Source organism: Streptomyces sp. NBC_01224 (assembly GCF_036002945.1).
Taxonomy (GTDB): Bacteria; Actinomycetota; Actinomycetes; order Streptomycetales; family Streptomycetaceae; genus Streptomyces.
This window is the reverse complement of record NZ_CP108529.1, coordinates 6,108,670-6,338,622: the sequence shown is the minus strand read 5'-3', so window position 1 is coordinate 6,338,622 and position 229,953 is coordinate 6,108,670. Positions and strand designations below refer to the sequence as shown.

Here is a 229,953-nt window from a genome sequence, read left to right as displayed (position 1 = left end):
GCGGTGGAACGGTGAGCTCAGGCAGTCGCGGGGTGCTGGCAGTCGTAGGTACGGCAGCCGATGGAATCGAGACGCTGCGCGCTGGACTGGTGGAGCCGGCCATCGCCCTCGGCTGGCAGGTAGCCGTGACCCTGACGCCGAATGCCGGCCGATGGTTGAGGGCCAACGGCGAGCTGGACCGGCTGGAGACACTGACCGGCCTGCCGGTGCGGGACACACCTCGTCTGCCGACTGAGCCCCGCCCCCACCCGGTCGCCGACTGCTACGTCGTCGCCCCCGCGAGTGCGAACTACATCGCCAAGCTCGCGACGGGCATCGCCGACAACCAAGCCCTGACGCAGGTGAGCGAGGCGCTCGGCACGATCGGCGTCCCCGTCGTGGTGTTCCCCCGGGTCAACGCAGCTCATGCAAGACATCCGGCATGGCAGGGGCACATCGAGTCACTGCGGAAGGCCGACGTGGATCTCGTCTACGGCCCTGACGTCTGGCCATTGCATGAACCTCGCGAGGGCCCAGAAGTTCAAGAGCTGCCGTGGTCCACAATCATGGAGTCCGTCCAGGAGGTGGCAACCGATGCCTCTCGCCGGTCGAACTGAGCCCGATCCGGGCCCGTTCCTGCTGATCTGGGGATTGGTGGTGATCGTGGTAGGGGGAACCTTTGCAACGAAGAGCGGGGCTGCTCGGATTCGTTCCTTCGTCGTGAACGGCCTGGAGCAGAGTCCCCGGCAGCAGGCCGAGGCACGTGCGGTGCCTGAGGGCTTCCTACGTTGCGTTGGCGGGTTCCTGGCCATCTGTGGAGTGGTGACGGTGCCCGTTGCGCTGGTCATGATGACCCGTGGCTGAAGCCCTGGTCCACCGGGCCACTCACATATGCTCTTCGCTCCCCAACCACCCCACACGCTTCACATTCCGACGAACCAACAGCTCAGAAGCCGAAGAAGTGACACGCCGGGTTCCCGACCTGCGGTCACGTCATCGATCAACGCCGTGACCTGCTGCTGAGCTGTCGGCAGTTGTCAGCGTCGGTCATCGTTGAGCGCCCTTCCACGGCCCCGAGACGGCCCCGGGAGGGCGCCCCAGGATGCGGTGACAGAAGAGTCATGGGCCCCTGGCCGCCAGACTCGGCGGACTCATAGTCTCCAGGCCATGGAATGGACAGCGTTGGTCGCCACGGCGGTAGGACAGACACCCCGCCACCCGCCCGGGTGACGGGGTGTCGACACGCTCGGACGACTACCTACGACGCGTACCGAGTCACCTTCGTCACCTTGCACGTCACCTCACCCGACACCTTGTCCAACGACTGCGCCTTCGTCTCCACCTTCTGTCCCGCCGCCACGTTGTTCGACGCTGCGAGCGCATCCCCCACCCGCGTCCCCGCCTTGTTGAGGAACTCCACGCTGATGATGTAGTTCGATGTCTCTTTCGACCCGTTCTCGATCTTCACCATCGCGGACGGCCAATTCGTCACGTCGTTGACCTCGCAGCCGGACAGCTTCACGTCCGCCTCCGGACCCGCATCCGCCTTCTCGGCCGGCTTCTCCGCAGGGGCGCTCTCGGCCGGTGCGCTCTTCTCGGGCGCCTCATCCACCGGGCTCTCCCCCGTGGCGCTGCTCTCGTGCGTCGAGCCGCTGCCCACCACGGCCACCAGGGCGCCACACCCCCCGAGCAGGACCAGGCCGCCGAGCACGGACAGCGTCACGATGAGCCCGGTCTTCGACTTCTTCGGCGGCTGCGGGGGACCACCCCACCCTGGGCCCGTCTGCTGCCACTGCTGGTACGGCGGCTGCGGTGGCTGCTGCCCCCACTGCGGCGGCGGCTGCTGACCGGGCTGGGACGGCGGCGGGTAGCCGTTCGACATGAGATCCCCCCATGGGATGTACGGGTGTGAGGTGACACCGTACGTCCTGCCCGGAATGCGTTGCGCCAGAAGTGCCTGAATCGTGACGGGCCCGTGGACAATCGCCACAGACGAAGTCGAGCGGACCATCAACGGAAGCAAGAACTTCCGGGCCGTGGTTACTCGCCACGACAAGCGGGCCTACGTTTTCCACGGCACCGTCACCGTCGCCTCGATCCGACTCTGGCTCAGACCACAATTCGCTGATACCCGCTCCTTCGGCCATGACCCGACTGTCAGAGGCGCACAGTACGGTCCCCCATGGCAGCCGGAATCGACCTGACGCTTGATTGTGCGGACGCACAGCCCCTTGCCGTTTTCCGGAAGACGGCCCTCGGCTATGTCGACGAGCCACCGCCCGCTCCCTTCAAAACACGCGCGGAGTGGTTCGCGCACTTCGGCGACTCGACGAGGCCTTGCGCAGCCGCTGACCGCACCCCGTTGCCAGTCCCGGACCCAACCGTGGGCTACGTCCCCATTCGCGCTTCATGGCTGCGGCGCTGCTGGACCGAGGCCCCTCCTGACGCGAGTGATTGCGAGAACGGGTAACGCCGAGCTGATCCGAAGAGTCGCCGAGCGGCGTTCAGAAACGCTCTCCATGCATTCGTGAGGGAAAACAGCGGCCCTGGATCGCTACGGCTGTATGACTGCATCTACTCCGCAGAGAACCGCGGCGACCGTTGGTGTCCGCTGTCGTTGATGTCAGGCGTGGATGTCGGCCTGCCCCTCGATGCCTGTGGTCGCTCGTGTTGCTCGTTCGGGTGCGTATCTCGTGCAGGTTCTGGCCCGGATGTCCAGGCTTGGCCTCACGATGCGTCTCCTCGTGAAGGTGAAAAAACATGCCGACGTACGTCACCTTGCTGAGCTGGACCGATCAAGGGGTCCAAAACTACAAGGACACCGAAAAGCGCGCCGAGGCCTTCGGGTCAGCGGTACAGAAGCTCGGGGCGAAGCTCCTGAGCATCTACTGGACCGTCGGTCCGTACGACCTCGTGGCCATCGTCGAGGCGCCCGACGACGAAACTGCCACGGCAGCACTCCTGCAGCTCGGTGCGGTGGGCAACGTCCGTTCCACGACTCTGCGGGCCTTCGGCCCAGAGGAGATGGAGCGCATCATCGCCAAGGCGGCTGGCTGACGACCCTCGTCGTCCAGGACACCCAGCGCGCTGAGTCCGTTGGCGGCATCTGCACCCGTGCCGGGCCCTTTGCGTTGGGCGTGGACTGCTCACCGGTCACGTGTACGTCTCCTTGCCCGCCGACCCGCTGTCAACCACTGGTGATCCTTCCGGGACGTCACGTCAGCGAACCAGACCGCACACCGATCGGAGGTGCCCCCTGCCGCGAAGCCCCCTTGCCCTGTCCCCCGCCGCCCGGAGCCGGTGTAGCCGTCAGGCGTCAGTTCGGCCCGCGGCAGCGGGATGACGGGCGACCCTCCGTAGGGCTCTGCCCATCAACGGCGTCGCGGAGCGGTCCTCGCGTCAGGTGAGGTCGGATAGATCCTCTTGGGTGAGGACAATCCGCCTGGCGGCGGTGTTCTCCTCCAGGTGGGCGATGGAGCCGGTGCCCGGGATGGTCGTCAGTTCGGCCCGCGGCAGCGGGATGACGGGCGACCCTCCGTAGGGCTCTGCCCATCAACGGCGTCGCGGAGCGGTCCTCGCGTCAGGTGAGGTCGGATAGATCCTCTTGGGTGAGGACAATCCGCCTGGCGGCGGTGTTCTCCTCCAGGTGGGCGATGGAGCCGGTGCCCGGGATGGCCAGAGTGACCGGGGAAGAGGCAAGCAGCCAGGCCAAGGCGATCTGAGGGACCGTGGCGCCATGCCGGTCCGCGACCTTGACCATTCGGTCACCGGTGAGGTCGCTCAGGCCGCCGCCCAGCGGGAAGAACGGTACGTAGGCGATGCCGGCGTCCTCGCAGACAGCCAGGACCTCTGTGTCATCGCGCTTGGCGGCGTGGAAGTGGTTCTGGACGGCTGTGACGGGTGCGATCGCGCGGGCCTCGGCGAGGTGGCCGGCGTCGACGTTGCTCAGACCGAGATGGCGGATCAGGCCCTGCTCGCGCAGCGTGGCCAGCGCCTCGAAGCGTTCGGCGACGGATTCGCCGTGCTGCGGCGGCATGATGCCCCCAATGCGCAGATAGACCAGATCGAGGCGATCCACTCCGAGGGTTTCGAGGTTCTCCTCGACCATCGGTCGCAGGGCCGCAGGATCGGTGGTTGCGGCCAAGCCGCCGTCGGGAGTACGGGCCGGGCCGACTTTGGTGGCGATGACCAGGTCGGCCGGGTAGGGGTGAAGGGCTTCCCGGATCAGGGCGTTGGCACGAACGGTGCCGTCGCCGCTGGTGTAGAAGGCGGCGGTGTCGATGTGGTTGACGCCCAGCTCCACGGCCCGGCGCAGGACGGCGCGACCGGTTCCGGGATCACGCGCCGGCCCATGGAAGCTGTTCGTGGGCAGGCGCATGGCCCCGAAGCCGATCCGGTTCATCAGAAGGTCGCTACCGAGGCGGAATTCGTTTCTCATGAACTCAGCCTGGACGGTGCAGTGTTCGGGCTGCGAACCCGTGGCAGCTTGCTGCCATCGGGCAGAATGGCGGAGTGACAGACATCGTGACGATCCGCGGTGACCTGGAACTCCTCGCCCGGACCGAGCAGGTCTTCTCTTCTGTCCACGTGGAGTTCATCTGTGCCGCCCGCGACCTCAACACCTGGTCCCGCCCCGGAGCACGGCAGGCCGTCGGCGACCGACTCCGAAACAGGGACACTCAACAGATCCGCAAGCTGTTCAGCCCGGCTTCGCTCGCCGACGAGCACAGCCGCGAGCATCTCAGCAAACTCGTCGGCAAGGGCGCCCGCGTGCGGATCGCCGCCACCGCCCTCCCTCACGAAACGATCATCGTCGACCGCCGGTTCGCGATCCTCGCTGGCTTGAACACCCCTGGCGGCCGCGAATACACCCTGACCACCGCACCCACCCTGGTCGGCAGCGTATACGCGCTGTTCGAAGCCGCCTGGGAGACCGCCACCGACCTCCAAGCCTTCCTGCGCGGCGAGCACCCCCAGCTCGATGCCGAGAGCCGAACGGTCCTGCGCGCCCTGGGATCGGGCGCCACCGACGAGACAGCCGCGCGGGAGCTCGGCATGTCCTTGCGAACCTACCGTCGCCGCGTAGCCGGCCTACTCGACGCCCTCGACGCGGGCTCGCGGTTCCAGGCCGGGGTGCGCGCGGGCGAGATGGGATTGAGCGGCTGAGGGGTCGACCAGGTATCCATCAGGCAGAGCGCCCTCAGCTTGGAAAGCTCAGGTGATTCAGGGCTGATCGCCCTGCCGACCTGGGGCTTGGCGGCGCTGACGCACACCGGGGCGTCAACCTACGCCCCGGTGTTACCCGTGGTGCCCCGCACGATCTGGCACGCGTCTGGCGCGACCCCTTCGTCCCGGACTCTCGGCTGCGAGGTCATTGCGGTCCAGGACGCTGGTCATGGGGTTGCCAAAGGCCACTGGAGGTCGACTGCGATCGCCGTGGTTGCTGTACTCCGCTGCTGTACAGCAACCACTGCCGCGCGCCCGAAAACTGGCGGTCAGCCGCAGCTGCAACCGGCTGACGCCGAGGCGGTTTCGGTGGCCTGGCTGGTGCAGCATCCGTCACTGGTGGCGTTGGGGTCGGTGCCCTTGCGCGGCAACGGCGCTTTGCCCGCCAGGCCTGCGGGGTCCCGACGCCATGGACGCCCGGACTGCTGGTGGAGGAGCGCCGTCCGCGACGGTACCTCTTCTGTGTCACTCGTCTGCACTGTCGGGGGCGACGGCAGGCAGCCGCCCGCTGAGGCTGGGATCTGACACAAGCGCGACGCGCTGCCTGTTCAGGAGTCAACCGGGCAGATGGGATCGCGGCGCGGCAGGCACGCGCGTTGAAGGAAGGAGAAGGTACCTCCGCATGTCACACCACACCGCGGGGGCGCCGGAGGCTACCTGGGTGGCCAGGTGGGCGGGAGCCCTGCTGTGCCTCGCGGTGGCCGCCATCCATGTCGTGGACCAAGGCGGCATCAGTGCAACGAGGGACCCCTACTACATCGGCGTCGCCTACCACGTCCTGGAGATCGCGGCCGTGGTCGCCGCCGTGCTGCTCCTCATCGGCCTCGTTCGACTGGGATGGCTGCTGGCAACAGTGGTCGCCGTCGGTCCTCTGCTGGGCTACATCCTCTCCAGGGGTCCGGGACTGCCCGACTACAGCGACGACATCGGCAATTGGACGGAGCCACTCGGGCTGGTCAGCCTGGCTGTCGAAGGAGTCCTGCTCCTGTTGTCGGTGCCGCTCTTCGTGCGGAGCCTGCGCCGCAGAACATACTGAGGCTGCGCCGAGTAGCTCGTACCCGCTCGTGCACCGGACTGCGGACGTGACCCACGGCAAAGGGGCAACCTCGGAGGAAACCCCTCCTGAGCCGGCTCTTCACCCTGTGCCCCGGCAAGATTCGGACCTGCGACATCCGCTTCAGGAGTTCGATCCGAAGAAGTGACGCGGCACCTTCCTGACCTGCACGCACTCCAGCCGCCGCCCTTCTGGCCTGCGGGTTGGCGGTCGGCGGCTGTCGTCGCCTGTCATCGTTGAGTCCCCTCGCACGGCCCAGAGACGGCCCCAGTCGGATGCATCGGGGTCACGGCCACCGTCCGGCTGTTCCCAGGAGGTTGTCAGCGCCAGTTGGCAGGATGCCGTGCCATGACCGCGCCGATCAGTGAGTCGTGGACGCGAATCGAGAACTGGCTGGCCGAGCACGCCCCGGCGACCTACGCTGCGCTGGCGCCGCCCGCGGATCCGGCGGACATCGCCGCAGCCGAACGCGTCATCGGCCGGCCACTGCTGCAGCCCTTGGTGATGTCGTTGTCGCGGCACGACGGTCTCCTCGACCAGCGGGTCTCGCTGCTGCCAGGGTTCTACAGACCGATGAGTGCACACGAGACAGCGGCTGAGTGGCAACTTTTCACCAGGTTCTACGACAAGCGCACGGCGGATGAGGAAGGAGAGGAGGCGGACTACGACTTCATGAAGACTGGGGTCAGCAACGTCCTGTACGGACATCCGCAGTTGATCCCCATTGCGCGGAACGTCTGCGGGGGTTGCCTTGTACTGGACCACCGTCCCGAGATCGACCGGGGGCGCGTCCACGAAGCCGAGGCCGAGCAAGGCCTTATGCGCGGATCACACGAGATGTGGACGTCCCTGCCGGTGCTCATGGAGACGATCGCCACGTCTCTCGAGACCAACCAGCCCCTCAACGACCACACGCCCGTAGTGGACGAGGAGCAGAGGCTGTACTGGGACTTCATACCGCTGCGCAGTGACCGGACCTTGCATCGGTCATGACACAGCAGCGGATAGTGAGGTCGGTGGAGCGGCTTTGGGCTGGAGCTGCTTTGGGGCGAGTGATCACGGCCCCGTAAGCTTCCGTCGAGTCGGGCAGTCTGTGGACCTGCCTCGTGTCGTGTTGTTGTAGACGCCGGTCAGCTCGTCAGCCTCGACGTGGATGCCGGTCTCCTCCAGGACCTCGCGGGCGACGCCTGCTTCCGGCGCTTCGGTGAGTTCGAGGATCTCGCCGGGAAGTTCCCAACGGTGGGTGACCGCGTCCGTTCATGTCAGAAGTAGATGTCAAAGGCCCCCAACCATGATCGGTTGGGGGCCTTCGCACTGGTGGGCGCGGACGGTTTCGAACCCCGACATCTGCTTTGTAAGTTCGGCCGGATCCCCGCCCCCGGTGCCCTCGCCCCAGCCTGGGCACCCGCGAGGGACCGCCCGGAGCCGTGTGCGTCCGCACTCGTCGATGTCGAACGTGGATGTCAGCCCCGCAAGTCGGCAGACCCCGTCATCGCTTCTTCCGGAGCTTCCGCATCTTCCCTTCGGCTTCCTTCTTCTTCCGCTGCTCCACCCCATAAGCGGACCACGCCCCCTGGTGCCTGGCGCACCGCGAGCTACCGATGATCGCCTTGCTCTGGCACCGGCCACCGCTCTGCGTGGGAGCCCCGCACTTCGACTGAGTCATCCCGCCCCCTTCCGTCTCCGGCATCGCGACCGGTCAGACGCCGGAATGCTCCCAGCGCCGGCCGCACCAGGGGAGGCGCAGACACCGCGGACAGGAGCACGGACGGCGCACCGACTCCAGAGGTCCCGTGCGTCTCGCATATCGCCGCAGGTCAGCCCTTCTCTGTTGCCTGCCGGGGGTTTCGCTGTCCACGAATAAGCTGCACCTGGGTGGGGCCTGTTCCGGCTGGCCGCTTAGCACTCTGCTGTACGTCTGCGTCCAGCTCGGCGCGTTCCAAGGCTGCGATTGCCTTCCGCCGCCATCGAACGACCGCAATCGCGGTGAGCACCCCCACCAGCAGAGCAGCAACAGGCGCACCCCAGACCAAGGCGCCAATACCATATCCGAGCGACCCCATCACTTCCCCCTCGAGTGGCGCTCCGTTAACGGCCGATGGAAACCTCGTAGACGATCTCACACAGAGCGGCGGGCACCACGATGTCAGCCGTCTCCACGGGCCGCCCCTGGTCGCTGTAGTACGTCCGCCGGATGTGCGTGACCAGGGCGGCCTTCTGGATGCCAAGGAGCGATGCCTCCGCGGCATTCGCTTGCCGCGGCTCCGGCTGCTCCACAGCATGACTGACCGTGATACCGATCGCGGCCATGCGGTTCACGACACCCTCCCCGGCGTGTGGCCCGCCCTCTGGGAGGACGACGAGTGTGCCGGCGGTGAGGTCGTACGGCTCCCAGCTCGTCGACAGTTGCACCGGCCTGCCATCGGCCAGAAACTCGTACGCGGTCCGGACGCACAGGTCGCCTTCAGCGATACCGAGGCGCGTCGCGATCTCAATCGGAGCCGGAACCTTGGCCTCGGTCCGGCTCTCCCAGTCCCCGTACTTACCTACGGCCTTCATGTCCGCACAGAATGTGGAATCGTCACGCTGCTCGCGTGCCGAGGAGCGGACCACCGGAACGCGCCGACGAGGTTCGGCAACATACGTGCCGGAGCCCGCGCGGCCTTCCAGAACCCCCTGGGAGATCAGCAGCTTCTGTGCCCGGCGGACCACGTTCTCGCCGACGCCGCACTCCTGGGCGATCTGGGCGCGTGAAGGCAGCCGGTCCGTATCCGCTGTGCCGTCTCACGCACCAGTGAGCGGTACCCTCCGAAGGGCCGGCACCGCCGCCCCTTAACTCCTGACCGACCGAAGGTCGTTCACCTCGGACTCTCCAACTGGCCGACGCTGCTCGTGGGGCAGTGTCGAGACCGCATGCACGTTCTCGCAGGCGAGGGGGACCGCGCTCGTCCGCCCGTACGTACTGGCCAGCGAGGAGTGTACGAAGCTGCGCTCGGCGGCCGCACCTCACGCCCCCTTCTCGCACACCTGGTTCGCACCGGCGGAGGCTCTCTGATGCCTCCTCGTCAGCAGCCACGCGTGACGCACGCGAAGGCCGTCCCCTACAGGTCGAGTGCGTGCCTGATCGGCACGCACCGTGAGTGCGCGCATTCCTCCCCCGCCGTGGCACCGATCGGCGTCCCCGTGGTCTACGAGGCATGCAACTGACCCTGCCACCCGCCGGTCGCCCCCATCCCACCGAGGGAGGTGGCCCAGTGAGGAGATGGGCACCCAGCAGTGCGGCATCTGACCGCTCTGCTGAGAGTGTCGGCCAGCAGCCCACTGACCGAATTCCTCTGCCTCAGTCACGAGCGGGAGTCACCGCACAGCCTGGCCTGTATCTACGTCCCCCGCGACCTGGCGCCGGCGACGTGCCCGGCAAGTCGCTTTGGTACGAGGGGGTGGAGGCGCGGCTGACAGAGCTCCGCCCGCCACTGGCCGAGTTCCGGGAGAAGGTCAGCGCACGCTTCCCGACGCCAGAGGAAACGGCGACCCCTCGAATCCGCTCGGCCCTAGCCGTTCTCGCGATCACCCGCGTGGTGACCGACACCACTGGGCGCGTGGTCGAGACGGCGCTCCCGGTGCTCCCCGGCGACCGCGCCGACGCAGTCTTCACCGACCACACGATGACCGACGAGATAGTCCGTCAGTGTGCGCGGTTGTCCGCTTCTATGCGTCGGCATTGTCACGCAGTTAGATACTCAGCCTGTCCCTCGATGCGAACTATGGGCGGTGTGGTCGCTGAGGTCTCTTCGGTCGGCCAGTCGGCTGCCTGGAGCTGCCGAGGGTCGGGGGTGGTTGCGATGGTCGCTGCACTCCGCTGCTGTACCGCCCGTCTCGTGGTGATCGCGGGACGCCCCAGCGGTAGGTTGCCGCCCTCTCCGACCGTGAATTGCCCTTCGGAGGAGGCACTTTGGGTGGGACGGCGCGCCGCGTGCTCTTGACTGCCATGTACTTTGCATTGCAAAGTTAATGTTCGGCGGACGGTCATCCGGTGATCCGCCTCTCAGCGTTGCCGAAGCGCGACCACAGGGGGAAATCATGGGAACACCCGCACTGAGCGGCGCGGAATCCGAACCGAGGGCGCACGCGGCTGGCCTGTTGGCAGCGACGGAAGGCCTGCGGGTCAGAACCCGCGCGCAGCTGAACGGCTCGTGGGTCCCCCTCCTCGGCTTCGGCCTCCTCGCGCTGGCGGCCACTCCGGTCGCCAGGTACGCCTTCAACTTTGGAGCCCACGGGCGCAGCATCGGATCCTATCCAGCCTTCGCCTACGCCGAACTAACCAGCCTGTGCGTCGTCCATGAGCCGGAAGCTCCCTGCTTGAAGGGCGAGTTCGACGGCGCCGTCCTGCGCTTCGCGGCCTGGGGCATGTGGTTCGCGCTCCTCCCCTTGGCATGGTTCGTCTTCGCCCGTTGGTATCGCCTGCGTGGCGAGACTCGGGGCATAGTCCCCCGCCGCAGGGTGTGGATTCGCGCAACCGCGGCGACTACCGTGGCGATCACGACAGCACTGGTAATACTGCTGTTCGGCAGGAACCAGCCATGGGAGGCCGCACTGTTGGAGAACAGTTATGCCTCCCCGTGGTACCTGGTCGGCATCGGACTCCTGGCCCTCGGCATGGCCGAACGCAGCTGGATCGCCGCAGCGGCTGGCACCACTCACGCTCTGCTGCTCACTGGCTACCTGGGAGCCTCCTGGGGCACTGGGTGGCTCCCCTGGGCGCACCCCGCCCACCCCGGTTGGACCGACGGACCGCAGGCCAAGGCGCTCCTGCTCGCCGCCATCCTGCTCCTCGCTGGTCTGTCCGAGTGGACGACGGCTCACCGCCGAGCCGCGCCCGACGCCGCCGGTGCGCGTACGGTCATCTCGTGAGCGCCGCTACGCCGGACGACCAGCAAGGACTGCATCCGACTCAGTCGCTGGACGATACCGTCCACCAGCGCGTGCGGCTCGGCATCCTCACCGTCGCCCGCGAAGCCGACCGGGTCGAGTTCGGCTTCCTGAAGAAGCAACTGGCCGTCACCGACGGAAACCTCTCCCGGCACCTGAAGGTGCTTGAGGACTCAGGCCTGATCACTATGGAGAAGGGCTACGCCGGTCGGCGCCCCCGAACATGGATCACCCTCAGCCGCAAAGGCGCACAGGCCCTGGACACCGAACTTCGCGCCCTGCGTGCACTCGTCCTTCGCCTGGAAACTCCCCGCCCCGTGTCCGGCCCACCCGACGTGTGATCACCACTCTAGGAGAGAGGCTGGGTGATCTGATGCCTGATCTGCGGCTTCTCCGGCCGAGGCAGCGGGCCTGTACTCGATCGCAGGACACCGGTGTTGACCGTGACTGACCCCTGCATCTGGCACGGTCGTGGCACGAACCTCAGCCGACGAAAGTCAGCGACGACGGCGGGCGCGCCGATCGATTAGGCGCGCGTGTGCCTCGCTGCACCCCCACCGGCCTCAGCCACGCTGCTTGGAGCTGTTTGCCAGAGCAAGCCGCGACAGCGGAACCGTGATGGCGAGGCGTTGGACGATGACCTCTTCGTCCCGAAGCAACTTGGGCGGGGGCGCTGCCTTGGGCTGGCGCGGCTCTCACCTGCACTCATGGTCCGCAGACGTCCACTCTCGTCCGCTGCTGTGCGTCGGCGTTGTCACGCAGTTGGACACTCAACTGGCACGGCTCCCGATGCGCGGGATCGGCGCACATCAGCTCAGTTCTCCGGGCTTAAAGCCGTGGAGCCGACCGAGCCCCAGCCACAGCGGGTTTCCCCCACCCCCGTGCCGGCCGTTTTCTCTCGAGCTGGGCGTCCGCGCTCGGTGCGCCGCCGCCCGACCAGGGGCAGCCGGGGCGAAGACAGAGGCAGCCCCCAGCCGGGGGCTGCGGCGCGCGCCGCGCTTGTGCGGCGCCTTGAACTCGTAGAGAAGGTTTCTACTCACGCAGCCCACCGCTACCCGATGCGCATGAGGAACTGCCGTCAAGTACTACCGTCAACGCCCCCGCAGCGAGTCGCTGCGGGGGCGTTCTGACTGGTGGGCGCGGACGGTTTCGAACCGCCGACATCTGCTTTGTAAGAGCAGCGCTCTACCCCTGAGCTACGCACCCGTGGATGAGGCAACAGCGTACATGGACTACGGCCCGCGGTCACAAACGGCCGCCCGGACGGCAGCGAACGAGGCGGCAGGGGCCAAGCCGCAGCCGGGGCAGCCGCAGCGGCGTCCGGGGGATATCCCCACCCCTCATACGGTAGCCGTCCGGATTCTGCCGGGTGGGCCGGAGTACGTACGGTGAGGCGCACACGGTCGGGACCGCCCGCCGTACGACCTGGGGGAAAGATCATCGTGGCACTCCGTACCCGCACTCTCATCGCATCCGGTGGGGCCCTGCTGCTCGGTCTTGCCCTCACCGGCTGCGGCAGTACGGATCCGGGCGACGCGCCCGCCGAGCACAAGTCCTTCGCGCTCAGTGGGAAGACGCTGACCATCTACTCCGGTGACACGTCTCTGGAGCTCGTACCGGCCGATGTACGGAAAGTCGAGGTGACCCGTCATGTCGACGGGTGGGTGGTTCTCGGGAACGGGCCCGATCCCAAGTGGAAGATGCAGGACGACACGCTCACGCTCCAGGTGAAGTGCAGGGCCGTGATCAGCGACTGTGCCTCGCAGCACCAGGTGAAGGTGCCGCGCGGGGTGGCCGTGGTCGTCAAGGGGGACAACGGGAAGGTCGTCGCGTCCGGCTTCGACACTCCCCTTACGCTCCACGCCGACAACGGGAAGGTGACCGTCCGGGACTCCAGCGGGCCGCTCAAACTGGGGAGCGACAACGGTGGCATCGCCACCGAAGGGATCTCGGCCAAGTCCGTATCGGCTCGGTCCGACAACGGCATGATCCGGCTGGGGTTCACCTCCGTGCCCGATCTCGTGGACACCGAGAGTGACAACGGCGGGATCACCATCGATCTGCCGGGCGGCTCCGTGAGGTATGCGGTGGACGCCGTCGCCCACAACGGACAAGTCTCGGTGGACGCGCCGCGCAGCGACGACAGCAGCCATGTGGTGAAGGCCCGGAGCGACAACGGCCAAGTCACGGTCCGAAGCGTGAACTAACCGACCCGTGTGTTCGTCCTTACCTGGTGGGAGAATGTACCGGGCAGGGCGAAACGGCACGGGAGAGGGATGTGACGGCGACACACGCGCGGCCGCAGGCGAGAGCGGGTGAGAGTTCCGCCGCCAGGGGTGTCAGGGGTGTCGGGGACGTCCTTGTGCTGATGCTGCTGCCGGTGCCGCTGCTCGCCGCCGCGTTGCCGGCCGCGTTCGCCGGTGGCGGTACGAGGCGCTGGTTCGGCGGGCGCGGGGAGAGTCAGCGCGCCGTTGCGCAGGCCGCGAAGGACGCTGCCGCTGCCGCCTTCTACGAGCTGGACACGGCCCAGCGCGATCTGCGGATCTCGATCGAGACGATCACTGCGGTGGACAGCTCGCCCGGTGCGCGCAAGGCCGTGGATGACTTCGCTGCTCTCGGGCGGCGGATCGACGAGGCCAGTCATACGTACATCACCGCAGTCGACGCACACGACCTGGACCGGGACGATCTGGAGCCGGCCGTCGCGGCCCGTGCCAGGACCGAGCTGACCACGGCCAAGGACGAGCTGGTGCGGGTCAAGGCCGAGCTGGACCGGTTCGCGCAGGGGCTCGGGCCGCTGCTGGGCAACGCGGAGACGCAGCTCGCCCGGCTCGCGCCCGCCGTGGAGCGGGCCCGGCAGTCGCTCCTCGGTGCGAGCAATGCTCTCGATGCGGTGCGGGCGTCCGGATTGCGGGCGGACGACCTCGCCGCGCGGCTGGCGGCCCTCGCTCCCGAGCTGACCAAGCTCAACCAGGGCGCCGGTCGGCACGGCGTTCCGGAGACCCTGCAGCGTGCCGATCGGGTGCTGCGCGATGCCGAGGCGGTACGGGCAGAGGCGGCCCAGTTGCCCGAACGGGCCGCCGAGATCGACCACCGGCTGGTGTCTCTGCGTACCCGCGCCCAGGCGTTGACGACCCGGGCGGGCTCCGTGGAGCCGGTGCTGAGCGAGCTGCGGCGGCGGTTCTCTGCGGCGTGCTGGCAGGACCTCCAGCCGGTGCCGGAGCAGGCGGCAACCAATGTGCGGCAGGCCGAGGAGAAGCTGAAGGAAGCCGCCAAGGCTCGGGACGAGCAGCGGTGGGCCGATGCGACCTCCCGGCTGAGCACGGTGCGCGCCCTGCTGAACGCCACGGACGAGGCGGTGTCCGCGGCCGGCGACCGGCTGCACCGGCTGAACGATGTGGCCAAGGACCCGCAGCAGGAGATCCAGCGAACCCGGTTCGCGATCCGGGACGCCCAGCGCCTGGCCATGGCCGGGCGCAACACGCCCGATCCGCGTCATGCCCGTCCGCTGGACGATGCCGTGGCCCGGCTGGAGCGCGCCGTCGCCGGTCTGGAGGGGCGCCACCCCGACTACTGGCACTTTCTGGCCGAGACCGAAGCGGTACGGCAGACGGCGGCGCGGGTGGTCTCCGAGATCCGTGAGGAGCGCGGGGCCGGCGGGTGATGTGCGGGGGCGGCGGCAGCTCTCCTGATACGTCGGGTTCTGATACGCCGGGTTCGGGTCCCTCGGCCCTTCTGATGTGCGGCAGCATCCCCGTGGACGGATCCTGGTAGTACGCGCGAAGGAGGCCGAAATGGCCACCCATGTACTGCACGCCACCGGACGACAGACCCCGCGGCGCCGCCGTAAGGTCACCCAGCTCGACAAACACCTTCCAGTCGATCACCGGCTGAACCGCGTCTACCGGGTCGGGGCGGGACTGATGGGGCTGGTGCTTCTCGCCTTCGGAATCCTGGGGCTGATCAACGAGATCGGCTTCTTCAGCACCGGCGGTGCCACGGTCGCCGGTCTCAACACGAACGGTGCCCTCAGCGTCCTGTCCATCTGCGTCGGCCTGCTGCTGTTCATCGGGATGGTGATCGGCGGCAACTTCGCCTCGACGCTCAACATGATTCTGGGCGTCGCCTTCATCCTCAGCGGATTCATCAATCTCGCGCTGCTCGACACCGACTACAATTTCCTCGCCTTCCACATGCAGAATGTGCTGTTCAGCTTTGTGGTCGGCTTGATGCTGATGATGTTCGGGATGTACGGGCGGGTCAGCGGCGGTCTTCCGCACGACAACCCGTACTGGCGGGCCCGCCATCCCGACGAGGCCGCGCGGGAGACGCGGATGGGCCGGAAGGCAACGCCGCCGACGATGCCCGTTGTCCGCCGTCCGTGACCCGTACCACGTCCCCGTACCACCGGTCGGCCGTCATGTCTGTCTGCCCCGGGCCGGCGCCGGATAGCCTGGGGCCATGCCTCGTTACGAGTACCGCTGCCGCTCCTGCGGAGACACGTTCGAACTCAGCCGCCCGATGGCTCAGTCCTCGGACCCGGCCTCCTGCCCTGCCGGGCACGCCGACACCGTGAAGCTTCTCTCCACCGTGGCCGTGGGCGGCTCGTCGGCCAAGTCCGCGCCCGCCGCACCGTCGGCCGGCGGTGGCGGCTGCTGCGGCGGGGGTTGCTGCGGCTGAGAGCGGGCAATCGGAGTCACGGCCTGCGGCTCCTACCGCTTACGGGAGAGCGTCAGCCCGTCCGACACGGTGAGCAGCACGCTGTCCATCCGCGGATCGGCGGCCACATGGTCGTTGAATTCCTTGATCGCCGCCGCTCCGCCGGTCGCCTGCGGGTCGGTCACCCTGCCGTGGAAGAGCACGTTGTCCGTGACGACGAGACCGCCCTGCCGCATCCTGGGCACCAGTTCCTCCCAGTACGGGATGTAGTTGCCCTTGTCCGCGTCCAGGTAGGCGACGTCGATGTGCGGCTCGGCCGGCATCGCCCGCAGTGTGTCGAGCGCGGGGGCGATACGGAGTTCGATCCGGTCGGCGACGCCCGCCTTCTCCCACGCCTTCCGGCCGTAGGCGGTCCACTCCTCCGAGACATCACAGGCGATCAGCCTTCCGTCGGCGGGCAGCGCCTGTGCCATCGACAGGGCGGAGAAGCCGGTGAACGTCCCGACCTCCACGATGTGCCGGGCCCCGGTCAGCCGGACGAGGAAGGCGAGCAGCGGTCCCTGTTCCTCGGCGGACTGCATGCCGGCCTGGTCGGGGAGGCGTGCGTACGTGGTCTCGACGAGCTCGCGCTGCACCGCGTCGAGCGGTGGGTTGTGCGCCAGCATGTACGCGTACAGCTCGTCCGTGATCTTGGTTTCGTTACCCTTGGTCATCGCATGCTCCTCGTTGGTCCCACCGGGCAGGAACCGCCCGTCCCGTCGTCACATACTGCTACTGCTGGACGAGAGCGCCTGCCCCCGGGCCCGAAGCCCTGAGGAAGTGGCGCAGGATCTCCTCGCCCGCCGCCACACCGTGCTCTGCCGTCACATCGACGTGCGGGGCACTCCAGCCGGTGTCGGCGAGTTCGCCGTGGGCCGGGCGCCAGGCACGGTCGGCGGCGAGGAGCAGATCGGCGTCGAGGAGGCTGTCACCGGCGGCGAGGGTGAGCGTGGCGCCGGTGCGCCGGGCGACTTCGTTCATGGCCGCGCTCTTGGTGAGCGGGCCCGGCACGGCGTAGATCTTGCGGCCCTGGAGGGACACGGTCCAGCCGCGAGTCTCCGCCCACTCCCCCAGTTCCTTGACCCAGCCCTCGGGCAGCAGCGCGCGTTCGACGACGAGATAGGCGAAGAGGTCCTCGGCGACCCGTTCCTTGAGCAGCCAGGCTGGGTCGGCCGCGGCCAGGAGATGGGCGCGGACCTCGGCGAGCGAGGCGCATTCGTCGGCGAGCCTGCGGGAGACCTGCGTCTGCCAGTCGGGGTCGGATTCGCCGTCGACGAGGAGGTGCCCCCCGTTGGCGCAGATCGCGAACCGCGGTGCGGGACCGGGGAGATGGATGCGCCCGTACTGCTCGCGGGTACGGGTGGTCGTCGGGACGAAGACCGTGGTGCGGGCGAGTTCGTCGAGCAGTGTCGCGGCCGTCTCGGTCATGTAGGAGAGCGGCTTGTGGTCGTACACCTCTACGCAGAGCAGCCGGGGGGCCTCGGCGTCCGGCATGGGGAGCTGGAGCGCCGCCGTCGAGTAGATCAGGGTGCGGTCGAGGTCGCTGGCGACCAGTGTCATGGGGGCGGTCCCGGTGGCCGGGGTGGCCGCGGTGGCCGGGATGGTCACTTCGACTCCACCGCCTTGCCGTCCGCGCCCGTCGCACCCCTGGTGTACTTCGGGTGGATCAACCCGACGCAGGTGTAAGGGAGTTCGTCAATCTCTTCGACCGGTACGCCCCGCTGCTCGGCCAGCAGGCGGATGTGCTCGAGGTCGGCGCCCGCGCCGCGCTTGGCGAGGATCTTCCACGGGACGCGGCGCAGCAGTACGCGGGTCGTCTCGCCGACGCCCGGCTTGACCAGGTTCACATCGTGGATGCCGTACTCCTCGCTGATCCGTTCCACCGCGGCCCATCCCTCCCAGGTGGGTGCGCGGTCGGCCGCGAGCAGCTCCTTGGCCTCGGCGTCCACGGCGTCGGCGACCTCGTCGAAGTGGTCGGCGACGGTGTCGAGGAAGTGGCCGGACACATCGGTGTCCGCAAGCTCCCGGTAGAACTTCGCGCCGTGGAAATCGTCGGGTCCGACCAGGTCGGACCGGAGGACGGTCCGCGAGATCAGCCCGGAAACGGTGGAGTTGAGGCAGGCGGACGGAATGAGGAAGTCCTCGCGGGTGCCGTAGGTGCGGACGCAGCCGCCCGGGTCGGCCAGGACCGCGATCTCGGGGTTGAATCCGTCGAACCCGTCGAGCGCCGCGGACAGTTCACGCGTGATCGCCCCCTTGCCGGTCCAGCCGTCGACGAAGACGACATCCGCCGGATCGTGGTGGGCGGCCAGCCAGCGCAGGGCGTTTGCGTCGATGCCGCGGCCCCGCACGATGGAGACGGCGTAGTGCGGCAGGTCGAGTCCGTGCCGGTGCCGGGCCCAGCGGCGCATGAGTACGCCGACGGGAGTGCCGGCCCTGGCGAGCGAGACCAGTACGGGGCGAGCGCCGCGCTCGGCGAGGACCGTCTCGGTGACGGTGCCGACGGCGCGGGCGACGCGTGCGGCCGACAGGTCCAGCGCCGCCTTGAACAGGCTCTGGTACTGGGCGGACGGCTGGTACTCGACGGGGAGCGACTCGGCGTAGTGCGCGCCACCGCTCTGTATCGCTTCCTCGCGCTCCTCGGTGGGCGCCTCCAGTTCGGTGTCCGAGAGGTCCTGGAGCAGCCAGCCGACTTCGTCCGGCGCATAGGAGGAGAAGGCGGGGCCGCGGAGGGGCTCGGGCAGCATGGAGGGTTCCTGCCGTTCGGAGACGTACGAGGGGAGGCCCGACGGGACGTACGAGGGGACGACCGCGAGCAGGACGTGGTCGGTGTGCGCGGCGAGCTGCGCCAACAGGCCGTCGGGGGCGTGGAGTTCGGGGGTGTCGGCGGTGGAGTCGATGGTCACGACCACGGCATCGAAACCGGCGCCCGCGACGTTGTACGCGTACCGGTCACCGGGGCCGTCGGCCGGATTGTCGTGGGCCGGGAAGACCAGCCGGCTGCGTATCGCATAGCCGGGATCGTCCACGGCGAGGACGGGGGAACGCGTGGTCGTCGAGTAGCGCACCTCGGCTTCGGTGTGGTCCTCCAGGGCCGTGCCCAGGCGGAGGGGGGCGTACATCAGCTCCTCGAAGCCGAGGATCAGTACACGGCGGGCTTCACCCAGTGACGCGGCGATACGGGCGGCCATGGCCGGGAGGACCGGTTCGAGGGCGGCCCGGTGGGCGGGGGTGAAGCCGTGCCGTCCGCCGTCGGGCACACCGGCGGGCCACTGGAGGTCCACCCGGGTGCACGGTCGGCGCCCCTGCTCGACAGTCGCTCGGGGACCGGCGGAACCGGCCCCCTCATGCGCGGCGACCAGTGCCCGGCCCTTCTCCAGGACGCCCTCCGGGAGGGTGACCGTGCCCGAGCTCCTCGCCACCAGGTCGACGCGTGCGCCGATCTCCGCGGCGAACTCGGTCAGCCTTCCCTGGTCGGTCGGCGACCGCATGTCCACCAGGGCGACGACGACGTACCGGCTCCGCGGGTATCGCTCGTGCAGCGCGCGGATGGTGTTGAGCACGGTGTTGCCCGTGGAGAATTCGTCGTCCACCAGCACCAGCGGCGCGTCTGTGTATGCATCCGTGTCCGCGTCTGTCGGGCCGCACTCGCCCGCCAGGAGGTTCGGGTCCTCCGGGAGCAGCAGGTGCGAGGTCGCGTGCGAGTGCGACTCCTCGAAGCCGCCCGCCCGCTCCACGCCCTCGACGGGGCGGCGCGTCGAATGCAGGTACGGCGCCACGCCGAGCCCGTCGGCGACCGCGTGGCCGAGACCGGTGGCCGTCTCCGCGTAACCGAGCACGACCGCCCGGTGCGCCTCGGCGTCACCGAGGAGTTCGCGCACCCGGCGGCCGAGCTCGAATCCGACGCCGTACACCACGGAAGGTTTCTGCGGCACGTGTTTGCCGAGCACGTTCGACACGAGCAGGTGGGCCCGCTTGGGGTTGCGGCGCAGGGCGAGGCCCAGCAGGTCCCTCAGCTCCCTGTCGCCGTCGGGCTTCCCGTCGCCGACGAGCTCGACGCCCAGTCGCTGTGCCACCCAGCTACCCGACCACACCACGTTCGCCGTCTCTTTCCTTGCCGCGCGCTCGCTCATCGAGACACGCTCGTTCCACGAGGCCCGCTCATTCCGCGAGGCCCGCGGCCAGCAGTTCCACGAAGCCGACGTCTTCCCTCGCCACGCCGAAGGCCTCGGCCCTCTGCAGGGTCCGCTCGGCCCAGGCCCGGTGCGGCTTCACTTCGTTCATCTTGTTCGTGTACGCGGAGCGCATGACGCCACCGCCGCCGCGTTCCGGCCGCAGGATGTCCTGTGCGTCGCTGAACTCCTCGTGGCTGACCACGGACAGCGCATGCACGGGCGCGACGTGCGACGGGTGGATGCAGGTCTTGCCGAGCAGGCCGTTGGCCCGGTCGAGTTCGATCTCGCGCAGCAGGCCGTCCAGGTCGTGCTCGATCAGTGCCGTGCGCAGTTCCTCGGCCCGGCCCTCCAGGAAGGGGCTGCGGCGCAGCTGCGGTTTGAACATGCGCTCCTGGAGCCGGAAGTACTCCCACACCGGGCCGGTGATCGTGAAGCCCGTGCCGTCCGCCCGGCCCAGCACATTGACCACGTCGGCTATGACGGCCCCGACGATCTGTACGTCGTACGCGGTCATGTCGGGCGCCCTGCGGAGCCCGTAGGCCGAGCAGAAGTCGGTGACACCGAGCCTCAGTGCGAGTACCCGCTCGCGGTACTTGTTGACGGTGCGGGTGATTCCCCGGAGTGCTTCCCTGCGGGTTTCCAGATGCAGCAGCTCGGGCGATTCGAGAACGGGCATCGCGAACAGGCGCTGACCACACGCCTTTTCGGCGCTGGCGAGCGCTTCCATGAAGGGCACGCCACGCTCTTCGGTGAATTTCGGAAGTACAAAACCAGACAACAAACGGACACTGCGACCGAGCCGACTCACCAGGTCCACTATCTGGCCCGGTTCCCGGACCCGGATGAAGAGCAGGGGCACCTCGGATCCGCGCGCATCGAGGTCTACGAACTGCCTGACCAGGTTCTCCTCGGCACCGTCCACCTCGGAGTCATCGATCGAGTCCTCCAGGCACAGCACCATCGAGACGACACCGCGCCCGGCCTGCTTGATGACATCGTCAGCAAGTCGCGGCCTGGTGGCAGGGCTGTACAGGGTCGCTCCCAGGGCGGCCGAAAGCATGCCGGCCGGCGAGTCCGCACCGAATTCGCGCGGCTCCTGGAAGAACAGACCCTCTCTCGCAGCGGGCGCAATATGCCCGAAATGACGCATGTGATTCCCCCGAACTGCCTGACCGACCGGACAACGTATGGCCGGTAATAGTACGTACGGACGGGTGTCAACAGTTCCCTACGTGCATGAATTCCGGGTAACTCGTCCATTTCCCGACGGGTCCACGTACTGCGGATGACGTGGTTCCGACGCACTGCCGAGACATCCGGTGCGCCCCCCGCGTTGTCCGCACAGGCAGCCAGCAGGCAGGATGACGGGCATGACGCACGCGATGGTGAAAGGCTCGAACGTCCCTCTGGACGCCATGGCCGTACAGGCCGTGCTGTGCTGGACCCCGGGTGCCGGGGTTCCGGATGTGGACGCCTCGGCACTGCTGCTCGGAGCCGGTGGCCGCGTGCGCTCGGACGAGGACTTCGTCTTCTACAACCAGCCCCGCCACCCCTCCGGCCTGGTGCGACGGCTACCGAAGCGCAGTGTCCCCGAGGGCCTCACGGACAGCATCGAGGCCGACCTCAACGCGCTCGACCCCTCGGTCGATCAGGTGGTGATCGCCGCATCCTCCGACGGAGCCGCATTCGCTCAGGTGCGCGATCTGCGCATCCTGCTGTACGACGCGGCATCGGCGGGCGGGGACCCGCTCGCCGTCTTCGACGTGCGGCCGGAGACCGGCGAGGAGACGGCGATCATCTGTGGCGAGCTCTACCGGCGCGGCGATGGCTGGAAATTCCGGGCCGTGGGACAGGGCTATCCGACCGGTCTGGTCGGTCTGGCGACCGCCTTCGGTATCTCGGTCGACGAGGCGGAGGCCGCGGCGGAGCCCGACCCGGTCCCCTCGCCGGTAACGGTTCCCTCGCCCGTAACAGCGCCCGCGTTCCCGCCCGCGCCCGCGTTCCCGCCCGCGCCGGCCCCCGGCCCCGACTTGCAAGCCACCCTCCAGCACCAGCACCAGCAACCCGCCTACGGCTACCCGCAGCCCGCTCCCCAGCCCGCGTACGGGTATCCGCAGCCTGACGCCGCCCAGCCCGCCTACGGCTACCCGCAGCCTGCCGCGGCTGCGGCGCCCGCCCCCGACCCGAATTTCGTGCTGCCACCGCAGGGGCCGCAGTTCGTACGGTCCTGAGACAGCCATGGGACGGCCGTGGGGCGCTGCCTCGGAACGGCCCCCGAGGTGGCCCTGAACCGCCTGCGGCCCGTCCGGCGTCGGCTCAGGTCCGGGACTTGTAGCCCCGTCCCCACTGCATGCCCCAGCCGTACAGCCGGTCCAGCTCCGACTGGAATCCGTACACGAACTTCACCTCGCGCCGCACGATCAGCTCGTCCTTGATGTTCTCCACCGTGAACACGGCGCAGGAGCGGGCCTCCGGGGCGTGCTCGTCGAGTTCGATCTCGATCCGCGGGCCGTTGCCCGGGTAGAGCGTCACCTTGGCGTGCGTACGGTCGAAGGCGGGCGTCTGGTCGTAGATGTAGACGAAGAACAGCAGCCGCTTGATCTGGTCGCGCTGGTCGAGATTGACGTAGACGGTCTCGCCCGACGGCGCCCCGAAGCGATCGTCCCCGCTGAGCCGGATGTACGGCGGTGCGTTCAGGTCGCCTATGAGGTTGCCCAGCGGCTGGACCACGCCCTTGGTGCCGTCCTTCAGCTCGTACATGCAGCCCAGGTCCAGGTCGACATTGACCACACCCTGGGTGTGCGCCTGGACCACATCCGGCTTGAAGAGCTTCATCGGCCGCAGCAGCCGGCCGCTCTGCCGCGATCTTCCCTCGATGTCGGACGTACGCATCCGCCAGGAGAGGTTGACCCGCAGATTGCCGGTCAGCGCACCCTGTTTGGTCAGTGAGACCGTAGCGTGCCGCCTGGAGAGCACGATGGAGTTGGTCGACGCGTTGCCCGACTCGAACTGCGCCTCCCGCCTCGGCCACAGGCTGTCCCAGAACGCCATCCCCAACCCCCACACGTATCGGTAGTGCACCGGCCCCGCACACATCACTGCGGGGCGGCCGCCGGGCCGGGTCCGGGTGTTCCCGGAGAACCGTCGCCGTACGGACCGCCCCGCTGAGAGCGTTCCTCAATCCCTACCGGGTCACACCCCGGACGGGACTTCTGCCTTGGAACCTGCGTCTTCCCCGCCTTCGGCCTCCAGCGCCTTGTTGCGCCGGACGGAGGACCAGAAGGACCAGGCGATCAGCACGACGCCGACGAGACCGGTGATGAGCTCGTTGATCTGGTGCTGGATGGTGACGAGGAGGATGACGGCCAGCGCGCCGATGGCGTAGTGGGCGCCGTGCTCCAGGTAGACGTAGTCGTCGAGGGTGCCCTGACGGACCAGGTAGACCGTGAGCGACCGGACGTACATGGCGCCGATACCGAGGCCGAGGGCCATCAGCACGATGTTGTTGGTGATGGCGAAGGCGCCGATGACACCGTCGAACGAGAAGGACGCGTCGAGCACTTCCAGGTAGAGGAACATGAAGAACGCGGCCTTGCCGGAGAGCACGATCGCGGAGACCTTGCTACCGCTCTTCCTGGCCTCCTCCTCGACCTCGTGCTCCCGCTCCTCCTCTTCCTCCAGCTTGTTCTCGAAGAAGCCGGAGAGACCGCCGACGATCAGGTACGTGATCAGACCCGCGACTCCGGCGAGCAGGACGGTCTCCGCCTTGTCCGCGTGGCCGCCGCCGTGCTGGTGCGCGTTCGTCGCGAAGGTCATGGCCGTGATCAGCAGCACGATCAGCGCGATGCAGACCGACAGCATGTCGACCTTGCCGAGCTTGGCGAGCGGGCGCTCGATCCAGCGCAGCCACTGGATGTCACGGTCCTCGAAAATGAAGTCGAGGAAGATCATCAGCAGGAACATGCCACCGAAGGCGGCAATCGCCGGGTGGGCGTCCGTGACCAGTTCCTGGTAGCGATCGGGCTGGTTGAACGAAAGATCGACCGCTTCGATCGGGCCCAACTTGGCGGTGATGGCCACGATCACGACGGGGAACACCAGCCGCATACCGAAGACCGCGATGAGCACACCGACCGTGAGGAAGATCTTCTGCCAGAAGGCATTCATCTTCTTCAGGATTCCGGCGTTGACCACCGCATTGTCGAAGGACAGCGAGATCTCCAGGACGGAAAGAATCGCGACCACTCCGAAGGCTTCCCACCCCCCGTAGATCACTGCTGCGACCAGGCCGAGCGCGGTAATCGCGAACGACCAGCCGAAGGTTTTCAGAAGCACTGGCTACCCCATCGTGTATGTAACGGGTCTCCCCCGGATGTGTGCGGGGCTCCCCCGCGCCGTGCGCGGCTTTTTACGAAACGTTGACCCCGAAGTCTAGAGCGATGCCGCGCAGTCCCGACGCGTACCCCTGTCCCACCGCACGGAACTTCCACTCGCCGTTGTACCGGTAGAGCTCGCCGAAGATCATCGCGGTTTCCGTCGAGGCGTCCTCGCTGAGGTCGTAACGCGCGAGTTCCTGACCGTCCGCCTGGTTCACCACGCGGATGAACGCATTGCCGACCTGGCCGAAGGTCTGCCCTCGATTGTCCGCCTCATGGATCGAGACCGGAAAAATGATCTTGTCGCAGTGCGCCGGCACCTGAGTGAGATTCACGATGACCGACTCGTCGTCGCCCTCGCCCTCACCCGTGAGGTTGTCACCGGTGTGCTCCACGGAGCCGTCGGGGCTCGTGAGGTTGTTGTAGAAGACGAACCATTCATCGCCGAGCACCCGGCCCGACTGGCACAGCAGCGCGCTGGCGTCGAGATCGAAGTCGGCGCCCGTGGTGGATCGTGCGTCCCAGCCGAGCCCGACCAGCACCTGGGTGAGGTTGGGTGCGGCCTTGGAGAGGGAGACATTGCCTCCCTTGGCGAGCGTGACGCCCATGGTGTGTCCTCCCCGAGTCGATGAACCGTCTGTTGAGCCGTTGAGCCTTGAAGCGTGAGCCGTTCAGCAGCCGGAGCGTGAGCCGCCGAACGGGCTGTTCAGCGCGTCCGGCGCCGCACGGGGTACGGCGCCGGACGGGGTACATGCCGGCGTGGCCCGGGCTGCGCCTCGCGGTTCGGCCCGGTCGCGTCCTGTCAGACGTTGACGCCGAAGTCCTGCGCGATGCCGCGCAGCCCCGAGGCGTAACCCTGACCGATGGCACGGAACTTCCACTCCGCCCCATTGCGGTACAGCTCGCCGAAGACCATGGCGGTCTCCGTCGAGGCGTCCTCGCTCAGGTCATAACGCGCCAGCTCGCTGTTGTCGGCCTGGTTGACCACACGGATGTACGCGTTGCGCACCTGGCCGAAGCTCTGCTGGCGGGTCTCGGCCTCGTAGATCGAGACCGGGAAGACGATCTTGTCGACATCGGCCGGAACGCCGGCCAGGTTCACCTTGATGACCTCGTCGTCGCCCTCGCCCTCACCGGTGAGGTTGTCACCGGTGTGCTCGACGGATCCGTCGGGGCTCTTCAGATTGTTGAAGAAGACGAAGTTGCCGTCGCTGCCGACCTTGCCCTCGGCGTTCGTCAGCAGGGCACTGGCGTCGAGGTCGAAGTCACCACCGGTGGTGGTACGAGCGTCCCAGCCCAGACCGACGATGACCGCCGTCAGGTTGGGCGCGGCCTTGGTCAGCGAGACGTTGCCGCCCTTGCTGAGGCTGACTCCCACGAGTCCTCCCATTGGTTTCCTTGGGGGCCGGCGGACGCCGGCGCCTCCACGTTGCGTTGGCATCCGATCAACGAGTGGATCCTAGTGACCGGTTCCCGGCCAAAGCAGGCTTTTGGCCGGGACGCCCGCAGATCCACCGGTCCCGGATCAGAGCGTGTCGAGCGCCTTGATGTAGTCGTTGAGGTCGCGCGCGTCGGGCAGACCGTTGACGACGGTCCAGCGCACCACGCCCTCCTTGTCGATGATGAAGGTGCCGCGCACCGCGCAGCCCTTCTCCTCGTCGAAGACGCCGTATGCCCGCGAGGTCTCGCCGTGCGGCCAGAAGTCCGAGACCAGCGGGTACTCGAGGCCTTCCTGCTCGGCGAAGACGCGCAGGGTGTGGATGGAGTCGTTGGAGACGGCGAGCAGCTGCGTGTCGTCGTTCTCGAACTTCGGCAGCTCGTCGCGGAGCGCGCAGAGCTCACCCGTGCAGACGCCGGTGAAGGCGAACGGGTAGAACAGCAGCACGACATTCTTCTCGCCGCGGAAGTCGGAGAGCTTCACGGTCCGGCCGTGGTTGTCCTTCAGCTCGAAATCCGGGGCCTGGGTGCCGACCTCGATCGCCATGAAACGCGTCCCTTCGCTACGTTCACCGGGCTGGTCCGTCCGGGTGGCTCCCACCCTACGCAGAGCCCGCAGCAGGCCACGCAGCGCCCGCACGGGGACACCCTGCACCCCAGCCGTACGGACAAGGCGCCCGGCAAGCGCACGAAGAAGGCCCCCGGCGGCTCATGCCGTCGGGGACCTTCAGGGCGAGTGCGTGGCGAATGCGGTTCAGCGCTTGGCTTTGGCCGCCTTCGGTGTGACCAGACGGCTTCCCGTCCAGTCCTTGCCCGCATTGATGCTCTTGGTCTGGGAGAGACCGGCCGTCTGTGCAGCCTCGTTGATGTCGCTCGGTTCGACGTATCCATCACGGCCGGTCTTCGGCGTCATCAGCCAGACCGCACCGCCGTCCTCGATCAGACCAATGGCATCCACCAGCGCGTCCGTAAGGTCGCCGTCCTCGTCACGGAACCACAGCAGGACGACGTCTGCGACGTCGTCGTAGTCCTCATCGACGAGATCCTGGCCGGTAGTGGCCTCAATGCCCTCACGGAGCTCCTGCTCGACGTCGTCGTCGTAGCCGATCTCCTGGACCACTTGTCCGGGCTCGAACCCCAGGCGTGCTGCCGGGTTGGTCCGCTCCTCCGCGTGGTCCGCGGTCGCGCTCACGGGTTGCCTCCTGATCATGTTTCGGAAAATGCTTCAGCCACGCGCGTGCGCGGGGCGTTGGCCGTAGTCCACACGGGAGCGGCGGATCGCGCAAGTACCCAGCGTCCGAGACCGCCTAAACGGTGACGTTCCCTGCCACGTCGCCGCACTGTCGGCCGGTCCCCTACGGGGGTCGACGCTACCGTCACACCCTTTACGTCCTTCCACAGCTTATGCCGTTTCGGTCCGCCATTCGGAGTCGAACATCCTTTGGGAACGCTTGGACGGGTTGGGCGTATGGTTGCAGTTTGGACCAGCCCATCCCCGCGCTACGGACGCGATGTCTCGCAACACGGCGGTTACCCCTCGGTAGAGATGACGTTTGCGCCCCCGCGGTACACGATGGTGATGGCGTACATGCATACATCCCGGGGGCATGTTCTCCCGTAACCAGGTCCCGTAGAGCAGCACCTAATAGCGAAGGAACAGCGTGGCTTCCGGATCCGATCGCAACCCGATCATCATTGGCGGCCTGCCGAGCCAGGTCCCGGACTTCGATCCCGAAGAGACCCAGGAATGGCTCGACTCGCTCGACGCCGCCGTCGACGAGCGAGGCCGTGAGCGGGCCCGTTACCTGATGCTCCGGCTCATCGAGCGTGCGCGCGAGAAGCGCGTCGCCGTACCGGAGATGCGCAGCACGGACTACGTGAACACGATCGCCACGAAGGACGAGCCGTTCTTCCCCGGCGACGAGGAGATCGAGCGCAAGGTCCTCAACGCGACCCGCTGGAACGCGGCCGTGATGGTGTCGCGCGCCCAGCGTCCGGGGATCGGTGTCGGTGGCCACATCGCCACCTTCGCCTCCTCGGCCTCGCTGTACGACGTGGGCTTCAACCACTTCTTCCGGGGCAAGGACGACGGTCTGGGCGGTGACCAGATCTTCTTCCAGGGGCACGCGTCCCCGGGTATCTATGCCCGCGCCTTCCTGCTCGACCGGCTGAGCGAAGCGCAGCTCGACGCCTTCCGCCAGGAGAAGTCGAAGGCGCCGAACGGCCTGTCCAGCTATCCGCACCCGCGGCTGATGCCGGACTTCTGGGAGTTCCCGACCGTCTCGATGGGCCTGGGCCCGCTCGGCGCGATCTACCAGGCCCGGATGAACCGCTACATGGAGGCGCGCGGCATCGCCGACACCTCCCAGTCGCATGTGTGGGCATATCTGGGCGACGGCGAGATGGACGAGCCCGAGTCGCTCGGCCAGCTCTCCATCGCCGCCCGTGAGGGCCTGGACAACCTGACCTTCGTGGTCAACTGCAACCTGCAGCGCCTCGACGGTCCGGTGCGCGGCAACGGCAAGATCATCCAGGAGCTGGAGTCGCAGTTCCGCGGCGCCGGATGGAATGTCATCAAGCTGGTCTGGGACCGTTCCTGGGACCCGCTGCTCGCGCAGGACCGCACGGGCATCCTGGTCAACAAGCTGAACACCACGCCGGACGGTCAGTTCCAGACGTACGCCACCGAGTCCGGTGCGTACATCCGTGAGCACTTCTTCGGGGACGACCCGCGGCTGCGCGACATGGTCAAGGACATGACCGACGACCAGATCCTGCACCTGGGCCGCGGCGGTCACGACCACAAGAAGGTCTACGCCGCCTATGCGGCGGCCAAGGCCCACAAGGGTCAGCCGACGGTGATCCTGGCACAGACGGTCAAGGGCTGGACGCTGGGGCCGAACTTCGAGGGCCGCAACGCGACCCACCAGATGAAGAAGCTCACTGTCGAGGACCTCAAGAGGTTCCGCGACCGGCTGCACATCCCGATCACGGACAAGCAGCTGGACGAGGGCTACCCGCCCTACTACCATCCGGGCCGCGACTCGGAGGAGATCCAGTACATGCACGACCGCCGCAAGGGTCTGGGCGGTTACGTCCCGACCCGTGTGGTGCGCGCGAAGCCGCTGGTTCTCCCCGAGGACAAGACGTACGCGACCGCGAAGAAGGGTTCGGGTCAGCAGTCGATCGCCACGACCATGGCGTTCGTCCGCATCCTGAAGGACCTCATGCGGGACAAGGAGATCGGCAGACGCTTCGTGCTGATCGCGCCCGACGAGTACCGCACCTTCGGCATGGACGCGTTCTTCCCGAGTGCGAAGATCTACAACCCGCTGGGTCAGCAGTACGAGGCGGTGGACCGCGATCTGCTGCTCGCGTACAAGGAGTCGCCGACCGGCCAGATGCTGCACGACGGCATCTCCGAGGCCGGCTGCACGGCCTCGCTGATCGCCGCGGGGTCGGCGTACGCCACGCACGGCGAGCCGCTGATCCCGGTGTACGTCTTCTACTCGATGTTCGGTTTCCAGCGCACCGGCGACCAGTTCTGGCAGATGGCCGACCAGCTCGCGCGCGGCTTCGTGCTGGGTGCGACCGCCGGTCGTACGACTCTGACCGGTGAGGGTCTCCAGCACGCGGACGGCCACTCGCAGCTGCTCGCCTCGACCAACCCGGGCTGTGTCGCGTACGACCCGGCCTTCAGCTACGAGATCGCGCACATCGTCAAGGACGGTTTGCGCAGGATGTACGGCGAGAACAGTGAGGATGTCTTCTACTACCTCACCGTCTACAACGAGCCGATCCAGCACCCGGCCGAGCCCGAGAACGTGGATGTCGAAGGCATCCTCAAGGGCGTGTACCGCTACAAGAGCGCCGAGCGGGGCGAGATCCCGGCCCAGATCATGGCGTCCGGCGTGGCGGTCCCGTGGGCGGTGGAGGCGCAGCGGATCCTCGCCGACGAGTGGAACGTCAGGGCGGACGTCTGGTCGGCGACCTCCTGGAACGAGCTGCGCCGCGAGGCCGTGGACGTGGAGCGGTACAACCTGCTGCACCCGGAGGAGGAGCAGCGCGTCCCGTACGTCACGCGGAAGCTCTCCGGCTCCGAGGGCCCGTTCGTGGCGGTCTCGGACTGGATGCGTTCCGTACCGGACCAGATCGCGCGCTGGGTGCCCGGTGCGTACCAGTCGCTGGGTGCGGACGGCTTCGGCTTCGCCGACACCCGTGGTGCGGCCCGCCGGTTCTTCCACATCGATGCGCAGTCGATCGTCCTCGCGGTGCTCACCGAGCTCGCCAAGGAGGGCCGGATCGACCGTTCGCTGCTGAAGACGGCGATCGACCGGTACGAGCTGCTGGATGTGACCGCGGCCAACCCTGGCGCGGCCGGCGGCGACGCGTAAGCACGACGGACCATGCCCGAAGGGCGGCGGGACCTGCTGGTCCCGCCGCCCTTCGGCGTGTCCGGTCAGTTCTCCCAGACCTTGAAGGCCCTGACCTGGTACGGGGACTGGGGCACCCAGGTGCCGCCGCCCGGATAGGTCTCGAACTCACCCGTCTCGGCGCACTCCGCCGACTGGTACGTGGTGACGGGCCGGCCGGTGCGGTTGGCGAGCGCCTGGACCCTGCTGCCCGCCGGCAGCGGGACACAGCTCTCGATGTCGATCGTGGACAGCTCATGAATCTGCCGGGCGCCGGTGAAGTCCGGCTTCTCCCAGAGACAGAGCTGACCGCTTCCGCAGGCCCCGGGCCGGGCGGGTGCGGAGTGGGCCGCGGCCTGCGGAATCAGGGCGGCGGCGGCCAGGGCGGTGGCGGCCAGAGCGGCGGCAAGAACGGTCGTACGCATGGAAATCGACCCCCGTGGTGGTGCGAATCAGTTGCATGCACCCTGACCTGCGGGGCGACGTCCGGGGAAGGGGCTGGGGGCCACACCACCCGGATAGGCGACAGCCCCGCCGGAACGGTCCGGCGGGGCTGTTGTACGCACTGTGTTGACGCCTCGGGGGCATTGCGACGAGCGATCAGATGTGACCCGCGCCCGCGCCCGCCTCGGCGTTCGCACCGCGCTTGGTGAGCGTGGCGACCAGCGCGGCGACCGCCGCGACGATGCCGGCCACCATGAACGCCGTGCTCATACCCGACACGAACGTGTCATGGGCGACACCCGCGATCTTCGCCGCGACCTCCGGCGGAGTGTTGCCGTCCATCGGCGGTACGCCGACCTCGACGGCCGAGGACGCGGTGTCCAGCTGCTCCGGCGTAAGGGACGGAAGCTTCGCGGCCGTCCAGTTGTCGGCCAGCTTCGAGTCGACCTGGGAGGCCATGACCGCGCCCAGCACCGCCGTGCCGAGGCTGCCGCCGACCTGCATGGCGGCCTGCTGCAGACCGCCCGCGACACCCGAGAGCTCCATCGGGGCGTTGCCGACGATGACCTCGGTGGCGCCCACCATCACCGGGGCGAGGCCGAGGCCGAGCAGACCGAACCAGATCGACATGGTCAATGTGCCGGTGCCGATGGTCAGCTGCGACATGCCGAACATGGCGACCGCCGTGCACACCATGCCGCCGACCAGCGGGACCCGCGGGCCGAACTTGGTGATCATGGCGCCCGCGAGCGGCGAGGCGACGATCATCATTCCGGTCAGCGGCAGCAGGTGCAGACCGCTGTCGACGGGGCTCAGACCGTGCACGTTCTGGAGGTAGAAGGTGACGAAGAACAGCCCGCCCATGAAGGCGAAGGCCATCAGCACCATCAGTACCGCGCCCGCGGACAGCGGCACGGACCGGAACATCGCCAGCGGGATCAGCGGCTCCCTGACGTTCTTCTGGGAGAAGGCGAAGACCACGAACAGGGCCACGGCGGCGCCCAGGAAGCCGAGCGTCTTGTAGTCGCCCCAGCCCCACTCGGCGCCCTTGATGAGCGCCCAGATCAGGCAGAACATCGCCTGCGACAGCAGCACGATGCCGCCGATGTCGAAGGAGCGCGGCGCGTTCTCGGCGCGGTGGTCCTTGAGGATCACCAGGCCCAGCAGGAGCGCGATCACACCGACCGGCACATTGATGAAGAAGACCGACTGCCAGCTGACGTGCTCGACGAGCACACCGCCGAGGATCGGGCCACCCGCGGTGGAGGCGCCGATCACCATGCCCCAGATGCCGATCGCCATGTTCAGCTTCTCGGCTGGGAAGGTGGCGCGCAGCAGGCCGAGCGCGGCGGGCATCAGCAGGGCGCCGAAGAGGCCCTGGAGCACCCGGAACACGATCACCAGTGCGACGCTGTCGGAGAGGCCGATGGCCCCCGATGCCGCGGCGAAGCCGACGACGCCTATGAGGAAGGTCTGGCGGTGGCCGAACCGGTCACCGAGCTTGCCCGCGGTGATCAGGGAGACCGCGAGGGCGAGCATGTAGCCGTTGGTGATCCACTGGACGTCGGCGAGCGAGGCGCCCAGGTCCTGCTGGATGGCGGGGTTGGCGATCGCGACGATCGTGCCGTCGAGCGCGACCATCATCACGCCGATGGCCACGGAGAAGAGCGTCAGCCAGGGGTGGCCGCGCAACCCCTTGGCAGGTGCGGGCACGGCGGTGTCCTGAGGCTCCCGCGACGCCTTTTCGACGGTGGTCTGACTAGTCATGCCCGGGAGATTAGTGTCAGCCGCTGACAGTTGACAAACCATTTCACAAGCCAGTAACTGTCACGTAGCTCACAGGTACGCTGAGCTGGACAAAGCAGGGAAAAGAGGACCACTTCAGTGACCGATGGGCAGCGGGCCGCGCATCCGACCGGGCTGCGCGAACGGAAGAAGCGACGCACCCGGGACGCCCTGCTGCACGCCGCCCTCGATCTTTTCACCGGCCAGGGGTACGAGGAGACCACCGTCGACGAGATCGTCGACGCCGTCGAGGTCTCCCAGCGCACCTTCTTCCGCTACTTCGCCAGCAAGGAGGAGGCCGCCTTCGCCATCCAGGAGATGGTGGAGTCGCACTTCCTCTCGGAGCTGCGCCGGCGTCCCGCCGCGGAAGCGCCGTTCGAGGCAATGCGCAGCGCGGTCCTCTGCGCCTGGAACAGTATCGGTGAGGCGATCGAGGCGGTCATCACGGTCGAACTCCATATGCGCACGTACCGGATGATCGAGTCGACGCCGTCGCTGCTCGCCGCCCACCTGCGACGCAGCATGGATCTGGAGAACCAGATCGCGCTGCTGATCGCCGAGCGCGAGGGGCTCGACGTGAGGACGGACCCCCGGCCGAGGGTCGCCGTGGCCGCGTTCTGCGGGGTGATGCGGGTGACCGGGCAGCTCTGGGGGCAGGGGCGGGACACCAGCCTGGACTCGTTGCGCGCACTGACCGAGGTGTACCTGGACCAGCTCGGACCGGCACTGGCCGGGAACTGGCGGGCGGGGGCCGGCGCCGGGCTCGGGTAGCGACATGGAAACTCCGTCCGATGTGCTGCACGCCTCACTGCCGCGGCATGACCGACTTCACAACCACCGTGCCCCGATGGTCATATGCGACGCTCCGGGGGCATTCCGCGCGCCCGAGTGTGCGCGCCGCACCAACACAGCGTGAAATGAACCGCCTTGAATTCCCGACAGCCGAGTGATGTGTGTCACCCTCTACACGGCTGCCGTCGCTCGTCTCCTAATGTGGGCCGCAGTGACTTCCTTCGACTCCTCCCCCACGCTCACCGCATGGCGCGCGCTGCTCGCCGTCGCGGTTGTGTTCGTGATGCTGGCGACCACTGGCTGGACCGCCGTACGTCACCCACACTCCGACGAGCCACGCACCGTCGCACTCGCCTCCTGGGCACGGGGCCACGTGGCGGGTCGTGCGCTGCCGGACGCCGACGCGGCGCCGCACCGCCTGGCGCAGTTCTTCGCCACGCTCACGGCCGCTCAGCGCACCGGTCTTGCCGACAAGTACCCCTTGGTCGTGGGCAATCTGAACGGCGCCCCGGTCACCCTGCGCTACCACGCCAACCGGCTGGCCCTGGTGCAGGCGCGAACGGTCGAGCGGCAGCGCATGCATGACGCCAGGCTCTCCCCCGACGGCCGCGCCGAGGCGCTCCGCCGGATGAACCGCTTCCAGTCGATGCTCGCCGAGGGACGGCACATCCTCGCCTTCGACCCGTCCGGAAAGGGCCGAGCGGCAGAGGTGTTCGGTGATCTCGACCGGGCCGAACGGGTCTCCGTGATCGTCCCCGGCGTCGACACCAACCTGCTGACGCTGGAGCGGTCCGCCCCCAGAGTGAATGCCGCACCGGTCGGTATGGCGAAGTCGCTGTACGCGGCGGAGCGCGCCGCGCGCCCCGGCACCCGTACCGCCGTCATCGCCTGGGCCGACTACACCACGCCCGCCGGAATCGGTATGGACGCGGCCCTGGGGAACCTCGCCGTGCGCGGGGCGGTGCGGCTGAACGCGCTGGTGGGCGCGCTGCCCGGGGACGCCCCGGTCTCGCTGTTCTGCCACAGCTACGGCTCGGTGCTGTGCGGTGTCGCCGCACATGAACTGCCCTCCAGGGTGGCCGACATCGCGGTCGCGGGCAGCCCCGGCATGCGGGTGGAGAACGCGAGGCAGCTGCACACCGGGGCCAGGGTGTGGGCGATGCGGGACCACGACGACTGGATCGAGGACGTACCGAACCTGGAGCTGGGCGGTCTCGGGCACGGTGCCGATCCGGTCGCCCCGGGCTTCGGCGCACGCATCGTCTCGGCGGGCGGCGCGGTCGGGCACAGCGGCTATTTCGAGCCGGGCACCGAGAGCCTCAGCAACTTCGCCTCAATCGGCGTGGGGGCCTACAGCTCGGTCAGCTGTGCGAACTCCGACAGCGCCTGCCACGACGGAGTCACCGGCAGCCAGGAAACCTGACGGGCACAGCGAGCCGTGATCGGCCGCATATCGGGACTTACGCCGAGGGGGGACGTGCGGGCAAGTGCCGCATACGATGAGGCACATGGGTGATGTGCTGGCCGGAATTCATGCCACCTGGGAGTTCGACACCGACTGCGTGCTCATCCGCTTCGAACGGGGAATACGCACGCCGAAGCTCTTCCAGAGCCTGCGTGAGCGCCGCGTCCCGCACGCGGCGCTGTCATCGGTGACGCTGACCCCGGGGAAGCGGGGCACGGTGGTCCTGCACGCGGTACCGAGGCCCGGTGCCGACCCGTTGCTGGAGGCTGCGGCCGGGCAGCTGAAGGACGGATGCGATCCGTACCGGCTGGTGCTCCCCGCCGAGCGCGAAACGCTCGCCGAGTACTACGCGGACGAACTGCGCGCCCTGCTCGGTCCCGACGCCGCGGAGCCCGCCGACCGGTTCCTGGTCGCGGCCCCCGAGGCGCCGATGCAGTTCAAGGCGTACGACGGCCGGGCCGGCTTCGACGGGGACCGGGTCTCCTTCCGGTGGTTCTGGACGGGCGCCTCCACGGCGAAGTGGAAGGCCGGCGACCAGACGTTCCCGGTGACGGAGCTGAGCGGCGTCGAATGGCGCTCGCCGGAGGCCTTCGACGGCTATCTGCGGCTGGTGCCGAGAGGCCAGGAAGGTACGGCTCCGGGACCGGGCCCGGGTACCGGCTTCGGCATGGGTACGGAGCCGGGTACGAGGATCGGTTCAGGCACGGTGCAGAGCGCACAGCCGTTGGCCCCCCGCCCCGCCCGGGCCGACCAGGACCCGGCTGCCGTGGTCTTCGGCCTCGGCTACGGCCCGGTGCACGAGTCGCTGCCGTTCGCCGCGGCCGTACTGGAATCCGTACGCAGGAAGCAGCCGGCTCCCGCCCTGCCGGCCGCCGTACCGGCAGGCGTGGGGCGGCGCGATCCCGCGGACATCGCGGAGCGGATCCGGCACCTCGGGGAACTGCACCGGGTGGGCCTGGTGACGGACGACGAGTTCAGTGCGAAGAAGGCCCAGCTGCTCGCCGAGCTGTAGGGGTGCGGCACCGGATGTCCGGTGTCCGGCTCGCCGGTAGTACTCCCGTACGAGATGCGCGGCGGTGGACCGGAACCCCGGTATGACGCCATCGGGCCGGTCCATGCCTACGCTGATCAGGCCATGTCCACTTCCCCGCCGCACGGGCCGCCCCCGCCGCCCGTCACCGACGGCCTGGTGAGCGCCGCCCGACGCAATCTGCGCGAGCTCGCCCACGGGCTGTCCCACCCGTCCCGTCCCGCGACACCACTCCTGGCGAACGCGCCGAAGCTGTGGCAGCGGCTGCTGCCGTACGTCGTCGTCCTCGCCCTCGTCGCCACCTTCGTCCCGGTCACGATCAATGTCCTGACCGAGGGCTACGGCGTGAACGGAGGACTGGCGGGAGCCCTGGCCGTCGCGCAGGCGGCGCCGCTCCTGATGCTGGCGCACCGGCCGCTGCAGGCCTGGTGGATCATCTTCCCCGCCGACATCCTGGGTGCGGCCGCGCTGCTCGGGTATCCGGTCGGCACGTTCGACATCTGGCCGTGGCCCCCGCCCACCCTGGTCGGCTATCTCTTCGTGCTGCTCGCGCTGGCCCTGCGCGAGACCCGGCGGACCCTGATCTCGGTCTGGGTGGCGACGGGTGCGGCGAGCCTGGTCCTGCACCTGATCGCGCCGGAGCGCAGCAACGGCAGCGCGCTGCTGCTCGTGATCCTCGGCGCGGTGGTCCTGGTGATCGGCGCGGCACTGCGGGAACGGGGCGACGCCCAGCGTCGGCTCGCCGAGCAGGAGACCATCAGCGAGGCCGAGCGGGCGCAGCGGACGCTGCTGGAGGAGCGCACCAGGATCGCCCGTGAACTGCACGACGTGGTCGCGCACCACATGTCCGTGATCACGGTCCAGGCCGACTCCGCGCCCTACCGGATCAGCGGGCTGCCCGAGGAGGCGCGCGAGGAGTTCGGGGCGATCGCGGCGAGCGCGCGGGAGTCCCTCGCGGAGATGCGGCGGCTGCTGACGGTACTGCGCAGCGAGGGTACGGAGGGCGAGCGGGCGCCGCAGCCGGGGCTCGACCGGGTGCAGCAGCTGGTGGAGGCAACGGTACGGGCGGGGCTGCCGGCCGAGCTGTCGCTGGCCGCCGATCTGCCGGACGTACCGCAGGCGGTGGATCTGTCGGCGTACCGGATCGTGCAGGAGGCCCTGGCGAACGTGGTCCGGCACGCGCCGGGAGCGCGGACCCGGGTGTCGATCACGTCCGACGGCGAGCACCTGACCGTGCTGGTGGTCAACGACCGGGCGGAGCAGCCCGGTTCGCCGCTGGAGACGACGGGGACCGGGCACGGCCTGGTCGGCATGCGGGAACGCGTACGGTTGACGGGCGGCACGCTGGACACCGGACCGCTGCCCGACGGCGGCTTCCGGGTGGCGGCGCGGCTGCCTCTCACCCCCCTTCCGCCCCCGACCTCGGAGGACTCTTGACCATCCGCGTGATCATCGTCGACGACCAGGCCATGGTGCGGGCGGGGTTCGCGGCACTGCTCTCGGCACAGAGCGACATCGATGTGGTCGGTGAGGCGCCGGACGGGCGCCAGGGCGTCGACGTCAGCCGGAGGGTCCACCCGGACGTGGTCCTGATGGATGTCCGGATGCCCGAGATGGACGGCCTGGCGGCGGCCCGCGAGCTGCTGAACCCGCCCGTGGGGGTGGTGCACCTGCCCAAGGTGCTGATGCTCACCACGTTCGACGTGGACGACTACGTGTACGAGGCGCTGCGCGCCGGGGCGTCCGGCTTCCTGCTGAAGGACGCGCCCCCGGCGGACCTGATCTCGGCGGTACGGGTGGTAGCGGCGGGCGAGGCGCTGCTGGCACCGTCGGTGACCCGGCGCCTGATCGCGGACTTCGCCCGGCAGGGGCCGTCCGGAGCCGCCCGGAGCGGGCAGGCGCTGCGGCTGAACGGGCTGACTCCACGCGAGAAGGAAGTGCTGGAGCTGATCGCGCGGGGGCTGTCCAACCAGGAGATCGCGGGGCGGCTGGTGCTGGCCGAACAGACGGTGAAGACGCACATCGGACGGGTGCTGGCCAAGCTGGACCTGCGGGATCGCGCGCAGGCGGTGATCTTCGCGTACGAGGCGGGAGTGGTGGTACCGGGAGAGCAGTAGGGGGTCTCCCCCCGCCCGCCTCTCCGGCAGTCCCCCCGTACACCCCCTACCCGGGTATCAACCCGCACTTGGCTCCTGGGTGCGACGCCCCCGCACCCACCCTCTTCCTACCTTCCTCTCCGTCGCGCCGAACGGCGTGCGGGAGCCGGATCAGCCGGAGAGGGAGGGACGGGATGCGCCGTTACGCAAGGACTCTGGTCGCGGTCGCGCTGGCGACCACCGTGGTGGCGGGAACGGCCGGCTGGGCGTCCGGGAGTGCGCAGCAGGCCCTGACCGGGCCACCTCCCGACACCGCGGCCTGGCGCTCGGATCAGGTGCTGGGGCGGGAACTGCCCGACCCTGAGCGGACCACCCCCGCCGAAGTGAGCCGGTTCTTCCGGGGGTTGACCGCCACGCAGCAACAGGCCCTGGTCGTACGGCATCCACTCGTCGTCGGCAATCTGGACGGTGTACCCGTCGAGCTGCGCTACCGGGCCAACGCCCGCTCCCTGCGGGCCAGTCATGACCCCAGGTACAGCCATCTCGCCGGAGCGCGACACCGCCAGATCCTCGCCTTCGATCCGCGCGGACGCGGACAGGTCGCCGAGGTCTTCGGGGACTTGAGCACCGCAGGCCATGTGGCGGTCGTGGTACCGGGTTCGGACATCGACGCCGGAACCTTCGACCGTACGAGCGATGTGTACGGCACTCCAACCGGCATGGCGAAGGCCCTGCACGCGGAGACCGGTCGCGGCAGCGCCGTCGTCGCCTGGGCCGGGTACACCACTCCCGTCGGCATCGGCATCGACGCCGCGACGGGCTCGCTCGCCGAGGCGGGAGCCGGCCGGCTGACCCGGTTCGCGGACGGGCTGGCCGCCGACGGCGTGCCCGCGCCCGCCGTGTTCTGCCACAGCTACGGCTCCGTCGTGTGCGGACTCGCCGCACCCCGGCTGCGCGCCGCTGACCTGGTCGTCCTCGGCTCGCCCGGGATGCGCGCCGACGACGTCGCGGATCTGCACACCACCGCCCGGGTCTGGGCCGCCAAGGACGCCACGGACTGGATCGACAACGTGCCGAACGTCGAGGTGGCCGGCCTCGGCCACGGCCCCGATCCGACCGGCCCGGAGTTCGGCGCACGCCGCGTGCCGGCCCACGACGCCCACGGGCACACCGGCTACTTCGCCCCCGGCACGGACTCGCTCCGCGCCTTCGCCTCGATCACGGAGGGGGAAGCCCGATGAGCCTCACCGCCCTCGCCGAGCGCATCGACGCGCGTACGCCCGCCCATCGCGACCGCGCGATCGACGGCCTGCGCGCCCTCGCCCTGCTCGCCGTCCCCACCGGCCACTGGCTGCTCGGCGGCTTCCGCCTCGACAGCGGCGGCGCGCTGCACAACACCAGCCCGCTGTCCACGTTCGGCGGCCTCGCCCCGGTGAGCTGGGTGCTTCAGATGCTGGGCATCTTCTTCCTGGTCGGCGGGTACGCCTCCGTCCTCTCCTACCACCGCAGGAAATCCACCACCGGCGCCTGGCTGCGCGGACGCGTCGCCCGCCTGGGGAGGCCGGTGCTCGGGGTGACCGCTGTCTGGGCGGCGATGATCCCGGTGCTGAGCGCGCTCGGCGTGCCCGGCGACACCCTGCGGACCGGGTCGACGCTGGTGATCCAGCCGCTGTGGTTCGTCGGGGTGTACACGGTGGTCACGGCGCTCACCCCGTACTGCGTCAAGGTCGCGCGGAAGCTGGGCGGCTGGGCCGCCGTGCCGCTGCTCGGTTCGGTCGCCGTCGTCGACTTCCTGCGTTACGGGCCGTTCGCCGACGCCGTGCCGTCCTGGCTGAGCGTGCTGAACATCCTTCCGGGCTGGCTCTTCGCGTACCAGCTCGGTGTCTCCTGGGGCGAGGGCCGCATAGGCAGGCGCGGCGCCCGCATCCTGCTCGTCGGCGGGAGCGTCCTGTTCGCCGCGCTGCTGCTCGCCTTCCACTACCCGGCGTCGATGGTCGGCGTACCGGGCGAGGCGCGGACGAACTCGCATCCGCCGTCGTTGCTGGTCCTGGCGCTGGCCGCCGCGCAGAGCGGTGCGGCGATCCTGCTGCGCGACCGGATCGGCCGGTTCCTGCGCAGGCCGCTGGTGTGGGCACCGGTCGTCGTCATCAACCTGTCCGCGATGACGATCCTGTGCTGGCACCAGACGGCGATGCTGGCCGCGGCGGTCCCGGCATCGTTCGCCGGTGCGGTGCCAGGGCTGACGACCGGGCCCGACACGATCGGCTGGATCCTGGCCCGGGTGGCGTGGATGCCGGTGTTCGCGGGGCTGCTGGTGCTGATCGCCCGGTATGCGCGCCGGTTCGAGGCCCCGTGGCAGACCGGTACGCGTGCGGCGAACGCCCGCCGGGCGGCGGCGGGCCTGCTGGCGACGGGGTTCGCGATGTACGCGCTGGGGCTGGCGTAGGGCGGGAAAAGCCGGCCCTCCCGGCAACACCCAGCCCGCCCGGCGTCCGAGGACATCCTCTGGCCCAGCCCGGCAAAACCCAGCCCGCCCGGCGATTGAGGGCATCTTTAAGCCCGTCCGGCGCCTGAGGACACAACGATCGCCGGGCACCCCGGCCCGGCACCCGGGCCGGAACGACTACTCGCGCGCCGCGGAGGTGGAGCTCATGTCCGGGTACCGGTCCCCCGCCACCTGCCCCGCGATCGGCTCCAGCAACGCCAGCTCCTCCGCGGTCAGCGTGAGCCGGGTGGCGGCCACGTTCTCCAGCAGTCGGCTGCTCTTGCGCGTGCCCGGGATCGGCACCACCGTCAGACCGTGCACCTGGGCCCGCTGCTGCACCCAGGCGAGCGCCACCTGCGCGGCCGACGCCCCGTGCGCCGCCGCGATCTTGTGGACGGGCTCCAGCAGGGCGGCATTCGTCTTCGCGTTGTCGCCCGTGAAGCGGGGCTGGTACTGGCGGAAGTCGCCCTTGGACAGGTCCTTGGCGGCATCGGCGAACGCCCCGGTCAAAAAGCCGCGGCCGAGCGGTGAGTACGGCACGAAGGTCACCCCGAGCTCGACTGCGGCGGGCACGGCGCTGCGCTCCACGTCGCGGCTGAAGAGCGACCACTCGGACTGCAGGGCGGCGATCGGATGCACGGCGTACGCCTCGCGCAGCTCCGCGCCGGTCACCTCGCTCAGCCCGAGCTGCTTGACCTTGCCCTGCTGGACCAGCTCGGCCATCGCGCCGACGGACTCGGCCAGCGGGACGGCCGGGTCACGGCGGTGCATGTAGTACAGGTCGATGACATCGGTGTTCAGCCGGCGCAGGCTGTCCTCGACGGCCTGCCGGATGTACGCGGGGTCGTTGCGCACGCCCCGGTACTGCGGGTCATCGGTCCGCTCTATGGCGAACTTCGTGGCGAGGGTGATCTCGCCCCGGTGCGCCCCGACGAACGGCGCCAGGAACTCCTCGTTGGCGCCGCGACCGTACACATCTGCGGTGTCGAAGAGGGTGACGCCCGCCGCCAGCGCCGTCTCCAGCGTCTCGCGGGCGGCGGACTCGTCGGTGTCCCCGTAGAACTCGCTCATGCCCATGCAGCCGAGTCCCTGCACGCCGACCTGCGGGCCGCCGTTTCCGAGCTCCACGGTGGTGATCTTGTTGTCAGTCATCAGGCACAAGGCCTTTCCGGCGCCCGTCGGGCACTCGCATAGAAGTCGATCTTGTGGTCGAGGACGGCGAGGGTGTCCTGGAGCTCCGCGATCCGCGTCTTCACGTCGCGGCGGGTCGCCTCCAGCAGCTCCTGCCGTTCCTCGAAGGTGTGCTCGCCCTCGCGCAGCAGCTCCGCGTACCGCACCATGTCGGCGACCGGCATTCCGGTCAGCCGCAGCTTGCCGACGAAGGCCAGCCAGTCCAGGTCACGGTTGGTGAAGCGGCGCTGGCCGGTGTGCGAACGGTCCACGTGCGGCATCAGCCCGATCCGCTCGTACCAGCGCAGGGTGTGCGCGGTGAGCCCGGTGAAGGCGACGACCTCACTGATGGTGTAGCGATCCTGCCCTTCGGGACGCGGATGCGCCCGCGGGGCCGAGGCGCAGACGTCCACCTTCACGGAAGTGCTCTCCATCACCGTCATGCCCTCCACGCTAGAACCTTGGAGTGCACTCTAAGCAAGCGCGAACGGTGACGGGTTTCGGCGACGGCCGGGCCACCCCCTCCGAGCCGTGCAGGACGGCCCTTTAGGCTCATATGTATGCAGAGCCTGGCGATGATCGAGAACTGGCCCGTCCCCACCGCGGCAGCCGCTGTCGTACGAGCGGACGGCACCGTCGTCGGCACGCACGGCCCGACCGCGCACCGTTTCCCGCTCGCCTCCGTCACCAAGCCGATCGCGGCCTACGCGGCGCTCGTGGCATACGAGGAGGGTGCGGTCGAGCTCGACGAGCCGGCCGGACCCGAGGGCTCCACCGTCCGGCACCTGCTCGCGCACACCAGCGGGCTCGCCTTCGACGAGCACCGAGTGACAGCCGCCCCCGGCACCCGGCGGCTCTACTCCAACGCGGGCTTCGAGGTCCTCGGCGACCACATCGCCAAGGCCACCGACATCCCGTTCCCGGAGTACGTGCGCCAGGCGGTGCTGGAGCCGCTGGGGATGACGGCGACGACGGTGGACGGCTCGCCCGCCAAGGACGGTGTCTCGACCGTCGACGATCTCGTGCGGTTCGCGGCGGAGATACAGGCGCCGCGGCTGCTCGACCCGCGTACGGTGCTCGCCGCGCAGACCGTCGTCCACCCCGGCCTGAAGGGTGTGCTGCCGGGCTACGGCCACCAGAACCCCAACGACTGGGGGCTCGGCTTCGAGATCCGGGGCCACAAGTCGCCGCACTGGACGGGCAGTTCCTCGTCCCCGGCGACGTTCGGGCACTTCGGGCAGTCCGGAACGTTCCTGTGGATCGACCCGGTCGCGGGCGCGGCCTGCGTCGCACTGACCGACCGGGCCTTCGGCCCGTGGGCGGTGGAGGTGTGGCCGGCGTTCACGGACGCGGTGCTCGCAGAGCTCCGCTCCGGCCACTGAAAGAAGTCACCCGTCGGCCGCTTTCGTGGCCAGACACTCGAACCACACCGTCTTGCCACGGCCGTCGCGGCGCGGCTCCACGCCCCAGCGGTCGGTGACGGTGTCGACGAGGACCAGCCCTCTCCCGCCCTCGTCGAGCACATCACCCGTGACCGCGCGGGGAAGTTCCGGGGAGGCATCCGCCACCTCGACGCGCACACCCTCGGCCGGGAGCAGGAAGATGAGCGTCCGGCAACGGCGGCCGGGGACGTGCCGTACGACATTGGCGATCAGCTCGGTGAGCGCCAACTCGGCCGCATCGACCACGTCGAGGAGCCCCCAGACGGTGAGGCAAAGGCGCAGGATGCGGCGCAGATGCCGGGCCGAGTGCTCGCCCATCGCGAAGTCGGCATGGTAGGTCGCCTCCACCGCATCTCCAGCGCTCGGATCAATTACGTGATTCATGTCACCAGCGTGCAGTGGGTTGATTACGCTCGGCTACGTACGGAAACGAACGTCGTGCGGCGTTGAACGCCGGAGGTGCCCCCCACCGTGGCCAACATCCAGACTCTCGATCCCAGCGCTTCCCCGTTGGACTACTACGGCTGGGAGCTGCGCCGCCAGAGAGAGGCCCACAACCTCAAACAGGGGCAGCTCGGCGACATCATCTTCTGCACCGGCTCCCTGATCGGACAGATCGAGACGACGAAGAAGATCCCCACCCGCGACTTCTCCGAACGGGTGGACGCGGCACTCGGCACGAGCGGCGTGTTCTCGCGCCTCGTCGGCCTGGTCCTGCGCAGCCAGCTGCCGACCTGGTTCCAGCCGTACGCGGACATGGAGGCCCGCGCGGCATACATCTCCACGTACCAGGCACAGTTGGTGTACGGGCTGTTGCAGACGGAGGAGTACGCGCGGGCACTACTCGGTGTCGATCACCCCAACAAGGTTGACGAGATGGTGGCGGCCCGCCTGGACCGCCAGCGGATTCTGAAGCGCGAGAATCCGCCCGTCTTGTCGATCATCCTGAGCGAAGCCGCATTGCTTCAAGAGGTTGGCGGACGTGGCGTCATGCGGGCGCAACTGACACGTCTGTTGGACTTCCGCGACGACCCCTGGGTGCAGATCCAGGTGCTTCCGTTCTCCGTCGGCCAGCACACGGGAATGATGGGGTCGTTCACTCTGCTCAGGTTCGAGGACGACCCCGACCTGTTCTATGTGGATAGCTACGAGGGCCACATGACCGCCAATTCCCAGGTGATCAAGGAACGTTCGGTCGGCTACGCTCGCTTGCAAGCCACAGCCCTCTCCCCCGAGGACTCGGCGACACTGATCGCTCGTGTGATGGAGGAACGCTATGGAGACCATGACCACGCATGACCTGACCGGAGCACGGTGGCGGAAGTCGTCGTACAGCGGCACCAACGGCGGCGAATGCGTCGAGGTGGTCGACGGCCTCCCCCGCGCCGTCCCCGTCCGCGACAGCAAGAACCCGGACGGCCCCGTCCTGACCGTCGGGGCCGACGCCTGGCAGCACTTCGTCGACGGACTCTGCTGAACCGCCTCGCGGAGCCCTCGCGGGGTCGGTCCGCAAGCACCGGTCCCGGAAGCACCATGACCTCGCCCAGAAGTGGAAACGCCAATCCCTGCGACTGCGAAGTCCTCGCCCCGTGCACGGGGCGAGGACTTCGCGGCAAGAGCCCTGATCGACCGTCCGGCCATCAAGACCGGGCAGTGCTCAGCGCGCTCGACAGCAGGTGTCGCGGCATGTCCCACCAGACGGTGATGCCGTTCCCAGTACGGGGCACTGGGAAATCATCGGCCTCGCTCTTCCAGCGCTCCATCGGCGGTGAGGCGCAGCGTTCCGATCAACGCCTTGTCACATCCTGCCCTCGCCTCTCTCAGGGTGACGGTGCGGGATTCGTCCAATTCCGGTGCGTCCTGCGGTCCGGACAGCCGGAGTCGCACCTCCTGCCGCCGCTCGTCGAACCCGTCCGGCAGGCGCAGCGACACGCGCACCGTGTCGCCGTAGACCCGGGGCGCTCCGGTCTCGCAGCGTGCCCCCACACACAACCGGTACGAGGAGCCGTCATCGTAGGGCAACTCATCCACCTGCCAGGTCACAGAGACAGAGGGAATGGCGTCGATCATCTCGCACGCTTCAGGGTCTTTCCCGCAAGCAGTCAGCGTCCACAGAGCCATGCCGATCGCGCCGACCGCGAGGAGCGGCCGCCTCACCACTTCTTCACCAACCCGGGCAGCGCGTCCTCGGCCAGCCTGATGTCGGTGAAGATGATCTCGCAGTCGTAGTCGGTGAGGTCCGAGCAGTCCTTGTCGTCGTTCCAGCCATCGCCGTTTCCGTCGGAACCAATGCCCCAGCCGGCGCAGAGCCCTCCGGAAACCACGCCCTTGGCGTAGACGTGCCCGCTGCTGAGGACGGTGTAGATCGGCCCCCCGGAGTCGCCGGGATAGTTGCAGGTTCCAGAGTTCTTCTTGGCTCTGGTGGCGTTCTTGATGACCGTGCCGTCGCCGTACTTGATGTTCAGCTTGCCACTGGTGACCTTCCAGCCGCAGATTTCGCCGGTAGTGGAACCGCCGCTGCAGAACTTCTCGCCCGCTTTCGAGCGAGTCGTCCAGCGGTTCACTACCCGTCGCGTCGAGGTGCCCTGCGGTCCACCCTTGTAGATGCGGGCGGACACGCTGTACTTGTTGTCGTACACCTTGCCGGTCACCAGGTCCCCCGAGTAATAGGACTTCCCGGCAATCTTGACCGAGCCCTTGCTGTTGTTCCAGTTGTCGTGGGCGACACCGGCGAAGGTCAGTTCGGGGTTCCAGCTGTCCATCCACCCGTTCGCGGTGGTGCAGTGCCCCGCGCTGAGCATGTACGGGTGGCCCTCATGGGTCCACGGGAAGGCGGTCGTGCATCGCGCGGTCCAGAAGGTGCCGTCCGCCGAGGGACGTACCGCTTGATAGGCCGCCCCGCCCTTGAACGGGCTGACATCGCTGTAACGGCTCGCAGCGGTCTGCAGCGCCCTCACCCCGGGAGCGAGCTGAATCGCGATGCTGTCCGGGCCGTAGCGCCTGCCCAGTGCGTCCGCGAGCGTGACGTCGTTTTCCGGGACTTCCACGACGACTCTGTTCGTCTCGGCGTCGACGCCGGCTGTGGCCAGTGTCGACGCGCCGGACAGCTCACTGTCCGTCAGGAGCAGCACTTCGTCGGCGATGGACTGAAGTTCGGACTGGCTGTGGTCGACTTCCTTGGACACCGGGACAATTGTCCTGTCCTGGGTCGCCACTGGGTCGGCGATGCCATCTTCGTCAGTCGGAGCGGTGTCGTCGGTGTCCGGGTCACCTGCGACACTGCCGTCGTCATTGCCCTGGTCCACGGGGATGCCGGTGAGCACGATGTCCTTCGTGGCCTCGCTCTTCGCACTGGTATCGGTGACCGGCAACATGATCTTGCGGGTCTCCTGATCAAGGTACGGCGGTGCGAAGGTATCCGGGTCCGCCTCGGCACGCTGTTCCGCGACGTCCAGGGCGTACGACTCGGCCGTGTCGGGTTCGAGACTGTCGGCCGCGGTCGGCTGGGTGAGCACGTCGACCCGGTTGAGAATGACGGTCACCGGTTCCGAAGGGGCAGGAGCGTCCGGTCCGTCGAAGCGTGCCCGCAACTGGATCTCGCCGTCGGTGGCGAGTCGGCTGCTGTCCCAGACCAAGCCGGACAGCTCACCGCCGGTGATGGTGGCCGGCCAGCTGACGGTCCCGCCGGAGACTGTTGTCATGTCGGCGGCCGGAACATCCGTCCAGGTCTCCGTATCGGAGCGGCGGTATTGGAGAGTGGCACCGGTCAGGTCGCCGGGACCCGCGATCGCCAGCGGCACCTTGTATCCGACCTCCTCGCCGGGCAGCGGGGAGACGATGCCCGCCGTACCGACGTGGAAGGTGTATGTGGCGGCAGCGGACGCGTTGCCGGCCTTGTCGACCGCGACTGCGGTAAGGCGGTGGCTGCCCTCATCCGCAATGGTCAGTCGCAAGGTCGTGGTGGCCCCAGTGGCGGCAAGGGGGGACTCGGGCCCGTCGTCGAGCCGATAACGCAGCGAACGCAGCCCAGCGTCCTCGGAGGTCAGCTGGAAGGTGCCGCTGTCGCCCGCATCACCGGCCCAGCCGTCGCCGGGGAAGTCCGCTGACGTCACCGTGGGCGCGGCGGGTGCGGTGGTGTCGATGGTGAACCGGTAGTGCGCCACCGGCCCCCAGCCCCCCTCCGAGTCGACCGCGCGAACGTGCAAGTACCAGGTGCCCTCACCCTTGGTGGCGGTATACGAAGCCTCGGTCCCGTCACTTACCGTGTCGGGTACGGTGTCGGAAGAGGAGTCGACCAAGTAGCTGTACCCGGCGGCGTTCCCGGCTGTCTCCCAGACACCGGTGAAGGAGATGTTCCGGTAGGCGCCCGACTGGTCCGGGTGGCTGGACGAGGTGATCGCGGGGCGCAGCGCGATCCCCGCGTCGACCTGGAAAGGAAAGTGGGCAGCGGTTGTCGACCAGTTTCCGGCCCGGTCCTTGGTCCGCACGTGGAGATACCAGGTGCCGTCGGAGGCGACAACCGTGCTGTATGAGGTGTCCGACTGCACGGCGCCGGTCGTGGTGGGAATCGTGGTCGAACTGCGGTCGACGCTCACCGAGTACCCGGCAGCGCCGGAGCCGTCGGCGGGTGCGGTCCAGGAGAAGGCCGCGGCTCGACTCGCGTACACCGCTGTGTTCAACGGGTGGGTGGACGAGGCGATGGTGGGGCTTCGGGGCGCGGTGGTGTCCACGTGGAACGCGAAGTGTCGGGTGGCGGACCAGAGACCGGCCGCGTTGCGGGCGGCAGCGTGCACATACCAGGTGCCGTCCACACGGTCGGCCGCCGTGACGGTGGTGGAGGTTTGAGTCACCTCGGTTCCCGCGGCAGTCACCGGATTCTGGTCGATCTTGACGGCATAGCCCGTGATGGCGCTCGTATCACTGGCGCTGAGGCTGCCGGTGAAGTCGTTCACCGCATACCAGGATGTCTGCGAGGCATGGCTGCCGCTGCTGATCGTCGGAGCCGCTGGAGCACTTGAGTCGACGGTGAGTGTGCGCCAGGCGGACCATGACTTGGACCAGTTGCTCGAGTCGTACGCGCGCGAGCGCCATTTGTAGACCCCTGAGGGCAGAGTGGGAGAAGTCCAGCTGGCGATGGCCGCCGGTGCGAGGTACGCCGTGTTGCCAGTGGTCCTGCGGGCGCTCAGGTCCGCTTCCCAGACCTCGAAGGTGTGCCGCAGCTCGTCGAGATCGTCATCATTCGAACGGGCCCGCAGGGTGGGCGTGGCATCGCTGGTCACCGTACCGTTGAACGGCAGAACCGCCGCAGGGGTGCTCGGGTAGGAATCGTAGGTGACGCTCAGGTGCGGCTCGGTGGCCTCGTCCTTGCCGGAGACATAGTTGGCAGAGCGGTAGCGTCGCCAGGTGAGCGAATCGTTCTCGTCCACGCCGCGCACCTGCACACCTTGGTTCTCCGCACCGTCGGCCCACGCCTGGACGACAGCATCGATATCGAAGTCGACGGTGCCCGGCGGGCAGTCACTGGAATACCCCTTCGCGGCGGCACTGGTCACCGCGCCGGTGGTGGTCGTCTCCGGTTGGTCGCCCCATGTGACAGCCGAAGAAGTCCAGGCGGAGGTGATCCGGCGGATCTGTGTGCCCGAGCCCTTGGTGGAACAGGTTGATGACCACGTCGAGTAGAGGGACAGGTTGGTATCGATGATGTGCTTGCCCTTCAGGGCCGACACATCGAACTTCAGGTACGAGCGTGCCTGAATGCCTCCGCCGTTGTACGTGCCCGACTTCAGCTCGGGCGAGGAGATCTGGGAGTCGGGGTAGTTGGTGGCGACCCAGGTGTCCGTGGTCACTGCGAGCGTGGAGGTGGGGTCAACGGTCACCGGGTATTCGGCAGTGGCGAGAAACCCTGGGTCCGGGGTGAGAACCAGAGTCTGCTTGCCGTCCGCGCGCTCTTCGATCTCGGTGTCGACAGGAACCTGCCGCTCCGGCTCGCCCGAGGCGCTGTGGCGGCTGGAGTCCCACATCATCGGTGCGGGTGCCTCGGCAACGAGTCGGCCGTCAGAGTCCTTGAGAAGCAGGTGTCCAGAATCCGCCTGTGAGAGACGCAGTCCGTCCGTCAGAACCGGTATCCGGTAGATGACCGGCTCAGTCGGGACCTGCTTGAGCACCACGTTCTGGGTAAAGCCGTCGGACAACGCGGTAACCGTCAGGGTCTCGCCCTGCCCCACCTGGTACGAAGCGGTGTCGCCTTTCACCGCGGGCACGGGCAGCGATTCCTCCCAGCCAAGCCCGAAGGAGCGTTCCCCGTGGGTGACCACGGCAAGCCGAGTGTCGTCGCCGTCCGAGACGTCGATGTCGGTGCTGGTCGTCCGAGGCGTCAGACTGGAGCCACTGTCGAAAAGAGTGGTGTCGATATCACGCCAAGTTCCGCTTTCCTTCACGCGAACCGGTGCGACGTACGCCTCGGCCGTGAGTGATCCGTCAGGGTTGGCCCAGACTGCGGCGGTCTCGGTGCGCTTCGACACTATCTCGATACGACGCCCCTGCGCCTGGGCGAGGAGCCGCGCCTCGGATTCACTGCCGGCCTCGGCGGGCCCGAGGTCCGGGGCGAGCTGAGTCAGCGGTGGCTCATCTCCGGAGTCGGCCTTCGCGCCCTGGTCGGCAACCGCGGCGAAACCCCCCGTCAAGGCGAGCACCAGCACGGCCGCTGCCGTTCTCTTCCCGCTTGTCACCCATGGTCTTCGCCTGCTTCTCGATGCTTGCGACAACATCGCGCTTCCCTTCTCGACCGTGCCCGATTTGATCAAATCAGTGGGCCGATTATCCGGCGCGATCTCTATTGGATCAAGGAACCAGCACTCCAACTGTGCTGGAAGGCAAGACATTTGAGGCCCTACTTCGCACGGGCAGTCTCCGGAAATCGCCAACGGCATCGCACATCAACCAATCCGACCAGAGGTCACATCGGGGGCACCGGACTGCTCGCCCGCACCACATCACGCCGGCGAGTGGTTCGCTTCCGCGCAGATCATGTCCGCACCGCCTGCCATCTATCAGCGGCGGCCCGGGGACGTGCCGTACGACATTGGCGATCCGCTCGGTGAGCGCCAACTCCGCCGCGTCGGCCACATCGAGGAGCCCCCAGACGGTGAGGCAAAGGCGCAGGATGCGGCGCAGATGCCGGGCCGAGTGCTCGCCCATCGCGAAGTCGGCATGGTAGGTCGCCTCCACCGCATCTCCAGCGCTCGGATCAATTACGTGATTCATGTCACCAGCGTGCAGTGGGTTGATTACGCTCGGCTACGTACGGAAACGAACGTCGTGCGGCGTTGAACGCCGGAGGTGCCCCCCGCCGTGGCCAACATCCAGACTCTCGATCCCAGCGCTTCCCCGTTGGACTACTACGGCTGGGAGCTGCGCCGCCAGAGAGAGGCCCACAACCTCAAACAGGGGCAGCTCGGCGACATCATCTTCTGCACCGGCTCCCTGATCGGACAGATCGAGACGACAAAGAAGATCCCCACCCGCGACTTCTCCGAACGGGTGGACGCGGCACTCGGCACGAGCGGCGTGTTCTCGCGCCTCGTCGGCCTGGTCCTGCGCAGCCAGCTGCCGACCTGGTTCCAGCCGTACGCGGACATGGAGGCCCGCGCGGCATACATCTCCACGTACCAGGCACAGTTGGTGTACGGGCTGTTGCAGACGGAGGAGTACGCGCGGGCGGTGCTCGCCACCGGTATGCCGGACGATCTCGACGGGCTGCTGGCGGCCCGGATGGAACGCCAGCGCATCCTGGAGCGGGAACGGCCGCCGCTCGCCTGGGCCATTCTCGACGAGGCGGTGCTGCACCGGCCGATCGGTGGCCACGAGGTCATGCGGAAGCAACTCGCCCGCCTGTTGGACTACTCCGACCACCGCTGGATGCGGATCCAGGTGCTGCCCTTCGAGGCCGGTGAACACGCGAGCCTGGCTGGGTCGTTCACCACGATGCGCTTCGACGACGATCCGGACATCGTCTACACGGAGGACCTCATCTTCGGCCACATGACCGCCAACCCCGAGACCATCCGGGACGCCGCACGCCGTTACGCTCAATTGCAGGCTGCCGCCCTCTCCGTGGAGGCGTCGGCGGCATTGATCGCCCGCGTGATGGAGGAGCGTTATGGAAACCAGTCGCGACCTGAAGAGCGCGCGGTGGCGTAAGTCGAGTTACAGCGGAAACACCGGCGGCGAATGCGTCGAGTGCACCGTCACCGGCGGCGCGACCTGGCGCAAGTCCAGCTACAGCGGAAACACCGGCGGCGACTGCGTCGAGGTGGCCGACGGCCTCCCCTGCGCCGTCCCCGTCCGCGACAGCAAGAACCCGGACGGCCCCGTCCTGACCGTCGGGGCCGACGCCTGGCAGAGCTTCGTGGACGGGCTTCGCTGACGTCACCGGAAGCCCTGTGCGACGGAGGGGGCTCGGGACGACCAACCATGGTCGTCCCGAGCCCCCTTCCTGTCCGCGGGACAGGCGCCCCCGAAGCCGTGCCCTCCGCCCCGGGAACCGCTACCCTCCTCGGCCATGGCCGACATAGTCCGCGCCGCCGCCTCCGACGTCCCGGCGCTCGCCTCCGTACTCGCCAGTGCCTACGCCGAGGACCCCGTCTGGTCCTGGCTGATGCCGCACGACCGGGACCGGCGGCTGCGGCTGCTGTTCACCGCGCATCTGGCGCAGCAGGTCCCGGCGGGCCGGGTGTGGACCGATCCGGACCGCACGGTGGCGGCGGTGTGGGCGGAGCCCGGGAAGTGGAAGCTGCCGGTGAGCTATCTGCTGCGCAACGCGGGCACGCTCCTGCGGGCGGGCCGGGCCCAACTGCCCCGGACCGCAATGCGGTTGCTCGCGCTGGAGCACCGCCACCCGGCCGAGCCCGCGCACTGGTACGTCGAATACATCGGCACCCACGCGGACGCGCGCGGCACGGGGCGCGGATCGCAGGTGCTGGGCGGGCTGCTGGAGCAGGCGGACGCGGACGGGCGGCCGGTGTTCCTGGAGTCGAGCAACCGCCGCAACCTGACCTTCTACCAGCGGCAAGGCTTCACCGTGCGGGAGGAGATGACGTTCCGGGCCGGGCCGCCGATGTGGTCGATGTGGCGCCGGGACATGGACCGGTAGTGCTTCGCCGACGCGCGGGCCCGCCGCCCACGGCTGTGCGGTGGTTGCGGACGAGTGCGGCGACCCGTCCCGGTGTCCCGCCCGCAACCACGCAGTCATTCACCGCCATTCACGGGAACGCCCTCGTGGGTCGCTCCGGCATCCCTGAGCGGGCTCTCGTCACTTCCGCCAGAACAGGTGGTGCGTCACGCCGCTCGGGCTGGGCACCACCTCCAGGTGGTACCGGTCGAGCAACTCATCGGGTGACTCCCAGAGCCGTACTCCGGATCCGAGCTTCACCGGCGAGACCGCCACATGCAGGGTGTCGACGAGGCCCGCGTCGAGGAACTGCCGGATGGTGGTGGCTCCGCCGCCGAGCCGGACGTCCTTGCCCCCGGCCGCCTCCCGCGCCTGTTGGAGGACCGTGGCCGGGTCGCCGTCGACGAAGTGGAACGTGGTGTCGGACAGTGTGTACGAAGGACGTGTGTGGTGGGTCATGACGAACACCGGGGTGCGGAACGGGGGCTCGTCGCCCCACCAGCCGCGCCACTCGTGGTCGTTCCAGGGCCCGCGCTGGGGCCCGAATTTGTTGCGGCCCATGATCTCGGCGCCGATGTTGCGTGCGTAGTCCCGCGTGAAGTAGTCGTCGAGGCCCCGGCTCCCCCCGGGGTCGGTGCGCATGGGCCAGCTCGCCGTGGCACCGGCCCAGGAGAACAGTCTCTCCGGATCGGCAAGGCCGAACGGGCTCTCGAAGCTCTGGTCCTCACCGGCCCCGATTCCGTCACTGGAAACGTTGAAGTTCTGGACTCTCAGTAGCTGGGTCACACATTCCTCCTGCGTCGTCGGTAACAGTGATCAGACTCTTCGGGCCGGCCAAACTCATCGCCGCGCCGCGACCGATCTGAATTCGGACTGCCCGTGGTCCTGCCGGCTCAGGCCGACAGTTCCCAGATCAGCACCTCGGCCGCGTCGTCCGCCACCAGCTCCAGCCCCTCCTCCCCGGTGATCCGCACCGAGTCGCCCGCCTCCAGTTCCTCGTCGCCGAGCCGCACGCCCCCGGCCACCACATGGACGTACACCCGCGCCGCGTCCGGCACCGCCGTGCGCTCCTCGGGAGCCAGTCTGCGTACGTGCAGCATCGCACCGGCCGCCGGGAGGGCGTACGGAGTGGAGTCGGCGATGCCGGGAACGATCGTGTACGAGGGTTCACCGCCCGGTTCGAGCGGTGCCAGCCACATCTGGATGAACGTCAGCGGGCCGTCCCCGTCGTTGCGCTCGACGTGACGCACCCCGGCCGCCGCTCTGAGGTGCTGGAGGTCCCCGGCCCGTACGACCGTGGCGTGACCGGTCGTATCGCGGTGGGTCAGCTCGCCCTCGACGACCCAGGTGACGATCTCCGTGTGGCTGTGGGGGTGTTCGTCGAAGCCCGCACCGGGCGCCAGCCGTTCCGAGTTGCACGCCAGGATCGCGCCGAAGCGCAGATTGTCCGGGTCGTAGAAGCTGCCGAAGGAGAAGGCGTGCCGGGACAGGATGCCGGCGGCCCGGTCCCCGCCCAGGAAGCGGTCTTCGGCGCGGTGTACGGAAATCACCCGCCCACGGTAGCCCGGCGCGGCGCCCCACGACCCCCTTGTCACTACCCGGCAGTACGACCCGCCACCGCCCCGGCCCACCGAGCACGTGGCCGGATAAGGCAGTCTTGTGTCCGTGCCCCGACCCGATCCTGAGCAGCCCGCTGCGAACGCCGCCCACCTGCATGCCGCGACCCTGAAACGGCTGGAGCAGTCCTCCGGCCGGCTGGCCGCCAATGCGATCGCCCGCATGGACGAGTCACTGCCGTGGTACCGGGCGATGCCACCGGAGAACCGGTCCTGGATCGGACTGGTGGCCCAGGCCGGGATCGCGGCGTTCACCGAGTGGTTCCGGCATCCGGAGACCCCGCAGGCCATCTCCACCGATGTGTTCGGTACGGCTCCGCGCGAGCTGACCCGGGCGATCACCCTGCGGCAGACCGTCGAGATGGTGCGTACGACGATCGAGGTCATGGAGGCCGCGATCGAGGAGGTCGCCGCGCCCGGCGACGAGTCGGTGCTGCGTGAGGCGCTGCTCGTCTACGCGCGGGAGATCGCCTTCGCGACCGCCCAGGTGTACGCGCAGGCCGCCGAGGCCCGCGGCGCCTGGGACGCCCGGCTGGAATCGCTCGTGGTGAACGCGGTGCTGTCCGGCGAGGCCGACGAGGGCGCCGTGTCACGCGCCGCGGCGCTCGGCTGGAACTCCCCCGAGCACGTGTGCGTGCTGCTCGGTACGGCCCCGGACGGCGACAGCGAACTGACGGTGGAGGCGATCCGGCGAGCCGCCCGGCACGCGAAGCTCCAGGTCCTGACCGGGGTGCTCGGCAACCGACTGGTCGTCATCGCGGGTGGCAGCGACAACCCGCTGCAGGTCGCGAAGGCGCTGATCGGCCCGTACGCCGCAGGTCCGGTCGTCGCCGGGCCCGTGGTGCCCGACCTGCTGGCGGCCACCCGGTCCGCGCAGGCGGCGGCTGCCGGGCTCAAGGCGTGCAGCGCCTGGCAGGACGCCCCGCGGCCGGTGCTGGCCGACGATCTGCTGCCGGAGCGCGCGATGGCGGGCGACCCCGCCGCACGGGACCAATTGGTGGAGGAGATCTACAGACCGCTGGAAGAAGCGGGTTCTGCACTCCTGGAGACACTGAGTGTGTATCTGGAGCAGGCGAGCAGCCTGGAGGGCGCGGCCAGGATGCTCTTCGTCCACCCCAATACCGTGCGCTACCGGCTCCGACGTGTGACTGACGTCACCGGATGGTCGCCTTCCGATGTCCGCTCTGCGTTCACTCTGCGAATCGCCCTGATCCTGGGGCGCTTGGCCGCCAGAGATCCGCAGTCCTAGACTTTTGTCGGACATCAACAATTCCCCATACGGTTCTTCGTCCCTGTCCCCACGGGTGTTCCGGACCGTTCACAAGAGAGAGTGTGAGGGTGCTCGTACTCGTCGCTCCCGGCCAAGGCGCCCAGACGCCCGGCTTCCTGACTCCCTGGCTCGAACTCCCCGGTGCCGCCGACCGCATCGCGGCCTGGTCCGACGCCATCGAGCTCGACCTCGCCCACTACGGCACCGAGGCCGACGCCGAGGCGATCCGTGACACCGCGGTGGCACAGCCGCTGCTGGTCGCCGCCGGTCTGCTGTCCGCCGCCGCGCTCAACGCGTCGCCCGACGTCGTCGCAGGTCACAGCGTGGGCGAGATCACCGCAGCCGCCCTCGCCGGAGTCATCGGCGACGAGGCCGCACTCCGTCTCGTACGTACCCGTGGGCTCGCCATGGCCGACGCCGCGGCGGCCACCGAGACCGGCATGGCGGCGCTGCTCGGCGGCGATCCCGACGTGACGGTCCCGCACCTGGAGAAGCTCGGGCTGACCCCGGCGAACGTCAACGGTGGCGGCCAGATCGTCGCCGCCGGCACCGCCGCGCAGATCGCCGCGCTGAGCGAGGACAAGCCCGAGGGCGTACGCCGCGTGGTGCCCCTCAAGGTCGCCGGCGCCTTCCACACGCGCCACATGGCGCCCGCCGTCGACCGGCTGCGCGAGGCCGCCCTGAAGCTGAAGATCGCCGACCCGACCGTGACATATGTCTCGAACGCCGACGGGAAGCCCGTTGCCATCGGCGACGAGGTCGTCTCGCGGCTGGTCGGCCAGGTGGCCAACCCGGTCCGCTGGGACCTGTGCATGGAGACCTTCAAGGAGATGGGCGTCACGGCTCTCATCGAGGCGTGCCCCGGCGGCACCCTCACGGGTCTCGCCAAGCGCGCGATGCCCGGTGTGCAGACCCTCGCGCTCAAGACCCCCGACGACCTCGACGCGGCCCGCGCGCTCATCTCCGAGCACGCGGGCGCCTAAGGAGCCCGAGAGCATGTCGAAGATCAAGCCCAGTCAGGGCGCCCCGTACGCACGCATCATGGGTGTCGGCGGCTACCGTCCGACCCGTGTCGTGCCCAACGAGGTGATCCTCGAGACGATCGACTCGTCCGACGAGTGGATCCGCTCGCGCTCCGGCATCGCCACCCGCCACTGGGCCTCCGAGGAGGAGACCGTGGCCGCGATGTCCGTGGAGGCGTCCGGGAAGGCCATCGCCGATGCCGGGATCACGCCCGAGCAGATCGGCGCCGTGATCGTCTCCACCGTCTCGCACTTCAAGCAGACCCCGGCCATCGCGACCGAGATCGCCCACAAGGTCGGCGCGGGCAAGCCCGCCGCCTTCGACATCTCGGCCGGCTGCGCGGGCTTCGGCTACGGACTGACCCTCGCCAAGGGCATGATCGTCGAGGGTTCGGCGGAGTACGTTCTCGTCATCGGCGTGGAGCGGCTCAGCGACCTCACGGACAAGGAGGACCGCGCGACGGCCTTCCTCTTCGGCGACGGCGCCGGCGCGGTCGTCGTCGGCCCCTCCAAGGTGCCGGCCATAGGCCCGACCGTCTGGGGCTCCGAGGGCGACAAGTCCGAGACGATCAAGCAGACCGTGGCGTGGGACGAGTTCCACGCCGAGCGCCCGGAGAAGTTCCCGGCCATCACGCAGGAGGGCCAGGCGGTCTTCCGCTGGGCCGTCTTCGAGATGGCGAAGGTCGCCCAGCAGGCGCTGGACGCGGCCGGGATCGCCCCGAAAGACCTGGACGTCTTCATTCCGCACCAGGCCAACATGCGGATCATCGACTCGATGGTGAAGACCCTGAAGCTGCCGGAGAACGTCACGGTCGCCCGTGACGTGGAGACCACCGGCAACACCTCGGCCGCCTCGATTCCGCTCGCTATGGAGCGGCTTCTGGCGACCGGTCAGGCGAAGAGCGGCGACACCGCGCTCGTCATCGGCTTCGGGGCGGGTCTCGTCTACGCCGCGACGGTCGTTACTCTCCCCTAGGCACACCGGACCTTCCGGTCCGGACGTCCGAACCCTGCTGAAACACATCGAAGGAGCGCCAACATGGCCGCCACCCAGGAAGAGATCGTCAACGGTCTCGCCGAGATCGTCAACGAGATCGCCGGTATCCCGGTCGAGGACGTCCAGCTGGACAAGTCCTTCACCGACGACCTGGACGTCGACTCGCTGTCCATGGTCGAGGTCGTCGTCGCCGCCGAGGAGCGCTTCGACGTCAAGATCCCCGACGAGGACGTCAAGAACCTCAAGACGGTCGGCGACGCTGCCGACTACATCCTCAAGCACCAGGCCTGATCAGGCCGGCTCCTGTGTCGCCACCCGGCGGTGGCGCCGCTGATTCACGACCCTCTACACGTGGAGAAGATTTTCCAGTGAACTCGACCAATCGCACCGTGGTCGTCACCGGTATCGGCGCAACCACTCCGCTGGGTGGCGACTCGGCGTCGACCTGGGAAGGTCTGATGGCCGGTCGTTCCGGCGTCAAGCCTCTCGAGGGCGAACGTTTCGCCGAATTGCCCGTCCGGATCGCCGCGATCGCGGCCGTCGACCCGGGCGACGTCCTGCCCCGCCCGCTCGCCCGCAAACTGGACCGCTCGGCGCAGTTCGCGCTGATCGCGGCCCGCGAGGCGTGGGCGGACGCCGGCTTCACCGGCAAGGCCGGTGAGGACGACAAGGTCCAGCCCGAGCGGCTGGGCTCGGTCATCGCCTCCGGTATCGGCGGCGTGATCACCCTGCTCGACCAGTACGACGTGCTCAAGGAGAAGGGCGTACGCCGCGTCTCCCCGCACACCGTGCCCATGCTCATGCCCAACGGCCCGGCCGCCAACGTCGGCCTGGAGGTCAACGCCCAGGCCGGTGTGCACACTCCGGTCTCCGCCTGCGCCTCGGGCGCGGAGGCGATCGGGTACGCCGTCGAGATGATCCGCACCGGCCGTGCCGATGTGGTCCTCGCCGGTGGCACCGAGGCGGCGATCCACCCGCTGCCGATCGCCGCGTTCGCCAACATGATGGCGATGTCCAAGCACAACGAGGAGCCCGAGAAGGCCTCCCGTCCGTACGACACGGGCCGTGACGGCTTCGTCCTCGGCGAGGGTTCCGGGATCGTCGTCCTGGAGTCCGCGGAGCACGCCGCCGCGCGTGGCGCCAAGGTCTACTGCGAGGTGCTGGGCCAGGGTCTGTCCGCTGACGCCCACCACATCGCGCAGCCCGAGCCGACCGGTCGTGGCATCGCCGCCGCGATGCAGAACCTGCTGGACCAGACGGACCTCAAGCCGTCCGAGGTCGTGCACCTCAACGCGCACGCCACGTCGACACCGCAGGGCGATGTCGCGGAGCTGAAGGCTCTGCGCAAGGTTCTGGGCGACGACCTCGACCACGTCGCGATCTCCGCGACGAAGTCGATGACCGGTCACCTCCTCGGTGGCGCGGGCGGCATCGAGACCGTCGCGACGGTCCTGGCGCTGCACCACCGGATGGCTCCGCCGACGATCAACGTGGAGCACCTCGACGAGGCGGTGGAGGCGGACATCGTGCGCGACGAGCCCCGGCCGCTGCCGGAGGGGTCGATCGCCGCCATCAACAACTCGTTCGGCTTCGGCGGTCACAACGTGGTCCTGGCGTTCCGCAGCGTCTGACCTGCGGTCCGCGGCCTGGTATCCACGCCGAAGCCCGCCTCCCCCGAGTGGGGAGGCGGGCTTCGGCCGTGAAATCCGGCGCTTGAGGCGCGGGGTGTTTCGGGGGCGCTGCCCCCGGACCCCGCTCCTCAAGCGCCGGAGGGGCTTGATTTTGCCGGGTTCAGCTTGGATTTGCCGGATGCAGGGTGGATTTCAGCCTCGCCGGCGTTTGAGGCGCGGAGGTCCGGGGGCAGCGCCCCCGGTCACGGGCTCACACCACCTGGTGCAGCCACCGCACCGGCGCGCCCTCTCCCGCGTGGCGGAAGGACTCCAACTCGTCGTCCCACGGCTTGCCGAGCAGCTTGGCGATCTCGGCCTCCAGGTCGGTCTCGCCCCGCACCGACCGCGCCAGCGCCGCCCGCAACCGGTCCTCGGGCACCAGAATGTCGCCGTGCATGCCGGTGACGGCGTGGAAGATGCCCAGTTCGGGCGTGGAGCTGTAGCGCTCGCCCTCCGACGTGGGACTCGGCTCAGCCGTCACCTCGAAGCGCAGCAGATCCCAGCCGCGCAGCGCGGAGGCCAGCTTCGACGCCGTGCCGGGCCTGGCCTGCCAGGAGAACTCGGACCGCCAGGTACCGGGCGCGGCCGGCTGTCTGATCCAGTCCAGCTGGACCCGCACACCGAGGACACCCGCCACCGCCCATTCGACATGGGGGCAGAGCGCGCGCGGTGCGGAGTGAACGTACAGAACTCCACGTGTCGTCACCGGGACCTCCAGTGTGGGACGAAGTTCGCCTTCCCCAGCGGCCTCGCGCCCGTGCCGTCTCTTCTCGGCCGGTTCCCGAGGTTGTCATCAGTAAACAGCATCGGGGTGAATCTCCTGAAAAGGGACAGTATGTGACGTGATGTGATTTACAGAAAGCCACCCGAATAGAGCCGGGTGAGGGGAAGCGCCGCTGGTTCGACGAGGAAAAGCTACCGCGCGGCGGCGTCCGAGGTGTGACGTACCGTCGGTCCTGGGCCCATCATTCGCTCAGCTTTCACCCTGCAGGGCGCCCGGGCCTTCCGACCGGTGCCACGAGGGGTTGCCGGGGGCATAACCGAGGGGAGCCAAGGGATGCAGGATCGTTCCGCCCGCCACCGTTCGCGTACCGTGGCCGCCGTCCTGACGGCCGTCTCGTTGCTCGGCACGGCCGCTCTGACCGGCTGCGACGCCGACCGGGACGGGACGACGAAGGGGGCGACGGCCGAAAAGCGGCGGCCGCCCGCCAAGCCGGGCCCGCTCTGGGACCGCAGACCGGGGTCGGTGGCCGCCGTCGGTGACTCCATCACCCGCGGTTTCGACGCCTGTTCCGTGCTGGCGGACTGTCCGGAGGTGTCCTGGGCGACCGGCACGGACAGCGGGGTGCGCAGCCTCGCCGTACGGCTGCTCGGTGAGTCGGGGGCCGCCGAGCGCAGCTGGAACCATGCCGAGACGGGGGCCAGGATCGCGCAGTTGCCGGAGCAGATGGCGCTGGCCGCGAAGGAGAAGCCGGATCTGGTGACGGTGATGATCGGCGCCAATGACGCCTGCCGGGATTCGGCACGGATCATGACCCCGGTGGCGGATTTCCGGGCGTCGTTCGAGGCTTCGATGCGTCAGTTGCGCGCCGGGGCGCCGAAGGCGCAGGTGTATGTGTCGAGCGTGCCGGATCTCAAGCGGCTCTGGTCGACGGGGCGCGGAAATGCGCTGGGCAAGCAGATCTGGAAGCTGGGGATCTGCCAGTCGATGCTGGGTGACGCGGACGACATGGGCGCGCGCGCCGTGGCCCGGCGCACCTCGGTGCAGGAGCGGGTCGTGGCGTACAACGACGTGCTGCGGAAAGTCTGTGCGAAGGATCGGCGCTGCCGTTACGACGGCGGGGCGGTTTTCGACTACCGGTTCACCGGCAAGCAGCTCAGCCAGTGGGACTGGTTCCATCCGGGGCGGAACGGGCAGGCGCGGCTGGCGGAGATCGCGTACCGCAATGTCACCTCGGCCCGGCCCCCGGCGTAGGGTTTGTGATCATGGACACGGGTTCGAGCACGGCGCTGCGTACGGAAGAGTTCGGCACCCTCGCGGACGGCGCCGTGGTGCACCGCTGGACGCTTGAGCGGGACGGTACGCGGGTGCGTGTCCTGACGTACGGCGGCATCGTGCAGTCGGTCGAGGTGCCCGGCCGGGACGGGGTGCGGGCGGATGTGGCGCTCGCGCTGCCGGATCTCGCCGGGTACGAGACGTATTCGGGTCCGTATTTCGGCGCGCTGGTCGGGCGGTACGCGAACCGGATCGGTGGTGCCTGTTTCGAACTGGACGGGCAGACACACCGGGTGACGCGCAATGAGGGGCGCAACCATGTGCACGGCGGGGCCCGGGGCTTCGACAAGCGCGTGTGGCAGGCGCGGGAGGTGGCGGACGGTGTCCGGCTCTCCCTGGTCTCCGAGGGCGGCGAGGAGGGCTTCCCGGGACGCCTCGCGGTGTCGGCGACGTACACCCTGGACGAGGGCGGGGCGCTGCGGATCGCGTACCGGGCGACGACGGACGCCCCGACGGTGCTGAACCTGACGAATCACACGTACTGGAATCTCGCGGGCGGCGACAGTGGCAGCGCGCTCGGGCAGGTGCTGCGGATCGCGGCCGGGCAGATCACTCCGGCGGACGCCGAGTCGCTCCCGACGGGCGAGTTCCTGCCGGTGGACGGGACCCGGTTCGACTTCCGTGAGCCGAAGCCGGTCGGCGCGGGCTACGACCACAACTTCGTGCTGGACGGTGTCCGCTCGGGCCCGGCGGCCGAGCTGTACGACGCGGTGTCGGGGCGCGTCCTGACCGTCACCACGACGGAGCCCGGGATGCAGCTGTACACGGCGGACCACTTCGACGGGCGGCCGTTCGGGCCCTGTGCCGGGATCGCGCTGGAGACCCAGCACTTCCCGGACTCCCCGAACCGGCCCGAGTTCCCGAGCACGGTGCTGCGGCCGGGCGAGGAGTACGTCTCGACGACGGTGTACGGATTCGCGGTGCGCTGAGGTGCGCCGGAGGCATGAATCGGCATGAGAAGAGCCCCGGAGCGGGTCAGGTACCGCGCCGGGGCTCTCCCGTACCGGGGGCCGCTATTCCTTGATGTCCACGGCCGTCGTCAGGCGTACGTCACCCAGCGAGCGGGCCGCCTGCACCTCGTACGTGCCGGGGACGAGGGCCCAGTCGTACGCCGTCTCGTCCCAGATCTCGTACGCGCGCCGCTCCAGCGGAATCACTGCCTCGGCACTCTCGCCGGGGGCCGCCTCGACCCGTGCGAAGCCGGCCAGCCAGCGGACCGGGCGTTCGGCGGTGTCCTCCTGGGGCGCCAGGTAGAGCTGGACGGTCTCGGCTCCGGGCCGGGTACCGGTGTTGCGGAGGCGGACGGTGGCGGTGTCGGGGCCGGCCACCAGGCTCTCGTACTCCCAGGTGGTGTAGCCGAGTCCGTGGCCGAAGGGGTAGGCGGGCGCGGTGCCGGCCCTCTCCCAGGCCCGGTAGCCGACGAAGACGCCCTCCTCGTAGTGGAGTTCACCGCCGGTGGGGGTGGTGGACGAGACCGGGACGTCGGCGAGCGTGACCGGCCAGGTGGTGGGGAGGCGGCCGCCCGGTTCCTCGGCGCCGAGCAGAACATCGGCAAGGGCGTGACCGGCCTCCTGGCCGGGGAACCAGCTGAGCAGGACCGCAGCGACCTCGTCGCGCCACGGAAGCTCCACCGGTGATCCGGAGTTGACGATCACGACGGTGTTCGGGTTGGCGGCGACGACAGCCCTGACGAGGTCGTTCTGGTCGCCGGGGAGCTTCAGGTCGGTGCGGTCGAAGCCTTCGGACTCGACGCGTTCGGTGGTGCCGACGACGACGATCGCGGTGTCCGCGGCGCGGGCCGACTCGACGGCCTCGGCAATCAGCTCCTGCGGGTCGCGGCGCGGGCCGAGGTGGCAGAAGGAGAATGAGACCCCGGGGATCGGTGCGTCGTCGCCCAGGGTGTCTGGAATCTGCCGCAGGGAGACCTCGACGGGTTCGCCCGCGGTGAGGGCGATCCGGCCGCGCTCCAGTGGATTGCCGAAGAACGCCTCGCCGGGGTCGGCGGAGCCGGTGACCCGGTGGACCTCGTCGTACAGGGTCTCTCCGGCGACGGTGAGGCTGAGCGCTCCGGTGCCGCGGGTGCCGAAGATGTGTTCGCCGCCGTCGCGCGGGACGAAGGTGCCGGTGATCTCGACGCTGTGCAGCGTCTCGCGGGTCACACCCTCGGGGAAGTCGTTGCCGATCCACTGGACGGTGCCGTTGTGCAGCGGGGCCGAGCCGATGACGGCGCCGGAGGCGTCGTAACAGACGGCCCTGAGCTCGAAGCCCTTCTCCGCAGGGGTGAGTTCGTTGTTCGGGTCGGCGCCGACGCGGTAGTCGAGGACGTCCTCGGGGAGGGCGGCGGTGAGGCCGTCCAGCGGCGAGACGATGTGGTGCGGGAAGACCTGGGCGGAACCGCCGCCGAGGACCCGGGCGTCCAGGGCGAGCGCCCCGCTGAGCGCGACCTTGCGGACGGCGGCCGGGTCGATGGGGAGCGCGGCGCGTTCATTGCGTACGAGGACGAAGGAGCGTCGGGCGATCTCGCGGGCCAGGGCGTCGCCGTCGACGGTCTCGGGGCGTCCGGCCTCGTCGACGACGGGCGGGGCGCCGTCCAGGATGCCGACGCGGGCGGCCAGCCGCAGCACATTGCGTACGGCCCCGTCGACGACGGACTCCTCGACCTCACCGGCCCGTACGGCGTCGGCAAGCGCCTTTCCGTACACGGTCCTGGGGCCCGGCATGGCGACGTCGAGGCCGCCGTTGACGGCGGCGACGGTGGAGCGGGCGGCCAGCCAGTCGGAGACGATGTAGCCGTCGAAGCCCCATTCGCCGCGCAGCACCGCGTTCTGCAGATAGCGGTGCTCGGTCATGGTGGAGCCGTTGACCTGGTTGTACGCGGCCATAATGCCCCACGGGTGGGCGTTCTTGACGATCCTTTCGAACGGGGCGAGATAGATCTCGCGCAGGGCTCGCGGGGCGACGATGTTGTCCACGGTGAAGCGGTCGGTCTCGGCGTCGTTGGCGACGAAGTGCTTGACGGTCGTACCGACGCCGCCGTCCTGAACGCCCCGCACATAGCCGGTGCCGATCTCGCCGGTGAGGTACGGGTCCTCGCTGTACGTCTCGAAGTGGCGCCCGCCGAGCGGGGACCGGTGGAGGTTCACGGTCGGGGCGAGGAGGACGTGCACCCCCTTGCGGCGGGCCTCCTGGGCCAGCAGCCGGCCGGCCCGGCGGGCCAGGGCCGGGTCCCAGGTCGCGGCGAGCGCGGTGGGCGAGGGCAGTGCGACGGACGGGTCGTCGGCGGTCCAGGAGACCCCGCGGACGCCGATCGGCCCGTCGGACATCACCAGGGAGCGCAGCCCGACGGCGGGGAGTTCGGGCAGCGACCACATGTCCTGGCCGGCCAGGAGCCGCGTCTTGTCGTCGAGCCCCAGTGCGGCCAGCGCCGCATCGACCGCGGCCTCGCGGGCCGCATCGGGATTGGTGGATGTGGACGCGCCTGCCACGGCCGTACCTCCTCGTCGGATTCCTGCACTGAATGTCTCCATAGTGACTCCGATACCGGTAGAGCAGTAGACTTTGTTACCAGTCTGTAATCTACAGGGATGGCGTACGGTCCTCGGGGCGGAACCGATGAAACACCGGAAGGGGCCGGGAAATGGTGCGGGCCAGAAGCGCGGAGCGGCGGGCGGAGATTCTCCGCGCCACTCTCGAAGTGATCGCCGAGCGCGGCTATCGCGGCGCCTCGCTGAGCGCAGTCGCCGAGCGGGTCGGCCTCAGCCAGCAGGGGCTCCTGCACTACTTCCCGACCAAGGAAGCGCTGCTCGTCGCCGTGCTGGAGGAGCGCGACCAATGGGACACGGGCGGCGGCACCCGGAGCGACGGCACATGGCGGATGGATCTGCTGGCCTCGCTCGTCGAGTACAACGCGATGCGGCCCGGCATCGTCCAGACGTTCTCGGCGCTGCTCGGCGAGAGCGTGACGGAGGGTCATCCCGCGCGGGAGTTCTTCACCCGCCGCTACACCCAGGTCCGGGCGAGCATGGCGGCGATGCTGCGCGCCGAGTACGGCGAGCGGCTGCCGGGCGGCCTGAGTCCGGAGCGCGCGGCGCCGCTGCTGGTGGCGATGATGGACGGGCTTCAGTACCAGTGGCTGCTGGACCCGGATTCGGTGGACATGCCGACGGCCTTCCAGGATTTCCTGACGCTCTTGCGGTCGACGGAATCGGATGCTCCCGAGAACCCTCGATCATGACATGACCTGCAGCGACGCCTGTACGACAAGATCGACAATCCCCACCTGCGGGTGATTTCCGAACGATCTACGCGCGTCCGGGCAAGGGGCACCGTCCCCGGCGCCCCAGGGTGGGGCGCATGACTTCCAAGCCTGCCGGACCTTCCTCCGGCCTGCCCTCCCGGCGCACCATGATCGCGGGTGCCGCCGCCGGTGCCGCCGCCCTTGCCACGACCGCCGTGGGCTCCGCAAGCGCCGCCGCGCCGGGCGCCCTTGGTGCGCCCGCCGCATCCGGTACCGCGCTCGCGCCCGCGGCCGCCCCCGGCTCGGACTGGGACGCCTGCCTGACCATCGCCCGCGCCATCCTCGTACGCGACGAACAGGACCAGCCGCTGGTCCCCCACTACCGCGACATCCTGCTGTCCAAGGGCCTGCCGCGCAGCCGCAAGGCCCCCAAGAAGGTGCTGGTCGTCGGCGCGGGCCCGGCCGGGCTCACCGCCGCCCATCTGCTCCGCAGCGCAGGGCACACCGTCACCGTGATCGAGGCCAACGGCAACCGCGTCGGCGGCCGGATCAAAACCTTCCGCAAGGGCGGCCACGAGAACGCGAAGGCGCCGTTCGCCGACCCGAAGCAGTACGCCGAGGCCGGCGCCATGCGGATCCCCGACAGCCATCCGCTCGTCACCGGGCTCATGGACAGCTTCGACCTGAAGCGCCGCCGCTTCTACCTGGTCGATGTCGACACCGAGGGCCGGCCGGTCAACCACACCTGGATCCACGTCAACGGCATCCGGATGCGCAAGGCCGACTACGCACAGAAGCCGCAGGCGATCAACCGCTCGTTCGGGGTCCCCGCGGAGTTCGAGAACAAGACCGCCGCGACGATCGTGCGGGAGGCCTTCGCCCCCGTGCGCAAGGAGTTCGAGGGCAAGGAGGGCCGCGAGCTCGTCGAGGGCTGGGCGCGGGTCATCCAGCGGTACGGGCACTGGTCGATGTTCCGCTTCCTGACCGAGGCGGCCAAGCTCGACGAGCGCACCATCGATCTCATCGGCACGGTCGAGAACCTCACCTCCCGGCTCCATCTCGCCTTTGTGCACAGCTTCATCGGGGCCTCCCTGATCAGCCCGGACACCGCGTTCTTCGAGCTGCCGGACGGCACGGCCACCCTTGCCGACGCGATGTACAAGCGGGTCAAGGACATCGTGCGGCTGGACCGCCGGGCCACCAGGATCAGCTACGGCGCGGACCGCGTCCGGGTCGAGACGGTCTCCGAGGGCCGGGACGGCAAGCCGCTCGTGCGCGAGACGTTCACCGGCGACCGGGCGATCATCACCGTGCCGTTCTCCGGGCTGCGCCACATCCCCGTCGCTCCCGCGCTCTCGTACGGGAAGCGGCGCGCGATCACCGAGATCCATTACGACGCGGCGACCAAGGTGCTGCTCGAATTCAGCCTCCGCTGGTGGGAGTTCGAGGAGAAGGACTGGAAGACCCAGCTGGACAAGGTCCGGCCCGGTCTGTACGAGGCCTACCGGCTGGGCAGGGCGCCGGCCGACGGTTCACTGCTGGGCGCCCACCCCTCCGTACCGCCCGGTCATCTCCCGCCCAACCAGCGCGTGCACTACGCGGCGTACCGGGCCACCGCCCGCAACCAGCCCGAGGCGGCGCATGTCATCGGCGGCGGATCGGTCACCGACAACCCCAACCGCTTCATGTTCCAGCCGTCCCACCCGGTCGAGGGGAGCTCGGGCGGCGTCGTCCTCGCCTCGTACAGCTGGGCCGACGACGCGCTGAAGTGGGACTCGCTGGACGACGACGAGCGCTATCCGCACGCCCTGGGCGGGGTGCAGGACGTGTACGGGCAGCGCATCGAGGTCTTCTACACCGGCGTCGGCGCCACCCAGTCGTGGATGCGTGATCCGTACGCGTACGGCGAGGCCTCGGTGCTGCTGCCGGGCCAGCACACCGAGTTGTTCGCCGATGTGCGCTCGGTCGAGGGGCCGCTGCACTTCGCCGGCTGCCACACCTCGATCAAGCCGGCCTGGATCGAGGGGGCCCTGGAGTCGGCGGTCAGGTCCGCGCTGGAGGTGCACAGCAGCTGACCCGTGTCCGGCGGGCGTCGCTCAGTGCCCTCCTAGGCCCAGGGTGACGCCCAGTCCGACGAGCACCGATCCGATGCCCCTGTTGAGAACCTTCTGCCACCTCAGCATCGCGGTGCGCAGCCGCGAGTTCGAGAAGAACAGCGCGACCAGGCCGAACCAGCCGAGATGGGCGACGGACATGAACAACCCGTAGCCGGCCTGCTGCCACAGGCCGGTCGTGGGCCCGACGACCTGGGTGAAGGTCGACACGACGAAGAGCGTGGTCTTGGGGTTGAGCGCATTGGTGAGGAAGCCGGTGCGCAGGGCCCCGAGCCGGGTCAGCTGCGGCTTCGAGTCCAGGTCGATGCCGAGATCGCTGCGGGCGAGGAAGGTCCGCACCCCGATGTAGACGAGATAGGCCGCGCCGACCAGTTTGATCGCGGTGAACAGGGCGGTCGAGGAGGCGATCAGCAGCCCGACGCCGAGCATCGTGTACGTGACATGGACGAGCACGCCCGCGGCGACTCCGACGGCGGCCAGCAGCCCGGTCGTACGGCCGTAGAGACAGCTGTTGCGGACGACCATCGCGAAGTCCGCGCCCGGACTGATGACGGCGAGAACGGTGATGACGGCGACCGCGATGATCTCGGTCATGGGCGCGGAATCTCCTCAGAGCCTGTCGGGTGACCTCCGATCGGATAGCGGACGCGGTCTGGTGCGTGCGATTCCAAGGCGGAGGAGGGAGTCAACGCGAAGGGGGTCCCCCCATGCCTTCAGCTATGGGGGAGTTGGTGACTGACGACAACGTGGGAAGCGCGCGTGCCAGGGCGTGGCCGCCCGGCCGGAGGTCACCCGACAGGCTCTCAGCCCTTGTCGAGGCTGTAGGGGGCGGGGGCCGCGTCATCGTCCCCGTCCTCGTCGGGCGCCACCAGGTCCCGCGCCAGCAGGGTGGCTCCGGCGACGGCGCCGGGCATCAGGAACACGGCGACGAACGGAACGAGGAAGGCTATTCCCAGCGGTACGCCGAATCCGAGGGTCAGCATGCGGCGCCCGCGCAGCAGGACGAGCCGGTCCTTCAGGACCATGCCGCGGCGCTGGAGTGCGACGGCGGTGAGCTCCTCGGCAAGGAAGTAGCCGGTGACGCAGAAACCGATCACGGGGACGACGGTCTGGCCGACGACCGGAATGAATCCGAGGGCGAAGAGCAGCACCGCGTACAGCCCCACCCGCACCAGGATGCGGACGCTGTCGCGGGCGGATATCCACAGCTCCCGCCAGAGCGGCAGCCCGGACTCGGGAACCTCGCCGCCTTCCGTACGGTCGACCTGCTCGGAGAGCGACTCGTAGAAGGGCTGGCCGACCAGCAGCGTCACGGCGGTGAACGTGATCACGGCGAGGAAGAGACCGAGGGCGAAGACCAGCACGGTCAGGGTGTTACGGAGCAGGCCGAGCCAGGGCGATGACCAGTCGTCGGCGAAGGGGGTCGCCCAGGTCACCAGGTTGTCGGCGCCGTAGCCGAGGCCGACGAGCGCCGCCGCATACAGGACGAGGGTGATGAGTCCGGGCAGCAGCCCGAAGCCGAACCAGCGTCCGTGTCCGCCGACCCATCGTTGTCCCTTTATCAAGTAGCCGAAGCCCACCCCTAGATCACGCATGGCGTCAGCGTACTGGTGGGGGCGGGGGCCCTTCCCGCCGCGGTGTGTCCGGTGCACGGCCGAGGGCCGCACCCCTGCGGGGGTGCGGCCCTCGGCGGGTTTCGAGCGGTCAGGCGACCGACAGCTCGACCTTGATATTGCCGCGCGTGGCGTTCGAGTACGGGCACACCTGGTGGGCCTTCTCGATGAGCGACTGCGCGGTTGCGGTGTCGACGTTCGGGATGGTGGCGGTGATCGCGACCTCCAGACCGAAGCCGCCCTCGGCGGTCTTGCCGATGCCGACCGCGGCGGTCACCGTGGAGCCGGAGATGTCGGCCTTCTCCTGACGGGCCACGACGCCGAGTGCTCCCTGGAAGCAGGCGCTGTAGCCGGCCGCGAAGAGCTGCTCCGGGTTGGTGCCCGCGCCGCTTCCGCCCATGGCCTTGGGCGGGTTGACGATGACGTCGAGGTTGCCGTCGTCGGACGAGACGCGGCCGTCACGGCCGTTCTCGGCGGTGGCGACGGCGGTGTAGGCAACAGTGATGTCCTGAATGGCCATGCCGGAAATTCCTTCTGCTGTGCGCCGCGACTCGCGCCCACGATCGCGACGGCCTGTGGAGGAGCCTAACGGGTGCACCGGAGCCTCTGTCAGGCGAGGGAGACGATCATCTTTCCGGTGTTCTCGCCACGCAGCAGACCCATGAAGGCGTCGAAGCCGTTCTCGATGCCTTCGGCGAAGGTCTCCCGGTACTTCAGCTCGCCCGAGGCCAGCCAGCCGGCGACCTCCTGGACGAACTGCGGCTGGAGCGCGGCGTGATCGCCGACGAGCATGCCCTGGATGCGCAGCCGCTTGCCGATGACCAGGGCGAGGTTGCGCGGGCCGGGGGTCGGCTCGGTGGCGTTGTACTGGGCGATCATTCCGCAGACGGTGACGCGGCCGTGCACGTTGAGCGAGGAGATCGCCGCTTCGAGGTGCTCGCCGCCGACATTGTCGAAGTAGACGTCGATGCCGTCGGGGGCGGCCGCGCGCAGCTGCTCGGCGACCGGGCCGTTCTTGTAGTTGAAGGCCGCGTCGAAGCCGTACTCCTCGACGAGGAGCTTGACCTTCTCGTCGGAACCGGCCGAGCCGATGACCCGCGAGGCGCCCTTGAGCTTCGCCATCTGGCCGACCTGGCTGCCGACCGCGCCGGCGGCGCCGGATACGAAGACGGCGTCGCCCTCCTTGAAGGAAGCGACCTCGAAGAGGCCGGCGTAGGCGGTGAGGCCGGTCATGCCGAGCACGCCGAGATAGGCGGAGAGCGGGGCGAGCGACGCGTCGACCTTCACGGCGTGCTTGGCCGGGACGTCGGCGTACTCGCGCCAGCCCAGGCCGTGCAGGACATGGTCGCCGACCGCGATGCCCTCCGCGTTCGAGGCGATGACCTCGCCGACCGCTCCGCCTTCCATGGGGTGGTCGAGCTTGAAGGGCGGGGTGTACGACTTCACATCGTTCATCCGGCCCCGCATGTACGGGTCGACCGAGAAGTGCAGATTACGGACGAGGACGCGACCCTCGCCGGGAGCGGTGACCGGAGCCTCACGCAGCGCGAAATCCTCGGCCTTCGGCCAGCCGTGGGGACGGGCGACGAGGTGCCATTCACGGCTGGACGTGGGAAGTGCTGCAGACATGGGCTCGGGGTCTCCTCAATGCCTTACGGGGCGGGGGAAGCTGCTTCGCCCGAGCCGGTGGGGGTCGACGGGGGAAGCGGAATGCTTCATTACGTGAAACAACCATGCTCCTGAATATTTCACCTTGTCAAGTAACCGGCTATCCTGGGTGTCATGGCCACCACTCGTACAGACCCTCTGACCCTCGAAGTCGTCGAGCTCATCGGTACCGTCGTGGCGCGCTACTACGAGGAGTACGACGAGGCCGCGGCGACCCACTCCCTCACCGGCGCCCAGGCGCGCGTCCTCGGGCTGCTCTCCCTGGAGCCGATGCCCATGCGCAAGATCGCCCAGAAGCTGAAGTGCGAGCCGTCGAACATCACCGGCATCGTCGACCGGCTGGAGACGCGCGGCCTGGTGGAGCGCAGGCCGGATCCGGCCGACCGGCGGGTGAAGCTGGCCGCCCCGACGGAGAGGGGTGCGCGGACAGCGCAGCAGCTGCGCGATTCGCTCACTTTCGCCCGGGAGCCGCTGGCCGAGCTGTCGGACGGGGACCGGGCGATGCTGCGGGACCTGCTGCGGCGGATGCTGGGCGAATCAGGCCCGCGCCGCGACTGAGGACGCGGCGCGGCGGGGGGCCGCGCGACCGGGCGAACCGCTCACCAACAGAGCCACAACCAACACGCGTCGGACTTGGTCGGCGAGGGCGTCGGGCTTGGCTTGGGCGGCGCCGGGCTTTCCGACTGCGTCGGGCCGTCGCCGGGCCGGACTGAGGCCGAGGGTTGGCCGGGCGTTCGCGCCGTGGCACTCGGGCCGACCGACGGGTCCATGGCGGCGGAGGGCGCGGTGGAGGCCGGTGCCGACGCGGCGGAGCCCTCGGGGCGGGCACTGCCGGTCACCCCGCCCGCCCCCGTGGCATCGGCAGGATGGGAATCGGTGGCCGGGAGCACGGATGGACCGCCCACCGGACCGGGCGGCTCGACCGCGTCGCTCGCCGAGGGGTCGGGGGCCGGCTCGGTCGTGACCGAGGTCGATTCGCGTACGTAGTCCGAGGCGCCGTCGTCGCCCTTCGGCTCGATGGCCAGCTCGGCCAGGCTCAGCGCCCCGGCCGCGAGCACCACGCCGAGCACGACGAGCAGGGCCGTCCGGCCGCGACGGCGGTGCGCACGCCGGCCACGCCCCTGCGCCCCGGCCCGCCGTTCCGGTCTGTGGGAACCACGCGTGCCGCGCGCGGGCTGGGCAGCATCGCGCCCCCGGCGGCGTCGGCCCCCGGGCTGGGACGGTGCGGGCGTCTCGCGCTCCGCATCCGGTTCGTGACCGGAGAACGCAGGCGTCGCGTAGTGGCTCAGCGCCTCGGCGGGGGTTCCGCATCCGGCGCAGGCCAGGGCACCGTTGAGATGCCGCTGACACGGGTGGCAGTAATCCATGGCGCCCGCAGATTAGATGCCTGTAGGACAACCTAGATAGCCGCTCAGGTGAGGATCCTGTGTGGAAACGTTGAATCCATGACCTCGCCCACGCGTTTCGGCCCTCGTGAGTTCCAGCTCGTCCTGTTGCGCCGGATGGCCGACCATCAACCCGCCCTCGTCGACGACGCCCGGCAGGAGCTGAGCGCCTCGCTCGCCGAGATGCGGGAGGCCAACCGCCGTTGGCAGGCCATGGTGCGGGCGCCGCGCGGGCGGGGCGCCCTGCGCCGCTACCGTTCGGTGCTCGGCGAGCCCGAGTCGTCCGTACACCGCACCATCGGTGACCTGGAGTGCGACGCGCTGCTGTGGCCGGTGCCGCTCTGGCCGGATCTGCGGTTCGAGGTGATGGTCGCGCCGGGCGGGGCCGTATGGAACGAATGGCTGGTCCGGGCGCCGGGAGCGCCGGGCCCCGAGCTGCGTACGGTCGAGGACCTGCGCCCCTGGTCGGGCACGGTGGACGAAGTCGCACGGGCCTTCGCACCGGCCCGCCCCATGGAAGGCAGCGCACCGACCCGGTGGGCGCTCGCGATCACCGCGCCCGGGACGGGTGAGCGGTATGTCGCCGAATTCACCTGGGGGCTGTTCCAGCGGCTGCTGCCCGGCTGACTTCCCCTACCGTACTTTTCTGTCGGTTCGTCAGCTTTGTACCCCTACGGCCCATCCCGACGCGCGCAATGACTCCGAACGGCGCACGATGCGAAGAGAGCCGGCTGCCGCCGGTACCCCCATCAGCGCTCTCGGGAGAACCTGCCGTGACCGTCAGCCTTGAGCAGTTGCGCCGTTGCCATGTCGCCGTCGACCTCGGGGCCGCCCGGACCCGCGTGTTCGTCAAGGGGCTCGGGCTCGTCGTCGACGAGCCGAGTGCCGCCGCCATGAACACCCGTACCGGCTCGCTCATCGCCGTCGGCACGCTCGCCGAACAGATGACGGGCCGCACCCCCGACTACATCCGGGTGGTCCACCCGGTCACCGGCGGAACCGTCATCGACATCGAGATGGCCCAGCGCATGCTCCGCCAGCTGCTCGGCGAGAAGCTCCGCCGCCAGCTGCGCCGCAAGCCCCGGCTGCGGGCCGCCGCCTGCACCCCGCACGACAGCGATCCGCTCGCCCAGCGGGCCACCGTCGAGACACTGGTCGGGCTGGGCGCCCGGCGGGTCGAACTCGTCGACACCCTGATCGCGGCGGCCGTCGGCTGCGGGCTCCCCGTCGAGCAGCCGACCGCCTCCATGATCATGGTGTGCGGGGCGGCGACCACCCAGATCGCGGTGCTCTCGCTCGGTTCGATCGTGACCGCCGCACGCATCCCGGTCGGCGGCGACGCCATCGATCACGCGGTGATCCAGCATCTGCGCCAGCACCACGAGCTGATGCTGCCGAGCCAGTCCGTACGCCCGCTCCAGGTGGCGCTCAGCGGCAGCGGTCTGACCGCGCACGGTCCCGCCACGACCGAGATCCACGGCCGGGACGTGGCGACCGGCCTGGCCCGCTCGGTGCAGGTCGACACCGCCGCGATGCGTCAGGCGATCCACGCGCCGCTGACCGCGGTGCTCGACGGCCTCGGCAAGATCCTGCGCGCCTGTCCGCCCGACCTGGTGGCCGACATCGCCGACTGCGGGATCATGATGGTCGGCGGCAGCGCGCAGCTGCCCGGTCTCGAACAGCTGCTGCGGAATGCCACGGGTGTGCCCGTGCACATCGCCGAGCGGCCCGACGTGTGTTCCGTACTGGGGCTCGGTGCGATGCTGGACGGGAAGATCGAACCGTTGGTTCTCGACCCGCTCGCCTGCTGACCACCGCGGGGGTGCGGCGTATGACCGAAGAGACAGCGAACACGGCGGCGGCGAACGCGGCCGCCGGGCCCCCGGACGAGGAGACGGCCGCCGCGGCCGGCACTCCGCAGGCACCCCGGCTGCCGATGCTCCTAAAAGCGGTACTGAGCGTCGGCACCGACCTGGAACTGCGTGCCACCCTCCAGCAGATCGTGGACGCCGCCGCCGCGCTGACCGGGGCCCGGTACGGTGCGCTCGGCGTGCTCGACGCCGAGCGCGGCACCATCAGCGAGCTGATCACCTCGGGCCTCGACGAGACCGAGCGGCAGCGCATCGGCGACTTCCCGGACGGGCACTCGGGGATGCTCGGCGTCCTCATCGACGAACCGCAGCCGCTGCGCTCGGACGATCTGACCACCGACCCGCGCTCCTGCGGGGTGCCGCCCGGCCACCCGCCGATGCACTCCTTCCTCGGGTCGCCGATCCGGGTGCAGAACCAGGTGTTCGGCAATCTCTACCTCACCGAGAAACGCACCGGCCACTTCACCGATACGGACATGGCGCTGCTGCGGGTGCTGGCCTCGCAGGCCGGAATCGCGATCGGCAATGCCCGGCTGTACGAGGCGGCCCGGCAGCGGGAGCGCTGGATCGAGGGGGCGGCCGCCGTCACCACCACCCTGCTGACCGGTGGGAACGCGGCCGACGCGCTGATGACCGTCGCCGAGGGGGCCAGAGCCCTCGCCGACGCCTGTGCCGGGGTGATCCTCCAGCCGAACAAGGAGGGCGGGATGGAGATCGTCACCGCGTCCACGCTCGACGATCCGGCCGGGATCGTCGGTACGACCATCGAACCCGGCTCCGCCGTGCTGGTCCAACTGCTGGGCGGCGAACCGGTGTTCATCGAGGACTCGGCGACCGATCCGCGGATGACGACGCATGTGCGGTCGCGGTTCGGCCCCAGCATGATGCTGCCGCTGCAGAGCGGCGGGCGGCTGATCGGCACCCTGGCCCTGCCCCGGCGGCGCGGCGACCGCCCGTACACGGCCGCGGACCGGCTGCTGGCCTCCCAGTTCGCCTCGCAGGCCGCACTCGCCCTGGTCCTGGCGGACGCCCAGCACGACCGGGAACAGCTCGCGGTGTACGAGGACCGGGACAGGATCGCCCGCGATCTGCACGACCTCGTCGTCCAGCGGCTGTTCGCAGCCGAGATGATGCTGGAGTCGACCCGCCGCAGGGCCGCCGTTCCGGAGTCGGACGAGCTGCTCGGCAAGGCCGTCGACGAGCTGGACTCCACCATTCAGGAGGTACGGACGGCGATCTTCGCCCTTCAGCAGCCGCCCGCCGAGGTCCCCTCCACGTTCCGCGGCCGGGTGCTGCGGGAGACCAGGGGCGCCGCGGCCGTCCTCGGCTACCAGCCGTCGGTGCACTTCAACGGGGCGGTCGACACATTGGTCCGGGATCCCGTGGACCGGCGGCTGCTCGCCGCGCTGCGGAGCGCCCTCGCGGCCGCGCACCGGCGGGCCGGGGTATCGGCGATCGAGGTGGAGGTGGATGCGACGGCCGTACTGCCGGACGGGCGGGCCGGGGTCCGGCTGGCGGTCGCCGACGACGGCCGGGACGAGGACGGCTCGCGCTCACCGACCTTCACCTGGCAGGCGCCGCTCTGAGCGCTACGCGGGTGTTGGAGTGGGCGACGCCGGCCTCCCGCTTGAGCCTGCGCAGCAGTCCGTCCAGCGCTGCGGTGTCGGCGACGGCGGCCCGTACGAGATAGTCGTGGCCGCCGGTCACATGCACCACTTCGGTGATGCCGGGCAGGGCGAGCACCGCCCGCTCGAACACCTCGTTCGTCGTGTCCATCCGCAGCGACACGTCGATGAAGACGACAAGGCCCGTACGGGTGTCGGCGGCCGGGTCGATGATCACGGTGAAGCCGCGGATGACACCGTCGCGCCGCAGCCGGCGCACCCGGTCGGCCGCGGCGTTGGCGCTGAGCCCGACCCGTACGCCCAGATCGCGGTACGAGATCCGGGCATCCTCCTGCAGGATGCCGAGGATTTCCCTGTCCAGACGGTCCATACTGCGATTGTCGCAGCTTTGTCCGGATTGCGACGTCGCAAGGCACATCCGGAGCTCTCCCCTCGCCCCGAGCGCGGTTCCCGGCCGGGTTGCCCCGCATGGCGCATCCCGACGGGCCCATGGCTTGTGCCCGCCCTTGACTGATGGGGTGGATACAGCCGTCAAGCAGCCTTCTGTCCCCGACGGCGCACCGTCCGCGGCCGCCTGTCGCAACCTCGTGATGGCCACGATCGGTTTCGGGCTGACCTTCTGGGCCTGGAATCTGATCGCGCCCATGGCCGGGGACTACAAGGAGCGGCTGGGTCTGAGTTCGTTCGAGCAGTCGCTGCTGGTCGCGGTGCCGGTGCTGGTCGGTTCGCTGGGCCGGATCCCGGCGGGCGCGCTCACCGACAAGTACGGTGCGCGGCTGATGTTCCCGCTGATCTCGGCGCTCACCATCGCGCCGGTGCTGCTGCTGATCCCGGCGAAGAACTCCTATGGCGCGATGCTCGCCGTGGGCTTTCTGCTGGGCCTGGGCGGCACGACGTTCGCGATCGGTATCCCGCTGGTCAACTCGTGGTTCCCGCCCGCCGCCCGGGGGCTCGCGCTCGGGGTGTTCGGCATGGGCATGGGCGGCGTCGCCCTGTCCGGGTACTTCACCCCGCGGATCGCCGAGCACGGCGACAATCTGCCGTTCCTGGTGGTCGCGGCGGCGCTCGTGGTGTACGCGGCGCTGGCCGCGGTGCTGGTCAGCGACCGCCCGGACCGCCCGGTACCGACCGACTCGCTCGCCCATCGACTGGGTGAGGCGGGGCGGCTGCGGGTCACCTGGGAGCTTTCCGCGCTGTATGCGATCGGCTTCGGCGGGATCGTCGCGTTCGGTGTCTACCTCCCCACGTATCTGAAGACCTGGTACGACCTCTCACCGACCGACGCCGGTACGAAGGCCGCCGGGTTCGCCCTGGTCACGGTCATCTTCCGGCCGATCGGCGGCTGGCTCTCGGACCGCATCCACCCGGCCCTGGTCACGGCGGCGGCGCTCGGCCTGGCTGCCCTGATGGCGATCGTCCAGGCCTTCGACCCGGAATTGGCCCCCGGCGGCACGATCGCACTGCTCTGCATGGCGGCCGGCCTGGGCACCTCGAGCGGCAGCATCTTCGCCCTGGTCTCCCAGGTGACACCCCAGGCGAAGGTGGGCAGCGTGACCGGGATCGTCGGCGCGATGGGGGGCCTGGGGGGCTTCGTGCCGCCGCTGGTGATGGGGGCGATCTACAGCGTGAAGGGGTCGTACTCGATCGGCTTCATGCTGCTGTCGGATCTGGCGCTGGCGGGGTGCGTGTACGCGTACGGGCGCATGCGGGGGCTTCAGCGGGAGTAGGGGGCTCGGCTTCACGCCGGTTCGGGCGCCCCACCGTCACGGGTTCCGTCCTCGGACGCCGGACGGGCTCGGTGGTCTCGCCGGGTCGGTGGCTGCTTCGGAGCCGGCCGGGGCGTCTTCGGGCCCGTCCGGCGATTGACGTCTTTCGAGGCCGTCCGGCGGTTGAGGGCGAACCGGACGGCGGACGGGCGCAGGGGTGCCGGGCTAGGGTGCGGCAGGTGACTCCTCTTCTGTTTGTGCCGGATGACGGTTCCGCCCGGGAAGCCACCCGATTCGGCGAACACACCATGACGTACGACCGGTTGGCCACCGCCTCCACCGCGCTCGCCGCGCGTCTCAGTGGTGCCGGACGCGTCGCCGTATGGGCCACGCCCACGCCCGAGACCGTGGTCGCCGTCGTGGCCGCGCTGCGGGCCGGGGTGCCTGCGGTGCCGCTCAACCCGAAGACGGGCACGCGCGAACTCGCGCACATCGTGGCCGACAGCGAACCGACCGTGGTGCTGGCCGGGGCGGGCGACGTGCTCCCGCCGGTGCTGGACACGCTGGGCCGTATCGATGTCGACACGGCCACGGACGGCAAGGGCGGCGCCGCGCTCCCGGAGCCCTCCCCCGAGTCCCCCGCGCTGATCGTCTACACCTCCGGCACCACGGGCCCGCCCAAGGGCGCGATCCTGCCGCGGCGGGCGATCGCCGCGTCGCTGGACGCGCTGGAGGACGCCTGGCAGTGGACCGGCGACGACGTGCTCGTCCACGCCCTGCCGCTGTTCCATGTGCACGGTCTGATCCTCGGCGTGCTCGGTCCGCTGCGCCGTGGCGGATCGGTACGGCACCTGGGCAGGTTCTCCACCGACGGTGTGGCCCGGGAGCTGTCGTCCGGCGGCACGATGCTCTTCGGCGTACCGACGATGTACCACCGGCTGGCCGAGGCCCTCGACGGCCGTGCCCCCGGTGCGACCGAGCTGGCGAAGGCGCTGGCCGGGGCCCGGCTGCTGGTGTCCGGGTCTGCCGCACTGCCGGTCCACGACCACGAGCGGATCGCGGCGGCGACCGGCCGCCGGGTCATCGAGCGGTACGGCATGACGGAGACCCTGATGAACACGGGCGTCCGGGCCGACGGCGAACCACGCCCCGGCACGGTCGGCGCACCCCTGCGCGGCGTCGAGCTCCGCCTGGTCGAGGAGGACGGCACCGTCCTCACCGACCCCGACGCCATCGGCGAGATCCAGGTGCGCGGCACGAACCTCTTCACCGGCTATCTCAACCGCCCCGACGCCACGGCCGCCGCGCTCACCGAGGACGGCTGGTTCCGAACGGGAGACATGGCCACCCGTGACACCGACGGCTATGTACGGATCGTCGGCCGCAAGGCCACCGATCTGATCAAGAGCGGCGGGTACAAGATCGGCGCCGGTGAGATCGAGAACGCGCTCCTCGACCATCCCGGTGTCCGCGAGGCCGCCGTCACCGGTGAGCCGGACCCGGATCTGGGCGAGCGGATCGTCGCCTGGGTGGTGCCGGACGACCTCGCCTCGCCCCCGACGGAGGACGAGCTCGCGGACCATGTGGCCGCCCAGCTGTCCCCGCACAAGCGCCCGCGCACGGTCCGCTACCTGGACGCACTGCCCCGCAACGACCTGGGCAAGATCATGAAGCGGTCGCTCCATGCCTGACCGGCTGACAGCGAGGGCGGCGATCGCGGCCGTCGCCACCGAGTTCGAGGAGTTCGTCGATTCCGGCGTGGCCGACCACGACACAGATGGGGACGGGCCCCTGTCCTGGGCCGGGTACGCGGACTCCCGGGCCCGCGCCGCCACCCGTACCGGCGAGGAGGAGTCCGTCGTCCACGGCCTCGCCTCCGTCGGCGGCCGGAGCTGTGTCCTGGTCTCGTTCGAGTTCGGATTCCTGGGCGGCTCACTCGGGCAGCGCACCGGGGACCTGCTGGAGGCCGCGTACGAGGCCGCCCGGACCCGGGGGCTTCCGCTGGTCTCACTCATCGCGACGGGCGGCAGCCGGATGCAGGAGGGCATGGTCGCCCTGACCCAGCTGCAGCGCGTGGCCCGCGCCTCGGCACGGCTACGGGCGGCCGGCCCCGCTCAGCTCGCGGTCCTGCGTGACCCGACGACGGGCGGCGGCTGGGCAACGCTGGGCGCGGGCGCCGATGTGATCCTGGCGCTGCCGGGCGCCCAGGTGGGGTTCGCCGGATCCCGGGTGCGGCCCGCGGACGCGGACCCCCACGCGTACACCGCCGAGGGCCAGCTGGCCGCGGGCCAGATCGACGCCGTCGTCACGCCGGACGAGCTCCCGGAGGCAGTGGCCCGCTGGCTGCAGGCGCTCCACGCACCCGGTTCCCCGGCCCCCGGCCCCGCTCCGGTGCCGGACGCCCTGTCCGCCACCGGTCTCCCGGTGACCGGCTGGGACGCGGTCCGGCAGGCCCGCTCCCCCTCCCGGCCGCGCGCCGAGGCGTATCTGGACGCGTATTTCGACCACCGGCTCCCGCTCGGCGGCGACCGCTGCGGTGGTACGGATCCGGGGCTGCGCTGCGGTTTCGGGCGGCGCGACGGCCGGACGATCGCGTACGTCGCCCAGTGCGGAACCGCGACCCGCCCGGCCGGCTACCGCACGGCGGCCCGGGTGATCCGGCTGGCCGACCGGCTCGGTGTTCCCGTGCTCACCCTGATCGACACCCCGGGCGCGGCGAACGACGCCGAGGCGGAACGGGCGGGCGCGGGCGCGGCCATCGCCGACACCTTCGCGGCGATAGCCGAGGCCGGGGTCCCCGTCACGACGCTGGTGATCGGCGAGGGCGGCTCGGGCGGCGCACTGGCCCTGGCGGCACCGGGAAACACCTATGTCACCCAGGACAGCTATTTCTCGGTGATCGCCCCGGAATCGGCGGCGGCGATCCTGAAGCGCACCCCGGACGAGGTACGTGCCACGGCCGACCAGCTGCGGCTGCGCCCCCAGGACCTGGTGGAACTCGGCATCGCCCGCGCCGTGGTGCGGCCTGATCCGCCCGGGGACTGAGCCGTCAGGGCTGCGGGTCCTTCGCGTCGTACCGCGTGAACCCGCGCCACCGCAGCCCCAGCAGCGATACGGCGACGACACAGGCGATCCCACCGCCGGTCACCGCCAGGCCGGGCGAGGTCAGATCGGCGACCGATCCGGCCAGGAAGTCGCCGAGCCTCGGTCCGCCCGCCACCACGACGATGAACACGCCCTGCAGCCGTCCTCGCATCTCGTCCGGCACGGCCGCCTGGAGCATGGTGTTCCGGAAGACCATCGACGTGGTGTCCGCGCACCCGGCGAGCGCGAGGAAGATCAGCCCGAGCCAGAGCTGACGGGTCAGCCCGAAGATCGCGATGGCGGTGCCCCAGGAGGCGACGGCGAGGAGCACGGCGAGGCCCTGGCGGCGGATGCGTCCCAGCCATCCGGAGAACACCCCGCCGAGCAGCGCCCCCAGCGCCGGAGCGGCGACCAGCAGCCCGGTGGTCTTCGCGTCACCGCCGTACCAGACCACCGCGACGACGGGGAACAGCGCCCGGGGATGGGCCAGCACCATGGCGCACAGGTCGGTGAAGAAGGTCATCCGCAGATTGGGCCTGGTCCCCAGGAAGCGCAGCCCGTCCGCGACGGACGCCCGTTTGTCCCCCGCGCCCTCCCCCCGTTCCGGCAGCATCGAGGGCAGCCGCCACATCGCGTACAGCGAGGCGGTGAAGGTGACGGCGTCGACGGTGTACGCGGCCCGGTATCCCCACCAGCCGACGACGATCCCGCCGAGCATCGGCCCGACCAGCGTGCCGGTGGTGCTGGTCATGGAGGTGAGCGCGTTGGCGGCGGGCAGTTGCTCGGCCGGCAGCAGCCGGGCGATCATCGAGCTGCGGGCCGGTGCGTTGACCGCGAAGCAGGCCGCCTGCAGGGCGACGATCGCGTACAGCAGCCCCACCTGTTCCACCCCGGCGACGGTGGCGGCGACCAGCCCGACGGAGAGGACGAACGACCCCGCGGAGCTGGCCAGTCCCAGCTTGCGGCGGTCGATGGTGTCTGCGACGGCCCCGCCGTACAGCCCGAAGACGACCAGCGGCAGGAACGAACAGAACCCGATGAGCCCGACCGAGAAGGCGGACCCGGTGATGTCGTAGACCTGGAGCGAGACAGCGAGCGCCGTCATTCCCTGCCCGATCCAGGAGACCGTGTTCCCGAACCAGAGCCGCCGGTAGTCGGGGGAGGTCCGCAGCGGCGTCAGATCGGCGAGTATTCGTGTGCGGTGTGCAGGTTCTTCGGCTGTTTCGGTCACAGCGGATGGTAACGACCGGCGTGTGTCCGGTGGTCCGGTCCTCATCGGGCACAGCCTGTTCCCGGCCACACCTCCGCGTCAGGAGGCGCGACCGCCCGCGCAGTTCGGCGCCCGCTCCCACCCGCCTACCGCCAGTGGATTCCTGACGGGCGGGCAGTCGAGTACACAGTGCCGTTATGTGGTTGTTGGGCACGGCGCTCGAACAGAGTGGCGTACAGACCTCTCCGGCCCAGGAGTTGGGTATGTGTGCCCGACTCCACCAGACGTCCCTCGTCCAGAACAAGGATGCGGTCGGCGTCCGCGGCAAGGGCCAGGTCGTGCGTGATCACGATGGTGGTGCGGCCCTCGGCGAGACGCCGCAGCGGCGCGAGGATGCGCTGTGCGGCCATTCTGTCCAGTCCGGTGGTGGGCTCGTCGAGGAGGAGGACGGGCGCGTCGCGCAGCATGGCGCGGGCGATGGCGATGCGCTGCAGCTGGCCTCCGGAAAGCCGCGAAGTGCCGGTGGAAATGACGGTGTCATATCCCTCTGGCAAGGTGCGGATGAACCCATGGGCGTCGGCAGCCTTCGCGGCTTCCACGACGTCACGGTGGCTCACATCCGTGCGCCCGCAGCCGATGTTCTCCTCGATGGTGTCGTGCAGGACGAGCGTGTCCTGGGGCAGCAGCGTGATGTTCCGGCGGAGGTAGGTCAGCGGCAGCTGGTCCACGGGCACGCCGTCCAGCCGGACACTGCCGGCATCCGGGTCGTAGAACCTCAGCAGCAGAGCCGCCAGGGTCGACTTGCCCGCGCCACTGGGGCCGGTGACGACCAGCAGTTCCCCGGGGCTCGCGGTGAGCGAGAGATCCCGGAGAACCGGCTCGCTGCTGCCGGGGTAGTGGAAGAGGACCTGACACGCCTCCACCTCGCCGAGCGCACGGTTGCGGGGCGGGGCGGGCACGGAGGAGGCCGGGTCGGTGACGGCGGGCTCGGCGTCGAGGATTTCCAGCAGCCGTTCGGCTCCCGCGGTCGCGGCGGTGGCCGTCAGGCCCAGCTGTCCCAGGGAGCGGATCGGCGGGTAGAGGTAGCCGATGAAGGCGGCGAAGGCCAGCAGCTGTCCGAGCGTCATCCGCTGCTGGGAGATCTCCCACGCCCCCAGCCCGATGATCGCCAGGACGCACAACGTTTCGAGGACCTCGACGAGTTGCTCGTAGAACTCGGTGAGGCGGACGGCCTTCACCGCTGTCTTCAGCCGGATACGTGCCTTGCTGAGGAGTCGCTCCTCCTCGTCGTGCTGCCTGTTGTACGCCTGGGTCATGACGACGTTGACCAACGTCTCCTCGACCACGGCCGTGATGGCACCGTCCGCCGCCCGACCGCGCCGGGACACCGCGCGCAGGGGCCCGGCGAAACGGGTGGTCGTGAACCAGAAGAGCGGCACCATGACAAAGGTGGCAAGGGCCAGATCCCAGCGCAGCCACAGGGCGGCGGCGGCGTAGAAGACCGTGCTGAACAGGGCCGATGCCGCCCCGACGATGCCGGAGACCACGAGCGCTTCGATGGCTTCCACGTCACCCGTCAGCCGCTCCACCAGGTCACCGCGGCGATTGCGCTGGTAGAAGTGCGGCGGAAGCGTCTGAAGATGACTGAATACCCGTGCCCGCAGCCTCATCACGAAGCGTTCGGCGACCCAGGCGGCGAGCGAGTTGCCCAGATATCCCACCACCGCACCGATGACGGCCACGGCGACCCACTGGCCGGCAGGCTTCCAGAAGGCGCTGACGGAGCCGGTCTGCAGAGCGGTGTCGGTGAGTTTGGCGAAGAGCAGGACCGTGATGGTCTCGGCGATGGCGGCCAGGACGGCGCACAGGAAAATGAGGATGAGCCAGCGCCGGTCGCCCTTGGTCAGTGGCCAGAAGCGCCGGAACGCCACGACGATGCTGATGGGATCCGTGCGGATCGGAACATCCGTCACCGAGTCCTGAGGAGTCTCTTCGGGGGGCGCTGGGCGCCGGGATGAGCTGCGGAGGCGCATGGGCGTCACGTCACAGAGGTGCTCGGACTATGGACCATCTCCATAGGCGCGGACCCCCAAACGGCGAGGCCCGCGCCGTAGCGCGAGCCTGCCTCGTTTAGGGGATGGTGTCGGGGGTGTCGGGTCAGTAACCCCACCCACCGCCGCCGCCACGGCCGTAACCGCCGCGTCCGCCACGTCCGCCGCGTCCGAAGCCGCCACGTCCGCGTCCGAAGCCGCGTCCGTAGCCGCCGCCTCCGCCGCGTCCGCGTCCGAAGCCGCGTCCGTAGCCGTAGCCACCGTCACCGTCGTGGTCCCCGCCCCTGTGGTCGAAGATGCTGCGTACGTTCATCTTCGTCTCCTTTGGAAGGTATCCATGCCGCTCCTGGTTCTTGCTGCGGCACTACCGACATTACGACTACCCCCTACGACCAACAAGTCGTACAAGCCACGATTCGGATGAAAGTCACGAAATACCGCAAACCTTCAGAGCGTTGCCATGAGTGACTCTCTGGACACCCCCGGAGCCAGGGCGCCGACCGCCCTTCAGCGACTGGCCACCTTTGCCCATGGCAATGCTCACCAACAGAGCCTGAAGAAGCCGGCCTCATGGGCGGCACGGGCCTGACGGACGCTTTGCGGCCGCGCTCCGTCGCGCGCAATCGAGTCTGCCCGCCCGGACCCTGACGGCACGAGAGATCCGGCGGGCGACGCGCCGGGACGCGGCGCGGCCACTTGATCTTGGTCCGGGGCTATGGTGAGGGCCCTCACGGAATCCGTGAGGGCCCTGCTGCCTGCATATGCACAGGTCATAACGTTTCTGCCGGGAACAGCGACAGTGGGGCGGGTGGGACTCGAACCCACGGCCGACGGATTATGAGTCCGCTGCTCTAACCGGCTGAGCTACCGCCCCTTTTCGGCGCGGCGCGTACAAGTGTGCGCGCCGTCTGCCGCAGCATAGCCGGTCATACGATCTCTCGCTCCGGATGGCCGGCTTCGCATGACCATGAAGACTTCGCTGGTCCCTGCCCGGTTCCGAACGGAGCGAAGTAGACGCGAAAGAGTCACGTGCACCCCACACGCACCACGGCGAAGGGCCGGCGACGGGCACGCGAAAGAGGACCCCGCAGGGTCCTCTTCCGTTCCGCTCCCCCGACTGGACTCGAACCAGTAACCCTCCGGTTAACAGCCGAATGCTCTGCCAATTGAGCTACAGGGGATCGCGCTCCCCCGACTGGACTCGAACCAGTAACCTGCCGGTTAACAGCCGGCTGCTCTGCCAATTGAGCTACAGGGGATTGCTGCGTTTGCACCGAACCCTACCTGCCTGGCTCCTGCCGGGCGGCGCGCGTTCGCTGCGACACATACATTAGCGCAAGCAGGGGGGTGCTTTGCCAATCGGTATCGCCCGGGGTGATCTCGGATGCCCGCGGGTAGGCGGGCAGCACACGTCGCACTGAGCAAGGAAGGGTGGCAGCCATGCGGTACCGGCTCACGTTCATCGCCGGACTGGCCCTCGGATACGTGATCGGCACGCGGGCCGGGCGCGAGCGTTACGAGCAGCTGAAGAAGTCCGCACGTCAGTTCGCCCAGAATCCGGCCGTGCGCAATACCGCCGAGTCCGCGGCACAGAGCGGCCGCGATCTGGCCGGCAAGGCTTACCACGCGGTCAGCGACAAGGTCGGCGACAAGATGCCCGCCTCGGTGGCCGACCGGGTGCGCTCGCTGCGGGACCGCGGCCAGAACGGCGAGGACGACTGGGGCACCACCAACACCTAGTCGGGGGCCGCCCGCCCACTGCCGCGCCACCGGTACGGAAACGCTCCGGCGGTGCGGCAGAATCTTGGGCATGGGCATAGTCGCCGGCTTGGACAGTTCTTCCGCCTTCACACACATCGTCGTCTGCGATACGGACACGGGCGCCGTGCTGCGCCGGGGGTACGCCGCACACCCCGTCGAGGCGAAGGCCACCGAGGTCGACCCGCAGGCGTGGCTGCTCTCGCTCGGTGAGGCCGCCACCGGAGGGCTGCTCGAAGGTGTGCAGGCCATCGGTGTCTCCGCGCAGCAGCACGGTCTGGTGCCGCTGGACCACCAGGGCAATCTCGTACGCCCGGCGCTGCTCGGCAACGACAGGCGGGCGCAGGTCGCCGCGGCCGATCTGATCGACGGGCTCGGCGGGCGGCAGTCCTGGGCCGAGGCGGTCGGGTCGGTGCCGCAGGCCGCGCAGCCGGTGTCGAAGCTGCGCTGGCTGGCGCGCACCGAGCCGGAGGCGGCGCAGCGCGTGGCCTCGGTGCTGCAGCCGCACGACTGGCTGGTGTGGCAGCTGCTGGGGCGGCCGACCCGGCGGACCACCGACCGGGGTGCCGCGTCCGGCACCGGTTACTGGTCGGCGGGCAGTGGTGCCTACCGGCCCGACCTGGTGGAGCTCGCGCTCGGGCACCAGGCGGCGCTGCCCGAGGTGCTCGGCCCCTCCGATGCGGCCGGGACGACGCCCGAGGGGCTGCTGATCTCCGCGGGGACCGGCGAGACGATGGCGGCGGCGTTCGGGCTCGGGGTCGGGGCCGGCGATGCGGTGGTGTCACTGGGCGCGTCGGGTTCGGTCATGGCGGTGCACCACGAGGCGCTGTCCGATCCGAGCGGGATGATCACTTCGTTCGCGGACGCGACCGGGATGCATCTGCCGGTGGTGTACACGTCGAATGCGGTACGCGCGTTGCGCGGGTCCGTCGAGATGCTGGGCGTGGAGGGGCTGGAGGAGCTGTCCGCGCTGGCGCTGAAGTCGACGCCGGGCGCCTCCGGGCTCGTACTCCTGCCGTATCTGGAGGGCGAGCGCACCCCACATCTGCCGCACACGGCGGGGACGCTGTGCGGGCTGCGGCGCGAGTCGATGAAGCCGGAGCATCTGGCGCGGGCGGCGTTCGAGGGAATGCTGTGCTCGCTGGCCGACGCGCTCGATGTACTGCGCGGCCGCGGCGTCGAGGTGCGGCGGGTGTTCCTGCTGGGAGCGGCGGCCGAACTGCCCGCAGTGCAGGGGCTCGCGCCCGCACTGTTCGGTACGCAGGTGGTCGTGCCGCAGCCCGCCGAGTACGCGGCGCTGGGAGCGGCCCGGCAGGCGGCCTGGGCGCTGGGGGTCTCGCAGGGGACGGCGGATCCGCTCACTCCCCCGGCCTGGCAGGGTGCCGCGGCGCAGGTGCTGGAGCCGGGCGAGGAGCTGGCGGTCGGCCGGGCGGTGCGACAGCAGTACATGGCCACGCGCGACCAGATCCATCCGGGGGCGTTCGACTTCGCGCCCTGAGCCGGCCACCCTGCGTGACATGACCGGGTACACCTGACGGAGATCGATCTTCCACATGTGTACTCGGTCTTTTTTTTGACCTGGTCTTGAATAAAATCGTTCGCAGTCCCCGTCGGGGGTGCCGGAAAATGGGTCGTCTCCCGACCTCTGCCGACTCCGAGAGACACGCGTGCTCATAAAACTCCTGCGGGCCTATCTCGGTCCGTACAAGAAACCCATCCTGCTCCTGGTCCTCCTTCAACTCCTGCAGACCTGCGCCACCCTCTATCTGCCCACCCTGAACGCCGACATCATCGACAGCGGTGTCGTCAAGGGGGACACGGGCTACATCCTGGAGTTCGGCGGCATCATGATCGCCGTCAGCATCGCCCAGGTGGTCTGCAACATGGGGGCCGTCTACTACGGCGCCCGCACGGCGTCCGCCCTCGGCCGTGATGTCCGGGCGTCGGTCTTCGACCGGGTGCAGTCGTTCTCGGCGCGTGAGGTCGGGCGGTTCGGCGCACCCTCGCTGATCACACGTACAACCAATGATGTCCAGCAGGTCCAGATGCTCGTGCTGATGACGTTCACCCTGATGGTGTCGGCACCGATCATGTGCGTCGGCGGCATCATCATGGCGCTCGGCCAGGACGTCCCGCTTTCGGCCGTGCTGCTCGCGGTGGTACCGGTGCTCGGCATCGCGGTGAGCCTGATCGTCAAGCGGATGCGGCCGCTGTTCCGCACCATGCAGGAACGGGTCGACACCGTGAACCGGGTGCTGCGCGAGCAGATCACCGGCAACCGCGTGATCCGCGCCTTCGTCCGTGACCGTTACGAGGAGGAGCGTTTCCGCGGCGCGAACAACGAGCTGACCGATGTGGCGCTGTCCACGGGCCGGCTGATGGCGCTGATGTTCCCGACCGTGATGACGGTTGTGAATGTGTCCTCGATCGCCGTGGTCTGGTTCGGTGCCCACCGCATCGACAGCGGCGGCATGGAGATCGGTGCGCTGACCGCGTTCCTCGCCTATCTGATGCAGATCGTCATGTCGGTGATGATGGCCACCTTCATGTTCATGATGGTGCCGCGCGCCGAGGTCTGCGCCGAGCGCATCCAGGAGGTCCTGGAGACCGAGTCGAGCGTGGTGCCGCCGGTCAAGCCGATCAGCGAGCTGCGCGCCCATGGTCATCTGGAGGTCCGCGGCGCGGACTTCCGTTACCCGGGCGCCGAGGAGCCGGTGCTGCGGTCGGTGGATCTGGTGGCCCGTCCCGGCGAGACCACCGCGATCATCGGGTCGACGGGCAGCGGCAAGTCGACGCTGCTCGGACTCGTACCGCGGCTGTTCGATGTGACGGACGGCCAGGTACTGGTCGACGGCACGGACGTACGGACGCTGGAGCCGGCGCTGCTGGCGAAGACCGTGAGTCTCGTTCCGCAGAAGCCGTATCTGTTCTCCGGGACGGTCGCGACGAATCTGCGGTACGGAAACCCGGACGCCACCGACGAGGAGCTGTGGCACGCGCTGGAGGTCGCGCAGGCCAAGGAGTTCGTCGAGGCGCTGGAACACGGCCTGCACGCGCCGATCGCGCAGGGCGGCACCAATGTCTCCGGCGGACAGCGGCAACGTCTGGCGATCGCCAGGACACTGGTGCAGCGGCCGGAGATCTACCTCTTCGACGACTCGTTCTCCGCGCTCGACTATGCGACCGACGCCGCACTGCGCGGGGCGCTCTCGCAGGAGACGGCCGAGGCCACCGTGGTGATCGTGGCGCAGCGGGTGTCCACCATCCGTGACGCCGACCGGATCCTGGTGCTGGACGAGGGCCGGGTCGTCGGCTCCGGCACCCATCACGAGCTGATGGACGGCAATGACACGTACCGGGAGATCGTGCTCTCCCAGCTGACGGAAGCGGAGGCCGCGTAATGGCCGGGCCTGGCGGACGCATGATGGCGGGCGGGGCGCCGACCGACCGGTCCATGGACTTCAAGGGGTCATCGAAGCGGCTGCTGAAGCGCTTCGCCGCGGAGAAGACCCCGCTGTACGTGATGCTGGCGGCCTGTGTGCTGAGCGTCGGCCTGTCGGTGGTCGGACCGAAGATCCTCGGCAGGGCGACCGACCTGGTGTTCGCCGGGGTCATCGGCCGGAGCATGCCGGAGGGAACGACCAAGGAACAGGCCGTCGAGGGCCTGCGCAGGACCAACAGCGGCCTCGCCGACATGCTCTCCGGGGTGGATTTCACACCGGGTCACGGCATCGACTTCGGTGCGGTGGGTGACGTACTGCTGGTGGCACTGGCGGTCTACGTCGGTGCCGGGCTACTGATGCTGGTGGCGACGCGGCTGTCGATCCGGATCATCAACCGGATCGTGTTCCAGCTGCGCGAGGACATCCAGACGAAGCTGTCGCGGCTGCCGCTGTCCTACTTCGACCGGGCCAAGCGCGGCGAGGTGCTCAGCCGGGCGACGAACGACATCGACAACATCTCGCAGACGATGCAGCAGACGACGGGCCAGCTCATCAACTCCCTGCTCACCATCGTCGGCGTACTGATCATGATGTTCTGGGTCTCGCCGCTGCTGGCGCTGGTCGCGCTGGTGACGGTGCCGCTCTCGGTGGTCGTGGCCACGAAGGTCGGCAAGCGGTCCCAGCCGCAGTTCGTGCAGCAGTGGAAGGTGACGGGCAAGCTCAACGCCCATATCGAGGAGATGTACACCGGGCACACCCTGGTGAAGGTCTTCGGCCGCCAGGAGGAGTCCGCGAAGGACTTCGCCGAGCAGAACGAGGCGCTGTACGAGGCCGGTTTCAAGGCGCAGTTCAACAGCGGGATCATGCAGCCGCTGATGATGTTCGTCTCCAACCTGAACTATGTGCTGATCGCCGTCGTCGGTGGTCTGCGGGTCGCTTCGGGTTCGCTGTCGATCGGTGATGTGCAGGCCTTCATCCAGTACTCGCGGCAGTTCTCGATGCCGCTGACCCAGGTCGCCTCGATGGCGAACCTGGTGCAGTCGGGCGTCGCGTCGGCCGAGCGCATCTTCGAGCTGCTGGACGCCGAGGAGCAGGGCGCCGACCCCGCGCCGGGTACCGGCGAGCACCCCGAGGAGCTGCGGGGCAGCGTCTCGCTGGAGAAGGTGTCGTTCCGCTACGACCCGGAGAAGCCGCTCATCGAGGACCTCTCGCTGAACGTCGAGCCGGGCCACACGGTCGCGATCGTCGGCCCGACCGGCGCGGGCAAGACCACGCTCGTCAATCTCCTGATGCGCTTCTACGAGGTGACGGGCGGACGGATCACCCTCGACGGGGTCGACGTGGCGAAGATGTCGCGCGACGACCTGCGGTCGGGAATCGGCATGGTCCTCCAGGACACCTGGCTGTTCGGCGGGTCGATAGCGGAGAACATCGCGTACGGCGCTTCGCGCGAGGTCACCCGGGAGGAGATCGAGGAGGCGGCGAAGGCAGCCCACGCCGACCGTTTCATCCGCACCCTGCCGGACGGCTACGACACGGTGATCGACGACGAGGGCTCCGGCGTCAGCGCGGGCGAGAAGCAGCTGATCACCATCGCGCGGGCGTTCCTGTCCGACCCGGTGATCCTGGTGCTCGACGAGGCGACCAGCTCCGTCGACACCCGTACCGAGGTGCTGATCCAGAAGGCGATGGCGCGCCTGGCGCACGGTCGTACGAGCTTTGTGATCGCGCACCGGCTCTCCACCATCCGGGATGCCGACGTCATCCTGGTGATGGAGAACGGCTCGATCGTCGAACAGGGCACGCACGACGAACTGCTGGATGCCGAGGGCGCGTACGCCCGGCTGTATTCGGCGCAGTTCGCGCAGGCGGTCGCCGAGGTCGACTAAGCAGTCCCCGCATGAGGAGGGCCCGCACCGCCGGCCGGCGGTGCGGGCCCTCCTTTCTTCGGGCCGGACCGGGCCGCGCTCACGGGCGAGGTGGCGACCCGGCCGGTCCACCGGCGGTGCCCGTACGGCCCGGCGTCCCCGCGGGGTCAGTCGAGGTAGCCGCGAAGCTGGTCGGCGAAGGCGTGGTCCCGCAGCTTGTTGAGGGTCTTGGACTCGATCTGGCGGATGCGTTCGCGTGTCACGCCGAAGATCCTGCCTATCTCCTCGAGTGTGCGGGGCCGCCCGTCGGCCAGCCCGTAGCGCAGCTGAACCACCTTTCGCTCACGCTCGTTCAGAGTGGAGAGCACCGCTTCCAGATGCTCACGCAGCAGCAGGAACGCGGCTGACTCGACCGGGGAAGCGGCGTCACCGTCCTCGATCAGGTCACCGAGGGCGACGTCCTCCTCCTCGCCGACCGGGGCGTGCAGCGAGACGGGTTCCTGGGCGAGCCGCAGGACTTCGCCGACCCGTTCCGGGGTGAGATCGAGCTGGTCGGCCACCTCCTCGGGCGTCGGCTCGTAGCCGCGCTCCTGGAGCATCCGGCGTTGGACCCGTACGACGCGGTTGATCAGTTCGACGACATGGACCGGAACCCGTATGGTCCGCGCCTGGTCGGCGAGGGCGCGGGACATGGCCTGCCGGATCCACCAGGTCGCGTACGTCGAGAACTTGTAGCCCCGGGCGTAGTCGAACTTCTCGACCGCCCTGATCAGTCCGAGGTTTCCCTCCTGGACCAGATCGAGCATGGTCAGCCCGCGGCCGACATAGCGTTTGGCGACGGAGACGACGAGGCGGAGGTTGGCCTCGATGAGACGGCGCTTCGCCATCCGCCCCATGACCACCAACCGGTCGAGATCGACAGCCAGTCGGGTGTCCGGGTCCGGGGTGCTCGCGAGTCGTTCCTCGGCGAAGAGACCGGCCTCGACGCGGCGGGCGAGCTCCACCTCGTCGGCGGCGGTGAGCAGCGGAATCCGGCCGATCTCCCGCAGATACTGGCGGAAGAGATCGGAGGACGGGCCGGCGGTCTCCGGGCGGCCTCGCGGCTCCGGCGTTTCGGGCGCCTGGGGCAGCTCCTCCATGAGTGTCTCGGGTGGGTCGGGTGGGTCGGACGGTGTCTGCGGCTCCACCGCGGCCTCCGGATGATGCACGGCCCGGTTCTGCGCGGGTATGGCCGAGACATGCTCGGTTTCGGTCAGGGTCCGGGTCTGCACGGGGGCGACCTCCAGGTGATCGCTGCCGGATCGCGGGGATGGAGGACCACCGTTCGGTGGGCCGGCCGCGCTCCGATGACTCAGGCACCGCCCCCCAGTGTGGGGGAAGACACATCGCTGCCACGAGGGGCGTGCGGGGACTTTCTGAGTCCGGTCCGTGACCGAGCGGTTACGGGAACGGGGCGGTTTTTCGAGCCCGCCCGGCGATCGAGGACGCAGCGGCGACCGGGCGGACCCGGTGGGCCCTCCCGGGGCGCGGCGCCGGAACCTCGCGTCAGAGCGCGTCGGCGCCGTTGTTGCGCAGGGCCTGGGCGTACTGCTGGAGCACCCAGACCTCGTTCTGCGCGGCCGCGAGGTGGTCCGGGGCGACATTGCTGCCGAGCCGGGCGAGGCTGCCCTGTACGTCGTTGATCCGGCGGTCGACGGCGCGCAGCCGGACCTGGACGAGCTGCATGCCCGCGTAGGTCTCGTCGATGGTCTTGCCGTGGAAGACCTCGACCGCCAGCTCGGTGACCAGCTTGCGCACCGTGTCGTTGGGGGTCGCGTCGAGCACCTGGACCAGATACTCGCGGGTCTCCGGGACACCCATCTCGGCGCCGCCCGCCTCCGCGATGCACTGCCGGACCGCAGCGTACGGCGGGGCGGTGAACTCATCGGCCCCGTAGGCATCGAAGGCCGGTGCGACGAGGGCGGGTTTCTGCAGGGCGAGCTTGAGCAGCTCGCGCTCGGTGCGGTGCGCCGGGCTGCGGAGGTTGAGCGCGGGGCCGGAGGGGGCGGCGGCGGCCCGGACCTGCTGGTGCTGCGCGCCGGCACGGGAGGAGGCGGGCTCCGGTCCTCGCCGGTCGCCCCGCCCGCGGGCCCACTGGGCGAGCTGGTTGACCCGGTGCACGACGTACTCCTGGTCCAGGATGCCGACGAAGCCGGCCAGCTGGACGGCCACCTCGCGCTGCACGCTGCCCGTCTTGATCTTGGCGACGACCGGTGCCGCCTCGTCGAGCGCGGCGGCGCGGCCCGCCGGGGTCTCCAGGTCGTATCGGCCGACGATCTTGCGGAGCGCGAACTCGAAGAGCGGGGTACGGGGTTCGACCAGGTCCCGGACGGCCTCGTCCCCCTTGGCCAGGCGCAGATCGCACGGGTCCATGTTGTCCGGGGCGATCGCGATGTACGTCTCGGCGGCGAACTTCTGGTCGTCCTCGAAGGCGCGCAGGGCGGCCTTCTGCCCGGCCGCGTCACCGTCGAAGGTGAAGATCACCCGGGCGCTGCCGTTGTCCATCAGGAGGCGGCGCAGGATCTTGATGTGGTCGCCGCCGAAGGCCGTACCGCAGGTGGCGATGGCGGTGGTGATCCCGGCGAGATGGCAGGCCATGACGTCGGTGTAGCCCTCGACGACCACGGCCCGGCTGGCCTTCGCGATGTCCTTCTTCGCCAGGTCGATGCCGTACAGCACCTGGGACTTCTTGTAGATCGCGGTCTCGGGGGTGTTGAGGTACTTCGGTCCGTTGTCGTCGTCGCGCAGCTTGCGGGCGCCGAAGCCGACGACATCGCCGGAGGTGTCGCTGATCGGCCACATCAGCCGGCCGCGGAATCGGTCGATGGGGCCGCGCCTGCCGTCCTGGGAGAGGCCGGAGGTGATCAGCTCCTTGTCGCTGAAGCCCTTGCCGCGCAGATAGCGGGTGAGGTGGTCCCAGCCGGCCGGGCTGTAGCCGACGCCGAAATGGGCGGCCGCCGCCTGGTCGAAGCCGCGCTCGGCAAGGAACTTCCGGCCGATCTCGGCCTCGGGGCTGTCCAGCTGCTCGACATAGAACTGGGCCGCCACCTTGTGCGCCTCGACCAGCCGGATGCGCTCACCGCGCTGGTGGGAGGGGTTGTACCCGCCCTCCTCGTACCGCAGGGTGATGCCCGCCTTGGCGGCGAGCCGCTCGACCGTCTCGGAGAACGAGAGATGGTCGATCTTCATCACGAAGGCGATCGTGTCGCCGCCCTCCTGGCAGCCGAAGCAGTGGAAGAGACCCTTGCTCGGGCTGACCTGGAAGGAGGGGGACTTCTCGTCGTGGAACGGGCAGAGGCCCTTGAGGTTGCCACCGCCGGCGTTGCGCAGCTGGAGATACTCGGAAACGACGGCGTCGATCGGGACCGCGTCCCGTACCGCCTTCACATCGTCGTCATTGATCCTGCCTGCCACGGGTGAAGTCTACGGGTGGGGTGCGACAGCTGTGCCGCGCGGCGATGTGATCCGTGGAACCCGGCGGCGAGGACGCCTGGCGGGTGCCGTACGGCTGAGCCGTCCCGTCCGGGGCCACCCGGCGGAACGGCCGGCCCGGCTCGGCTCAGTCCAGGGAGACCAGCGGTACCGACGGGTCCGCCAGCGCGTCCGGGTCGACCTGTCGGCCGGACCGGATCAGCTTCTGCACGGTCTCGGTGACGTCCCACACGTTGACGTTCATCCCGGCCAGTACCCGGCGGTCCTTCAGCCAGAAGGCGATGAATTCGCGCTTCCCCGCATCGCCGCGGATGACCACCTGGTCGTAGCTGCCCGGCGGCGCCCAGCCCGAGTATTCGAGGCCGAGATCGTACTGGTCGGAGAAGAAGTACGGCACCCGGTCGTAGCTGACGTCCTTGCCGAGCATGGCGCGGGCCGCGGCCGGGCCACTGTTCAGCGCGTTCGCCCAGTGCTCCACGCGCAGCCGGGCGCCGAGCAGCGGATGGGCCACGTTGGCGACGTCACCGGCCGCGAAGATGTGCGGGTCACAGGTGCGCAGGGAGGCGTCGACGGCGATGCCGCCGCCGTCCTTGCGCGCGGCCATGTCGAGCCCCGCGGCTTCGGCGAGGGCGGTGCGGGGGGCGGCACCGATCGCGGCGAGCACGTCGTGGGCGGGGTGCTCCTCGCCGTCGTCGGTGCGGACCGCGAGGACCAGGCCGTCCTGGCCGATGATCTCGGTCAGGCGGACGCCGAAGTGGAAGCGGACACCGTGGTCGCGGTGCAGATCGGTGAAGATCTGGCCCAGTTCGGGCCCGACGACCTGATGCAGTGGCGTCGGCTCCGGTTCGACGACGGTGACCTCGGCGCCGTAACCGCGCGCCGCCGCCGCGACCTCCAGGCCGATCCAGCCGGCCCCGGCGATCACCAGATGGCCGTTGTCGCGGCCGAGGGCGGCCAGTACGTTGCGCAGCCGGTCCGAATGGGCGAGACGGCGCAAATGGTGGACTCCGGCCAGGTCCGTACCCGGAATGGGGAGGCGGCGCGGCTCGGCCCCGGTGGCGAGCAGCAGCTTGTCGTAGTGGACGACGGTGCCGTCGCCGAGCTGTACGGAGCGGGCCTGCCGGTCGAGGCTGGTGACGGGCTGGCCCAGGTGGAGCTCGATGTCGGCGCTCGCGTACCAGGCGGTCTCGTGGACGAAGACGCTCTCCCGTTCCTCCTTGCCGGTCAGATAGCCCTTGGAGAGCGGAGGCCGTTCGTACGGATGGTCGCGTTCATCGCCGAGAAGGATCACCCGGCCGCTGAAACCTTCCGCCCGGAGTGTCTCGGCTGCCTTCGCTCCTGCCAGTCCTCCGCCGACGATGACGAACGTCCGATGTGCGTCGACCACTTGATGCCTCCTCGGTGCTTGCTGCGCGGGGCCCAACTGCGAGCGTCCCGCACGCAGCGTGATGGCGAAAGAGGGTGTACACCGATCAGGTCACACCCAGTGGTCACAGGCCGGTCTGCGCGGCTCGGTCGATACCGCGCCGTGCGGCTCGCGGACACGAGCGGCCGGGGACGGGACTCCGGTCAGCGGCGGCGGCCGGTGAGCGATGCGTGCAGGGAGCGTGCGGAGGCGTCGGTCAGGGCGGCGATCTGGTCGACCAGGACCCGCTTGCGGGCCCTGTCGTCGTGGGCGGTGTGGAACAGCGCCCGGAACTGCGGCTCCAGCCCCTCCGGGGCACGTGCGGTCAGCGCGGCGGCCAGTTCCGCGATGACGATCCGCTGGTCGGCGCGGATGGCCTCCTGCTCGGCGCGCTGCATGACGTACCGGTCGGCGACCGCCTTGAGCACGGCGCATTCGTTGCGTGCCTCGCGGGGGACGACGAGCTCGGCGCCGTACCGGCCGAGTCGGCCCGTCCCGTACGCCAGCCGGGTGCTGCTCTCGGCGGCGAGACAGAACCGGCCGATCAGCTGACTCGTCGCGTCCTTCAGCCGGGCCTGGGCGACGGCGGATCCGTCGTAGCCGTGCGGCCACCAGTCCTGGCCGATGAGCCGGTCCAGAGCGTCGGCCAGCTCCTCGGGATCGGTGTCCGCCGGGACGTAGCGGCCGATGGCGACCGCCCAGATCTCGTTCCGCTCAGGCTCGGCGTAGAGAGAATTGGGGTCGATGTGCCCGGCGTGCAGCCCGTCCTCGAAGTCGTGCACCGAGTACGCGACGTCGTCGGACCAGTCCATGACCTGGGCCTCGAAGCACTTGCGGTCCTTCGGGGCGCCCTGGCGGGCCCACTCGAAGACCGGCAGGTCGTCCTCGTACACCCCGAATTTCGGCGAGCCGGGGTCGAAGGGGTGCCCGCCACGCGGCCACGGATACTTGGTGGCCGCGTCCAGAGCGGCACGGGTCAGGTTGAGTCCGACGCTGACCAGCTCGCCGGTCCGGGTGTCGGGCACGAACCGCTTCGGTTCGAGCCTGGTCAGCAGGCGCAGCGACTGGGCGTTGCCCTCGAAGCCCCCGCAGTCCGACGCGAAGTCGTTGAGCGCCTGCTCCCCGTTGTGTCCGAACGGCGGGTGGCCCAGGTCATGGGCGAGGCAGGCCGTCTCGACCAGATCGGGGTCGCAGCCGAGCGCCGCCCCGAGTTCGCGGCCGACCTGGGCGCATTCCAGGGAGTGCGTGAGCCGGGTCCGCGGGCTGGCGTCCCAGGCGTGGCCGCGGGTACCGGGGGTGACGACCTGGGTCTTCCCGGCGAGCCGGCGCAGCGCGGCGGAGTGCAGCACTCGGGCGCGGTCACGCTGGAATGCGGTACGACCGGGCCGTTTGTCCGGCTCGGTGTCCCAGCGCTCGGCGTCGGCCGCACCGTAGGGGGCCGTGCCGTGGTCCTGCGTTCCCTGTGTGCCCTGCGTACCGTCCATGCCGTCCATGGTTCCGACAGTAAACGGCCACGCCGACAGGAGGGCTCAGGCGGATGCGCGGCGGACGGCTCGGGGAAGGCCCTACTCGGTCGTCGCGACCCCGGCCGCGAACCGCCGGACAGGCCCTGAATCGGGGGCCTGCGCGGCTCTTCGGGTTCCGTTCAGGGAGACGAGGCCGAGCTGGGTGCCGAGCTGTGCGGCGATGCGGGTCAACAGTTGCGCCGTGCTGTCGAGGGGCAGGGACTCATCGGGATGTGCCGGTGCCGACTCCGTCATGGACCGATGGTGCAGGGCCGAGGTTGCCGCACCGTTGCGTGAGGGTGACGGGTGCTTTCCGCGGCCGTATCGAGCGTTCGGGGCCGTGCCGAGAGCGGGGTATCGGTGCCGGGCGGGGCATCGGTATCAGGACGGGTATCGGTATCAGGCCGCGCCGCCGAAGAGCCGCTCGATGACGTGCGCGACCCCGTCCTCCTCGTTGGAGAGCGTGTGCGTCCGTATGGCGGCCAGCACGCTCGGGTGGGCGTTGCCCATCGCGTAGCCGGTGCCGGCCCAGCCGAGGACGGTCAGGTCGTTGGGCATGTCGCCGAAGGCGATGACCTCCGTGGCGTCGATACCCCGCCCGGCGCACAGAATCGAGAGGGTGCCGGCCTTGGTGACGCCGGACGCGCTGATCTCCAGCAGCCCGCGCCCGCCGGAGTGGGTGAGCTGTACCTCGTCGCCCGCCCCTTCCTCGGCCGCGGCCAGCAGGGCGTCCGCGTCGAGCCGGTCCGACCAGGCGAGCAGCTTGGTGACGGGGACGTCGGTCAGCCACAGATCCGCCAGCGACGGTACGGGCAGCTCGGCGTCGATGTCCTCGGAGAGCCGCAGCCGGTAGGCGGGTTCGTACAGGACGTGGTTGCCGGTCTCCAGGGCGAAGCCGACCCCGGGCACGGTGGCGGCGAGCGCGGTGGCCACGCGCCGGGCGGTGGCGAGGGGCAGGGCGCGGGAGGAGACGACGGTGCGCGTCCCGATGTCGTACACCAGCGCCCCGTTGCTGCACACGGCTGTGCCCTCGAGGCCGGCGGCCTCGGCGAGGCGGTCGACGAATCTGGGCGGCCGGGCGGTGACGAGGACGACCTCCGCACCGGCGCTCTCGGCCGTGCGCAGGGCGCGCAGGGTGCGGAGCGAGAGGGTGCCGTCGTTGCGCAGGAGCGTGCCGTCGAGATCTGAGGCGATCAGCCGTGGAAGCAACATTGCCCGATGCTACTGGGCGTCCTTGGGGCGATCGCCGGTCTCAGTCCGCGTCGCACCGGAGCAGCACGCCCGGCCCGTCGGGGGTGAGCACCGGCACCCATGCCTCGTCCATCTCGCCCAACAGGCTCTCGTCCCAGCGCAGTTCGTGGGGCTGGTGGTCCACGCCGTCACAGAGCCGGTATCAATGCGTTCTCCGGGCCGCTCGTTCGGCTGCCGCGTGCCACCACGCCGGGGCAGGCGGGAATCCTGGCCGCGAGGTCGGCTGGTCGGGATGGAGGCCGAGCGGAATCAGCACCGAAGCCCGGACTCGGACGGTGATCCAGCCGTGCCAGTGGCCGTCCGGGCCCGGGCCGCAGGCCAGGTCGACGTGCAGGTCGTCGACGGCGAACGGCATCCAGTCGATGCCTCGCTCCCGCAGTCAACCGCGGACGGCTGCCGCGGGATGCGGTCGGCCCTTCAGATTCTCGTACGCGGCGACGGTCACCCAGTCGTCTGTCCCGGTTCCAGGTCGGTTCATGGCGGACATCATGCCCGAAGTGTCTGCGGCCAGATCGGAAACGGTTACGAAATCAATGAAATCGGGAGATGGAGAACCCTTTCTCCCCGCCGCTCGTCGGATCATGTGGGACAGCACGGCACAGCACAGGGCACGAACAGGGGGACACCCATGCGGGAGAAGCAGCCGGGACGGCTGGGGCGGCTCGGGCGGTTGCGGCCGCGATGGCCGCGGACACGGCGCGGGCAGCGGCGGCTCGCGCAGGGGGTGATGGTCGCCTGTGTGGCGGCGCTGGCGCCCGCGACCTGGATGTACTCCGTGGGCGACGCCCGCGTCAGAACGACCGCGGACGCGCCCGCGCAGCAGGTCGCCGTGGTGTTCGGGGCCGGTCTCTGGGAGGGCAGGCCGTCGCCGTATCTCGCGAACCGGCTGAACGCCGCCGCCGAGCTGTACCGGGACGGGAAGGTCAAGGTCGTACTCGTGACCGGTGACAACAGCCGGAAGGAGTACGACGAGCCGGACGCCATGCGCACGTATCTCAGGGCGCACGGGGTGCCGGACGAGCGGATCGTGAGCGACTTCGCCGGGTTCGACACCTGGGACTCGTGCGTTCGGGCCAAGAAGATCTTCGGCGTCGACCGCGCGGTGCTGGTGAGCCAGGGGTTCCACATCCGGCGGGCGATCGCGCTGTGCCGGACCGCGGGGATCGATGCGTACGGGGTCGGCGTCGACGCCGTACACGATGCGACCTGGTACTACGGCGGGACGCGGGAGATGTTCGCGGCCGGGAAGGCGGCGCTGGATGCCGTGTTCAGGCCCGACCCGCACTTCCTGGGGCCGAAGGAGCCCGGGATCGGAGAGGCCCTGGCTGCGGACGGGCGCTGAGGGCGGGCGACCCCGGGCGGGTGCCGGCTCTACAGAGAAATGACCGGGGCGGTCTCGGCAAAGACCCAGTCGAGGTAGCGGGCGCTGCCCCGTACCACCGGGATCGCGACGATCTCCGGTGTTTCGTAGTCGTGCGCCGCCAGGAGATGGGCCTCCAGTTCGTCGTACCGCTCGGCCGTGGTCTTGAACAGCAGCTGCCACTCCTCGGTGGTCTCGATGGCGTTCTGCCAGCGGTAGACCGAGGTGACGGGCGCGGAGATCTGTACGCAGGCGGCGAGCCGCGCCTCCACCGCGCCCTGCGCCAGGGAATGGGCCTTCTCCTCGCTGTCCGTCGTGGTCATTACGGTCAGCAATACCGGCGTCGTCACCTTCGGGCTCCTCTGCGTTGAAGTGAGTTGTGGTGAGCGGGAGTGAGTCCTGGCGGTGGGTTCGCGGGGTGGGAACAGAGGTTCCGGAGCCGAATGGGTGACCTTGGCGACTGCTGCTCGTTGGACTGGTTGGCAGGTGCCCGGCCTGGCGGGAGGGGGTGATGTGGTGGGTGGTTTGCGGGGGTTGGCCGGGTCCTTCGTGGTGCCCGGGCCTTGCGGGGTGGCGATCCGGGACCGTCTGAAGCACCTCACGCCCCAGGACGAGAGTGTTCTGCGCGCGGTCGGTGAGCATCAGGGGCGTCTGGCTTCGCGTGATCTCAGGGCCCGCTGTGCGGATGGCCTGGAGCACAGCAAGGATACCTGGGCGTCGCGCAAGCGGGACCTGACGCCGCTGTCGTCGTCGCGGATCGCGGGTGCGATCACCAAGGCCACGCACGATCAGTGGGCGCTGGCCCGCCGTTGCCAGGCCGCGCACATGAAGACGCTGGAAGCCGGGATCGGGACGCTGCGGCACCGCCTGTCCCTCCCGATCGGTGAGCCGGGAACGAAGCGGGCCGCAGGCGGCTACCGCTCCAAGGGCGAGTGGTTCCACAAGTCCCGCCGCCTCGCCGCCCTGGAGGCACGGCATGCGGCCGTTGTCGCCGACCGGCAGGCCGGTCGGGTGCGCGTGGTGCGGGGCGGCAAACGCCTCCTCAATACCCGCCACCACCTCGCCCAGGCCCGGCTGACCGAAGCCCAGTGGCGGGAGCGCTGGGAAGCGGAACGCTGGTTCATCGCTGCGGATGGTGAGTCGGGGAAGCGGTTCGGGAACGAGACCATCCGCGTTACCCCGGACGGCGAGGTCAGCATCAAACTGCCTGCCCCGCTCGCGCACCTGGCCAACGCCCGGCACGGCCGGTACACCCTCACCTCGACCGCGGCGTTTGCGCACCGGGGCCAGGAGTGGGCCGACCGCATCACCGCGAACCGGGCTGTCGCCTACCGCATCCACCTCGACACCGACCGCCGCCGCCGCTGGTACCTCACCGCATCCTGGCAACGCCCCGTCGTCCAGACCATCCCCTTGGAGGCCGCCCGAGCCCGGGGCGTGATCGGCGTCGACACCAACGCCGACCACTTCGCCGCCTACCACCTCGACCGGCACGGCAACCCGGTCGGCGACCCGCACCGCTTCCCCTACGACCTGTCCGGCACCGCCGATCACCGCGACGCACAGATCCGCCACGCCCTGACCCGCCTGATCAACTGGGCCAAGCAGGCCGGTGTTGCCGCGATCGCCATCGAAGACCTCGACTTCACCGCCGAGAAAACGCGGGAGAAACACGGCCGCAAGAAGCAGTTCCGGCAGCTGATCTCCGGCATCCCGACCGGCAAACTCAAGGCCCGGCTGGTCTCCATGGCGGCCGAACAGGGCCTGCGCATTGTCGCGGTCGACCCCGCCTACACCTCCCTGTGGGGTGCCCAGCACTGGCAGAAACCACTGGCCACCCCGCACCGCAGAATGTCCCGTCACGATGCCGCCGGCATCGCGATCGGACGACGCGCCCTCGGACACCCGGTACGGCGTCGGACGGCACCGCCCCCACACGACCGGAGCGATCGTGCGGGGCATCGGACCGCCCAGGCCCCACCAGGCAACCGGGGGCGCGAGGGAACCCGCCCACCCGCAACGGACCACGCCCCCAGAGACGTGCCGCCGAACGGGACGAGAAAGCGGCAACCCAGCGCATCCAACACCGTTCGGGATGCGCCCAGAACGCAGCAGTGGGTCCAGGACTCACTCATGCGCACTGGTTAGGAACGGTCGGTTACGGAGTGTCCTTGCTCCCATCGTCGATTGTCGGGGGCGTTGCGGCGCGGCGCAGCGCCTGGTGGTCAGACGCCGTAGGGATGAACGGCCTTGGCGTCGCGCAGCGCGCGCCCCCACCAGACCAGCTGGTCGAGCAGCGTCTTGGCCGCCGCGTCGCAGCCCGTCGGGTCCTTGTGCCTGCCCTCGTCGTCGAACAGAGCGCCCGCGTTGTGGAACGACACCGTTTCCCGGATGCCGACGCTGTGCAGCTCGGCGAAGACCTGCCTCAGATGCTCGACGGCGCGCAGACCTCCGGAGACTCCGCCGTACGAGACGAAGGCGACGGGTTTGGCCTGCCACTCGGCGTGGTGCCAGTCGATGAGGTTCTTCAGCGGGGCCGGGTACGAGTGATTGTACTCGGGGGTGATGACGACGAAGGCATCGGCCTCTGCCAACCTGGGCGAAACGGCCGCCAGTTGGGCCTGCGCATCGGCGTCGGGCCGGTAGGAGAGGGCGATCGGGAGGTCGAGTTCCGCGATGTCGATCAGGTCGGTCCCGATGTCGGGGTGACCGGCGGTGCGCGAGAGGAACCAGTCGGAGACGACGGGGGCGAACCGTCCCTCGCGATTGCTGGCGAGGATGACCGCGACCTTCAGAGGTGCGGTGGAGGCGGTCGTGGACGCGATGGATGAGGATGTTGCGGTGAGGTCCATGCGGAGAGGCTCATGCGTCAACCATGGTTGAGGTCAAGTCCTGTCCGTCGGGGGCCGCCGCCGCGCGCCGCGGCATACGGTGGATCGCATGACGACTCCCCCTCCCGCACCCTTCCCGTACGCCGAGTTCGACGGGCACCCGGCCACCAAGGCGGATCTGCGGATTCCCGCCTTCCTCAACTACGGCCATTTCACGGCCATGCAGGTCAGGGACGGAAAGGTGCGCGGCCTCGCCCTGCATCTGGCCCGGCTGGACTCCGCCAACCAGGAGCTGTTCGAGCGCGGTCTCGACGGGGAGCGGGTCCGCGAGCTGATCCGGCACGCTCTGGACAGTGCCGGGGCACGGGACGCCTCGACCCGGGTATACGGCTTTCCGTCGCCGGGCGGCACGGGGACGACCGTGATGGTCACGGTGCGCGAGCCGGCGCAGAAGTCCGCCGAACCGCACGACCTGATGTCCGTTCCGTACGCCCGGACCGTGCCGCACATCAAACGTCCCGGCGAGTTCGGCCAGACGTACTACGCAAGGCTCGCGGCACGCGCCGGTTTCGACGAGGCTCTGCTGACCATGCCGGACGGCGCGGTGACCGAGGGTTCGATCACCAACATCGGTTTCTGGGACGGCACTTCGGTCGTCTGGCCAGAAGCGCCTTCCCTGCTCGGCATCACCATGGCGCTGCTGGAGCAGGAGCTGCCCGGCGCGGGGCTGGAGTCCGTACGGCGCCCGGTGACACTGGACGGGCTGGCCGCGTTCCGGTCGGCGTTCATCACCAACTCGCAGGGCATCGCGCCGGTCCGGCGCATCGACGACATCGAGTTCACGGTGGACGAGGCGCTGATGAAGCGGATCGGGCAGGCGTACGACGGTGCGCCGTGGGACACGATCTGACGCCTCCTGGCGTCACACCTGCTTGCACGGCGAACTCCACGCCCTGCTGAGGGCGGCGGTCCGAAGGCGCACCGGAGGAAGGGAGCATGGGGGCATGCAGATCCATATCGAAGGCTCGCATCTCCCCGGCCTCACCTGTGGGCCCGACAGCGACTTCCCCGGTGCCCACAACATCCACGTGGGCGTGCAGCGCAAGGACAGACCCGGTGAACTGCTCGACCTGCACCCGGGCGACGCCTCGTCGGCCTCGTGGACCTTGGACTGCACCGCCGCCCCGGCCGAGGACGGTGTCGAGATCAAGGGGCCTTACGTGCAGAACCGGCTGGGCGGGCGCTTCGTCTACCTGTCCTGGGGCACGGTCGACGAGAACGGCGTCTTCACCATGTTCCGGCGGGCCAAGCTGATGCTGGGCGACATCGATCCGGCCGTGCTCGAAGCCGCCGTGCGCTCCGGGCATCTCACCGCGCGACTATCCCTCTCCGACACCAAGGGGCAGCCGCTCTGTGCCCGTGTGCGGCCGCCGACCGTCGAATGGTCCGCCGCCGCTCCGGCCTGAGAGCGTCGCACCGCGGGATGCCACGGCACGGAACCGCCCTCACCGGGCCCAGGGGGATGGGCCCGGTCAGGGCGGCGGCCGGGGGCGGCCTGGTTCACCGTCCCGTGGGGGGTGTCAGACGTGTGCCCGACACCCACAAGGTCATGCATGTGATGTGCGCCACTCTCCTCCTGGGTAGCATCACCCAATCGGCACCGGGCGGTACGGGACCGGCCACCCTCGCTTCGATCACCGCTGTGACCTGCACACATGCAGCTTGGCAAGGATGCCGCGCCGAGCCATTCGGGTGAAAGCTGACTTCATGTCAGCAGGCATGGGTGGCGGACCGCCCGTTAGCTCGAGGTCAGGACACACCCACTCGCGCAGTTGCCGGAGGAACACCCCATGCGTCCTGCCCGCCTAGTGACCGGTACCGCCGCTTCCGCGGTCACCATAGCCACGCTCGGCCTCTTCACCGCCGGGCCGTCCGCGTACGCAGGTGATGCCGGCGCGCTGCGGGCCGGCTCGGCTGCCGCACCGCGGACCAATGGCGCCCCGGAGGCGCAGACCGACGAGGACGGGCCGGACAACCCCTCCGGGTCCCGAAACAACACCCCCTTCGGCCTCAGCAACCCTTCCGGCCTCAATGTCCCCTCGTTGCTCGACTCCGTCGGCGGGCTCGACGCCCTCTCAGGGCTCCGCAGCCCTTCCGGGGACGAGGGCTCGGCAAGGCACGACAGCTCGTCGTCCGGGCGCGACAACCAGTCGGGACGCGACAACTCGTCCGGTCGCGACAACTCCTCGTCCGGGCGCGACAACCAGTCCGGACGCGACAACTCGTCCGGTCGCGACAACCAGTCCGGACGCGACAACCAGTCCGGAGGCAACAACTCATCCGGGCGTGACAACCAGTCCGGACGCGACAACTCCTCGTCCGGGCGTGACGGATCGTCCGTACCCAATGCCCCCAGCGGGCATGTCAGAACAGGCGTCGGCGGCAGCGTCCGGCCCGACACCACCCAGATCGCGGCGGGCGCCGGCGTACTCGCCACGGCCGCCGTCGGCGGAGCCTGGCTCCTGCGTCGCCGGGCGAGCGGCACGCAAGGAACCGGCTGACGGAGACGGATTCACGTCTCCGTACCGCCCGGTCTCCGTCCCGGTGGCCGCGCGCCACCGGGACGGGACCGTCCCCATTTCGTCATTCGGAGGACGACCGTGTCCCAGAAAGCCAAGAGCTGGCTGCTGGTCGTCGCCGCGCTGGCCGGTATCTGGCTGATCCGTCACGGCGCCGGTGCCGAGCTGATCCCGCCCCAGCCGACCGCCGCCCAGGCGTTCGCGGGCGGCCCTCAGCTGCAGCCGGGCTCTCCGGTCGCCGAACCGCTGAAACCCTCGGCGCCCCTACGCATCCGGATCCCGAGCATCCGGGTGGACGCACCGATGATGCGACTGGGACTCGGGACCGGCGGCAGTCTCGATGTGCCGCCGGCCGGGAACCGTAACGTCGTCGGCTGGTACCGCGACGGCACTCCGCCCGGCTCCAAGGGCAGCGCGATCGTCGCCGGTCATGTCGACAACGCACAGGGGCCGTCGGTCTTCTACAACCTGGGCACCCTGCAGAAGGGCAGCACGGTCGAGGTGGTCCGCCAGGACGGGCGTACCGCCGTCTTCTCACTCGACGCGATCGAGGTCTACGAGAGCAAGAACTTCCCCGACAAGCGGGTGTACGGCGCCTCGCCCTACGCCTCGCTGCGGCTGATCACCTGCGGCGGCGGATTCTCGAAGACGACGGGCTACCAGGGCAATGTGGTGGCGTACGCACACCTCACCGAGGTGCGGTGAACCCGCCCGGACGCCCGTCGTTCATGCCGTCCACTGATCGAACGCCAACTTGGCGACCAGCGAGAACACCACGACCAGCAGTACCCCGCGGACGAACTCGCTGCCCTTCCTCAGCGCCATCCGCGCCCCGATCAGCCCACCCGCCAGGTTGAACACGGCCATCAGCGCGGCCAGTTGCCACATCACGCTGCCCTGGTAGGCGAACATCGCCAGCGCCCCGCCGTTGGTGCAGACGTTGACGATCTTGGCGGTGGCGGACGCCGTCACCAGATCGAGGTGGAGCACCGCGGTCAGCGCCAGCACCAGGAACGTTCCGGTGCCGGGGCCGAACAGCCCGTCGTAGAGCCCGATGCCGCCGCCGACCAGCACGATCGCGGTGACGGTGCGCGCCCGGGTGACCTCGCGCCGCGTACCGTCGTCCGTCGCCCTGCCGAACGAGGGCCGCAGCATCACGAACGCCGCGACTGCCAGCAGCACAACCATGATGACCGGGCGCAGCACCTCGCTGCTGATCCCGGCAGCGAAGAACGCACCGGTCATCGATCCGGCCAGTGCCGCGAGCCCGATCCGCAGGGCCGTCCCGACCTTCACCGGTGCCTTGCGTACGTACGTCACGGCGGCGCCCGACGTACCGGCGATCGCGATCGCCTTGTTCGTGCCGAGGACGTGTGCGGCCGGGACGTGCGGAAGGCCCAGCAGCAGGGCGGGCAGCAGTAGCAGTCCGCCGCCGCCGACCACCGCGTCGATCCAGCCGGCCGCGGCTGCGGCGAGGCAGAGGACGATCAGAGTGGTGAGTGCTATGTCGGGCATGGTCGCGACCATAAGGAGGCGATACGTGCCCCGTCCAACTGTTTCGGCCGGATCGCAGAAAAGTTGAGCCAACTCTGAGGTTCCCGGCTTCCGGACCCGCCCTGGCCCTCGCGAGCCCGGCGGAATCCGGACGGGCCCGGCCCGTCCGGCCGGCTCGCCGCGGTCGTACGCTCTGGTCCATGAGCCAGGGCTGGAACGCGAGCGACATCCCCGATCAGAACGGCCGTACGGCCGTGATCACCGGAGCCAACAGCGGCATCGGACTGATCACGGCGCGGGAGCTGGCCCGGCACGGCGCGCGGGTGCTGCTCGCCTGCCGTGACGAGACGCGCGGCAAGGAGGCCGAGTCCCGCATCCGGACGGCCGTGACCGGCGCGGACGTGGAGTTCGTACCGCTCGATCTGGGCGATCTGGATTCCGTACGCACGTTCGCCGCGGCCCACGCGCCCGACCGGATCGATCTGCTGATCAACAACGCGGGCGTGATGGCCCTTCCGTACGGGAAGACAGCCGACGGCTTCGAGAGGCAGTTCGGCGTCAACCACCTCGGGCACTTCGCGCTCACCGGACTGCTGCTCCCGAAGCTCCTCAACACCCACGGGGCGCGCGTGGTGAGCGTCTCCAGCGGCATGCATGCCCTTTCCAATATCGACATCGGGGATCTCAACAGCGAGCGGAACTACGGCCGTTGGATCGCCTACGGCCGCTCGAAGACCGCCAATCTGCTCTTCATCCACGAGCTGGCGCGGCGGCTGTCGGCAGCCGGTTGTGAGGTGGTGGCCGCCGCGGCGCACCCCGGTTACGCGGCGACCAATCTGCAGACGGCGGGCGTCCGGATGGAGAACCGCAAGGCGGCGGAACGGGTGGTCGAGCTCGGCAACCGGATCATCGCCCAGCCCGCGTCGTCCGGTGCACTGCCCACCCTGTACGCGGCCACCGCGCCCGGCGTGCGCCCCGACTCGTTCACCGGGCCGAGGCTGCTGGGCTGGCGCGGTGCGCCCGCTCCATCCTGGCGGGCGGGCTGGACGCTGAACGATGTGGCGAGCGAACGGCTCTGGGCGGCGTCCGAGCAGCTCACGGGGGTGGCGTATCCGGGCCTGACATCCTGAGGGCCGCTCCCCGCCCCCTCATCGACGGGCTCAGCCCTGCCGGCCCTCGACGGCGGAGGGCTCCATCCACATGACCTCCCAGATGTGGTGGTTCGGGTCCTGGAAGGAACGGCCGTACATGAAGCCGTAGTCGATCGGATCGTTGGCGGGCGATCCCCCGGAGGCGAGGGCGGTGTCGACCAGCTCGTCCACCTTCTCGCGGCTCTCGGCGCTCAGGGCGAGGATCACCTCGGTGGACTTCGAGGCGTCGGCGATCTCCTTCTTGGTGAACTCCTTGAATCGGGGCTCCTTGAGGAGCATGGCGAAGATGGTGTCGCTGATGACGAGGCATGCGGTGTTCTCGTCGCTGAACTGCGGGTTGAACGAGAAGCCGAGCTTGCCGAAGAAGCTCTTGGTCGTCTCGAGGTCCTTGACCGGCAGGTTCACGAAGATCATCTGAGGCATGGCCGTTTCGCTCTCTCTGTTGTTCGAACGTTTTACGACAGGTAGACGGCTGGGCTGTGCAGAACTCATCGTTCCCGCGAAGAAAACTTTGGCCCTCCGGTGTCAGGACATGGCGAGCGGCGCGCCGCCCCGGAGCAGCGATCCGCCCAGCGGGGTCAGCGTGTGCAGGACCGAGCTGCCGTGCCGCAGGGTGTGGATCAGGCCGGCCTCGCGCAGCACACAGGCGTGCTGGCTCGCCGAGGCGAGGGAGACTCCCGCCCGGCGGGCGAGTTCGCTGGTCGTGCAGCCGTTGCCGATGGCCCGCAGGATCGTCGAGCGGGTATTGCCGAGGAGTCTGCCGAGCCAGGGCCCCGGTTCGGCGAAGACCGGGGCACGGGAGTGGGTGACCGGGTAGACGAGGACCGGCGGGAGCTGCGGGTCGCGGTAGACGACCGGGGTGACGCGGCAGAAGTAGGACGGCTGGAGCAATAACCCCCGCCCGTCCAGATGGAGTTCGCGGTCGACCGGGTAGTCCGCCTCCAGCACGGGGGCCCGCCAGCGAATCATGGGCGGGAGTGAGGCGAGCAGCTCTTGTGCCCCGCCGTCCAGGAGGGCGCGGCCACGGACGGCGCGGTCGGCCTCGACGCTGGCCTGGATGTGCGGCCAGTACGGTTCGATCGCGGCGCGGTGGTAACCACGCAGGGCGCCTATGAGCCGGCCGAGCAACTCGGCGTGCCCGTCCGGGGTGCGGCCCACCTCGCGGCGTTCGGCCGCCAGCAGGGCGAGTTCGGTGCGGATCCGCCGGGGCGGGGTGTCGCGCAGCGCTTCAATTCCGACGTCGATGCCGTACGGCTCACCACCTTCCTGAGAAGGCGTCAGAAAGTCCGGGAAATAGCCGCGCGGTGGAATCACGGCGGCCAGCAGGCGTACTTCACCATTCAACCGGGGCCGGGTTTCCGTACGCCATTTCCCGAACACCGTGGAACCGCGCCGGTCCCTCAGCCGATGGAAACTCAGAATGGTTTCCCACAGCGCATCCGGCCGGGTGGCCATCCGCACCTTGGAAAGGTCCACTCCGGACATATGGATACGCAGCACCGAACCCCCATCTGTTGCACCTGCAATTACCCCCACCCAAGGGTATGTGATCCGTAACAGCACGTCACCACGGGGTTTCGGCCAGAGGTGAAACGTCTCGCCTCCTCATGCCGCCTCCCGAAAAGCTGTACGACGTCGGGTACGAATCCGGAGCCACCGGAAGCACGAGTGAAGGCCGTGGGGGGTTTTGCTCGTTCGGCGACGGTCGGCGACGGTGCGGCTCCGTACCCGACGGGGGTAAGCCGGGTGCGGCCCACGGATGGGGATCCGTGGGCCGCACCCCGGTCCGCTCTCGGCCCATGTCTTTGCGTATTGAACGAACTTTGCGTATTGAACAAAGAAAAGGCACAACGTCGAACAACCATTTTGCCCAGAACAAAACGAAGCGGCGGCATCCCTGCACAGGGTGCCGCCGCCTCTGGGAGTTCCGGAGTTGCCGTCGAGTCGGTGAGGGTACGGGTGAGCCGACGGCAGCTCCGGGGTCAGGGGGTGTGGTGTCGGATCAGCGGCTGTCGCTGCCCTTCGAGTCCGCCGCCGCACGGCCCGCCTCCAGGCGGGCGACGGGGATACGGAACGGGGAGCAGGACACGTAGTCCAGGCCCACCTCGTGGAAGAAGTGCACCGACTCCGGGTCGCCGCCGTGCTCGCCGCAGACGCCGAGCTTCAGGTCCGGGCGGGTGGCCCGGCCGGCCGCGACCGCGCTGCGGACCAGCGAACCGACGCCGTCCTTGTCGATCGTCTCGAACGGCGACACCCCGAAGATGCCCTTCTCCAGGTACGCGGTGAAGAACGAGGCCTCCACGTCGTCACGGGAGAAGCCCCACACCGTCTGGGTCAGGTCGTTCGTGCCGAAGGAGAAGAACTGTGCGGCCTCGGCGATCTGACCGGCGGTCAGCGCGGCGCGGGGCAACTCGATCATCGTGCCGATGGTCAGCTTCAGCTCGGTGCCGGTGGCCGCCTCGACCTCGGCGATGACCTGGTCGGCCTCCTCGCGGACGATCTCCAGCTCCTGGACCGTGCCGACGAGCGGAATCATGATCTCGGCGCGCGGGTCGCCCTTGGCGTTCTTGCGCATCGCCGCGGCCTCGGCGATCGCCCGCACCTGCATGGCGAACAGGCCGGGGATGACGAGACCGAGACGGACCCCGCGCAGACCGAGCATCGGGTTCTGCTCGTGCAGCTTGTGCACGGCCTGGAGCAGACGCAGGTCGTTCTCGTTGGCGTCCTTGCGGGACTCGGCGAGCGCGACCCGTACCGAGAGCTCGGTGATGTCGGGCAGGAACTCGTGCAGCGGCGGGTCGAGCAGCCGGACGGTGACGGGCAGTCCGTCCATCGCCTCGAACAGCTCGATGAAGTCGGCCTTCTGGAGCGGAAGCAGCTCGTCCAGCGCGGTCTCGCGCTCGGTGTCGGTGTCCGCGAGGATCAGCTTCTCGACCATCTCGCGGCGCTCGCCGAGGAACATGTGCTCGGTACGGCACAGGCCGATGCCCTGAGCACCGAAGCGGCGGGCGCGCAGCGCGTCCTCGGCGTTGTCGGCGTTGGCCCGCACCCGCAGCCGACGCACCCGGTCCGCGTACGCCATGATCCGGTGCACGGCGGCGACCAGCTCGTCGGCGTCGTCGGCGCCCGCGTGCATCCGGCCCTCGAAGTACTCGACGACCGGGGACGGCACGACGGGGACCTCACCGAGGTACACCTTGCCGGTGGAGCCGTCCACCGAGACGGTGTCGCCCTCCTCGACGACGGTCCCGCCGACGGTCAGCCGACGCCGCTTGGTGTCGACCTCGATCTCCTCGGCGCCGCAGACACACGTCTTGCCCATGCCGCGGGCGACGACGGCGGCGTGCGAGGTCTTGCCGCCGCGGGAGGTCAGGATGCCCTCGGCGGCGATCATGCCGTCGAGGTCGTCGGGGTTGGTCTCCCGGCGGATCAGGATGACCTTCTCGCCGGAGCGGGACCACTTGACGGCGGTGTACGAGTCGAAGACCGCCTTGCCGACCGCGGCACCCGGCGACGCGGCGATGCCACGGCCGAGCAGCTGCGTCCTGGCGTCCTCGTCGAAGCGCGGGAACATCAGCTGCGCCAGCTGCGCCCCGGTGACCCGCTGGAGCGCCTCGGCCTCGTCGATGAGCCCCTGGTCGACCAGCTGCGTGGCGATCCGGAAGGCGGCACCGGCGGTGCGCTTGCCGACCCGGGTCTGGAGCATCCACAGCTGGCCGCGCTCGATGGTGAACTCGATGTCGCACAGGTCCTTGTAGTGCGTCTCGAGGGTTTCCATGATCTGCATCAGCTGGTCGTACGACTTCTTGTCGATCGACTCCAGCTCGGCGAGCGGCACGGTGTTACGGATGCCGGCGACGACATCCTCGCCCTGCGCGTTCTGCAGGTAGTCGCCGTAGACGCCCTGGTGGCCGCTGGCAGGGTCGCGGGTGAACGCGACACCCGTACCGGAGTCGGGACCGAGGTTGCCGAAGACCATCGAGCAGATGTTGACGGCCGTACCGAGGTCGCCGGGGATGCGCTCCTGGCGGCGGTAGAGCTTGGCCCGGTCGGTGTTCCACGAGTCGAAGACGGCCTTTATGGCCAGGTCCATCTGCTCGCGCGGGTCCTGCGGGAAGTCACGTCCGGCGTCCCGCGAGACGATCTTCTTGAACTGCTTGACCAGCTTCTTCAGGTCGGCCGCGTCGAGATCCACATCGACCGTGACGCCCTTGGCCTCCTTCGCGGCCTCCAGCGCCTCCTCGAAGAGGTCGCCGTCGACACCGAGGACGGTCTTGCCGAACATCTGGATGAGGCGGCGGTAGGAGTCCCACGCGAACCGCTCGTCGCCGGCCTGGGTGGTGAGACCGACCACGGACTCGTCGGAGAGGCCGATGTTGAGGACCGTGTCCATCATGCCGGGCATCGAGAACTTCGCGCCGGAGCGGACCGAGACCAGGAGCGGGTCGTCCGCCTGGCCGAGCTTCTTGCCCATCCGCGCCTCAAGGGCGTCGAGATGCGCGCTGACCTCGTCGCGCAGCTTCGCCGGCTCCTCGCCACTGTCGAGGTAGACCTTGCACGCCTCGGTGGTGATGGTGAAGCCCGGAGGGACGGGGAGCCCGAGATTGGTCATCTCGGCGAGGTTGGCACCCTTCCCGCCGAGCAGGTCCTTCAGATCCTTGTTGCCCTCGGTGAAGTCATAGACGAACTTCTCGCCCTGGGGCTCCCGGGATTCCGGGGTGGATACGTGGGGATCTTTGTTTTCCGACACGGGTCTCGACTCCTCGAGGACGCGGTGGCTGCCCTGACGGCGAGGAACATACCCAGATCGAAGGTGTCTGGGTACGTCCACTTGCGCGTCATGAGGCCTCAACCACCCGTCCGCCAGCAGATCGAAAGTGCCATGCCCTATCCCTCGATCGAAGGACGTCTTCACTTCTTGAATGAATAAGCACTCAGTGCGACTGGAATCCCTCAAGTCGACCACGCAGCGCAGTGGAAGCGTCGATCGATCAAAGTGAAGCCAGCTGGCACCCAGTGCCACCATTTGAGAAGTGCAGCTCCCAAATTGACGCTCATATGAGCGACATGGTTCTCAGGGTGGCGAGAATCACTCTACGATCGGCGCTCAGATGTCACCATCCGGACGGGCGCGAGGGGGCTGATGGTCACCCTTTGATCATCAAGATGCAGCCGACCGTGAGCGGATTCGACGCACGATGCCCCCCGCGGGCGCATTAGGGCTCACCCTTGGCCGAATATCGCCGAATCTGGCTCGATGTAGCGCTCAGATGAGCGAGGTAAATCAAGAGGCACGCGGTGCCTGTGATGCCGCGTGCCTCTTGAAGGGCCCCGAAGGGCCGGGGGCGCTCTGGAGAGCCCCCGTCGGACCCCGGTCAGACCCCGGGAGCGCTCTCAGCCGCCCGAGGTGTCCAGCTCCGCGTCGGCGCTCACGCCCGCGCAGTCGTACGGGTCCTTCAGCCAGCCGTCCGGCAGGACCACGCGGTTGTTGCCCGAGGTGCGCCCGCGCGGCCCGTCCGCGCCGTCCGGCCACGGCTGGTCCAGGTCCAGCTCCTGCAGCTGACCGCCCAGCTCGTCCAGCGACGAGGTGACCGCCAGCTTCTTTCGCATCTCGGAGCCGACCGAGAAGCCCTTGAGGTACCAGGCGACATGCTTGCGGAAGTCGATCACGCCACGGGTCTCGTCACCGATCCACTCCCCCAGCAGCGTCGCGTGCCTCAGCATGACGGTGGCGACCTCCCGGAGCGCCGGCGCCCGCCTCGTCTCCGTACCCTCGAACGCGCTCACCAGGTCACCGAAGAGCCAAGGGCGGCCCAGGCAGCCCCGGCCCACGACCACGCCGTCGCAGCCGGTCTCACGCATCATCCGGCGGGCGTCGTCCGCACACCAGATGTCGCCGTTGCCGAGGACCGGGATCTCCGGGACGTGCTCCTTGAGGCGGGCGATGGCTTCCCAGTCCGCGGTGCCGCCGTAGTGCTGCGCGGCCGTCCTGCCGTGCAGGGCGACGGCCGTGACGCCCTCCTCCACCGCGATCCGGCCCGCGTCGAGGTAAGTGATGTGGTCGTCGTCGATGCCCTTGCGCATCTTGATGGTGACCGGCAGATCGCCCGCGTTGGAGACCGCCTGGTTGAGAATCGCGCGCAGCAGTGGCCGCTTGTACGGGAGCGCCGAGCCGCCGCCCTTGCGGGTCACCTTGGGGACCGGGCAGCCGAAGTTCAGGTCGATGTGGTCGGCGAGGTTCTCGTCGACGATCATGCGGACGGCCTTGCCGACGGTGACCGGGTCCACTCCGTACAGCTGGATCGAGCGCGGGGTCTCGCTCGCGTCGAAGTGGATGAGCTGCATGGTCTTCTCATTGCGCTCGACCAGCGCCCGCGTGGTGATCATCTCGCTGACGAACAGCCCCTTGCCGCCGGAGAACTCCCGGCACAGGGTGCGGAACGGGGCGTTGGTGATGCCGGCCATGGGGGCGAGCACCACCGGCGGCTGCACCGCGTGGGGGCCGATCCGGAGCAGCGGGAGCGAAGGGGCGAGCGTGGTCATTGCTCCATTGTCGCGTACGGCACGGAGTGGCCCGTCGGCAGAGTTCGTTAGTTAACCGTACTATCCATGTATGCCCGAGCTGAGCCCCCGTCGACGGCAGCTGGTGCTGGCGATCTGCTGCATGAGTCTGCTGATCGTCAGTCTCGACAACACCGTCCTCAATGTCGCCCTGCCCTCCATGCAGAAGGAACTGCACGCCACCGTCGCGGGCATGCAGTGGACGATCGACGCCTACACCCTCGTCCTCGCCTCGCTGCTGATGCTCGCGGGCTCCACCGCCGACCGGATAGGCCGCCGGAAGATCTTCAAGATCGGGCTGGTCCTCTTCACCCTCGGCTCGGTGCTCTGCTCCCTGGCGCCGAACCTGGAGTCGCTGGTGGCGTTCCGGATGGTGCAGGCGGTGGGCGGCTCGATGCTCAACCCTGTCGCGATGTCGATCATCACCAACACCTTCACCGACCCGCGCGAGCGGGCCCGCGCCATCGGGGTGTGGGGCGGTGTCGTCGGCATCTCCATGGCGGCGGGCCCGGTGATCGGCGGCCTTTTGGTGGACTCGGTCGGCTGGCGGTCCATCTTCTGGATCAATCTGCCGGTCGGTCTCGTCGCGCTGCTGCTCACCTGGCGGTACGTCCCCGAGTCCCGCGCCCCGAAGCCGCGCCGCCCCGATCCGGTGGGGCAGCTGCTGGTGATCGGGCTGCTCGGTTCGCTGACGTACGCGATCATCGAGGCGCCCTCGGAGGGCTGGGACTCGCCGCGGATCCTGCTGTTCGCCGCGCTCGCCGGGTGCTCCCTGATCGGGCTGCTGCTGTACGAGCGGCGGCGTGCCGAGCCCCTGATCGATCTGCGCTTCTTCCGCAGTGCCCCGTTCAGCGGGGCCACCGTCATAGCGGTCTGCGCCTTCGCCGCGCTGAGCGGATTCCTCTTCCTCAACACCCTCTATCTGCAGAACGTGCGCGGGCTGAGCGCACTGCACGCCGGTCTGTACATGCTGCCGATGGCGGCCCTGACCTTTGTCTGCGCGCCCCTGTCGGGCCGGCTCGTCGGCAGCCGGGGGCCGCGGCTGTCGCTGCTGGTGGCGGGCGTGGCCATGACAGCGTGCGGGCTGTTGTTCGCCGCGTTCGACGCGGAGACGGACGACGTCCTGCTGTTCACCGGCTATGTGCTGTTCGGTCTCGGCTTCGGCATGGTGAACGCGCCGATCACCAACACGGCCGTCTCCGGGATGCCGCGCTCACAGGCCGGTGTGGCGGCGGCGGTCGCCTCGACCAGCCGGCAGATCGGTGGAACGCTCGGGGTCGCCGTGATCGGTGCGGTGCTGGCGGCGGGCGTGGCCGGTACCGGTTCGCCGCGCGGCGCCGAGTACGCGGCCGCCTTCGTGGACGCGAGCAAGCCCGCCTGGTGGATCCTCGCCGGGTGCGGGCTGTGCGTCCTGCTGGTGGGGGCGCTGACCAGTGGGCGCTGGGCGCTGGAGACGGCGCGCCGTACCGCGCAGCGGCTGGCGGCGCCGCCGGGTGTCCCCGCCGGGGATCAGGCGTCGGCGAGCTCCAGGGCCTGAGGGAACCCGCCCACCCGCCACGGACCACGCCCCACGAGACGTGCCGCCGAACGGGAAGAGAAAGCGGCAACCCAGCGCATCCGACACCGTTCGGGATGCGTCCAGTACGCAGCAGTGGGTCCGGGACCCACTGCTGCGCGCCGGCCAGGAACGGTGATGACGACGACTCAGCAGGCCGCGCCGGCCCTGGGTGTGGCCACGCTCGGCACGCTGTTCCTCTCCTTGGTCCCGGGCGCGGGCATGCGGGACGCGCTGGCCGTGACGCCGCTGGTGCGGCCGGCCGCGGTGGTGCTGACGACGCTGCTCAGTCTGCGGCTGCCGCGCGGGGTGGCGTGAGCACGGGGCGGCAACGGGGCACGGACAAGGGCGTGGGCCCGGATCACGAGGTGATCCGGGCCCACGGTCGTACGGGCGGCGAGGAGGCGTCAGCTCTGCGCCGGGGCGTCCTGCTCGGGCGCGCCCGAGCAGGCGGCGTCGTCCGCCGACGGCTCCGTCTGCGCGGCGGAGGATCCGGACTGTGCGCGCTCACGCATCTTGCGCAGCAGCTCCTGCTTCTGCTCGGCAGCCGTCTTGCGGTCGGCATTGCGCGCAGAGCCCGCGCCCTGCTGCTCGGCGCGGGACAGCTTCTTGCGCTGTCCGCCCACACCGAGGAGGTTGTTGCGGCTCTTGGCCACGGCGTTCTCCCATTCGTGGTGAGAAGTGAGGTCTGAAACGACCTGGAATCGGTCCGATGGGCGGCGGGTGGTCGGACCCGCCGCGCTCTCACTCGTAAATCTGGAAGAACGAAGACATGCCGGAACCGTACCCCGGCCCGGCGGGCCCCCGCACCCGGTTTTCGGCCGGTCCGCGCGCCGGTCCCTGCGCCCGGGTCCTCAGGCGGTCGGGTCGACCGTCGCCTGGTGGGCCTCGGTGAGATGTTCCTCGGCCTTGAGCCAGGGCAGGAACTGGACGCCCTTGCGCCAGCCGCAGGTGTCGCAGCTCAGCTGCCGCTGCATCCCCGACTTCCGTACATGGACGACATGTTCACGGCCGTGCTGATCCCATCTGCTGACCTTGCTCGTGGTCATGGACGGCATCCGAGCCTCCTGTTGACGCATTGACGCGTTGACGCAACTGCTCAGCGTGGACAGTGTGCAACGAAGCCCCCGGTTCCGTACGAGGAACCGGGGGCTTCGCCGTGAAACCGTGGTGCGTCAGCAGCCCAGCAGTCGGGCGCCGAGGTAGGCCTGGATCTGGTCCAGGGAGACGCGCTCCTGCTTCATGGTGTCGCGCTCGCGTACGGTCACCGCGTTGTCGTCGAGGGTGTCGAAGTCGACGGTGACGCAGAACGGCGTACCGATCTCGTCCTGACGACGGTAGCGGCGGCCGATGGCGCCCGCGTCGTCGAACTCGATGTTCCAGTTCTTCCGCAGGTCGGTCGCGAGGCCCTTGGCCTTCGGCGAGAGCTGCGGGTTGCGGGACAGCGGCAGGACGGCGACCTTGACCGGCGCAAGGCGCGGGTCGAGACGCATCACGGTGCGCTTCTCCATGACACCCTTGGCGTTGGGCGCCTCGTCCTCGATGTAGGCGTCGAGGAGGAAGGCCAGCATCGAACGGCCGACACCGGCCGCAGGCTCGATGACGTACGGAGTCCAGCGCTCGCCGGCCTCCTGGTCGAAGAACGTCAGATCCGTGCCGGAAGCGGCGGAGTGGGCCTTGAGGTCGTAGTCCGTGCGGTTGGCGACGCCCTCCAGCTCGCCCCACTCGCTGCCGCCGAAGCGGAAGCGGTACTCGATGTCAGCGGTGCGCTTGGAGTAGTGGGAGAGCTTCTCCTTCGGGTGCTCGAACCACCGCATGTTCTCCTCGCGCAGGCCCAGGTCCGTGTACCAGTTCCAGCGCTGCTCCATCCAGTACTCCTGCCACTGCTCGTCCTCGCCCGGCTTGACGAAGAACTCCATCTCCATCTGCTCGAACTCGCGGGTGCGGAAGATGAAGTTGCCCGGAGTGATCTCGTTCCGGAAGGACTTGCCCATCTGGGCGATACCGAACGGCGGCTTCTTGCGCGAAGTCTGCTGCACCTGGCCGAAGTTGGTGAAGATGCCCTGGGCGGTCTCGGGACGCAGATAGGCGACCGAGCCGGAGTCCTGGGTCGGGCCGAGGTGGGTGGAGAGCAGACCCGAGAACTGCTTGGGCTCGGTGAAGGTGCCCTTGTTGCCGCAGTTGGGGCAGTTGAGCTCGGTCAGGCCGTTCGCGGGCACGTGGCCGTGCTTCTCCTCGTACGCCTCCTCCAGGTGGTCGGCGCGGAAGCGCTTGTGACAGGAGGTGCACTCGGTCAGCGGGTCCGTGAACGTGGCGACGTGGCCGGAGGCAACCCAGACCTCGGGGGCCAGGATGACCGACGAGTCGAGTCCGACCACGTCCTCGCGCGAGGTGACCATGTAGCGCCACCACTGGCGCTTGAGGTTCTCCTTCAGCTCGACGCCCAGCGGCCCGTAGTCCCAGGCGGCGCGCTGACCACCGTAGATCTCACTGCAGGGATAGACGAAGCCACGGCGCTTGCTCAGGCTGACGATGGAGTCGATCTTGTCGGCGGCCACGGTGCTCTCTTCATTACGACGACGAAATTGGACAGGGGTGGCGCGAAGCGCCTCGATGGGGGGTGGTGGTCGGGAGACGGGCGGGCGAATGCTTCAGATTACCGGCGGGCACGCCCCTTGGATCAAATCGGTATCGGCGCAGTCGGCCGAGGGGTCATCTCATCAGCCTTGTTGACAATCGTTTCCAGTTTTGTTGAAAATGACTGTCATGAACGTAAGCCGCCTCATACCCACAGCCGCCGTCGCCGGAGCAGTCGTCCTCGGCCTCACCGCCCTCACCGCCTGCTCCGCCTCGGATGCCGCCGACCACAAGAACGGCGACAAGCTGAATGTGGTGGCCTCGTTCTATCCGATGCAGTTCCTGGCCGAGCAGATCGGCGGGAAGCACGTCTCGGTCACCACGCTGACCAAGCCGGGGGTCGAGCCGCACGATCTGGAGCTCACCCCGCGGCAGATCGGCGGACTCGGCGACGCCGACTACATCCTGTACCTCAAGGGCATCCAGCCCGCCGTCGACGACGCCATCAAACAGTCCGGCTCGAAGGACGTCGTCGACGCCTCGACCCTCACCGTGCTGGAAGACCACGGCACGGAGACCGGCGCCGACGAGCACGGTCATGAGCACCACGGCGACGAGGCCGGAGCCGACCCCCACATCTGGCTGGACCCGGTGAAGTACGCCGAGGTCGCCAAGGGCGTCGGAAAGTCCCTGGAGAAGACCGACCCCGACCACGCCGCGGACTACCGCAAGAACACGGACGCGCTGGTCAACAAGCTCGACGCGCTGAACACGGCGTACGAGACGGGCCTGAAGGACACCGCGACCAAGACCTTCATCACCACCCACTCCGCCTTCGGGTACCTCGCGGAGCGCTACGGCCTGACCCAGGAGGGCATCGCCGGCGTCGACCCCGAGGCCGAGCCCAGCCCCGCCCGGATCAGCGAGATCCACACCGTCGCGAAGAAGAACAAGGTCACCACCGTATTCTTCGAGACGCTCGCCAGCGACAAGACCGCGAAGACCCTCGCCAAGGACACCGGCCTGAAGACCGACGTCCTGGACCCGCTGGAGGGAATCACGGACAAGTCCAAGGGCGATGACTACATCGAGGTCATGCAGTCCAATCTCGCCGCCCTGCAGAAGGCGCTCGGCGCGAAGTGACCCACGTAACACCCACTACAGCAGCATCGGAGACGCTCATGTCCGAGCCCGGGAGCACCACGACCGAACCCGTGATAGCCCTGCGCGGCGCCACGGCCACGCTCGGCGCGCGTCCGGTGCTGCGCGGCATCGACCTGACCGTCCACCGCGGCGAGGTCGCCGCCCTGCTCGGCGCCAACGGCTCGGGCAAGTCGACCGCCGTACGCTCCGTCATCGGCCAGGTCCCGCTCACCGGCGGCTCCATCGAGCTGTTCGGCACCCCGCTGCGCCGCTTCCGCAGCTGGGCGCGCATCGGTTACGTACCCCAGCGCACCACGGCGGCCGGCGGGGTGCCCGCCACGATCCGTGAGGTCGTCTCCTCCGGGCGCCTGTCCCGTACGAAGCTGGGGCTGCTCCGCAAGGCCGACCGGGCCGCCGTCGACCGGGCCATCGAACTCGTGGGCCTCGCCGACCGGGCCAGGGACTCCGTGAACGCGCTCTCCGGCGGGCAGCACCAGCGGGTGCTGATCGCCCGGGCGCTGGCCGCCGAACCGGAGCTGCTGATCATGGACGAGCCGATGGCCGGCGTCGACCTGGCCAGCCAGGAGATCCTCGCCGCGACGCTCCGCGAACAGGTCGCGGCCGGCACCACGGTGCTGCTCGTGCTGCATGAGCTCGGCCCGCTGGAGCCGCTGATCGACCGCGCGATCGTGCTGCGCGACGGCTGTGTGATGCACGACGGGCCGCCCCCGAAGGCGCTGGGCCAGCACGCCCTGCCCGGACACGACCATGTACACCCCCACGCGGCCTCCGAGCCCGTCCGGACGGGACTGCTGAGCTGATCATGGAATTCCTCGACCCTCCGTTCATGCAGCGGGCACTGCTCGCCGCCGTACTGGTCGGCGTCATCGCCCCCGCCGTCGGCATCTATCTCGTCCAGCGCCGCCAGGCCCTGATGGGCGACGGCATCGGCCATATCGCGATGACCGGTGTCGGCCTCGGTTTCCTGCTCTCCACCAGCCCTGTGTGGATGGCCACGGCGGTCGCCGTCGTCGGCGCCGTCGTGATGGAGCTGATCCGCTGGTACGGGCGCACCCGCGGCGACATCGCGCTGGCCATGCTGTTCTACGGCGGTATGGCGGGCGGTGTCCTGCTGATCAACCTCTCCGACACCGGCTCCAACGCCAACCTCACCTCGTATCTCTTCGGCTCCCTCTCCACGGTCTCCACCGAGGACATCACCGCGATCTGTCTGCTGGCCGCCTTCGTGCTGCTGGTGACGCTGGGGCTGCGCCGGCAGCTGTTCGCGGTCAGCCAGGACGAGGAGTTCGCCCGGGTCACCGGGCTGCCGGTGCGCGCGCTGAATCTGCTGGTCGCCGTGACGGCGGCGGTGACGGTCACCGTGGCGATGCGGGTCGTCGGGCTGCTGCTCGTCAGCGCGCTGATGGTGGTGCCGGTCGCGGCCGCGCAGCAGATCTCCAGGTCCTTCAAGGTGACGTTCGTACTGTCCGTCGTCATCGGTACGGCGGTGACCCTGGCCGGCACCGTGACCTCGTACTACCAGGACGTCCCGCCCGGCGCCACGATCGTGCTGCTGGCCATCGTGGTCTTCGTCGTCCTGACGCTGCTCGCGACCCCGCTGGCCAGAAGGCGCGCCCGTCGGAGCGAAGCGGCGTCCGAGGAGTGCACTCTTGAGGTACCGGCCTCCCGCCCGGCCACGGACGAACTCCGGGTTTGACCGTGATGCCCGGACGGGCTGGCACAATGGCCCGACACAAGTACGGGCGACACGAGGAGGCTGCTGTGGCGACGGCGCCGATCAGTGGAACGAACGCGGCCCCAGTACGCGGCCGGTCGACCCGGCAGCGGGCGGCGGTGGCTGCGGCGCTCGACGAGGTGGATGAGTTCCGCAGCGCCCAGGAGCTGCACGATGTGCTCAAGCACCGCGGTGACTCGGTCGGGCTGACCACCGTCTACCGCACGCTTCAGTCCCTCGCCGATGCGGGCGAGGTCGATGTGCTGCGCACCACGGACGGCGAGTCCGTGTACCGGCGCTGCTCGACCGGCGACCACCACCACCATCTGGTGTGCCGGATGTGCGGCAAGGCCGTGGAGGTCGAGGGGCCCGCGGTGGAGCAGTGGGCGGAGACGATCGCCGCGCAGCACGGGTATGTGAACGTGGCCCACACCGTGGAGATCTTCGGGACGTGCGCGGAGTGCGCGAGCGTGAAGGGATGACGGCCCGGGGGCGGCGCCCCCGGACCTCCCTGCCTCAGCCCTTCGGCTCCTGGGCCGCCTCCACCGCACCGCCGAAGCGCCGGTCCCGCTGGGCGAACTCCAGGCATGCCCGCCACAGGTCGCGACGGTCGAAGTCCGGCCAGAGCACGTCCTGGAAGACCATCTCGGCGTATGCGCTCTGCCAGATCAGGTAGTTGGACGTGCGCTGCTCGCCGCTGGGACGGACGAAGAGGTCGACGTCCGGCATGTCCGGGTAGTAGATGTACTTCGCGAACGTCTTCTCGTTGACCTTGGACGGGTCCAGCTTCCCGGCCGCGACGTCCTGCGCGATGCGCTGCGCGGCGTCGGCGATCTCGGCCCGGCCGCCGTAGTTGACGCAGAAGTACAGCGTCATCTTGTCGTTGTCCTTCGTCTGCTCCTGGGCGACCTGGAGCTCCTGGACGACGGACTTCCACAGCTTCGGCATGCGCCCCACCCAGCGGATGCGGATGCCCAGTTCGTCCATCTCGTCGCGGCGGCGGCGGATGACGTCCCGGTTGAAGTTCATCAGGAACTTCACCTCCTCCGGGGACCGCTTCCAGTTCTCGGTGGAGAACGCGTACAGCGAGAGGTTCTTGACGCCCATCTCGATGCAGCCCTTGAGAACGTCCATGACGACGCCCTCGCCGACCTTGTGGCCCTCGGTGCGCGGGAGGCCGCGTTCCTTGGCCCAGCGGCCGTTGCCGTCCATCACGACGGCGACGTGTTTGGGCACCAGCTCGCCGGGGATCTTCGGGGGCGTGGCACCGGAAGGGTGCGGCTCCGGGGTCTTGTAGTCGCGCCGGTTACGGCCGCCGAGCATCCCGCGTACTGCCATGAGCTTCTCTCGTCTCTCTGTGTCACCTGGTAATCGGAGGATGCCCGTATCTTCAGGCCCGGGAGGAATCCGGCTTCCCTCGTAGCGGGGCAACGGTAGGGGAATCGCCGCTAGGCGATGCCCCGTCCACCGTAACGTCACTGAGGCCGCCCTCGATCAGGTGCAGGATCTCGGAGTTGATCGACCGCCGGTCTGCGGCCGCCTGGACCGTCAGTCGTGCGTGCAAGTCATCTGGGATACGCAGAGCGAAACGGATCATGACGTTATTATGACGTCATGGCGACATCAAGGGAAGCCGAGGTGACCGAGTGCGCCCGGTACACCTACCGGCTTCGCGTGTCGCCCACCGCTCACACCGCTCTGAACGCTGAGTGGGACTGCTGCCGGTGGATCTGGAACGAGTGCGTGGCAAAGTCGAAGGCCGTCCACGCGCTCAGCCGGGCGACGGGCGAGAAGTTGACGTGCGGCCCGGCACAGCTCGACAAGATGCTGACAGAGGCCCGCGCCCACACTCCATGGCTAGCCAAGGGCTCCTCGGTACCTCAGCAGCAGGTCATCCGGGATTTCGCGAAGTCCCGGGCAAAGGCACTGAAGGACGTCAAGGCCCGGCTGCCCATGCACCGTCGGGCCGGAATGCCCAAGTACAGGAAGAAGTACGAGGCGCTTCCCACGCTGAACTACACCCGTCGGGGGTTTCGCCTCAAGGACCGGCGCCTGCATCTCGCCGGAGGCATCACCTTGACCGTGGTGTGGTCGCGAGAGCTGCCCGCCACACCGTCCAGTGTGCGCGTATACCAGGACGCTCTGGGCCACTGGTACGCCTCCTTCGTCGTCCCCACTCGAGTGGATCCCCTTCCGCCGACCGGTGCAGTGCTCGGGATCGACTGGGGCGTGAAAGAGACCGCCACCACCACAAACGACGCCTACGACCTTCCCCACGCCCAGCACGGGCGAGGCGCTCAGGTGAAACTAACCCGCTACCAGCGGATGACGGCCCAACGCCGCCCCGCCGGAGGACGGGCCGCCTCCAAGGGCTACCGCAAGGCGAAGAGGCAGACGGCGAAGCTGCACAAGAAGGTGGCTCGGCAGCGACAGGACACCGGTCGCAAGTGGGCCAAGAAGGTGGTACGCGCCCACGATGCCTTGGCCATCGAGGACTTCCGCCCGAAGTTCCTCGCACGGTCGACCATGGCACGCAAGGCGGCCGACGCCGCGATCGGCACCACGAAACAGACTCTGATCGAGATGGCCCGCAAGCACGGTCGGGACGTCCACCTCGTACACCCCGCGCACACCACCATGGACTGCGCACAGTGCGGAGCGAGAACCAAGCACGCACTCCCCCTCTCCGAAAGGACATACACCTGCACCGCGTGCGGAGCCGTATCCCCCAGGGATAAGAACTCCGCCCGCGTCATGCTGATCCGGGCTGGTCTCGTACCCGGCTGGTGCTGATCGTGCAAGACCTGCGCGCCCGCCGGGCCGCAGGCAGCGTGAGCCAGGAATCCCCCTCGTTCGCGAGGGGGAGGAGTCAATTCTCTACGTACCGCAGTGAGCGCAGCCCGCGCTCCAGATGCCAGTGCAGGTAGGCGGACACCAGTCCGCTCCCCTCCCTGACATGACGCGCCTCGCACGCGTCCGCCGTGTCCCAGTCGCCGGTGAGCAACGCGCTCAGCAGCGTGACGGCCTCAGCCGAGGGTACGACGCTGCCGGGCACCCGGCAGTCGCCGCATATGACGCCGCCCGCCGCGACGGAGAAGAAACGGTTCGGTCCGGGCATTCCGCACTTCGCGCAGTCCTCGAAGCTGGGTGCGTAGCCGTTGACGGCGAGCGAACGCAGCAGGAACGCGTCGAGGATGAGATGCGGCTCGTGTTCACCGCGGGCGAGGGTGCGCAGCCCTCCGACGAGCAGCAGGTACTGCTGAACCGCGGGCTCGCCCTCGTGGTCGGTGAACCGCTCGGCGGTCTCCAGCATCGCGGTGCCCGCGGTGTAGCGGGCGTAATCGGTGACGATGCCGCCGCCGTACGGGGCGATCGTCTCGCTCTGGGTGCAGAGCGGCAGACCGCGGCCGATCAGCTCGCTGCCCCGGGCGAAGAACTGCACATCGACGTGGGAGAAAGGTTCCAGCCGTGCCCCGAACTTGGACTTCGTACGCCGCACGCCGCGCGCGACGGCCCGCACCCGGCCGTGGCCGCGGGTCAGGATCGTGATGATCCGGTCGGCCTCGCCCAGCTTCTGCGTGCGCAGCACCACGCCGTCGTCCCGGAACAAGCTCATGCGTCCATTGTCCGGTACGGGAACGGCTCATCGGGCCCGCCCCCCGGGCCGGGGCCACTCACTTTCCGTCCGCCCCGCCGGCGGCCGGCACGACCAGCCCCGATTCGTACGCGACGATCACCAGCTGGGCACGGTCGCGGGCGCCGACCTTGCCCATGATCCGGCTGACATGGGTCTTCGCGGTGAGCGGGCTGAGGCCGAGCGTCTCGGCGATCTCGGCGTTGTTCAGCCCGCGCCCGACGAGGCAGAGCACCTGACGCTCCCGTTCGGAGAGGCGGTCCGGACCGCCCGGCACTCCGGCGGGCGGGGTCCGGGGGCTGCTCAGCACCTTGGCGATGAGCCGGGCGGTCGGCCCGGGCGAGAGCAGGGACTCGCCCGCCGCCACGGTCCTGATGGCGGCCAGGAGCTCGGCGGGCCTGGTGTCCTTGACGAGAAAGCCGGAGGCGCCCGCGCGCAGTGCGTCGACGATGTGTTCATCGGTGTCGTATGTGGTCAGGACCAGCACCTTCACTCCGGCGAGGTGTTCGTCGGCGGCGATGCGGCGGGTGGCCTCGATGCCGTCGAGCTCGGGCATCCGGATGTCCATGACGACGAGGTCGGGCCGGTGCGCGCGGGTCAGCTCGACGGCTTCGAGACCGTTGCTCGCCTGACCGACGACCTCCATGTCCCGGTCGGACTCGACGAGCATCGCGAAGGCCGCCCGTACCAGGGTCTGGTCGTCGGCGAGCAGTACGCGGATCATGGTGTGGCCTCCACCTCCTGGAACGGCAGCAGCGCCGAGACCTCGAAGCCGCCTCCGGGGCGGGGGCCCGCGTCCAGCGTGCCGCCCGTGCTGCGGGCCCGTTCCCGCATGCCCACAATGCCGAACCCGGGTACGGAGCCGTCCTTCGGGGGTCCTGTGCCGTCGTCGGTGACGGTGACCCTCAGCGCGTTGCCGCCGTCCGGTGCCACGGCGACCCTGACCTGTACACCGGCTCCCGCGTGCCGTACCGCGTTGGTCAGCGACTCCTGCACGATGCGGTAGGCGGCCGCGCCGGTCGCCGGGGCGAGCCGGCCGGCCGGGGTGCGTACCGCGAGGTCGACGTGTGCCCCGGCCGCCTCGGCGGCCCGTACGAGACTGGGCAGCGCCGCCAGATCGGGCAGCGGGCCTTCCGCGTCGTGCCGGCCGTGACTGTCGTGCCGGCCGTCGCGCAACACCTCCAGGGTGGTGCGCAGCTCGGCCCGGGCCTCGCGGCAGGTGTCGGCGATGTCCTCCAGCGATGCGGCGATCGCGCGCCGGTCGAGCCGGTCCGGGGCGACGGTCAGGATGTGCGACGCCACCGAGGTCTGGACGCCGATGAGGGTGATGCTGTGGGCCAGCAGATCGTGCAGATCGCGGGCGATCCGCAGCCGTTCCTCGGCGACCCGCCGCCGGGCCTCCTCCTCACGGGTGCGCTCGGCGCGTTCGGCGCGTTCCAGCACGGAGGCCATGTACTGGCGGTAGACACGCATGTCGACGCCGCAGAACAGCACGGCGACGATCCAGCCGGAGATGCGCAGCAGTTGCAGGCCCTGATGGGTGTTGATGGTGAGCACCACCGTCACCATGACGGACAGGACGCCGACCCCGGTCAGCACCGTGCGCAGCGGACGGCCGGTCACGGCCACGGTGTAGAGGGCGATCCAGGTCTGCGGCATCGGTGCCGTGTGCGCGTTGTCGAGCGCGTGGTACGGGACGAGGAGCGGGATCATGGCGAGCAGCGCGAGCAGCGGGTGGCGCCGCCGCCAGACGATCGGCACGGCGCTCGCGATGAGCAGCGCCCAGCCGAGTGCGTCGGGCGACCGGGCGGGGTCGGTGAGAAGGGCGAGCACGACGGAGAGCGCACCGGCGCCCCCGGCTATGAGGGCGTCGGTGCGCGTCTTGTGCGGCGCTTCCATGGGGTCGCGGTTGACGACGGCCATGATGCGCTCACGACGGCGCGTGGTTCGGGACACGCTTGCCATCCTCCGGTACGGGTGGGTGAACCGTCAGGCGGTTGTGAGGAGTTCGGGTTCGCGGGGGCCGTCCGGTGCGGCGGGGGTCCGGCTGAGCGCGCCCGGCCACCAGATCTTCCGCTGGAGTGCCACGCTCGCCGAGGTGACCAGGTAGGTGCGGACGAGGAAGGTGTCGAGAAGTACGCCGACGGCGATGACGAAGCCCATCTGGACCAGGCTCACCATCGGCATGTTCAGCAGGACCGCGAAGGTGGCCGCGAGCACCAGGCCCGCCGAGGCGATCACCGCGCCCGTGGTGCGCAGTGCGGTGAGTGCGGCGGCTGTCGGTGCGGTGCCGGAGAGGGTCTCCTCGCGGACCCGGTGCATCAGGAAGATGCCGTAGTCGACGCCGAGTGCCACCAGGAAGACGAAGGACAGCAGCGGCAGCCCGGGGTCGGTGCCCTTCATTCCGAGGAGCGGTTCGAAGACGAGTCCGCCGATGCCGAGCGAGGCACCCCACACCGCGACGACGGCGGCGGCCAGCAGCAGCGGAGCGACGAGGCTGCGCAGCAGTGCGATCAGGATCATCAGGACGGAGATCAGGACGAGCGGGACGACGATCCTGAGATCCCGGGCGTTGGCCGTCTCCGCGTCCATCTGCTGGGCGCTGGGCCCGCCGACGTGGCTGCCGTCCAGGGAGTCGCGCAGGGCCTCGATGGTCGCCCGCTCCCCCGCGGACTCGGGCCGGCCGGTGGCGACGACGGACAGTTCGGTCCAGCCACCGCCGCTGCGGCCGCGTTCGACGGCGGCGACGCCCTCGGTGGCACGGGCCTTCGCCAGGGCCGCCCCGGCCCGTTCGGTGGGGGTGATCACGGTGATCGGCTGGGTGGAGCGTCCTGGGTAGGCGGCGGCGAGGGTCTCCATCGCCACGATCGAGTCCGGCTTGCTGGAGAAGGAGTCCTCCTGCTTGAGATCGCCGGGCAGGTTGAACGTACCGAGCGCCAGCGCGCCCAGCAGTACGCCCCCGCAGGCGAGCACGGCCAGCGGCCTGCGCCCGGCCGAGCCGCCCATCGCGGCGAACAGCGAACGACGCTGCTTGGGCAGGCTGCCGTACGCGGGGACGAGCGGCCAGAACACCCGGCGGCCGAGCAGCACCAGTAGCGCCGGCAGCAGCGTCGTCATGGCGAGCAGTGCGCAGAGCACCCCGACGGCGGCGATGGGACCCATGCCCCGGCTGCTGGTGAGGTCGGCGGCGAGGAGGCACAGCAGACCGGCGGCGACGGTGCCGGAGGAGGCGATGACCGCGGGCCCGCAGCCGCGCAGGGCGGCCACCATGGCGTCGTACGGCCGGTCGGTGCGGGTCAGTTCCTCCCGGTAGCGGGAGACGAGCAGCAACGCGTAGTCGGTGCCCGCGCCGAAGACGAGGATGGTCATCACGGCGGAACTCTGGCCGGTGACGGTGATGTCGAAGCCTCGGTTGAGTCCGTACACGACGGCCATGGACAGGGCGTCGGCGACGCCCGCGACGACGAGCGGCACCAGCCACAGCAGCGGGCTGCGGTAGATGAGGATCAGCAGGATCGCCACGACGGCGACGGTCGTGTAGAGCAGCGGGCCGCCGAGGGACTCGTAGACCTTCTGCGCGTCGGTGTTCAGCGCCCCGGGGCCGCCGACGTCGACGCTCAGTCCGCCGCCGCCCTCGGCGACCGCGCGCACCTCGTCGACGAAGGCGGTCCTGGCGTCGTCGTCCTGTCCCGGCTCGGTGGAGGAGACCGGGTACATCAGGGTCGTGCCGTCCTCGGACGGGACGGGGCTCGGTGTCCTGGTGAGTGCGTGGCCGCGGGCGACCTCGGCGGTCTGCTCGGCGGCCAGGGTCCGGTCGGCGGCGGTCAGTCCGCCGTCGCGGTGGTAGACGAGGACGAGTTCGGTGGCCTCGCCGCCGGGCAGCGCGTCCTGGATCTTCGCCACCTGGGTGGAGTCGGCGCTCGCCGGGAGGTAGTCGACGGCGCGGTTGGTCTGTACACCGCCGAGCTTGGCCGCCAGCGGCCCGGCAAGCGCGATCGCGGCGACCCAAAGGGCAAGGATCGCCCAGGGCAGCACGCGCCGCCGGTCGCGTGGCCGCGACCGTGTGCCATTTGGTTTCACTGCGGCCCTCATGACGGGCCCCCCTTTCCGCCGGGTGTCTGGTTCCTCTCCAGACTCCCGGCGGAAAGCGGACGGTACGTCGCGCCCGGGGCCGACTTCGCGGCTACTGCCACGGTGGGCGCACGGGGCCGATTACTCCCGCGGGAGTACGCGCCCGGTGCAGACGGGGCCGTTCAGGAGGGGGTACGTGCCGCTGCGGCGAGCAGCCGGGCCGTGTCCTCGGCGCAGAGCTGCAGCGCCGCGCCGACCGTGGCCAGCACCTCGCGCTCCGCCTGCCCGTACGGGCCGTCGGCGAGGGCGATCCTGGCGCCCTGCAGCAGGATCGACTCGCGTCCGGCGGGGGCCAGATGCGGGGCGAGGGGTTCCAGCGCCTCGTGCAGTTCGATGGCGAGGGCCGCTCCGCAGGCCTCGGCCGCCGGGTCGAAGGCGGAGCCGTTGCCGATGTCGGCGGAGAGGACCTCGACGACGGTGGAGAGCTGTTCCTCCGTGCAGTCGTCGAATCCGGCGTCGCGCACGGTGGCGGCCGCGGTCTCCAGAACCGTACGGGAGGTGGTGCCGCCGGCCGCGAGGACGCCGAGCGCGACCGTGTGGACGGCGTCCCGGAGCATGGCGGAGAACCGGGTGGTGGTGGGGTGGTCGAGCACATCGGTGTCGAACTGCGCCCGGCAGGCGGCGCATTCGACGACGGGGCCCGCGGTGCCGCGACGCAGCATCGGCACGCCGAGTACCGCGAAGCGGCGACGGCCGGTGAGCCGACGGTAGTTGCGGTCGCCGCCGCAGCCGGGGCAGAAGAACTCGCCGTCACCGACGGTGTCCCAGATGGTGCGGATGCCGCAGATACGCAGCTTCATGGCGCGTTGTCCCAGGGCTGACCGCACGTCGCACACCTCCGTAACGCTCCGGCAACATTGCCGCGTGGACGTGATGTTAACCACAGTCGGGATGTGACGTCAGCACCTCGATCGTCACAACCGCCGGAGATGGCCGAACCCCGCCCCCCGGATACGGGTGGACGGGGTCTTCGGCCGTGCGATTTCATGCCCTTTCGGGCACCGGGTCAGCGGGTGGCGCGGTTGACGGCGGAGACGACCGCCTTCAGCGAGGCACGCGTGGTGTTGGCGTCGATGCCGATGCCCCACAGGACCTTTCCGTCGATCGCGCACTCGATGTACGAAGCGGCCTGGGAGCTGGCGCCCTCGCTCATGGTGTGCTCGGTGTAGTCCAGCAGACGGGCATCGATGCCGATGGCCTGCAGCGCTTCGAAGAACGCGGAGATCGGGCCGTTGCCGGTCCCGGTCAGTACGGTGTCCGCGCCGTCCACCGTCGCCTCGACGGTGATGGTGTCCTGGCCGTCGGAGCCGGTCGTGGTCTGGCCGGAGCGGATCTGTACGCGACCCCATTGAGCCGCAGCGTTGTCCGGGTTCGGCAGGTACTCGTCCTGGAACGCCGACCAGATCTGCGTCGGCGTGACCTCGCCGCCCTCGGCATCGGTCTTGGCCTGAATGATCCGGGAGAACTCGATCTGCATCCGGCGCGGCAGGTCCAGCTTGTGGTCGTTCTTCAGGACGTAGGCGATTCCGCCCTTGCCGGACTGCGAGTTGACCCGGATGACGGCCTCGTACGAGCGGCCGACGTCCTTCGGGTCGATCGGCAGGTACGGCACCGCCCACTCGATGTCGTCGACCGTCTTGCCCTGGGCGGCCGCGTCGGCCTCCATGGCGTCGAAGCCCTTCTTGATGGCGTCCTGGTGGGAGCCGGAGAAGGCGGTGTAGACCAGGTCGCCCGCGTAGGGGTGGCGCGGGTGGACCTCCATCTGGTTGCAGTACTCACTGGTGCGGCGGATCTCGTCGATCTGCGAGAAGTCGATCTGCGGGTCGACACCCTGCGAGAACAGGTTCATGCCCAGGGTGACCAGGTCGACGTTGCCGGTGCGCTCGCCCTGGCCGAACAGGCAGCCCTCGATCCGGTCCGCACCGGCCATGATGGCCAGTTCGGCGGCGGCGACGGCGGTGCCGCGGTCGTTGTGCGGGTGGACGGACAGACAGACGAACTCGCGGCGCGACAGGTTGCGCGACATCCACTCGAACCGGTCCGCGTGCGTGGACGGGGTCGAACGCTCCACGGTGGCGGGCAGGTTGAGGATGATCTCGCGGCCCTCCTCCGGCTGCCAGACGTCACAGACCGCCTCGCAGACCTCCAGGGCGAAGTCCAGCTCGGTGTCGGTGAAGATCTCGGGGCTGTACTGGTAGCCGAAGATCGTCTCCGGGCCCAGCAGCTTCTCCGCGTACTCCATGACCAGCCGGGTGCCGTCCACGGCGATCTGTTTGATGTCGTCCTTCGAGCCGCGGAAGACGACCCGGCGGAAGGTGGGTGCCGTCGCGTTGTACAGGTGCACGGTCGCGCGGCGGGCGCCGACGATGGATTCGACGGTCCGCTCGATCAGGTCCTCGCGGGCCTGCGTCAGTACGGAGATCGTCACATCCTCGGGGATCGCACCCTCTTCGATGATGGAGCGGACGAACGCGAAGTCGGTCTCGCCGGAGGACGGGAAGCCGACCTCGATCTCCTTGTAGCCCATGCGCACGAGCAGATCGAACATCTCACGCTTGCGGGCCGGCGACATCGGGTCGATCAGCGCCTGGTTGCCGTCGCGCAGATCGGTGGACAGCCAGCGGGGCGCGACGGTGATCCGGTTGTCCGGCCAGGTGCGGTCGGGGATCTCGACGGCCTCGTAGCGGCCGTACTTGTGGATCGGCATCCCGGACGGCTTCTGCAGCTGAGTCGCGTTGGTGATCGGCGTGGGGCGGCCGACGGCGTTCTCGGCCGGGCTCTGAGCGGGATTTGCGGCGGTCATGGCGTACGGCTCCTCGGGGGTCCAACCAATGGGACGGCCGACTGTGTCGCTGCAACACCAGACTCCGCGGGGAGGGGGTCGGCCTACGACTACAGGCCCTCGCCGCGGCAGCTAAGAAGAAGCAGCCCGAAACGCATGATGCGACGAGAGTAGCCGAGAGGCGTCTGATGCGTCCGTCCCGTATCAGTATGCGGGACCGGACGCCGGAAACGCCCAAGAGTGATCAATCACTCCATTTCATCAATCCTGGTCGCAACCGGTGACATCACCATCACCCAGTGCCACAGTCGGCTCCATGCAGCCTCAGTCTCAGCACGGGTTCCATCCCGTCTTCTGCACCATCGTGCCGCCCCATGTCCTCGACAAGCTGTCGCAGTCCGACAACCCCGATCTCGCGGGCCCCGCCCGCCGCACCTTGGAGAGCGACGCCGCCCGCCGCACCCGCCGCCAGATGGCAACGGTCGTCACCGTGCCTGTCGCCCCCGCGACCGGGGGGCAGGCGTCCGACAAGCCCGACCGGACGCTGTACGACTGCCGTCACCGCACCCAACTGCCCGGCACCGAGGTCCGCGCCGAGGGCCAGGAGCCGACGAAGGACGCAAGCGTCAACCGCGCGTACGCGGGACTCGGCGCCACTTTCGAACTGCTGCTCAAGGTGTACGGCCGCCGTTCGATCGACGGCAACGGGCTGCCGCTGATCGGCTCCGTGCACTACGACGAGAAGTACAACAACGCCTTCTTCGACGGCGAGCAGATGGTCTTCGGCGACGGGGACGGGGAGATCTTCCTGGACTTCACCGTCGCCATCGATGTGATCGCCCATGAGCTGGCACACGGCCTGACCCAGCACACCGCCAATCTGAGCTACTACGGCCAGTCCGGCGCACTCAACGAATCGGTGTCCGACGTCTTCGGCTCCCTGGTCAAGCAGTACTCGCTGGGCCAGAGCGCCGACCAGGCCGACTGGCTGATCGGCGCCGGGCTGCTGGCGCCCCGGGTCCAGGGCGACGCCCTGCGCTCGATGAAGGCGCCGGGAACCGCGTACGACGACGATGTACTCGGCAAGGACCCGCAGCCCGCGTCGATGGAGGACTACATCCACACCAGCGAGGACAACGGCGGAGTGCACCTCAACTCGGGCATTCCGAACCGCGCGTTCTATCTGCTGGCGACGGCACTCGGCGGCAATGCGTGGGAGCGGGCCGGGCAGCTCTGGTTCGATGTGCTCACAGGTGGTCAACTGGCCGTGGACGCGGACTTCGCGTCCTTCGCCCGGTTGACGGTGGCCGCGGCCCGCAGCCGCTTCGGGGAGGGCGACGAGGCGGAGGCGGTCCTGAAGGCATGGTCGGAGGTGGGCGTCCCGACCACGTAGAACAGTTCCGGCCCGTCCGGCGATGGAGGACACCGTATGCGGATTCAGGTCAGCAGGACCGGCGGCTTCGCCGGCATCGCACGCCATCGCGAGGTCGACACCACCGGACGGGCCGACGCCTCGGAGTGGGAGGCCCTGGCCGAATCAGCGCTCGCCGCGGGCCACCGCACTCCGCCCCAGGGCGTACCGGACGGCTTCCGCTATCGGATCACGGTCGGCGACCGGACGGTCCACTGCGCGGACCCGAGACTGACCGAAGCCCAGCGCGCACTGATCTCACGCGTCCTGAAGGAGGGCGCGTGAGACAGGCGTACCGCTGAATCCACCGGGGCGGCGGTCAGAACCTCAGCCTCCGCAGCTGCTTCGGGCCCCATCCACACGGGCGCCCTCGCGCCCCTCGCACCCCTCGGCCCCGGGGGCCTCAGCGGCTTCGGACAGCTGCGCCGGCCTCCGTCCGCCGCACCGGGGCGGCGGTCAGAACCCCAGCTTCCGCAGCTGCTTCGGATCGCGCTGCCAGTCCTTGGCCACCTTCACATGCAGGTCCAGGAAGACCGGCGTGCCGAGCAGTGCCTCGATGTGCTTGCGCGACTTCGTGCCGACGTCCTTCAGCCGCTTGCCCTTCGGGCCGATGATGATGCCCTTCTGGCTGGGGCGCTCGATGTAGACGTTGGCGTGGATGTCGAGCAGCGGCTTGTCCGCCGGGCGGTCCTCGCGCGGCAGCATCTCCTCGACGACGACCGCGATGGAGTGCGGCAGCTCGTCCCGTACGCCTTCGAGCGCGGCCTCGCGGATCAGCTCCGCGACCATGACCATCTCGGGCTCGTCGGTGAGGTCGCCCTCCGGGTAGAGCGGCGGGCTCTCCGGGAGCAGCGGGGCGATCAGATCCGCCAGCAGGTCGACCTGCTTGTCCTTCACCGCGGAGACCGGAATGATCTCGGCCCACTCGAAGCCGAGCTCCTCACCGAGGCGGGAGACGGCGAGCAGCTGTTCGGCGAGCTGCTTGGAGTCGACCAGGTCGGTCTTGGTGATGATGGCGATCTTCGGGGTCTTCTTGATGCCCGCGAGTTCCTTGACGATGTACTTGTCGCCGGGGCCGAGCTTCTGGTCGGCGGGCAGGCAGAAGCCGATGACGTCGACCTCGGCCCAGGTGGTCCGTACGACGTCGTTGAGACGCTCGCCCAGCAGCGTGCGCGGCTTGTGGAGGCCGGGGGTGTCGACGAGGATCAGCTGCGCGTCCTCGCGGTGCACGATGCCGCGCACGGTGTGCCGGGTGGTCTGGGGCCGGTTGGAGGTGATCGCCACCTTCTGGCCGACCAGAGCGTTCGTGAGGGTGGACTTGCCCGCGTTGGGGCGGCCCACGAAGCAGGCGAAGCCGGCCCGGTGGGGGGCGTTGTTCGCAGCCTGCTGTGCAGCGGCTTCTGTGTCAGGTCGAACGCTCATGGCGCCCATTGTCCCCGATCCTGGCGGCCCCGCCGTACCAAGGGCCCCGGCGGGGCCTGTCGCGCGTCGTCTCAGGCCCTGCGGGTACGGCTCCGACGGGCCCGGATCCACATCCCCGTACCCCCGCCGACGATCACCAGCAGGACCCCGGCCACCAGCCAGGGCAGTGCGAAGTAGGAGACGGCGGCGGACTCGCGGGTGTCGCGGGCGCTCGCGGTCAGTTCTATCTCGCCCCATTCCAGCTGGGGCGCGTCGGCCCACTGTTCGGTCAGCCTGACCTGCTGGCGGGGCAGCAGTTCGGAGGGGATCTTCTTGAGATCCCGGGCGAGCAGGGTGCGGCCGAAGAGGCCCTCGGCCTTGAGAGCGACCTTGGGGTTGAGGGTGACATTGCCCCGGTTGTGGAGCGTGTACGAGATGACGGCCCGGCTCCTGCCGGTGCCCGGGACCAGCGGCTGGGTGTGCTCGACCTCGACGTCGTCGACGGAGAGCGCGGGCATGGTCGGTCCGTTGATCCGCAGATAGATCCGGGCACCCACCGCCTTCTGGATGCCGACGGCGACGGCTCCCGCGTCGGCGGGGTCGATGCGTTCGTCGAGGGCGACGAGTGCGCCGGGGTGGTCGCCCGGCTCGGCGTCCTTCGGGACGGTGATGGTGACCGGGACGGTGACCGAGCCGTGCGGGGGCACGGTGACCCGTTCGCGGTCGGTCCTCGCCCAGGCGCCGACCGAGCGCTGTTTCTCGTTCTGGGCGCGGACGGCGAATCCGCCGTCGCGTGCGGTGTTGTAGGCGTCGGCCGCGTACAGCCGGAAGGTCTGCGGCCGGTCCGTCTTGTTGGTGACGGTGACCTGGTCGTCGAGCGTGGCGCCGGGGTCGGCGGAGAGGTAGAAGTACGGGCGCTGACCGGTCTGTGTGGTGGCCGGGTAGACCGACCAGCTGCCGTTGTCCGCGGCGTGGGCCGCAGGGGCTCCGATCAGCATGAGGGCGCCGGCCACGAGGAGTACGTACAGCTTGCGCACGGTGCGGGGCCTCCGGGTCGGTCGGTCGGTCTCGGTTCGGAGCGGTCCGGGCGGGTGCGCGCCCGGTCCACCGGTTGATCGGGGCTGCTCGGTCACGTGAGGGTGAGGGTGAGCACGCCGGAGTACGCGCCGGGGGCGGTGTACGCCGGTACGTTCAGCGCGAGCCGGGCGTCGACGGTGAACTCGCCGCCGGTGAAGTTCCCGTTCGGCGTGGACGCCAGGGTGGCGCCCGCGCTGCCGACCGGTCCCTCGGAACCGGCCGCACAGGTGCTGGGACTGCCGGCCTTCGTCGCGCAGACCGGGGTCCAGCCGAGTGCGGATGCGCCGATCGTCACGCCGCCGGGACCCTTGAAGTCGGTGACCTTTCCGGTCAGGGACCAGCCGGCGGGGCCGCCGCGGTAGTCCTCGACCGTCACCGTCTGCAGAGAGCCGCGGGAGGCGCCGCCCTTCCCGAAGTCGACCGCCGACATCTCGACGGTGTCCCCGGCCTGGACCATGGACAGCGTGCCCGCCTTGACGGACGAGTTGAGCCGCTGGCTGCCGTCCGGGCTCTCGCCGCCACCACCGGTGACGGTGTAGGCCTGCGGGCCCGCGCCCTTGGCCGCGTCCCAGTTGCCGCCCTCGTAGGCGACGATGCCGGTGGTCGCCGGATCGTTGACGGTGAGTCGGCCGCTGAAGCCGCCGGAGCCGTCCGCCTTGACGGTGGCCGTGTCGGCGGTCTGGGTGTCACCGGCCCGGCCCGCGAGCGTGATGTCCGCACCCGCGGTGAACTTCGACCCGGTCACGGTGACCGCGTCGCCCGCCTTGCCGGATGCGGTCCCGAGCTGGATGGCACGCTCGTTGACCTGGCCGCCGCCGTCCGTCGCGATGATCGTCTCGGAGACGGGAGCGGGCGGGTTCGTCACCGTGCAGGGGGTGTCCAGCTCCATGATGTAGCTGGTGTGGATGTTGTAGTCGCCGGGTGACAGCGTGATCTGACCGGGTGCGGTGACCGTGAAGGTGCCGGTCATCGAGAACGACGGGAAGTCGCCCTTGCCGGGTACCGGGGTGTTCTTCTTCGGGCCCGCGACGGTGATGCTCGCGGACTGTGCACCGCCGACAGTGACCTTGCCGGTCGGCGTCATGATGTCGGCGGGCAGCGCCAGATCGACCGGGTTGCTCGCGGCCGGTTTGACGACGGTGTAGGTGACCGTGACCGTGTCGCCCACCTCCGGGGCGGCGTTGTCGACGGTGATCTCGGCCTTCGTGGTCCCGTCGATCGGCGGGATGCCCGCGATGGCCGGCGGAATGCAGTGGGTGGGGAAGTCCACCGGTACGGAGGCTGTCGCCATGGCCTGCGCGGGGCCTGCGAGTCCCCCTCCCCCGGCGACGAGGAGCGCGCCCACGCCCAGCGCGGCGGCCCAGCGGCGGCCGCGCGCGGGACGTTTTCGGAAGTCGGATCTCCGCAGGCTGATTCTTCGAACGGTCGGACGCATGGAGCCCCCTCCTGCCGGATGCGGCGCAGCGGCTCTTCTGCGCCGACAGGGGGCCCATTGACGACTCCGGCCGAAAAGAAGTCAATGGAAGCGAAATGCGCCGACTGATGGGCCATCAGATGATGTCAAGATCCCCATTACCCTCACACCGTGTGCGAACGCCCCGCGCCGGTGGGGTGCGGGGCGTTCGCACACGGTGTGCGGATTCTGTCGGCGTCAGCCCGCCGTCACGCTGACCCGCAGCATGCCGTCGGGGCCGGCGAGCAGTACCGGCGTGTCCGGGCCGCCCAGGTCCCGTACCGCGGCGCGGTCCGCGTCCGACGGGGTCTGCGCCTCGGAGACGACCGCGGCCGCCTCCAGCGAGGTGGCGCCGCTGGCCACGGCCATCGCCACGGCGGTCTGCAGCGCGCTGAGCTTCAGCGACTCCAGCTGCACGGTGCCCGCGACGTACGTACGTCCGGTCTCGTCCCGTACGGCCGCGCCCTCCGGGACACCGTTGCGGGCGCGGGCGCTGCGCGCCAGCGTGACGATCTTGCGGTCCTCGGGGCCGAGGTCGGTGCTCTCAGTCATGTGCCGAGCATACGAACCGGGGGGCTTGTTCCCCGCCCCGCCCCGCCCCCGCGGGGACCTACGCCCGGTCCAGCCGCAGCCGTTGCGCCTTCGGCAGCCCCGCCACCACCAGGTCGTAGGAGTCCTCGATCAGCTCACGGAGCACCCGGTCCGGCACCCCGGACACCGTCACCGTGTTCCAGTGCCGCTTGTTCATGTGCCAGCCCGGCACCACCGCGTCGTACTCCTCCCGCAGCCGCACCGCCTCGTCCGGATCGCACTTGAGGTTCACCGTCAGCGGTCGCGCATCCAGCGCGGTGAGGGCGAACATCTTGCCGAGCACCTTGAAGACGGACGCCTCCGGCCCGAACGGGAACTCCTCGACGCTGGCGTTGAACTCCAGGCAGAACGCCCTCAGCTGCTGCGGAGTCACCCCGCGTCCACCCCCTCCTGCCCCACGGGCTCCACCAGCACCGTGACGATCTTGTTCCGGCGGCCCGCCGTGGACTCCGCCGTCAGCCGCAGCCGGCGGCCGTCCGGCAGATCGACGACCGCCGACGCCCCGGCGATCGGTACTCGGCCCAGCGCCTTCGCCAGCAGTCCGCCGACCGTTTCCACGTCCTCGTCGTCGTACTCGTCGAGGTCGAACAGGTCCCCGAGGTCGCCGATGTCCAGGCGCGCGGTCACCCGGAAGCAGCCGTTCTCCAGCTCCTGGACGGGCGGGAGTTCACGGTCGTACTCGTCGGTGATCTCGCCGACGATCTCTTCGAGGATGTCCTCGATGGTGACGATGCCCGCCGTGCCGCCGTACTCGTCGATCACGACGGCGACATGGCTACGGTCCTGCTGCATCTCGCGCAGCAGATCACCGGCGTTCTTCGTGTCGGGCACGAACGCCGCCGGCCGCATCGCCGTGGAGACCGGATCGGCCTCCGACTCGCGGTTGATGTGCGTCTTGCGGACCAGGTCCTTGAGGTACACGATGCCGACGATGTCGTCCTCGTTCTCCCCGGTGACGGGGATCCGCGAGAAACCGGAGCGCAGCGCCAGGGTCAGCGCCTGCCGGATCGTCTTGTAGCGCTCGATGCAGACCAGGTCGGTCCGCGGCACCATGACCTCGCGTACGAGCGTGTCACCGAGCTCGAAGACCGAGTGCACCATGCGGCGCTCCTCGTCCTCGATCAGCGACTCCTGCTCGGCGAGGTCGACCATCGCCCGCAGTTCGGCCTCGCTGGCGAACGGCCCCTTGCGGAACCCCTTGCCCGGCGTCAGCGCGTTGCCGATGAGGATCAGCAACTGCGGGATGGGGCCCATGACCCTGGCCAGCGGCAGCAGGACGTACGCCGCCGCCGTGGCCGTGTTCAGCGGGTGCTGGCGGCCGATGGTGCGCGGCGACACACCGATGGCGACATAGGAGACGAGAACCATCACGGCCATGGCGACGGCCAGCGCCTCCCAGGTCTCCGGGAACTCCTTCAGACAGGCGTACGTGACGAGCACACCGGCCGACATCTCGCAGGCGACCCGCACCAGCAGGGCGACATTGAGATAACGGGTCGGATCTGCCGCGACCTGTTCCAGCTTCTGGCTGCCGCGCCGGCCGGAACGGACCGCCTCGGCGGCCCGGAAGCTGGACGTACGGGCGATGCCCGCCTCCGCACAGGCCGCCAGCCAGCCGACGACGACCAGCAGGACGGCACCCAGGACGAGGGGAACGCTCACGACACGGTGGGCGCGGGCGACGGGCCGGTCAGGCCGTGCTCGGCGCGCCAGCCGTCGACGATCGCGGCCTGGAGACCGAACATCTCGGCCTTCTCGTCCGGCTCCTCGTGGTCGTACCCGAGGAGATGCAGCACTCCGTGGACGGTGAGGAGCTGGAGCTCCTCGTCCATGGAGTGCTGCGTCTCCGCGTCCTCGCCCTGCTTCTTGGCGACCTCCGGGCAGAGCACGATGTCACCGAGGAGCCCCTGGGGGGGCTCCTCGTCGTCCTTGGACGGCGGACGGAGTTCGTCCATCGGGAAGGACATGACATCCGTGGGTCCCGGCAGGTCCATCCACTGGATGTGGAGCTGCTCCATGGCGTCGGTGTCCACCACGATCACCGAGAGTTCGGAGAGCGGGTGGATCCGCATCCGCGCGAGCGCGTAGCGGGCGATGTCGAGGATCGCCTGCTCGTCGACCTCGGTTCCGGACTCGTTGTTGACGTCGATCGACATGGTGCGCTGCGACTACTTCCGTTTGTGGCTGTCTCGGCTGTCGTACTTTTCGTACGCGTCGACGATACGGCCGACCAGCTTGTGCCGGACGACATCCTGGGAGGTGAGCCGGGAGAAGTGCACGTCCTCGACGCCGTCCAGGATGTCCTGGACCTGACGCAGACCGCTCTTGGTCCCGTTCGGCAGGTCGACCTGGGTGACGTCACCGGTGACGACGATCTTCGAATCGAAACCGAGCCGGGTCAGGAACATCTTCATCTGCTCGGCGCTGGTGTTCTGCGCCTCGTCGAGGATGATGAACGCGTCATTGAGCGTGCGGCCGCGCATGTACGCAAGAGGCGCGACCTCGATCGTGCCCGCCGCCATCAGCCGCGGGATCGAGTCAGGGTCGAGCATGTCGTGGAGCGCGTCGTAGAGCGGGCGCAGATAGGGGTCGATCTTCTCGTAGAGCGTGCCCGGCAGGAAACCGAGCCGTTCGCCCGCCTCGACGGCGGGACGGGTCAGTATGATCCGGTTGACCTGCTTGGACTGCAGGGCCTGGACCGCCTTCGCCATGGCGAGATAGGTCTTGCCGGTGCCCGCGGGGCCGATACCGAAGACGACCGTGTGCTTGTCGATGGCGTCGACGTACCGCTTCTGGTTGAGCGTCTTGGGGCGGATCGTGCGACCGCGGCTGGAGAGGATGTTCTGTGTGAGCACCTCGGCCGGTGTCTCAAGGCCGTCCCCCTCGCCGCTCTCACTCGCCCTGAGCATGGCGATCGAGCGTTCCACTGCGTCCTCCGTCATCGGCTGACCGGTGCGGAGCACCAGCATCATCTCGTCGAACAGTCGCTGGATCAGGGCGACTTCCGTCGCGTCTCCGGCGGCGCTGACCTCATTTCCCCGGACATGGATGTCGGCCGCCGGGAAGGCCGTCTCGATCACGCGCAGCAGGGCGTCACCTGAGCCCAGAACGGTCACCATCGGATGCTTGGCCGGAACGGTGAACTGGGCTCGTGCCTGCCCCGGCGCGGGGGTCTGGGCTGTGGGTGTCTGAGTCATGGGCCGGCTCTGTGGCCTGCACATACCTCCCGTTGCAAGGTTCTCGCCGATCGACAACCTCTGGATTACCAAGCGTACGACTCCGCGCTGACAACACCGAGGGCTTTTTCGCACAGGCTGCGAACACATGTGCCCGGGGTTACGCCGGGCGGCGGAAGCCGATCGTCGGGACGGCCCGGCGCAGCGGCCATGGCCGGGCCGCGGAGGGCAGCAGTTCCTCCAGGAACGCGTATCGCTGGAGCGCCGCCGGGTCCTGGTCGGCGAAGGTGCGGACCTGCTGCCACCAGGCGGCGATCTCCTCCCAGTCCGGCGCCGACAACGATCCGCCGAACTCCTGCACCGAGAGCGCCGCGGTGAGTCCGGCGAAGGCCAGCCGGTCGGCCAGCGGCCAGTCCGCCAGGGTGCCGGTGACGAATCCGGCGACGAAGACATCGCCCGCCCCGGTCGGGTCCAGCGCCTCGACCTCGATCGCGGGTACCTCGGCGCTCGCCCCGGTCACCGCGTCGACCGCGTACGCGCCCTCCGCGCCCAGGGTGACCACGGCGAGCGGCACCCGCTCGGCCAGGGCGTGGGCGGCGGCGCGCGGGCAGTCGGTGCGGGTGTAGCGCATCGCCTCCTCGGCGTTGGGCAGGAAGGCCTGGCAGTGCTCCAGGTCGACGAGGGCGTCAAGGTCCCAGCGGCCGGTCTCGTCCCAGCCGACGTCGGCGAAGATCCGGGCGCCGTTCCTGGCCGCCCTGGCGACCCAGGGTTCGCTGCGTCCGGGGACGAGCGAGGCGATGGCGGCCCGGGCACGGGGCGGGCAGCTCGGGAACGCGGGCTCCTCGGCGGGGATCGCGACGCCGGGGGTGCCCGCGGGGCCCGGGGCCTCGTGGCCGTGCGAGACCATCGTCCGCTCGCCCTCGTACGCCATCGAGACGGTCACCGGCGAGTGCCAGCCGGGGACGGTGTGCGACATCGACAGGTCGATGCCCTCGCCCTGCTCCAGGGCGTCCCAGCAGTACTCCCCGTAGTGGTCGTCGCCGAACGCCGCGGCCAGCGAGGTGTGCAGTCCCAGCCGGGCCAGCGCGGTGGCCATGTTGGCGACCCCGCCGGGGCTGGAACCCATGCCGCGCGCCCAGGACTCGGTACCGCGCACCGGGGCGCTGTCCAGGCCGGTGAAGATGATGTCGAGGAAGACCGTGCCGGTGAGGAAGACGTCGCAGTCCGGGTCCTGCGGGGCGCGCAGCCCGTCCAGTGGGTCGATGCCTGGAATGTCTGTGCTCACCTTGCACTCCCCGGTCGTGGCAGATCTGGCCAGTGTGCCCGATTCACCCCCGTAACCGGAGGGTCCGCGCCGCCGCTTCCGGAGGGTCGACGACGACCTCGCACATACAGATGCTGACCTGCACAAACGGCCTCTGCTACCCCGGCGGTCGGAGGGTAAACGCGCATGTGGTCCAGATCACATAGGGGCGCCTTTCGGTCAGCCTGAAGCAGTTGATACAAATTGGCCCGCGAGCCCCGTCGGCAACAGTCGCCGCGTGCCCCGCCTCCCCCGTATTTCCCGCATTGCCCTCCCCTGCCTTCTCTGCCTCCTTCGGCATGTCTTCAGGAACGCCCATGTCCTCGCGCCCTCGCGCCGCGTGGCCCCTGGTCGCCGTGTTCACCGCCGGTTACCTCGCCGCCTATCTGCTCCCCACCATCGTCGGACGGCTCTCCGTCCATCTGGGCCTCAGTACGGCCCAGGCCGGTCTGGTGGGCAGCGCCCTGCTGCTGAGCTCGGCCACCGCCGGGTTCACGCTGGCGGGCCGGGTCGAGACGTACGGACCGCGAAGGGCGGCCCGGACCGGACTGGTGCTGGCCATGGTGGGATACGGCTGCGCAGCGCTGGCGGGCTCCGTGCCGCTGGTGGTCATGGGCGCGATGATCGGCGGCTTCGGCTCCGGCACGGCGACCGCGGTGGCCGCGGCGGGCATCGCCGCCCAGCGCGATCCGCACCGGACCTCGTCGCTCGGTCTGCTCAGCGTCTCCGCGACGGCGGGCGCCCTCTATCTGACGATCCCGCACCTCGGCGGCGGCCACCGGCTGCCGTTCGCCTCGATCGCCCTCGCCGCGCTGCTCGTCTGGCCCGCCACCGCGCGGCTCGGCGGTGCCGCGCCCAGCGGTCCCGCCGCCCCCGTCGCCGGCCGGCTGCCGCACCGCCGTTCCGGTCTGGTGCTGGCGGGCGGAATGCTCGTCTGGTCCATGGCGCAGAACGCGCTGTGGGGCGTCAGCGGCCGGATCGGTGTGGTCCAGGCCGGGCTCTCCGAGATCACCGTCGGTGCGGTGTTCGCCGCCGCGCTCGGTGCGGGTCTGCTCGGGGTGATGGGCGCTGGGGTGCTGGGCGCGAAGCTCGGCCGTGCGGTGCCGATCGGTCTGGGCACCGTGATCATCGCGGTGAGCATCGTGCTCAGCTCGTCGGCCGGGAATCTCGGTTCGTTCGCGACCGGCGAGATCCTGTGGAACACCGTCTACCCGGTGGTCCTGTCGTATCTGATCGGCCTGGCCGCTTCCCTGGACGTACGCGGCCGCTGGGCGGTGCTCGCGGGCTCCGCGTCATCCGTCGGAGTGGCCTGCGGACCGGTGCTCGGCAGCGTGCTGTCCGAGCAGGCCGGCTACCCGGTCATGGGCCTGATCCTGGGCGCCGTCACGCTCCTGGTCGCGGCCCCGGTCACGGCTGTCGCCCTGCACACCGGTGGCCGTCCGCTGGTGCCGGGATCGGTGCGCCGCAGGGGCGGCGCACCGGCCGCGCTGCTCGCCGTCACCACCGGAGCGGTACCCGGTGCCGTACCCAAGCTGGGCGCGCCCGAGCAGGCCGTCACGGAGATCAGCCTGCCCGCGCTGCGTCGCAGGCGCCCGGTCAAGAACGCGTTCCGGACGGCCGGCCCGTCGGGAACGGTCGGTCAGTCGAACTCGTACGCCTCGACCTCGGCCAGATAGCGCGTCCTGCGCTCCTCGTCGTGGTCGAGGAAGGCCGCCTCGAAGGAGTTGCGCGCCAGCGTACGCAACTGCTCGTGGTCCAGGCCGAGCGTCTCGTGGACGGCATGGAAGGTGTCCCCGACGTATCCGCCGAAATAGGCGGGGTCGTCGGAGTTCACCGTGCAGAGCAGTCCGGCGGCCATCATGGCCCGCAGCGGGTGCTCCTCCAGCGTGTCGATGGCGCGCAGCCGCACGTTGGACAGCGGGCAGAGGGTGAGCGGCACCCGGTCGGCGACCAGCCGCTTCACCAGGTCCGCGTCCTCCATGCAGCGCAGCCCGTGGTCGATGCGCTCGACCCCGAGGACGTCCAGGGCCTCCCGGATGTACTCGGGCGGGCCCTCCTCGCCGGCATGGGCGACCTTGCGCAGCCCGAGCGCCCCGGCCGCCTCGTACACCTCACGGAACTTGACGGGCGGGTGCCCGACCTCCGCCGAGTCGAGGCCGACCGCGCTGATCCGGTGCAGATACGGCTTCGCGGCCTCCAGGGTCTCCAGCGCCGACTCGGCCGACTGGTCGCGCAGGAAGCACATGATCAGCTGGGTGGAGATGCCGTGCTTAGCCTCGCTGCGGTCCAGCGCCCGGCCGAGCCCGTCGACGACGGTGCCGATCGGGACGCCCCGGGCGGTGTGTGCCTGCGGGTCGAAGAAGATCTCCGCGTGCCGGACGCCCTGGGCGGCGGCTCGGGTGAGATACGCGTCGGCGAGTTCCTCGAAGTCCTCCTCGGTCCGGAGCACGGCCATCAGCGCGTAGTACAGATCGAGGAAGGTCTGCAGATCGTCGAAGAGATAGGCGGTGCGGAGCTCTTCGGTGTTCGCGTACGGCAGCTGCACGCCGTTGCGTTCGGCGAGCGCGAAGGCCAGCTCGGGTTCGAGGGTTCCTTCGATGTGGAGATGGAGTTCGGCTTTGGGGAGGTGCACGGGTTTTTCACGCTCACAAATGGTGGTGCTGATGTGTTTCAGAGGTGCCGGGTGGGCACCGGAACCCGGCCGAGGTCCCGGGCGACGGTCAGTTCGCCCTCGAACCCGGCGGCGCGGGCCCGGTCCTCGAAGACGGCCGGGTCGTCGTACCGCTGCGAGAAGTGCGTCAGCACGAGGTGCCGTACGCCCGCGTCCCGGGCCACCCGGGCCGCCTGGCCGGCGGTCAGATGGCCGTGGTCGGTGGCGAGTCGTTCGTCCTCGTCGAGGAAGGTCGACTCGATGACCAGCAGGTCGCATCCCTCGGCGAGCACGTGCACGCCGTCGCAGAGCCTTGTGTCCATGATGAACGCGAACCGCTGTCCGCGCCTGCGCTCGGAGACGTCGTCGAGCGTCACGCCGCCGAGGGAGCCCTCCCGCTGGATCCGGCCGACGTCCGGCCCCTTGATGCCGTGCTCGGCGAGCTTCGCGGGCAGCATGCGACGCCCGTCGGGCTCGACGAGCCGGTAGCCGTACGACTCGACGGGGTGCGAGAGCCGGTGGCTGCTGAGCGTGTACGCGTCCGTGGCGGCGAGCACCCCGTCGGCGGCGACCGGGGCCTCGGTCAGCTCGACGGACTCGCGGTAGGCGGTCGCGTACCGCAGCCGCTCGAAGAAGCGCTGTCCGCTCGCCGGGTAGTGCGCGGTGACCGGGTGCGGGACCTGGTCGAGGTTGATCCGCTGGATCACCCCGGCCAGGCCGAGCGAGTGGTCACCGTGGAAGTGCGTGACGCAGATCCGGTTGATGTCGTGCGCGGCGACGCCGGCCCGCAGCATCTGGCGCTGAGTGCCCTCACCCGGGTCGAAGAGGATGCCCTCGCCGTCCCAGCGGAGCAGATAGCCGTTGTGATTGCGGTGCCTGGTCGGGACCTGGCTGGCGGTGCCGAGGACCACGAGTTCGCGTACGGACACGGTGTGCGATCGACCGTTCTAGCCGGGGGGCCACTGCAGTCCGCGGCCGCCCAGGACGTGGGCGTGCGCGTGGAAGACGGTCTGGCCGGCGCCGGAGCCGGTGTTGAAGACGACCCGGTAGCCGCTGTCCACGATCTGCTCGTCGGCGGCGACGTGGCCGGCCTCGCGCAGTATGTCGGCGGCGATCCCCGGCTCGGCGGCGGCGAGGGCGGCGGCGTCCGGGTAGTGGACGCGAGGGATGACGAGTACGTGGGTGGGGGCCTGCGGGTTTATGTCCCGGAAGGCGACGGTGGTTTCGGTCTCCCGGACGATGGTTGCCGGGATGTCACCCGAGACGATCTTGCAGAACAGGCAGTCGGGCTGCGGTTCTCCCGCCATGGGGTCGGCTCCTCGGTCAGTGGTGATCGTTGTACGGCATGGTATCGGGACGCCTGCGGCGGGCTCGTTCCCCTGCCCGCCCCTTCCCGTGTCCGGGGGCGGAGCCCCAGTACGGGAGGGGGCGGCTGGGGGGGCCGGACCCGCCGCAGGCGCACCCGCCCCCTACACCCCCGGCCGCTCCGGTGCCCGCTTCGCCGGCGTCTGGGCCAGCGACGCGAGCGCGATCCGGATCGCCTCGTCCAGCTGCGGATCCCGCCCCGCGGCATGGTCCTGCGGCGCCATCACGACCTCGACATCGGGATCGACCCCGTGGTTCTCCACACCCCAGCCGTAACCCTCGAACCAGAACGCGTACTTGGGCTGGGTGACCGACGTCCCGTCCACGAGCTTGTACCGGCTGTCGATGCCGACCACCCCGCCCCAGGTACGCGTGCCGACCACCGGCCCGATGTGCAGCGCCTTGATCGCAGCGTTCACGATGTCGCCGTCCGAGCCGGAGAACTCGTTGGCGACGGCCACCACGGGGCCGCGCGGTGCGTCCTCCGGGTAGCTGTACGGCTGCATCCCGCGCGGCATGTCCCAGCCGACGATGCGCCGGGCGAGTTTCTCCACGATCAGCTGCGAGGTGTGCCCGCCCCGGTTCTCCCGGACGTCCACCACCAGCCCCTCACGCGCCACTTCGATCCGCAGATCGCGGTGGAGCTGCGCCCAGCCCGAGCCGACCATGTCGGGGACATGGAGGTAGCCGAGGCGCCCGCCGGAGTGCTCGTGGACGTAGGCCCGCCGGTCGGCGACCCACGCGTGGTAGCGCAGCGCCTCCTCGTCGGCGACCGGTACGACGACGACATGGCGCGGGTCACCGCCGTCCACCGGTGAGACGGTCAGCTCGACCGGCTTGCCGGCCGAGCCGGTCAGCAGCGGTCCGGGCCCGGCCACCGGGTCGACCGGGTGCCCGTCGACGGCGAGGATCGCGTCCCCGACGCGCACCGCCACCCCGGGTGCGGCGAGCGGCGAGCGGGCCGCCGGGTCGGAGGTCTCCGACGGCAGGATTCGGTCGATGCGCCAACTGCCTTCGTCCGTGCAGGAGATGTCCGCACCGAGCAGCCCCTGCCGGGCCGAGTCGTCGCGCCATCCGCCGGGCGGCGTCACGTAGGCGTGCGAGGTGCCGAGCTCGCCCTGCACCTCCCACAGCAGGTCGATCAGGTCGTCATGGGTGGCGACGCGCTCCAGCACCGGGCGGTAGCGGTCCAGGACTCCGTCCCAGTCGATGCCGCCCATGTCGGGACGCCAGAAGTTGTCCCGCATGATGCGCCCGGCCTCGTCGTACATCTGACGCCACTCGGCGGCCGGGTCGAGGATCCGGCGAATCCGGGAGAGGTCGACGGTGACGCTGCTGTCGCTGCCGCCGTCGTGGTCGTCGCCGGCCGGGACACGGCTGTCGGACGGTACGACGCGCAGCTTGCCCCGGGTGTGCAGGACGATCCGCTTGCCGTCGCCGCTGACCGCGAAGCCGTCGACGTCCGAGGCGAGTTCCTCGCAGCGCAGCTTCTCCAGGTCGTACCGTTCGAGGACGGTCTCGGGCCGGCGGGCGTCGGGCGTGGCGCCGCTCGTACCGAGCACCCCGGTCACCGGATGGCTCAGCCACAGCAGCCCGTCCTTCGCGGCGCGCAGCGTGGAGTAGCTGGCGGCCTCGACGGGCAGCGGCACGATCCGGTCGGCGAGTCCGTCGAGGTCGATCCGGGTGACGGGCAGCGCGGTCGGGTTGTCCTCGCCCTCGCCGCCGCTCTTCTCCTTCTCGGCCGGACGGCCGTGGCGCTGCGGCCCGAACGGGGAGGGCGTGGTGGCGGCGAGCGTCAGCAGATGCGGACGGCAGGCGCCGATGAACGCCAGGTCGAAGACATGGGCGTCGTAGACCGGGTCGAAGGACCGCTCGGAGAGGAACGCGAGGTGCTTGCCGTCGGTGGTGAACGCGGGGGCGAAGTCCCGGAAGCGCAGCGGGGTGGCCTCGGCGACCGACAGATCGGCAAGGTGTGCGAGCTTGAGCTGCCTGAGCGGCTCGGGCCCGGGGTGCGACCAGGCGAGCCAGGAGGAGTCGGGCGAGAAGACAAGGCCTGAGGCGTCGCCGTGCTCGCTTCGGTCCACCTCGTGGACCTCGCCGCTCTCCCGCTCGACGATCAGCACCCGCCCGTCGTGCGCGGCGACGGCGAACCGGCTGCCGTCCGGGGCCGCCTCCAGGCCGAGGACCCTGCCGATACGGCCCGCGGCGAGGCGGCGTGGTACGGCGCCCGGTGCGGTGCCGGTGGCGGGTGCGCACTCCAGGGCGTCGTCGCCCTCGGCGTCGGTGACCCAGACCACGTGCTGGTCGCCGTCGGCCTGGAAGGCGCGGGGCATCCTGGCCCGTACGCCCGGTTCGACGGCGAGCGCCCGGGCCGGGCCCTCTCGGTGGGTGACCCAGTGGACGGCACCGCGCGTCCCGACGGCACTGCCGCGGCCCGTACGGTCCGGGGACGCGGAGTCGAGGTGGCTGCCGGCGTGCACCGGGTGGGGCTGGAGGTCGGCGCGCTGGCCGCCGAGCCGGATGTCGATACGACGGGGCTCGGAGCCTTCGAGGTCGTCCAGCAGCCAGAGTTCACCCGCCGAGTCGTAGCCGACGCGGGTCCCGTCGGTGGTCGCGTGGCGGGCGTAGAACCCCTCGATGCCGGTGTGCCGGCGCAGATCCGAGCCGTCGGGGAGCGAGGAGTAGAGCGCGCCCACGCCTTCGTGGTCGGAAAGGAAGGCGACGCGGTCACCCACCCACATCGGGGATTCGATGTTCCCGTCCAGGTCCTCGTGCAGCCGTACGAACTCCGCCGGCCCGTCGGTCGCGCCCTCTTCCGCGATCCACAACTTGCCCGCGGTGCCGCCCCGGTAGCGCTTCCAGGCGGCGGCCTCGCGGCCCATGGTGGCCGAGAGCAGCAGGACCCGCCCGCCGGGCCCGTACGCGAGGGAGCCGACCGGCCCGTACGGCAGGGTCCGCGCGGGCCCGCCGTCGACCGGTACGGCCCTGGCCCAGCTGCGCCGCAGTGACGCCTGCCCCTGGGTGCTGATGACCAGTACGTCGCCCTCGGGCGTCCAGCCGCGTACGGAGGTCCGTGCGTCGCCCCAGTACGTGAGCCGCTTGGAGGGGCCGCCGTCGACCGGTGCGATGTGCACTTCGGGCGCCCCGTCCCGGGTGGACGTCCAGGCGACGCGGGTTCCGTCGGGAGATATCCGCGGGTTGGTGACGGGTCGGTTGTCGGCGCTGACGCGCCAGGCTCGGCCGCCGTCCAGCGGCGCCAGCCAGACATCGTCCTCGGCGGTGAAGGCGATCAAATCGCCCTGGACATGGGGGTATCGGAGGTAGGCAGGCTGCGTCACACGGATCACCCTAGGCCGCTGACGTGCTCCGCGGAACTGGGTTGGCCGGAGTCCGCCGGGTGGCCCGGTGCCGGTCACACTCACTTACCCAGGGGCGATTCGGTCACCGTGACCGTCACGGTGACCGTCGGCCGGGCGCCGCCACTGCCGCCGCCCCGGGACGGATTCGCCCCGACGGCCGACGGGGCGGTGTTGTTGCAGTTGCCGAGCACATCTGTCCGGAAGACGGCCTTCCCGCCGGTCCTGGCGGTCAGGTCCCCCCGCACACACCGCCCGTCGAGAGCCTGGGTCACCTTGCCGGTGATCTTGATGTCCTTGCCGCTCCCCGTCTTTCCGGTGCAGTCGACGTCCGCGATCCGGCGCGCGGAGGCGGAGGGCGACGCACCCTGGAGCCGGTCCCCGACGACGTCGGCCGTGCAGTTCAGCCACCGCACATCGACCCCGTTGCGCTCCAGGGCGCTGGTGCCCGTCAGGTCGGTGGTCACGGCGATGGATGTGGAGTTCAGGCTGCCCGTCGGCTCACAGGCCACGACACTTGCGACCGCCGCGCCCGCGAGTGCGGACGCGGCCAGAATGCGACGGGTTCTTCCCTGACCCCATGCCCTTGATGTCCCCATACGGGCAGCTTCCCACCGTTCCCCCACGACGCGGTAGACGGCTTGCGGCCACAACGGGGCGGCGCAGGCGCGCCGGAGGGGGCTTACGCCCAGCGACCGGTGCGCCCCAGCAGCAGTGCCGTCGCCGCCGTGCCCGCCGTCGAGGTGCGCAGAACGGACGTTCCGAGCCGGCAGGTACGGGCCCCCGCGGCGGCGAAGTCCGCCAGTTCATCCGGCGACACACCGCCCTCGGGGCCGACGACCAGCACGATCTCACCCTGGGTGGGGAGCTGGACGGCGGCCAGCGGCTCACTGTCGTGGCCCCGGTCCTCATGCAGGACGGCGGCGAAGTCCGCCGCGGCCAGAAGTGCGGCAACCTGTTTGGTCGTCAGTGCGTCCGCCACCTCGGGGAAGCGCACCCGGCGCGACTGCTTGCCCGCTTCCCGCGCGGTGTTGCGCCATTTCGCGAGGGACTTGAGACCGCGGTCTCCCTTCCACTGCGTGATGCAGCGCGACGCCTGCCAGGGCACGATCGCGTCGACACCGGTCTCCGTCATCGTCTCGACGGCGACCTCACCGCGGTCCCCCTTGGGCAGGGCCTGGACGACGGTGATACGGGGTGCGGGCCACGGCTCCTCATGAACCGTCGCCAGGCCGGCGACCACGAGCCGGTCCTTGCCCTCGGCGGCCCTGACGATGCCCTCCGTCCAACGGCCGTGGCCGTCCGTCAGCACGACGTCCTCACCGGCGTGCAGCCGTTTCACCGATACGGCGTGCCGTCCCTCGGGCCCTTCCAGGACGAACTCGGGCCCGTCGGGGACCTGTTCGACGACGAAGACCGGTGCGGTCACTGCGTACTCCCTGTGCTCACTGCCGTCCGTGCGGCGTCCAGTTCTTCTGCGAGCAGTCCGATCAGCCGGCCGGCGGGCAGCTCGCGTGCCATCCGGTGCCCCTGCCCCGCCCACAGTGCCATGCCCTGGGCGTCTCCGGCCTTTGCCGCCGCCGCGCGCAGCCCCGCCGTCAGATAGTGGACCTGTGGGTAGGCGGCGGGGGCGTACGGGCCGTGCTCGCGCATGAAGCGGTTGACCAGGCCGCGGGCCGGGCGGCCGGAGAACGCCCGGGTCAGGGCGGTCCGCACGAACAGCGGGTTGGTCAGTGCCTGCTTGTGCAGCAGATTCGCCCCGGACTCGGGGCAGACGAGGAACGCCGTGCCGAGCTGCGCCGCCTCCGCACCCGCGGCGAGCACCGCGGCGATCTGGGACCCGCGCATCAGCCCGCCCGCGGCGATGATCGGCACCTGTACGGTCTCGCGGACCTGGGACACCAGGGAGAGCAGTCCGAACCCGGTGCCGTCGGTCTGCGGGTCGTCGCGGTGGGTGGACTGGTGGCCGCCCGCCTCTATGCCCTGGACACAGACCGCGTCGGCCCCCGCCCACTGGGCGGCCTGGGCCTCCTCGGGCGTGGTGACCGTCACGACGGTGTACGTGCCGACGCCGGCGAACGCGTCGAGGGTGTCGCGTGTCGGGCAGCCGAAGGTGAACGAGACTGCCGGGACCGGGTCCTCCAGGAGGATGGCGAGCTTGGCCTCGTAGCCGTCGTCGCCGCCGCTGGAGTCCGGGTCGCCGAGCGGGGTCTCGTACCAGGCGGCCTCACCGGCCAGCTGATGCCGGTACACCTCGACGGCGCTCGGGTCGGCGAGACCCGGCTGCGGCATGAAGAGATTGACGCCGAAGGGCTGACCGGTCAGCCCGCGCAGCTGTTTGATCTCGTTGTACATGCCGTCCGCCGTCTTGTATCCGGCGGCGAGGAAGCCCAACCCGCCCGCTTCGGCGACGGCCGCGACGAGCTGCGGACAGGACGCACCACCCGCCATCGGGGCCTGCACGACCGGATACCGGCAGAGATCGGTCAACACGGATGACATGACCGCATCGTGTCACGTCCTGCATGCCTCGGCGTGCGCGGCCTACGGTCCATTTTGTCCTCAAACGCCGGACGGGCTCGGCAGGCGAGCCCGTCCGGCGGCAGGGAACGGTGTGCGGGGGCCGTCAGCGCCCGTTGAAGGCGTCCTTCAGCCGGGAGAACAGCCCCTGCTGCCCGGGCTGGAACTGGCCGGTGGGCCGCTCCTCGCCGCGCAGCTTCGCCAGGTCCCGCAGCAGTCGCTCCTGCTCCGGGTCCAGCTTCGCCGGGGTCAAGACCTCGACGTGCACGATCAGATCGCCACGCCCGCCGCCCCGCAGATGCGTGATGCCGCGGCCGTGCAGCGGGACCGACTGGCCGGACTGGGTGCCGGGCCGGATGTCAACCTCCTCCAGGCCGTCGAGCGTCTCCAGCGGCACCTTGGTGCCGAGCGCGCCCGCCGTCATGGGGATGGTGACCGTGCAGTGCAGATCGTCGCCGCGGCGCTGGAACACCGAGTGCGGCAGCTCATGGATCTCCACGTACAGATCCCCGGCCGGGCCGCCGCCGGGGCCGACCTCGCCCTCGCCCGCGAGCTGGATGCGGGTGCCGTTGTCGACACCGGCGGGGATCTTCACGGTGAGCGTGCGCCTCGACCGGATGCGGCCGTCGCCGGCGCACTCCGGGCACGGGGTCGGCACGACCGTACCGAAGCCCTGGCACTGCGGGCAGGGCCGCGAGGTCATGACCTGGCCCAGGAAGGACCGGGTGACCTGGGAGACCTCGCCGCGGCCGCGGCACATGTCACAGGTCTGGGCGGAGGTGCCGGGTGCGGCGCCCTCGCCGTTGCAGGTCGCACAGACGACGGCCGTGTCGACCTGGATGTCCTTGGTGGTGCCGAACGCGGCCTCGGCGAGATCGATCTCCAGCCGGATCATCGCGTCCTGGCCGCGCCGGGTGCGCGAACGGGGTCCGCGCTGCGACGACGTACCGAAGAACGCGTCCATGATGTCGGAGAAGTTGCCGAAGCCGCCCTGTCCGAATCCGCCCGCGCCACCGCCGCCGGAGGCGGACAGCGGGTCGCCGCCGAGGTCGTAGACCTGCTTCTTCTGCGGGTCCGACAGCACCTCGTAAGCGGCGTTGATCTCCTTGAACCGCTCCTGGGTCTTCGGATCGGGGTTCACATCCGGATGCAGCTCACGAGCGAGCCGACGGAATGCCTTCTTGATCTCGTCCTGAGATGCGTCGCGGCGCACGCCGAGTACGGCGTAGTAGTCCGTGGCCACTTACGACTCCGCCAGGATCTGTCCGACGTAACGTGCCACTGCGCGTACCGCTCCCATCGTTCCGGGGTAGTCCATGCGGGTCGGTCCGACCACGCCGAGTTTGGCGACTGCCTCGTCGCCCGAACCGTAGCCGACCGCGACGACGGACGTGGAGTTGAGCCCCTCGTGGGCGTTCTCGTGCCCGATCCGTACGGTCATGCCCGAGTCCTTGGCCTCGCCGAGCAGCTTCAGCAGCACGACCTGCTCCTCCAATGCCTCCAGCACCGGCCGGATCATCACAGGGAAGTCGTGCCCGAAGCGGGTGAGGTTGGAGGTGCCGCCGATCATCAACCGCTCCTCCGTCTCCTCGACGAGGGTTTCGAGCAGGGTGGAGAGCACGGTGGAGACGGTTCCCCGGTCCTCGCTCTCGAAGGATTCCGGCAGATCCTGCACCAGCTGCGGGACATCCGCGAAACGGCGTCCGACGACCCGGCTGTTGAGCCGGGCCCGCAGATCGGCGAGAGAGGTCTCACCGAACGGCGCAGGGCAGTCGATCATGCGCTGCTCGACCCGGCCGGTGTCCGTGATCAGCACGAGCATCAGCCGGGCGGCTGCCAGTGACAGCAGCTCCACATGCCGAACCGTCGACCGGGTCAGCGAGGGGTACTGCACGATGGCGACCTGCCGGGTCAGCTGCGCGAGCAGCCGTACGGTGCGGCCCACGACATCGTCGAGGTCGACCGCGCCGTCGAGGAAATTGTGAATGGCACGACGTTCCGGCGACGAGAGGGGCTTGACGCCCGCAAGCTTGTCGACGAAGAGCCGGTAGCCCTTGTCCGTCGGGATGCGTCCCGCACTGGTGTGGGGCTGGGCGATGAAGCCCTCGTCCTCCAGCACCGCCATGTCGTTGCGGACGGTGGCCGGGGAGACCCCCAGCTTGTGCCGCTCCGTGAGCGCCTTGGAGCCCACGGGCTCCTCGGTGCCGACATAGTCCTGGACGATGGCGCGCAGCACTTCGAGTCTGCGTTCGCTGAGCATCGCGCACACCTCCAGCTGTGTTTCCTCGGTGGTTCTCGGGCCGTTCCTGCTTCATTCCCAGGAATCCCCCTGGCACTCTGTCCTCACGAGTGCCAGCAATCCCCCGGCCAGTGTACGGCGGCCGAGTGGGGGCCTAGCAAGGGCGACCGGTCACGCTACCGCGAGACTGCGCAGGTCGTTGCCGATAGCGTCGCGGTATGGACGCCTCTTGGGAAGAGTTCGGCTGGGAGCGACTCGGTCACGGAGTGGGCCGACGGCGCCTCCCCGGGTGGGATGCGACAGTCGCACTGGTGGTCGGAGCGGATGGAGTGCTGCTCTACGACACCGGATCAACACTCCGCGAAGGTGAGGAAATCCGGATCCAGGCACAGGCCCTGCTCGGCCGGAAGGTGACGCATATCGCACTCAGCCACCCCCATTTCGACCACGTACTGGGCACCGCCGCGTTCGCCGGCACCCAGGTGTACGGAGCGGTCGGCATGGCCGGGCTGATGAAGCTCGGGGCGGACGATCTGCACGCCTCCGCGGTGCGCCACGGAGTGTCCGAAAACGATGCGGCCGAGGCCGCCGGTGCGCTGGTGGCGCCGCACCATGAAGTGCGCGACGAGTGGACGCTCGATCTGGGCGGCGGCCGTCAGATCTTGCTGGCGAACGTGGGCCCCGCCCACAGCGGCCACGATCTGGCGTTGCTCGTCCCCGGCTCCCCCGCGGTGGTGCTCTGCGGCGACCTGGTCGAGGAATCCGGCGAACCGCAGGCGGGACGGGACGCCGTCCCGTCCCGCTGGCCGGCCGCGCTGGACCGGCTGCTGGCGCTGGGCGGCGAGGACGCGGTGTACGTTCCGGGGCACGGAGCGGTGGTGGACGCGGCGTTCATCAAGGACCAGCGTGACCAACTGGCCGTCCGCTTCGGCGTGTCGTGACGTGTTGTCGTCCTACGACCTCGCCCGCGATTGTCAGCGGCGTCGCGGTGTCCGGGACCTCCGCCCTGGATTCGAAGGCCCCGGACGCCGCTCCTTCTCCCACTGCCAATCGTGGGCGAGGTCGTTATCGTCATCCGATGCGCAGCTACCAGCCGGACCTGACCCCGCCGTGGAAGAAGTCCGCCCCCGTTCCCGAGGTGCCCGCCGATCCCGATCTGGTCGTGGAGGAGGTCTCCACGGGATTCTGCGGTGCGGTGATCCGCTGCGAGAAGACGGCCCAGGGTCCGACGGTGACCCTGGAGGACCGCTTCGGCAAGCACCGGGTGTTCCCGATGGAGCCGCGCGGCTTCCTGCTGGAGGGCCGGGTGGTCACGCTCGTGCGCCCGTCGGCGGCCGCTCCCGTACGCCCCACGCGTACGGCATCGGGTTCGGTCGCGGTCCCCGGGGCGCGCGCCCGGGTCGCGCGGGCGGGCCGGATCTATGTGGAGGGCCGCCACGACGCGGAGCTGGTCGAGCGGGTCTGGGGCGACGACCTGCGGATCGAGGGCGTGGTCGTCGAATACCTCGAGGGCATCGACGACCTCCCGGCCATCGTGCGCGAATTCTCCCCCGGCCCGGACGCCAGGCTGGGCGTTCTGGTCGATCACCTGGTCCCGGGCTCCAAGGAGTCCCGGATCGCCTCCCAGGTCTCGGACGCGAACGTGCTGGTGGTCGGCCACCCCTACATCGACGTGTGGGAGGCAGTGAAGCCGTCGTCCGTGGGCATCGCCGCCTGGCCGGTGGTCCCGCGCGGCCAGGACTGGAAGACGGGCGTGTGCCGCGCTCTGGGCTGGCCGGAGAACACGGGTGCGGCCTGGCAGCGAATCCTGTCCACGGTGCGCTCGTACCGGGATCTGGAACCGGCACTGCTGGGCTCCGTGGAGCACCTGATCGACTTCGTGACGGCGCCGCCTCAGTAGCCCCTTCGCCGGCCCCCGGGGGCAGAGCCCCGGATACGGGAGGGAGCGGGCAAGGGGGGAACAGGCCCGCCGCAGGCGCACCCGCACCCCACCCGGCCCCGCACCCGCCCTCTCAGTCCACCAGATCCCGCACCACCGCATCCGCCAGCAACCGCCCTCGCAACGTAAGCACCGCCCGCCCCTCCCCGTACGGCACCCGCTCCAGCAGCCCGTCCTCCACCGCGCGCCCCGCCGCGCCCAGCCCCGCCGGTGCCAGCAGCGACAACGGACACCCGTCCGCGAGCCGCAACTCCAGCAGGATCCGCTCGACCCGCCGGTCCTCGGCGGAGAGGATCTCGCGCCCGGCCCCCGGCGACCGCCCCTCGGCCAGAGCCTGCGCGTACGCCCCCGGATGCTTCACGTTCCACCAGCGCACCCCGCCGACATGGCTGTGCGCCCCGGGACCGGCGCCCCACCAGTCGGCTCCGCGCCAGTACAGCTCGTTGTGCAGGCACCGGCCCTCGGGCGTGCGGGCCCAGTTCGACACCTCGTACCAGGAGAAGCCCGCCGCGGTCATCGCCTCGTCCGCGATCAGATACCGGTCCGCATGGGCGTCGTCATCGGTCATCGGGATCTCGCCGCGCCGGATCCGCCGGGCCAGCTGCGTCCCCTCCTCGACGATCAGCGCGTACGCGGACACGTGGTCCGGCCCCGCACCGATCGCCGCGTCCAGCGAGGCCCGCCAGTCGTCGTCGGACTCCCCGGGCGTGCCGTAGATCAGATCGAGGTTGACGTGCTCGAAGCCCGCCTCCCGCGCTTCGGCGACACACGCCTCGGGCCGCCCCGGCGTGTGCGTACGGTCCAGGATCTTCAGCACATGCTGCCGCGCGCTCTGCATCCCGAACGAGATCCGGTTGAAGCCGCCCTCCCGCAGCTCGGCCAGATACGCCGGATCGACGGATTCCGGGTTGGCCTCGGTGGTGATCTCGGCATCGTCCGCGAGCCCGAACTCGTCGCGGATCGCCCCCAGCATCCGTACCAGGTCTCCGGCGGCCAGCAGGGTCGGTGTGCCGCCGCCGACGAAGACCGTACGGACCGGACGCGGATCGTCACCGAGGACCTTGCGCGCCTGGCGGACCTCGCCGGTCAGATGGGCTGCGTAGTTGTCCCGGGAGGCCAGCGCACCGCCGGAGCCGCGCAGCTCGGTGGCGGTGTAGGTGTTGAAGTCGCAGTAGCCGCAGCGGGTCGCGCAGTACGGCACATGCAGGTAGAAGCCGAGCGGCCGGTCGGCGGCGCCTTCCAGGGCATGGCGGGGCAGCGCCCCGTCGTCGGGTACGGGTTCACCATCGGGCAGTACGGAAGGCATACCGCCCATTGTCACTCGCCGCCGGGGACCTCCGAGCCACGTTCTTGATCACGAAGGGCCACGCGCTCGCGGGCCGCACCGCGGCACCCGGGCCACAGCAAGCACCCCCGGCCGCCCCGCCGCGCCTTCACCCCGCCTGCAGCACCAGCAGCGCCAGATCGTCATCGGGCGGCCGCTCGGCGAATTCGTGCACGGCCCGCTTGATCCGGTCCGCGATCCCGTCCGCCGACAGCCCGGCACAGTCGGCCAGCGCCCGGGCCAGACCGTCCCCGTCGTCGAACATCAGCGCCCCGGAGCGCCGCTCCGTCACGCCGTCCGTGACGCACAGCAGGCTGTCGCCGGGCGCCAGCTCGAAGCTCTGGCTCTCGTACGCGACGTCGTCGAAGATTCCGAGCAGCATCTGCGGCTCGGCGGCCGGCCGCACCTCGCCGTCGGGGCGCAGCAGCAGCGGCAGCGGGTGGCCGGCGCTGGCGAGGGTGCAGCGCACGCCACCGCCGGGCAGCGGCACGAGTTCCCCGTACAGCAGGGAGAGAAAGCGGGACTGCCCGGTGTCCGCCGTCTGCTGGCCGCCCGCCGCGGCCACCATGAGCGCGGCCGCCTCGGCAGCCTCCATCGCATCGTCGAGGAGCAGCCGGTTGAGCCGGTCCAGCACTTCGCCGACGCCGAAACCCTCACGGGCCAGCAGCCGCAGCCAGGGCCGGGCAAGGCCGGTGACGACGGCGGCTTCGGGGCCACTGCCCTGTACATCACCGAGGACGAAGCACCAGCGGTCGCCTGGGCACGGGAAGATGTCGTAGAAGTCGCCCCCGACGACCCCGTCGTCGCTGGGCTCGTACACCAGTGAGCTGGTGACGCCGGGTATGTCGGCGACCTTGCTGGGCAGCAGCGCGCGCTGCAGGATGCGGCTGATGGTGGCCTGCCGGGTGTAGGCGCGGGCGGCTCCGACGGCGAGGCCGACACGGCGTACGAAGTCCTCGATCAGGGCGGTCACTTCGTCGGGGACACGTACCGTGCCCTCCCGGCCGAGGAGTACGGCGCCGAGTGTCCGGCCGCCCGATGTGATCCGGTAGGCGAGAGCGGATCCGGCGCGCCCGTCGGATTCCCCGTCGTCCTCCTCGCCGCCGGGCCAGGGCATGGAGACAGGCCCGGTGCCCACCCGCTCGGGCAGCCGGATCGGGTCCTGCTCCAGCAGCGTACGCAACTGCCCGGTCTCGGCCTCGTCCCGGTGCCAGGCGCTGGCGAGCCGGGGGACGGCCGCGGGGCCGCCGTTCTCGGGCTCCAGCCAGATCGCGCACCAGTCGGCGAGTCTGGGCACCAGTAACTGTCCGGCGAGGGCCGCGACGATGTCCTCGTCGAGCTGGCCTGCGAGCAGGTCCGAGGCCTCGGCGAGGAACGAGAGCGCGCCGCGGCCGGCCCAGTCCGCGTCGTCGCGAAGGGCCCGCCGGGCGGTGGGGGCGAGCAGCTCGGCCGCGCGCAGCCCCTGCTGGAATCCGGACTCGGCCGACGGTTCGGGGAACGGGTTCCAGTCGTCGACGGGAAGCCGGGCCCAGACGGTCTTGAGGCCGGTGCGGTAGGTGATGCCCCAGCGCTCGGCGAGGGTGCCGACGAGCTGGAGCCCACGACCGTACTCGGCGGGCTCCTCGGGGCCGGTGCGGGCGTCGCCCTCCGCCGTGTCCGCTGCGTCCGTCGCGCTGCCGGCCTCCGGGCGTTCGCTGCGTACGGCACGGGCCGGGTGGTGGTCGGAGACCTCCAGCACCAGGGCCGCGGCCTCGTCCTCGGCGGCCTCCTCGAGCCGGCAGAGCAGCTCGACATTGGTCCCGGCGTGCACGACCGCGTTGGTCACCAGCTCGCTGACGACGACCGCCGCATCATCGGCCAGACGTTCGCTGAAGCCCACGGCCGCCGGCAGTCCCAGCCCGGTCCACTCGGTGAGCGCTGCCCGGACGAACCGGCGGGCGGCGGAGGGCGCGAGGAGGTTTCCGGGCAGGGACGTACGGGCGACCGGCCGCGCATCCGCATGGCCGACGGTGATACCGGGACGCTGAACGATGTCCCGCTGCAAGGGAATGGGCCCCACGGTGCAGCTCCTGACCTGTTCTCGCTCTGTCTGTCTGTTCTCGTTCTGTTCTCGCTGGGCGCCGCTGACGACACCGACAGAGTGACAGATGGACCATGCTCATAAGCGACGAGTTGCCGAAGTGAGCAGAGAAAGTGAGCAGAGAAAAACGGAAGCAGCCGCACCGTGCGGCCGGTCGGCGAGGACCCGCATTACGCCTCGCGGGCTCCTGCGTACATGTCGTCGATGAGGCCCTTGTACTCACGCTCGACGACCGGCCGCTTCAGCTTGAGACTGGGCGTCAGCTCGCCGTGCTCGATGTCGAGATCGCGGGGCAGCAGCCGGAACTTCTTGATGGTCTGCCAGCGCTGCAACCCCTCGTTGAGCCGCTTCACATAGCCCTCGATGAGCGCGACGGCCTGCGGGGACGCCACCACTTCGGCGTACGGCTTCCCGCCCAGGCCGTTCTCGGCGGCCCAGCCGAGGATGGTCGGCTCGTCGAGTGCGATCAGGGCGGTGCAGAAGTTACGGTCCGCGCCGTGCACCAGGATGTTGGAGACGAACGGGCAGACAGCCTTGAACTGTCCCTCGACCTCCGCCGGGGCGATGTACTTGCCGCCGGAGGTCTTGATCAGGTCCTTCTTGCGGTCGGTGATCCGGAGATAACCGTCCACGGACAGCTCGCCGATGTCGCCGGTGTGGAACCAGCCGTCCGCCTCCAGTACCTCGGCGGTCTTCTCCGGGAGCCCCTGGTAGCCCTGCATCAGGCCGGGACCGCGCAGCAGGATCTCGCCGTCGTCGGCGATCCGTACCTCGGTGCCGGGGAGCGGCTTGCCCACGGTGCCGGTGCGGTAGGCCTCGCCCGGGTTGACGAAGGAGGCGGCGCTGGTCTCGGTGAGGCCGTAGCCCTCCAGGATGTGGATGCCGGCGCCTGCGAAGAAGTAGCCGATGTCGGGGGCGAGCGCTGCGGAGCCGGAGACACAGGCGCGCAGCCGGCCACCGAAGGCCTCGCGGATCTTGGCGAAGACGAGGGCGTCGGCGACCTTGTGCTTGGCACCGAGCGCGAACGGGACGGAGGCCGTGCCGGTGCGCCGGAAGTTGTCCTGCGAAACCGTCGCGTACTCGCGGGCGACCCCGGCCGCCCACTGGAAGATCTTGTACTTGGCCCCGCCACCGGCCCGCGCCTTGGCGGCCACACCGTTGTAGACCTTTTCGAAGATGCGGGGGACGGCGGCCATGTACGTCGGCTGGACCACCGGCAGATTCTCGATGATCTTGTCGACCCGGCCGTCGACGGCGGTGACGTGGCCGACCTCGATCTGCCCGGAGGTGAGGACCTTGCCGAAGACGTGCGCGAGCGGCAGCCAGAGGTACTGGACGTCGTCCTTGGTGATCAGGCCGGTCGCCACGGTGGCCTTGGCCATGTACGACCAGTTGTCGTGCGGCAGGCGTACGCCCTTGGGGCGGCCGGTGGTGCCCGAGGTGTAGATCAGGGTGGCCAGCTGGTCGGCCGTGATGGCGGCGACCCGCTCCTTTACCGCATCGGGGTTCTTCGCCAGGTGCTCGGCGCCGCGGGCCTCCAGATCGGCAAGGGTGAGCACCCAGCCCTCCGGGTCGTCCTCGGCGGGGCCGGCGCCCTCGGGGTCGATGACGACGACATGGGCGAGGTTCGGCAGCTCGGCGCGGCGCTCGCGGGCCTTGGCCAGCTGACCGGCGTCCTCGGCGATCAGGACCCGGCTCTCGGAGTCCGAGAGGATGAACGCCGACTCCGCGGCGTTGGTCGACGGGTAGATGGTCGTGGTGGCGGCACCCGCGCACATCACACCGAGGTCGACGAGGATCCATTCCACTCGCGTGCCGGCGGCGAGCGCGATCCGCTCCTCCGGCTGCACACCCAGACCGATCAGCCCTGCCGCGATGGCGTACACCCGCTCGGCGGCCTGGGCCCAGCTCAGCGACTTCCACTCATCGGGTCCCTCGCCGGTGGCCGCAGGGACGGGGTAGCGGTAGGCCTCCCCGTGCGGGGTGGCCGCCACGCGGTCGATGAAGAGGTTCGCCACGGAGGGCGGTCGGTTCTCGATCAAGGTCTGTGTGTCGCTCACGACATCCTCCGGGCCTGCGGCAGTGCTTCACGACCGGCTGCTGATTGCTGCTGATTGCTGCTTGTTCCTACGTGTGTTCCCGCGCACCCCGTGCGCTCGGTCCTGCGTGACTTGGTCCTGCGGTGCCTGTCCTGCGGCGCTCGGTCCCGCTTGTTTAACTGGCGAGTAACTACGAGGCCGTGATCAGGGTAGAGCGCCCGCGTCCGCCGCGTAAGGGGCAGTGGGCCGCCGCTTCATAACAAACGGGCCCCTGCGTCGCAGTGCGCTGCGACGCAGGGGCCCGTTGGGCTACCACCGGGTAGAGGCGGACGGAGGGTGGCGGCCGGGGCGGGAGTTGCTTTTCGGCCTTGCGGCGGAAGCTACTTCTTGGTCTTGCCTTCCCCGCCCGACTCGTCCGTCGACAGCACGGCGATGAAGGCCTCCTGCGGCACCTCCACATTGCCGACCATCTTCATCCGCTTCTTGCCTTCCTTCTGCTTCTCCAGCAGCTTCCGCTTACGGGAGATGTCACCGCCGTAGCACTTCGCGAGGACGTCCTTACGAATGGCGCGGACGGTCTCACGGGCGATGACCCGGGAGCCGATGGCGGCCTGGATCGGCACCTCGAAGTTCTGCCGCGGGATCAGCTCGCGCAGCTTGGCGACGAGCCGCACGCCGTACGCGTACGCCTTGTCCTTGTGCGTGACCGCGGAGAACGCGTCGACCTTGTCGCCGTGCAGCAGGATGTCGACCTTGACGAGCTGAGCCGACTGCTCGCCGGTGGGCTCGTAGTCGAGGGAGGCGTAACCCCGCGTCTTGGACTTCAGCTGGTCGAAGAAGTCGAAGACGATCTCGGCGAGCGGCAGGGTGTAGCGGATCTCGACGCGGTCCTCGGAGAGGTAGTCCATGCCGAGCAGGGTGCCGCGCCGGTTCTGGCAGAGCTCCATGATCGCGCCGATGAACTCGCTGGGGGCCAGGACCGTGGCGCGCACGACGGGCTCGTGCACCTTGTCGATCTTGCCCTCGGGGAATTCGCTCGGGTTGGTGACGGTGTGCTCGGTGCCGTCCTCCATCTCGACGCGGTAGACCACGTTGGGCGCGGTGGCGATGAGTTCGAGACCGAACTCGCGCTCCAGCCGCTCGCGGATCACATCGAGGTGGAGGAGACCGAGGAAGCCGACGCGGAAGCCGAAGCCGAGCGCGGCGGAGGTCTCCGGCTCGTACACCAGGGCGGCGTCGTTGAGCTGAAGCTTGTCGAGCGCCTCGCGCAGGTCCGGGTAGTCCGAGCCGTCCAGCGGGTACAGGCCCGAGAACACCATCGGCTTGGGGTCCTTGTAGCCACCCAGCGCCTCGGTCGCTCCCTTGCTCAGGGAGGTGATGGTGTCACCGACCTTGGACTGCCGGACGTCCTTCACGCCGGTGATGATGTAGCCCACTTCGCCCACACCGAGACCGTCGGCCGGGGTCATCTCCGGGGAGGAGACCCCGATCTCCAGCAGCTCGTGAGTGGCGCCGGTGGACATCATCCTGATGCGCTCGCGCTTGTTGAGCTGACCGTCGACGACACGGACGTACGTGACGACGCCGCGGTACGAGTCGTAGACCGAGTCGAAGATCATCGCGCGGGCCGGGGCATCGGCCTTGCCGACAGGCGCCGGAACGTCCTTGACCACCCGGTCGAGCAGCACGTCCACGCCGACACCGGTCTTCGCGGAGACCTTGAGGACGTCCTCCGGCTGGCAGCCGATGAGGTTGGCCAGCTCCTCGGAGAACTTCTCGGGCTGCGCGGCCGGCAGGTCGATCTTGTTGAGCACCGGGACGATGGTGAGGTCGTTCTCCATCGCCAGGTAGAGGTTTGCCAGCGTCTGGGCCTCGATGCCCTGCGCGGCGTCGACCAGCAGGACCGTGCCCTCGCAGGCGGCGAGCGAGCGGGAGACCTCATAGGTGAAGTCCACGTGGCCCGGGGTGTCGATCATGTTGAGGACGTGGGTGCGGCCCTGGTCCTCGCCCGTGTTGGGCGCCCAGGGCAGACGCACCGCCTGGGACTTGATGGTGATGCCGCGCTCGCGCTCGATGTCCATCCGGTCGAGGTACTGAGCACGCATCTGCCGCTGGTCGACCACGCCCGTCAGCTGAAGCATCCGGTCAGCAAGGGTCGACTTGCCGTGGTCGATGTGCGCGATGATGCAGAAGTTGCGGATCAGCGCCGGGTCGGTACGGCTCGGCTCGGGCACGTTGGTAGGAGTCGCGGGCACGCAGGGTCCTGATTCTTGAGACGCCGAACGCCGTGTCTCGGGTCGATGTCGGTTCGGTCGGATCGATACGTAGCCTCCATCGTCCCATGGTTGCGGGGCAGAGACCGGTTTGGGCCGGTCGGAGCGGGGCTGGTACCGTTGACAGCTGTGCCTCGCGACTCTCTCAGGCCGTGGGGCGCACATCGAAGATCCAACGAACCTGAAAAGGCTCTTTCGTGGCGAACATCAAGTCCCAGATCAAGCGGAACAAGACGAACGAGAAGGCGCGCCTGCGCAACAAGGCCGTCAAGTCCTCGCTCAAGACCGCTATCCGCAAGGCCCGTGAGGCTGCCGTCGCCGGTGACGTCGAGAAGGCCACCACGGCCGCTCGCGACGCCTCCCGCGCGCTCGACAAGGCCGTCTCGAAGGGTGTCATCCACAAGAACGCCGCCGCCAACAAGAAGTCGGCGCTGGCCTCCAAGGTTGCCTCCCTCCAGGGCTGAGCTTTCTGATGTAACTGCCGGAACGGACCAGCGGGCCCTCTCTCCCGCCCCTGCCCGGCCCCCGCGCCGCACACCGAACCTGCGTTCGCCACGCGGGTGCGGCGCACCAAGCGTGAACCGAAGGCCCCGACCCCGCTCTCCCCAGAGCGAGGTCGGGGCCTTCGGCGTACCCGCTTCGAGCCCGTCCGGTTTTGAGCTCGTCCGGCGTGTGAGGGCCGAGCAGCCGCCGGACGATCCCGGCGCCCTCGCCCCGCCCGGCTACCGCCCCGACCGCGCCGCCCGCGCCACCGCGACCACGGCCTTCTCCAGCGCGTACTCCGGGTCGTCGCCGCCCCCCTTGACGCCTGCGTCCGCATCCGCGACCGCCCGCAGCGCCACCGCCACGCCGTCCGGCGTCCAGCCACGCATCTGCTGGCGCACCCGGTCGATCTTCCACGGCGGCATGCCCAGATCACGGGCGAGGTCCGCGGGCCGCCCTCCGCGCGCCGAGGACAGCTTTCCGATCGCCCGTACGCCCTGTGCCAGCGCGCTGGTGATCAGCACGGGCGCCACCCCGGTCGACAGCGACCAGCGCAACGCCTCAAGCGCCTCCGCAGCCCGCCCCTCCACTGCGCGGTCGGCGACCGTGAAACTCGATGCCTCCGCACGGCCCGTGTAGTAGCGGGCGACGACCGCCTCGTCGATCGTGCCCTCGACATCCGCGACGAGCTGCGAAACCGCACTCGCCAGCTCCCGCAGATCGCTGCCGATGGAGTCGACCAGCGCCTGGCACGCCTCGGGCGTCGCCGAGCGCCCCAGCGCCCGGAACTCCGACCGCACGAACGAGAGCCGCTCGGCCGGCTTCGTCGTCTTCGGACACGCGACCTCCCTCGCCCCGGCCTTGCGCGCCGCGTCCAGCAGGCCCTTGCCCTTGGCTCCGCCCGCATGCAGCAGAACGAGGGTGATCTCCTCGACCGGGTCGCCGAGGTACGCCTTGACGTCCTTGATCGTGTCGGCGGAGAGATCCTGCGCATTGCGCACGATCACCACCTTGCGCTCGGCGAAGAGCGACGGGCTCGTCAGCTCGGCAAGGGTGCCGGGCTGGAGCTGGTCGGAGGTGAGATCGCGGACATCCGTGTCGGGGTCGGAGGCACGGGCCGCCGCCACCACCTGTTGCACGGCGCGGTCGAGGAGCAGGTCCTCCTGGCCCACGGCGAGCGTGAGGGGGGCGAGCGGATCGTCGGTGGAATTCCTTCTGGTGGCCATCGCCGTCCAGCATCCCACGCGCCACTGACAGCCTGCCGGACTCCCTGCCCGCCTCGTGCGGGAGCCACCTCGTGCGGACACACATGAACGGCCGATAGGCGCCCGACGTCACTGGCTCGGCGGGACGGCGCCGACCGGACCGCACCTCTTATCCGGTACGGGAGAATGGGCAGGTGAGCGATGTAAGACATGTGCTGGTGCTGCCTGACCGCGATGCCGCGGAGGAGGTGGCCGCGGAACTCGGCGACCGCTTCGGGGTCGCCGAGGAACCCCAGCTCGTACGCGATGCACTGGCCGGCGAGGACGATGCCGAGGACGCTCAGTGGCTGGTGGTCGTGGAGGACCCGTTGGGGCTGCTGGACTCCTTGGCGCTCGATGCGTTCGCCGCGGAGTACGAGGGGTGGCTCGAAGCGCCCTAGAGAGGCGCCAGGGCCCCCACGGGCTCAGCCCTTGGGGACGATCTGGATGTCCATGTCGATGGAGATGCTGGAGCCGACGGCCGCGATACCGCGGGCCAGCATGGTCTGCCAGGTGAGGGTGAAGTCCTCGCGGTGCAGCTCCGTGGTGGCCCGGCAGGCGGCGCGGGTCTCGCCCTCCAAGCCGTTGCCCACGCCGAGATACTGGGTGTCCAGCGTGACCGTGCGGCTGACGCCATGCAGTGTGAGCGCGCCGGTCACACCCCAGCGGGTGCCGCCGCGGTGGACGAAGCGGTCGCTGTAGAACTCCAGCGTCGGATAGCGCCCGACGTCGAGGAAGTCGCTGGAGCGCAGATGGTCGTCGCGCATCTGGACATTCGTGTCGATCGACGCGGCATCGATGATCACGTGCATGGCCGAGTTCTCCATGCGGTCGGCGATCCGGACAGCACCGGCGAAGGTGTTGAACCGGCCGTGGATGCGCGCCATGCCGATGTGCCGGGCCGTGAAGCCGATCTGCGAGTGCATCGGTTCGACCTCCCACTCGCCGGGGTCGGGCAGCTGCGGGGGCGCGGACAGTTGCAGGGTCACGTCGCCGAGGCTCGCATGGCCTCCCTCGACGACCGTGGCCGCGCCGTGGAACGGGGTGAAGCCCTCAGCCGTGACGGCCAGCCGGTATTCGCCGGCCGGGACGGTGGCAAGGACATTGCCGTACGGGTCCGTCTCACCGCCGAAGACCTTGCGACCCACTCTGTCCGTGACCACGAACTCGGCTTGCTGCACGATCTCGTTGACGGGGTCGAGCACTCGGCAACTGAGCACTCCCGCAGTGCGCGGCACCTCAAGTCCCGTGAGGGCGTTGCCGCGCACGACACCCGTCGCTCCCCTGCTTCCCAGCCAACGGCCGAACATCTTCTACCTACCCCCGGGGGTGATTCACCTTGGGGCCTGACGGCTGGACGTCCTCGTCGGAGCAGCGGCCCACCGACGAGCATGCATTCGATCACCATTGTGGCGTTCGAGGCAAACAGAGCAGCTCGCAAGGGCTTGGGTAGAGGTGTTACCGAAGGTCCGAATTGGCCGATCCACTTGTGCGCGTCACTCAGTCTGCGCTCATCGCTCAGTCGCATTCTGTGCGCGTCACTCATCGGACAGTGCTCATGGCTGACCCACCGCCCGCAGCCCCTGCCCTGCACCCGTCACGGCGATCGCGCCGTCGGTGTCCGTACGCAGCACCACCGCGCCGCCGGCTCTGAGCGCATCGACGGTGCGCGCGGCCGGGTGACCGTACGGGTTGTCCCTGCCCACGCTCACCAGGGCAAGTCTCGGGTGCGCGCTGCGCAGCAGAGCGGGGTCCTGGTGGGCGGAGCCGTGATGGGCGACCTTGAGAATGTCCACCCGTGGCAGCGCGGGATACCTGCGCAACAGCCCCTGCTGGGACGGAGGTTCGAGGTCGCCCAGGAGCAACAGGGTCAGCCCGCCGGATCGGACGTACAGGGTGACACTGGCGTCATTCGGCTCCTGCGATACGAGCCCGGCCCCCAGGACGGCCGATGCACCGCCCGCCCCCGTGCCGCCCGCCGGCCAGAGGACCCGCCAGTCGAGCGGCCCGATCCGGCGGCGTTCACCGGGGACGGCCCGCACCAGGGGGACGCCCGACGCGGCAGCCGTTCTCCGCACGAACGCGACCTGGTCCGATGGTTCGTCCAGGCTCGTCGTCTGGATCGCCCCCACCGCTCTGCCCCGCAGCACACCGGGCAACCCCCGCACATGGTCCGCGTGGAAGTGCGTGAGGACCAGGAGCGGTACCTCGGTGATGCCCAGGTCGCGCAGGCACCGGTCGGCGAGCCGGGGATCGGGACCGGTGTCGACGACCACACCGGTGCCGTCCCCCGCGGCCAGCACCAGGGCGTCGCCCTGCCCCACGTCGCACATCGCGAACGCCCAGTCCGGCGGCGGCCATCCAGTCAGTACCCGGGTGAGCGGCACAGGGCGCAGCACCGCAAGGATCAGCAGCAGCGCGGCGGCCGAACAGACCCAGGGGTGGCGCACGATACGGCGGGCGAACAGCACCACCAGAGCTGTCAGCGCGGTGAGCAGCAGCGCGCCCTTCCCGCCGTCGGGCCAGTCGATCGCCGCCCCGGGCAGGGCCGCCCCGGTGCGGGCCACCGAGGCGATCCACCCGGTCGGCCAACCCGCGATCCGGGCGAGCAACTCTGCCACCGGCATGGCCACCGGCGCCAGGGCGAGCGCGACGAACCCGAGGACCGTGGCTGGCGCCACCGCGAACTCGGCCAGCAGATTGCACGGGATCGCCACCAGGCTGACCCGGGAGGCGAGCAGCACGACGACCGGCGCGCACACCGCCTGCGCCGCGGCGGCCGCGGCCAGTGCCTCCGCGAGCCTGGGCGGAACCCGGCGCCGTTGCAGCGCGTCGCTCCACTTCGGGGCGATGGTGAGCAGGGCTCCGGTGGCCAGGACGGAGAGGACGAAGCCGTAACTGCGCGCCATCCACGGGTCGTACAGCACCAGCAGCAGAACCGCGGCGGCCAGCGCGGGAATCAGCGATCTGCGGCGCCCCGTGCCGATGGCCAGCAAGGTGATCAGTCCGCAGGCCGCGGACCGCAGTACGCTCGGCTCGGGTCGGCAGACGATGACGAAGGCGAGTGTGAGCCCGCCGCCGAGCACGGCCGTCATTCGCAGCGAGATCCCCAACCGGGGTGCCAGACCGCGCCGTTCGACGCGCGACGCTGTGCCCGGCGGTCCGATCAGGATGACGAGCAGGATAGCCAGGTTGGCACCCGAGACCGCCATCAGGTGGGTGAGGTCGGTCGCCTGGAAGGCATCGTGCAGTTCGGGGGTGACCCGTGAGGTGTCGCCGACCACGAGGCCCGGCACAAGCGCCCGCGCATCGGGATCCAGCCGCTCGGTCGCCTGCCGCAGACCGCCACGCAGAGCACCCGCCGTGCGCTGGAGAATGGAAGGTGGCCCGGTGATGCGGGGCGGGCCTTTGCCCTCGGGTCGCAGTACGGCGGCATTGCGCTCCCCTTCGTGCATCGGTGGCGCCAGTCGGCCGCCGAGGTGCAGTTGCGTGGAAGGAAGCAACTGCTGCCACCGGGCCATCGATCCGCCGGGCGAGACGATCAGCAGCACCGGCGTACGCAACCGGGTGACCGCACCGTCGGGTCCGGTCAGCCGCGTGATCTCGGCGTCCATGAGGAGCGAAGCGGGCGTGCTGTGGTCGCCTCTCACCCGGGGCTGGGTCTGCCGGGCGTCGGACGTCACCGTCACCTCCGCCTCGACCCTCGCGAACCGCTGGGCCAGCCCATGAACCGGCCCCTGCCGTACGTCCGCGCCGTGCAACCCGGCCGACGCAGCCCCGGCCGCCGCACAGAGCAGCGCCGCAGCAGTGGCGGTCGCGGTGATGTGCGGCGGTCGCCGGTGGCGCACCGCGCTCCCGTCGTCTGTCGCCCCTCCCACGGCGTCGGCCGACAGCCTGCACCTCGCACGGGCCGCCGATACTCCCGACATCGCCAGGAGCACCATGGCTGCGCCGGTGCAGAGCATTACGCCCGCCGTCGTCCACCGCCCCGGCGCACTCAGCGCGAGCGCCGCTCCGGCCCAGGCCGCCATGGCCGGCGGGACCAGCCGGAGGTCGACCGGGCCCTCCTGGCGCGGGTCGGAGACACCCAGCCTCCGGCCCGACATCGCATGGACGTCCGGGGGGCTCATGGCCCCACCAGCGGTTGGAGGTCCGCGAACCGGCGCTCACCGATCCCGTTGACCTCGCGGAGCTCATCGACGGAACGGAAACCGCCGTGCTGTGTGCGGTAGTCGACGATGTGCTGGGCGAGAACCGGGCCGACACCAGGCAGGGTGTCCAGTTGTTCGACGGTCGCGCGGTTGAGGCTGACCGGTCCGGTCATGGGGCTGCCACCACCGCCCGGAGCGGCTCCTCCCGTGCTGCCGGCGACAGGAGGACCGGGCGGGGCGCCCACCACGATCTGCTCCCCGTCCATGAGCACCCGCGCCCGGTTGATCCCGGTGAGGTCGACACCCGGCCGGGCTCCTCCCGCCGCACGCAGCGCATCGGCGACCCTTGCACCGGACGGCAGTTGGTGGATCCCCGGCATTCGCACCTTCCCGCTCACATCGACCACGATGTGCCCGCCCGGCCCCGTCGTCGGTGGCGGCCCCGGTGACGGCTCGGGCACTCCGGCGTCATCCGTCATCGGGCCCGAAGTCCTGGCGGGCGCGGCCTCGTTGACCGGATCAGGAGCACGTACGGAGTGGGGGCGCGCGGACCAGAAATGCACCGCGGCGAAGACCGCGGCCGCGATCAGGACAACGGCCAGTGCGGCAAGGGTTCTTGGTTCCAAACCACATCTGAGCTGCAGCCACACCGGAATCCGCTCCCGCAGTGCCGGAACCAGCCTCTCCCATCGCCCCGGCACCGAGACCTGCGCCGGGGTCGGGGGCGAGGGCGAAGCCGGGGTCGGGGTCGGGGGCGAGGGCGAAGCCGGGGTCGGCACAGAAGCGGTAGTCGGGGCGGCACTTGGCATCGAGGGCGGGCTCGGGGCCGAGACCGGAGCGGGGGCCGAAGCCACCCCCAGCACGGGCCGCGCGACCCGCCCGCCGTACGCACCTCCCATGAGGGCGTCCGCCCGACGGCGCGAAGCCGCCGCTGCGACGTCGGCACGCCCGCGGGACGACTGTCGCCGTCCGGGTCCGAGGCCGGGACCGCCACGGGCGCGCCCGTCCGAGCCCGGGGCGCGGCCGGGGCCGCTGCCGCTTCCGCTGGTTGCACGATGTGATCGGGGAGCCATGCCTCACGACGGTAGGCACATCCGTCCGAACCCGCTGAGCAGGTCCAATTTCGGTGGACAACCGACCAGTTGTGGATAACTCGACCACCCCGAGGGGTGAGGTCGACGAACCGGCTTCAGCGCAGCGAAACCACTGCCCCGAGCAGACCGGGACCGGTGTGCGCACCGATCACCGCGCCCACCTCGCTGACATGCAGATCGACCAGACCCGGCACCCGCTCACGCAGCCGCTCGGCGAGCCGCTCGGCCCGCTCGGGTGCCGCCAGGTGATGCACGGCGATGTCCACCCGGCTGCTGCCCGCCCGTTCCGCGACGATCTCCTCCAGACGCGCGATCGCCTTCGAGGCCGTCCGTACCTTCTCCAGCATTTCGATACGGCCGCCGTCCAGCTGGAGCAGCGGCTTCACGGCGAGCGCCGATCCCAGCAGAGCCTGCGCGGCACCGATACGACCGCCGCGGCGCAGATAGTCCAGCGTGTCGACGTAGAAGTACGCGGAGGTGCCCGCAGCCCGCTTCTCCGCGGCCGCGACGGCCTCGTCCAGGCTGCCGCCCGCCTCCGCCGTCTCCGCCGCCGCCAGGGCGCAGAACCCGAGGGCCATGGCGACCATCCCGGTGTCCACCACCCGTACCGGAACTGGTGCGTCCTTCGCCGCGAGCAGAGCCGCGTCGTACGTACCGGAGATCTCGGCCGAGAGGTGCATCGAGACAATGCCGGTGGCTCCGGCCCCGGCCACCGCCCGGTACGCGGCGGCGAAGACCTCCGGGCTGGGCCGGGAAGTCGTCACGGGGCGACGTTTCTGGAGCGCCACCGCGAGGGAACGGGCCGAGATCTCGGTGCCGTCCTCCAGAGCCTGATCACCGAGGACGACGGTCAGCGGCACCGCGGTGATGCCGTGCCGCTCCATCGCCTCGGGCGGCAGGTAGGCCGTGGAATCGGTGACGATCGCGACATGGCGGGACATGAGCGGGAGGTTACCTGGCGAGTCTGCGGCTCGGCAGTCCGACCCCGACCGAATGATCGCTCCCGATCGCTTCGGACCGCTTCCTGTCACCGCCGGTCATCGAACGCCTCACCACCGGTCATCGAACGCCTCAGTTCGTCGTTTCGGGCCGAGCTGCCTTCTGCCACGGGTATTCGGTCTGCCGTCGCGGATCCGGAGCCGTGATCGCCTGTGCCACATCATCGGCCGGCCCACGCCCCTGACCTTGCCGCTGCCCCTGGTCGCGCCCGTCGCCCTGCGGCTTCCCCTGCCCGCGGACCGGCTCGTCCGGCTCCACCGTCCAGTGCCGCAGCGCCCCGGCCTCCACATCGATCTGCGCATTCAGCGCGTCCAGATCGTCGTCGTTGAACTGCCGCGCCCGGTCCCGCGCGGCCCACCGCAGCGAATCCGCAGAGTGCGTGATCCGCTCCGTACGCTGCTTCAGTCCCGGCAGCAGCGAGGCGACCGTCGCCCGGTCGGGCTCGCGCTCCAGTTTCTTCAGCTCGTCGTCCAGCTCACGCCCGTGCACACTCAGCCGTTGGAAGAGGCCCAGTGACTCCGAGAGCGAGGCATCCTCGGCGACTCCCGACTGCAACGCCTCCTGCGTGGCCCGCATGGATGTGCGCAGCGCGAGCCGCAGCTGTGCCAGCTCTCCGCCCACACCCGCCTGGCCATAGCTCTTCGCCCGCAGCGTGGTGTCCTCGACGGTTCGGCGCGCCTGGGTGATCGTACGGTCGACACCCCGCTTCGCCGCGCCGATGGCCTTGACGCCCATATACACGCCCAGGGCCATGAAGGCGAAAAAGAGCAACCCCAGAATCAGGATCACGGCTTCCATGAGCGCCCCTCGGATGTCGTTTCGGCTGCCGGGTGCCGGCCCCTCCACCGTAAACGGAAAGGGCAGGCCGAGGGTTCCTTCGGAACCCCCAACCTGCCCGTAGGGGAAGGCCCCCACACCGCTGTACAGCAATCAGCGGTTACGCGACGACCGTCACGCGGGGACGATGAGCACCCTCGCGCGGGACGATCGGCCGCATCACGCCGGGACGATATTGACCAGCTTCGGCGCGCGCACGATCACCTTGCGGATCCCCGCACCGTCCAGCGCCGCGACCACGGCCGGGTCGGCCAGGGCCAGTGCTTCCAGCTCCTCGTCCGCGATCGACGGGGAGATCTCCAGGCGAGCCTTGACCTTGCCCTTGACCTGAACGACGCAGGTCACGGTCTCGTCCACGACGTACGCCGGGTCGGCGGCCGGGAAGTCCTGGTGCACGACCGACTCGATGTGGCCCAGCCGGCGCCACAGCTCCTCGGCGATGTGCGGCGCCAGCGGCGCCACCAGCAGCACCAGCGACTCGGCGACACTCCGGGACAGCGGGCCGCCTGCCTTGGTCAGGTGGTTGTTCAGCTCGGTGACCTTGGCGATGGCCGTGTTGAAGCGCATCCCGGCCATGTCCTGGCCGACCCCGTCGATCGCCTTGTGCAGTGCCCGCAGCGTCTCCTCACCCGGCTCCGTGTCGACGACGGTGACCTCACCGGTCTCCTCGTCCACGACGTTGCGCCACAGCCGCTGCAGCAGCCGGTACTGACCGACGACAGCACGCGTGTCCCACGGCCGCGACACGTCCAGGGGGCCCATCGCCATTTCGTACAGGCGCAGCGTGTCGGCACCGTACTCGGCGCAGATCTCGTCCGGCGTGACGGCGTTCTTCAGGGACTTGCCCATCTTGCCCAGGACGCGGCTGACCTTTTCGCCCTGGTAGTAGAACTTTCCGTCCCGCTCCTCGACCTCGGCCGCCGGAACCGCGATGCCGCGGCTGTCCCGGTAGACGAACGCCTGGATCATGCCCTGGTTGTACAGCTTGTGGAACGGCTCGGCGGACGAGATGTGCCCCAGGTCGTGCAGCACCTTGGACCAGAAGCGGGCGTACAGCAGGTGCAGTACGGCGTGCTCGGCGCCGCCGACGTACAGGTCGACACCACCGGTCGGCTGCCCCTCGCGCGGGCCCATCCAGTACTGCTCGATGGCCGGGTCGACCAGCTGCCGGTCGTTGTTCGGGTCCAGGTAGCGCAGCTCGTACCAGCAGGAGCCCGCCCAGTTGGGCATGGTGTTGGTCTCGCGGCGGTACTTCTTCGGGCCGTTGCCGTCGCCCAGGTCCAGGGTGACGTTGACCCAGTCGGCGTTCCGGGACAGCGGGGTCTCGGGCTGGGTGTCGGCGTCCTCGGGGTCGAAGGTGCGCGGCGAGTAGTCGTCGACCTCCGGCAGTTCCAGGGGCAGCATCGACTCGGGCAGCGGGTGGGCGATGCCGTCCTCGTCGTAGACGATCGGGAAGGGCTCGCCCCAGTAGCGCTGGCGGCTGAACAGCCAGTCGCGCAGCCGGAAGTTGACAGTGCCCTCACCGAGGCCGTGCGCCTTCAGCCACTCGGTGATCTTCGCCTTGGCGTCGACGACGCCCAGACCGTCCAGCGAGATCTCGTCATTGGCTGAGTTGACCAGCTTCGCTTCGTACGAGGCGAAGGCGTCGTCCCACGTCGAGGGGTCGGTGCCGCGGTCGCCCGACGGCTCGACGACACAGCGCATCGGCAGCTCGAAGGCGCGCGCGAAGGCGAAGTCGCGCGCATCGTGCGCCGGTACGGCCATGATCGCGCCGGTGCCGTAACCCATCAGGACGTAGTCGGCGATGAAGACGGGCACCTTCTCGCCGCTGACCGGGTTGGTCGCGTACGCACCGGTGAAGACACCGGTCTTGTCCTTGGCCTCGGCCTGCCGCTCCACGTCGGACTTGGCGGCGGCCAGCTTGCGGTACGCGGTGACGGCCTCGGCCGGTGAGGCGTGCCCGCCGGTCCACACCGGGTGGGTGCCCTCGGGCCAGGCGGCCGGAATGATCCGCTCGACCAGCTCGTGCTCGGGCGCCAGCACCATGTAGGTGGCACCGAACAGGGTGTCCTGGCGGGTGGTGAAGACGGTGATGTCGCCCGCACCGTCGACCGGGAAGTCGACGCGAGCGCCTTCGGAACGCCCGATCCAGTTGCGCTGCTGCAGCTTGATGGCCTCGGGCCAGTCCAGCCCGTCCAGGTCGTTCAGCAGCCGGTCGGCGTAGGCGGTGATGCGCATGTTCCACTGGCGCAGCTTGGCCTTGAAGACGGGGAAGTTGCCCCGCTCGGAGCGGCCGTCGGCCGTCACCTCTTCATTGGCCAGTACGGTGCCCAGGCCCGGCGACCAGTTGACCGGCGCGTCGGATGCGTACGCCAGGCGGTACTCGCCCAGGACGTCCGCGCGCTCGGCGGCGCTCAGCGCGCTCCAGTCACGGCCGTCCGGGGTGGGACGCGAACCGCTCTCGAACTGTGCGACCAGCTCGGCGATCGGACGGGCCCGGTCGGACTCGGTGTCGTACCAGGAGTTGAAGATCTGCAGGAAGATCCACTGCGTCCACTTGTAGTACTCCGACTCGATCGTGGCGAACGAGCGGCGCTTGTCATGGCCCAGGCCCAGCCGGCGCAGCTGGGCAGTCATGTTCTCGATGTTGGCCTCGGTGGAGACCCGCGGGTGCGTGCCGGTCTGCACGGCGTACTGCTCCGCGGGCAGGCCGAAGGCGTCGAAGCCCAGGGTGTGCAGCACGTTGTGCCCGGTCATCCGCTGGTGGCGGGCGAAGACGTCGGTGGCGATGTAGCCCAGCGGGTGACCGACGTGCAGGCCCGCACCCGAGGGGTACGGGAACATGTCCATGATGAACTTCTTCGGCTTGGCGGCCAGTTCCGGATTGCCCGCCAGGTCACCGGTCGGATTCGGTGCCTCGTACGTGCCCTCGGCGTCCCAGAAGTCCTGCCAGCGTGCCTCGATGTCGGCGGCCATCGCCGCCGTGTAGCGGTGCGGCGCAGCCGTCTCGGCTGCGGAATTCGTCTCGCTCATGATCCTCAAAGCTCCATCGATCGTCATCTGCCGGCGCCCACGTCTACGGACACGCGTCTACGGAAACGAAAAATCCCCTCGCACAGGAGGGGACGCCGCGCCGATTCCGACCAGGCATTCTCACCGGTCGGGACTGATCAGCGCGGCTCGCTAAGCAGAAGGCGTACGGCACGCATGGCGTCAGGGTACCGCACGGGCCCGGAACCGGTCCGGGCCCGGCCGGTCCGTGGACGGGACGGGGAAGCGACCGCACGACGGAACGTCCGGGAAGCGGGGATTACTCCGCGTACCGCCGTGTACCGGGGCAACCGATCAAAGCCCGTACTGGCCGGTATGGAGCGACTTAGCATGCCGCAACGGGACCGCTTTGCCGAACTATTCGAAGTCGCCCCCCATGAACCTTCATCGCAAGATCCGCTCAACACCGGCTTCGACCTGGTCGAGCGGCTGGACCTCGCCATGCACCTGAAGGTGCACGGACGCTCGAACCGATGACCGGCGAGCATCTCGCCGAGCTCGCCGAGACCCTCTTGCCGCGCGGCCGCGGCGGTGCCGGATTTCCGTTCGGGAGGAAACTGCGGGCGGTCGCCAGGCGTCCATCCGACGCGGCGTGCGCCCCGTCGTGGTGATCAACGGAAGCGAGGGCGAGCCCGCCTGCCGCAAGGACACCGTTCTGCTCAACCGCGCTCCGCATCTCATCCTGGACGGCGCGCTCCTGGCGGCCGAGGCGCTGGGTGCCCGTACGTCGATGGTCGCCGTCACCCGTAACTCCACGGAGATCTCCGTGCGCGCCGCCCTCGCCGAGCGGGGCCTGTCCGACCGGCGTGGCCAGCAGTTGCGTGCCCGCGTGGTGCGTACCACCGAGCGAATGGTCTCCGGGGAGGCCTCGGCGGTCATCCGGGCGGCGGGCGGCGGCCCCGCCCTGCCGCCCGGCCGCCGAGAGCGCGCCGCCGAGTCGGGGGGCTCGGGCGCCCCGACCCTGCTGTCGAACGCGGAGACGTACGCACAGCTCGCCGTCGCCGCCCGGATCGGCGCCCGCCGCTACGGGCACACCGGCCTGCCCGGCGAACCCGGCACCGTGCTGCTCAACCTCTCCGGAGCCGTCTCGCGCCCGATGGTCATCGGGGTACCCACGGGTGTGCCACTGCGGTACGTGCTCCAGCTGGCCGGCGCGCCGCCGTTGCCGCAGGGCGTGCTGACCGGCGGCCATCACGGCAACTGGATCGACGCGATGGCGTCGCACGACGCCGTGGTGTCCCGGGAGTCCCCGGCCGCGGCCGGTGGCGCGCTGGGAGCGGGAGCGATCCTGCCGATCGGGCCCGAGAGCTGCCCGCTCGGCGAGGCCCTGCGGGTGGCGAACTGGCTCGCCGCCGAGACCGCGGGCCAGTGCGGTCCGTGCAAACCGGGGCTGCAGGCCGCGGCGGGCGGGGCTGTCCGACGTACTGAACGGGCGGCGGGCCCGCGGCCCTGGAGGCGCTGCGCGAAGTGACCCGGGCAGTGGGCCGGGGCGCGTGCAAGCATCCGGACGGCTCGGCACGCTTTGTGACCTCGACGCTGTCCGCCTTCACGGACGACCTGGCGGCACATGTCCTGGACGGCGGCTGCGGCCGCGAGACGCTCGGGGTCCTGCCCCTGCCCGCGCCCGGCCGACAGCGCCTGGAGGAGTCCATTCCGAGTGGCTGGCGGTGGACTGGACGCTCTGCCAGGGCCACGGGCTCTGCGCGGACATCGTCCCTGAGTTGATCGCGCTGGGCCCCGACGGTTACCCGGCGCTCGCGGACGCAGCGGTTCCGATGCATCTGAGGGGGCGCGCACAGCGCGCAGTGCGCCGGTGTCCCGCGCTGGCGCTCCGCATCGAGCAGGAGGCGGCGGAACGCCCCGCGCCGCCGCCGGTCATCGGCCGGAAGGCCCTTGGCAGCGGCCGCAATTGATGTACGTACACGAGAAGCGGGTCACCCCGTGAGGTTGACCCGCTTCTCATTTCTTCACTGTGGAGCTAAGGAGAATTGAACTCCTGACCTCCTGCATGCCATGCAGGCGCTCTACCAACTGAGCTATAGCCCCGTACTGTGTGCCGCCCGGTTCCCCCTGGCGACATCGAGAACATTACCGGTGACCCCGCCACTCCACCAAATCGTTTCCCGCCTGCACAGCTTTGACCGAATTTGCGGCATCTTGGTCAAGTGATGGCGAGGCGGTTCACGCGGTGGCGAAGGAGTAGAAGCGCTTGAGGGTGCAGTGCTCCTCCAGCAGCCGCCCGTAGATCGGCTCCCCCTCCAGCTCCCGGTAGGTCTCGATCGGGTCGCCCTTTATGATCAGCGCCCGCGCACACTCCTCGCACCAGTACTGGTACTCCGGATTGATCGGATCCATGTCCCTGACGATGGGCGTACCGCTGCCGCACCAGTCACACTTCCGCCTGTGTGCACCCATGGGTCAGCTCCGGCTTTGGCCGCGGGCGGTACACATGCAGGAGACTCCGCCGTTCCCGCCGAGCACTTGGACCGCATGGGACGGATCACCAGCAGGACGACCCGCGCGGACGCGGCGTTCGGGGACAAGGAGCAGGTCCGGGACCTCGTCGCGGCTCGCAGGCATCGCGCGCTCCCTCCCGTTCGGTCCGTCGCCCCCTCCGGCGGTCCGATTCTGCCATGACGCCGCAAGGGGGTCAGCCCGCCGGACATCCGGCCGGTCACCGACGCCGTACGAGACCCACCGACGCGCCTGCGATCGCGGCCACCGACAGTGCGAGAGTGCATTCCCACAGGGCCTGCCCCGACCCCTGCACCCCTGACGTATCAAGGCGGTTGAGATAGAGCGTGCCGAATGTCGCGACGCCGAGCAGCTGGCCGAGCTGGGTGACGGTCACCAGTACGCCGCTTGCATCAGCCGCATCCTCCGGACGTACGTTCGCCAACGCCCCCGTAAGGGTGGGGCTGAAGCCCAGCGCCATACCGCTGCCCGTGATCGCGAAGGCCACGTACAGCCAGAGCCCGCCGTCGCCGCCGTCCCGCATCAGCAGCCCGATGGCCACGGAGGCGACGGCCACCAGGGCGAACCCGACCGGCACCAGGGCCCCTTGGAGCCTCGCGGGCCACCGGCGCCAGGTCAGCCCGACCGCACCGAATACCAGCGCGGTCGGTGCGAACATCAGCCCCGCGCGCAGCGCCGAGTAGCCCAGACCGCCCTGGACGTGCAGCGTCATCGCAAAGAGGAAGCCCGCGTTGATCGCCATCACCACAAGAATGCGCAGTGCCGCCCGCGCCATGCCGGGGATGCGCAACACCCTGGGCGCGATCAGGGGCGCACCACCGCGCGCGGCCAGCCGTGACTCATAACCGACGAACCCGGCGAAGAACCCCACGGAGGCGATCAGGCAGACCCACGACCAGACCGGCCAGTCCAACTCCTGCCCGAGCACCAGCGGGACGGTGAGCAGCGTGACGGTTGCGGCGAGAAGCACCAGACCCGGCAGATCGAGTCCGCGGGCACGCGCCTGGGCTCTGGCGTCCCCCGTGCGCGGTTCGCCGGGCAGCACACGGATGCCGAGCACCAGCAGAACCAGCCCGATCGGCACATTCACCAGGAAGACCGGCCGCCAGCCCGCGCCGAACAGATCGGCGCTGACCAGCACCCCACCGACCACCTGCCCGGCGGCCGCCCCGGTGGCAAGCACCGCGCTGTAGGCGCCGAGCGCACGGATCCGCGCCTCGCCGGCGAAGTGGCGCTGAATGAGGCTGAGCACCTGCGGAATCATCACCGCCGCACCCGCCCCCTGGATCAGCCGGAAGGCGATCAACTGCCCGGTTCCCGCGGCAAGTCCGCAGGCCAGCGAGGCAGCCGTGAAGACGGCGAGTCCGGCCAGATGAGCCCGGCCGTGTCCGAGCAGCCCGCCGAGCCTGGCACCGGTGATGAGCAGCACGGCGTACGTGATGGTGTAGCCGGCCACGATGAGCTGCAACCCGGCTCCGGAGGCGCCGAGTTCACTCCGGATCGTCGGGGCGGCGACGTTGACGATGAAGATGTCGAGCAGCGCCATGAACTGAGCCGCGAGCACCAGGGCAAGCACTCTGCCGGGACGTTTGACAGTGGTGGCGTCTTTACTGGTTACGGAACGTGGAGTTGCCTCTGAGATCGTCGTCATGGCATAGAGCCTGACCCCGGTCGAATACGGGTAACGAGAGCCCGCTGATGCTGGCACTGACAGCACCTGGCAACTCCCGTGCAGAGCACCGACGATGGGGGCGTGACAATGGTGACGGCACATCAGCAGGAGCAACACCGGCGGCGTCCGGAGCTCGCGGCCTTTCTGCGCAACCGCCGGGCGCGGGTGACACCCGCCGATGTGGGCATGGCGCCCGGACTGCGCCGCCGCACCCCGGGCCTGCGCCGCGAGGAGGTCGCACAGCTCTCCGGCGTCGGTGTCACCTGGTACACCTGGCTGGAACAGGGCCGTCCGATCAACGCCTCACCACAGGTCCTGGACGCCGTGGCGCGCACCCTGCGACTGGACGCGCCGGAGCGCGAGCACCTCTATCATCTGGCGGAGGTGGCCTACGCCCCGGGCAGACAGACCGACGCTATAGAGGTGGGGCCCGAGATCCAGGGCATCATCGACGCACTCGATCCGCACCCAGCCGTGGTCTACAACACTCGGTACGACGTCCTGGCCACCAATCCCGCCTACCGCAACCTGTTCGGCGTCCCCGAAATGGCGGGAACGAGCGTACGCAATGTGCTGTGGACGCTGTTCACGGTGCCCGAGGAGGCCTGTCCCGTCGTCCACCGGACCCAGGAACTGCCGATCATGGTGGCGACGCTGCGGGGAGCCTACGGACGCCATACGGGCGAGCCCGCCTGGGAATCGTTCGTCGAACAGCTCTCGGCCGCCAGCCCGTACTTCGCCGAACTGTGGCGCAGTGGGGATGTCGCCCCGCCGGGACCGCGGGTGAAGACCTTCCGGCACTGGGCGGCGACCGACGAGATACGGATGACCTCGGTATCGCTGTCCGTCAACGGCCTGCCGGAGTGCCGGATCGTGGCCTACACCCCGGCCGACGAGGAGAGCGGCGAGCAGGTGGCGGCGCTGCGGCGCCGGGAGGGGCGACCGGACGTACAGTCAGGGCATCGGACGGCCGGACGGGACCCCAGGCCGGACAGTCAGGGGGAACGCAAAGATCCCGCCCCCTGATGGGGACGGGATCTTGATTGTGGAGCTAAGGAGAATTGAACTCCTGACCTCCTGCATGCCATGCAGGCGCTCTACCAACTGAGCTATAGCCCCGCTGTTCGCCGTGTTTCTCTGCGTTTCCGCGCTGCGAACAAGAAGAACTTTAGCCTGTGACCAGCCAGAAAGTGAAATCCGGCCGACGCCGCCCGGAGGTGGCCGCCGAGCGCCGTGCGGGCCCGCCTCGCAGGCAGGCCCATGGCACCCCCAGGCCCCGGCGCTCCTACGTGTCGTCGCCGAGCACCGGCTCCGGCAGCGTGCCGGCATTGTGCTCCAGCAGGCGCCAGCCCCGCGCGCCCTCGCCCAGCACCGACCAGCAGCAGTTGGAGAGCCCGCCGAGCCCTTCCCAGTGGTGCGCCTCCAGACCCAGCAGCCGACCGATGGTGGTGCGGATGGTGCCGCCGTGGCTGACCACGACGAGTGTGCCGCTGTCGGGCAGCTTCTCGGCGTGTCCGAGTACGACAGGGGCGGCCCGGTCGGCGACCTCGGTCTCCAGCTCACCGCCGCCGCGGCGCACGGGCTCGCCGCGCTTCCATGCGGCGTACTGCTCGCCGTACAGCTCCACGATCTCCTCGTGGGTGAGGCCCTGCCAGGCGCCCGCGTAGGTCTCGCGCAGTCCCGCGTCGTGCGCTACTTCGAGGCCGGTGATCGCGGCGAGCTCGGCGGCCGTGGCCGCCGCCCGCTGCAGATCCGAGGCGACGATCGCAGCCGGCTTCAGCGAGGCGAGCAGCCGGGCGGCCCGCTGGGCCTGCCCGACGCCGGCCTCGGTGAGCGCGATGTCCGTGGAGCCCTGGAACCGGCGCTCCAGATTCCATGCCGTCTGGCCGTGTCGCCAGAGAACGATCCTGCGGCCCCTGCCGCTTCCGCTGCCGTTCAGCTCCGCTCACCTTCCGTGCTGCCGGTGAGCTGGGCGTGCTCCGCGGCCTTGCCCCGGGTCTTGACTGCGTCCTCGGGGAGCGCGATCTCGGGGCAGTCCTTCCAGAGGCGCTCCAGCGCGTAGAAGACCCGCTCCTCGCTGTGCTGGACATGGATGACGATGTCGACGTAGTCGAGGAGAATCCAGCGCGCGTCGCGGTCGCCCTCACGGCGCACCGGCTTGGCGCCGAGTTCCTTCTGGAGCCGCTCCTCGATCTCGTCGACGATCGACTTGACCTGGCGGTCGTTGGGGGCCGAAGCCAGCAGGAAGGCGTCTGTGATCGACAGCACGTCGCTGACGTCGTACGCGATGATGTCGTGCGCGAGCCGGTCGGCGGCCGCCTGAGCGGCGGCGTTGATGAGCTCGATGGAGCGGTCCGTGGCGGTCACAAGCAGGCTTTCGTCGGCGGTCAGATCAACCTCTAGGGTCTCACGGACCGCCGACAGCCCACGCAGCGAATGTTCGAAGATCGAATCGACATCATCCGGGCGGTGCGGTCCCGGTCATTTGATCTCGTAGTTCTGGCCCAGCACGACGGACACATCCGCGTTCGCGGCGGGCTTGCCCTGCTTCAGCGCGCTCGTCGGCAGGCCCAGGGTCTTGGCGACCTGCGTCGCCTTGTCCTTGTCCGCCGCGGTCTTGTAGACGACCTCGGACAGCGCCGCGGTCTCGGCCGTTCCGCCGCCGACGAAGACATAGCCGCCGTTGACCAGCTTGATCTGGGCGGACTCCGTGCTGTCCTTGTCACCGGTGGCGTTCTTGATCCCGACCCGCACCGCCGCACCGGCTTCCGGAGCCTTCACCGTGCCGCCCAGGATGTCCTTGACGACGCTCTCGGTGGCCGCGTCGGTAAGGGTGCCGTCGGCCTGCACCGGCAGCAGTGCCGTCTTGTAGTCGCCGGCCTTGGCATGCTGGGCGAGCTTCGCCAGCGAGGCACCGAGATCCTTCTCGGGGAGCGACGGGTCGAGGATCTGCGCCAGCGTCTGCACGGTGACCGTGGCGGCCTTCGGATCGTCCGAGATCTTCCGCAGAACGCCCCGCATGACCTCCCCGAACCGCGTGAGCTGCTTCGCCTCCGCCTCACCGGGTGCCCGGTAAGTGGCGTATGCAACGGCCATCTGGCCGCTCAGGGTCTGCGCCTCACCCTTCTTCACCAGGGGGGAAGCGCCCTTCTTCGTGTCGGGCACTTCGGTGTCGGTGTCGACCTCGATGCTGCCGACCAGATCGACGAGAGTCTCCAGATAGGGGGTGTCGAGCCGCCACGTGCCGCTGATCTTGGTGCCGAGCAGTGTGTCGATGGAATCGCGGGTACCCGTGGTGCCGTCGTCCTCCACGGACTTGCCGAGGGTGGTCGTGACGCCCTCGTCGTCGGCGACCGCGAGCGAGTTGGGGAGCAGGACCGTGGTCCCCTGTTTGGTCGTCACATTGTCGACGAGCAGCGCCGTGGAGGTGCCGCCCTTCTTGGTGTTGCGCAGATGGACCACGATGACGTCCCGCTGCTGCGGGCCCGTCGATGCGGTGTTGTCCTTCTCCGAGCCGGAGAGTCCGGGGATCTTGCCGGCGGACCAGAGGTAGCCGACCCCGCCGACCACCACCAGGACCACCACGACTATCAGCGCGACCATGCGGTTGCGGCCGCGACGCCGTGCCTCTTCGCGCCGCTCGCTGCGGCTCTCGGTGAACTTCAGCCAGTCGATGACGTCTTCGGAGTCCTCGTCGGGCTCCTCGATGAAGGAGAACTGCTCTGTGCGGTAGTCGCGGTCGGCTCGGCGCTGCCCGGGGACGGCCGGTTCCGGGCCGGCCTCGAAGTCGGGCTCGGGCTCGGGTTCCTGCCGGGCCGGCGCGGGTGCGGGCGGGGACGGCTGTGCGGCGGCCTGCTGCGGGATGTTCCACTGCTGGGTGGTGTCGACCGCGGCGGGCTGTCGGCCGGTGTCGTAGCCATAGCCGTCGTAGCCGCCGTATGCCTGCTGTTGGGGCTGTTGCGGCTGCTGGGGGGCTGCGTACGGGTCGTACGGCTGCTGCTGAGGCTGGGCGTACGGGTCGTATCCGTACCCCTGGTCGGCCTGATGCGGCTCCTGCTGGGGCTGCTGAGGCGCATACGGGTCGTACGACTGCTGTCCGGGCTGCTGATACACCGGCTGCCCGTACTCGTCGTAGCCGATGATCTGCGGCTGCTGGTAGTACGGGTCGTACGGGTTCTGTCGGTCGTTCACCGGTGCCCCTCTGCGTGGCTCATTCGCCGCGGTACAGCTGGCGCTTGTCGATGTAGCGGACCACGCCGTCCGGCACCAAGTACCAGACCGGCTCCCCCTGCGCGACCCTCTCACGGCAGTCCGTGGACGAGATCGCGAGCGCGGGCACCTCCACGAGGGAGACCCCGCCCTCCGGCAGCCCGGGGTCCGCGAGCACGTGCCCCGGCCGCGTCACACCGATGAAGTGGGAGAGGGAGAACAGTTCGTCGGCGTCCCGCCAGGTGAGGATCTGGGAGAGCGCGTCGGCGCCGGTGATGAAGAAGAGGTCCGCGTCGCCGTGGATCGCGCGCAGGTCCCGCAGCGTATCGATGGTGTATGTCGGCCCGCTGCGGTCGATGTCGCTCCGGCTGACCGAGAACTGCGGGTTGGACGCCGTCGCGATGACCGTCATCAGATAGCGGTCCTCGGCCGGGGAGACGTGCTTGTGGCTCTTCTGCCACGGCTGCCCGGTCGGGACGAAGATCACCTCGTCGAGGTGGAACTGGGCGGCCACTTCGCTGGCCGCCACCAGGTGTCCATGATGAATCGGGTCAAATGTCCCGCCCATCACGCCGATTCGGCGCTTCCCGCGGCCGGTAGGCACTTCCTGCTCTCCCATGCGTGCAGAGCCTACTGGCACAGCTGTACGCCTCCGCCTCAGCGGTCGCGGTTGAAGCGAGTGGTGATCCACAGCAGGAGCAGCAGCACGACGAATGCACCGCCTCCGGTGAGATACGGGCTGAGGCTTTCGTGGTTGCCACCGTGCTCGCCGCCCTCGGCGGCGAGGGTGACCAGCTGGTGCGCGGTGCTCGTGAGGCTCATCTTCGGCAGGACCTATCGATCGGGAGTCGGAAGGAAGACGTCGCTCACATCGTATGCGGGCGCCCCGGGCACGCTCACGCCGACTCAGTCGTTGTTGTCGTCGTTGCGGTATCCGCGGAGCAGGAACCAGCCGAGCAGGACAGCTCCGACGAGCGAGGCGAGCAGCACGATGCGGAGCGTATTGCCGGGCCCCTGATCCTCGGATGCGGCGGCGAGCAGAGCAACGGTATGCGGCATGTCGGGCGTCTCCTCAGTTATCCACAGCCCCCCGCACACCGTAGCCCCAGCACCTACGCTGGGATTGTCAGGGGGCGAGCGACGTCTCGTACGAACAGGGGGCCCATTCATGACCGAACGCAGCCACGAGAGCCACGAGAACGTGCCGAGCAGGCAGCGCAGGCGTTTCGCAGGGATCTCGTCCCGGGCCTACGAACACCCGGCGGACCGCTCGGCCCTGGTGGCCCTGCGCAAGCTGAGCGGTTTCGACACCGTGTTCAAGACACTGAGCGGTCTGCTGCCCGAGCGCAGCCTGCGACTGCTCTTCCTCTCCGACTCCGTCCGGGTGAGCGACGCGCAGTTCGTCCACCTCAACGACATGCTGCGGGACGCCTGTTACATCCTGGACCTGGAAAAGGTCCCGCCGATGTACGTCAACCAGGACCCGCAGCCCAATGCCATGTGTATCGGTCTCGACGAGCCGATCATCGTGGTGACGACGGGGCTGGTGGAGCTGCTCGACGAGGAGGAGATGCGGGCCGTCATCGGCCACGAGGTGGGACACGCCCTTTCCGGCCACGCCGTGTACCGCACGATTCTGCTGTTCCTCACCAGTATCGCGTTGAAGGTCGCCTGGATCCCGCTCGGCAACGTCGCGATCATGGCGATCGTGACGGCACTGCGCGAGTGGTTCCGCAAGTCGGAGCTGTCGGCAGACCGGGCGGGGTTGCTGGTCGGACAGGATCTGCAGGCGTCGATGCGCGGCTTGATGAAGATCGCGGGCGGCAATCATCTGCACGAGATGAATGTGGACGCCTTCCTCGCCCAGGCCGACGAGTACGAGAAGGGCGGCGATCTGCGCGACTCAGTGCTCAAGATCCTCAATCTGCTGCCCCGCTCGCACCCCTTCACCACGGTGCGCGCGGCCGAGCTGAAGAAGTGGTCCGAGACGCGCGACTACCAGCGGATCATGGACGGCCACTACCCGCGGCGCGACGAGGACAAGGACACCTCGGTGACGGACTCCATCCGGGAGTCCGCGGCGCACTACGCGGACACGGTGCGCACCAGCAAGGATCCGCTGATGAAGCTGGTCGGCGACATAGCGGGCGGCGCCGGGGACCTGGGCGGCAAGCTCCGCGACAAGTTCACCGGTCAAGGAGGCGGGGGCGCAGCCGGCAAGGGCGGTGCTACGGACGGCTCCGCGGGCTCTGCGGGGCCCCAGGAGCCTCGGAACCCTGATGAGCCCGGGGCTGCTGGGAGCTGACCATCAGCGTCCCGCACAGCGCCGCAGTGGGCCGGTCCGTCGCGTACGGGTCTGTGCCCGCGGGGCCGCGGGAGACGGCGTGCTGCCCGGCGAGCAGCGGCCGCAGCGCACCGGTTGTGTCCGCCGGGCACGCCTGCGGTCCGGCCTGTGCGTAGCTGGTGCGCAGCTCCAGCCGGTGCAGCCGCAGGTCTTCCCGGTCAAAGCGGAAGTGCAACTCGCGCCGTACGGTGAAGAGCGAGGCGCCACCTGCCCGTTGGGGTCCCGAGACCGCCGGGCGGAGCGTGTATGTGAAGGTGTGGTCCGACACCACCTCCAGGGTGTCGGACCCCGCCTCCGTGTAGCCCAGGGTGCCCCGGACCCGTATGTCCGGAGCGGCCAGTGCCACCTTCGCCGGGTCGAAGCGCACCAGCCAGCCGGTGGCGGCATGCTGTCCGTCGTCGTCCGGCCGGCTCATGCTGCGGTCGAACTGGGCCATCTGGTCCGGGTCGAGCAGCAGTTCCACCGGCCGCACCGCGTTTCCGGTGAGGACGTCGGGGTCGAGCGAGGACGCCACCAGGTAGTCCTTGACCGTGGTCAGGGCCGTCGCGACCTGGCTGTCCGAGAAGTTGTCCGTCCCTCGGATCGCCGGCAGATTGATGCCTGCGGCACCTGTTTCGAACTGTGCGGCGGGGCTCTTCGCGAGGAGGTCGGCGGCGGTTCCGCCGGGTACGGCACCCTGGGGAGCCAGGGGGACGACGGTCGACCTCAGAGGTTCGGCCCTTCTGCCGACGGGCGCCTGGTAGGGGTGGCGGAAGCCCATGTACACGGCCGTTCCGAAGGCCAGGGCGATCAGGAGGATCAGGGCGATGGCTGCCTTGGAGCCGGCGCGGAAACCCCGGGCCGGGAGGCTGCGTACGGCACGGGCGTGGTCCCCCATGCGCTCCTGGGCGGAGAATTCCTTCAGCCGGGCAGCACGCACGAACGACTCGTCGAAGACGAGTGACCGGTACTCGTCCTCACCGCCGCCCGGCGCGCTCTCGGGCGGACCTTCTGGTGGTTCTCCGCGGTCTGCCATGACTTCTCCCGACTCCACGTCACCGACCGGGGCCGAAACGCTTCGCTCTGCTTCGGCCGAATGGCTTCGGACAGGGCCTGCCCGTCATGAGTTCGCATGACTACGCATGTACGGACGAGTGAGAAGCCCCCTCTGAGAGAGGGGTCACACCTTCAGGGTAGGTCGATTACGACCGGGGTAAACGCCCAGCCGCGAGAGAACCGCCCGAGAGTTGCCCCGGGGCCCCGGCCGACCGCCCTCAGGACGGGCGCGGGACCGCTGAGACCGTGGGGCGGAGGTAGCCGGCCGAGCCCGACGGGATGGCGCTGGGGACGGGGCCGGGTGCACTGTCCACGCCGGTCGTGGCGGGTGGCGGGGCGGGGTCCTGGCGGTTGCCCGAGGTGTTGCGGTAGACGGCGCTGAAGGCCAGCGCGACCATTCCGATGCCCATCAGCACGGCGAGCAGCCAGGCCACCGGCCGGTGCCAGCGCGCTGCACCCCGGTAGGGGCGCAGGACACCGCCGTGGCGCCCGTAGGGGCCGCTGCCGTACGCGCCGTCGCCATCGGGGTCCAGCGGGTCGCCGTAGGCGCTCCCGCGGCCATATGCGCCGCCCGGCCCGTATCCCTCGTCATAGAGCTCGTCATCCGGCGGACCGCCGCCCGCCCGCGCTCTTGACGCCTCGGCCTCGGCGCGCGCCTGCGCAGCCGCCAGGAGTCGCTCCACGGCGGTGGGTTCATGGATCTCGGCGGCCCGTACGAAATCCTCGTCGAATACCACGGAGGCGAAGTCCTCGTCCGCGCCCCCGCGGTCGTCGTCGGGCTCCCAGCCGTCCGGGAACGGCCTGCCCCCCACGTCGTCCGGCACGGCTCCAGACTAGCCCCGCCGGGTCGTTCTGGGCAGGGAGCCCGCAACATTCACCGCAGCCGGACGGTCACCGCACGTGGCCGTCGCCCGTGACGATGTACTTCGTCGAGGTCAGCTCCGGCAGGCCCATCGGCCCCCTGGCGTGCAGCTTCTGCGTGGAGATGCCGATCTCGGCGCCGAAGCCGAACTGACCGCCGTCGGTGAAGCGCGTCGACGCGTTCACGGCCACCGTCGTGGAGTCCACCAACTGGGTGAAGCGGCGGGCCGCGGCCTGGGAGGTGGTCACGATCGCCTCGGTGTGACCGGAGGACCAGAGCCGGATGTGCGCGACGGCCGCGTCCAGCGACTCCACGACGGCCGCGGCGATGTCGTACGAGAGGTACTCGGTCTCCCAGTCCTCCGGCGTCGCCGCCACCACAGTGGCGTTGGACCCCTCGGCGTATTCGAGGACCCGCTCGTCGCCGTGCACGGTCACCCCGGCGCCGGCCAGCGCGTCCAGTGCCCGGGGCAGGAAGTCCGCGGCGATGTCCTTGTGGACCAGGAGCGTCTCGGCGGCGTTGCAGACGCTCGGGCGCTGCGCCTTGGAATTGATCAGGATGTCGACGGCCATGTCGAGGTCGGTCTGCGCGTCCACGTACACATGGCAGTTGCCGGTGCCTGTTTCGATGACCGGAACGGTGGATTCCTCGACCACTGTGCGGATCAGCGAGGCGCCGCCGCGCGGGATGAGGACGTCGACGAGGCCGCGCGCCCGCATGAGTTCCCGTACCGAGTCGCGGCTCTCGCCCGGCACCAGCTGCACCGCGTCGGCCGGGAGGCCGGAGCCGCCGACCGCGTCGCGCAGCACCCGTACGAGCGCGACATTGGAGGCGTACGCGGAGGACGAGCCGCGCAGCAGGACGGCGTTGCCCGATTTCAGGCAGAGGGCAGCGGCGTCGACCGTCACATTGGGCCGGGCCTCGTAGATGATCCCGACCACGCCGAGCGGTACCCGGACCTGTCGCAGGTCGATGCCGTTGGGCAGGGTCGAGCCGCGGACGACCTCGCCGACCGGGTCGGGCAGCGCCGCGACGTCCCGCACATCGGCGGCGATGGCGCGAATCCGTTCCGGGGTGAGGGTGAGCCGGTCGACGATCGACTCGCTGGTCCCGGCCTCACGGGCGCGAGCGACGTCCTCGGCGTTGGCCGCGACGATCTCACCCGTCCGAACTTCCAGCGCGTCCGCGATCGCCAGCAGCGCGTCGTCCTTCGCCGCGCGCGGCAGTGGCGCGATGTCGGCGGCGGCGGAGCGTGCCCGGTAGGCGGCCTGGGCGACCGGGGACATGTTGTCGTACGGCGAGAGCGTGGTCATGCCCGCAGGGTAGTGCGCACACTGCGGGCATCCGTCACGTATCCCGTGATGCGAGACAACTGCCCCGGGGGCCGCCGCCGCGCTCAGTACGGGTGCACGCCGACCGGGGCGGCCGGGGGCGGCCCGTATCCCTCGGCGACGCGCTGGTGGTACGTCTCTCGGTCGATGACTTCCAGGCCGACGATCTCCCAGGGCGGAAGCCCGGCGGTCGAGCGGTGTTCCCCCCACAGCCGCAGCGCGACGGCCGCCGCATCGTGCAGGTCACGGGCCTCTTCCCAGTAGCGGATCTCCGCGTGGTCGTTGGCGTACCGGCTGGTCAGCAGGAAGGGATGGTCGTGCGCGAGCTGTTCGAGACCCCGTCTGACCTCCTTCAGCGGAATCGCGGCGCCCGAGACGCTGAGCGTGATGTGCCAGAGTCTCGACGGGGTGCGCTCCTCCTTCGCCACCGTCGGCTCGGGCCCGGTGGTCCGGTCGTCCTTGCGGTCCATGGACCGGCTCTCGTCGAAGCCGACACCTGCTCCGACACTGGTCAGGGCCCGGCCACCCGTTCCTCGGGGCGGCGCCCCCGGGCGCGCTCGTCTCACCGGCGGCCTCCTGTGAATGCGTTTGCTGTGCTGTACCCCGCTGTGTCCCCGTTACAAAGTTGACCAGTCCGCGGCCGACGATGGGGCGCTTTTCGTGAAGGTCCCTGCCCCGAGGCTGGACTTTCAGCCGTTTCAGGGGGTCTGTCAGGGGTGCAGGACGACAAGATCGTCCCTGTGTACGACCTCGCGCTCATATGCTGGACCGAGTTCACGTGCCAGGTCGCGGGTGGATCGGCCGAGCAGCTGCGGAATCTCCTTGGCGTCGAAGTTGACGAGTCCGCGAGCCACGGGACGGCCTGCGAGGTCGCGCAGTTCCACCGGGTCCCCCGCGGAGAACTCGCCCTCGATCGCGGCGATTCCTGCGGGCAGCAGCGAGCTGTGCCGCTCGACGACCGCCCGTACGGCCCCGTCGTCGAGGGTCAGCGAGCCCTGCGGGGTGGAGGCGTGGGCCAGCCAGAGGAGTCGGTCCGCCGAGCGGCGTCCGGTGCGGTGGAAGTACGTGCCGGTGTCGCGTCCGGCCAGCGCGTCGGCGGCCCGGCTCGCGGAGGTGAGGACGACCGGGACTCCGGCGGCCGTGGCGATCCGGGCGGCCTCGACCTTGGTGACCATGCCACCGGTGCCGACGCCCGCCTTCCCCGCACTGCCGATGGCGACACCCGCGAGATCCTCGGGGCCGGCCACTTCGGCGACCCGTGAGGTGCCCGGGGTGCTGGGGTCGCCGTCGTAGAGGCCGTCCACGTCCGAGAGGAGGACCAGCAGGTCGGCGCGGACGAGATGGGCGACGAGCGCGGCGAGCCGGTCGTTGTCGCCGAACCGGATCTCGTCGGTGGCGACGGTGTCGTTCTCGTTGACGATCGGGAGCGCACCCATGTCCAGGAGCTGGTCGAGGGTGCGGTAGGCGTTGCGGTAGTGGGCGCGGCGGCTGGTGTCGTTGCTGGTGAGCAGCACCTGGCCGACGCGTACGCCGTAACGCGCGAAGGAGGCGGTGTAGCGGGCGACGAGCAGTCCCTGTCCGACGCTGGCCGCGGCCTGCTGTCTGGCCAGGTCCTTGGGCCGGCGGTGCAGCCCGAGCGGGGCGAGCCCGGCCGCGATGGCGCCGCTGGAGACGAGCACGATCTCGCGCTCCCCGCCGCTCCTCACCTTGGCGAGTACGTCAACGAGCGCGTCGACGCGGTCCGCGTCGAGGCCGCCCGCCGCGGTGGTGAGGGACGAGGAACCGACCTTGACCACGATCCTGCGGGCCTCTGTGACGCCCTGCCTTGCCCCTGACACGTACATCCCCAATGAGTCGGCTCGCCCAGCCCTGGCAATCTACGCGAGCGGCGGAATCGGCGCCTGTGCGTTCCGGCCCGTGGACGTGTGAGCGGCTCCATGGCCCGTGTGTCCGGCCCCGCCGCCGAAGAGATGGACAGCCGCATCAACAGTCGAGCTCATTGCTCACATCGAATGACCGGCTTCTCGACGTGGTACACCGGCGCCGGGCGAACGCGCGCGGAAGAATCGAAGCGCGCCAACCGGCGCAACCATCGGAACATCTCGCTCATCTAACAGCCGATAGGGTGCGTGACGGCGGCCCTCCCCCGTTTTCGGCAGTGTGCAGTGTCGGCCCCGCATCCGCCGCCATCTCCAGGGACCTCTACCAGACATGGGACAGCAGCGATGCCAGTCAAAGTAAGTGTCGTCATTCCGGTTTACAACCCGGGCAAGTACATCGACCCCTGCATCGACTCACTTCTGCGACAGACCCTCCCTGCAGGGGAGTTCGAAGTTCTCTTCGTCAACGATGGATCCACGGACGACACTCCTGAGCGGCTCGAAAAGCTGGCGGCGGAACACCCTCATTTCCGGGTGATCACCATCCCCAACTCCGGATGGCCCGGAAAGCCCCGCAACGTCGGTGTGGACGAAGCGAAGGGCGAGTACGTCCAGTTCGTGGACCAGGACGACCATCTCGCATCCGACGCGCTGCGCCGGCTGTACGAGATGGGGCACCGCAACGGCTCGGACATCGTCATCGGCAAGGTGGCCAGCAACTTCCGCGGTGTCCCGCACGGCGTGTTCAAGAAGAACCGCGAGAAGTGCACCCTGCGCGACGCCCCTCTGTACGACAGCCTCACGCCGCACAAGATGTTCCGGACGGAGTTCCTCCGCAAGAACGGCATCGCCTACCCCGAGGGCAAGCGCCGTCTCGAGGACCAGCTCTACATGATGCAGGCGTACTTCCCGGCCGAAGTCGTCTCCATCCTGGGCAACTACACCTGTTACTTCTATTCCCGGCGCGACGACGGCAAGAACGCCGGATCCACCAGGATCGTTCCGGCCCACTACTACGGAAACCTCCGCGAAGTCCTGGACGTCGTCGTGGCCAACACCGAGCCGGGCAAGTTCCGGGATCTGCTGCTCCGCCGCTTCTACCGGGTCGAGATGCTGAGCCGGCTCAGCGAACCCGCGGTGGTCAAGTACCAGCCCGAGTTCTTCGGCGAGATGTGCGACGCGATCAGGCCGCTGGCCATCGACTTCATGGGCGACGGTGTGCACGACGGCCTCGGCCCGCTGTTGCGGATCCGGTCCACACTCCTGCGCAGGGACGACCGGGAGGGGCTGCTCCGGATCGCCCGGTTCGCCGGGTCCGTCAAGGCGTCGGCACGTCTGGAGGAGTTCGCCTGGCAGCCGGACGGCCGCGTCGCTGTCACCGTCACCGCTCGGCTGGTCCAGGGCGACGACGAGGCCCCCGTGAAACTGCTGCGCCGGGACGGCCGCTACTTCCTGCACCCGGACAACGGCGGCGGGCTGCTGGCCGAGGACGAACTCCTCGATGTCACCGATGACATCGACGGCTTCTCCGCCGAACTGTCCCTGCGCAATCGCGAGACGGCCGTCGAGTGGCCCTGCCCCGCGACGTTCGCCACTCGGACCGTCGAACTCGGCGACGGAGCCTGCGAGATCGTCCTGAGCGGCAGTGGCCATGTGTCTTCGGAGGCGGTCAAGGGCCGTGGCCGGGTCTCCCGCGGCTTCTGGGACATCTGGGTGCCGCTGCGCGGCCTGGGCCTGGTCCGCAAGGCAAGGCTGGGTGCCGACCGCGCACCGGAGGTGGACGCCGCCTGCCTGCCTGCCTCGCTCGGCTCGCCGGCCCGTGCCGTCGTCCCGTACTTCACCGACCCGCACGGCAACCTCACGCTCGATGTCGCCCGTCGCAGCAAGAAGCTCGCCGACTATCTGGGCGGCCGCCCCGTTCTGCGGACCCCGGGTCGGCGTCCTGAGCTCCGGCTGGAGCTCTTCACCGCCACCACGACCGTCGCCTCCGACGCCCAGCTGGTCCTGAGCCCCGCCGACGGAACCGGCTCGGCCGTGCACACGCTGCGTACCGTGCTGCAACCGACGGAGGGCAGGGCCCACCTCACCGTGCCCGGCCGCGCCCCCGGCGTCGCGGCGGGCGCCTGGAAGCTCTCCGTACGGCTGGACGGCGAGAAGGGCCCCGCGCTCGGTCTCTGCGACGTCACCGTCGACAAGGGCGGCAGGATCCAGCTGGATCCCGAACTGCCCCAGGCCGCGGACACGATCATGGTCGGGGCGGCCTCGCAACGCCGGAAGGCGACTCTGCGTCGCGCGCTGCGCACCGTCGGCGGCCCGATCGTGCGCAGGCTCCCGCCGCAGGGCCGGAAGCGCGCGCGCCGTCTGGCCGCCCGGCTCACCGGCTGATCCGCTGCCGACGACGGTCCCACCAGCGCCAGCACCAAACACATCGGAACAAGGACGTGATCGCATGCGGCAGCTCTCCATCGCAGGGGCCTGGGTGCACGAGCCCAAGGTCTTCCCGGACAGCCGCGGCAGCTTCCACGAGTGGTTCAAGGCGTCGGAGCTCAGCGAGGCTGTCGGACACACTCTGCAGCTCGCGCAGGCCAACTTCTCCATCTCCAGCCAGGGAACGCTGCGCGGCGTCCACTTCGCCGACGTGCCGCCGAGCCAGGCGAAGTACGTCAAGTGTGTACGCGGCGCGGTGCTCGACGTCATCGTGGACATCCGGGTCGGCTCCCCCACGTACAAGCAGTGGGAAGCCGTCCGGCTCGACGATTCGGACCATCACTCCGTCTATCTCGCCGAGGGTCTCGGCCATGCCTTCATGGCCCTGACGGACGACGCGTCGGTCGTCTATCTGTGCTCCGAGGGCTACGCGCCCGGCCGTGAGCACGGCATCAACCCGCTCGACCCCGAGCTGGGCATCGAGTGGCCGGAGGGGATCACCCCGCTGCTGTCCGACAAGGACGCCGCGGCCGCCTCGCTGGCCGAGGCCGAGGAACAGGGCCTGCTGCCGTCGTACGAGGCGTGCCAGGCGTACTACGCGCAGCTGCGCGCCCGCGGCTGAGCCCGGACAGGAACGCCGAAGCCCCCCGTGGTCCATGCGGATCACGGGGGGCCTCGTACTGTCTCGGTCCGGTCAGCCCGTCACGGCCTCGATGCGCCTCCGCAGGGGCGCGAACGCCGAGCGGGGGCGGCGCAGGTTGCGGGCGCGGGCCAGGGCCGGCCAGAAGTCGGCGCCGAGCAGCGCCTCGGGCCGGACGGCGTTCTTCCGCACCAGCACCTCCTCCGGCACATCCTGCGGATCGGGCACGACGTACTCCTCGATGATCTCGTCGTACGCGTTCTTCAAGATGTCGTTCTCCGGGTTGGCGCCGAACACGGCGACCACACCCGTCGGCGCCGTGTCCACCTCTACGACCACCAGGTCGGGACGGTAGCGGCGCAGCACCTGCACGACCTTGTACACATCACCGGTCCAGAACTTGGTGTGCCGGTCGCGGGCCGCCTCGTCGACATCGCGCGGCAGCATGTCGTCCAGCACGATCACGCTCGACCAGCGGGCGTGCTTCTCGACGTTCATGAAGTCGCGCAGCGCGTACTCGAAGAGGTGCATGCCGTCGATGAAGGCGAGCTCCAGCTTCGGATCCCCGCCGAGCACATTGAGGGGATCGCGGCGGGCGAGGGCGCGGAACGGGTTGCGGCCGTTGCGCAGGTGCAGCAGCGGATCCTTGCGGGCGAAGAAGGCGTCGCTCGTCGCCTTGACCAGGTGGACGTCGCAGCTGATGTCCGTCACCACGCGGAAGGCGGGGTCGACGGCGACGGAGGGCACTCGCGAGAGGGCCAGGCTCCTGCCGTCGTTGACCCCGATCTCCAAATAGTTCCGAGGCCGGTAGACGCGGTGCAATTGACGCAGAAAGTCATGGCGGTTCACGTGGAGCAGCCCTTCGGAGGAAACCAACTGGTCTGGTCCCCGGCGAAGTTACCCCATGACCGCACTGCGATGTAAGCGTTCTCCCCTATGTAAACCTTCGTTGTTCACATCTTTGGAATTCGACGGGATTTGACTACCGATACGATAATTTGACAATCACGACCGCTCCGCTGCGAGGAGTGCCGGGAATGCCTCTTCCAGCGCCGCCCGCCAGTCCCGGATCGGTTCGATCCCGGCCTCCGCCCAGCGGTCGTGTCGCAGCACGCTGAAAGCGGGACGGGGAGCCCGCCGTACGAAGGCCCCGCTGGTGGTGGGGCGGACGCGCGCAGGGTCGGTGCCGAGCAGCCGGAAGATCTCCCGGGTGAAACCGAACCAGGTCGTCTCGCCGCCGCTGGTGCCGTGGTAGACACCCGCGGGGGCGGTGCCCGCGAGGGCGGCCTGTCCGAGCCGGACCAGCAGGTCGGCCAGATCGGCGGTCCAGGTGGGCTGTCCGCGCTGGTCGTCCACCACGTCAAGGGTCTCCTTGACGCCCTCCAGCTTGATCATCGTACGGACGAAGTTGCCGCCGCCCGTGCCGTACAGCCAGGCGGTACGGACCACGTAACCGGTGTCCGGCAGGGTGTCGAGCACGGCCTGCTCGCCGGCCAGTTTGGTGCGGCCGTAGGCGCTGCGCGGTCCGGTGGGGCCGTCCTCGGCATAGGGCTTCTCGCCGTCCCCGGCGAAGACGTAGTCGGTCGAGACCTGGAGGAGGACGGCACCCTGCTCACGGCAGGCCGCGGCGAGGACCTCGGGGCCTGTGCCGTTGACCCGCAGCGCGGCGTCCTCCTGGGACTCGGCGTCGTCGACAGCGGTCCAGGCGGCGCAGTTCACCACGACGGCGGGGCGGTGCTTGCCGAAGCCTGCACGCACCGATCCGGGGTCCGCAATGTCCATGGCCGCACGGTCCGCGGCGACCGCGGTGACGTCCTCACGGGCGAGCCGGGCCAGGACGTCCTGGCCCAGCATCCCGGCGGCTCCGGTGACCAGCCAGACGGCGCTCACAGCGCGGCCCGGTCCTTCAGCGGCTCCCACCAGGCGCGGTTGTCGCGGTACCACTGCACGGTCTCGGCGAGGCCGGTGCGGAAATCCTTGCGGGGCTCGTAGCCGAGCTCCTCGCGGATCTTGGTGCAGTCGACCGAGTAGCGTCGGTCGTGGCCCTTGCGGTCCTCCACATAGGTGACGCTGGTGTCCCAGTCGGCCCCGCAGGCGTCGAGCAGCAGACCGGTCAGCTCCTTGTTGGAGAGCTCGGTGCCGCCGCCGATGTTGTAGACCTCACCGGGCCGGCCCTTCGTACGGACCAGTTCGATGCCCTGGACGTGGTCGTCGATGTGCAGCCAGTCGCGGACGTTGGCGCCGTCGCCGTACAGCGGGACCGTCTTGCCGTCCAGCAGGTTGGTGACGAACAGCGGGATGACCTTCTCGGGGAAGTGGTGGTGCCCGTAGTTGTTGGAGCAGCGGGTCACCCGCACGTCGAGACCGTGGGTGCGGTGGTACGAGAGCGCGATCAGGTCGCTGGACGCCTTGGCCGCGGAGTACGGCGAGTTGGGCGCGAGCGGATCGGTTTCGGGCCAGGAGCCCTCGTCGATCGAGCCGTAGACCTCGTCGGTGGAGATGTGCACGAAGGTCTTGATGCCGGCCAGGTGCGCGGCGTGGATCAGAGTGTGGGTGCCCACGACGTTCGTACGGACGAATTCGGCGCCGCCGTCGATGGAGCGGTCCACATGGGATTCGGCGGCGAAGTGCACCACCTGGTGGTGCTCGGCCATCAGCTTGGAGACCAGCTCGGGATCACAGATGTCGCCCTGTACGAACCTGAAACCGGGGTGGTCACGCACCTCGTCGAGGTTGGCCGGGTTGCCCGCGTAGGTGAGCTTGTCGAGCACGGTCACGGCGATGTTGCCGGGACCCTCGGGGCCGAGCACCGTACGGACGTAGTGCGAGCCGATGAAACCGGCGCCGCCGGTCACCAGGATATTGGTGGTCATGAAGAGATCTGCACCTTGCTGTGATCGCCGAGTACGAGTCGGTGCGCGGACGGGGAACGGGGCGCAGGGGTCACCTCGACGTCACGGCCGATGAGCGACGCCTCCACTCGGCGGACACCGGCGATGGAGGCGCCCCGCAGAACGATGGAGTACTCGATCTCGCTGTCCTCGATCCGGCAGTCCTCCGAGACCGAGGTGAACGGGCCCACGTACGCGCCGCTGATCACCGACCGGGCGCCGATGACCGCGGGCCCGACGATGCGGCTGCCGCTGACCTTGGCGCCCGCCTCGATCCGCACCCGGCCGATGATCTCGCTGTCCTCGTCGACCTCGGCCTCCTCGTGGGACGGCTCGATGGACTCCAGTACGGTCCGGTTGACCTCCAGCATGTCGGTGACATTGCCGGTGTCCTTCCAGTACCCGCGGATCGTGGTGGAGCGCACGTCGCGCTTCTGGTCGATCAGCCACTGGATGGCGTGCGTGATTTCCAGCTCGCCCCGCCAGGACGGCTCGATCGAACGGACGGCCTCGTGGATGGCGGGGGTGAAGAGGTAGACACCGACGAGCGCCAGATCGCTCTTGGGCTCCTTCGGCTTCTCCTCCAGGGCCGCTACCCGGCCGTCGGCGTCGAGCTCCGCGACACCGAAGGAGGTCGGGTTGGGCACCTGGGTCAGGAGGATCTGCGCATCGGGCCTGTCGGTGCGGAACTCCTCCACCAGACCGGTGATGCCGCCGACGATGAAATTGTCACCGAGGTACATGACGAAGTCGTCGTCCGCCAGGAAGTCACGGGCGATCAGCACCGCGTGGGCGAGGCCGAGCGGCTCGTCCTGCGGGATGTACGTGACCTCGATGCCGAGCCGCGAACCGTCGCCGACCGCCTCGCGGATCTCCTGGGCGGTGTCGCCCACGATGATGCCGACCTCGGTGATACCCGCTTCCGCGATGGCCTCCAGGCCGTAGAACAGCACGGGCTTGTTCGCGACGGGCACCAGTTGCTTGGCCGAGGTGTGTGTGATGGGACGCAGGCGGGTGCCGGCCCCTCCGGACAGTACGAGAGCCTTCACTTGACCAGTCCTCATGGTTGAGATATCGGTCTTGTCGCGGCTGCGACCTGCTGGGCGACTCTACTGAGAATTGCTGCGCAATTCGTAGTGCGTCAACTCTGTGAACGAGATACGGACACACATCCGGAGCAAGGGCAATGGCGGGACTGCTCAGCCTGCGCTGATCCGCAACTTCCAGCGCCGCGCGTCCCGCCGCATACGCCGGACTATGCGCCGTGACAGCGACGCCCTGCGGGCTACGACCTCGGGCTTCTCGATGCGCTTGCCGTCGTGCCAGTCGGGCACGGTGACCTCGAAATCGGAGTCCGAGAGACCACTCGAACGGTCCCGGAAGTGCGGGTACGCGAGGAAGAGCTTGTCCCGCTTCCGTGAACTGACCACATCCGGAACGGATTTCGCCCGCACATACGTCAGCATGTCCACCAGCACATCGGCCCGGCCCCGCGCCACAGCGGCGAGCCGCAGCCTCTCGGCGACCTTGATCAGGCGCGCCACGCCGTCGTTCCAGTACGTGTCCATGAGCGGCGCCGCGAGCTCCATCTTGTGGCGCCGGACCTCCTCCGAGTCCCGGAGGAAGCCGGGACCGAACTGCTGCATCATCCCGACCGTGAAGGGGCGGACCATCAAGAAATCCCTCTTCGGCCCGGCGGGTTCAAGCCGGTGAATGAGCGCCATCATGGCCCGCATGGAGTCGAAGCGCCATTCATAGGTGCCGCTCTTGGTGACGTGCTTTCCGTCGTCCCGGCCGACCAGGTAATAGCAGGTGTAATTGGAGATGACGGAGACTCCGGCACCCCGCAGATACGCCTCCATGGTGAAGAGCGCGTCCTCACCGGTCTTGAGTCCCTCATCGAATCGCAGGCCGAGTCGCTCCAGCATTTCACGCCGGAAGAGTTTCTGCGCACTCAGCGTGTAAATGACCTTTGAATTGTATACATTGACCCGGTCCTTGGTGGCTGTCCACATCGACCGGGGCGCTCCGCGATTGACCCCGATCACCTTGCCGAGCACCACGTCGGTGTTCGCCCGGTCGGCCCTCGCGACCATCCGCTCCAGGGCCTCCTCGCCGAAGTAGTCGTCCGCGTCGAGGAAGAAGACATAGCGGCCCCGCGCCATGCCGAGACCCACATTGCGCGGCCCGCTGGGGCCGCCCGAATTCGCCTGCCTGACCACCCTCGTCGGAACCGCGGACCGGGCCGCGAACTCCTCCAGGTACTCACCGGTGCCATCGGTCGAGCCGTCGTCGACCGCCACGATCTCGATCCGGTCGGCGCCGATGGTCTGCGCCTCCACGGATTCGAGACAGCGAATGAGGTAAGGCATTGCCTCATATGCGCCGATGATCACGGTTACGTCAGGAATTGGCTTCTCGTTCACATCAACAGAAGACAGTCGACCCAGAGCGTTGGTTGCCCGTCACCGCACACCAAAAGAGTGAGCTTTGTCACAAAGGCCCGGCACAACCCTTTCAGGGCTATGCCGGGCCTGATGAATCGTGTTAACGGACCAGGTGGGTCGTCACTTGCTCACGCGTTCGGCGAGGCTTCTCGCCAGGCCCGCGTTCCGAGCCTCCGACTTGACTGCGAGCGCCTTCACGGCCGTGTCGAACTGCTCGATCGAGGTGGGCTCGTCGGGGCCGAGGAGGTACTCCTTCAGCACACGCCTGTCGACCGCAAAGGTGTCCGCGGCAGGATCCACCACCGCAGTGAGCAGGGCGTCCAGCTCGGTCGCGGCATTGGACAGGATGACCGCGGCACGTACCGCGGTGTTCTGCCTACGGAATTCGTCCTCACCCAGCGCAGCCGAATCGGTGACCGCGTACGGCTTGCCGCTCGCGATGAAGTCCGACACCACGCTGGAGATGTCCGAGACCATGGCGTCCGACTCGTTGAAGCAGTCGTACAGACGCATCCGGGCGCCCGTGATGACCTTGTGCTCCCACCAGCCGAACGCGCGCCAGGAGGCGGCGTTCCACTCGTCCTTGAGCCGCGCGATCTCGGCCTCGCGCGCCGGGTCGGCCAGCGAGTCGCGGGACATCTCGGCCTCGTCCCCGGCGACGTGGCCGCCGCTCGACAGCGCCTCGAGCCGCGCTTCGATACGGGCCAGTTCGGCCCGTGCCTCGGCCTGCACCGGCTGGAGCGCGGCCGATTCCTTCGCCCAGCGGGGGTCGGTGGCGCGCTCGACGCCCGCCTTCTCGATCATCGCGGTGATCCGCTGGTGCGCGGCCTTGGCCTTGGCGCTGCGGGTGCCCGTGAAGGGGTGCGGCTTGTAGAGCAGGCGGACCGGCTTCTCGGAGTTCAGCAGCCGCTTGACGATGTTCTCGCCGGCCAGCAGCAGCGAGGTGTTGCCCGGGTTGTCGTCCCAGCCTTCCCAGGTGGGGGCGTACAGCACGGTCGGGATCGGGTTCTTCTGCGCACCGGTCCACGACTGGATGGCGGCCAGCTGCGGGCGGCCCACCTCGACGATGTCCTCGTCGCGCACACCGACATCGGCCAGCGCGTAACGGTCCCGGCCGGCCCGGCCCGCGGTCCACACCTCGTCGTAGGCCTTGCTGTAGGGGTTGACGCTGGCGAGCTTGTCGCTGTCGCCGTGGCCGATGAATACGTGCTTCATCGTCGGCACCCGGAGCAGGTGGATGTTCTTGCCGACGTTGGCCGGGTAGAGCGCGACCCGAACCGACGAGAGGTCCAGATTCATCAGGTGCACGCCGCCGGCCACACAGAGCACCGGCACCGATGTCGTGTTCAGCTGAGGAAGTATCGCGCGCTCGCGCAGCAGGATCAGCGGGCGCCCGTCGAGCTGCGCCATGGTCTCCAGCCACATGTTGACCTGGTAGGCCGAGTCCTTGGAGCCGGAGAAGTAGAGAACCACGGTCGGCTGGTACTCGCGCAGCCAGGCACTGACCGCGCCCAGCACCTTGGCGTCGGGCGCCACGAGGCGCTTGGGGCGGATGTACGGGAGGAGCGCCGCCAGGTAGCAGGCCGCGAGAACGAGCGTGGTGGCGAGACCGACGTAGGCGATGCCGTGCCGATCGGTCTCGACCGCGACCAGCACGCCCGCCATCGCGAAGATGTCCAGATGGAGCATCTTCTCCGCGGAGCGGTTCATCAGCAGCGCCGGCGGGGCATCCGGGATGCGCACCCCGTCCAGGTCGACGTTGCGCGTGACCACCGGGAGCCTCCGGCGGAGCTTGATGAGGGTGACCACGGCGCTCTGCGGTGCCTGGAGCCCGTAGAAGGCCAGCAGGCAGGCGACCGTCACGTAGAACAGCGTCTGCTCTCCGTACCCCATACGGGAGAGCAGCAGGATCAGCAGCAGCTGGCGGACCAGGAAGCGGATCGAGAGCCCCGCGCGGACCGCGGCGAGCCGGTTGACCAGGTAACTGCCGCAGTGGTGCAGATACTGGTCGGCGAGATAGGTCACCGCGGCAGCGCCTGCGAAGAACCACAGATTGGGGATTATTGCCGCGAGCATTATGCACGGGAATCCCAGGGCCATGAGAAGGGCGGCGGCCAGCTCCGAACCACTGCCCACTCGAGCCATGCGAATGGCTTTCGAAATCACGAAGTACCGCTCCCGAGGATGCCGACTGATTACCTTGCGGGGAAAATGTGAAGCCTGAGCTTCACGAATTCGGACCCCTGCAGTTCGCACGCGGCGTCCGCAGAGGTCCGAATAGTCGATTGTCAAGCAGTATTACACATCGGCCTGTCGGTCCAGGACAGCGGCCAGCGCCTGTTCGAAGCCGGATGCCTCGGAGGCACCTCGGGTCGGGTCCTGCTGCCGTACGTCAATGACATGGCCGGTCATCTCGGAGAGCAGGACGTCGAGGGAGGTCCTGGCGACCGCCTCGGAAGAGAGCAGCGTGCCCGCGGGCTCGTCGCCGAACGCCTTGGTACGCATCGGGGTGGCGGTGCGCTCGGGGTTCACGCAGTTCACCCGCACTCCGTCGCCCGCCCACTCGTCCGAGAGCGCCTGGGTGAGGTTCACCATGGCGGCCTTGGTCGACGAGTAGAGGCTGTACTCGGCGCGGCCCCGGGTGTAGCTGCTGGAGGTGTAGAGCAGCAGCTGACCCTTGGTCTCGGCGAGGTACTTGTACGAGGCGCGGGCGATCTGAACGGGCGCCAGGTAGTTGACGTTCAGCGCTTCCTGGATGGTCGTGTTGTCCGTCTCGGCCAGCTTGCCGATGCGGAGCACGCCCGCGGTGTTGATCACGTAGTCGACGCGGCTGGTGTCCGCGTACGCCTTGGAGAGCGCGTCGTCGACGTGCTCCGGGTTCTCCACATGCGTACCGGTGGTGGAGCGGCCCAAGGCGTAGACGGAGGCGCCGTAGGACTCGGCGAGCGCCGCGATGTCCGCGCCGATGCCGTACGAGCCGCCGAAGATGACGAGGGTCTTACCGGTGAGCAGCTCGCGGTAGGCGGCATCGTCGGTCGGCTGCGGCACGGCCGTGGAGGCCAGCTGGAAGAGCTTGTCCGCGATGAAGACGTCGACCGGCTGGGTGACCTTCATGTTGTACTCGTCGCCCGCGACCACGTAGATCGGCACGTCGGGGAGGTACTTCAGGACGACCGAGCAGTCATCGGTGGCCTGGAAGTTCGGGTCGCCCGCAGCGACCTCGTACGCCCGGCGGATCGTGGAGAGCTTGAAGGCCTGCGGCGTCTGGCCGCGGCGCAGCCGGGACCGGTCGGGCACGTCGGTGATGAACTCGCCGTCGCCGCCGTGGGTGCGGGTCACGATGATCGTGTCCGCGGACGGGATGGCGACGTCGACCGCCTGGTAGCGGTCCAGGGCGTCCACGCAGTCCTTGATGACACGCTGCGAGAGCAGGGGGCGCACGGCGTCGTGGAAGAGGACGTTGCGGTCCTCTCCCTCGGCCAGGCCCTCGCCGAGGGCCGCGATGGCGCGCTCAGTGGTCTCGTTGCGGGTGGAGCCGCCCTCGATCACCTTGGTGACCTTGGTGAGTCCGGCCTTGGCGACGATCTTCTCCACATCGGGCACATAGCCCGGAGCCATCAGCACGATGACGTCGTCGATGGAGTCGGCCTGCTGGAAGATCGACAGCGTGTGCTCGATGACAGCCTTGCCTGCGATCTTCAGCAGCTGCTTGGGAATGGACAGACCCACGCGCTGGCCGGTACCGCCGGCCAGCACGACTGCTGTGGTTCGGGCTTTGGCTATGTGCTGAGCAGACACAGACGACCTACCTTGAGGGCTGGGAGATACAGCGATGGTTGCACTCTCCGTTACCGTCTCGCAAGGCGGACGTCGGCTCCCCCACGCCATATCGACACCTTCTGTTGCCTTGCGATCAGCGCGAATGCCGGAATTGACGCTTCCCTGCCGGGTGACCGATGCCACACGGCTGAGCGGCATGAATCACCCTTGAGCGGGTTCGGTTACGCCGGTCACGCGGCGCGGAGAACGCGCCCGGCGCCGGACGGGCTCGCAGAACGAGTCCGTCCGGCGCCGGTCCACGGTCTAGAACGGGTTGAAGTCGTCGAACTCGCGCTGCACCTCGTCGCGTTCGGACTCACGGTCGCGACGGCGCTGCGCCGCCGGGCGCGGCGCTTCGAGACGGTGGTCCTCGCCACGCCGGCCGAGCATCTCCGCACCCGCGGCCATGGTCGGCTCCCAGTCGAAGACGACCGCGTTGTCCTCGGCGCCGATGGCCACGCCGTCGCCCGCACGGGCGCCGGCCTTCATCAGCTGGTCCTCGACACCGAGACGGTTGAGACGGTCCGCCAGGTAGCCGACGGCCTCGTCGTTGTTGAAGTCGGTCTGCCGGACCCAGCGCTCCGGCTTCTCGCCGCGCACCCGGTAGATGCCGTCCTCCTCCAGGGTGACGGTGAATCCCGCGTCGTCGACGGCCTTCGGGCGGATGACGATACGGGTCGCCACCTCCACGGGCTTGGCCGCGCGCGCCTCGGCGATGACGCCCGCGAGCGCGAAGGAGAGCTCCTTCAGGCCGGTACGGGCGACGGCGGACGCCTCGAAGACGCGGTAGCCGCGCGCCTCCAGGTCCGGGCGGATCATGTCGGCGAGGTCCTGGCCGTCCGGGATATCGATCTTGTTGAGGACGACGATGCGGGGCCGGTCCTCCAGGCCGCCGTACTGCTTCAGCTCCTCCTCGATCATGTCGAGGTCGGAGACCGGGTCGCGGTCGGACTCCAGCGTCGCGGTGTCCAGTACGTGCACGAGCACCGAGCAGCGCTCCACGTGCCGCAGGAACTCCAGGCCGAGGCCCCGGCCCTGGCTGGCGCCCGGGATCAGGCCCGGGACGTCGGCGATGGTGTAGACGGTGCTGCCCGCGGTGACCACGCCGAGGTTGGGGACGAGGGTCGTGAAGGGGTAGTCGGCGATCTTCGGCTTGGCCGCCGACAGGACGGAGATCAGCGAGGACTTGCCGGCGCTCGGGTAGCCCACCAGCGCGACATCGGCGACGGTCTTGAGCTCCAGGACGATGTCCCGGGCCTCACCGGGCTCGCCGAGCAGCGCGAAGCCGGGGGCCTTGCGCCGGGCGGAGGCCAGCGCGGCGTTGCCGAGGCCGCCGCGGCCGCCCTGGCCGGCGACGAACGTGGTGCCCTGGCCGACCATGTCGGCCAGCACGTTGCCGCTCCTGTCGAGCACGACCGTGCCGTCGGGAACCGGCAGGACGAGGTCCTGGCCGTCCTTGCCGGAGCGGTGGTCGCCCGCACCGGGCTGGCCGTTGGTGGCCTTGCGGTGGGGGCTGTGGTGGTAGTCGAGGAGCGTGGTGATGTCCTGGTCGACGACCAGGGTCACATCGCCGCCACGGCCGCCGTTGCCGCCATCCGGGCCGCCGAGCGGCTTGAACTTCTCACGGTGAACGGAGGCACAGCCGTGGCCTCCGTTACCCGCGGCGACATGCAGCTCGACGCGGTCCACGAAGGTGGTCATGGTTGGAACCTCCAGTTACATACATGCAGAAATGTCTCACTCGTGCTGTCCCCGCATGGGAGAAAGCCGTCTCTCATGGGAGAAACACGCGAAAGGCGGACCCGCTTCCCGTACGGGAAGTGAGGTCCGCCTCCGCAGAAACCGCTCGACGAGCGCCGAAAGTCAGCCGGCGATCGGAACGATGTTCACGACCTTGCGGCCACGGTGCGTGCCGAACTCGACCGCACCGGCGGCGAGTGCGAACAGCGTGTCGTCGCCACCACGGCCGACGCCCGTGCCCGGGTGGAAGTGGGTGCCGCGCTGGCGGACCAGGATCTCACCGGCGTTGACGGCCTGACCGCCGAAGCGCTTCACGCCGAGCCGCTGAGCATTGGAATCGCGCCCGTTCCGGGTGGACGATGCGCCCTTCTTGTGTGCCATGTCTCCTCAGTCCCTTACTTCGCAGCCGCGGGGATACCGGTGACCTTGATCGCCGTGTACTGCTGACGGTGACCCTGGCGACGGCGGTAGCCGGTCTTGTTCTTGTAGCGAAGGATGTCGATCTTCGCGCCCTTGTGGTGGTCCACGACCTCGGCCTGGACCTTGATCCCGGCCAGCACCCACGGGTCGCTGGTCACGGCGTCGCCGTCGACCACGAGCAGGGTCGAGAGCTCGACCGTGTCGCCAACCTGGGCAGTGGAAATCTTGTCAACCTCAACGATGTCACCGACAGCAACCTTGTGCTGGCGGCCACCGCTGCGCACGATGGCGTACACGCGGATCTCTCTTTCGCTCGGAACGGATCCCCTGATGCCAGCCGCCCGCACAGGCCGAAGCCCGCGACGATCCGGAAGGATGAGCGGCCTCTCCTGACGGACGAGTCCACCAGGAGGAATGTGCTCAGGGGTGGGCGCGCATGGAAACACGCCGAGGGTCAAGGTTACGGGGCCACCTGCAGGGGGTCAAACCGGGGTCGGCAGTTCACCGGGCACCGGCTCGGCCCTCGGCAGCCGCTGTCCGCTTCCCGCGCGGTGCACCGCGCGGGAAGTAAGGAGAAGAAAGGGATACCGCCGCCAGGGTCACGAGGGTGCGCGGTTCCCTGGCCGACGCCCCGCAGGCGGCACTGAGATCCACGTCGAAGCAGCAGGGCAGCCCCGCATTGGCGCATCAGGACCGGCCGAAGGAAGCCCCGAAGGCTCGCTCGGCGTTGCCCGCCCCGGCCGGCATCGTCCAGGGGCGGATCCATCGCGGGCCGGGCTTCGGCGTGGGGTGACCCGCGAACCTGCGTGCACCGCTGTCGACCACCGGCTCGTATGCTCTCGGCAAGTCCGCTCTCCGGAAGGCATGGCAAGTGAACTACAGGGTCCAGCCCACCGCTCAGGTCGACGATCGCGCCGAGATCGGGGCCGGCAGCAGTGTGTGGGAACTCGCCCAGATCCGCGAGGGTGCCAAGCTCGGTGAAGGTTGTGTGGTCGGCCGCGGCGCCTACGTCGGCACGGGCGTGCAGATCGGCAACAACGTCAAGCTGCAGAATTACGCTCTCGTGTACGAGCCCGCCGAACTCGGTGACGGCGTCTTCGTCGGGCCGGCCGTGGTCCTCACCAACGACCACAACCCGCGCTCGGTCGACCCCGACGGAAGGCAGAAGCGCGGCGGCGACTGGGAGGCCGTCGGTGTGAAGGTCGCAGAGGGCGCTTCCCTGGGTGCCCGCTCGGTCTGTGTCGCGCCGGTCCGGATCGGCCGCTGGGCCATGGTGGCGGCCGGCGCGGTCGTCACGAAGGACGTACCCGACTTCGCCCTGGTCGCCGGTGTCCCTGCCCGCCGGATCGGCTGGGTCGGCCGCAGCGGAGTGCGCCTGACCGAGCAGGCCGGCGAACCGGGCGTGTGGAAGTGTCCGCAGAGCGGCGCCCTGTACGAGGAGAAGGACGGCGTTCTCGCCGAGCGCGGGGCCTGATTCCGTGCCGGACGGGGCCGATGGCGACCTGGTTTCCCATCGGCGCCGTCGGCCCGCCTCTCGATGGAAAGCCGAGTGCCCGGTGTCCTCTTCACCGGCCCTGTGTTTTCGCGCGTGAACCCCAGGCATTTCCCCGCCAAGGCACTCTTCGGTTCACGCTCGGGCCAGTTGGCGATCCGGCATCCGCCGGGGCGCCGGCACGAGTCATCTCACCAGCTGAACACTTCCTTGCGGAAGCGGCTGATCCGCTCCGGGCGAGGCGCCCCGGAAGCGCTGCACAAGGCGCCCGTCGACACCTCATTAGGATGCGCCCGCGATAAGCTGAAGGACACTGCGCCGCACGGATGTGCGACCTGCTCGATAAGGCCGCATCTACCATCGTCAGGGCGCAGAGTGAACGTGCGAAGGGATGTAAATGAATAGCCACGTGCTCTATCTCGCACACGGCAGTTACCGAGTGCGAGCAGCACGCGAGCACGTGAAGAGGCTGGCGGAATCCGGCGTTCGTGTACTGCTGGTCGTACCCGACACCGAGGACTGGGCGGATGCCGCCGCCGAGCTGGACGGCCTCGCCAATGTCGAGGTCGTCCAGCTCGTCCCCGACAAGCACGGTTCCCTCCAGAAGGCGACGAAGAAGCTCGCCCTGGCGAAGTCGGGGCCCGCCGCCTCCATCGACACGGTGATCGCGGGCGACGCCCAGTGCTTGCCGACCGCGTGGACGCTGAAGAAGCTTCGCCCCGAAGTGACGCTCCGTCTGGAGCCTTACCAGGAGCGAGCCGCCGAACCTGCCGACATCGCCGTCATCACGCCGTGGTATCCCTCGCCGAACAACCCCTACGCCGGCGCCTTCGTCCAAATGGCCACGCGCAGCGTGGCGGGCCGGTTCGACCGGGTCTCGATCCTGCACACCGAGGACTGGTCCGGACGCGCCGACGCCCCGCTGAACGACGCCATCAAGATCACGGTGGACCGTCTCCAGGACGACAGGGAACTGGTCCCGGTCCTCGACACACCCGAAGGCACGCTCCTCCGCGCCCCGGTCCCCCTTATCCACCGGAAGAACTACAGCCCCTGGGTCACCACCCAGGAGACCGCACTCCGCAAAGCACTGCCCGGTGGCCGCATCAAGGCCCCCATCATTCACGCCCACACCGGGATCTACGGTGGCGTTCTCGCCCTGCGACTGGCACAGCCGGACGCCCGCATCGTGGTCACGGAGCACGTCACCTTCCTGAAGAAGATCTTCGCTCAGCCCGCAGCACGCGCGCTCTACCGCGATGTACTGGTGCGGGCGGACGCCTTTCTCTGCGTCAGCACATATCTCCGCGATCAGGTCGCGACCGAGTTCCCGGACCTCGCACACAAACTGCAAGTGGTACCGAACGTCATCGATTTCGATGCGTTCTCTCCTGGCTGCGAGTACTCCCCAAGCCTGCTCAAGTGGCTGTATGTCGGCCGCCTGATCAAGCACAAGGGGGTGCGCGAGCTGCTGGAGGCATTCGCACTCGTCGCCGAAAAGGAACCCCTGGCCACCCTCACCATGGTGGGCAGCGGAGCCCTGGAGGAAGAACTCCTCACGCGCGCCCAGGAGTTGGAGATTGCGGACCGGTTCCGCATCCTTCCTCCCGTGGCCCCGGACGAGGTCAACGGGCTGATGCACCAGCATGACCTGCTCGTGCACGCGAGCAAGGTCGAGACGTTCGGAATGACCATAGTCGAGGCCGTCGCCGCAGGGCTGCCGGTCCTCGTGACCCGTAGTTTCGGACCCGAGGAGACCCTGTCCGGCATTGAGTCCGAGGCAGGGGCGCTGATGGAGGTCAGCGACGACCCGCAGATCATCGCCGACGCGTACTGGAACCTGCGTTCACGCGTGGCCGAACTCGATCTGCCCGCGGCACGCGAAGAACTGGAGCAGCGGTACGGGGCTCCGGCTGTGGCACAGCAGTTGATGGCCGTCTATCTGGATCGCCCCTCGCCGTCGGCTGTCGATACGACGGTCTCCCGGAGCGGGAAGTCCGTTGCAACAGAAGGGCCTGATTCTGCTGCGTCGGCCGCGCCCGGGACCGAGCCGGGGAGCACCGCCGCCGCGACCCCGGCGGAGCCGGCCGGCCGGGCGGTGCTGCTCGCCCTCACGCCCCCCAAGTCCCGCCGCATCGCGGACTTCGCGAACCATCTGCTGGAGCGCGGTGTTCACGTCACGGTAGTGACCGCCAACACTTCCGTGTGGCAGCGCACCGGCCTGGATCCGCGCGCCGTTCTGGTGAGCATCGAGCAGGGCGAGAAGAAGCTGCGTATTCCTCGTGGCGAACGCTTCCTGGTCTATCGAGTACCGCGCGCCGTTCTGAGCCGTGCGCGTAGAACTGCCCGGAAGAGGCGAGGGACCATCACACCCGAACTCATGGTTGCGGCCACACAACGGGTTCACAAAAAGGCCGCGAACGCGTTCCACAAGAATGTCTTCAATCGCGGCTATCAAGAGGTGAGACCACAGCTGCTCTCACGCATCGCTCGTCGCGAGGCGCTCCCCGAGCTGCGGCTGGATCTGACGGACCACGTGTTCGTGTGCGACATCAACAGCACGGTCACGGGGTGGAAGTGGGCCAAGACCTATCCGAACCTCACGGTGACGACCAATCTCGACCGCAGTCTCTACGCTGCGAAAGACGCGTAACAGCTGGGTGGCCTTGTCGTACGACAAGGCCACCCAGTCCCGGAGACGTCCGACGGTGAGGCTGCCTGGGCAGCTGCGCCACCCGACGACATCGCCCCACCCTCCATGAACGGAGGGTGGGGCGACTTCATGTCTGCGTCTGCGGGTGCCCGCGCCTACTCCGCGGCCGGGTGACCCACAATTTCCCTCAGTCGTTCCTCAAAAGGAACCAGAACGGCCTCTCGCGTGTAAATATCGGCATGCCTCCGAGCCGATTCACGCTGCTCCGGCCCGAGGTCTCGGGCAGCCTTTCCGGCCGCCACCATCGATGAAGCCAACGCGTCCACGTCAAGACTGTTCGCGTTGAACCACAGCGGATATCCCTCCAGTACATCCTGGGCCGCAATTCCCGGCGCATGCACGGAGACAATGGGATGCCCGAACGCCATGTACTCAAATATCTTGCCCGAGGTGACGTACTTCCCGCCGCCTGCCAAGAACACCAGTACATCGGCGTCCTCGTAGACTTTCCCTACTTCCGTCTTGGAGACCGGACCGCAGTAGCGAAGGCCGGTGTCCTCTTCCCCGTGCTCACGGACGGCGTCGTCCAGACCGAGGCGCTGGAGCAACGCCTGGGGGCTGTTCTTGAAGAATCCCAAGTGCCCGTGGATCTGCAGTTCGGCGTCGGCCAGTTCCGGGTGCCTACGGGCGATCTTGAAGGCGTCAGCCATCTCTTCCACCGGCTGCTTGCCGGTGAGCGTCCCGAGGTAGGCGAACTTCAGCGGTTGCGGCGCCTGCTCGGGACTGGCCGGCTTCTGCTCCGCATCCGGCGCCGCGGCTGGGGGAATCACATCGGCGTCCCAGCCGTTCGGGACCACCATCATGCGGTCGGCCACGTCCGGGTAGCGCTCCGCATGCCAGCCGCGCAGTGCTTCATTCACGAAGACCGCAGCGGAGGCCCGCTCAAGGGCCCTCTTCTCCCACTTCCAGGCGATGTGCCCGTCGGGGAAGGCCGGCTCGTCGGTGAAGAGGTCCAGCGTCCAGGAGTCACGGTAGTCCATGACATACGGCACTCCGGTGAGGCGATTGAACAGCCAGGCCGCCCCGAACGAGGCAAAGGGATTTCCCGTCGCAATGACGACGTCGAATCGCTTCTTCGCATGGAGTTTCAGTGCGCGGGCCACCGACGCCCTCGCCCACGAGGCATAGCGCTCGGGGAAGACCTTCTCCTGGCCGAACTCGTAAAGGCGTCGCGCCATGAGCGGGAACGTGCGGCGCAGCCTGCTGAAGCTGCGGAGGTCCTGCTGCCAGGAGTACTGGTTCAGGGACGGTCGTTCGACTCTGATGCGTGGGTCGACCGTCTCGGAAAGGCCTTCGTCGACCGACCCGATGACGTCGTAGAGAAAGTCGAGCGGCGCGGCGCAGACGGTGACGTCCCAGTCCTTTTCCGCCAGGTGGTTGGCCGTCGCCCTGGCCCTGTACACGCCACTGGCACGCGAGGGCGGGAAGTAGAAGGCCAGATAGAGCACCCGAAGGCGTCGGCCACTACGGTTGTTCATCGTTGTCCCTGTGTGGAGGCGATCGGCGATCGCTGAGCTGTGGGAGGTACGTCGTAATCCAGGCCGTAGCAAACCCGTGGGAGGGGCCCACGAACGGCCCAGGCTTCCATCAGTTCCACTGCACGGGGAACGGACAGCGCATCACTGACCACCAACAGGTCGAGCCCGCCGCGAGCGGCGAATGCCGTGCTGACCATGCGGGCCCGGGCATCGGGCCACAGACGGCGGTGCAAGGGCACGAACACTCTGCGGTGCACCCGGCCGGCCACCCGTCGCTCGTACATCTTGAGCGCCCGTCGCGAGCGGCTGCGCAGCGGCCCCTGGCCGATCGCGCGGACCGTCGCTCGCGGCGCGCGGTACAGCACCGCGTGCTCCACTCTTCTGGGCAGGTGACGTGCCTCCAATTCCTTGAAGGTCGCGACCGTGACACCCGGCGCGAACTGCACACCACTCCAGGACTTCTTCTTGTCCACAACGACGATGACCTGCGCGCCGTTCGATGCGGCCTCGGCCGACTCGTCCAGGACCGCCCGCTTGCGCGATGCGCCGAGGGCCAGGAACAGAACCTGCATGTCACTCCATCATTCGAGGGTGCCGGCCCGTTCGGAATCCTCACCCTGGTTGTGCGTCGCGGCAGGGAACCAGAGCCGGTAATGAGCCTCGGCGACGGCCTCGTAACCGTAACGACCGTCCAAGGTCTTCTGAGCCAGCTCCAGATCCACATCACGGTCGAAACGGTTCCGCAGCCGCCAGTAACCGTCGGTGATCGATTCCGGATTGTCCTCGACGTCGATCATTTCGCCCGCGACGCTCTCGATGCCCGCGAGGGTCTCCTCCGGCCCGCCGCAACGCGTGACGAGAACGGGCATACCCGCGGCGACTGCCTCCACCACTGTCATGCCGAACGTCTCGTACCGGCTCGGATGCACCAAGAGGTCGTGCTCACGCATGAGGTTCAGCGCCGCGTCGGGCGGTACAGCTCCGAGGAATCGGACCGCGTCTTCAAGCCCCAGCTCGGTCGCTCGCGCGGTCAGCTGCGCGCGCAGCTCGCCCTCTCCCACCATCGTGAGCGTCAGCTCGGGATCCTTGGCATGACACTGGGCGAACGCCTCGACCAACAGGTCGACCCCCTTGCGGGGGATCAAGCCCCCCAGGAAGAGCCACCTGCGGAGCTCGGTGACCGGGACAGCCCGCTTCTCACGGAAGGAGATGGGGTTCGGGATCTGCTGGATCTTCTCCGCGTGATGGGGGAACGCGGCGGTCAGCACGTCGCGGATCGGCTCACCGACGGCGAAGAACCCATCGACCCGATGCAGCACCTCGTCATAGAGGGCGCGCGCGTCCGGCTCAGCCAGTACCCGATCCAGGTAGGTGGCGTGCTCGGTCACGAAAACGCGGGCGTCCGGGCGGGCATTCTGTAGAGCGGCCCAGGCACCGGGCAACCCGACATGAGCGTGTACCACCGGGGCGGCGATGGGTTTCCCGCCCAGGGCCGCCCTCAGCTGCCGTTCATGATTCCGCGCGAGAGGCCCGAACTCCTGACTCCGGGGAGTGGTGACAGCCAGATGGACCAGCTGTGCGCCACCCACTGTCGGAGTGGGGCGAACGGCCAATGGAGCGAGGGTCCGGTTGGCCGCTTCCACCGCGTCCGTGGTCCGCTGGTCCATCCGGGAGACCCACGTGTCACAGTGGTACACGAGGGCGTTGTCGCAGCCGGGCGCCGTGGCATCGACCATCGCCTGGACGAAGGCTCCGCGGAAAGGCAGCTCCCTTGAGGGATACCAAGGCGTGACAATTGCTACGTCACGGGATGCCGCCTCGTTCATCTATGACTTCCTCCCCGCGACACAGTCTTGAAAGCACACTTTATCATCGGGGCGATTCCTCACTTCCACGTCACCGGGCTGGAGCGGGACGTGGCACGTCTTGTTTGCCTCACGCGTAGCCTGCCGCTACCACCTCTGCAAGGAGCACATCCACCATGAAGGTCCTCAGCGTCGTGGGCGCGCGCCCCCAATTGGTCAAGCTCGCGCCGATCGCGGCCGCGTTCGCCGCGACCGATCACCAGCACGTGATCGTGCACACCGGCCAGCACTACGACGCGGACCTGTCCGATGTCTTCTTCTCCGGCCTGGGCATCCCGGATCCGGACGTCCACCTGGGTATCGGTTCGGGCAGCCACGGCATCCAGACCGGCGGCGTGCTCGCTGCCATAGACCCCGTGCTGGCCGCTGAACGCCCCGACTGGGTACTCGTGTACGGAGACACCAACTCCACCCTGGCCGGTGCGCTCTCCGGAGTGAAGATGCACCTGCCCGTCGCACACCTGGAAGCCGGTCTTCGCTCCTTCAACCGCAGGATGCCGGAGGAGCACAACCGCATCCTCACGGACCACGCCGCCGACCTCCTTCTCGCTCCGACGGAAGAGGCCATGCGGCACCTGTCCGACGAGGGGCTGGCAGAACGCTCGGTGCTGGCCGGCGACGTCATGGTGGATGTCTGTCTCCGGATCCGGGACAAAATCACCTCGGGTGTGCAATCGGCGCCCGCCCTGCCGGACGGCATCGACCCCCGCGCCCCTTATCTGCTGGCCACCCTGCACCGACCGGACAACACCGACTCCCCGGAGCGGCTGGACGCCCTGCTCGGCGCCCTCGCGGCCCTTCCCCTGCCGGTTGCCCTGCTGGCACACCCCCGGCTCACGGCACGTGCCGAACAGCATGGAATCGACTTGAACCGCGGTTCCCTGCATGCCGGGAGGCCGCTGCCCTACGCGGGCCTGATCGCCGCGGTACTCGGATCCTCCGGCGTGGTCACGGACTCCGGAGGCCTGCAGAAGGAGGCGTTCCTTCTGGACCGGGTCTGCACGACCATCCGACCTGAGACCGAGTGGGTGGAGACTCTGGAGGGCGGCTGGAACCAACTGGTGCCGAACCCGCACGAGTTGTCCCCGGCCGAGTGGGCCGGGATCGCCACACGCCCTTCGCCGACAACGCCGCGTGGCATCCCTTACGGTGACGGCAAGGCCGCCCAGCGCGTCGTCGAGCTGCTGGAACAGCACAAGCGCTGACCTGACCGGGGTGGTGCGCGTCGCCCGTCCCTGGGCAACGCGCACCACCCCGGTGGCCTGAAGACCGGTTCCGTTTAGTCTTCGGGCATTTCCTTGGTCACATAACGCCGGAGCCAGGACCGAAAGTCCGGTCCCAGGTCTTCACGTTCACAGGCGAGCCCGACGATGGCACGCAGGTATTCGCCCCGGTCACCGGTGTCGTAGCGCCGCCCACGGAAGACGACACCGTGTACGGGTCCGGCAATCTTCTCGTCACCGGCAAGCACCTGGAGCGCGTCGGTCAGCTGAATCTCGCCGGCCCGGCCCGGCTCCGTTCCCCTCAGAACCGGAAAGATCGCCGGGGCCAGCACATACCGGCCGATGACCGCGAGGTTGCTCGGCGCGTCAGCGGGCGCGGGCTTCTCGACAAGCCGGGTGATTCTGACGACGTCTTCCTCTTGTGTGGCTTCGACGGCCGCGCAGCCGTACAAGTGGGTCTTGTCGGGCTCCACCTCCATCAGCGCCACAACGCTGCCGCCCTCGCGCGTCTGAATGTCGATCATGCGGGAAAGCAGCGGATCGCGGGGATCTATGAGGTCGTCGCCGAGAAGCACCGCGAACGGCTCGTCGCCGACGTGCGGAGCGGCACACAGCACCGCGTGTCCGAGCCCCTTCGGCGCACCTTGGCGTACGTAGTGCATGGTGGCCAGGTCGCTCGACTCCTGAACCTTGAGCAACCGGTCTGCGTCCCCCTTCCGAAGGAGGGCGGACTCCAGCTCGTGGTTTCGATCGAAGTGGTCCTCCAGAGGGCGCTTGTTACGGCCCGTGATCATCAGCACGTCGGAAAGACCCGCTGCCGCGGCCTCTTCCACCACATACTGAATCGCCGGCTTGTCCACGACCGGGAGCATTTCCTTCGGAGTGGCCTTCGTGGCCGGCAAAAAGCGGGTTCCCAGACCCGCCGCGGGGATAACAGCCTTTTTGATCATCTGACGTCCGAGTCTCGTTCCTGGCACAACACGAGACCCCGAGGGCAAGCCGTCGGGGTCTCGTACGGTTTTCAAAGCGCGGGCTGGTCAGCCGCCGATGACGACGCGGCGGACGCCCTCCCAGCGGGCCGGGTCCGTCGTGCGGCGGCCGTCGACCAGGACGCGGACGTCCGGGAGATCCGCGGCGGCCAGCTCGCGGTATTCGGCGTGGTCGGCCTGGAGGATCGCGGCGGTGACGGTCTGGCCCTCGTGCGGGACGAGACCGTGCGCGGTCAGCTCCTCGGACGTGTACATCGGGTCCGAGACGAACGGCACCGCACCACGCGCCTTGAGCGCCTCGACGGTCGGGAAGACGCCGGAGAAGGCCGTCTCCTTCACGCCGCCGCGGTAGGCCGCGCCCAGCACCAGCACACCGACCCCGTCCAGGTCGCCGTAGGCGGCGGCGAGCAGGTCGACCGCGTACTCGGGCATGGCCGCGTTGGCCTCGCGTGCCGAACGCACCACGGTCGCCGAGGGGTCGTTCCAGAGGTACATCCGCGGGTAGATCGGGATGCAGTGGCCGCCGACGGCGATGCCCGGCTGGTGGATGTGGCTGTACGGCTGGGAGTTGCACGCCTCGATGACCTTGAGGACATCGATGTTCTGCTGGTCGGCGAAGCGGGCGAACTGGTTCGCCAGACCGATGTTGACGTCCCGGTAGGTCGTCTCGGCGAGCTTGGCCAGCTCGGACGCCTCCGAAGTACCCAGGTCCCAGACGCCGTTGGGGCGCGGCAGATCCGTACGCTCGTCGAAGTCCAGGACCGACTCGTAGAACGTCACACCGTGCGCCGCCGAGGCCTCGTCGATGCCGCCGACCAGCTTCGGGTAGCGGCGCAGGTCCGCGAAGACCCGGCCGGTGAGCACCCGCTCCGGCGAGAACACCAGGTGGAAGTCCTCGCCTGCCTTGAGGCCGGAGCCCTCTTCGAGCATCGGCGCCCAGCGGGTACGGGTGGTCCCGACCGGCAGCGTGGTTTCGTAGCTGACGAGGGTGCCCGGCTTGAGACCGGCGGCGATAGCCTCGGTCGCGGAGTCCATCCAGCCGAAGTCCGGCGTGCCCTCGGCGTCCACGAAGAGGGGAACGACGACTACGACGGCCTCGGACTGCGCGACGGCGGCCGTGGTGTCGGTGGTCGCGGTCAGCAGGCCCGCCTCGACGGTCTCCTTGAGCTTGATGTCGAGGTCGTGCTCACCGGGGAACGGCTCGACACCGGCGTTGACCAGCTCGACGACCTTCTCGTTGACGTCGGCGCCGATCACCCGGTGGCCCTTGGCCGCGAACTGCACGGCGAGCGGCAGACCGATCTTGCCCAGGGCGACTACACAGATGTTCATGGTTACTTCCTCTTGGAACGCTTGGCGCGGGTCAACAGGGATCGCAGCCGCGAGCCCAGCGGTTTCTTGGGCGGATGGAGCGGACCGGTTCTGACGACCATTCGCCCCTTCGGATTCACCCGGGCCGAGACGCGGTATGGGGTGTCGGCGGCCCAGAGCCGAGCAAGCGGCATGGGGTGGCTCTTGCCGCGTACCGGAATCTCGTAGGTCCGGCCTCCCACATCGACCGAGACCCGAAGCTCCAGCTCGGCCTGCTGCCTCCGGAGCGGGATCCGGGCGGTGATCAGGGTGGCTTCGCCGTCCGGCGTGGCGGTACGACCGAAATCGCCCATGGGGGAGGGCAGTTGCTCGTCCTTGCCGAGGCGGCGGGCGTTCGCGGCGTCCGTGGACTTGGGCAACCGGTCCGAAGTCAGCCGGACTCGCAGCGACTCCGTGTCGCCCAGCACTGGGACCCGGACAGCCACGTCGAATGCGAACCCGTCGCCGTCCTGGCACCAGTCGGCGGACTGGAGTTCGGTACCGGAGCCGAGCCGCCCCACTATCGTGCCTCTCAGCTCGAAGCTGCTGTCGGGCAGGGAGTAAAGGCTGTCGCGGAAGCCCGGGTAGCGGGCATACGCGTGGTCGTCTTCCAGCACGGTCGGCGGCATCGCGCCCGAGATATCCATGCGGACCAGCTCGGTCAGCTCGTCTACCCGGCCCGCGAACACCCAGCGGAAGCGAAGCCGCTCGGGGGCGGTGAGCCGGTGTTCCATGGAGTCGAAGGAGGTTCCGTAGTAGTCCTTCATGACCTGCCCGGTGGCGCGCACGCATTCAGCGCGTCTCTCCGGCGTCATGGCCAGGAAGTTGGCACCGAAGATCCAGGCGAGGTCGACCTTGAGCAGCCGTATCGCGAAAGCGTCGTAGAGATCGCCGGGGCCCGCCAGTTCGAGGAGCTTGTCGAGCGCGTACGCGCAGACCTTCAGGCGGTTCTCGAAGCGTGCCCGGTAGGTGATATTGCTGTCGTCGTCCCGCCTGACCGCGTAGTAGCAGTCGTAGTCGGCGACCACCGAGACGGTCTTGGCCCGAACATAAATTTCCAGTGTGAACGGCATGTCGCAGCTGACCGGCAAGTCCTCCGCGTACCGGATGCCGTGCTCCTCGATGAGGGCACGCTTGTACATCTTGGTGTTGGAGATCGCGTAGAGCGCCCCAGAACCGATCAGCGGTACGTTCGCCTCGGTGGAGCGGAAGATGGCCCGGGGAACCGACCGGTCGCCGACGGCCACCATCTTGCCGAGCACGACGTCCGAGTCGTTCGCATCGGCCATGGCGACCATGCGCTCCAGCGCCTCAGGGCCGAGGTAGTCGTCGGAGCCCACGAAGAAGACGTAGCGGCCGGTCGCGTTGGCGAGCGCAACGTTGTTCGGCCGGGCCGGCCCCCCGGAATTCTCCTGGTGGATCACCTTGAAGGTGCCGGGGAACCGCTCGGCAAATCGATCGAGTTCCTTCCCGCTGCCATCGGTGGACCCGTCGTCCACGGCAATGACCTCGATCCGATCGAGTCCAATGCTCTGTCCGACGAGAGACTCCAGACACTCGGTCAGGGCAGGCATCGTGTTGTAGACCGCCACGACGACCGTGACGTGCGGAACATCGGCTCTGCCGGTCACACGGTCACCTCGGTGGCTCTCTCGACAGATGTGCGCGTGCTTCCGGGAAACAGCCTCGCGCTGTTCTCAGGTTCCATGTGCGGCCGGCTCCCCCGCGGAGGTTGTGACGGTGCGCCCTGTCTTCGCCGACTCCAGAACCGCTGCGGCCACCTCCACGGTGCGGAGCCCTTCCCGCAGCGTGCAGATGTCCTTCGATGTGCCGCGCACGGCGTCCCGGAAGAGCTCGTGCTCGACCAGCAACGGCTCGCGCTTCGGGATCGCGTACCGGATCATGTCGCCCTCGGAGACACCTCGGAAGGCCTGGAGCGCCTCCCACTCGGTGGTCACCGCGGCGTTCGAGTGGAAGGTGAGGTCGGCGGTGAGGGTATCGGCAATGAAGGTGCCACGCTCACCGGTGACGGAGGTGAAACGCTCCTTGAGCGGGCTCAGCCAGTTGACCAGGTGGTTGACCATGGTGCCGTCGGAGAGCTGACCCACGGCGGAGACCATGTCCTCGTGCGGGCGGCCGGACTTCGACACGGTGTGGGCCGCGATCGAGGTGTAGGTCTGCCCCGTCACCCAGCCCGTCAGGTCGATGTCATGCGTCGCGAGGTCCTTGACCACGCCGACATCGGCGATGCGGTGCGGGAACGGGCCCTGTCGGCGGGTGACGACCTGGAAGACCTCGCCCAGCTCCCCCGCCTCCAGGCGGGCGCGCAGCGACCGCAGCGCCGGGTTGCAGCGCTCGATGTGGCCGACGCCCGCCACCAGGCCGCGCGACTCGAAGGCGTCGACCAGTCGCCGGGCACCTTCCACGGTGTCTGCGACGGGCTTTTCGACCAGCGCGCAGACACCGGCGGCGGCAAGCTGAAGGCCGACGTCCTCGTGCAGCGCGGTGGGGCAGGCCACGACCGCGTAGTCGACACCGAGGTCGATCAATTCGTCGACCGTGGACAGCACGGGGGCGCCCTGCGCCCAGCCGTTCTTGTCCCCCATCGGGTCGACGACGCCGACCAGTTGTACGCCTTCCAGGCCGGCCAGCACACGGGCGTGGTGGCGCCCCATCGAGCCGAGGCCTATCAGTCCGGCTCTCAGTCCTGCGGTCACTGCATGTCTCCCAACGAGTTCACGGCGCCGACGGTGCGGTCCAGGTCCTCCGGCGACAGCGAAGGATGCACGGGCAGCGAGACGACCTCGGCGGCGGCACGCTCGGTCTCCGGCAGATCCCAGATCCGGCCCGCCTTCTGGTCGGGCTCCCAGTACGGCTTCAGCCGGTGGATCGGAGTCGGGTAGTACACGGCGTTGCCGATGCCCGCCTCGCTCAGCCTGGCCATGGCGGCGTCACGGTCACCCTGCACCCGAATGGTGTACTGGTGGTAAACGTGGCGTGCACCGTCGGCGACGGGCGGGACGGTGACGTTGGGCGCGGTGATGTGCCGGTCGAGATACGCGGCGTTGGCGCGGCGCTGCTCGGTCCAGCCGAGCACCTTCCCGAGCTGTACGCGCCCGACGGCGGCGGACACGTCCGTCATGCGCATGTTGGCGCCGACGATCTCATTGGCGTACCGCTGCTCCATGCCCTGGTTGCGCAGCAGCCTGAGGGTGCGCGCAACCTCGGCGTCGGCGGTGGTGACCATGCCCCCTTCGAGGGAGTGCATGTTCTTGGTGGGGTAGAAGCTGAAGGTGCCGCCGGAACCGAAGGCGCCGACCGGCGTGCCGTCCAGTGCGGCGGTGTGCGCCTGGCAGGCGTCCTCGACGACCGCGAGGCCGTGCTTCCGCGCGATCGGCATCAGCGCGTCCATCGCGGCCGGGTGGCCGTACAGATGGACGGGCATGATCGCGGCCGTGCGGGGCGTGATGGCGGCCTCGACCGCGGCCGGGTCCAGACCGAAGCTGCCCGGCTCGATGTCCGCGAAGACCACGTCGGCGCCGGCCAGGCGGACCGCGTTGGCGGAGGCCGCGAAGGAGAACGACGGGACTATGACCTCGTCGCCGGGGCCTATCCCCAGGGCGAGCAGCAGGAGATGGAGGGCCGAGGTGCCCGAGTTGACCGCGACGCAGTGACGTCCGTCGACCAGCTCCGAGAAGCCCTCCTCGAAGGCCGCGACCTCCGGGCCCTGCACGACACGACCGCTGCGCAGTACGCGCACCACGGCCTCGATCTCTTCCTCACCGATCACCGGCCGGGCAGCAGGGATCGCTTCCCTGTTGTCGCTCGACATGGACATCCTCCTTGAACACCGCAAGAGCTGTGAGCGGCGATGGCTCCAAGGGCATGCGAATGTCGGATGAGGCTCCGCCGCCCCGGCGCATGGCCGATTCCGTACCGATATATTGCGCACAAATCGCCCTTTTGCCCCGGGGGCGGTGCACCCAGGACATAAAGACTGCTTTGTCCTACCTGAAGCGGGCCGACGCGCCGGTCAGCATTCTCGGGAATGACACATCCGACGGCGGCCGCGTCACATTATCAGGGTTTTCACAGGGGGTTTCGTAGAGGTTGCGCCCAAAGCGATGCGGCCCACATGCTCCACGTCTGCCTACCGCATGCAAAGGAGGTGCGGGCCCCCTGAAGGGAACCCGCACCTCCTTTGCACTGCCGTCCGACCGCCGGTCAGCTCTCGGTGTCCGCCGAGACGGAAGGCTTCGGCGACTGCTCCGCGGCGACCGTCTTCTTCGCCGCCGCCTTCTTCGCCGTCGTCTTCTTCGCGGCGGTCTTCTTGGCAGCCGTCTTCTTGGTGGCTGCCTTCTTGGCGGTGGCCTTCTTCGCGGTCTTGCGCGCCGTCTTCTTCGCCGGGGCCTCCGCTTCCGCGGTTTCGGCGGTCTCGGCGTCGGGCTTCGGCTCGATGGAACCGGTCACCACGACGACCTCTGCCGCGTCCGCACCTGCGGGCGAGCCCGCGGGGGCGGTGACCTTGCGGGTCACCCGACGGCGGGCACGCGGCGGAGCGGCCTCAGGGGCCACCTCTTCGGGTGCGGCCTCGGGCTGCGGGGCCTCGGCGACAACCGGGACCTCGACGACCGGGGCCGCCACCGATACCAGTTCCTCGACCTGCTCGGCCGGGGCCGGCGAGCCCGCCGGGGCGGTCGCCTTCCGGGTCGCCCGACGGCGCGTACGGCCCTGAGGGGCCTCGGCGACCACCGGGGTCTCGGCGACCGGCTCGGGCTCCACGACCACGATCGGCTCCGGCTCCGCGACCACGACCGGCTCCGGCTCGACCACCGGAGCGGGTGCTGCTGCGGCCTTCGGGGCGCCGGCCGCAGCCGTTGCCTTACGGGTCGCGCGGCGCCGGCCGCGGCCTCGCGAGGCGGCTGCCTCGGCCTCGGCCGGGCTGCTGTACAGCTCCTCGTCCGGGACGAACTCCGGCTCGGGCAGCGCCACCGGGGCGGCCACCTCGGCAGCCACCTCGGCCTCGGTCTCGACCTCGGTCTCGATCTCCGCCGCGTGCTCGTGGTCCACGCCGCCCCGGCCGCGCTTCTTGGAACGCTTGCCGTTGCCGCCACCACCGACCGAGGTCGGCTGTTCCATGTGCACGATCACGCCGCGCCCGTTGCAGTGGACACAGGTCTCGGAGAAGGACTCCAGCAGGCCCTGGCCCACCCGCTTACGGGTCATCTGGACCAGGCCCAACGAGGTGACCTCGGCGACCTGGTGCTTCGTACGGTCGCGTCCCAGGCACTCCAGCAGGCGCCGCAGCACCAGATCCCGGTTGGACTCCAGCACCATGTCGATGAAGTCGACGACGACGATGCCACCGAGGTCGCGCAGCCGCAGCTGGCGCACGATCTCCTCGGCCGCCTCCAGGTTGTTCTTGGTGACGGTCTCTTCGAGGTTGCCGCCCTGACCGGTGAACTTGCCGGTGTTGACGTCGACGACGACCATGGCCTCGGTCTTGTCGATCACCAGCGAGCCGCCGCTCGGCAGATAGACCTTCCGGTCCAGCGCCTTCATGAGCTGCTCGTCGATCCGGTACGTCGCGAAGATGTCGACCTCGGAGGTCCACCGCGACAGGCGGTCCGTCAGGTCCGGCGCCACCTGCGAGACGTAACCGTGGATGGTCCCCCACGCGTCGTCGCCGCTGACGATGACCTTGGAGAAGTCCTCGTTGAAGATGTCGCGGACGACCCGGACGGTCATGTCCGGCTCGCCGTAGAGCAACGTCGGCGCGTTGGAGCTGCCGCTGCTCTTCGACTTCTTCTGGATGTCCTCCCACTGCTGCTGCAGCCGTTCGACATCGCGTCGGAGCTCGTCCTCGCTCGCGCCCTCTGCCGCGGTACGGACGATGACGCCCGCGTCCTCGGGAACGATCTTCTTGAGGATGGTCTTCAGCCGGGTCCGCTCGGTGTCGGGCAGCTTGCGGCTGATGCCGGTCATCGAGCCCTCGGGCACATAGACCAGGTAGCGGCCGGGCAGCGAGACCTGGCTGGTCAGGCGGGCACCCTTGTGGCCGATCGGGTCCTTGGTCACCTGAACGAGGACGGACTGACCGGACTTGAGCGCGGTCTCGATACGGCGCGGCCCGTGGGCCATGCCGAGCGCCTCGAAGTTCACCTCACCGGCGTACAGGACGGCGTTGCGGCCCTTGCCGATGTCGACGAAGGCGGCCTCCATGGACGGCAGTACGTTCTGCACCTTGCCCAGGTAGACGTTGCCGACGTAGCTGCTGGCCTGCTCCTTGTTGACGTAGTGCTCGACGAGCACATTGTCCTCGAGAACGCCGATCTGGGTGCGCTCGCCGTTCTGGCGGACGACCATCACGCGCTCGACTGCCTCGCGGCGCGCCAGGAACTCGGCCTCGGTGATGATCGGGACGCGACGGCGACCCTGCTCACGGCCTTCGCGGCGGCGCTGCTTCTTAGCCTCCATACGGGTCGAGCCCTTGATGGACTGGACCTCGTCGAAGCCGGTGCCGGGCTCCCGCTCTTCCTTCTTGCGGGGCTCGCGGACCTTGACGACCGTACGCTCCGGGTCGTCCATTCCGTTGTCGGCCTCGGACGGGATGTCACCGCTGCGACGGCGACGACGACGGCGGCGACGGCTGCTGCTGGATCCGGCGGCGGACGCCTCGTGGTCCTCGTCCTCCTCGGCCTCTTCGGACTCCTGAGCGCGCTCCTGGTCCTCCTCGGCGTGCTCGGCGGCGGCCTCTTCGCCGAGCTGCTCCGCGGCCTCGTCACCTTCGATGGCCTCGCCACGACGGCGGCGACGCCCTCCGCGACGGCGACGGCGCGAAGGCCGGTCCCCGTACTCGTCCGTCTCCTCGCCCTCGTGCTCGGCCTCGCCCTCGCCTTCCGCCTCGGGCTCCTCCTCGGCGTGCTCCTCCACCTCGACAGCGGCGGCCGGCTCGGGCTCGGCGGCCTCACCGCGACGGCGGCGACGGCGGCGCGAACCGGCCTGCGGCGCGGCCTCGGCGGCCGGGGCCTCGGTGGTAGCGGTCGGCTCCTCGACCGTCTCGGTCTCTTCCTCGACCTCTTCGTGACGCGAAGCGGCAGCGGCGGCTGCCGCGGTCTCCGGGGTCTGGAACATCGGCTCGGCGAAGACCGGCGCCTGGAACACGGCCACGGCGGGGCGCGTCGCGCGACGGCTCTTGCGTACGGGCTCCTCGACCTTGCCGGTGAACTCGGGCCGGCCCGCGGCGGCGGTGGCCCGGCGACGCTGGCGGCCGCGCGGTGCGGCGTCCTCGACCTCGACGGGCTCGGCGGCCGGCTCCTCGACAGCAGCCTCGGGCAGACTCTCGCCGGCCACGGCCGGGGCCTCGGTGACCTGCGGGGCGCCCGCCGGAGCGGTCGCCTTGCGCACGGCACGGCGGCGTCCGCGCGGGGCCTCGACGGCCTCGGTGACGGCTTCTTCTGCTACTGCTTCTGCGGGTGCGCCGGCCTCGGCCGGGGCCTCGGTGGGCTGCGGTGCACCGGCCGGAGCCGATGCCCTGCGCCGGGTGCGGCCGCGCGGCGCGGCGGCCTCGGGCTCGGCGGCCACGGCGGTCACGGGCTCGGCACTCGCCACGGGCGTTGCTTCCTCGACGATCTCGACGGCCTCGGCGGCCTGCGGGGCGCCCGCCGGAGCGGTCGCCTTGCGGACGGCACGACGACGGGTACGCGCAGGCGGCGCCTCCACGACCTCGGCCTCAGGCTCGGCCACGGGCTCGGCAGCGGTCTCGGTGGCCTCTGCGGTCTGCGGTGCACCCGCCGGGGCGGTCGCCTTGCGGACGGCACGACGACGGGTACGCGCAGGCGGCGCCTCCACGGCCTCGGCCACGGGCTCGGTGGCCTCGGCGCTCGCGACGGGCTCCACGACCTCGGCGGCCTCGACGGCCTCAGCGGCCTGCGGGGCGCCCGCCGGAGCGGTCGCCTTACGGACGGCACGACGACGCGTACGCGCAGGCGGCGCCTCCACGGCCTCGGCCACGGCCTCGGTGGCCTCGGCGCTCGCGACGGGCTCCACGACCTCGACGGCCTCGACGGCCTCAGCGGCCTGCGGCGCACCCGCCGGAGCGGTCGCCTTACGGACGGCACGACGACGCGTACGCGCAGGCGGCACGGCTTCTGTCGCCGGAGCGCTCTCGGCGTCGGTGGTGGTGTCGGACACTCCGGCGTCATCGGCCGGTATGGCCGGAGCGGCGGCATCCTGTGCGTCCGCCACCGGCGGGCCGGCCGGGCGGGACGCGGCGCGGCGCCTGCGGCGCGGGGGCAGCTTGTCTCCGGGTGCGTTGTTCTCTTCGGCGTTCCCGGTCGTGCCGGGTTCGTTGGACTGGGGCATGCGGGCGGTTCTCCCGTCAGGCTCCCGGGCGCCGCGTCTGATTCCGGTCCGGCGCGGCCCGCGTGATGTACGCGAGACCGCCGTCCGGGGCGCGGGCGCCGCACGGGAACTCAATGTCTGGCTCGCCGGTTCCGTAAGCGATGTGCCTACGGCCTGGCGAAAGTCTTATGGGTCATCGCGCGGCCCGACCCAGGTGGCTCCCGAGTCGGAGGGCTGCGCTGCAACGACCGCCTTACGCGGAACCTGCACCTTCCGGCGCCGTCGCGACGGCGGTCCCGGTGGCCATGGGTGGAGCGGCCGGGGCTGCCTCGCGGTCGGGCGCGAGCGGGTCGGTCACCGTGCCGGACTCCTCGTCGAAGAGCCCCTGCGCCAGCCTGGTCACCGCTGCGGGGACCGGCGGCGCCAGGTCGGCCACAACGCGGAGACCGGACAGGACGTCGTCAGGTCGCACGGCAGGTGTCACGTGCCGAACAACCAGCCGCAGTATCGCACAGGGCTTGTCCTCGGGCCTATCAGGCTGTGGATCAAGGGCCTGCAGGTCGACCACGGCGGCGCGGGCGTCGAAGGTCCGCATGCCGTTCTTCGCCCGGCGCTGGACCTCGACGGTCTCAGCCCCGTTGAAAGCGGCCACGGCCTTGACGGCCTCCTCGGTGGAGACACCGTCGAGACGCAGCTCCCAGATGGAGGCGGTCAGCCGGTCGGCGAGACCCGAGGTGCGGGCCTCAACGGCGTCGGTGATGTCGAGACCGTCCGGTAGCGAGGCGTTGAGCAGCTCGCGCAGGACGGCCGGATCCCGGGCCTCGGTGAGGGCGATCTCCAGGAACTCGGCTTCACTGCCCGTGCCGGTGGGGGCGGCATTGGCGTACGACACCTTCGGGTGCGGGGTGAAACCCGCCGAGTAGGCCATGGGCACCTCGGAGCGGCGCAGTGCCCGCTCGAAGGCACGCTGGAAGTCACGGTGACTGGTGAACCGGAGGCGGCCGCGCTTCGTGTAGCGCAGCCGGATGCGCTGCACTGCCGGTGCGGGCGGCGGGCCTTCGGGCTGTCGCTTGCCCAGTGGTTCTTCTCCTCGGTGCGGGGCGGACGCGGTGACACGCCGCCCTCGAAATACGGGTGGCCCGGGGTGTCCGGTCCGGCTCACCCCCGCTCGGCGTTTTTCTCTCCGAGCGAGGAGATCTCTGGTTCGGGCGCCGCGCTGGGCACAGTCGTTGCTTGTTGCGTAACACCCAGCCTACGCGCAAGGGGGCTCCCCGGTTCCCGGGGCTCGGGCACCCTCGGCCCCCCGACCAGTGCCCGCCACGCGTCACGGCGTGCCCGGGCCACGGTCTCGCGCGCCGTGCGCAGCGCCGCCCGGGCCGCGCGCCCCGCCTCGACGGCGGCCCGCTTGGCGGGGGCCCAGACGGCATCCCGTACGAAATGTCCCACCGGCGTGCACACCGTGCGATAGACCCAGGTCACCGGCGCCCCGATCAGATGCCACGCCAGCCAGGCGATGGCCCGGCCGACGGCCCGGCCGACGGCCCGCGAGATGTACCCCGCGATGCGCCAGGCGACGCCGAAGGCGGCGACGATCTCCCGGCCCACCGGGGCGAGGACCCGCCGGTACAGCCAGCCGAGCGGCGCGACGAGCAGTGTCAGAACCAGCCACACCACCGCCGCCCACAGACCGCTCCCGACGGCCGCGATCCCACGCGCCAGCAGTTCGAGCAGCCAGGTGATGCCATGGCCGAGCGGAGTGAGCAGTTCCCGGTACGCCCAGGCCAGCGGCCGTACGATCAGATGCTCCGCCAGCCAGGCGGCGGCGAGCGCGAGGGGCACCAGGACGTACCGCCACAGGCCGACCACCGGCCAGACGAACAGGGCGGTGAGCACCCAGCCGACCGCGGCAGCGATCCCCCGCCCGGCAGGGGCGAGCAGCTCGCAGTACACCCAGCGCAGCCCGTGCCCGATCGGGGTGAGCACCACCTCGTACAACCACACCACCGGCACCACGAGCCCGTACCGCACCGCCGGCACCAGCACATACCGCCAGAGCGCGACCCACGGCCAGACGAAAACCGCCGCGGCCAGCCACCGCAGCGCATGCCCCAGCGGGGTGAGCACCCATGCGTACAGCCAGACCGCAGGGGCCGACACCAGCGTCGCGAACAGCCAGGACAGGGCCCGGCCCAGGGGGCGCAGCAGGATGCGGTCGGCGGCGCGGGCCCCCGCCACCAGTACGTCCCAGACCATACGTACGGGCAGAACGATCACCAGCACCACGATCCGTACCGGAATCCTGATCAGGGTGGTCAGACAGCCCTCGCCGGCTTCGTAGTGCGCGGGGGCCTGGTGCTTGCCGTAGTCCATGCCGTGCATGACGCGAAGGCCCGGTCCGGGGTTTCCCGGACCGGGCCTTCGTCACCGAGCCGTCACCCGGAAGGGGGTCGGCCTACTTCACGACCGACAGCGGCAGCAGCTTCTTGCCGGTCGGGCCGATCTGGATGCTGGTGTCCATCTGCGGGCAGACGCCGCAGTCGAAGCACGGGGTCCAGCGGCAGTCCTCGACCTCGGTCTCGTCGAGCGAGTCCTGCCAGTCCTCCCAGAGCCACTCCTTGTCGAGACCGGAGTCCAGGTGGTCCCAGGGCAGGACCTCCTCGTAGGTCCGCTCACGGGTGGTGTACCAGTCGACGTCCACGCCGTAGTCGGGCAGCGTCTTCTCGGCGGCGGTCATCCAGCGGTCGTAGCTGAAGTGCTCGCGCCAGCCGTCGAAGCGGCCGCCGGACTCGTAGACCGCGCGGATGACGGAGCCGACACGGCGGTCGCCGCGCGAGAGCAGGCCCTCGACGATGCCGGGCTTGCCGTCGTGGTAGCGGAAGCCGATGGAGCGGCCGTACTTCTTGTCCCCGCGGATCTTGTCGCGGAGCTTGGCCAGCCGGGCGTCGGTCTCCTCGGCGCCGAGCTGCGGGGCCCACTGGAACGGCGTGTGCGGCTTGGGCACGAAGCCGCCGATGGAGACGGTGCAGCGGATGTCGTTCTGGCCGGAGACCTCGCGGCCCTTGGCGATCACATTGACCGCCATGTCACCGATCTGGAGGACGTCCTCGTCGGTCTCGGTGGGCAGACCGCACATGAAGTACAGCTTCACCTGGCGCCAGCCGTTGCCGTACGCGGTGGCGACGGTACGGATGAGGTCCTCTTCCGAGACCATCTTGTTGATGACCTTGCGCATGCGCTCGGAGCCGCCCTCGGGGGCGAAGGTGAGTCCGGAGCGACGGCCGTTACGGGTCAGCTCGTTGGCCAGGTCCACGTTGAACGCGTCGACGCGGGTGGAGGGCAGCGAGAGACCGATCTTGTCCTCGGTGTACCGGTCGGCGAGGCCCTTGGCGATCTCGCCGATCTCGGTGTGGTCCGCGGAGGAGAGCGAGAGCAGGCCGACCTCTTCGAAGCCGGTCGCCTTGAGGCCCTTCTCGACCATTTCGCCGATGCCGGTGATGCTTCGCTCCCGCACGGGGCGCGTGATCATGCCGGCCTGGCAGAAACGGCAGCCGCGGGTGCAGCCGCGGAAGATCTCGACGGACATCCGCTCGTGGACGGTCTCGGCGAGGGGAACGAGGGGCTGCTTCGGGTACGGCCACTCGTCGAGGTCCATCACGGTGTGCTTGGACACCCGCCACGGCACGCCCGACTTGTTGGGCACGACACGGCCGATGCGCCCGTCCGGGAGGTACTCGACGTCGTAGAAGCCCGGGACGTAGACGCCACCGGTCTTCGCGAGGCGGAACAGCACCTCTTCGCGACCGCCGGGGCGGCCCTCGGCCTTCCAGGCGCGGATGATCTCGGTGATCTCCAGGACGGCCTGCTCGCCGTCGCCGATGACCGCGCAGTCGATGAACTCCGCGATCGGCTCGGGGTTGAACGCGGCGTGGCCGCCGGCCAGCACGATCGGGTCGTCGACGGTGCGGTCCTTGGCGTCCAGCGGGATGCCCGCGAGATCCAGGGCAGTGAGCATGTTGGTGTAGCCGAGCTCGGTGGAGAAGCTCAGCCCGAAGACGTCGAACGCCTTGACCGGGCGGTGGCCGTCCACGGTGAACTGCGGGACCTTGTGCTCGCGCATCAGCTCTTCGAGGTCCGGCCACACGCTGTAGGTGCGTTCGGCGAGGACACCCTGGCGCTCGTTGAGCACCTCGTACAGGATCATGACGCCCTGGTTGGGGAGTCCGACCTCGTATGCGTCCGGGTACATCAGCGCCCAGCGGACGTCGCATTCGTCCCACGGCTTGACGGTGGAGTTCAACTCACCGCCGACGTACTGGATGGGCTTCTGCACATGCGGGAGCAGAGCTTCGAGCTGTGGGAAGACCGAATCGACAGACATCGCGAACTTTCGAGAGCCGGCAAGGGTGACCATCAAGCGTAACCCGATGCTCAGCCTTCCAGAGCCGCCCGCACGCGCGGCTGCGACGCCCGCTCCCACACCTGCGGCAGCTCCCGCTCCCGGGCGGCGGCGGCCGCCTCCTCCCGCCCGTACAGCAGTCCCCAGGTGAATGCCGGCTCCCCCGCCGCGTGCGCCTGGACGGCCAGGGCGCGCAGCGCGTCGCGGGCCACCACACTGTCCTGGTGGTCGCCGAGGAGGGTCTGCACGGCCTTCATCCGTTC

200 protein-coding genes, 6 tRNA genes and 7 pseudogenes (1 of these 213 only partly in view) are annotated in these 229,953 nt (G+C 69.4%); 81 read left to right on the top strand and 132 right to left on the bottom strand.

Annotation, left to right across the window (positions count from 1 at the left end):
• The first annotated feature begins 32 nt into the window (after positions 1-32).
• The gene (locus OG609_RS28515; protein ID WP_327275436.1) at positions 33-596 is read left to right on the top strand and encodes a flavoprotein; all 564 of its coding nucleotides are present in this window, start codon (positions 33-35) and stop codon (positions 594-596) included.
• Positions 574-843: a hypothetical protein gene (locus tag OG609_RS28510; RefSeq protein ID WP_327275435.1), complete on the top strand. Its 270-nt coding sequence runs from the start codon at positions 574-576 to the stop codon at positions 841-843. The genes OG609_RS28515 and OG609_RS28510 overlap by 23 nt, the downstream gene beginning before the upstream one ends.
• Positions 844-1,237: 394 nt before the next feature.
• On the opposite strand, the gene OG609_RS28505 is transcribed toward OG609_RS28510, so the two are convergent.
• A complete protein-coding gene (locus OG609_RS28505; protein WP_327275434.1) occupies positions 1,238-1,861 on the bottom strand; it encodes an FxLYD domain-containing protein in 624 nt (207 codons plus the stop codon).
• Positions 1,862-1,970: 109 nt separating this feature from the next.
• Here OG609_RS28505 and OG609_RS46295 point away from each other — a divergent pair.
• The 3 genes and pseudogenes from OG609_RS46295 to OG609_RS28495 form a co-directional block, all read left to right on the top strand.
• Positions 1,971-2,093, top strand: a pseudogene (locus OG609_RS46295) (IS5/IS1182 family transposase); the annotation flags it as partial.
• Between the two features lie 68 nt (positions 2,094-2,161).
• Positions 2,162-2,323, top strand: a pseudogene (locus tag OG609_RS28500) (VOC family protein); the annotation flags it as partial.
• Between the two features lie 416 nt (positions 2,324-2,739).
• A complete protein-coding gene (locus OG609_RS28495) occupies positions 2,740-3,036 on the top strand; it encodes a GYD domain-containing protein (RefSeq protein ID WP_327275433.1) in 297 nt (98 codons plus the stop codon).
• A gap of 523 nt (positions 3,037-3,559) precedes the next feature.
• On the opposite strand, the gene OG609_RS28490 is transcribed toward OG609_RS28495, so the two are convergent.
• Positions 3,560-4,417, bottom strand: a complete 858-nt coding sequence (locus tag OG609_RS28490; protein ID WP_327275432.1) for an oxidoreductase — start codon at positions 4,415-4,417, stop codon at positions 3,560-3,562.
• 74 nt (positions 4,418-4,491) lie between these two features.
• Here OG609_RS28490 and OG609_RS28485 point away from each other — a divergent pair, with 74 nt between their 5' ends.
• The 3 genes from OG609_RS28485 (at position 4,492) to OG609_RS28475 (ending at position 7,252) form a co-directional block, all read left to right on the top strand.
• Positions 4,492-5,145 (top strand): DNA-binding response regulator, encoded by a 654-nt coding sequence (locus OG609_RS28485; protein ID WP_327275431.1) that lies wholly within the window; start codon positions 4,492-4,494, stop codon positions 5,143-5,145.
• A 682-nt stretch (positions 5,146-5,827) separates the two neighbouring features.
• Positions 5,828-6,241: a hypothetical protein gene (locus OG609_RS28480; RefSeq protein WP_327275430.1), complete on the top strand. Its 414-nt coding sequence runs from the start codon at positions 5,828-5,830 to the stop codon at positions 6,239-6,241.
• A 366-nt stretch (positions 6,242-6,607) separates the two neighbouring features.
• On the top strand, positions 6,608-7,252 hold the full coding sequence (locus OG609_RS28475; RefSeq protein WP_327275429.1) for an SMI1/KNR4 family protein: 645 nt from the start codon (positions 6,608-6,610) through the stop codon (positions 7,250-7,252).
• Between the two features lie 108 nt (positions 7,253-7,360).
• Here OG609_RS28475 and OG609_RS28470 read toward each other — a convergent pair.
• A pseudogene (locus tag OG609_RS28470) lies at positions 7,361-7,495 on the bottom strand (NUDIX hydrolase); the annotation flags it as partial.
• An 852-nt stretch (positions 7,496-8,347) separates the two neighbouring features.
• Complete coding sequence (locus OG609_RS28465; RefSeq protein WP_327278213.1) at positions 8,348-9,019, bottom strand: GntR family transcriptional regulator; 672 nt, start codon at positions 9,017-9,019, stop codon at positions 8,348-8,350.
• Between the two features lie 437 nt (positions 9,020-9,456).
• Here OG609_RS28465 and OG609_RS28460 point away from each other — a divergent pair, with 437 nt between their 5' ends.
• The 3 genes from OG609_RS28460 (at position 9,457) to OG609_RS28450 (ending at position 11,529) form a co-directional block, all read left to right on the top strand.
• A complete protein-coding gene (locus OG609_RS28460) occupies positions 9,457-10,242 on the top strand; it encodes a UTRA domain-containing protein (protein ID WP_327275428.1) in 786 nt (261 codons plus the stop codon).
• Between the two features lie 97 nt (positions 10,243-10,339).
• Positions 10,340-11,170 (top strand): hypothetical protein, encoded by an 831-nt coding sequence (locus OG609_RS28455; protein ID WP_327275427.1) that lies wholly within the window; start codon positions 10,340-10,342, stop codon positions 11,168-11,170.
• Entirely contained in the window at positions 11,167-11,529 is a 363-nt protein-coding gene (locus tag OG609_RS28450) for a transcriptional regulator (protein WP_327275426.1), read from the top strand. The genes OG609_RS28455 and OG609_RS28450 overlap by 4 nt, the downstream gene beginning before the upstream one ends.
• A gap of 790 nt (positions 11,530-12,319) precedes the next feature.
• Here the strand turns inward: OG609_RS28450 and OG609_RS28445 are convergent.
• A tRNA-Val gene (locus tag OG609_RS28445) sits at positions 12,320-12,394 on the bottom strand.
• Positions 12,395-12,630: 236 nt separating this feature from the next.
• On the opposite strand from OG609_RS28445, the gene OG609_RS28440 reads away from it, so the two are divergent.
• The 4 genes from OG609_RS28440 to OG609_RS28425 all read left to right on the top strand — a co-directional run bounded on the left by OG609_RS28440 (position 12,631) and on the right by OG609_RS28425 (position 15,868).
• The gene (locus OG609_RS28440; protein WP_327275425.1) at positions 12,631-13,395 is read left to right on the top strand and encodes a DUF4097 family beta strand repeat-containing protein; all 765 of its coding nucleotides are present in this window, start codon (positions 12,631-12,633) and stop codon (positions 13,393-13,395) included.
• Positions 13,396-13,466: 71 nt separating this feature from the next.
• Positions 13,467-14,852, top strand: coding sequence for a hypothetical protein (locus OG609_RS28435; RefSeq protein ID WP_327275424.1), 1,386 nt, complete (start codon positions 13,467-13,469; stop codon positions 14,850-14,852).
• 130 nt (positions 14,853-14,982) lie between these two features.
• Complete coding sequence (locus tag OG609_RS28430; RefSeq protein ID WP_327275423.1) at positions 14,983-15,573, top strand: DUF4383 domain-containing protein; 591 nt, start codon at positions 14,983-14,985, stop codon at positions 15,571-15,573.
• Between the two features lie 76 nt (positions 15,574-15,649).
• Positions 15,650-15,868 (top strand): FmdB family zinc ribbon protein, encoded by a 219-nt coding sequence (locus OG609_RS28425; protein WP_327275422.1) that lies wholly within the window; start codon positions 15,650-15,652, stop codon positions 15,866-15,868.
• A gap of 32 nt (positions 15,869-15,900) precedes the next feature.
• On the opposite strand, the gene OG609_RS28420 is transcribed toward OG609_RS28425, so the two are convergent.
• Genes OG609_RS28420 through OG609_RS28405 form a run of 4 tightly spaced genes read right to left on the bottom strand, consistent with a single transcriptional unit; the run spans position 15,901 to position 21,211 of the window.
• Positions 15,901-16,560, bottom strand: coding sequence for an O-methyltransferase (locus OG609_RS28420; RefSeq protein WP_327275421.1), 660 nt, complete (start codon positions 16,558-16,560; stop codon positions 15,901-15,903).
• Positions 16,561-16,618: 58 nt separating this feature from the next.
• Positions 16,619-17,446, bottom strand: coding sequence for an HAD family hydrolase (locus tag OG609_RS28415; protein ID WP_327278212.1), 828 nt, complete (start codon positions 17,444-17,446; stop codon positions 16,619-16,621).
• A gap of 44 nt (positions 17,447-17,490) precedes the next feature.
• Positions 17,491-20,019, bottom strand: coding sequence for a phosphoribosyltransferase (locus OG609_RS28410; RefSeq protein WP_327275420.1), 2,529 nt, complete (start codon positions 20,017-20,019; stop codon positions 17,491-17,493).
• Positions 20,020-20,047: 28 nt separating this feature from the next.
• Positions 20,048-21,211, bottom strand: coding sequence for an HpcH/HpaI aldolase/citrate lyase family protein (locus tag OG609_RS28405; protein ID WP_327275419.1), 1,164 nt, complete (start codon positions 21,209-21,211; stop codon positions 20,048-20,050).
• A 220-nt stretch (positions 21,212-21,431) separates the two neighbouring features.
• On the opposite strand from OG609_RS28405, the gene OG609_RS28400 reads away from it, so the two are divergent.
• Positions 21,432-22,292, top strand: a complete 861-nt coding sequence (locus OG609_RS28400; protein ID WP_327275418.1) for a TerD family protein — start codon at positions 21,432-21,434, stop codon at positions 22,290-22,292.
• 85 nt (positions 22,293-22,377) lie between these two features.
• Here OG609_RS28400 and OG609_RS28395 read toward each other — a convergent pair whose 3' ends face one another.
• The 6 genes from OG609_RS28395 to OG609_RS28370 form a co-directional block, all read right to left on the bottom strand.
• Positions 22,378-23,112, bottom strand: coding sequence for a TerD family protein (locus OG609_RS28395; protein WP_327275417.1), 735 nt, complete (start codon positions 23,110-23,112; stop codon positions 22,378-22,380).
• 141 nt (positions 23,113-23,253) lie between these two features.
• Entirely contained in the window at positions 23,254-24,396 is a 1,143-nt protein-coding gene (locus OG609_RS28390; RefSeq protein ID WP_327275416.1) for a DUF475 domain-containing protein, read from the bottom strand.
• 73 nt (positions 24,397-24,469) lie between these two features.
• On the bottom strand, positions 24,470-25,045 hold the full coding sequence (locus tag OG609_RS28385) for a TerD family protein (protein ID WP_093895496.1): 576 nt from the start codon (positions 25,043-25,045) through the stop codon (positions 24,470-24,472).
• A gap of 194 nt (positions 25,046-25,239) precedes the next feature.
• Positions 25,240-25,815 (bottom strand): TerD family protein, encoded by a 576-nt coding sequence (locus OG609_RS28380; protein WP_072483704.1) that lies wholly within the window; start codon positions 25,813-25,815, stop codon positions 25,240-25,242.
• Positions 25,816-25,962: 147 nt separating this feature from the next.
• A complete protein-coding gene (locus tag OG609_RS28375) occupies positions 25,963-26,421 on the bottom strand; it encodes a peroxiredoxin (RefSeq protein WP_093895495.1) in 459 nt (152 codons plus the stop codon).
• A 207-nt stretch (positions 26,422-26,628) separates the two neighbouring features.
• The gene (locus tag OG609_RS28370) at positions 26,629-27,066 is read right to left on the bottom strand and encodes a DUF3052 domain-containing protein (protein WP_114244351.1); all 438 of its coding nucleotides are present in this window, start codon (positions 27,064-27,066) and stop codon (positions 26,629-26,631) included.
• Positions 27,067-27,535: 469 nt separating this feature from the next.
• Here OG609_RS28370 and aceE point away from each other — a divergent pair, with 469 nt between their 5' ends.
• Positions 27,536-30,268: a pyruvate dehydrogenase (acetyl-transferring), homodimeric type gene (aceE, locus tag OG609_RS28365; RefSeq protein WP_327275415.1), complete on the top strand. Its 2,733-nt coding sequence runs from the start codon at positions 27,536-27,538 to the stop codon at positions 30,266-30,268.
• 65 nt (positions 30,269-30,333) lie between these two features.
• Here aceE and OG609_RS28360 read toward each other — a convergent pair whose 3' ends face one another.
• Positions 30,334-30,711 (bottom strand): peptidase inhibitor family I36 protein, encoded by a 378-nt coding sequence (locus OG609_RS28360; protein ID WP_327275414.1) that lies wholly within the window; start codon positions 30,709-30,711, stop codon positions 30,334-30,336.
• A 175-nt stretch (positions 30,712-30,886) separates the two neighbouring features.
• Positions 30,887-32,497 (bottom strand): MFS transporter, encoded by a 1,611-nt coding sequence (locus OG609_RS28355; protein WP_327275413.1) that lies wholly within the window; start codon positions 32,495-32,497, stop codon positions 30,887-30,889.
• A 117-nt stretch (positions 32,498-32,614) separates the two neighbouring features.
• Here OG609_RS28355 and OG609_RS28350 point away from each other — a divergent pair, with 117 nt between their 5' ends.
• From OG609_RS28350 to OG609_RS28320, 7 genes are all read left to right on the top strand, one after another.
• Positions 32,615-33,286 carry a TetR family transcriptional regulator gene (locus OG609_RS28350; RefSeq protein ID WP_327275412.1) on the top strand — a complete coding sequence of 224 codons (672 nt, stop codon included), beginning with the start codon at positions 32,615-32,617 and terminating at the stop codon, positions 33,284-33,286.
• A 232-nt stretch (positions 33,287-33,518) separates the two neighbouring features.
• The gene (locus tag OG609_RS28345; RefSeq protein ID WP_327275411.1) at positions 33,519-34,730 is read left to right on the top strand and encodes an alpha/beta hydrolase; all 1,212 of its coding nucleotides are present in this window, start codon (positions 33,519-33,521) and stop codon (positions 34,728-34,730) included.
• Positions 34,731-34,815: 85 nt separating this feature from the next.
• Positions 34,816-35,784: a DUF4429 domain-containing protein gene (locus tag OG609_RS28340; protein WP_327275410.1), complete on the top strand. Its 969-nt coding sequence runs from the start codon at positions 34,816-34,818 to the stop codon at positions 35,782-35,784.
• A 123-nt stretch (positions 35,785-35,907) separates the two neighbouring features.
• Positions 35,908-37,239: a sensor histidine kinase gene (locus OG609_RS28335; protein WP_327275409.1), complete on the top strand. Its 1,332-nt coding sequence runs from the start codon at positions 35,908-35,910 to the stop codon at positions 37,237-37,239.
• Positions 37,236-37,919: a response regulator transcription factor gene (locus OG609_RS28330; protein WP_327275408.1), complete on the top strand. Its 684-nt coding sequence runs from the start codon at positions 37,236-37,238 to the stop codon at positions 37,917-37,919. The genes OG609_RS28335 and OG609_RS28330 overlap by 4 nt, the downstream gene beginning before the upstream one ends.
• A gap of 173 nt (positions 37,920-38,092) precedes the next feature.
• Entirely contained in the window at positions 38,093-39,139 is a 1,047-nt protein-coding gene (locus OG609_RS28325) for an alpha/beta hydrolase (protein ID WP_327275407.1), read from the top strand.
• Positions 39,136-40,344 (top strand): acyltransferase family protein, encoded by a 1,209-nt coding sequence (locus OG609_RS28320; RefSeq protein WP_327275406.1) that lies wholly within the window; start codon positions 39,136-39,138, stop codon positions 40,342-40,344. Before OG609_RS28325 ends, OG609_RS28320 begins: the two co-directional genes overlap by 4 nt.
• 177 nt (positions 40,345-40,521) lie before the next feature.
• Here the strand turns inward: OG609_RS28320 and OG609_RS28315 are convergent, their stop codons facing one another.
• Complete coding sequence (locus OG609_RS28315) at positions 40,522-41,535, bottom strand: aldo/keto reductase (RefSeq protein ID WP_327275405.1); 1,014 nt, start codon at positions 41,533-41,535, stop codon at positions 40,522-40,524.
• Complete coding sequence (locus tag OG609_RS28310) at positions 41,535-41,996, bottom strand: MerR family transcriptional regulator (RefSeq protein ID WP_093895482.1); 462 nt, start codon at positions 41,994-41,996, stop codon at positions 41,535-41,537. The genes OG609_RS28315 and OG609_RS28310 overlap by 1 nt, the downstream gene beginning before the upstream one ends.
• Positions 41,997-42,113: 117 nt before the next feature.
• Between OG609_RS28310 and OG609_RS28305 the strand changes: the two genes are divergently transcribed.
• Positions 42,114-42,935, top strand: coding sequence for a serine hydrolase domain-containing protein (locus OG609_RS28305; protein ID WP_327275404.1), 822 nt, complete (start codon positions 42,114-42,116; stop codon positions 42,933-42,935).
• 6 nt (positions 42,936-42,941) lie between these two features.
• Here OG609_RS28305 and OG609_RS28300 read toward each other — a convergent pair whose 3' ends face one another.
• Positions 42,942-43,379, bottom strand: a complete 438-nt coding sequence (locus tag OG609_RS28300) for an ATP-binding protein (protein ID WP_327275403.1) — start codon at positions 43,377-43,379, stop codon at positions 42,942-42,944.
• Positions 43,380-43,466: 87 nt separating this feature from the next.
• Between OG609_RS28300 and OG609_RS28295 the strand changes: the two genes are divergently transcribed.
• Together OG609_RS28295 and OG609_RS28290 are read left to right on the top strand one after the other, a co-directional pair.
• The gene (locus OG609_RS28295) at positions 43,467-44,294 is read left to right on the top strand and encodes a helix-turn-helix domain-containing protein (protein WP_327275402.1); all 828 of its coding nucleotides are present in this window, start codon (positions 43,467-43,469) and stop codon (positions 44,292-44,294) included.
• Positions 44,281-44,472, top strand: coding sequence for a DUF397 domain-containing protein (locus OG609_RS28290; protein ID WP_327275401.1), 192 nt, complete (start codon positions 44,281-44,283; stop codon positions 44,470-44,472). The genes OG609_RS28295 and OG609_RS28290 overlap by 14 nt, the downstream gene beginning before the upstream one ends.
• 257 nt (positions 44,473-44,729) lie before the next feature.
• On the opposite strand, the gene OG609_RS28285 is transcribed toward OG609_RS28290, so the two are convergent.
• The 3 genes and pseudogenes from OG609_RS28285 to OG609_RS46290 form a co-directional block, all read right to left on the bottom strand.
• Positions 44,730-45,152, bottom strand: coding sequence for a hypothetical protein (locus tag OG609_RS28285; protein ID WP_327275400.1), 423 nt, complete (start codon positions 45,150-45,152; stop codon positions 44,730-44,732).
• On the bottom strand, positions 45,149-49,723 hold the full coding sequence (locus OG609_RS28280; RefSeq protein ID WP_327275399.1) for a DNRLRE domain-containing protein: 4,575 nt from the start codon (positions 49,721-49,723) through the stop codon (positions 45,149-45,151). Before OG609_RS28280 ends, OG609_RS28285 begins: the two co-directional genes overlap by 4 nt.
• 304 nt (positions 49,724-50,027) lie before the next feature.
• A pseudogene (locus OG609_RS46290) lies at positions 50,028-50,258 on the bottom strand (ATP-binding protein); the annotation flags it as partial.
• Positions 50,259-50,345: 87 nt separating this feature from the next.
• Between OG609_RS46290 and OG609_RS28270 the strand changes: the two are divergent.
• The 3 genes from OG609_RS28270 to OG609_RS28260 all read left to right on the top strand — a co-directional run bounded on the left by OG609_RS28270 (position 50,346) and on the right by OG609_RS28260 (position 52,146).
• Complete coding sequence (locus OG609_RS28270; protein ID WP_327275398.1) at positions 50,346-51,194, top strand: helix-turn-helix domain-containing protein; 849 nt, start codon at positions 50,346-50,348, stop codon at positions 51,192-51,194.
• Entirely contained in the window at positions 51,154-51,420 is a 267-nt protein-coding gene (locus tag OG609_RS28265) for a DUF397 domain-containing protein (RefSeq protein ID WP_327275397.1), read from the top strand. Before OG609_RS28270 ends, OG609_RS28265 begins: the two co-directional genes overlap by 41 nt.
• A gap of 135 nt (positions 51,421-51,555) precedes the next feature.
• A complete protein-coding gene (locus OG609_RS28260) occupies positions 51,556-52,146 on the top strand; it encodes a GNAT family N-acetyltransferase (protein WP_327275396.1) in 591 nt (196 codons plus the stop codon).
• Between the two features lie 159 nt (positions 52,147-52,305).
• Here the strand turns inward: OG609_RS28260 and OG609_RS28255 are convergent, their stop codons facing one another.
• Both OG609_RS28255 and OG609_RS28250 read right to left on the bottom strand, forming a co-directional pair.
• The gene (locus tag OG609_RS28255; RefSeq protein WP_327275395.1) at positions 52,306-52,950 is read right to left on the bottom strand and encodes a dihydrofolate reductase family protein; all 645 of its coding nucleotides are present in this window, start codon (positions 52,948-52,950) and stop codon (positions 52,306-52,308) included.
• Between the two features lie 107 nt (positions 52,951-53,057).
• Complete coding sequence (locus tag OG609_RS28250; protein WP_327275394.1) at positions 53,058-53,714, bottom strand: pirin family protein; 657 nt, start codon at positions 53,712-53,714, stop codon at positions 53,058-53,060.
• Positions 53,715-53,829: 115 nt separating this feature from the next.
• On the opposite strand from OG609_RS28250, the gene OG609_RS28245 reads away from it, so the two are divergent.
• The 5 genes from OG609_RS28245 to fabF all read left to right on the top strand — a co-directional run bounded on the left by OG609_RS28245 (position 53,830) and on the right by fabF (position 58,700).
• The gene (locus OG609_RS28245) at positions 53,830-55,029 is read left to right on the top strand and encodes a PucR family transcriptional regulator (RefSeq protein ID WP_327275393.1); all 1,200 of its coding nucleotides are present in this window, start codon (positions 53,830-53,832) and stop codon (positions 55,027-55,029) included.
• A gap of 89 nt (positions 55,030-55,118) precedes the next feature.
• Positions 55,119-56,033 carry an ACP S-malonyltransferase gene (locus tag OG609_RS28240; RefSeq protein ID WP_327275392.1) on the top strand — a complete coding sequence of 305 codons (915 nt, stop codon included), beginning with the start codon at positions 55,119-55,121 and terminating at the stop codon, positions 56,031-56,033.
• Between the two features lie 13 nt (positions 56,034-56,046).
• Positions 56,047-57,048, top strand: a complete 1,002-nt coding sequence (locus OG609_RS28235; protein WP_327275391.1) for a ketoacyl-ACP synthase III — start codon at positions 56,047-56,049, stop codon at positions 57,046-57,048.
• Positions 57,049-57,111: 63 nt separating this feature from the next.
• Entirely contained in the window at positions 57,112-57,360 is a 249-nt protein-coding gene (locus tag OG609_RS28230; RefSeq protein WP_030925892.1) for an acyl carrier protein, read from the top strand.
• Between the two features lie 77 nt (positions 57,361-57,437).
• Positions 57,438-58,700, top strand: a complete 1,263-nt coding sequence (gene fabF / locus OG609_RS28225; RefSeq protein WP_327275390.1) for a beta-ketoacyl-ACP synthase II — start codon at positions 57,438-57,440, stop codon at positions 58,698-58,700.
• A 250-nt stretch (positions 58,701-58,950) separates the two neighbouring features.
• On the opposite strand, the gene OG609_RS28220 is transcribed toward fabF, so the two are convergent.
• Positions 58,951-59,445, bottom strand: a complete 495-nt coding sequence (locus OG609_RS28220; protein ID WP_114244370.1) for a DUF3145 domain-containing protein — start codon at positions 59,443-59,445, stop codon at positions 58,951-58,953.
• Positions 59,446-59,796: 351 nt separating this feature from the next.
• Here OG609_RS28220 and OG609_RS28215 point away from each other — a divergent pair, with 351 nt between their 5' ends.
• Complete coding sequence (locus tag OG609_RS28215) at positions 59,797-60,714, top strand: SGNH/GDSL hydrolase family protein (protein WP_327275389.1); 918 nt, start codon at positions 59,797-59,799, stop codon at positions 60,712-60,714.
• Positions 60,715-60,725: 11 nt separating this feature from the next.
• A complete protein-coding gene (locus tag OG609_RS28210) occupies positions 60,726-61,724 on the top strand; it encodes an aldose epimerase family protein (protein ID WP_327275388.1) in 999 nt (332 codons plus the stop codon).
• Between the two features lie 84 nt (positions 61,725-61,808).
• Here the strand turns inward: OG609_RS28210 and OG609_RS28205 are convergent, their stop codons facing one another.
• Positions 61,809-64,280 (bottom strand): beta-glucosidase family protein, encoded by a 2,472-nt coding sequence (locus OG609_RS28205; protein ID WP_327275387.1) that lies wholly within the window; start codon positions 64,278-64,280, stop codon positions 61,809-61,811.
• 152 nt (positions 64,281-64,432) lie between these two features.
• On the opposite strand from OG609_RS28205, the gene OG609_RS28200 reads away from it, so the two are divergent.
• Positions 64,433-65,029: a TetR/AcrR family transcriptional regulator gene (locus tag OG609_RS28200; protein ID WP_327275386.1), complete on the top strand. Its 597-nt coding sequence runs from the start codon at positions 64,433-64,435 to the stop codon at positions 65,027-65,029.
• 119 nt (positions 65,030-65,148) lie between these two features.
• Positions 65,149-67,107: a flavin monoamine oxidase family protein gene (locus OG609_RS28195; RefSeq protein WP_327275385.1), complete on the top strand. Its 1,959-nt coding sequence runs from the start codon at positions 65,149-65,151 to the stop codon at positions 67,105-67,107.
• A gap of 21 nt (positions 67,108-67,128) precedes the next feature.
• On the opposite strand, the gene OG609_RS28190 is transcribed toward OG609_RS28195, so the two are convergent.
• The 4 genes from OG609_RS28190 to OG609_RS28175 all read right to left on the bottom strand — a co-directional run bounded on the left by OG609_RS28190 (position 67,129) and on the right by OG609_RS28175 (position 70,388).
• The gene (locus OG609_RS28190; RefSeq protein WP_327275384.1) at positions 67,129-67,740 is read right to left on the bottom strand and encodes a LysE family transporter; all 612 of its coding nucleotides are present in this window, start codon (positions 67,738-67,740) and stop codon (positions 67,129-67,131) included.
• Positions 67,741-67,949: 209 nt separating this feature from the next.
• On the bottom strand, positions 67,950-68,741 hold the full coding sequence (locus OG609_RS28185; protein ID WP_327275383.1) for an EI24 domain-containing protein: 792 nt from the start codon (positions 68,739-68,741) through the stop codon (positions 67,950-67,952).
• 109 nt (positions 68,742-68,850) lie between these two features.
• Entirely contained in the window at positions 68,851-69,279 is a 429-nt protein-coding gene (locus tag OG609_RS28180) for an organic hydroperoxide resistance protein (protein WP_266361662.1), read from the bottom strand.
• Between the two features lie 89 nt (positions 69,280-69,368).
• Positions 69,369-70,388 (bottom strand): NADP-dependent oxidoreductase, encoded by a 1,020-nt coding sequence (locus OG609_RS28175; RefSeq protein WP_327275382.1) that lies wholly within the window; start codon positions 70,386-70,388, stop codon positions 69,369-69,371.
• Between the two features lie 153 nt (positions 70,389-70,541).
• On the opposite strand from OG609_RS28175, the gene OG609_RS28170 reads away from it, so the two are divergent.
• Positions 70,542-70,985, top strand: a complete 444-nt coding sequence (locus tag OG609_RS28170; protein WP_327275381.1) for a MarR family winged helix-turn-helix transcriptional regulator — start codon at positions 70,542-70,544, stop codon at positions 70,983-70,985.
• Between the two features lie 41 nt (positions 70,986-71,026).
• Here OG609_RS28170 and OG609_RS28165 read toward each other — a convergent pair whose 3' ends face one another.
• Positions 71,027-71,794 (bottom strand): SCO2400 family protein, encoded by a 768-nt coding sequence (locus tag OG609_RS28165; protein WP_327275380.1) that lies wholly within the window; start codon positions 71,792-71,794, stop codon positions 71,027-71,029.
• 78 nt (positions 71,795-71,872) lie between these two features.
• Between OG609_RS28165 and OG609_RS28160 the strand changes: the two genes are divergently transcribed.
• The 3 genes from OG609_RS28160 to OG609_RS28150 all read left to right on the top strand — a co-directional run bounded on the left by OG609_RS28160 (position 71,873) and on the right by OG609_RS28150 (position 75,269).
• A complete protein-coding gene (locus OG609_RS28160) occupies positions 71,873-72,439 on the top strand; it encodes a hypothetical protein (protein WP_327275379.1) in 567 nt (188 codons plus the stop codon).
• 146 nt (positions 72,440-72,585) lie between these two features.
• Positions 72,586-73,623 carry a rod shape-determining protein gene (locus OG609_RS28155; RefSeq protein WP_327275378.1) on the top strand — a complete coding sequence of 346 codons (1,038 nt, stop codon included), beginning with the start codon at positions 72,586-72,588 and terminating at the stop codon, positions 73,621-73,623.
• Positions 73,624-73,643: 20 nt separating this feature from the next.
• Complete coding sequence (locus OG609_RS28150; RefSeq protein WP_442818013.1) at positions 73,644-75,269, top strand: GAF domain-containing protein; 1,626 nt, start codon at positions 73,644-73,646, stop codon at positions 75,267-75,269.
• On the opposite strand, the gene OG609_RS28145 is transcribed toward OG609_RS28150, so the two are convergent.
• Complete coding sequence (locus OG609_RS28145) at positions 75,247-75,678, bottom strand: Lrp/AsnC family transcriptional regulator (RefSeq protein WP_093897145.1); 432 nt, start codon at positions 75,676-75,678, stop codon at positions 75,247-75,249. The two genes, OG609_RS28150 and OG609_RS28145, sit on opposite strands and share 23 nt — an antisense overlap.
• Positions 75,679-75,826: 148 nt before the next feature.
• On the opposite strand from OG609_RS28145, the gene OG609_RS28140 reads away from it, so the two are divergent.
• From OG609_RS28140 to OG609_RS28130, 3 genes are all read left to right on the top strand, one after another.
• On the top strand, positions 75,827-77,035 hold the full coding sequence (locus OG609_RS28140) for an MFS transporter (RefSeq protein ID WP_327275377.1): 1,209 nt from the start codon (positions 75,827-75,829) through the stop codon (positions 77,033-77,035).
• A gap of 209 nt (positions 77,036-77,244) precedes the next feature.
• The gene (locus tag OG609_RS28135) at positions 77,245-78,705 is read left to right on the top strand and encodes an acyl-CoA synthetase (RefSeq protein ID WP_442818012.1); all 1,461 of its coding nucleotides are present in this window, start codon (positions 77,245-77,247) and stop codon (positions 78,703-78,705) included.
• The gene (locus tag OG609_RS28130) at positions 78,698-80,059 is read left to right on the top strand and encodes a carboxyl transferase domain-containing protein (RefSeq protein WP_327275375.1); all 1,362 of its coding nucleotides are present in this window, start codon (positions 78,698-78,700) and stop codon (positions 80,057-80,059) included. Before OG609_RS28135 ends, OG609_RS28130 begins: the two co-directional genes overlap by 8 nt.
• A gap of 4 nt (positions 80,060-80,063) precedes the next feature.
• Here OG609_RS28130 and OG609_RS28125 read toward each other — a convergent pair whose 3' ends face one another.
• The 3 genes from OG609_RS28125 to OG609_RS28115 form a co-directional block, all read right to left on the bottom strand.
• The gene (locus OG609_RS28125; protein ID WP_327275374.1) at positions 80,064-81,329 is read right to left on the bottom strand and encodes an MFS transporter; all 1,266 of its coding nucleotides are present in this window, start codon (positions 81,327-81,329) and stop codon (positions 80,064-80,066) included.
• A gap of 125 nt (positions 81,330-81,454) precedes the next feature.
• On the bottom strand, positions 81,455-83,341 hold the full coding sequence (locus OG609_RS28120; protein ID WP_385654776.1) for an ABC transporter ATP-binding protein: 1,887 nt from the start codon (positions 83,339-83,341) through the stop codon (positions 81,455-81,457).
• Between the two features lie 124 nt (positions 83,342-83,465).
• Positions 83,466-83,672 carry a hypothetical protein gene (locus tag OG609_RS28115; RefSeq protein ID WP_327275372.1) on the bottom strand — a complete coding sequence of 69 codons (207 nt, stop codon included), beginning with the start codon at positions 83,670-83,672 and terminating at the stop codon, positions 83,466-83,468.
• Between the two features lie 147 nt (positions 83,673-83,819).
• On the opposite strand from OG609_RS28115, the gene OG609_RS28110 reads away from it, so the two are divergent.
• Positions 83,820-83,948: a hypothetical protein gene (locus OG609_RS28110; protein WP_327275371.1), complete on the top strand. Its 129-nt coding sequence runs from the start codon at positions 83,820-83,822 to the stop codon at positions 83,946-83,948.
• A gap of 211 nt (positions 83,949-84,159) precedes the next feature.
• On the opposite strand, the gene OG609_RS28105 is transcribed toward OG609_RS28110, so the two are convergent.
• The 3 genes from OG609_RS28105 to OG609_RS28095 all read right to left on the bottom strand — a co-directional run bounded on the left by OG609_RS28105 (position 84,160) and on the right by OG609_RS28095 (position 84,618).
• Positions 84,160-84,233, bottom strand: a tRNA-Ile gene (locus OG609_RS28105).
• Positions 84,234-84,467: 234 nt separating this feature from the next.
• Positions 84,468-84,540 (bottom strand) — tRNA-Asn (locus OG609_RS28100).
• A 5-nt stretch (positions 84,541-84,545) separates the two neighbouring features.
• Positions 84,546-84,618, bottom strand: a tRNA-Asn gene (locus tag OG609_RS28095).
• Positions 84,619-84,799: 181 nt separating this feature from the next.
• Between OG609_RS28095 and OG609_RS28090 the strand changes: the two genes are divergently transcribed.
• The 4 genes from OG609_RS28090 (at position 84,800) to OG609_RS28075 (ending at position 90,449) form a co-directional block, all read left to right on the top strand.
• The gene (locus OG609_RS28090) at positions 84,800-85,099 is read left to right on the top strand and encodes a YtxH domain-containing protein (protein ID WP_327275370.1); all 300 of its coding nucleotides are present in this window, start codon (positions 84,800-84,802) and stop codon (positions 85,097-85,099) included.
• 70 nt (positions 85,100-85,169) lie between these two features.
• Entirely contained in the window at positions 85,170-86,615 is a 1,446-nt protein-coding gene (locus OG609_RS28085; protein ID WP_327275369.1) for an FGGY family carbohydrate kinase, read from the top strand.
• A gap of 169 nt (positions 86,616-86,784) precedes the next feature.
• On the top strand, positions 86,785-88,518 hold the full coding sequence (locus OG609_RS28080; RefSeq protein WP_327275368.1) for an ABC transporter ATP-binding protein: 1,734 nt from the start codon (positions 86,785-86,787) through the stop codon (positions 88,516-88,518).
• Positions 88,518-90,449 (top strand): ABC transporter ATP-binding protein, encoded by a 1,932-nt coding sequence (locus OG609_RS28075; RefSeq protein WP_327275367.1) that lies wholly within the window; start codon positions 88,518-88,520, stop codon positions 90,447-90,449. Before OG609_RS28080 ends, OG609_RS28075 begins: the two co-directional genes overlap by 1 nt.
• 146 nt (positions 90,450-90,595) lie before the next feature.
• Here OG609_RS28075 and OG609_RS28070 read toward each other — a convergent pair whose 3' ends face one another.
• From OG609_RS28070 to OG609_RS28035, 8 genes are all read right to left on the bottom strand, one after another.
• On the bottom strand, positions 90,596-91,699 hold the full coding sequence (locus OG609_RS28070) for an RNA polymerase sigma factor (RefSeq protein ID WP_327275366.1): 1,104 nt from the start codon (positions 91,697-91,699) through the stop codon (positions 90,596-90,598).
• Positions 91,700-91,973: 274 nt separating this feature from the next.
• Positions 91,974-93,881, bottom strand: coding sequence for a DNA primase (gene dnaG / locus OG609_RS28065; RefSeq protein ID WP_327275365.1), 1,908 nt, complete (start codon positions 93,879-93,881; stop codon positions 91,974-91,976).
• Positions 93,882-94,026: 145 nt separating this feature from the next.
• Positions 94,027-95,286: an NAD(P)/FAD-dependent oxidoreductase gene (locus OG609_RS28060; protein ID WP_327275364.1), complete on the bottom strand. Its 1,260-nt coding sequence runs from the start codon at positions 95,284-95,286 to the stop codon at positions 94,027-94,029.
• A 182-nt stretch (positions 95,287-95,468) separates the two neighbouring features.
• The gene (locus OG609_RS28055; protein ID WP_327278210.1) at positions 95,469-96,788 is read right to left on the bottom strand and encodes a deoxyguanosinetriphosphate triphosphohydrolase; all 1,320 of its coding nucleotides are present in this window, start codon (positions 96,786-96,788) and stop codon (positions 95,469-95,471) included.
• A gap of 81 nt (positions 96,789-96,869) precedes the next feature.
• Positions 96,870-97,064 (bottom strand): hypothetical protein, encoded by a 195-nt coding sequence (locus tag OG609_RS28050; protein ID WP_385655992.1) that lies wholly within the window; start codon positions 97,062-97,064, stop codon positions 96,870-96,872.
• Between the two features lie 144 nt (positions 97,065-97,208).
• Positions 97,209-98,006, bottom strand: coding sequence for a Cof-type HAD-IIB family hydrolase (locus tag OG609_RS28045; protein WP_327278209.1), 798 nt, complete (start codon positions 98,004-98,006; stop codon positions 97,209-97,211).
• A 55-nt stretch (positions 98,007-98,061) separates the two neighbouring features.
• Positions 98,062-98,184: a DUF6210 family protein gene (locus OG609_RS28040; protein WP_327275363.1), complete on the bottom strand. Its 123-nt coding sequence runs from the start codon at positions 98,182-98,184 to the stop codon at positions 98,062-98,064.
• An 18-nt stretch (positions 98,185-98,202) separates the two neighbouring features.
• Entirely contained in the window at positions 98,203-98,415 is a 213-nt protein-coding gene (locus OG609_RS28035; protein ID WP_327275362.1) for a hypothetical protein, read from the bottom strand.
• A 273-nt stretch (positions 98,416-98,688) separates the two neighbouring features.
• Between OG609_RS28035 and OG609_RS28030 the strand changes: the two genes are divergently transcribed.
• Positions 98,689-99,402, top strand: coding sequence for a SanA/YdcF family protein (locus tag OG609_RS28030; RefSeq protein ID WP_327275361.1), 714 nt, complete (start codon positions 98,689-98,691; stop codon positions 99,400-99,402).
• A 29-nt stretch (positions 99,403-99,431) separates the two neighbouring features.
• Here OG609_RS28030 and cutA read toward each other — a convergent pair whose 3' ends face one another.
• The gene (cutA, locus tag OG609_RS28025) at positions 99,432-99,743 is read right to left on the bottom strand and encodes a divalent-cation tolerance protein CutA (RefSeq protein ID WP_327278208.1); all 312 of its coding nucleotides are present in this window, start codon (positions 99,741-99,743) and stop codon (positions 99,432-99,434) included.
• Between the two features lie 193 nt (positions 99,744-99,936).
• Between cutA and OG609_RS28020 the strand changes: the two genes are divergently transcribed.
• Entirely contained in the window at positions 99,937-101,568 is a 1,632-nt protein-coding gene (locus OG609_RS28020) for an IS200/IS605 family accessory protein TnpB-related protein (RefSeq protein ID WP_327275360.1), read from the top strand.
• A 77-nt stretch (positions 101,569-101,645) separates the two neighbouring features.
• On the opposite strand, the gene OG609_RS28015 is transcribed toward OG609_RS28020, so the two are convergent.
• Entirely contained in the window at positions 101,646-102,272 is a 627-nt protein-coding gene (locus tag OG609_RS28015; RefSeq protein WP_327275359.1) for an NADPH-dependent FMN reductase, read from the bottom strand.
• Positions 102,273-102,360: 88 nt separating this feature from the next.
• Here OG609_RS28015 and OG609_RS28010 point away from each other — a divergent pair, with 88 nt between their 5' ends.
• The 4 genes from OG609_RS28010 to OG609_RS27995 all read left to right on the top strand — a co-directional run bounded on the left by OG609_RS28010 (position 102,361) and on the right by OG609_RS27995 (position 105,535).
• Positions 102,361-103,161 (top strand): aminotransferase class IV family protein, encoded by an 801-nt coding sequence (locus OG609_RS28010; protein WP_327275358.1) that lies wholly within the window; start codon positions 102,361-102,363, stop codon positions 103,159-103,161.
• Between the two features lie 94 nt (positions 103,162-103,255).
• Positions 103,256-103,717, top strand: a complete 462-nt coding sequence (locus OG609_RS28005; RefSeq protein ID WP_327275357.1) for a DUF5990 family protein — start codon at positions 103,256-103,258, stop codon at positions 103,715-103,717.
• 384 nt (positions 103,718-104,101) lie between these two features.
• Complete coding sequence (locus OG609_RS28000) at positions 104,102-104,812, top strand: hypothetical protein (protein ID WP_327275356.1); 711 nt, start codon at positions 104,102-104,104, stop codon at positions 104,810-104,812.
• 99 nt (positions 104,813-104,911) lie between these two features.
• Positions 104,912-105,535: a class F sortase gene (locus tag OG609_RS27995; RefSeq protein ID WP_327275355.1), complete on the top strand. Its 624-nt coding sequence runs from the start codon at positions 104,912-104,914 to the stop codon at positions 105,533-105,535.
• Positions 105,536-105,556: 21 nt separating this feature from the next.
• On the opposite strand, the gene OG609_RS27990 is transcribed toward OG609_RS27995, so the two are convergent.
• Complete coding sequence (locus OG609_RS27990) at positions 105,557-106,345, bottom strand: sulfite exporter TauE/SafE family protein (RefSeq protein ID WP_327275354.1); 789 nt, start codon at positions 106,343-106,345, stop codon at positions 105,557-105,559.
• A 179-nt stretch (positions 106,346-106,524) separates the two neighbouring features.
• Here OG609_RS27990 and OG609_RS27985 point away from each other — a divergent pair, with 179 nt between their 5' ends.
• Positions 106,525-107,454 (top strand): oxidoreductase, encoded by a 930-nt coding sequence (locus OG609_RS27985; RefSeq protein ID WP_327275353.1) that lies wholly within the window; start codon positions 106,525-106,527, stop codon positions 107,452-107,454.
• A 30-nt stretch (positions 107,455-107,484) separates the two neighbouring features.
• Here OG609_RS27985 and OG609_RS27980 read toward each other — a convergent pair whose 3' ends face one another.
• From OG609_RS27980 to dusB, 4 genes are all read right to left on the bottom strand, one after another.
• Positions 107,485-107,898 (bottom strand): VOC family protein, encoded by a 414-nt coding sequence (locus OG609_RS27980; protein WP_327275352.1) that lies wholly within the window; start codon positions 107,896-107,898, stop codon positions 107,485-107,487.
• Between the two features lie 102 nt (positions 107,899-108,000).
• Positions 108,001-108,975, bottom strand: a complete 975-nt coding sequence (locus OG609_RS27975; protein ID WP_327275351.1) for an ArsR/SmtB family transcription factor — start codon at positions 108,973-108,975, stop codon at positions 108,001-108,003.
• A 502-nt stretch (positions 108,976-109,477) separates the two neighbouring features.
• A complete protein-coding gene (gene ppdK / locus OG609_RS27970; protein ID WP_327275350.1) occupies positions 109,478-112,225 on the bottom strand; it encodes a pyruvate, phosphate dikinase in 2,748 nt (915 codons plus the stop codon).
• A 644-nt stretch (positions 112,226-112,869) separates the two neighbouring features.
• Positions 112,870-114,018: a tRNA dihydrouridine synthase DusB gene (dusB, locus tag OG609_RS27965; protein ID WP_327275349.1), complete on the bottom strand. Its 1,149-nt coding sequence runs from the start codon at positions 114,016-114,018 to the stop codon at positions 112,870-112,872.
• 70 nt (positions 114,019-114,088) lie between these two features.
• On the opposite strand from dusB, the gene OG609_RS27960 reads away from it, so the two are divergent.
• Entirely contained in the window at positions 114,089-115,573 is a 1,485-nt protein-coding gene (locus OG609_RS27960; RefSeq protein WP_327275348.1) for an MFS transporter, read from the top strand.
• 147 nt (positions 115,574-115,720) lie between these two features.
• Positions 115,721-115,909: pseudogene (locus OG609_RS27955) on the top strand (MFS transporter); the annotation flags it as partial.
• Between the two features lie 89 nt (positions 115,910-115,998).
• Here the strand turns inward: OG609_RS27955 and OG609_RS27950 are convergent.
• The 3 genes from OG609_RS27950 to OG609_RS27940 all read right to left on the bottom strand — a co-directional run bounded on the left by OG609_RS27950 (position 115,999) and on the right by OG609_RS27940 (position 118,149).
• The gene (locus OG609_RS27950; protein ID WP_327275347.1) at positions 115,999-116,247 is read right to left on the bottom strand and encodes a DUF6243 family protein; all 249 of its coding nucleotides are present in this window, start codon (positions 116,245-116,247) and stop codon (positions 115,999-116,001) included.
• 198 nt (positions 116,248-116,445) lie between these two features.
• On the bottom strand, positions 116,446-116,649 hold the full coding sequence (locus OG609_RS27945) for a hypothetical protein (RefSeq protein ID WP_327275346.1): 204 nt from the start codon (positions 116,647-116,649) through the stop codon (positions 116,446-116,448).
• A 117-nt stretch (positions 116,650-116,766) separates the two neighbouring features.
• Positions 116,767-118,149, bottom strand: a complete 1,383-nt coding sequence (locus tag OG609_RS27940; RefSeq protein WP_327275345.1) for a glycine--tRNA ligase — start codon at positions 118,147-118,149, stop codon at positions 116,767-116,769.
• Between the two features lie 208 nt (positions 118,150-118,357).
• Between OG609_RS27940 and OG609_RS27935 the strand changes: the two genes are divergently transcribed.
• From OG609_RS27935 to OG609_RS27920, 4 genes are all read left to right on the top strand, one after another.
• Positions 118,358-119,311, top strand: coding sequence for a metal ABC transporter substrate-binding protein (locus OG609_RS27935; protein ID WP_327275344.1), 954 nt, complete (start codon positions 118,358-118,360; stop codon positions 119,309-119,311).
• A 38-nt stretch (positions 119,312-119,349) separates the two neighbouring features.
• Positions 119,350-120,132, top strand: coding sequence for a metal ABC transporter ATP-binding protein (locus tag OG609_RS27930; RefSeq protein ID WP_327275343.1), 783 nt, complete (start codon positions 119,350-119,352; stop codon positions 120,130-120,132).
• Positions 120,133-120,134: 2 nt separating this feature from the next.
• Positions 120,135-121,028: a metal ABC transporter permease gene (locus tag OG609_RS27925; RefSeq protein ID WP_266361625.1), complete on the top strand. Its 894-nt coding sequence runs from the start codon at positions 120,135-120,137 to the stop codon at positions 121,026-121,028.
• 65 nt (positions 121,029-121,093) lie between these two features.
• Complete coding sequence (locus OG609_RS27920) at positions 121,094-121,528, top strand: Fur family transcriptional regulator (protein WP_327275342.1); 435 nt, start codon at positions 121,094-121,096, stop codon at positions 121,526-121,528.
• Between the two features lie 34 nt (positions 121,529-121,562).
• Here the strand turns inward: OG609_RS27920 and OG609_RS27915 are convergent, their stop codons facing one another.
• Both OG609_RS27915 and OG609_RS27910 read right to left on the bottom strand, forming a co-directional pair.
• On the bottom strand, positions 121,563-122,384 hold the full coding sequence (locus OG609_RS27915) for an isoprenyl transferase (RefSeq protein WP_327275341.1): 822 nt from the start codon (positions 122,382-122,384) through the stop codon (positions 121,563-121,565).
• A 52-nt stretch (positions 122,385-122,436) separates the two neighbouring features.
• Positions 122,437-122,643, bottom strand: a complete 207-nt coding sequence (locus OG609_RS27910) for a FitA-like ribbon-helix-helix domain-containing protein (RefSeq protein WP_327275340.1) — start codon at positions 122,641-122,643, stop codon at positions 122,437-122,439.
• 17 nt (positions 122,644-122,660) lie between these two features.
• Between OG609_RS27910 and OG609_RS27905 the strand changes: the two are divergent.
• Positions 122,661-123,939 (top strand): annotated as a pseudogene (locus OG609_RS27905) (RNA-guided endonuclease InsQ/TnpB family protein).
• On the opposite strand, the gene recO reads toward OG609_RS27905, so the two are convergent.
• The 6 genes from recO to leuA form a co-directional block, all read right to left on the bottom strand.
• Positions 123,916-124,662: a DNA repair protein RecO gene (recO, locus tag OG609_RS27900; RefSeq protein ID WP_327275339.1), complete on the bottom strand. Its 747-nt coding sequence runs from the start codon at positions 124,660-124,662 to the stop codon at positions 123,916-123,918. The pseudogene OG609_RS27905 and the gene recO overlap by 24 nt on opposite strands.
• A 58-nt stretch (positions 124,663-124,720) precedes the next feature.
• Entirely contained in the window at positions 124,721-125,404 is a 684-nt protein-coding gene (locus OG609_RS27895; protein WP_327275338.1) for a response regulator transcription factor, read from the bottom strand.
• Complete coding sequence (locus OG609_RS27890; protein ID WP_327275337.1) at positions 125,401-126,645, bottom strand: sensor histidine kinase; 1,245 nt, start codon at positions 126,643-126,645, stop codon at positions 125,401-125,403. Before OG609_RS27890 ends, OG609_RS27895 begins: the two co-directional genes overlap by 4 nt.
• A 24-nt stretch (positions 126,646-126,669) precedes the next feature.
• Positions 126,670-128,772: an MMPL family transporter gene (locus OG609_RS27885; RefSeq protein ID WP_327275336.1), complete on the bottom strand. Its 2,103-nt coding sequence runs from the start codon at positions 128,770-128,772 to the stop codon at positions 126,670-126,672.
• A 161-nt stretch (positions 128,773-128,933) separates the two neighbouring features.
• Positions 128,934-129,611 carry a TerB family tellurite resistance protein gene (locus OG609_RS27880; RefSeq protein ID WP_327275335.1) on the bottom strand — a complete coding sequence of 226 codons (678 nt, stop codon included), beginning with the start codon at positions 129,609-129,611 and terminating at the stop codon, positions 128,934-128,936.
• A gap of 206 nt (positions 129,612-129,817) precedes the next feature.
• A complete protein-coding gene (leuA, locus tag OG609_RS27875; protein ID WP_327275334.1) occupies positions 129,818-131,614 on the bottom strand; it encodes a 2-isopropylmalate synthase in 1,797 nt (598 codons plus the stop codon).
• Positions 131,615-131,909: 295 nt separating this feature from the next.
• On the opposite strand from leuA, the gene OG609_RS27870 reads away from it, so the two are divergent.
• Both OG609_RS27870 and OG609_RS27865 read left to right on the top strand, forming a co-directional pair.
• The gene (locus OG609_RS27870; RefSeq protein WP_327275333.1) at positions 131,910-132,986 is read left to right on the top strand and encodes a M4 family metallopeptidase; all 1,077 of its coding nucleotides are present in this window, start codon (positions 131,910-131,912) and stop codon (positions 132,984-132,986) included.
• A 36-nt stretch (positions 132,987-133,022) separates the two neighbouring features.
• Positions 133,023-133,289: a protealysin inhibitor emfourin gene (locus OG609_RS27865; RefSeq protein WP_327275332.1), complete on the top strand. Its 267-nt coding sequence runs from the start codon at positions 133,023-133,025 to the stop codon at positions 133,287-133,289.
• A gap of 171 nt (positions 133,290-133,460) precedes the next feature.
• Here the strand turns inward: OG609_RS27865 and era are convergent, their stop codons facing one another.
• The 9 genes from era to OG609_RS27820 form a co-directional block, all read right to left on the bottom strand.
• Positions 133,461-134,435: a GTPase Era gene (gene era / locus OG609_RS27860; protein WP_327275331.1), complete on the bottom strand. Its 975-nt coding sequence runs from the start codon at positions 134,433-134,435 to the stop codon at positions 133,461-133,463.
• A 62-nt stretch (positions 134,436-134,497) separates the two neighbouring features.
• Positions 134,498-135,442, bottom strand: a complete 945-nt coding sequence (locus OG609_RS27855; protein WP_327275330.1) for a WxL protein peptidoglycan domain-containing protein — start codon at positions 135,440-135,442, stop codon at positions 134,498-134,500.
• A 92-nt stretch (positions 135,443-135,534) separates the two neighbouring features.
• Positions 135,535-136,917: a beta-xylosidase gene (locus OG609_RS27850; protein WP_327275329.1), complete on the bottom strand. Its 1,383-nt coding sequence runs from the start codon at positions 136,915-136,917 to the stop codon at positions 135,535-135,537.
• Between the two features lie 216 nt (positions 136,918-137,133).
• On the bottom strand, positions 137,134-137,487 hold the full coding sequence (locus tag OG609_RS27845) for a cytidine deaminase (RefSeq protein ID WP_327275328.1): 354 nt from the start codon (positions 137,485-137,487) through the stop codon (positions 137,134-137,136).
• Positions 137,488-137,545: 58 nt separating this feature from the next.
• Positions 137,546-137,899, bottom strand: coding sequence for an MmcQ/YjbR family DNA-binding protein (locus OG609_RS27840; protein ID WP_327275327.1), 354 nt, complete (start codon positions 137,897-137,899; stop codon positions 137,546-137,548).
• Positions 137,896-139,188, bottom strand: a complete 1,293-nt coding sequence (locus OG609_RS27835) for a hemolysin family protein (protein ID WP_327275326.1) — start codon at positions 139,186-139,188, stop codon at positions 137,896-137,898. Before OG609_RS27835 ends, OG609_RS27840 begins: the two co-directional genes overlap by 4 nt.
• Positions 139,185-139,682, bottom strand: a complete 498-nt coding sequence (gene ybeY, locus OG609_RS27830) for an rRNA maturation RNase YbeY (protein WP_327275325.1) — start codon at positions 139,680-139,682, stop codon at positions 139,185-139,187. The genes OG609_RS27835 and ybeY overlap by 4 nt, the downstream gene beginning before the upstream one ends.
• A gap of 12 nt (positions 139,683-139,694) precedes the next feature.
• Positions 139,695-140,723, bottom strand: coding sequence for a PhoH family protein (locus OG609_RS27825; protein WP_327275324.1), 1,029 nt, complete (start codon positions 140,721-140,723; stop codon positions 139,695-139,697).
• Positions 140,724-140,862: 139 nt separating this feature from the next.
• Complete coding sequence (locus OG609_RS27820; RefSeq protein ID WP_327275323.1) at positions 140,863-141,987, bottom strand: carbohydrate kinase family protein; 1,125 nt, start codon at positions 141,985-141,987, stop codon at positions 140,863-140,865.
• 335 nt (positions 141,988-142,322) lie between these two features.
• On the opposite strand from OG609_RS27820, the gene OG609_RS27815 reads away from it, so the two are divergent.
• Positions 142,323-143,681: an MFS transporter gene (locus OG609_RS27815; RefSeq protein ID WP_327275322.1), complete on the top strand. Its 1,359-nt coding sequence runs from the start codon at positions 142,323-142,325 to the stop codon at positions 143,679-143,681.
• On the opposite strand, the gene OG609_RS27810 is transcribed toward OG609_RS27815, so the two are convergent.
• The 9 genes from OG609_RS27810 to hrcA form a co-directional block, all read right to left on the bottom strand.
• Positions 143,645-144,637, bottom strand: a complete 993-nt coding sequence (locus OG609_RS27810) for an adenosine deaminase (RefSeq protein ID WP_327275321.1) — start codon at positions 144,635-144,637, stop codon at positions 143,645-143,647. The two genes, OG609_RS27815 and OG609_RS27810, sit on opposite strands and share 37 nt — an antisense overlap.
• 38 nt (positions 144,638-144,675) lie before the next feature.
• Complete coding sequence (locus OG609_RS27805) at positions 144,676-145,584, bottom strand: ribonuclease Z (RefSeq protein ID WP_327275320.1); 909 nt, start codon at positions 145,582-145,584, stop codon at positions 144,676-144,678.
• 18 nt (positions 145,585-145,602) lie between these two features.
• Positions 145,603-145,962, bottom strand: a complete 360-nt coding sequence (locus OG609_RS27800; protein ID WP_327275319.1) for a histidine triad nucleotide-binding protein — start codon at positions 145,960-145,962, stop codon at positions 145,603-145,605.
• 162 nt (positions 145,963-146,124) lie between these two features.
• Positions 146,125-149,358, bottom strand: coding sequence for a S41 family peptidase (locus OG609_RS27795; protein ID WP_327275318.1), 3,234 nt, complete (start codon positions 149,356-149,358; stop codon positions 146,125-146,127).
• A gap of 80 nt (positions 149,359-149,438) precedes the next feature.
• Positions 149,439-149,975 (bottom strand): hypothetical protein, encoded by a 537-nt coding sequence (locus OG609_RS27790; protein ID WP_327275317.1) that lies wholly within the window; start codon positions 149,973-149,975, stop codon positions 149,439-149,441.
• An 83-nt stretch (positions 149,976-150,058) separates the two neighbouring features.
• Positions 150,059-150,805 (bottom strand): 16S rRNA (uracil(1498)-N(3))-methyltransferase, encoded by a 747-nt coding sequence (locus OG609_RS27785; protein ID WP_327275316.1) that lies wholly within the window; start codon positions 150,803-150,805, stop codon positions 150,059-150,061.
• Complete coding sequence (locus OG609_RS27780) at positions 150,802-151,878, bottom strand: nitronate monooxygenase (protein WP_327275315.1); 1,077 nt, start codon at positions 151,876-151,878, stop codon at positions 150,802-150,804. Before OG609_RS27780 ends, OG609_RS27785 begins: the two co-directional genes overlap by 4 nt.
• A 124-nt stretch (positions 151,879-152,002) precedes the next feature.
• The gene (gene dnaJ, locus OG609_RS27775; RefSeq protein WP_327275314.1) at positions 152,003-153,139 is read right to left on the bottom strand and encodes a molecular chaperone DnaJ; all 1,137 of its coding nucleotides are present in this window, start codon (positions 153,137-153,139) and stop codon (positions 152,003-152,005) included.
• Entirely contained in the window at positions 153,140-154,156 is a 1,017-nt protein-coding gene (gene hrcA, locus OG609_RS27770; protein ID WP_072483581.1) for a heat-inducible transcriptional repressor HrcA, read from the bottom strand.
• 197 nt (positions 154,157-154,353) lie between these two features.
• Between hrcA and OG609_RS27765 the strand changes: the two genes are divergently transcribed.
• Positions 154,354-155,076 carry an MBL fold metallo-hydrolase gene (locus tag OG609_RS27765; RefSeq protein ID WP_327275313.1) on the top strand — a complete coding sequence of 241 codons (723 nt, stop codon included), beginning with the start codon at positions 154,354-154,356 and terminating at the stop codon, positions 155,074-155,076.
• A gap of 137 nt (positions 155,077-155,213) precedes the next feature.
• Positions 155,214-156,035, top strand: coding sequence for a DUF3097 domain-containing protein (locus OG609_RS27760; protein ID WP_327275312.1), 822 nt, complete (start codon positions 155,214-155,216; stop codon positions 156,033-156,035).
• Positions 156,036-156,147: 112 nt separating this feature from the next.
• On the opposite strand, the gene hemW is transcribed toward OG609_RS27760, so the two are convergent.
• The 4 genes from hemW to lepA all read right to left on the bottom strand — a co-directional run bounded on the left by hemW (position 156,148) and on the right by lepA (position 163,772).
• Positions 156,148-157,389: a radical SAM family heme chaperone HemW gene (gene hemW, locus OG609_RS27755; RefSeq protein ID WP_327275311.1), complete on the bottom strand. Its 1,242-nt coding sequence runs from the start codon at positions 157,387-157,389 to the stop codon at positions 156,148-156,150.
• Between the two features lie 118 nt (positions 157,390-157,507).
• Entirely contained in the window at positions 157,508-159,442 is a 1,935-nt protein-coding gene (locus tag OG609_RS27750; RefSeq protein WP_327278207.1) for an ATP-binding SpoIIE family protein phosphatase, read from the bottom strand.
• A gap of 206 nt (positions 159,443-159,648) precedes the next feature.
• Positions 159,649-161,538 carry an AMP-dependent synthetase/ligase gene (locus tag OG609_RS27745; protein ID WP_327275310.1) on the bottom strand — a complete coding sequence of 630 codons (1,890 nt, stop codon included), beginning with the start codon at positions 161,536-161,538 and terminating at the stop codon, positions 159,649-159,651.
• Positions 161,539-161,897: 359 nt separating this feature from the next.
• Positions 161,898-163,772 (bottom strand): translation elongation factor 4, encoded by a 1,875-nt coding sequence (gene lepA / locus OG609_RS27740; protein WP_327275309.1) that lies wholly within the window; start codon positions 163,770-163,772, stop codon positions 161,898-161,900.
• Between the two features lie 215 nt (positions 163,773-163,987).
• On the opposite strand from lepA, the gene rpsT reads away from it, so the two are divergent.
• Positions 163,988-164,254 carry a 30S ribosomal protein S20 gene (gene rpsT, locus OG609_RS27735; protein ID WP_093897085.1) on the top strand — a complete coding sequence of 89 codons (267 nt, stop codon included), beginning with the start codon at positions 163,988-163,990 and terminating at the stop codon, positions 164,252-164,254.
• A gap of 258 nt (positions 164,255-164,512) precedes the next feature.
• Here the strand turns inward: rpsT and holA are convergent, their stop codons facing one another.
• On the bottom strand, positions 164,513-165,499 hold the full coding sequence (holA, locus tag OG609_RS27730; protein ID WP_327275308.1) for a DNA polymerase III subunit delta: 987 nt from the start codon (positions 165,497-165,499) through the stop codon (positions 164,513-164,515).
• Between the two features lie 173 nt (positions 165,500-165,672).
• Here holA and OG609_RS27725 point away from each other — a divergent pair, with 173 nt between their 5' ends.
• The gene (locus tag OG609_RS27725) at positions 165,673-165,918 is read left to right on the top strand and encodes a hypothetical protein (RefSeq protein ID WP_327275307.1); all 246 of its coding nucleotides are present in this window, start codon (positions 165,673-165,675) and stop codon (positions 165,916-165,918) included.
• A 24-nt stretch (positions 165,919-165,942) separates the two neighbouring features.
• Here the strand turns inward: OG609_RS27725 and OG609_RS27720 are convergent, their stop codons facing one another.
• From OG609_RS27720 to leuS, 6 genes are all read right to left on the bottom strand, one after another.
• Positions 165,943-166,827, bottom strand: coding sequence for a YceI family protein (locus OG609_RS27720; protein ID WP_327275306.1), 885 nt, complete (start codon positions 166,825-166,827; stop codon positions 165,943-165,945).
• 246 nt (positions 166,828-167,073) lie between these two features.
• Positions 167,074-169,647 (bottom strand): ComEC/Rec2 family competence protein, encoded by a 2,574-nt coding sequence (locus tag OG609_RS27715; protein ID WP_327275305.1) that lies wholly within the window; start codon positions 169,645-169,647, stop codon positions 167,074-167,076.
• Positions 169,644-170,294: a ComEA family DNA-binding protein gene (locus OG609_RS27710; protein WP_327275304.1), complete on the bottom strand. Its 651-nt coding sequence runs from the start codon at positions 170,292-170,294 to the stop codon at positions 169,644-169,646. Before OG609_RS27710 ends, OG609_RS27715 begins: the two co-directional genes overlap by 4 nt.
• A 563-nt stretch (positions 170,295-170,857) precedes the next feature.
• The gene (locus OG609_RS27705) at positions 170,858-171,703 is read right to left on the bottom strand and encodes a DegV family protein (RefSeq protein WP_327275303.1); all 846 of its coding nucleotides are present in this window, start codon (positions 171,701-171,703) and stop codon (positions 170,858-170,860) included.
• A 130-nt stretch (positions 171,704-171,833) separates the two neighbouring features.
• On the bottom strand, positions 171,834-172,559 hold the full coding sequence (locus OG609_RS27700; protein ID WP_327275302.1) for a hypothetical protein: 726 nt from the start codon (positions 172,557-172,559) through the stop codon (positions 171,834-171,836).
• Between the two features lie 198 nt (positions 172,560-172,757).
• Entirely contained in the window at positions 172,758-175,631 is a 2,874-nt protein-coding gene (leuS, locus tag OG609_RS27695) for a leucine--tRNA ligase (protein WP_327275301.1), read from the bottom strand.
• 417 nt (positions 175,632-176,048) lie between these two features.
• Here leuS and OG609_RS27690 point away from each other — a divergent pair.
• A pseudogene (locus tag OG609_RS27690) lies at positions 176,049-177,562 on the top strand (ferredoxin); the annotation flags it as partial.
• A gap of 60 nt (positions 177,563-177,622) precedes the next feature.
• Here the strand turns inward: OG609_RS27690 and OG609_RS27685 are convergent.
• From OG609_RS27685 to OG609_RS27675, 3 genes are all read right to left on the bottom strand, one after another.
• A tRNA-Ala gene (locus OG609_RS27685) sits at positions 177,623-177,695 on the bottom strand.
• Between the two features lie 135 nt (positions 177,696-177,830).
• Positions 177,831-178,064: a hypothetical protein gene (locus tag OG609_RS27680; RefSeq protein ID WP_015608461.1), complete on the bottom strand. Its 234-nt coding sequence runs from the start codon at positions 178,062-178,064 to the stop codon at positions 177,831-177,833.
• A 259-nt stretch (positions 178,065-178,323) separates the two neighbouring features.
• A complete protein-coding gene (locus OG609_RS27675; protein WP_327278206.1) occupies positions 178,324-179,691 on the bottom strand; it encodes an MFS transporter in 1,368 nt (455 codons plus the stop codon).
• Between the two features lie 192 nt (positions 179,692-179,883).
• On the opposite strand from OG609_RS27675, the gene OG609_RS27670 reads away from it, so the two are divergent.
• On the top strand, positions 179,884-180,822 hold the full coding sequence (locus OG609_RS27670; RefSeq protein ID WP_327278205.1) for a helix-turn-helix transcriptional regulator: 939 nt from the start codon (positions 179,884-179,886) through the stop codon (positions 180,820-180,822).
• A 20-nt stretch (positions 180,823-180,842) separates the two neighbouring features.
• Here OG609_RS27670 and OG609_RS27665 read toward each other — a convergent pair.
• The 7 genes from OG609_RS27665 to OG609_RS27635 all read right to left on the bottom strand — a co-directional run bounded on the left by OG609_RS27665 (position 180,843) and on the right by OG609_RS27635 (position 185,064).
• Positions 180,843-180,915, bottom strand: a tRNA-Ala gene (locus OG609_RS27665).
• A gap of 166 nt (positions 180,916-181,081) precedes the next feature.
• A complete protein-coding gene (locus tag OG609_RS27660; protein WP_266365611.1) occupies positions 181,082-181,735 on the bottom strand; it encodes a histidine phosphatase family protein in 654 nt (217 codons plus the stop codon).
• Positions 181,732-182,163, bottom strand: a complete 432-nt coding sequence (gene rsfS, locus OG609_RS27655; protein ID WP_327275300.1) for a ribosome silencing factor — start codon at positions 182,161-182,163, stop codon at positions 181,732-181,734. The genes OG609_RS27660 and rsfS overlap by 4 nt, the downstream gene beginning before the upstream one ends.
• A gap of 114 nt (positions 182,164-182,277) precedes the next feature.
• On the bottom strand, positions 182,278-183,987 hold the full coding sequence (locus OG609_RS27650; protein WP_327275299.1) for an LCP family protein: 1,710 nt from the start codon (positions 183,985-183,987) through the stop codon (positions 182,278-182,280).
• A gap of 19 nt (positions 183,988-184,006) precedes the next feature.
• A complete protein-coding gene (gene nadD, locus OG609_RS27645; RefSeq protein ID WP_093897071.1) occupies positions 184,007-184,624 on the bottom strand; it encodes a nicotinate-nucleotide adenylyltransferase in 618 nt (205 codons plus the stop codon).
• Between the two features lie 38 nt (positions 184,625-184,662).
• A complete protein-coding gene (locus OG609_RS27640) occupies positions 184,663-184,827 on the bottom strand; it encodes a hypothetical protein (RefSeq protein WP_093897070.1) in 165 nt (54 codons plus the stop codon).
• Positions 184,828-184,911: 84 nt separating this feature from the next.
• Entirely contained in the window at positions 184,912-185,064 is a 153-nt protein-coding gene (locus tag OG609_RS27635) for a hypothetical protein (RefSeq protein ID WP_176740246.1), read from the bottom strand.
• 109 nt (positions 185,065-185,173) lie between these two features.
• Between OG609_RS27635 and OG609_RS27630 the strand changes: the two genes are divergently transcribed.
• Complete coding sequence (locus tag OG609_RS27630) at positions 185,174-186,310, top strand: M48 family metallopeptidase (RefSeq protein ID WP_327275298.1); 1,137 nt, start codon at positions 185,174-185,176, stop codon at positions 186,308-186,310.
• Here OG609_RS27630 and OG609_RS27625 read toward each other — a convergent pair.
• The 5 genes from OG609_RS27625 to proB all read right to left on the bottom strand — a co-directional run bounded on the left by OG609_RS27625 (position 186,234) and on the right by proB (position 191,421).
• On the bottom strand, positions 186,234-187,364 hold the full coding sequence (locus tag OG609_RS27625) for an SCO2583 family membrane protein (protein WP_327275297.1): 1,131 nt from the start codon (positions 187,362-187,364) through the stop codon (positions 186,234-186,236). The genes OG609_RS27630 and OG609_RS27625 overlap by 77 nt on opposite strands.
• Before the next feature lie 238 nt (positions 187,365-187,602).
• Positions 187,603-188,208 carry an SCO2584 family spore wall biosynthesis protein gene (locus tag OG609_RS27620; protein WP_327275296.1) on the bottom strand — a complete coding sequence of 202 codons (606 nt, stop codon included), beginning with the start codon at positions 188,206-188,208 and terminating at the stop codon, positions 187,603-187,605.
• Between the two features lie 67 nt (positions 188,209-188,275).
• On the bottom strand, positions 188,276-189,559 hold the full coding sequence (locus OG609_RS27615; protein ID WP_327275295.1) for a glutamate-5-semialdehyde dehydrogenase: 1,284 nt from the start codon (positions 189,557-189,559) through the stop codon (positions 188,276-188,278).
• Between the two features lie 83 nt (positions 189,560-189,642).
• Positions 189,643-190,143: a hypothetical protein gene (locus OG609_RS27610; RefSeq protein ID WP_327275294.1), complete on the bottom strand. Its 501-nt coding sequence runs from the start codon at positions 190,141-190,143 to the stop codon at positions 189,643-189,645.
• 144 nt (positions 190,144-190,287) lie between these two features.
• On the bottom strand, positions 190,288-191,421 hold the full coding sequence (gene proB / locus OG609_RS27605) for a glutamate 5-kinase (RefSeq protein WP_327275293.1): 1,134 nt from the start codon (positions 191,419-191,421) through the stop codon (positions 190,288-190,290).
• Between the two features lie 381 nt (positions 191,422-191,802).
• Between proB and OG609_RS27600 the strand changes: the two genes are divergently transcribed.
• On the top strand, positions 191,803-193,842 hold the full coding sequence (locus OG609_RS27600) for a glycosyltransferase family 2 protein (protein WP_327275292.1): 2,040 nt from the start codon (positions 191,803-191,805) through the stop codon (positions 193,840-193,842).
• Between the two features lie 64 nt (positions 193,843-193,906).
• Positions 193,907-194,506, top strand: a complete 600-nt coding sequence (gene rfbC, locus OG609_RS27595; protein ID WP_327275291.1) for a dTDP-4-dehydrorhamnose 3,5-epimerase — start codon at positions 193,907-193,909, stop codon at positions 194,504-194,506.
• A gap of 72 nt (positions 194,507-194,578) precedes the next feature.
• Here rfbC and OG609_RS27590 read toward each other — a convergent pair whose 3' ends face one another.
• From OG609_RS27590 to rplU, 10 genes are all read right to left on the bottom strand, one after another.
• Positions 194,579-195,373 carry a class I SAM-dependent methyltransferase gene (locus OG609_RS27590; RefSeq protein ID WP_327275290.1) on the bottom strand — a complete coding sequence of 265 codons (795 nt, stop codon included), beginning with the start codon at positions 195,371-195,373 and terminating at the stop codon, positions 194,579-194,581.
• A 156-nt stretch (positions 195,374-195,529) separates the two neighbouring features.
• Positions 195,530-196,414, bottom strand: a complete 885-nt coding sequence (gene rfbD, locus OG609_RS27585) for a dTDP-4-dehydrorhamnose reductase (protein ID WP_327275289.1) — start codon at positions 196,412-196,414, stop codon at positions 195,530-195,532.
• Positions 196,411-197,397 carry a dTDP-glucose 4,6-dehydratase gene (rfbB, locus tag OG609_RS27580; protein ID WP_327275288.1) on the bottom strand — a complete coding sequence of 329 codons (987 nt, stop codon included), beginning with the start codon at positions 197,395-197,397 and terminating at the stop codon, positions 196,411-196,413. The genes rfbD and rfbB overlap by 4 nt, the downstream gene beginning before the upstream one ends.
• Positions 197,394-198,464: a glucose-1-phosphate thymidylyltransferase gene (locus OG609_RS27575; protein ID WP_327275287.1), complete on the bottom strand. Its 1,071-nt coding sequence runs from the start codon at positions 198,462-198,464 to the stop codon at positions 197,394-197,396. The genes rfbB and OG609_RS27575 overlap by 4 nt, the downstream gene beginning before the upstream one ends.
• Positions 198,465-198,614: 150 nt before the next feature.
• On the bottom strand, positions 198,615-199,841 hold the full coding sequence (locus OG609_RS27570; RefSeq protein ID WP_327275286.1) for a glycosyltransferase family 2 protein: 1,227 nt from the start codon (positions 199,839-199,841) through the stop codon (positions 198,615-198,617).
• 141 nt (positions 199,842-199,982) lie between these two features.
• Entirely contained in the window at positions 199,983-202,007 is a 2,025-nt protein-coding gene (locus OG609_RS27565; RefSeq protein WP_327275285.1) for a hypothetical protein, read from the bottom strand.
• Positions 202,008-202,160: 153 nt separating this feature from the next.
• Complete coding sequence (locus tag OG609_RS27560; RefSeq protein WP_327275284.1) at positions 202,161-203,660, bottom strand: bifunctional cytidylyltransferase/SDR family oxidoreductase; 1,500 nt, start codon at positions 203,658-203,660, stop codon at positions 202,161-202,163.
• Between the two features lie 285 nt (positions 203,661-203,945).
• Positions 203,946-205,382 (bottom strand): GTPase ObgE, encoded by a 1,437-nt coding sequence (gene obgE, locus OG609_RS27555; protein WP_327275283.1) that lies wholly within the window; start codon positions 205,380-205,382, stop codon positions 203,946-203,948.
• Positions 205,383-205,544: 162 nt separating this feature from the next.
• Positions 205,545-205,802 (bottom strand): 50S ribosomal protein L27, encoded by a 258-nt coding sequence (rpmA, locus tag OG609_RS27550; RefSeq protein ID WP_018103204.1) that lies wholly within the window; start codon positions 205,800-205,802, stop codon positions 205,545-205,547.
• A 14-nt stretch (positions 205,803-205,816) separates the two neighbouring features.
• A complete protein-coding gene (rplU, locus tag OG609_RS27545) occupies positions 205,817-206,137 on the bottom strand; it encodes a 50S ribosomal protein L21 (RefSeq protein WP_030921216.1) in 321 nt (106 codons plus the stop codon).
• Positions 206,138-206,448: 311 nt separating this feature from the next.
• Here rplU and OG609_RS27540 point away from each other — a divergent pair, with 311 nt between their 5' ends.
• The 3 genes from OG609_RS27540 (at position 206,449) to OG609_RS27530 (ending at position 209,986) form a co-directional block, all read left to right on the top strand.
• On the top strand, positions 206,449-206,634 hold the full coding sequence (locus OG609_RS27540; RefSeq protein ID WP_327275282.1) for a hypothetical protein: 186 nt from the start codon (positions 206,449-206,451) through the stop codon (positions 206,632-206,634).
• 78 nt (positions 206,635-206,712) lie between these two features.
• On the top strand, positions 206,713-207,315 hold the full coding sequence (locus OG609_RS27535; protein WP_327275281.1) for an acyltransferase: 603 nt from the start codon (positions 206,713-206,715) through the stop codon (positions 207,313-207,315).
• A 415-nt stretch (positions 207,316-207,730) separates the two neighbouring features.
• Positions 207,731-209,986, top strand: coding sequence for a glycosyltransferase family 4 protein (locus tag OG609_RS27530; RefSeq protein ID WP_327275280.1), 2,256 nt, complete (start codon positions 207,731-207,733; stop codon positions 209,984-209,986).
• A gap of 155 nt (positions 209,987-210,141) precedes the next feature.
• On the opposite strand, the gene OG609_RS27525 is transcribed toward OG609_RS27530, so the two are convergent.
• Genes OG609_RS27525 through OG609_RS27515 form a run of 3 tightly spaced genes read right to left on the bottom strand, consistent with a single transcriptional unit; the run spans position 210,142 to position 213,260 of the window.
• Entirely contained in the window at positions 210,142-211,524 is a 1,383-nt protein-coding gene (locus OG609_RS27525) for a glycosyltransferase (RefSeq protein ID WP_327275279.1), read from the bottom strand.
• Complete coding sequence (locus tag OG609_RS27520; protein ID WP_327275278.1) at positions 211,521-212,096, bottom strand: hypothetical protein; 576 nt, start codon at positions 212,094-212,096, stop codon at positions 211,521-211,523. The genes OG609_RS27525 and OG609_RS27520 overlap by 4 nt, the downstream gene beginning before the upstream one ends.
• Before the next feature lie 9 nt (positions 212,097-212,105).
• Complete coding sequence (locus OG609_RS27515) at positions 212,106-213,260, bottom strand: glycosyltransferase family 4 protein (protein WP_327275277.1); 1,155 nt, start codon at positions 213,258-213,260, stop codon at positions 212,106-212,108.
• Positions 213,261-213,505: 245 nt separating this feature from the next.
• Between OG609_RS27515 and wecB the strand changes: the two genes are divergently transcribed.
• Positions 213,506-214,594 (top strand): non-hydrolyzing UDP-N-acetylglucosamine 2-epimerase, encoded by a 1,089-nt coding sequence (gene wecB, locus OG609_RS27510; protein ID WP_327275276.1) that lies wholly within the window; start codon positions 213,506-213,508, stop codon positions 214,592-214,594.
• A 74-nt stretch (positions 214,595-214,668) separates the two neighbouring features.
• On the opposite strand, the gene galU is transcribed toward wecB, so the two are convergent.
• From galU to OG609_RS27460, 10 genes are all read right to left on the bottom strand, one after another.
• Positions 214,669-215,562 carry a UTP--glucose-1-phosphate uridylyltransferase GalU gene (gene galU / locus OG609_RS27505; RefSeq protein WP_327275275.1) on the bottom strand — a complete coding sequence of 298 codons (894 nt, stop codon included), beginning with the start codon at positions 215,560-215,562 and terminating at the stop codon, positions 214,669-214,671.
• Positions 215,563-215,649: 87 nt separating this feature from the next.
• Entirely contained in the window at positions 215,650-216,933 is a 1,284-nt protein-coding gene (locus OG609_RS27500) for a nucleotide sugar dehydrogenase (protein WP_327275274.1), read from the bottom strand.
• Positions 216,934-216,935: 2 nt separating this feature from the next.
• Complete coding sequence (locus tag OG609_RS27495; RefSeq protein ID WP_327275273.1) at positions 216,936-218,582, bottom strand: glycosyltransferase; 1,647 nt, start codon at positions 218,580-218,582, stop codon at positions 216,936-216,938.
• Positions 218,583-218,648: 66 nt separating this feature from the next.
• Complete coding sequence (locus OG609_RS27490) at positions 218,649-219,668, bottom strand: Gfo/Idh/MocA family protein (RefSeq protein WP_327275272.1); 1,020 nt, start codon at positions 219,666-219,668, stop codon at positions 218,649-218,651.
• Positions 219,665-220,783, bottom strand: coding sequence for a DegT/DnrJ/EryC1/StrS family aminotransferase (locus tag OG609_RS27485; protein ID WP_327275271.1), 1,119 nt, complete (start codon positions 220,781-220,783; stop codon positions 219,665-219,667). The genes OG609_RS27490 and OG609_RS27485 overlap by 4 nt, the downstream gene beginning before the upstream one ends.
• 392 nt (positions 220,784-221,175) lie before the next feature.
• Positions 221,176-225,315 carry an Rne/Rng family ribonuclease gene (locus OG609_RS27480; protein ID WP_327275270.1) on the bottom strand — a complete coding sequence of 1,380 codons (4,140 nt, stop codon included), beginning with the start codon at positions 225,313-225,315 and terminating at the stop codon, positions 221,176-221,178.
• Between the two features lie 232 nt (positions 225,316-225,547).
• Positions 225,548-226,330, bottom strand: coding sequence for a TIGR03936 family radical SAM-associated protein (locus OG609_RS27475; protein ID WP_327275269.1), 783 nt, complete (start codon positions 226,328-226,330; stop codon positions 225,548-225,550).
• A gap of 122 nt (positions 226,331-226,452) precedes the next feature.
• A complete protein-coding gene (locus OG609_RS27470) occupies positions 226,453-227,664 on the bottom strand; it encodes a hypothetical protein (RefSeq protein ID WP_327275268.1) in 1,212 nt (403 codons plus the stop codon).
• Positions 227,665-227,746: 82 nt separating this feature from the next.
• Positions 227,747-229,672 carry a TIGR03960 family B12-binding radical SAM protein gene (locus OG609_RS27465; RefSeq protein WP_327275267.1) on the bottom strand — a complete coding sequence of 642 codons (1,926 nt, stop codon included), beginning with the start codon at positions 229,670-229,672 and terminating at the stop codon, positions 227,747-227,749.
• A gap of 50 nt (positions 229,673-229,722) precedes the next feature.
• Positions 229,723-229,953, bottom strand: partial view of a CYTH and CHAD domain-containing protein gene (locus OG609_RS27460; protein WP_327275266.1) — the 3' portion only. It continues 1,302 nt past the right edge of the window; only the last 231 of its 1,533 coding nucleotides appear in the window; the start codon falls outside the window, past its right edge; its stop codon occupies positions 229,723-229,725.

Coding starts and splice junctions, on each gene's coding strand:
- OG609_RS28360 (WP_327275414.1), bottom strand. CDS start 30,711: ATGCGTACGACCGTTCTTGCCGCCGCTCTGGCCGCCACCGCCCTGGCC.
- OG609_RS28375 (WP_093895495.1), bottom strand. CDS start 26,421: ATGGCGATCGAGGTCGGCACCCAGGCCCCGGATTTCGAGCTGAAGGAC.
- wecB (WP_327275276.1), top strand. CDS start 213,506: ATGAAGGTCCTCAGCGTCGTGGGCGCGCGCCCCCAATTGGTCAAGCTC.
- OG609_RS27630 (WP_327275298.1), top strand. CDS start 185,174: ATGACCGAACGCAGCCACGAGAGCCACGAGAACGTGCCGAGCAGGCAG.
- OG609_RS28000 (WP_327275356.1), top strand. CDS start 104,102: ATGCGTCCTGCCCGCCTAGTGACCGGTACCGCCGCTTCCGCGGTCACC.
- OG609_RS27705 (WP_327275303.1), bottom strand. CDS start 171,703: ATGTCCCGCCATGTCGCGATCGTCACCGATTCCACGGCCTACCTGCCG.
- rfbB (WP_327275288.1), bottom strand. CDS start 197,397: ATGACCACCAATATCCTGGTGACCGGCGGCGCCGGTTTCATCGGCTCG.
- OG609_RS27865 (WP_327275332.1), top strand. CDS start 133,023: ATGCGGATTCAGGTCAGCAGGACCGGCGGCTTCGCCGGCATCGCACGC.
- OG609_RS27635 (WP_176740246.1), bottom strand. CDS start 185,064: ATGCCGCATACCGTTGCTCTGCTCGCCGCCGCATCCGAGGATCAGGGG.
- OG609_RS28050 (WP_385655992.1), bottom strand. CDS start 97,064: ATGACGGAGTCGGCACCGGCACATCCCGATGAGTCCCTGCCCCTCGAC.
- OG609_RS27990 (WP_327275354.1), bottom strand. CDS start 106,345: ATGCCCGACATAGCACTCACCACTCTGATCGTCCTCTGCCTCGCCGCA.
- OG609_RS28215 (WP_327275389.1), top strand. CDS start 59,797: ATGCAGGATCGTTCCGCCCGCCACCGTTCGCGTACCGTGGCCGCCGTC.
- OG609_RS28055 (WP_327278210.1), bottom strand. CDS start 96,788: ATGGACGGTACGCAGGGCACACAGGGAACGCAGGACCACGGCACGGCC.
- OG609_RS28005 (WP_327275357.1), top strand. CDS start 103,256: ATGCAGATCCATATCGAAGGCTCGCATCTCCCCGGCCTCACCTGTGGG.
- OG609_RS28260 (WP_327275396.1), top strand. CDS start 51,556: ATGGCCGACATAGTCCGCGCCGCCGCCTCCGACGTCCCGGCGCTCGCC.
- OG609_RS27815 (WP_327275322.1), top strand. CDS start 142,323: ATGTCCTCGCGCCCTCGCGCCGCGTGGCCCCTGGTCGCCGTGTTCACC.
- OG609_RS27465 (WP_327275267.1), bottom strand. CDS start 229,672: ATGTCTGTCGATTCGGTCTTCCCACAGCTCGAAGCTCTGCTCCCGCAT.
- OG609_RS28210 (WP_327275388.1), top strand. CDS start 60,726: ATGGACACGGGTTCGAGCACGGCGCTGCGTACGGAAGAGTTCGGCACC.
- OG609_RS27500 (WP_327275274.1), bottom strand. CDS start 216,933: ATGAACATCTGTGTAGTCGCCCTGGGCAAGATCGGTCTGCCGCTCGCC.
- OG609_RS28010 (WP_327275358.1), top strand. CDS start 102,361: ATGACGACTCCCCCTCCCGCACCCTTCCCGTACGCCGAGTTCGACGGG.
- OG609_RS28415 (WP_327278212.1), bottom strand. CDS start 17,446: ATGACACTGGTCGCCAGCGACCTCGACCGCACCCTGATCTACTCGACG.
- obgE (WP_327275283.1), bottom strand. CDS start 205,382: ATGACCACCTTCGTGGACCGCGTCGAGCTGCATGTCGCCGCGGGTAAC.
- OG609_RS27930 (WP_327275343.1), top strand. CDS start 119,350: ATGTCCGAGCCCGGGAGCACCACGACCGAACCCGTGATAGCCCTGCGC.
- hrcA (WP_072483581.1), bottom strand. CDS start 154,156: ATGCTCAGCGAACGCAGACTCGAAGTGCTGCGCGCCATCGTCCAGGAC.
- OG609_RS28475 (WP_327275429.1), top strand. CDS start 6,608: ATGACCGCGCCGATCAGTGAGTCGTGGACGCGAATCGAGAACTGGCTG.
- OG609_RS28195 (WP_327275385.1), top strand. CDS start 65,149: ATGACTTCCAAGCCTGCCGGACCTTCCTCCGGCCTGCCCTCCCGGCGC.
- OG609_RS28400 (WP_327275418.1), top strand. CDS start 21,432: ATGACGCACGCGATGGTGAAAGGCTCGAACGTCCCTCTGGACGCCATG.
- OG609_RS28180 (WP_266361662.1), bottom strand. CDS start 69,279: ATGGCCATTCAGGACATCACTGTTGCCTACACCGCCGTCGCCACCGCC.
- OG609_RS27700 (WP_327275302.1), bottom strand. CDS start 172,559: ATGGAAGCCGTGATCCTGATTCTGGGGTTGCTCTTTTTCGCCTTCATG.
- OG609_RS28075 (WP_327275367.1), top strand. CDS start 88,518: ATGGCCGGGCCTGGCGGACGCATGATGGCGGGCGGGGCGCCGACCGAC.
- OG609_RS27790 (WP_327275317.1), bottom strand. CDS start 149,975: ATGGGGACATCAAGGGCATGGGGTCAGGGAAGAACCCGTCGCATTCTG.
- OG609_RS27680 (WP_015608461.1), bottom strand. CDS start 178,064: ATGGGTGCACACAGGCGGAAGTGTGACTGGTGCGGCAGCGGTACGCCC.
- OG609_RS28405 (WP_327275419.1), bottom strand. CDS start 21,211: ATGCGTCATTTCGGGCATATTGCGCCCGCTGCGAGAGAGGGTCTGTTC.
- holA (WP_327275308.1), bottom strand. CDS start 165,499: ATGGCCACCAGAAGGAATTCCACCGACGATCCGCTCGCCCCCCTCACG.
- OG609_RS28090 (WP_327275370.1), top strand. CDS start 84,800: ATGCGGTACCGGCTCACGTTCATCGCCGGACTGGCCCTCGGATACGTG.
- OG609_RS27715 (WP_327275305.1), bottom strand. CDS start 169,647: ATGAGCCCCCCGGACGTCCATGCGATGTCGGGCCGGAGGCTGGGTGTC.
- OG609_RS27565 (WP_327275285.1), bottom strand. CDS start 202,007: ATGGCTCGAGTGGGCAGTGGTTCGGAGCTGGCCGCCGCCCTTCTCATG.
- leuS (WP_327275301.1), bottom strand. CDS start 175,631: ATGAGCGAGACGAATTCCGCAGCCGAGACGGCTGCGCCGCACCGCTAC.
- OG609_RS28495 (WP_327275433.1), top strand. CDS start 2,740: ATGCCGACGTACGTCACCTTGCTGAGCTGGACCGATCAAGGGGTCCAA.
- OG609_RS27765 (WP_327275313.1), top strand. CDS start 154,354: ATGGACGCCTCTTGGGAAGAGTTCGGCTGGGAGCGACTCGGTCACGGA.
- OG609_RS28035 (WP_327275362.1), bottom strand. CDS start 98,415: ATGCCGTTCGCCGTCGACGACCTGCACGTCGACCTGGCCTGCGGCCCG.
- OG609_RS27845 (WP_327275328.1), bottom strand. CDS start 137,487: ATGACTGAGAGCACCGACCTCGGCCCCGAGGACCGCAAGATCGTCACG.
- recO (WP_327275339.1), bottom strand. CDS start 124,662: ATGAGCTTGTTCCGGGACGACGGCGTGGTGCTGCGCACGCAGAAGCTG.
- OG609_RS28085 (WP_327275369.1), top strand. CDS start 85,170: ATGGGCATAGTCGCCGGCTTGGACAGTTCTTCCGCCTTCACACACATC.
- OG609_RS28150 (WP_442818013.1), top strand. CDS start 73,644: ATGACCGAAGAGACAGCGAACACGGCGGCGGCGAACGCGGCCGCCGGG.
- galU (WP_327275275.1), bottom strand. CDS start 215,562: ATGATCAAAAAGGCTGTTATCCCCGCGGCGGGTCTGGGAACCCGCTTT.
- OG609_RS28030 (WP_327275361.1), top strand. CDS start 98,689: ATGCGGGAGAAGCAGCCGGGACGGCTGGGGCGGCTCGGGCGGTTGCGG.
- OG609_RS27640 (WP_093897070.1), bottom strand. CDS start 184,827: ATGAGCCTCACGAGCACCGCGCACCAGCTGGTCACCCTCGCCGCCGAG.
- OG609_RS27525 (WP_327275279.1), bottom strand. CDS start 211,524: ATGAACAACCGTAGTGGCCGACGCCTTCGGGTGCTCTATCTGGCCTTC.
- OG609_RS27520 (WP_327275278.1), bottom strand. CDS start 212,096: ATGCAGGTTCTGTTCCTGGCCCTCGGCGCATCGCGCAAGCGGGCGGTC.
- OG609_RS28160 (WP_327275379.1), top strand. CDS start 71,873: ATGACCTCGCCCACGCGTTTCGGCCCTCGTGAGTTCCAGCTCGTCCTG.
- OG609_RS27890 (WP_327275337.1), bottom strand. CDS start 126,645: ATGGCAAGCGTGTCCCGAACCACGCGCCGTCGTGAGCGCATCATGGCC.
- OG609_RS28305 (WP_327275404.1), top strand. CDS start 42,114: ATGCAGAGCCTGGCGATGATCGAGAACTGGCCCGTCCCCACCGCGGCA.
- OG609_RS27915 (WP_327275341.1), bottom strand. CDS start 122,384: ATGGCAGTACGCGGGATGCTCGGCGGCCGTAACCGGCGCGACTACAAG.
- OG609_RS27925 (WP_266361625.1), top strand. CDS start 120,135: ATGGAATTCCTCGACCCTCCGTTCATGCAGCGGGCACTGCTCGCCGCC.
- OG609_RS28425 (WP_327275422.1), top strand. CDS start 15,650: ATGCCTCGTTACGAGTACCGCTGCCGCTCCTGCGGAGACACGTTCGAA.
- OG609_RS28110 (WP_327275371.1), top strand. CDS start 83,820: ATGAGTGACTCTCTGGACACCCCCGGAGCCAGGGCGCCGACCGCCCTT.
- OG609_RS27850 (WP_327275329.1), bottom strand. CDS start 136,917: ATGCGTCCGACCGTTCGAAGAATCAGCCTGCGGAGATCCGACTTCCGA.
- OG609_RS28320 (WP_327275406.1), top strand. CDS start 39,136: ATGAGCCTCACCGCCCTCGCCGAGCGCATCGACGCGCGTACGCCCGCC.
- OG609_RS27935 (WP_327275344.1), top strand. CDS start 118,358: ATGAACGTAAGCCGCCTCATACCCACAGCCGCCGTCGCCGGAGCAGTC.
- OG609_RS27600 (WP_327275292.1), top strand. CDS start 191,803: ATGCCAGTCAAAGTAAGTGTCGTCATTCCGGTTTACAACCCGGGCAAG.
- hemW (WP_327275311.1), bottom strand. CDS start 157,389: ATGGGCGGTATGCCTTCCGTACTGCCCGATGGTGAACCCGTACCCGAC.
- OG609_RS27615 (WP_327275295.1), bottom strand. CDS start 189,559: ATGACCACGCTCTCGCCGTACGACAACATGTCCCCGGTCGCCCAGGCC.
- OG609_RS28460 (WP_327275428.1), top strand. CDS start 9,457: ATGCAACTGACCCTGCCACCCGCCGGTCGCCCCCATCCCACCGAGGGA.
- OG609_RS27670 (WP_327278205.1), top strand. CDS start 179,884: ATGGTGACGGCACATCAGCAGGAGCAACACCGGCGGCGTCCGGAGCTC.
- OG609_RS27985 (WP_327275353.1), top strand. CDS start 106,525: ATGAGCCAGGGCTGGAACGCGAGCGACATCCCCGATCAGAACGGCCGT.
- OG609_RS28120 (WP_385654776.1), bottom strand. CDS start 83,341: ATGCGCCTCCGCAGCTCATCCCGGCGCCCAGCGCCCCCCGAAGAGACT.
- era (WP_327275331.1), bottom strand. CDS start 134,435: ATGGGCGCCATGAGCGTTCGACCTGACACAGAAGCCGCTGCACAGCAG.
- OG609_RS28340 (WP_327275410.1), top strand. CDS start 34,816: ATGGGTGATGTGCTGGCCGGAATTCATGCCACCTGGGAGTTCGACACC.
- OG609_RS27530 (WP_327275280.1), top strand. CDS start 207,731: ATGAATAGCCACGTGCTCTATCTCGCACACGGCAGTTACCGAGTGCGA.
- OG609_RS27515 (WP_327275277.1), bottom strand. CDS start 213,260: ATGGTCGATGCCACGGCGCCCGGCTGCGACAACGCCCTCGTGTACCAC.
- OG609_RS28430 (WP_327275423.1), top strand. CDS start 14,983: ATGGCCACCCATGTACTGCACGCCACCGGACGACAGACCCCGCGGCGC.
- OG609_RS27885 (WP_327275336.1), bottom strand. CDS start 128,772: ATGAGGGCCGCAGTGAAACCAAATGGCACACGGTCGCGGCCACGCGAC.
- OG609_RS27485 (WP_327275271.1), bottom strand. CDS start 220,783: ATGTCGAGCGACAACAGGGAAGCGATCCCTGCTGCCCGGCCGGTGATC.
- OG609_RS27625 (WP_327275297.1), bottom strand. CDS start 187,364: ATGGCAGACCGCGGAGAACCACCAGAAGGTCCGCCCGAGAGCGCGCCG.
- OG609_RS27780 (WP_327275315.1), bottom strand. CDS start 151,878: ATGTCATCCGTGTTGACCGATCTCTGCCGGTATCCGGTCGTGCAGGCC.
- OG609_RS28230 (WP_030925892.1), top strand. CDS start 57,112: ATGGCCGCCACCCAGGAAGAGATCGTCAACGGTCTCGCCGAGATCGTC.
- OG609_RS28310 (WP_093895482.1), bottom strand. CDS start 41,996: ATGACGGTGATGGAGAGCACTTCCGTGAAGGTGGACGTCTGCGCCTCG.
- OG609_RS28410 (WP_327275420.1), bottom strand. CDS start 20,019: ATGAGCGAGCGCGCGGCAAGGAAAGAGACGGCGAACGTGGTGTGGTCG.
- OG609_RS28315 (WP_327275405.1), bottom strand. CDS start 41,535: ATGACTGACAACAAGATCACCACCGTGGAGCTCGGAAACGGCGGCCCG.
- OG609_RS27870 (WP_327275333.1), top strand. CDS start 131,910: ATGCAGCCTCAGTCTCAGCACGGGTTCCATCCCGTCTTCTGCACCATC.
- OG609_RS28145 (WP_093897145.1), bottom strand. CDS start 75,678: ATGGACCGTCTGGACAGGGAAATCCTCGGCATCCTGCAGGAGGATGCC.
- OG609_RS27825 (WP_327275324.1), bottom strand. CDS start 140,723: ATGACTCAGACACCCACAGCCCAGACCCCCGCGCCGGGGCAGGCACGA.
- OG609_RS28505 (WP_327275434.1), bottom strand. CDS start 1,861: ATGTCGAACGGCTACCCGCCGCCGTCCCAGCCCGGTCAGCAGCCGCCG.
- OG609_RS27945 (WP_327275346.1), bottom strand. CDS start 116,649: ATGCCGTCCATGACCACGAGCAAGGTCAGCAGATGGGATCAGCACGGC.
- proB (WP_327275293.1), bottom strand. CDS start 191,421: ATGTACGTGTCAGGGGCAAGGCAGGGCGTCACAGAGGCCCGCAGGATC.
- OG609_RS28185 (WP_327275383.1), bottom strand. CDS start 68,741: ATGCGTGATCTAGGGGTGGGCTTCGGCTACTTGATAAAGGGACAACGA.
- OG609_RS28300 (WP_327275403.1), bottom strand. CDS start 43,379: ATGAATCACGTAATTGATCCGAGCGCTGGAGATGCGGTGGAGGCGACC.
- nadD (WP_093897071.1), bottom strand. CDS start 184,624: ATGGGAGAGCAGGAAGTGCCTACCGGCCGCGGGAAGCGCCGAATCGGC.
- OG609_RS27910 (WP_327275340.1), bottom strand. CDS start 122,643: ATGATCCGTTTCGCTCTGCGTATCCCAGATGACTTGCACGCACGACTG.
- OG609_RS28395 (WP_327275417.1), bottom strand. CDS start 23,112: ATGGCGTTCTGGGACAGCCTGTGGCCGAGGCGGGAGGCGCAGTTCGAG.
- dusB (WP_327275349.1), bottom strand. CDS start 114,018: ATGACCACGCTCGCCCCTTCGCTCCCGCTGCTCCGGATCGGCCCCCAC.
- OG609_RS28290 (WP_327275401.1), top strand. CDS start 44,281: ATGACCACGCATGACCTGACCGGAGCACGGTGGCGGAAGTCGTCGTAC.
- OG609_RS28480 (WP_327275430.1), top strand. CDS start 5,828: ATGTCACACCACACCGCGGGGGCGCCGGAGGCTACCTGGGTGGCCAGG.
- OG609_RS28265 (WP_327275397.1), top strand. CDS start 51,154: ATGGAAACCAGTCGCGACCTGAAGAGCGCGCGGTGGCGTAAGTCGAGT.
- OG609_RS28115 (WP_327275372.1), bottom strand. CDS start 83,672: ATGAACGTACGCAGCATCTTCGACCACAGGGGCGGGGACCACGACGGT.
- cutA (WP_327278208.1), bottom strand. CDS start 99,743: ATGACCACGACGGACAGCGAGGAGAAGGCCCATTCCCTGGCGCAGGGC.
- OG609_RS28235 (WP_327275391.1), top strand. CDS start 56,047: ATGTCGAAGATCAAGCCCAGTCAGGGCGCCCCGTACGCACGCATCATG.
- OG609_RS27880 (WP_327275335.1), bottom strand. CDS start 129,611: ATGAAGCTGCGTATCTGCGGCATCCGCACCATCTGGGACACCGTCGGT.
- OG609_RS27720 (WP_327275306.1), bottom strand. CDS start 166,827: ATGTTCGGCCGTTGGCTGGGAAGCAGGGGAGCGACGGGTGTCGTGCGC.
- OG609_RS27980 (WP_327275352.1), bottom strand. CDS start 107,898: ATGCCTCAGATGATCTTCGTGAACCTGCCGGTCAAGGACCTCGAGACG.
- rfbC (WP_327275291.1), top strand. CDS start 193,907: ATGCGGCAGCTCTCCATCGCAGGGGCCTGGGTGCACGAGCCCAAGGTC.
- OG609_RS28015 (WP_327275359.1), bottom strand. CDS start 102,272: ATGGACCTCACCGCAACATCCTCATCCATCGCGTCCACGACCGCCTCC.
- OG609_RS27480 (WP_327275270.1), bottom strand. CDS start 225,315: ATGCCCCAGTCCAACGAACCCGGCACGACCGGGAACGCCGAAGAGAAC.
- OG609_RS28170 (WP_327275381.1), top strand. CDS start 70,542: ATGGCCACCACTCGTACAGACCCTCTGACCCTCGAAGTCGTCGAGCTC.
- OG609_RS28165 (WP_327275380.1), bottom strand. CDS start 71,794: ATGGATTACTGCCACCCGTGTCAGCGGCATCTCAACGGTGCCCTGGCC.
- OG609_RS28200 (WP_327275386.1), top strand. CDS start 64,433: ATGGTGCGGGCCAGAAGCGCGGAGCGGCGGGCGGAGATTCTCCGCGCC.
- OG609_RS28490 (WP_327275432.1), bottom strand. CDS start 4,417: ATGAGAAACGAATTCCGCCTCGGTAGCGACCTTCTGATGAACCGGATC.
- leuA (WP_327275334.1), bottom strand. CDS start 131,614: ATGACCGCCGCAAATCCCGCTCAGAGCCCGGCCGAGAACGCCGTCGGC.
- OG609_RS27800 (WP_327275319.1), bottom strand. CDS start 145,962: ATGGCGGGAGAACCGCAGCCCGACTGCCTGTTCTGCAAGATCGTCTCG.
- OG609_RS27960 (WP_327275348.1), top strand. CDS start 114,089: ATGCCCGAGCTGAGCCCCCGTCGACGGCAGCTGGTGCTGGCGATCTGC.
- OG609_RS28510 (WP_327275435.1), top strand. CDS start 574: ATGCCTCTCGCCGGTCGAACTGAGCCCGATCCGGGCCCGTTCCTGCTG.
- OG609_RS28130 (WP_327275375.1), top strand. CDS start 78,698: ATGCCTGACCGGCTGACAGCGAGGGCGGCGATCGCGGCCGTCGCCACC.
- OG609_RS27470 (WP_327275268.1), bottom strand. CDS start 227,664: ATGGACTACGGCAAGCACCAGGCCCCCGCGCACTACGAAGCCGGCGAG.
- OG609_RS28325 (WP_327275407.1), top strand. CDS start 38,093: ATGCGCCGTTACGCAAGGACTCTGGTCGCGGTCGCGCTGGCGACCACC.
- rpmA (WP_018103204.1), bottom strand. CDS start 205,802: ATGGCACACAAGAAGGGCGCATCGTCCACCCGGAACGGGCGCGATTCC.
- OG609_RS28355 (WP_327275413.1), bottom strand. CDS start 32,497: ATGACTAGTCAGACCACCGTCGAAAAGGCGTCGCGGGAGCCTCAGGAC.
- OG609_RS28175 (WP_327275382.1), bottom strand. CDS start 70,388: ATGTCTGCAGCACTTCCCACGTCCAGCCGTGAATGGCACCTCGTCGCC.
- OG609_RS27895 (WP_327275338.1), bottom strand. CDS start 125,404: ATGATCCGCGTACTGCTCGCCGACGACCAGACCCTGGTACGGGCGGCC.
- ybeY (WP_327275325.1), bottom strand. CDS start 139,682: ATGTCGATCGACGTCAACAACGAGTCCGGAACCGAGGTCGACGAGCAG.
- OG609_RS28455 (WP_327275427.1), top strand. CDS start 10,340: ATGGGAACACCCGCACTGAGCGGCGCGGAATCCGAACCGAGGGCGCAC.
- OG609_RS28420 (WP_327275421.1), bottom strand. CDS start 16,560: ATGACCAAGGGTAACGAAACCAAGATCACGGACGAGCTGTACGCGTAC.
- OG609_RS28335 (WP_327275409.1), top strand. CDS start 35,908: ATGTCCACTTCCCCGCCGCACGGGCCGCCCCCGCCGCCCGTCACCGAC.
- OG609_RS28190 (WP_327275384.1), bottom strand. CDS start 67,740: ATGACCGAGATCATCGCGGTCGCCGTCATCACCGTTCTCGCCGTCATC.
- OG609_RS28385 (WP_093895496.1), bottom strand. CDS start 25,045: ATGGGCGTCACGCTCGCCAAGGGAGGCAATGTCTCCCTCTCCAAGGCC.
- OG609_RS27760 (WP_327275312.1), top strand. CDS start 155,214: ATGCGCAGCTACCAGCCGGACCTGACCCCGCCGTGGAAGAAGTCCGCC.